Consider the following 230,686-nt stretch of genomic DNA (forward strand, 5'->3'; position numbering starts at 1 on the left):
GATCCTTGCGTATCCGGGGCCGCGAGGTGCGTCCGGCGGACGTGACGGACGGCTTCAGCCGGTCGGTGCCGGACAACGGGGTGGAGGTCGTGGACGTCATCGGGCGTCGCCCTTCCGCTCGGTGATCCTGAGGTAGACGGCGACCAGGATGAGCAGGAGCAGCATCCACAGACCGCCCAGCGCGGTCGCCCGGCCGATGTCGAAGCCCTTGAAGGCGGTCTGGTACACGGCGGTCGCGAAGGTCTCGGTGGCGCCGGCCGGGCCGCCGCCGGTGAGCACGTAGATGGTGTCGAAGTGCTGGAAGTTCCAGATGAACTCCAGCAGCAGAACGATCGAGGCGACCCCGCGCACCTGCGGCCAGGTGACGGCGAAGAAGCGCCGGATCGAGCCCGCCCCGTCGATCGAGGCCGCCTCGTGCAGCTCCTTGGGCACGGTCTGCAGACCGGCCAGGAGCATCACCATCATCCAGGGGAAGCTCGCCCAGGTCTTGGTCACGATGACGGCCAGCATGGCGGTGCCCGGCTGACCGAGCCAGGACACGGACTCCTCGATGATCCCGGCCTTCATGAGGACGCCGTTCAGCACGCCGTAGTTCGCGTTGAAGATCCACATCCACAGGAAGGAGACCACCACGCCCGGGATCACCCAGGGGAACAGGAACAGGCCGCGCAGGAAACCGCTGCCCCGCAGGCCGGAGTTCAGCGCGAGCGCGAGCGCGAATCCGAGGACGAAGGGGACGAGCGTCGCGCCGACGGTGAAGACCATCGTCTGCTTGAGGATCGTGAGGAAGTCGCCGTCCAGCCAGTAGGCGAAGTTCTCCAGGCCGACGAACTCACGGCCCGGCAGTCGCAGATCCTGCTTGAAGAATCCGGTGAACAGGGCCGACAGCAGCGGATAGAAGATGATCGCGGCGAACAGGGCGAGCCCCGGTGCGGTCAGCAGAAGTGCGAACGCGCCGTTGGAGAGCCGTCCGCCGGTCCGCTCGCGGGGTGGAGCGGCCTTCTGGGGAGGTGCGGCCGTACTCATGGGTCTGTCCTCTCGAACGGGGCGGGAGCGGTGATGCAGGGCGTGGCGCGGTGGGCCGTGCGCCGGCGGGCGGATGCGACGTGGCCGGGCGTGGGCGGTGAGCCGCCTCGCCCCCTGCTTCGACCGGGGCCCTGTGTGAATGCCATGCATGCTCCATTGAACGCAAGTTGCAGCATGCGGGATCGTTCTCCATATGGTGCGAAGGCGTCAACCCTTTTGGTCGGTGAATCACCGCTTCTGTGTGGAACCGGTGACGTCGTCCCACCTGCCGTGGCCTCGGTCAACGGCCCACGGCGACGGTGTCATCGGCTGCGCCGGAAACTTACAACACATCCCACTGACTGAACAGTAGTTGCACAATATGGATGTGATGTACGTTCATGGTCGCTCCGCTGCGGCGGAGAGAATCCGTGCTTCACACCGAGGAGGCCGCCCCGTGCGGGAAGAAGAGGTCCATTACGACATCGCCGTCATCGGCGGTGGCCTGGCGGGGACCTGCGCAGCCATCGCCGCGGCCCGGCTCGGCCGACGGCGTCGCCCTGGTCAACAACCGGCCGGTGCTGGGCGGCAATGCCAGCAGCGAGGTCCGCGTCTGGGTCTGCGGAGCCACCGCTCATGGCGTGCACCGCTGGGCCCGGGAGACCGGCATCATGGGCGAGCTGTACACCGAGAACCAGTACCGCAACCCCGAGGGGAACCCGTACTACTGGGACCAGGTGGTCCTCGACGCGGTCCGGGCGGAACCGGGCATCGACCTGTACCTCAACACCGACGTACGGGAAGTCGACGCCGGCGGCCCGGACGACGCGCGCGAGGTGCGCTCCTGCACCGGCTGGATGATGGGCTCCGAGCGGCGCATCACCTTCCACGCCCGTCAGTTCCTCGACTGCACCGGGGACGGCCTGCTCGGCCACCTCGCGGGCGCCCACTACCGCATCGGCCGTGAGGCGCGTTCGGAGTTCGGTGAGCCCTGGGCGCCCGAGGAGGAGGACGAGGCGCTGCTCGGGTCGACGATCCTGTTCCACACCAAGGACACCGGCAGGCCGGTGAAGTTCGTTCCGCCCGCGTACGCCCGCGACCTCACCACCACGCCCATCCTGCGCAACCGCGTGCTGCGCACCGGCGACAACGGCTGCGACTACTGGTGGATCGAGTGGGGCGGAGAGCTCGACACCGTCCATGACAACGAGCGCATCCGCGACGAGCTCCAGGCCGTGATCATGGGCATCTGGGACCACATCAAGAACTCCGGCGAGTTCCCCGACGCCGAGAACCTGACGCTGGAGTGGGTGGGTAGCCTCCCGGGCAAGCGCGAGTACCGTCGCTTCCTCGGCGACCACATGCTCAGCCAGCAGGACGTCCTGGAGCAGCGGCAGTTCGACGACCGCGTCGCCTTCGGCGGCTGGTCCGTCGACCTCCACCCGGTGCAGGGCATGTACGCCGACGAGCCCGGCGCCCGCCAGCGCTACGCGGACGGCATCTTCCACATCCCGCTGCGCTCCCTGTACTCGGAGAACGTCACGAACCTCCTGTTCGCCGGGCGCAACATATCCGCCACCCACATCGCGTTCGGTGCCACCCGCGTGATGGCCACCTGCGCCACACTCGGCGAGGCCGCGGGCACGGCCGCCGCGCTCTGCGTCGCCGAGAGCATCGGCCCGCGCGAGCTCGCCGCCGAGCGCCCCGAACTGGTGCGCCGCACCCTGCTGCGGCAGGACGCCTCGGTGATCGGCCTGCACGACGACGACCCCGACAACCTGGCACGCGCGGCCCGGGTGAGCGCCTCCTCATACCTGAGCCGGCTGGCTGCGGAGCCGACCCCGGCTGCGCCCGGCGAGCCGTACCCGCTCACCCGCGACCTCGCGCTGCTGCTGCCGGTCGACCCCGCCCTCGACACGGTCGACCTGCTGGTCCACGGCGCTCCGGGCGAGCGGCCGCGCGAGCTCACCGTGGAGCTGTGGAGTACCGGCCGCCCCGAGAACGCCGTCCCCGTCGACCACCTGCTCACCACCACGGTGACCGTGCCGGCCGACGGCCCCCACTGGGTCACGGCGCGTCTCGGCCACCGCCCGGACGCCCCGGAGAACGTCGTCCTGATCGTGCGTGCCTGTCCGGGAGCGGCGCTGGTCCTCGTCCCCGTGCGCACCGACGGTGTTCTCGCGCTGCGCAGCAGGGTCGAGGGCGATGTGGCCGTCGACCACGACATTCCCGAGGAGGACGGCCAGCTGGTCCTGGAGTGGCAGGCCCGCGGCCTGCGCCGGCGGACCTTCGGCTTCCGTGCCACCCCGGAGACCGCGGCGTTCCTGCCCGAGCGGGCCGTCGGCGGGTTCCAGCGCCCCTACGGGGGACCGCAGATGTGGTCGTCGGAGCCGTTGGCCGACCCGGACCGGGCGGCGCAGTGGCTGCGCCTCGACTGGGACGAGGAGCGCCGGCTCACCGAGGCGCGCGTGGTGTTCGACGACGACGTCGACGAGTACCTCAACAACCTGCACCGCCACCGCACCCCCTTCGAGGTCATGCCGGAACTGGTCCGCGACTACCGCGTCCAGAGCCGTGAGTCCGACGGCACCTGGCACACGCTGCTGACGGTGACGGACAACCGCCGCCGCCACCGCGTGCACGAGCTGCGCGGTGCGGACGGCGGTCCTGTGAGCACCGACGCCCTGCGCCTCGTGGTGGACGCGACGCACGGGGCGCCGCACGCGCACGTGATCGCGTTCAAGGCGTACGGCGCATAGGCGCGGCGAAAAGGGGGTCCGTCACGGGTCGGCACCTGTGACGGACCCCCTGTCGGCGTGTGACTCAGACGGAGCCCAGCGCCTGGCTGATGGCGTCGGCGGCTTCGATGACCTCACGGGTCAGTGCGAGCCGCTGCCCTTCTGCCTCGGTGTGGCTGCCGAGGAGGGAGGTGGGGCCCCACAGCGAGATGGCGGCCACGACGTCCCCCGAGGCGTCGCGGACCGGTGCGGCGAGGGAGGCGCGGCCCAGGGCGCGCTCCTCGGCTTCGACGGCGTAGCCGGTGCGGCGCACGGTGTCGATCTCGGTGTCGAGGAGGTCGTGGCTGGTCGTCGTGTAGTCGGTGTGCGCCGCGAGCGGTTCGGGAAGCAGCGTGCGGCGCTCCTTGGGCGTGAGGCCCGTGAGGAGGCATTTGCCGATGCTGGTGGCGTGCAGCGGGGCGGTGTGTCCGGCCTGTGTGTAGGACTTCGGGGCGCGCGTTCCCTCGAAATTGCACAGGAACATCAGCTCGGTACCGCGGCGAATGGCGACGTTGGCCCCCAGTCCCGTGCGGGTGGCCAGGTCCTGGAGGACCATGCGGGCGGCGCGGTGGACGGGGTGGCGATTGGTGGCGGTGGCGGCGAGGGGGAGGATGCCGAGGCTGAGGCGGTAGAGGTTGCTGACGGGGTCACGTTCGACCATGTCGAGGCGTTCGAGGGTGGACAGGAGGCGGGACGTGGTGGAGGAGCCCAGTCCCGTGAGTTCGGCGACGTCGGAGACGCGTAGCTCGGCGCGGCCGGAGTCGAGTGCGCGCAGCACCGAGACTGCCCGTTCGACGCTCTGGTTCGTCCCGGCGTCGGTCGCCCGAATGGCCATGACCCTCCTCGTTTTGCAAACCGCTTGCACTATCTGCATCAGCATATCGCGTGGGTCGGAGGGGTGGTTGTGGAATCCGGCGGAACGCGCACTGCCTCAGGGCGCGCGTTCCGTCCCCGTCCCCGGCATCAGGCCGGGCGCAGTCCGAACCAGTCGAAGGCGGCACTGCCCCGGATCGCGTACATGCCGATGACCCGGCCGGTGAAGCCTCCCGCGACCTCCGTGGTGAGATAGCGGCCGTCGAGCGCGGCCAGGATTTCGAAGTCGCCCTCGGCCGTCTCGTACCCCAGGTGGAGGGTGTCGGGGCCGCCGACGCGGAGGCCGGGCGGGGCCGTCGCCCCCGGGTCCGTGACGGAGGGGGGCAGGACCACGGTGGTGGTGACCTCGATCCGCAGGGTCAAGGGGCCGGGCGGCACGGTGCGTTCGGCCACGGTGTGGCACAGCGGACCGATCCTGGCGACAGCGCGGACCATGCCGGAGCCGTCCGTCTCCACCCGGTAGTGGTGCGCCTCGTCGAGCCGTACGGCGAGCCCGCCCAGGCCTCCCGCGGCGACGTCGGCCCGCGTACGGGCGGTGCAGTCGGGGTCCTGCTGGCGCCGCCCCACGAAGAGTGCGCCGGGCACGTCGAGGCTGTCCGCGCGGGCGTGCAGCACCAGGTGCCCCGGTCGCTCGTCGAGGCGGACGGCGGCCGGATCGTGCCGCCTCGGCGACACCCAGCACGGCGCGAGCGCGGGGGAGTCGAAGTCGTCCCGCTCCGGCTCGTCCGGCCACGGGTGCGGCGACAGCGCGGGGGCCTCCGCCCGCAGGTCCACCGGCCCCGGCAGCGGCCACTCGTCCTCCCAGCGGACCGGCGCCAGGAACGTCTCCCGGCCCAGGCCGTGGTACTTGGGGGTGTCGCCGCGGGGCCGGGTGCCCAGCAGCACCATCCACCAGGTGTCGTCATGTGCCTGGACGAGGTCTCCGTGGCCGACGTTCTGCACGGGGTGGCCGGTGCTGCGGTGGGAGAGCACGGGGTTGTCCGGGTGCGTTTCGAACGGCCCCGGCAGGCTGCGGGCCCGGGCCACCGACATCGCGTGCCCGCGCTCGGTGCCGCCCTCCGACAGCAGCAGGTACCACCAGTCACCGATCCGGTACAGGTGCGGTCCTTCGGGGTACTGCAGCCCGCTGCCCGACCACAGGGCAACCGGCTCGCCCAGCGCTTCGCCCGTCTCCGGATCGATGCGCACCCCGTGGATACCGTCGTCCGAGTACACGCACCAGCAGGTGCCGTCCTCGTCCCAGGCCAGATCGGGGTCGATGCCGGGTACCCCGACCGGAACGGGGTCCGACCAGGGTCCGGCGGGGTCCTTGGCGGTGACCAGGACGGTGCCGGCGCCGGTGACCACGGTCGTGATCATCCAGAAGCGGCCGTCGTGGTGCCTGAGGGTGGGTGCGTACACACCGCACGAGGCCGGGACCGTGTCCGGCAGTTCCAACTGGCCGGGGCGGTCCAGCGCGTGCCCGATCAGCCGCCAGTGCACCAGATCGCGGCTGTGCCACAGGGGCACCCCGGGCACGTACTCGAAGCTGGACGTCGCCACGTAGTAGTCGTCGCCCACCCGGCAGATGCTCGGGTCCGGACTGAAGCCGGGTATCACGGGGTTGTCGAAGAGCGCCATGTCCGTCCCAGGGTGTGGCCGGGTGGCGGTATCGGCTGCCCGCCGGACCGCCACGATCGTCGAAGCGCTTCGAAAGTCGCACGGGGGTGGTGCGCTGTCAACGGTCGTCGGGTGGCGCCGCCTGTCCCGGCATGCTCCGTACGGGCCCACCACTCCGGTGGCGGGCCCGTACGCAGGGTCATCCGGCGGCCGGGCGCAGGCGTACCGGAAGGGTCTGGTGCCCGTTGCTGATCAGGGAGGGCAGCGGCTGCAGTTCGGCTGCGGGAACAGCGAGTTCGGCCTCGGGGAACCGTTCGAAGAGCTGCTGGAGCGCGGTAGCGATCTCCAGGCGGGCGAGCGGGGCGCCGAGGCAGAAGTGCACGCCGTGGCCGAAGGCCAGGTGCTCCTTCGTCGGCCGGGTGACGTCGAAGAGGTCCGCGGATTCACCGTGCACGCCGGGGTGGCGGTTGGCGGCGGCGTAGGAGGCGAGGATCGCCTCGCCCCGGGCGATCTTCTGTCCGTCGGGCAGGGGGATGTCCGCCAGGGCGAAGCGCATGGGCAGGTGCTTGACGGCGGGCTCGTGCCGAAGGGTCTCCTCGACGACGCTGTTCCAGTCGGCGCGGCCGGCCCGCAGATGGGCCAGCTGCGCGGGATCGGCCAGCAGAGCGGTGATGGCCTGGTCGATCACGTTGACCGTGGTGTCGTATCCGGCGGAGACCATCAGCAGCAGCGTGTCGCGCAGCTCGTCGTCGGTGAGGGCGCCGCCGTCCCCCTCGTCGTCGCGGGAGGCGATGAGGAGCGAGGTCATGTCGTCGCCGGGATCCGCGCGCTTGGCCGCGATCAGACCGTTGAGGGCCTCGTACAGTGAGGCCGTGTTCGCGGTGGCCTGCTCGACGGTGAGGGTGGTGTCGAAGACACCGTCGACCACGGCGCGGAAGCCGTCGAGCTGGTGCTCGGGGACACCCATGAGCTGGCCGATCACCGCGATCGGCAGCGGGTAGGCGAGGTCCTGGCGCAGATCGGCCACTTCACCGGCCGGCCGGGAGTCGAGATCGTCGAGGAGCGTGGCGACCACCTTCTCGACCGATGAACGCAGGTCCTGGATGCGGCGGGCGCTGAACGCCGGGGCCACCATCCGGCGGAGCCGTCGGTGGTCGCCTCCGTAGGCGGTGAACATGTTGTTCACGGCGACCCAGAGGGCGAGGGGCCAGGTGGCCACGGTCTCGGCGAAGGCCGGCCAGTGGGCGCGGGCGTCCTTGGAGACGTCCGGGCTGGTGAGGAGCTCCTTGAGGAGGGCCGGGTCGGTGACCGACCACGCGGTCACACCGAGGACGTCCACACGGGTGGCCGGACCGCGGTCGCGCAGGGCCTGGTACTCGGCGTGACGGTCGGAGCCGGTGGGATCGAGGACGACTAGGGGCTGCTCGGACATGGTGTCTCTCTTTCAGCGAGCGGTGGCGAAGCGGACGGGAAGGGATTCCAGGGCACGGTGGAAGGGGCCTGGACGCCAGCGCAGTTCAGCGGCGGGGACGGCGAGATCCATCTCCGGCAGGGCGTCGAGCAGATAGGTGACCGCGGTCTCGGCGATGAGGTAGGCGTGGGAGCGGGCCGGACAGGTGTGGGGGCCGATGCTCCAGGCCAGGTGAGCGCGATTGCCCGAGATCCCGGCCGGCCCCTGGGTGAGTTCGGGGTCGTTGTTGCAGGCCGCCATGGAGATGACGACGGGCTGGTGGGCCGGGAGCAGGAAGCCGTCGATGTCCGCGGCATAGGGCGGATAGGTGATGCAGTAGTTCGCCATCGGCGGGTCGGTGTACAGGACGGTGTCGAGCGCGTCGCGCACCGTGGACTGGCCCGCGTGCAGTCCGGCGGAGAATTCCTCGTCGGTGAGGATCTTCAGCTGGGTGTTGGCAATGAGGTTGGTCAGGGGCTCGATGCCGGCGCCGTAGAGAGTGACGAGCTGGTGGCTCATCTCCTCGTCGGTCAACTCCGCCGGGTGGGCCAGGAGACGCGAGGTGATGTCGTCGGCGGGATCGCGCCTGCGCAGGGCGACGAGGTCGGCGAGGGCCTGGCCGAGGATCTGGTTGCCCTGATGGGCGTCGGTGGTGTCGAAGATGCGCGCCATTCCGTCGGCGATACGGGCTCCGATCTCGTCGGGGCAGCCCAGCAGGGCACTCAGGATCCGGAAGGCGATCGGCCAGGCGTACTGGGTGAGCAGATCGGCGCTGCCGGTGGCGAGGAAGTCTCCGACGCAGTCCGAGGAGATCCTCTCCACCTGGGCGCGCAGGCGGTGCTGGTCGACGGCGTTGATTCCGGCGGTGTTGGCCGCCCGGTAACGGGCGTGTTCCGCACCGCCGTTGCGCAGGGCGTTGGGCCGCCACTCCATCATCGGCCGCACGGGGCACGAGGCCGGCACCTGCTGCTCCCAGATGCGCGGGTCGGGCGGGAAGTACAAGGGGTCGTTGAGGATGCGGCGGGCCTGGTGGTAGCCGATCACCAGCGTGGCCGGTATGCCGGGGGACAACTCGACGGGCACCAGAGGGCCGTAGGTCTTGCGCATCCGCTCGTAGGCGGCGTGCGGGTCGGCGGCGAAACCCGGCTCGTACAGAGAGACCCTGCCCGGAGCGACCGCGGGCACGGAGCTGGTGAAGGTCATGACGTGGGCTCCAGTGAGAGGGCTTCACGGTGCGAGATCAGGTACTCCGCGAGCGTGATCAGGGCATGCAGGGAGGAGGTGCGGTCGCGCGCGTCGCAGGTGGTCAGCGGTGTGTGAGGGTCCAGGGCGAGGGCCTGGCGCAGTTCGTGGGGGTCGTAGACGGGGGCGTCGGGGAAGGTGTTGAGCGCGACCGCGTACGGGATGCCCTCGCCCTCCAGCAGACTCAGAGCCCCGTGGCTCGCCTCGAGGTCACGGGTGTCGGCCAGGACGAGGCAGCCGAGAGCGCCCTGTGCGAGGTCCTCCCACAGGGGCCGGAAGCGGACCTGTCCGGGGAGTCCGAACAGATAGAGCGCAAGGGCACCGCCGGCCAAGTGGATACGGCCGAAGTCCATGCCCACGGTCGTCGTGGCCTTCCTCGGTGTGCCGCGCAGATCGTCGATCCCGACGCTGTCCTCGGTGATCGGCTCTTCCATCCGCAGCGGCCGTACCTCGGACACGCTGCCGATGAAGGTCGTCTTGCCGACGCCGAATCCGCCGGCGATCACGATCTTGGCGGACCGGGTCACCGTGGCCGGCACGTACGAGACGGCGTTCGGCGTGTCAGACCAGTTCTCGCAGTCCATCAAGCACCTTCTGCAGGAGGTCGTTTTCGGGCTGATCGTTCACAGCGGCCGCCGGGCTGGCCAGATGGCCGCTGTCCATGAGGGAGGAGACGAGGATCCGGATGGTGGAGGGCGGCAGCTGCAGCGCGGCAGCGATGTCCGCGACGGCCAGCCCGCCGTGGCCCCCGGAGAACAGGCTCATCACTCGCCGGGCATCGGGCCCCAGCTCGCCGGTGGGGCTGGGCGCGGCGATGACCACGCTCTCCAGAAGGACGTTCCGGCGCGGGCGGACCCGTCCGCCCGTGCGGACGTAAGGCCTCACCATGTCCGGGTCATGCCGCGGACCGCTCATATGGCGGTCCCTCCGTCCGGATGGAGGACCGGCCTGCGTTCCGTGGTGCCGAGCTGCTCGCCCAGGCGCACCACGAGCAGGGCCATGTGGTGGCTGATCAGGCCTACGTCGGCGTGGGGTCCCGTCGTGACGACCGAGAGCATCGTGTTCTGACCGGCCGCCGTCGTCAGGCCGATCCGTTCGACGCTCTCGATCAGCTGCTGGCGCACGCCGCGCCCGCCGGTGAAGTCGTCCCACGCCCGGCCCGAGGCCCGCAGCGAGGCCGTCAGGGCGGCCAGCTTCTCGCCGTCCTCCTGGCCGATGGTCTCCGTCCGGGCCTTGAGCAGGCCGTCGCCGCTCATCAGTACGGCGTACCGGACGCCCTCCACGGATCCCAGCTGCTCGTCCAGCAGCCAGCCCAGGGCGTTCGAGTGGGTGTCCGACATGATCAACGTCCTTCGTCAGTGCTGGCGGTGTTCTGGTTGTCCCGGCTGCGGCGGCTGCCTGCCATCCACGCCGCAGCCACGGCGGGGGTACCCGGCGCCACGGGAGCGGAGCCCGGCCGCACCTCGGCGGCGGGGCCCGTCTCGTCGGCGGGGCGCGGGGTGCGCCGGCGGACGGTGAGCCCGCTCGCCGTGGTGGACGTGGCCGCCGGCGCCGGCTCCGCTTCCGGGGCAGGGGCCGGGCGGGTGGCCGGCACGCTCTGCACGGACGACGGCCGCTGAGGCTGGGGCGTCGTCAGCAGGGCCTGCGGGAGCACGATGATCGCGCGGGTGCCGCCGTACAGGTTGGGCGCAGTCAGTTCGACGCGGAAGCCGTACTGGTCGGCGAGCACGGACGCGACGCGCAGTCCGGTCTGCGGGTAGGCACCGAGCTGCGTGATGTCGTCCCGCTGCTTGCCGGACATCACCTCGCGCGCCCAGGTCAGCCGCTCGTCCTCTATCCGCAGTCCGGCATCGTCCACGACGAGGAAGGCCGCGTTCGCCCCGTGTTCCAGCGAGACGTGCACCCGGGCGTTCGGCGGGGAGTACCGAAGCGCGTTGTCCAGCAGCACCGCCAGGGTGTGGACGACGGCTTCCACGGCCCGGCTCTGCACGGCGAAGGACGCCAGGTCCGTGTGCTGGATGCGCTGATAGCCCTCGACCCGGCCCATGGCCGTGCGGACGACGTCGGTGAGTGTGGTCGCCGGCCAGCGTCGCGACAGCTTGTCACCGGCCAGGACGCCGTACCCGGACGCGGTGAGCAGCATCTGCTGGGCCAGGTGATCCATCTCGACCAGCGTGGCGTACGCCTCGTCCGAGACATGGCGGCGCACGCCGGCGCTGATCGCGCTGCTCAGCTTCGCGGCCCGCTGCACCGTGTTGGAGGCGAAGGCGCGTACTGCTGCCCGGGCCACGTCCACCGACTCCTGCCGCGCCTGGGCGATCTGCTGCTCGGCTTCCGCCCAGACCTGTGCGAGCTGGTCCTGCGCTGCGTTCTGCGCCAGTTGTCCGGTCTGGCCGATGGCTGAGCAGGCCTGTCCCGCGAGAGCACCGAGAGCGCCCGCCATCTGGGTGTGGAGCAGCTGCGGCGGCACGGCCAGGTCGGGCTGGTAAGCCTGTCCGGTCTGGGTGTGTGCCGCAGCGGCCGGAATGACGGTGTGCGCGATGTATCCGGCGAACTGCTCGGCGGCGCGCAACTGCTGCCCGAGCTGTTCGACGTGTTGCTGGAGGCCGTCCGCGCGGCGCTGCTGGGCGCGGGCCTTGCGGTGGACGTAGAGCGTCGCACCGGCGCCGACCACCAACGCGGCCACGATCAGTATCAGTTCGGTCATCAGGCCCTCACGAGAATCGGGGAGACGGTTCCGGTGCGTATGCCGCCGGTCGGGCCGTGTTGCTCGTTACGGGGGTGGGATTCCATCGTGTCTGTACTCCGTAGTGCCCGGGGTTCGGGGGCGGTTGGCTGCCGAGGCCGACTGGGGGGACGGGGGCGGTCGGCTCCGGACAATGGGTCAGGAATCAGCCGATTCCCCTGCCGTCGTGCATGCAGGAGGGAAGGAAGGTTCCGGGGGATCGGCGAGATGGCGAAATTCGGCGCGCGCGCCGGATTGCGGCGGGGCCTGCCCGGGCGCCTCCTCGGGCTCCGGCCCGCGTCCTGCTGCGCACGCAGGAGCCTTCGGGGAGCTTCCGTGAGGCCGTGCGCTGCCGTTTCCGGCTGGACGAGGAGCGACCGGCCGGGCAGGAACGGCGGAGTCTGTCGACTGCCGGCGTAGTGAGCACGTGGCCGGCGAGATGGGCATGACAGAACTCTAGTTGGAATAAGCCTTGTTGCGCACGGGGCCTCTGTGCCTGATGGGAGGCGTTGTTGTGAAGTCGCGGACATTGCGGACGTGTTGAGGGAACCCAGGGATTCGAAGTCCGCCGGTGATCACGGCGCTCTCGCCGCGCCTATCCGATGACTGACCGTCAGGACAGGTGTGTGGTGGTGCGGTTGGAATCGGTGGCAGCTTCCGGTCCCGTTTCGGTGAGGGGAATCGGTTTGCCACCTGTGCCGCCCCGGGCTGCGGGACGCCGTGATGTGAGTGGATGAGTGACGGAGCGTCAATATCGCTCCTCGCGGGCGGCTCCGGCCGTACGCCGACACTCGGTGTACGCGCCCCCGATAGTTACCGCAGCGTAACTTACTGATGGGTTACTTGCGGTAAGTCTCGCTGCTAGCTTGCGTTCACCTGCATTCCGAGCAGAGCGAGGAGTGAGCTGTGAGCCGCAAGAGCACCCGTTCGCTTACCACCTTCCCCACGACGTCCTCCATGGTTTCCCCCGCCCGCGGGCCACGCCCCGGTGGCATGCGAGCGGTGGCGGTCGCCGTGACCGCGGCGGCCTGTGTGGCCGCGTACGCCGCACCCGCGTCCGCTGCCGACGGGGCGCAGCCCGTGGTGTCCCGCGGGGTCACCATCCCCGACTTCTACAACCCCCCGGCCGAACTGCCCGCCGCCAACGGCGCGGTGATCCGCCACGAGCCGCTGCCCCTCGGGCTGAGCCTGCCGGGCCTGGACGGCCGTCCGATGCCGGGTACGGCGACCCGGCTGATGTATCGCTCCACCGACTCGGGCGGGCAGGCCGTCGCGGTGACCGGTGCCTACATCGAACCGTCCGCCGCCTGGAAGGGCTCCGGCCCGCGTCCGCTGGTGGCACTGGCCTCGGGGACCGTGGGCCAGGGCGACCAGTGCGCACCCTCCATGACCCTCCAGTACCCGCTGACCCTCAGCGGCGAGACCGTGTCGGTCGGCTACGAGACCCTGGCGATCTACCGGCTGCTCTCCGCCGGCGTCGCCGTCGTGGTCACCGACTACGTCGGTCTCGGCACGACCGACCGGCTCCACACCTACGTCAACCGGCTCGACCAGGGCCATGCCCTGCTGGACGCGGCCCGCGCCGCACACCAGCTGCCCGGCACCTCGATCGCGCCCGACTCGCGCACCGGTCTGTACGGCTACAGCCAGGGCGGCGGAGCCAGCGCTGCCGCGGCCGAACTCCAGCCGGCCTACGCACCCGACGTCAAGCTCGCCGGCACCTACGCCGGTGCGCCGCCCGCAAACCTGACCGCGGTCATGAAGGGCATCGACGGCAGCGCCCTCGCCGGCGCCCTGGCCTGGTCGATCAACGGCTTCGCCCAGGCCGACCCTGATCTGAGGGACGTCATCGAGGCCAACGTCAACGATGCCGGCCGGGCCGCGCTGAAGGACGCCTCGACCATGTGCGTCGGCGACGCGATCTTCGGCTACGGCTTCACCAAGAGCAGCAAATGGACCACCAGCGGCAAGTCCCTCGGTGACGTCATCGCCGCCGAGCCCCGGGCCCAGGCCGCCCTGGACAGGCAGCGCATCGGTGCACTGAAGCCCGCAGGCCCGGTGCGTCTGGCCACCGGAGTGCAGGACGACATCGTGCCCCACGCCCAGGCGCGCCAACTGGCCGTGGACTGGTGCCGCAAGGGTGCCGACGTCACCTACGACGCCATCAACCTGCCCAACCTCGGCGACAAGCTCCTGACCAATCACCTGGTCCCGCTGATCACCGACCAGGGTGACGCGATCTCCTGGATGACCGACCGCCTCTCGGGCAAGGGCACGTCCTCCAACTGCTGGACGATGCCGCTCCAGCCCTGACGCCCTGACGCTCGACCCGGGCTGCCGGGCGGACCACCGGTCCGCCCGGCAGCCGTGATTCCGGCGCCCCGGCCACGGTAAACCGGTGTCGCGGCGGGGGGCGGTGACACGATCATGGGACCCGGCCCCTGCTCACCACCCGTGAAGGAAATCGCGCGCCATGCCCGTACCGGCCGATCCGAACGTGCTCCACCCGATGCCCGACCAGCCGCGTGTGGTTCAGCTCAGACCTCTGGTGAAGTCCCCGCTGATCGAGGTCGGGGAGTACTCGTACTACGACGACCCGGAGGACGCCACCGCGTTCGAGACGCGCAACGTCCTCTACCACTACGGCCCGGAGAAGCTGGTCATCGGCAGGTTCTGCGCCCTGGGCACGGGGGTGCGGTTCATCATGAACGGCGCCAACCACCGTATGGACGGCCCCTCGACCTTCCCCTTCCCCACCCTGGGCGGCTCGTGGGCCGACCACTTCGACCTCCTCACCGGACTGCCGAACCGGGGGGACACCGTCGTCGGTCATGACGTCTGGTTCGGTCACGGCGCCACCGTGCTGCCCGGGGTGCGGATCGGAAACGGTGCGATCATCGGCACCGGTTCAGTGGTCACCAAGGACGTGCCCGACTACGGGATCGTCGGCGGTAACCCGGCCCGCCTCCTGCGCACCCGCTACGACGACGGGGACATCGCCCGGCTGCTCGCCGTGGCCTGGTGGGACTGGCCGGCGGAACACATCACCGCCCACGTACGCACGATCATGTCGGGTACCGTCGACGATCTCGAGGCCGCCGCCCCGTCCGAGTGACGGCGACTGCGCGCCGGGCCCGCCGAAATCCAGGTGTGGCGGGCCCGGGCGCCGGTTATGGTTTTCCGCATGTTCTTCCGACAGCTCTACGGCTGACGCGGGACGGGGCAGCGCCCCGCCTCCGTCCGGTATGCCCTGTGCGCGCCGACGACCCGGCCTCTGCGCCGGGGCGGCTGCCGACGCACGGGTTCACCGTGTCCCTTTCGCCGCAGACCTGAATCGAGTGATCTTCCGTGTCACGTCGCCGTGCGCACATCGCCATGGTCGGTATCCCTGCCGTCAGCCACGTCCTGCCGAGCCTTGAGGTCATCCGCGAACTGGTGGCCCGCGGCCACCGGGTGACCTACGCAAACGATCCGGCGGTGGCGGACCGCATCGAGGCCACCGGTGCCGAGTTCGTCCCGTACGGCTCCGTCCTGCCGGTCGCCGACAACAACTGGCCCGACGACGCCATCGGCGCGATGGGCCTCTTCCTCGACGACGCCGTCCAGGCCCTTCCGCAACTGCGTGCTTTCTACGACGACGACCCCGCCGACCTCTACCTGTACGACATCGGCGCGTACGCGGCACGTGCGCTGGCCGAGTCGCAGAAGCGCCCCCTGATGCAGCTGTCCCCGACGTTCGTCGCCTGGAACAGCTACGAACAGGACGTGGCGGCGCACCTGCGGGGGCTGCCCGGCGCCGACGCGTACCGGGCGAGGTTCACCCAGTGGCTCGCCGACGCCGGCGCGTCCACCATGGATATGGACGCCTTCTCCGGCCGCCCCGCGCACACCCTCGCCCTGATCCCCCGGGCGATGCAGCCGCACGGTGAGGACGTCGACACGGACACGGTGACGTTCGTCGGCCCCTGCTTCGGGGGACGCGCCGCCGAGCAGACCTGGACGCGTCCCTCGGACGCGGAGCGCGTGCTCCTGGTCTCGCTGGGTTCGGCGTACACCAACCGGCCCGAGTTCTACCGCCAGTGCCTGGCCGCGTACGGAGACCTGCCCGGCTGGCACGTCGTGCTCCAGGTCGGCAGGCACACCGACCGGGCGGAGCTGGGCGATATCCCGGGCAACGTCGAAGTGCACTCCTGGGTGCCGCAGTTGGCGATCCTGGAGCAGGCCGATGCCTTCGTCACCCATGCCGGGATGGGCGGCAGCGCCGAAGGGCTGTACACCGGCGTGCCGATGATCGCCGTGCCGCAGGGCGCCGACCAGTTCATGAACGCCGACCGGCTCGTGGAACTGGGCGTGGCCCGCCGCATCGACACCGCGGACGCCACCGCCGAGGCACTGCGGACCGCGCTGACCGAACTCGTCGCCGACCCGGAGGCCGCCGGCCGCTCGGCGCGGCTGCGGGCCGAGGCGCGGGCGGAGGGCGGCACCCCGCGGGCCGCCGACCTCGTCGAGGAACTGCTGGGCTGATGCCTCGGCGAAGGCGAAGCCGGGTCTCCGGCGCCGTCGTCAGCCGCACCAGTAGCGGCCGGGGCCCGCGGCGTCGCGGGCCCCGGCCGCCGCGTCAGTACAGGAAACCGGCACTCACGGTGTGACGACCGGGAAGTCGGGATCGAACGTGTCGAGCAGCCCTGCGAGTGTCTGCAGAGCGGTCTCGTCGCCGGCGAGAGCGATCTTCCCGCCCTGGGCCAGTTCCGGCGCGGCGGCCGGCTTCAGCAGCGCACCGACCAGCGCGGCCTTGGGACCGGTGACGGTGAGCTGGGTGTCGGGGTGCGCCCCGCGGCGGGCGTTCAGGACACCGCGGGCGACCCACATACTCCAGGTCTCGTCGAGGTCGGTGAAACGGAAGTCGATGCGCAGCCCGGCCTCCGCGGCTTTCTCGCCGATCAGATGCACGGCGGCGAAGTCGAAGAGGATGTCGATGGGCATGGCCAGGATGGTGTCCGGACTGGCGGTGGCGAACGTCGCCGGCTGGATACCCTGACGCAACTCCATGGCGGCGGTGAGGAAGATGCCGCGCCACTGCGGCCCCTCGGCCTGATAGCCCATCTGCTCGTACGCGTCGGCCTGGAGGTCACGGGCGGCCTGGTTCTCCGGCTGGGCGAAGACGAGGGTGTGCAGGATCTGGGCGGCCCAGCGGTAATCGGCGGCCGCCAGGGCGCGCCACCCCTCATCCATGATCTTCTCGGCGCCGATCAGGTCGACGAAGCGGCGGGCGGCTTCGACCGGCGGGTGGGGGTGCAGCGAGACCGGGTCGCCGTCCCACATGCCGAGTTCCTTGGTGAACACGGCGCGCACGTCGTGGTGCAGGGTGCCGTGGTAGCCGCGGTTGAACCACTTGCGCCCCAACTCCTCGGGCAGCTCGATCTCTTCCGCCGCCTCAAGGGGTGTGTAGCCCTTGTTGGCCAGCCGAAGCGCCTGGTCGTGGAGATACTTGTACGTGTCGCGCTGCGACTCCAGGAACGCCGTCACCTGCCCGTTCTCCCACACCGGCCAGGTGTGCGGGCCGTAGTGCACCTGGACGTCGTCGCCCCAGCGCTCCAGCGTCTCGTCGAGATAGCGGGCGAAGTTGCGGGCGTCGCGGGTCCGCGCACCGCGCAGCGTCTGGATGTTGTGCAGCGAGTGGTTCGCGTTCTCCGCGCAGGTCAGCGCACCGAGCTGCGGGATCCAGATGTGCATTTCCTCGGGCGCCTCCGTGTCGGGGGCGTAGAGAAACTCGAATTCGAGACCGCCGAGATCCCGCTTCGTACCCGTCTCGGTGATGGCGTCGGTCGGCGAGATGTACGAGATCGTCACGCCGGGCACGGTGGCGATCCCGATGCCGCAGGTGACACAGCCGGCCGGGCCGGGGTCGAGGAGGCTGTTGAACGCGTACGAGGCCCGCCGGGACATGGCGTTGCCGGCGATCACGTTCTCGCCGATCGCGTGCTTGTCGAACGAGGCGATGGTGCCCGGGGCGATGATCGGCACCTTGCCCGAGGCCACGTCCTCGGCGCTCACCACACCCTTGACGCCGCCGTAGTGGTCGATGTGGGTGTGGGTGTAGATCACGGCGGCGACGGGCTTGTCGCTGACATGCTCGCGGATCATGCCCATGGCCTGGCTCGCCGCCTCGACCGAGGCCATGCAGTCGACGACCACCAGACCGGTGTCGCCCTCGATGACCGTGAGGTTGGCGATGTCGTTGTTGCGCACCTGGTGGACGCCGTCCACGACCTTGTACAGGCCGCCCTTGCGGATCAGCTGCGACTGCCGCCACAGGCTCGGGTGCACGGTGTCCGGCGCGGGGGCGTCGTCGGCGAGGTAGTCGTACCGGGCGGCATCGAAGATCACCCGCCCGTCATTCGCGTACAGCTTGTCGGGCAGAGGAGCGATGAAGCCTCGGTCCCGGTCGGTGAAGTCCTGCCGGTCGTCCATGTCGTAGCGGGCCACGGCCGCCTCGTTCGCGGCGGCCGTGGCGGGCGTGGCGCTTTTGGGCGTGTAGGTCATGACGCTCCCGTCCGTCGCGGCCACCGGCCGGTCACGCGGGACCGAAAGGGCTGCGAACATCGTCGATTCGCACTCAGCCTTGTTCGGCTCCTCTCACCCGACTAGGTGAGCGGGGCCGAACGGGTGACGGGTGAAGACGCGACGGACAGGGGGTACAACGGTGCGGGGCCGCGCGGTGGGTTCACCGTGCGGCCCCGGACTGCGGGTCCTGCTGTCGTGCCGTGTGCCGTGCGGCGGGGTCAGCCCTTGCGGGCGGTGACCTCGTCGGTGAGCTGCGGGACGACGTTGAAGAGGTCACCGACGACGCCGTAGTCGACGAGGTCGAAGATCGGGGCCTCGGCGTCCTTGTTGATCGCGACGATCGTCTTCGAGGTCTGCATACCCGCCCGGTGCTGGATCGCGCCCGAGATACCCGAGGCGATGTACAGCTGCGGCGAGACGGACTTACCCGTCTGACCGACCTGGTTGGAATGCGGATACCAGCCCGCGTCCACCGCCGCACGCGACGCACCCACCGCCGCACCCAGCGAGTCCGCGAGCGCCTCGATGATGTGGAAGTTCTCCGCACCATTGACACCACGGCCACCCGAGACCACGATCGCGGCCTCCGTCAGCTCCGGACGCCCCGTCGACTCACGCGGCGTCCGCGACAGCACCTTCGTACCCGTGGCCAGCGCGGAGAACTCCACCGCCAGCTCCTCCACCACACCCGCACCCGCGACCGGCTCCACCGGAGCCGAGTTCGGCTTCACCGTGATCACCGGCACCCCACGCGAGACACGCGACTTCGTCGTGAACGACGCCGCGAACGCCGACTGCGTCGCCACCGGACCCTGCTCACCGGCCTCCAGGTCGACGGCGTCGGTGATGATGCCCGACCCGATCCGCACCGCGAGGCGGGCGGCGATCTCCTTGCCCTCCGCCGACGACGGCACCAGCACGGCAGCCGGGGACACCGCGTCACAGGCGGCCTGGAGCGCGTCCACCTTCGGCACGACGAGGTAGTCGGCGTACTCCGACGCCTCCGACACCAGCACCTTCACCGCACCGTGCTCACCCAGTACGCCGGCCGTTCCGGCGGCACCGGCACCCAGCGCCACCGCGACCGGGTCACCGATCCGGCGGGCGAGCGTCAGCAGCTCCAGCGTGGGCTTGCGGACGGCACCGTCCACGTGATCGACAAAGACGAGAACTTCAGCCATGGGACTTCAATCTCCTGCGAGGGAACGAAGAAACAACGAAGGAATGCGCGAGCGGGGCTCAGATGAACTTCTGGCCGGCCAGGAACTCGGCCAGCTGCTTACCGCCCTCGCCCTCGTCCTTGACGATCGTGCCCGCCGTACGCGCCGGACGCTGCGCCGCCGAGTCGACCGCGGTCCACGCACCGGCCAGGCCGACCTCGTCCGCGTCGATCCCCAGGTCGTCCAGATCCAGCGACTGAACCGGCTTCTTCTTCGCCGCCATGATCCCCTTGAACGACGGGTAACGGGCCTCGCCCGACTGGTCGGTCACCGACACCACCGCCGGCAACGACGCCTCCAGCAGCTCGGACGCCGTGTCGCCGTCCCGACGGCCGCGCACGACCCCGCCCTCGACCGACACCTCCGACAACAGCGTCACCTGCGGCACACCCAGCCGCTCCGCGAGCAGCGCCGGAACCACACCCATCGTGCCGTCCGTCGACGCCATCCCCGAGATCACCAGGTCATAACCCGTCGCCTCGACCGCCTTCGCCAGCACCAGCGACGTCCCCATCGCGTCCGTGCCGTGCAGATCGTCGTCCTCGACGTGAACAGCCTTGTCCGCACCCATCGACAACGCCTTGCGCAACGCGTCCTTGGCATCCTCCGGACCCACCGTCAACACGGTGACCTCCGCATCGTCCGCCGCGTCCGCGATCTGCAACGCCTGCTCGACCGCGTACTCATCCAGCTCCGACAGCAGACCGTCGACATCCTCACGATCCAACGTCAGGTCATCGGCGAAATGCCGGTCACCGGTCGCGTCGGGCACGTACTTCACACAGACAACGATCCTCAAGCTCACGCCGGCTCTCCTGTACTTCGTGATGTCTCTGCAGCGATCCTATGGTACCCAGTACCCTTCGTAAAGGTACGCAGTGCCGGATATGCCGTTCCGGTGCTACGTTTCCGGCATGACCGATGACCGCGGACCGGCCAAGAAGCCCCCCATGCGTGACGTGCTCGCCGAGGCGGCCTTCGCGCTCTTCATGGAGCGCGGGTTCGAGCGGACCACGGTGGACGACATCGTCGCCAGTGCGGGGGTGGGGCGGCGGTCCTTCTTCCGCTACTTCCCCTCGAAGGAGGATGCGGTCTTCCCCGATCACGAGCGGTGCCTCGCGGACATGACCGCGTTCCTGGAGGCCGCCGGGGAGGGTGATCCGGTGGAGGCGGTGTGCGAGGCGGCCAGGCTGGTGCTGCGGATGTACGCCGAGAAGCCGGAGTTCTCCGTGCAGCGCTACCGGCTCACCCGGGAAGTGCCCGGCCTGCGTACCTATGAACTCTCCGTCGTGCGCCGCTACGAGCGGACCATGGCCGGCTATCTGGAGCGGCGGTGGGCCGGTGCCCCTGATGCGGCCCTGCGTGCCGAGGTGATCGCCGCGTCGGTGGTCGCGGCGCACAACAACGGGCTGCGGTCCTGGCTGCGTTCGGGGGGTCGGGGCGATGCCGGCGCCGAGGTCGACCGGGCGCTCGAACTCGTCCGTGCCGTATGGGGAGCGGCGGCCGAACGCCCGCACGCGCCCGCCACCGAGGACGACGTGATCGTGATGATCGCACCGAAGGGCGCCCCGATGTGGCGCGTCGTGCAGCGCATCGAATCGGCAATCGGCGAGGAACGAGGCACCACTGAGAGGTAGTTCACTCCATGGTTCACCTCTCTCCGGCACTCAGTACCTTTACTTCATGGAACTAAGTGCCATACGGTGCCGATGTGCCGTCGCCGGAGGTGCGGCGCACCGAGTCGAGCGCGGGAGGCCGAGACGTGTCCATCACCGGAATCGACGTGGAACCCACTGCTCGCGAAGTAGCGGGGCCCCACAGCACGGAAGGTCTGGTGTACCAGGTGTGCCGGTGGTGCGGCACCGCCTCCTTCCGCAAACTCCTGTGCCCCGTCTGCGCGTCGAGCGATCTGGAAGCGGAGCACAGCGACGGCCACGGTGTCGTCGTAAGGTCCAGCGTCGTGAACCGCTACTCGCGGGTCATGCGTAACGAGTCCCTGGTCCGGTTCCCCGAAGGCTTCGTGTACCGGTGCCGCATCGTGGGCGCGGCTCCGCACCTGGTGAACGCCGGAGACCGGGTTCGGCCCGTCGGTGGCATGACCTCCGAGGCGGGCGAGGTGGTACTCGAACTGTGCGACCCGCCCCGGGGTGCCGACTGGTACTGACGCCCGCCACCTCCCGGGGCGCCGCGCTCAAGCCTCCAGACAGCGCAGCACGGCGAGGATCCGCCGGTTGTAGCCGGTGGTGTGCGCCAGCCCCAGCTTGTCGAAGACCGTGTTCAGGTACTTCTGGGCGGCGTAGGCGCGCTCCACGTACTGGGACAGGACGAGCACACCGACGTCCGGCCAATGCCTGCGGATCTCCACCGCTGCGCGCAGGCCCTCGTCCTTGTGCGTGGGCGGCATCCGAATGCCGGTGACGACGATGTCCGGCGACTGCGCACCCACCTCCGACAACAGCGCCTCGGCGTCACCCGCCGAGGCGATCACCTCGTGGCCCTCCTCGGTGAGCAGCCGGACCAGTCCTTCCCTCAGCAGGGTCGAGTTCTCGGCGAGAATCACACGCACGGCAGCTCTGCGGTCACGGCGGTGGGGCCCCGGCGGGGCTGTGGACGTCCGGCATGCCGTCGAGGGCGGCGACCCGGCCGCGCAACCCGGCAGGGCGCCACGACTCCCCGGCCACGCCAGGAACCACCGGCCTGCGGCGGTATGCGGCCAGCCGTCGCGCGCGGTGCGGGATGGCGTACGTCCGTACTGCGGTTTCCCGCAGGTCCGGGGCCTCAGGTGGGTGGCGGCCCTTCCGGGCGGGGCCGGAGACGGCCTCGGGCGGCGGCCCTCCGTGGCGCTCCCCGTTGTCGTTCGGGCGCCAACTGCGCGGTTGATCAGTCGATTTGGCGCCGGCGGGGCCGGACCGGCCGTCACCGCTCCGGCGTTACGGGCGAATTACGTGACGCTGCCGCAATGGTGACGGTGAGTCGGGTCCAAGTCATCCGATGAACCCTGCGTACCACCCTTCTCGTGGCGGGTTCGCGCCGCTACCATCGGGACGCGAATGGGAGCGCTCCCACATCCGCACTCGCCCCGTACCGCCACTGTCGGCGGTCTCGTTCGGAGAGGACGTTTCCGTGCGCTCAAGCGCCAGACCCCTTGCCGCCCTCCTGGCAGCACTCACTCTCACCGCCGGCCTGTTCGCCACCGGCGCCCCGGCATCGGCGCGAGCCAACGATGCCGTACCGGCCGTCGAAGCATCCGATGTGTCCCTGGCCGCGGACACGTACGACTGGAAGAACGTCCGCATCGACGGTGGTGGTTTCGTCCCCGGCATCGTCTTCAACCGGTCGGAGAAGAACCTCGCCTACGCCCGCACCGACATCGGCGGCGCCTACCGCTGGGACCAGGCGGGCAAGCAGTGGACACCGCTGCTGGACTGGGTGGACTGGGACCACTGGGGCTGGTCCGGTGTGGTGAGCCTCGCCTCCGACTCGGCCGACCCGGACAACGTGTACGCCGCCGTGGGCACGTACACCAACAGCTGGGACCCGACGAACGGCGCGGTCCTGCGCTCCTCGGACCGGGGCGCCAGCTGGAAGGCGAGCACCCTCCCCTTCAAACTGGGCGGCAACATGCCGGGCCGCGGCATGGGCGAGCGCTTGGCAGTCGACCCGAACAAGAACTCCGTGCTGTACCTGGGCGCGCCCAGTGGCAAGGGCCTGTGGCGGTCCACCGACTCGGGGGCGACCTGGTCCCAGGTGACGGCCTTCCCGAACCCGGGCAACTACTCCGCGGACCCGACCGACACCAGCGGATACGGCAACGACAACCAGGGCATCGTCTGGGTGACCTTCGACGAGCGCAGCGGCAGCGCGGGCAGCGCGACGAAGGACATCTACGTCGGAGTCGCCGACAAGGAGAACACCGTCTACCGCTCCACCGACGGGGGCGTCACCTGGTCGCGGATCGCCGGACAGCCGACGGGATACCTGGCCCACAAGGGGGTGCTCGACTCGGCGAACGGCTATCTGTATCTGACGCTGAGCGACACCGGCGGCCCGTACGACGGCGGCAAGGGCCGGATCTGGCGCTACACCACCGCGACCGGTGAGTGGAAGGACGTCAGCCCGGTAGCCGAGGCGGACACCTACTACGGCTTCAGCGGACTGTCCGTGGACCGGCAGCAGCCCGGCACCCTGATGGCGACCGCGTACAGCTCCTGGTGGCCGGACACCCAGATCTTCCGCTCCACGGACAGCGGGGCGACCTGGACGCAGGCCTGGGACTACAGCAGCTACCCGAACCGCACCAACCGCTTCACCCAGGACGTCTCCTCCGTGCCCTGGCTGACCTGGGGTGCCAATCCGACGCCGCCGGAGACCTCGCCCAAGCTGGGCTGGATGACGGAGGCGCTGGAGATCGACCCGTTCGACTCGAACCGGATGATGTATGGCACCGGTGCCACGATCTACGGCACGGAGAACCTCAAGAACTGGGACTCCGGCAGCCAGTTCAAGATCACTCCGATGGTGAAGGGCCTTGAGGAGACGGCCGTCAACGACCTGGCGAGCCCGCCGTCCGGTGCCCCGCTGCTCAGCGCGCTCGGCGACATCGGGGGCTTCCGGCACACCGATCTCGACGCCGTGCCGGGCATGATGTTCACCTCGCCCAACCTCACCTCGACCACCGGTCTCGACTTCGCGGAGAGCAGCCCGAACACGGTGGTACGGGTCGGGAGCGCCGACGCCGCCCCGCACATCGGCTTCTCCACGGACAACGGGTCCAACTGGTTCCAGGGTTCCGAGCCCTCCGGGGTCACCGGCGGCGGCACGGTGGCGGCCGCTGCTGACGCCAGTGGGTTCGTGTGGAGCCCGGAGGGTGTGGGCGTGCAGCACACCACCGGGTACGGGAGTTCGTGGTCGGCGTCCACCGGGATCCCGGCCGGGGCGGCCGTCGAGTCCGACCGGAAGAACCCCAAGAAGTTCTACGGGTACAAGGCCGGCACCTTCTACGTCTCGAGTGACGGCGGCGCCACCTTCACCGCGAAGGCGTCCAGCGGTCTGCCCGCCGAGGGCAACGTCCGCTTCAAGGCCGTGCCGGGCGCCGAGGGCGATGTGTGGCTCGCGGGCGGCAGCGCGACCGGGGCCTACGGGCTGTGGCACTCCACCGACTCGGGCGCGACGTTCACCAAGCTGTCCGGGGTCGAGCAGGCGGACTCGGTCGGCTTCGGCAAGGCGGCCGCGGGAGCCTCGTACCAGACGCTCTTCGTCACCGCGAAGATCGGCGGCGTGCGCGGTGTCTTCCGTTCCACGGACGCGGGTACGTCCTGGACCCGGATCAACGACGACGCGCATCAGTGGGGCTGGATCGGTGCTTCCATCACCGGTGATCCGCGGATCTACGGGCGGGTGTACGTCTCGACCAACGGGCGCGGAATCATGTACGGCGACTCCTCGGACGGTGACGGGGGCGGCACGGACCCTGGTACGGACCCCGGGACCGATCCGGGCACGGACCCCGGCACCGACCCGGGGAACCCGCCAGGGGACGCTGCCTGTTCGGTGACGTACAAGGTCACCAACCAGTGGTCCGGCGGCTTCCAGGCCGATGTGACGCTCACCAACACCGGGACCGCGGCTCTGGACGGCTGGCAGCTCGGCTGGACGTTCGCTGACGGGCAGAAGGTCTCCCAGATGTGGAACGCGACGCCCACCCAGGACGGGGCGAAGGTGAAGGCCGCCAGCATCTCCTGGAACGGCAAGGTGGCGCCGGGGGCCTCGGTGGGCTTCGGCTTCACGGGCACCCTGACGGGGGGTAACACCGCACCGGCCGCGTTCGCCCTGGGCGACGAGGCCTGCACCACCGGCTGAGCAACGGGCCGAGGGGGAACGGGGGACGGGGGGAGGGGCGGGCCGAGCGGGTGGGCCCGCCCCGTTCCGTGTCCCCGGGTCCCCGGGTCCCGGGATGGCGGTGCACGGCGGCCTCACTGGCCCCGTACAGGTTAGTCGGCCATACTGCCCGCCGTGGAGCAGCGCATAGATTCGAACACTCAGCCCGCGTACGCCGCAGGGACAGACCCGGCGTACATCCCTGGTCTCACGGCCCCCCGAACCGCCGCGAAGGCGGACGAGGACCCGGAGCAGACCGAGGAGCCCGCACCCGAGGGCGCCGCGCCCGACGATGCCGTCGTGGAGGCCGCATCCGAGGACGCGGCGCCCGACGGCGAGCCCGCCGCCGGAACGGCGCCGGACGACGAGGAGGACGAGAACGAGAACGAGGACGGGGCGGTTGAGGGCCCGTCGTCCGAGGACGGGGCCGCCGACGGGCCGTCGTTCGAAGTGAGCGACCGACGTGGTTCGATCTCCGCGGACCGGGAGGGTATCCGGTTCACGCTGGACGACCAGGCGGCCGACTTCCACTGGGACGAGATCGGCGCCGTCGAGCTGAAGCCGGCCCGGTTCGGCCGCCGGTTCACGATCACGGTCCACATGTCGACCCAGCGCTGGTTCAACGCCGAGGTCGAGGCGCCCGCCAGGAGCGACCTCAAGGAGTGGACGGAGGGCTTCGACGCGGTCCTGGACGCCTACTTCGAGGAGTCCTGAGGCTGCGGGGCTCCGTGGCCCGTGCCGATCAGCACATCGAGCAGGTGCGGCCAGGCGTCCGCCCCGAGCGCGGCGTCGGCGGCGGGTGAACCTCCGTACCGGAAGCGGTCGGACGGGGCCGCGGGGCCCTCGCCCGGCAGCCGGGGGCGGTGTCCCGCGTCGGCACGGGTGACCAGACGTACGGGGAGACCGGCCGCCCTGCGACGGGCGGCCAGCTCCCCGGCGAACCGCAGGGAGGGCCACATCAGGTCGTCGCCGCCCGCGACCAGCATGAGCTCGGTGCCGGGCCCGGCCGGCGGGATCGACGCGGCCGGGACACGGCCGGCCGAGGTCCGCAGGCTCTGTTCGTACCAGTCGAGCACCGAGACGGGCTCGCCGTCCGGCTCCACGGGTGTCCAGGCCTCGTCGTAGGGGACGAACGGCAGCGGCTTGCCCCGCCAGGTCCAGGACGACCGGTGCGGTCGCGTCCTGCGGTCGCGGCCCGGTCCCACATTGGCCCAGGTCAGCGAGGTGGGTGAGAGCGCCACGACGGCGTCGACGCCGTCGTGGAGACCGGCAAGGTGCAGGGCGGCCTCGGCGCCCTTCGAGGTGCCCAGGACACCGATGCGCCGCGCACCCTCCGCGCGCAGCCACTCGATCGCGGACACGAAGGTCTCCAGCGGGACTTCGCAGATCCCCGGGGGCTGTCCCGCGCCGCCGAACCACTGGATCGACAGCGCGGTCATGCCCTGCCGGGCCAGCAGCCGGCACCGCGCGTCCTCGATCCGTCCGCTGGACCCGGCGAGGACGAGTACGCCGACACCGCTGCCGTGCTCGGGGGCGGCGAGAAAGCCCGTCCAGGCGTCCGCACCGCCGCCCGGTCCGGCCTGCACCGTGCGTTCCGCGATGTCCATGTCCCGCAGTATCCGGGTCAGGCGTCCGCCAGGACCACCGATCGGGTCAGATGGCGCGGGCTGTCCGGGTCCAGACCGCGGGCGGCGGCGCGGGCGATGGCCAGGCGCTGGACGCGGACCAGTTCGGCCAGCGGGTCCAGGCCGCTCTCCACCCAGCGGGCGCCGGTGGCGAGAACCTGCTCACGCAGTCCCTCGGGAGCGGCACCGAACGTCCAGGTCGCGGTGCCGGCGGTGGCGATGCTGATGGGACCGTGGCGGTACTCCATCGAGGCGTACGCCTCCGTCCAGGACAGCGAGGCCTCCTTCATCTTCAGTGCAGCCTCGTTGGCGAGGCCGGCCGTCCAGCCGCGGCCGATGAAGGTGAACTGGGTGCAGTCCAGCAGCCCTTCGGGCAGCGGCTCGGCCAGTGCGGCCTCCGCGTCGCGGACCACGGCGTCGGTGTGCAGACCGAGGTGGGCGCGGAGCAGGGTGAGCAGGGTGGTGGCGAACCGGGTCTGTACCACGGACTGTTCGTCCGCGAAGTCGAGAACGACGACGGCGTCGGCCGACGTCATCACCGGCGTGTTCGGATCGGCGGTGATGGCCACGGTGGGGGTGGTCCCGCGCAGCCGGCCGAGCAGTTCGAGCACCTCGGTCGTGGTGCCCGAGCGGGTGAGGGCGACGACACGGTCGTAGCGGCGACGGGCGGGGAACTCGGAGGCGGCGAAGGCGTCGGACTCACCCTGTCCGGACTCCTCGCGGAGCGAGGCGTATGCCTGAGCCATGTAGAACGAGGTGCCGCAACCGACCACGGCGATGCGCTCGCCGGGGGCGGGCAGTGCGGCCGCGTGACTCTCTGCCAGGTTCGCGGCACGGCGCCAGCAGTCCGGCTGACTGGCGGTCTCGATCTCGACGAATGACATTCTGCACTCCGTACTGGTGATGGGATGCTCGTTTACGCACGTTATACGGGAGGTGCAAGCATTATCAAGCATGAATCTTGCAGAAGGCTTGACTCGGCGGAGCCTTGTGCGACGCTTGCGCGTGTCCGGTGACCGTATCCAAGGGGATGGGTACTCACAGCCCGGACCTGTAAGGAGAGTTCTCTTGTCCAGGGATGCCAGGTGGAACGCACTGCTGGAACTCGTCGGTAAGCACGGCCGGGTGGACGTCGAGGATGCCGCCAGGACGCTTGACGTCTCGGCCGCGACCATCCGCCGGGACCTGGACCAGCTTGCCGAGCAGCAGCTGCTCACCCGCACGCGCGGCGGCGCCGTCGCGCACGGGGTCAGCTATGAGCTGGCGCTGCGCTACAAGACGGGCCGCAACGCTCCGGAGAAGCAGGCCATCGGCCGCGCCGTCGCCGAACTGGTCGCGGTGGGCGAAGTGGTGGGGCTGACCGGGGGCACCACCATCACGGAGGTGGCCCGGTCGCTCGCCGTGCGCTCGGACCTGGTGGGGGACGGCGTGACAGGGGTGGGCGGTCAGCCGACCCTTACGGTGGTCACCAATGCCCTCAACATCGCGAACGAGCTGGTGATCCGGCCGCAGATCAAGATCGTGGTGACCGGCGGTGTGGCCAGGCCGCAGTCGTACGAGCTGACGGGCCCGCTGGCCAGTGGCGTACTCGGCGAGATAACGCTGGACGTCGCCGTGCTGGGCGTCAACGCCATCGACACCGAACGCGGCGCTTACGTCCACCACGAGGGCGAGGCCAGCATCAATCGGCTGCTCGCCCAGCAGGCTCAGCGGGTGGTGGTGGCGGCCGACTCCTCGAAGATCGGCAAGCGTGCGTTCGCCCGTGTCTGCGACCTCGGGGTGGTCGACTTCCTGGTCACGGACAAGGGGATCACGCCTGAGGCGACTGCCCGTTTCGCGGAGGCGGGCGTCACCGTCATCACCGTCTGACCCGAGCTGCTCGGACCCACGAACGCCGCTCGGACCCGAGCGCCGGTGCCTGAACCCGTGAAGTGTCCGCGAAGGGCGGGCCGCCACAGCCGTGGCGGCCCGCCCTTCGGGCTTCGGGTGTCAGCCGCGCGGCGCGGTCCACCTCTGGTCGGCCTTGCCGGTGCAGTCGCGCAGTTCGACGCGGTGACCGGTCCTCTCATGCCCGCCCGGGGCGTACAGGCACTGGCCGGTCGCGTCGTTCACGACCGAACCGTGGCTCCCGTACGTCCAGGTCGTCAGCGGGCCCGGCGTACCCGCACAGGTGGTGATGGTGACCGGGACCTTCTTGGCGTGCCCGGTCTCCGCCGGTGCGGCGGTCAGGCAGAAGTTGTTCACCAGGCGCAGCGTCCGGTCCGCGCCGTGCACCCAGCCCTGGTCGGTGCGCCGGTGGCAGGTCTCCACGACCGCGGGACGGTTCTCGGCGGCGGCCAGATCCGTGTCCTCCGCCCATTCGAGCTGGGCGAAGTCCACGCCCTGCACGTCCAGGCAGTTGCCCGCCCGGTTGGTCACGGCTTCCCGGGGGGAGTTGCCGATGCCGAGCACCTGCTCGCCGCCGGCGGGGCTGATGGTGCTGGTGACATTGGCACAGTCACCGTTGTTCTCGGGCCGGGTGGCGGTGGCCGTGACCTGGGTGTTGTCCAGGGTCGTGGCCGTGGGGAGGCCGAACGTGGCCGCGCTGTAGGGCTGCTGCACGCAGGTGGAGCGGGTCATGCTCCACTCGTAGTACTCGACCCAGTCGACCATGCCGGCCGTCTTGACCCCGGTCGCCGGGGTCAGGATGCTGCCCAGCTTGAACGACTTGTGGGCGGTGGTGTCCTCGACGGTGGCGCCGAACCAGCCCCCGCCCTCCGAGGCCACGGTGAACGAGTACGTGTGGCCGGCCTTCCACGGCACGTTCATCCGGCAGCTGTAGCCGGTGCCCTCGCCGCCGAAGTCCTGGCACCAGCTGCCCTCGGTGCCGGTTCTGGCCTGGTTCACGTCCCACACGGAGAAGAGGAACAGCTGGTCCTCGCCCCCGTTGTCCTGCATGCCGATGTAGCCGCCGTTCCCCTGGTTGAAGCCGAACTGGTGCGACCAGAAGGTGTGCGAGGTGAAGCCGGGGTCGGCTGTGACCGTGGTGCTCCACGTCACGGACGACAGGTCCGGGGTCCCGGCGGGAAAGGTGTAGTGCGTGTACGTGCCGGGGGTGTCCCCCCAGCCGTCCTCGTTGGCGACTGCCGTGCCCGCCGTGGATATGCCTAGCCCGGCTGCCAGTGCCAGTGCCGCTACGGCGCTGCCGGCGATGCGGCCGAGTCGGCCGAGGGTGGTCATACGAGAGCTCATACGGGCTTACCCGCCTCTGATCGAGAATGTCGGTAGATGTGCTCGACGGTGCAAGATCGAGCATGCGGACGCATCCTGGACCTGTCGTGAACCTGCTGGCAAGGGGTTCCGTGATCTCGGTGAAGTACTCCGGCGCCTCATAGGCGAACGACCCTGGCTCACTTCGGGCCGCCAATGGGACAATTCGGGCCTTCCTCGTGGCTTTTCGTTGTCTATAGATGTTCGTTACCTCTGTGAAATGAACAACTCTTGCCATCGAGGTGCGCCGTCGTGAACTATGTGGCCTGTCGCCGCGAAGGAGCGGTGGCCGCACCCTCTCGGGGGCTGCGCGCCGCCTCCATGCATGCGGGACGTTCTCTTGCTCCATCAGCTCTGGAGGTGCCTGTGACGATGGCAAATGTGCCGGTCACAGCGGTGCGGTCGCCCGTGCCGCAGCCCCGCGACCCCGACGACGCGGACCGCCCCGCCAAGAGGAAGGGCAGGAAGAACCGAATACGGCAGCCGCTCCGATACCGCCTGAAACGGGACAGGTCACTCCTGCTCCTCTGCCTGCCGGGCGTGCTCTACTTCGCGCTCTTCTTCTACCTGCCGCTCGCGGGCAACGTCATCGCCTTCCAGGACTACCAGCCGTTCCTGGGCTTCAAGCAGAGTCCGTTCGTCGGCCTCGCGAACTTCACCGCCCTGCTCGCCGAACCCGAGTTCTGGAGCGCGGTCTCCAACACGCTTCAGATCACGGCGATCCAGCTGCTCCTGTACTTCCCCGCACCGATCGCCCTGGCGCTCCTGCTCAACTCGCTCATCAGCGAGAAGATCAAGCGGTTCATCCAGACCGTCGTGTACCTCCCGCACTTCCTGTCCTGGGTCGTCGTCGTGTCGCCATGTTCAAGCAGGTGCTCGGCGGGGCCGGTTCGGTCACCACCCTGCTGATGGAACACGGGGTCAGCATCGGCAACGTGATGACGGACCCCGGCACCTTCAAGCTGCTGATCACCGCCCAGGCCATCTGGAAGGACTGTGGCTGGGGCACGATCATCTTCCTGGCGGCCATCGCCTCGATCGACATGGGCCAGTACGAGTCCGCCGCGATGGACGGCGCAGGCTGGCTCCGCAGGATCTGGCACGTCACTCTGCCGGGCATCCGGCCGGTGATCCTGATGCTGCTGATCCTGCGGCTCGGCGACATTCTGTCCGTCGGCTTCGAGCAGATCATCCTGCAGCGCGACGCCGTCGGTCCGGACGCCTCCGAAGTCATGGACACCTACGTCTACTTCCATGGCGTCGTCGACGGCGACTGGGGCATGAGCACCGCCGCCGGTCTGATGAAGGGCGTCATCGGATTCGCCCTCATCCTCGCCGCCAACAAGCTGGCCCACCGCTTCGGCGAGCAGGGAGTGTACCGATGAGTCAGCAGTCCGTCGCGACCCGGCTGCGCCACGCGCGGTTCGGCCCAGGGGGCGGCACGCGCCCCCGCGCCTCCCACGGCAGGCCGCCGTGGATGGAGCGGCCCCACTGGTACGGACAGGGTGCGAAGGCGGCGGCTCTGGTCGTCCTCACCGTGATCGTGCTCTACCCGTTCGTCCTTGCCATCGGTACCAGCCTGGCCGGCCGCGAGGAGCTGAACGCCAACGGCGGTTACGTACTGCTGCCGCACCACCCGACGCTGGAGGCGTACCGCGTCATCCTCTCCGGTGGGGTCGTCACGCAGGCCGCGCTGGTCTCCATCTTCATCACGCTGATCGGTACCGCGCTCAGCCTGGCGTGCACGGTGATGATCGCGTACGGAACCTCGCGTCCCGGCACGGTTCTCGGCAAGCCGATCCTGCTGCTGGTGCTGGGCACGTTCCTCTTCGCCCCCGGCATCATCCCGACGTACCTGGCCGTCCAGCAGTTCAAGATGCTGGACACGTACGCCTCGCTGATCCTTCCGGTGCTGCTCAACGCGTTCAACATCGTGGTCGTCCGCTCCTTCTTCCAGAGCATTCCCGAGGAGCTGTACGACGCGGCGCGGATCGACGGTGCCGGTGAGGTCACGGTCCTCTTCCGGATCGTCCTCCCGCTGTCCAAGGCGGTCCTCGCGGTGGTCGGCCTGTTCTACGCGGTCGGGTACTGGAACAGCTTCTTCAACGCGGTGCTCTACCTCAACGACTCCAGCAAGTTCCCCATCCAGGTGATCCTGCGCAGCTACGTGCTGAACGGCCAGAGCATCAACGCCTCGGCCATGGGCGTCCATGCGGTGCCGCCCGCGACCTCCCTGCAGATGGCTGTGCTGATCATCGCCATCGTGCCCATCTTCTGCGTCTATCCCTTCCTGCAGAAGTTCTTCGTCAAGGGCGTCCTCACCGGGGCGATCAAGGGCTGATCCGCCCCCCCGACATCGCCCCCACGCACCCCACACACTTCAAGGAGTCCCATGTCCACCAACATGTCCCGGCGCGGTTTCATGGGCGCCGCGGGAATCGCCGGTCTGACCGTGGCCGGTCTGTCGACCCTGAGCGCCTGCGGCAGCGGTGCCACGGTGAGCAAGGGTGGTGCCAAGGCGTCGGCCAAGCTCAAGCTGCCGACGTACGTGGCCGCTCAGACCGCCCCCGCGGACCTGGCGGGCAATGCCGCGGGTCTGGATGCCACGTATCTGCGCTACCCCAAGGCCCTCACCAAGTCGGTGGCCAAGGCGCCCGGTGACGGCAGCCGCATCACGGCCCTCACCGAGACCTTCACTACCCCCGCCCCGCCGCAGGCCAAGAACGCCTACTGGCAGGAGCTGAACAAGCGCCTCGGGTCGCAGTTCGACATGACGATCGTCGTGGACCAGGGCGTTGACGCGTACCTCACCAAGTTCAACGCCATGATGGCCGGCGGCGATATACCCGACCTGGTCTGGTTCCCGCCGAACCAGGGCATCCAGCGCGTGCCCGAGCTGCTGGACGCCAAGTTCCACGACCTCACCCCGTACCTCTCGGGCGACGCGGTGAAGGCCTACCCGAACCTGGCGAACCTGCCGACCACCGCCTGGAAGACCGCCGTGGTCAACGGCAAGATCCGCGGTGTCACCGTGGCGTACGGCTCCATGGGCCAGGTCTACGTCGTCAACCAGGACTTCTGGAAGCCGGTCGGCGGCGCCGAGTTCAGCAGCGCCGAGGACTTCCTCGCCAAGGGCAAGGAGCTCCTGGACGCCAAGCGCAACAAGTACGTACTGGAGCCGGCGTACGTGAACCACATCGGCATGTTCGGCCAGTGGTTCGGCGCGCCCAGTGGCTGGCGGCTGGAGGACGGCAAGCTGACCCACATGTACGAGACGGAGGAGTACCAGGAGGCCGTGGCGTTCGCCGTCAAGGTGGCCAAGGCCGGTCTCTTCTGGCCGGACCCCAACCTCAGCACCACGATGGAGAAGATGGCGCAGGGCTCTCTCGGTGCCTACGTGCAGTCCTTCCCCAGCTTCCTGGTGGACGTCAAGACGTACGACTTCCCGTTCGGCGTCATCGTGCCGTTCGCGGCCAAGGCCGGTGCCACGCCGAAGTACAACATGGGCTACGGCTCCGTCGGCTATACCGCGATCAGCAAGAAGGCCGACGCCGAGCGCGTGAAGATGCTCCTGGGTGTCATGGACTACCTGGCCGCCCCCTTCGGTACCGAGGAGCGGCTCTTCCTCGACAACGGCATCGAGGGCAAGCACTTCACCCGTACATCGAAGGGCGACGTCAAGCTCACGGCCAAGGGGAACTCCGAGGCGGTGACCACGGCCATGCCGCTGGCCTTCCTCGCCGCTGGTCCCGAGTACATCTACCTGCCGGGCAAGTCGGAGCTGGCCGGGAACATCCACGGCTGGCAGCAGGAGCTCCTCAAGATCAACCAGACGAACCCGACGAGCGGCCACTTCTCCGACACGTCCACCAGCAAGAGCCCCTCGCTCACCACCGCGATGAGCGACTGCATGCTGGACATCGTCGCGGGCCGCAAGCCGCTCTCCGCGTACAAGGAGCAGCTGCGGAAGTGGCGTTCCGGCGGTGGCGACAAGATGCGTGCCGAGTTCGAGGCCTCGCTCGCCGGTAAGTAGTCTCCGCCCGCTCGACCAGTACATCCAGAGAAAGGGACTCCCGTGTCAGACCTGCGACTCGGTGTCATCGGACTCGGCCTGCGCCGTTCCATCGCGATGTCCGCCCACCACCCCGGACAGGGTTCGGCGATCACCGCCGTCTGCGACCTCGATCCCGACGTGCGCCGACGCGAGGCCGATCGATTCGGCACCGATGTCGCGGTCGAGGACTACAAGCAGCTCCTCGACCGGGACGACCTCGACGCGATCATCATCGCCACCCCGGACGACACTCACGAGGCCATCGCCATCGATGCCCTCCGGGCCGGCAAGGCGGTCTTCGTCGAGAAGCCGCTCGGGATCACCGTCGAGAGCTGCGACAACGTCCTGCGCGCCGCGTACGAGACCGGGACCCGGCTCTACGTCGGCCACAACATGCGGCACATGGGCGTCGTGCGGTTGATGCGCGACATCATCGCCCGCGGCGACATCGGTGAGCCGAAGGCCGTCTGGGTACGCCACTTCGTGGGCTACGGCGGCGACTACTACTTCAAGGACTGGCACGCCGACCGGACCCGTACCACCGGTCTGCTCCTCCAGAAGGCCGCGCACGACATCGACGTGCTGCACTGGCTGGCCGGCGGCTACACCCGGCGCGTCAACGCGCTGGGCGACCTGCTCGTCTACGGTGACCTGCCGCGTCGCGAGGCCGACACCCCGCGCCCGGCCAACTGGCTGCGCGAGTTCGACTGGCCGCCGACGGCCCGCAAGGACCTGCACCACATCGTGGACGTCGAGGACGTCTCCGTGATGAACATGCAGCTCGACAACGGCGTCGTGGCCGCCTATCAGCAGTGCCACTTCACCCCGGACTACTGGCGCAACTACACCGTCATCGGCACCGAGGGGCGGCTGGAGAACTTCGGCGACAGCCCCGGTGACGAGGTCAAGGTCTGGAACACCGGACCCAGCGGATACCGTGCCGACGCCGACATCACCTACCGGGTGCCGGAGGCAGGCGGCTCGCACGGCGGCGGGGACACCCGGATCATGGAGGAGTTCTGCCGCTTCGTGCGCGACGGAGGCGTCACCGACACCTCGCCGGTCGCCGCCCGGATGAGCGTCGCCGCCGGCGTCCTCGCGACCCGCTCCCTGCGTGAGGGCGGTGCACCGTACGACGTGCCGGCCCTGGACCCCGAGCTGGTCGCGTACTTCGAACGCGGGCAGGTCCGTTCCTGAGGATCTGACCGGGAAAGGCCGGACAGGGCCACGGCCCTGTCCGGTGGGTTTCACCGCAAGAAATGCACCGAGCCGGTGCATGCAAGGCAACGATCCCATTCCCCCCATCAGAAGCAGGTGCAACGCATGACTCTGCGCCACTTGTTCGGAACGATCACCGCCACCGCCGCAGCAGCCGCTCTGGCCCTGCTCGGCACCGCGGCCCCCACCCAGGCCGCGGGCATCGGGACGACTCCCGGCACTTACACCAACTACTCCTTCTCCGGCGCGCCGAAGCTGACCGAAGTCACCTGGTCCACCACCGTCCTGCACGACCCCGGATACCAGGCGAACATCTTCTGGAGCCACCAGTTCGGCTTCGACCAGGGCAATGGCGCGTACATCGGGATGCAGTCCAACGGAGGGTCGAGCCGGGTGCTCCTCTTCTCCGTCTGGGACACCTCCGAGGCCAAGGCCGGCTCCACCGGGAGCTGGTGCCAGGGCTTCGGAGGTGAGGGCGAAGGCATGAGCTGCCGGCTGAATCTCGACTGGACCGCCGGCCACCGCTACACCTTCAAGGTCGCGGCCGAGGGCGACGGCTGGTTCGGCGCCACCGTCGCGGACACCGCGACGGGTGCCTCGTACAAGCTCGGCAGCGTCAAGACCCCGGCCACCGCCATCTCGCCCACCGGGATGGTCGACTGGACCGAGTACTTCGAGTGGAACGACTCCCGCGCCAACTGCTACGACCAGCCGTTCAGCGATGCCCGCTTCGGGGTGCCCACGGCCAACGGAGGCACCGTCACCGGCGCGGTCTCGGGTACGTCGAGCAGCGCCAACGCCTGTGCTTCGATGACCCGGACCGACGTTGTCGCCGGTTCCACGGTGCAGAACCTCGGCATCGGCAACTCGGTGCGCGGCGCGGTGACCGGGCTGGGCACGAAGTGCCTGGATGCCTCAGGAGGAGTCGGGGAGGGTGCCGTCGCCAACCTCTACACCTGCTCGGGCGGCGACAACCAGGCCTGGGTGAGAGCGGCCGACGGCACGCTGCGACTGACGTCCAGCTACTGCCTCACCGCGGACGGCACCGGTAACGGCTCAGCCGTACGGATACGCGACTGTGCCGGATCGGGCGCGGGCGGTGCGGTCACCGATCCGGCCAAGCAGTGGACGTACAGCAGTTCCACGCACGCACTCGTCAACAAGGCGTCGGGCCGCTGCCTCGACGTCCCGGGGAGCGACACCACGAACGGGGCCGCGCTCGACCTGTGGGACTGCCACGGCGGTGCCAACCAGCAGTGGAACGTGCCCGCGACCTACTAGGACGTCCTGAGTCACAAGCCCCCGGCGGGGCCGCCTCCAGCGGTCTCACCCGGGGGCTTTCGGCGTCTTTTTCCAGCCATGCTCGGTGGGTAGTCGGCCCCTTCCGGTTTGACGGCGGTCCGTCGCGCATCGGTGACGGGGGTGAGTACGTCAGGAGGATTTCTTCAGCTCTGTCCGGATGATCCCCCGTGGCGACCGGCTTCGCTGCTCTCGTACGGTCACCGGCGGGCCGTCCCTGAAGCGGCGGAGGGGTGATTTCACGCCAACAACGTCCTGTCGTGGCGGGTTTCGAACGCGCGACCGGATCGCGGTCGGCATAATCGCGTCCATGTCGATCACAGGTGGAGACGTCGTTGACCTGGGCCGGGGCCTGTACGCATGGCTCCCGCCGAAACGGGGTTGGGGCCTGGCCAACTGCGGCCTGCTCGTCTCACCCCGTGGCGCGCTCTGGATCGACACCCCGTACGACACGGTGCTGGCGGGACAGTTCCTGGCCGAGAGCACGAAGCTGCTGCCCGACGGTGTCTCCATCGACCGCGTGATCGTCACGCACGCCAACGGGGACCATTTCTGGGGCGCCGGAGTGCTCCCGGACGCGGAGATCATCGCGACCCGCGAGGCCCGGGAGCACATCCACTACGAGCCCACTCCGCAGCAGCAGCACGCCCTGGTCAACGGCAGCGATCCGGCCACCGCGCTCGGCGCCTACCTCGGGCGGCACTTCGGCCCCTTCGACTGGTCGCAGACCGATCCGGTCCGGCCGACGACCTACTTCACCGGGGAACTCGAACTGACCCTGGGGGAGTACCCCGTCCGGATCACGGCCCTGCCGTCCGCGCACACGACGGGGGACCTCATGGTCCACCTGCCCGCGCAGGGCGTCGTGTTCAGCGGAGACATCATCTTCTCCTCGACCCCGCAGCAGCCGGGCGACCACCCGATCCACTGGGCCGGCCCGCTGAGCAATGTGATCGCGGCCTGCGAACAGGTACTGGCCACCGGTGCGGAGACCGTCGTGCCGGGCCACGGGCCGGTGCTGGACCGGGCCGGCGTACGCGACCACATCGTCTACCTGGACTACGTGCGCGAGCGTGCCCACGCCTTCCACGCCGCCGGTGTACCCGCCGTCGAGGCGGCCCGCCGGGTGATCGGCGAGGGGCGCCACCCCGAACTGGGCCTCCCCGAGCGGCTGGTGGTCACGATCGGCAGCGAGTACCGCCAGCTCGACGGCTCCGAACTCCCGAGCGTGCTCCAGGTCATGACCGATGTCGCAGCGGTCGCACAAGAAGTGGAGCAGGCCCGTGAGACGGCAGGCCGGGCGGACTGACCACCCGGTCCTTCGCCGCCCCGGCCAAGGGACCGGCTTCCGCCGCCCCGGCCACAGGACCGACCCGACGACAGAAACGCGGTAACGGCATGGCATGGATCGTGGCGGTGGTCGCCGTCATAGCCGCCGTGGCAGCAACGGCACGCTCGTACCAGGCCGCCCGCTCGGAACAGCTGGCCGTGGCCCACGCAGAGCTGGCCGAACGCCAGGCGAAGGCCGCCGAGGCCCGGACCGCGGCCCTCGTCGACGAGATCCGGCAGCTGGCGCGCAAGCGGATCCCGGCTGCCGCGCTCGCCCTCTCCCACCCCAGCGCCCAGGTCCCCGGGCTGCGGGAGGCGGCCGAGGTCGACGGGGGCGCGGCCCGGCTGCTCACCGAGGCCGTGCAGGCGGCCAGGACCGCGGTCATGGAGGAACGGCAGCGCGTCGACGCGGCCGCCCGAGCGGCGATGCGCGGCACCTCGGCCAAGATCCAGTCCCTGCTCAACCAGTCCCAGCAACTGCTGCACGAGCTCCAGCACGAGTACGACGACCCGCGCATCCTGCAACTGGACTTCCGCAACGAACTCGCGCTGCGCCGCACCCAGGCCACCGCCGTGCTCTGCGACGCATGGCCCGGCCTCGCCCGGCAGAGCTCACCCCTCGTCGAGATCGTGCTCGGCGCGCAGTCCCGGGTCGCCGGCTACGAGCGGATCAAGGTGGCCAACCACCTGCGCGACGAGCGGCTCGCGCTCGCCGCCCGGGCAGCCGAACCCCTCGCGATCGCGCTGGCCGAACTGCTCGCCAACGCCACCGCCTACTCGCACCCCGACACCGACGTGCAGGTGACGGTCCAGCAGAGCGGCGGCCGCGGAGCGTTCCTGGTGGTCGACGACGCGGGCATCGGGATGGACGAGGACGCGCTCGACCGGGCCCGCACCCTGCTGGCCGGGCCCTCCGAGGTCCTCCTGACCGAGCTGGGTGACCCGCCGCAGACCGGGTTCGCGGTCGTCGGCCGGCTGGTGGTGCAGTACGGCTTCCACTGCCACATCGAGGCCTCGCCGTTCGGCGGCATGCGAACGATCCTGCGTGTCCCCGCACACCTGCTGACCGTGCTGGAGGACGACCACACCCTTTCCGTCCTGGCGCCGGTGCCCGTGTCGGCGGCCCCTGCCCCGGACCGGCCGGCCGCCCCCGCGGAACCCGCACCGGAGGCACCGCAGCCCGCCGCTGCAGGCTCGGGGCTGCCCAGCAGGCGCCGCCGCGCGCCGCGTCCCGCGCCGGCCGCCAAGGCCCCCGCCGCCCCGCCCGCCGAACAGGTGTCCCGTACACCTGAGCAGGCCGAGTCTTCCTGGGCGGCACTCCAGCAGGGCACCCTGATCGGCAGGAGCGTCGCCGGGCGGGCTCCCGCACCGGATTCGGACGGCCACGACCACCTGGGCGACCAGGACGAGCAAGGAGACGACGAGAAGTGAGCGCCCCTACTCCCACCACCGGTGACCTCGCATGGGTGCTGACCCCGCTGCTGGAACTGCCCGGAGTCCAGCACGCCGTGGTCGCCACCGGCGACGGTCTCGTCGAAGGCGCCTCGCCCGGCCTCGACCGGGCGTCCGGCGAACGCGTCGCCGCGATGACGGCCACGCTGCACGCCGCGGCCCGCGCCTTCACCATCGCCTTCACCAACGCGGAGGCCCCGCAACTGGCCCAGACCGTCGTGGAGTCGGACCTGGGCTTCGCCATCGTCGTACCGGCGGGGAAGAACACCACGCTCGCCCTGTTCGCCGAACCCGGCGCCAAACTCGGCGACATCGCCTACCAGATGCAGGTGCAGGTCACCGCGCTGACGAGGGCGATGCACGCGCCCGCCCGCCAACCGGACACCGACCCACGGCCATGACCGCCGGCCCAGGACGCCGTCTGATCCCCGCCTACCTCGTCACCGGAGGCCGGTCCCGGCCCACCGGTCCCACGCTCGACCGGCTCGCCGTGCTCGTACGCACCGAGGAGGTCCTGCCGCAGGACACCGGTTCCGAGCAGCGCAGGCTGTGCGAACTGCTGGAGCCCGGCGCCCTCACCGTCGTCGAGTGCGCGGCCCATCTGGACCTGCCGGTCAGCGCCACCGTATTCCTGGCCACGGACCTCGCGGCCGCCGGACTTCTGCTCACGCGACCGCCGATACCCAGTGCCGGGGAGATCGACCGGTCGCTCGTCGAGAGGCTGCTCGTTGGACTCCGCTCCCTCCACTGACCGGACGGGCGTCGGCTATCTGCCGGCGACCGCCCGGACCCTGATGAAGCTTGTCGTCACGGGTCCCTTCGGCGTGGGCAAGACGACCCTGATCCGAACCCTCTCGGAGATCCCCACGCTCCACACCGAAGAGGCGATGACCCAGTCCAGCACCCTGCTCGACGACACGGCAGGACTGCCCGAAAAGACCACGACCACGGTCGCCATCGACTTCGGGCGCCTCACCGTCCTGGACGACCTCGTGCTCTACATGTTCGGCACGCCCGGCCAGGAGCGGTTCCTGCCGCTCTGGGAGGACATCGCGCGCGGGGCCCTGGGCGCACTGGTCCTGGTGGACACCCGCCGGCTCGCCGACTCCTTCGCCGTCATGGACATGGTCGAGGAACAGGGGCTGCCGTACGCCGTCGCGGTCAACCGCTTCCCCGATGCCCCCGCCCACAGCGACGAGGTCCTGCGCAAACACCTCGACCTCGCCGCCGGGACCCCGCTGGTCCAGTGCGACGCGAGGGAGCGACGCGGCAGCATCGACGCCCTGATCGCGCTGGCCGAACACGTGCTGACCCGACTGCCGCAGCCCGAGGACCCGTCATGACACCGTTTCCGCAGCCGCCGCAGCCTCTGGCGCTGTACGGCCCCGACTTCGCGGCCGACCCGCACGGCCACTACCGCAGACTGCGCGAACACGGCCCCCTCGCGCCGGTCCGGATCGCCCCCGATGTCGAGGCGATGCTGGTCACCGACTATCAGGCGGCCGTCGACCTGCTGCGCGACACCCACACCTTCAGCAAGGATCCCCGCACCTGGCAGGCGACGGTCCCCGCGGACTCGCCGGTGCTGCCCGTGCTCGGACACCGCCCCACCGCGCTGTTCAGCGACGGCCCGGAGCACGCCCGCTATCGCGACGCCATCAACGACACCCTGGCCCTGATCGAACCGCACATCCTGCGGGCCGAGGTGGCCAGGGTGGCCCAGCAGCTCATCGGTGAGTTCGCCGCCACCGGCAGCGGCGATCTCATCGCCCAGTACGCCCGACGGCTCCCGCTGCACGTCTTCGTCACCTGGTTCGGCGTCGACCCGAAGGACGGCGAACGGATCGTCGACGGCGTCGGCGGCATGATGAACTCGGCCCAGGGCGCCGCCGCCGCGTACGCCGACCTGGTCGACGTCGTCACGCGTCTCGTCGCCGACCGGCGGGCCCGGCCGCGCCGCGACCTGGCCTCGTACTTCCTCGCCCATCCGGCCCGTCTCGACAACGACGAGACTGTGCGTCAGATCACGTTGCTGATGAGCGCGGGCCATGACCCGGCGACGAACCTGATCGGTAACGCGACCCTGCACATGCTCACGGACGAGCGGTACGCGGGCTCGCTGCACAGGGGTGCGATGACCGCCCACGAGGCGATCAACGAGGTGCTGTGGCAGGATCCGCCGATCGCCAACCTGGCGGCGCACTACCCGCGCCATGACACCGAGTTCCACGGGGTCCGGCTGCGCGCCGGGCAGCTCGTCCTGGTCTCCTTCGGGGCGGCCAACACCCAGTCCGGCCCCGCCACTTCGGACGCCGGCGTCCGGTCCGGGGGCAGTGCCCACCTCGCCTGGTCGGCGGGGCCCCACCGGTGCCCCGCGAAGCAGCCCGCACTCCTCATCGCGATGACCGCGATCGAGCAGCTGACCAGCCAGCTGTGCGATGCGGAGCTTGCCGTTCCGGTGAGTGAACTGCTGTGGAGGCCCGGTCCGTTCCACCGCGCCCTGGTGCACCTTCCGGTACGTTTCACACCCCTGGACACCACCGCGTCCGCGGGCCAGGACCGGGACCGCGCGGGTGAGCCGGCCGTTCCGATCGGCTCCTGAACCGTGTCGCTGGTAGGCCGAACGGGTGAGGGGCGAGAGAATTGCCCGATGAACAGTGAGCGCAGCCGGCGCAACGCCAACCGATGCACAGACGGGGTGGTCCGGTGAGCAGGTACGACAGGTATGACGTCACGGACGAGCAGTGGGAGGGGCTGGCCCAGGTCGTACCGTTGCGCAGCCGCAACGAGTGGCCGTCCCGGGTCGACCACCGCACCGTCCCGGACGAGCGGGAGAGCGCCGAGCAGCGGCGCATGGTGGTGCTGCGGGTCCAGATCTTCGCGGATGCGCGCGAGGTCGCCGAGTACCTGGTCGCGCAGATTCCGGTACTCCTCGATCTGACCAGCGCGGAGCCCGACGTGGCCAAGCGGATCCTGGACTTCACCAGCGGGGTCGTCTTCGGTCTGGGCAGCGGAATGCATCGCGTCGACCGTAACGTCTTCCTGCTGTCGCCCATCGGCATGGAGGTCGAGGGCGTGACGGCGGCGGGCGTACCGGGGGCATAGACCGACCGGTCCCGGCAGGTCCCGACCGGTCCCGGCAGGTCTCGGCCGGCCACGTCGGTCTCGGCAGGTCTCGGCAGGTCTCGGCAGGTCACGTCGGTCTCGGCAGGTCTCGGCAGGTCTCGGCAGGTCACGTCGGTCTCGGCCGGTCTTCCGGCGGGGCGCCGTGGCACCCGGTACGGCGTCATCTCCGGTGCGCCGTGACCGGGTGCGGCCCGGTGGGCCGCCTGCCCGTGCGGATCCCGTGGCCGGTGGACGGCGCTGCCTCCGTATACGGGGCCGATTCCGTACGCGGGGCGCCCGGAGCGGCAGTGGTAGACCTGGGGCCGTGACAGAACTCGACGTACGGACGCTCCAGCAACGGCTCGCAGCATTCGCGGCCGCACGGGACTGGGGGCAGTACCACACCCCGAAGAACCTCGCGTCGGCGCTGAGCGTCGAGGCCGCCGAACTCATGGAGATCTTCCAGTGGCTGACGCCGGAACAGTCGGCGCGGGTCATGGAGGACCCCGGAACGGCGCCCAGGGTCGCGGACGAGGTCGCGGACGTTCTCGCCTACCTGCTGCAGTTCTGCGAGGTGCTGGGCATCGACGCGCTGGCGGCGCTGGCGGCGAAGATCGACCGGAACGAGGGGCGCTTCCCCGTGTCGGAGCCAACGGATCCTCTCTTCCGTCACTCTTCGGAGTGATCGACTTGTTCACAGTCGACTTCGTGTCCACAGATTTCCGAAATCCCCTGGCCTTTCGGTACCACCGCCCTCACTGTGGGTAATGAAAGAGGTGAGTGGGTTTTCGCGTCGAACGGGGGCAACGGATGGAAGCGGAGCGGCTTGTAGCAGTCATCCGGCGGGCGCTGGCACAGAGCCGGGGCACGCCGGACATCATCGCGGAGGCCTGGCAGGCGCAGGCGCTGGCACAGGCGATCGGGAGCCGGCTGGCGGCGAGCGGCCCCAAGGAGTTACGGGGCGAGGCGTGCGGACTCAGCGAGATCGGTGGGCGGAGCAACGGGGCGCTGGACCACCCGGCGGCCCGGGCCGGTGTGGCCCGGGCCGCGCAGCTCTCCGAGGTCGCCGATCCACGAGCGGCCCTGACCGGCCTGGGCGCGCTGCTCGGGGAAGTGGGGATAGCCCTGGTCCAAGTGGCGTGCGAGACGGATGAACAGGGCCTGTACTGGCAGTGCATGGAGGCGATCGACGCCGCCGACGAGTCGACGGACCGGGTGCACGGAATGCTCCGGCTGCTCGACGAGCGTGACCGGGAGCGTCTGGAGGATCTGGAGCGCGGCAGGGAGCGCGACGGCCCGCACGGTGTGCTGCACGGACCGGTGGGACCCGCGACCGACATCGGCTGAGCATCCGGCACCGGCACCCGGCACCTGATACCCGGCACCGGCCCGCCCGGGGGCGCGGTGGCGTGGAGAAGGTGGCGGGAGGGGAACGCGCGGCGTCCGGAGGTGCAGGATGGAGGTATGGATCTTCGAATCTTCACCGAGCCCCAGCAAGGGGCGAGCTACGACACACTGCTCACCGTCGCGAAGGCGGCCGAGGACCTCGGTTTCGATGCCTTCTACCGATCCGACCACTATTTGCGCATGGGACAGGGGGACGGCCTCCCCGGCCCGACGGACGCATGGATCACGCTGGCCGGGCTGGCGCGCGAGACCAAGCGGATCCGCCTCGGCACCCTGATGACGGCGGGGACGTTCCGGCTTCCCGGTGTGCTCGCCATCCAGGTGGCTCAGGTCGACCAGATGTCCGGCGGCCGCGTCGAGCTGGGCCTGGGGGCCGGCTGGTTCGAGCAGGAGCACAAGGCGTACGGCATCCCCTTCCCCAAGGAGAAGTTCGGCCGGCTGGAGGAGCAGCTGGCGATCGTCACCGGCCTGTGGGCCACCGAGGCCGGCAAGACGTTCAGCTACGACGGTACGTACTACCAGCTCACGGACTCGCCCGCGCTGCCCAAGCCCGCGCAGGCCAAGGTGCCGGTGCTGATCGGCGGACACGGAGCGAAGCGGACGCCGCGGCTGGCCGCTCAGTACGCCGACGAGTTCAACATCCCCTTCGCGTCGCTGGAGGACAGCGAGATGCAGTTCGGCCGGGTCCGGGCGGCGGCCGCGGAGGCGGGCAGGCGGCCGGACGATCTGGTGTACTCCAACGCCCTGGTCGTCTGCGTCGGAAAGGACGACGCGGAGGTGGCGCGCCGGGCCGCCGTCATCGGACGGGACGTGGCTGAGCTGAAGGCGAACGGACTGGCCGGCTCGCCCGCCGAGGTGGTCGACAAGATCGGCCGTTTCGGAGCGATCGGAGCGTCGCGCATCTACCTCCAGGTGCTGGACCTCGATGACCTGGAGCACCTGGAACTGATCTCGTCGCAGGTCCAGTCCCAGCTCAACTGAGAGAGGAGCCTCTGTGTCCCCCGCCCGCCATTCCGGCCGACCTGTCGGGACGTCCTCTGCCGGGACTCCCTCCCGCACTCTCGCTGCCGCGCTCGCGGAGGGCACGGTCCTGCTCGACGGCGGACTCTCCAATCAGCTGGAGGCGCAGGGCTGCGACCTCTCCGACGCGCTGTGGTCGGCCCGGCTGCTCGCCGACGGGCCGGGGCAGATCGAGGCGGCGCACGCGGCGTATGTGCGGGCGGGCGCGCAGGTGCTCATCACCTCCAGCTATCAGGCGAGCTTCGAAGGGTTTCGGCAGCGCGGAATCGGGCGGGCGGAGGCGGCAGGGCTCTTCGCCCGCAGTGTGGAGCTGGCCCGTCGGGCGGCAGAGGCGGTGGAGCAGGACGTCTGGGTCGCCGCCTCGGTCGGCCCGTACGGGGCGGTCACGGCGGACGGGGCGGAGTACCGGGGCCGCTACGGGCTCACGGTCCGGGAGCTGGAGCGCTTCCACCGCCCCCGGATCGAGGCCCTGGCCGCCGCCGGCCCCGATGTGCTGGCGCTGGAGACGGTGCCGGACATGGATGAGGCGCAGGCGCTGTTGCGGGTGGCGGGGGAGTGCGGGCTGCCGGTCTGGCTCTCCTACACCGTGGCCGGAGACCGGACCAGGGCCGGCCAACGGCTGGAGGAGGCGTTCGCCCTCGTCGACGGGGAGGAGTGTGTGGTGGCGGCAGGGGTGAACTGCTGCGATCCGGCCGACGCGGACGGGGCGGTCCGTGCGGCGGCGCAGGCGACCGGGAAGCCGGTCGTCGTCTATCCGAACAGCGGTGAACGCTGGGATGCGGGGGCGAGGGGATGGGCCGGGGGTGCCACGTTCGACCCCGGCCGGGTCCGGGCGTGGCAGGACGCCGGTGCGCGGCTGGTCGGCGGCTGCTGCCGCGTCGGTCCGGCCACCATCGGGGAACTGGGCGCGCAACTCGGCGGGGGAGGGACGGCAACCGAGCCGGGGAGGAGGAACAACCGAACCCGGTGAGCGACGAAAATGCCTGGTGAGGGCGAATGAAGCGGACCATACTCGGACGCGTGTTCCTGACGATCAGTACCACCGGCACCCCGGAGCGTCCCGCCACCGATCTCGGCTTCCTGCTGCACAAGCACCCCGAGAAGGCGCAGACGTATCCCACCTCCCATGGCATCGCGCACGTCTTCTATCCCGAAGCGTCCGCGGAGCACTGCACGGCGGCGCTGCTGCTGGAGGTGGATCCCGTGGCGCTGGTGCGGCGGGGCAAGGGCAAGGGCCGCGGCGGCGCCCCCGACGCGGCACTCGCGCAGTACGTCAACGACCGCCCCTACGCCGCGTCCTCGCTGCTCGCCGTCGCGATGAGCACCGTCTTCAAGTCCGCGCTGAGCGGCACCTGCAAGGCGATGCCCGAGCGGGCGGCGGCGCCGATGCCGCTGCGGATCGAGGTGCCCGCCCTGCCGGCCCGTGGTGGTGCCGAGCTGGTGCGCAAGCTCTTCGGGCCGCTCGGCTGGTCGCGGGTGGACGCGGTGGCCGTACCGCTGGACGAGCAGTTCCCCGAGTGGGGGGACTCGCGGTACGTACGGCTCGTGCTGGAGGGCGAGTTGAGGCTCGCGGACGCGTTGCGTCAGCTGTACGTCCTGCTGCCGGTGCTCGACGACGCCAAGCACTACTGGGTGGCGCCGGACGAGGTGGACAAGCTGCTGCGGGCCGGCGAGGGCTGGCTGGCCGACCATCCGGAGCAGAAACTGATCACCAGCCGCTATCTGTCGCGGCGATGGGGACTGACCCGGCAGGCGATGCAGCGGCTGGAACTGGTGCGGCTCGCCGAGTCCGACGACCTCGACGTCGAGAGCATCGACAACGCCGTCGACGAGACGGCCGACACCGAGGAGCGGCCGGTGCCGCTCGCCGAGCAGCGCAGGGCCGCGATCCTGGCGGCGCTGACCGCTGCCGGGGCGAGCCGGGTGCTCGACCTGGGCTGCGGTCAGGGCCAGTTGGTGCAGGCTCTGCTGAAGGATGTGCGCTTCACCGAGATCGTCGGCGTCGACGTCTCGATGCGCGCCCTGACGATCGCCTCGCGGCGGCTGAAGCTGGACCGGATGGGGGAGCGGCAGGCTGCCCGTGTGAAGCTCAGGCAGGGCTCGCTCACGTACACGGACAAGCAGCTCAAGGGGTATGACGCGGCGGTGCTGAGCGAGGTCGTCGAGCATCTCGACCTGCCGCGGCTGCCGGCTCTGGAGTACGCGGTGTTCGGCGTGGCCCGCCCCCGCACTGTGCTCGTGACGACGCCGAACGTCGAGTACAACGTCCGCTGGGAGACCCTCCCGGCCGGGCACGTCCGGCACGGCGACCACCGCTTCGAGTGGACGCGGGCCGAATTCCGGGCCTGGGCGGGCGAAGTGGCTCTCAGGCACGGGTACGGGGTGGAGTTCGTCCCCGTGGGCCCCGACGACCCCGAGGTGGGTCCGCCCACCCAGCTGGCCGTGTTCACGATGACCGCGGCCGACGGGCCCGGCAGGACGGATGGGACCGAGAGGTCCGACGCGGCGGAGAAGCCCGACGCGGCGGAGAAGCCCGACGCGGCGGAGAAGCCCCGCGCGACCGCGACCGCGAACGCTGACGAGACCGAGACGCCCGACAAGAGCGAGAAGGAGGCGAAAGCCGCATGAGCAGTACCAGCGACACCACCAGCGACACCACCAGCGACAGCACCGGTGGCAGCACCGCGCGTGTCCTGCCGGTGACCGACCTCTCCCTCGTCGTCCTCATCGGGGCGAGCGGCTCGGGCAAGTCCACCTTCGCCCGCAGGCACTTCAAGCCGACCGAGATCATCTCCTCCGACTTCTGCCGCGGCCTGGTCGCCGACGACGAGAACGACCAGGGCGCCAGCCGGGACGCCTTCGACGTCCTGCACTACATCGCGGGCAAGCGCCTGGCCGCGGGACGGCTGACCGTCGTCGACGCCACCAACGTCCAGTCGGAGAGCCGCCGCCAGCTGGTTCAGCTGGCCCGGGAGCACGACGTGCTGCCCATCGCGATCGTCCTCGACCTGCCCGAAGAGGTCTGTCTCGCGCGCAACGCGGCCCGCCCGGACCGTGCCGACATGCCCCGTCACGTCGTCCAGCGCCACCGCAGGGAGCTGCGCCGCTCGCTGCGCGGCCTGGAGCGCGAGGGTTTCCGCAAGGTCCATATCCTGCGCACCGAGGAGGAGGCCGAGCACGCCGAAGTGGTCCTGGAGCGCCGTTACAACGACCTCCGCCACCTCACCGGCCCCTTCGACATCATCGGTGACATCCACGGCTGCAGCTCCGAACTGGAGACCCTGCTCGGCAAGCTCGGCTACGTGGAGGGCTCGCACCCCGAAGGGCGTACGGCGGTGTTCGTCGGCGACCTCGTCGACCGCGGGCCCGACAGCCCCGGCGTGCTGCGCCGCGTCATGTCCATGGTCTCGGACGGCAACGCGCTCTGCGTTCCCGGCAACCACGAGAACAAGCTCGGCCGTTACCTCAAGGGCCGCAAGGTCCAGCAGACCCACGGGCTCGCCGAGACCATCGAGCAGCTGGAGCGGGAGGACACCAGGGACCCGGAGTTCCGGGAGCGCGTCCGGCAGTTCATCGACGGCCTCGTCAGCCACTACGTGCTGGACGAGGGCAAGCTGGTCGTCTGCCATGCCGGTCTGCCCGAGAAGTACCACGGACGCACCTCCGGGCGGGTCCGCTCGCACGCGCTCTACGGCGACACCACCGGCGAGACCGACGAGTTCGGGCTGCCGGTGCGCTACCCCTGGGCGGAGGACTACCGCGGCCGTGCCACCGTGGTCTACGGCCACACCCCCGTGCCCACCACCTCCTGGATCAACAACACCATCTGCCTGGACACCGGGGCCGTGTTCGGCGGAAAGATGACCGCGCTGCGCTGGCCGGAGCGTGAGCTCGTCGACGTCCCGGCCGAGCAGGTCTGGTACGAGCCCGTGAAGCCGCTGACCACCGAGGCGCCGGGCGGCCGGGAGGGCCGGCCGCTGGACCTCGCCGATGTGCAGGGCCGCCGGGTCGTGGAGACCCGGCACATGGGCCGGATAGCGGTGCGCGAGGAGAACGCGGCAGCTGCGCTGGAGGTCATGAGCCGGTTCGCCGTCGACCCCCGGCTGCTCGCCTACCTTCCGCCGACCATGGCACCGACCGCCACCTCGCACGAGGAGGGTTACCTGGAGCACCCGGCCGAGGCGTTCGCGCAGTACCGGGCGGACGGCGTGGCCGAGGTCGTGTGCGAGGAGAAGCACATGGGCTCCAGGGCCGTGGCCCTGGTCTGCCGGGACGCGGACGCGGCACGCGAGCGCTTCGGGACCGGCGACTTCGGCGAGGGCAGCCCGACGGGGGCGCTGCACACCCGCACCGGACGGCCGTTCCTGGACGACCCCGCGCTCACCGAGACCGTGCTCGGCCGGCTGCGCGCCGCCGTCACCGCCGCCGGGCTGTGGGAGGAGTGGGACACCGACTGGGTGCTGCTCGACGCCGAGCTGATGCCCTGGTCCCTGAAGGCGGCCGGGCTGCTCCGCTCGCAGTACGCGGCGGTCGGTGCCGCATCCGGCGCCGTCTTCCCTGCCGCCGCCGGGGCGCTCGCGGCGGCGGCGGCACGCGGCATCGACGTCGGTGCGCTCGCGGAGCGGCAGCGGGGCCGGGCGGAGGACGCGGCCGCGTTCACCGAGGCCTACCGCCGCTACTGCTGGAGCACCGAAGGGCTGGACGGGGTGCGCCTTGCGCCGTTCCAGATCCTCGCCGTGCAGGGCCGCTCGCTCGCCTCCGTACCGCACGACGAGCAGCTGGCCTGGCTGGACCGGCTGGTGGAGCACGACCCCACCGGTCTGCTCCAGGTCACCCGGCGGCTCGTCGTCGACACCGCCGACGAGGCGTCGGTCCGCTCCGGTGTCGACTGGTGGCTGGAGATGACCGGCCGGGGCGGCGAGGGAATGGTCGTCAAGCCGCTCGGCGCGCTCGTCAGGGACGGGAAGGACCGCCTCGTACAGCCCGGGATCAAGGTGCGTGGCCGGGAGTACCTGCGGATCATCTACGGCCCCGAGTACACCCGCCCGGAGAACCTGGACCGGCTGCGCGGACGCTTCCTCGGCCACAAGCGGTCGCTCGCCCTGCGCGAGTACGCCCTGGGCCTGGAGGCCCTGGACCGGCTGGCCGAGGGGGAGCCGCTGTGGCGGGTCCATGAGGCGGTGTTCGCGGTCCTGGCGCTGGAGTCGGAGCCGGTGGACCCCCGGCTGTAGTGCCGCACCGGCGGGCCGGGACCGTGAGGGGTCCCGGCCCTTCGGTAGAACCTGCTGGCGATTCGCCGGGTGAACGGTGTCCCGCGCGGTGAGGATGAGGGCATGGGATTCCATGTCGACTCCGAGGCCGGGCGGCTGCGCCGCGTCATCCTGCACCGCCCCGATCTGGAACTGAAACGGCTTACTCCGGGCAACAAGGACGCGCTGCTCTTCGACGACGTGCTCTGGGTGCGCCGGGCCCGCCAGGAGCACGACGGCTTCGCGGACGTGCTGCGCGACCGCGGGGTGGAGGTGCACCTCTTCGGCGACCTGCTCCGGGAGTCGCTGGAGATTCCCGTGGCCCGACGGCTCGTGCTGGACCGGGTGTTCGAGGAGAAGGAGTACGGACCGCTGGCGACCGAGCACCTGCGGGCCGCCTTCGAGGAGCTGTCCACCGCCGACCTCTGCGAGGCCCTGGTCGGCGGGATGACGAAACGGGAGTTCCTGGAGCGGTACCGCGAGCCGACCTCCGTGCGCTTCCACGTCATGGACCTGGACGACTTCCTCCTCGAACCACTGCCCAACCACCTCTTCACCCGCGACACCTCGGCCTGGATCTACGACGGGGTCTCCATCAACGCCATGCGCTGGCCGGCCCGGCAGCGCGAGACCGTCCACTTCGAGGCGATCTACCGCCACCACCCGCTCTTCACGGGCCCCGATGCGGGCGCCTTCCACCACTGGTCGGAGGGACAGGACGACTACCCCTCCACCATCGAGGGCGGCGACGTCCTCGTCATCGGCCGGGGGGCCGTGCTGATCGGAATGAGTGAGCGCACCACCCCACAGGCGGTGGAGATGCTGGCCCGAGGCCTCTTCGACGCCGGGTCCGCCCGGACGATCGTGGCGCTCGACATGCCCAAGAGCCGGGCCTTCATGCACCTCGACACGGTGATGACGATGGTCGACGGGGACACCTTCACCAAGTACGCGGGCCTGGGCATGCTCCGCTCGTACACCATCGAACCCGGGGACGGGCCGCGCGATCTCAAGGTCACCGACCATCCGCCCGAGCACATGCACCGCGCCATCGCCGAGGCACTGGGACTGGACGAGATCCGGGTCCTGACCGCCACCCAGGACGTGCACGCGGCCGCGCGTGAGCAGTGGGACGACGGCTGCAACGTGCTGGCTGTCGAACCGGGTGTCGTCGTCGCCTACGAACGCAACGTCACCACCAACACCCATCTGCGCAAGGAAGGCATCGAGGTCATCGAGATCCGCGGCAGCGAACTGGGCCGGGGCCGGGGCGGGCCCCGCTGCATGAGCTGCCCGGTGGTCCGGGACCCGGTGTAGGCGGGGTGCGCGTCGCGGAGGTGGGTGGCAGTCCCGCGGGTGTTCGGTTCAGCGATGCCGCACGCCTGTACGGCGATGCCATGTTTCTGTATAGCGATGCATTGCATCGTATAGACTTCCAGGGTTACCGTATGCGTCCCCGTCCGACCCAGGAGCAGTCACCATGGCCATAGACCTCGCAGGCCGCCACTTCCTCAAGGAGCTGGACTTCACGGCCGAGGAGTTCCGCGGCCTGATCGGCCTGGCCGCCGAGCTCAAGGCGGCGAAGAAGTCGGGGACCGAGGTCCAGCAGCTGCGCGGCCGGAACATCGCGCTGATCTTCGAGAAGACCTCGACCCGTACCCGCTGTGCGTTCGAGGTGGCCGCCGCCGACCAGGGCGCCTCCACCACCTACCTCGACCCTTCCGGCTCGCAGATGGGGCACAAGGAGTCCGTGAAGGACACCGCCCGCGTCCTCGGCCGGATGTTCGACGGGATCGAGTACCGCGGTGACAGCCAGGACGCCGTCGAGGAGCTGGCGGCCCATGGCGGTGTACCCGTCTTCAACGGGCTGACCGACGACTGGCACCCCACGCAGATGCTCGCCGACGTCCTCACGATGACCGAGCACTGCGAGAAGCCGCTGGAGCGCATGGCCTTCGCCTACCTCGGCGACGCCCGGTTCAACATGGGCAACTCCTACCTCGTCACCGGCGCCCTGCTGGGCATGGACGTGCGGATCGTCGCCCCGAAGGCCTACTGGCCCGCCGAGGCCGTCGTCGCACAGGCCCGTGAGCTCGCCGCGGCCGGCGGGGCGACGGTCACGCTCACCGAGGACATCGCCGAGGGGGTGCGCGGCGCGGACTTCGTCGCCACCGACGTCTGGGTCTCGATGGGTGAGCCCAAGGAGGTCTGGGACGAGCGCATCGCCGCCCTCGCGCCGTACGCCGTCACCATGGATGTCCTGCGGGCCACCGGCAACTCCGACGTGAAGTTCCTGCACTGCCTCCCGGCCTTCCACGACCTCGGCACCAAGGTGGGGCGGGAGATCCACGCCCGGCACGGCCTGACGGAGCTGGAGGTCAGCGACGAGGTCTTCGAGTCCGCGCACTCCGTCGTCTTCGACGAGGCGGAGAACCGGATGCACACGATCAAGGCCGTCCTGGTGGCGACTCTGGCCGCGCGCTGACACGGTCGTCTCGCATGAGCATGCACCCAATTGAGTGAACATGCGTGCGGGCGCCTATTATGGTGCCCGTTGGTGGGGTTCGAGCTCGCACGCTCGAACCCCATTTTCGTGTCGGCGACCGGCCCCCACTGCCGTCGCCGCAGCCTCCCCCCACCTGCACCACCAGAGATGAGACCACCGCCGTGAGCCCCCTGCGCCTGCCCGGCCCCCCACACCGCGTCAAGGACCCGCACCAGCTGATCGCCGAGTCCGGCGCCGACCTGGAGGGCCACGGGCTCAAGCGCACCATGGGGCTCTTCCAGCTGGTGTGCTTCGGGGTCGGCGCGGTCGTCGGCACCGGTATCTTCGTCGGCCTGTCCGACAGCGTGGCCGAGGCAGGTCCCGCCGTCGTGCTGTCCTTCGTCCTCGCGGCCGTCACCTGCATCTTCACGGCGTTCTCGTTCGCCGAGCTGGGCAGCGCCATCCCGGTGTCCGGCAGCTCGTACTCCTTCGCCTACGCCACCCTCGGTGAGCGCACGGCCTTCCTCGTCGGCTGGTGCCTGCTCCTGGAGTACGGCGTATCGGTCTCCGCCGTCGCGGTGGGCTGGAGCCAGTACGTCAACGAGCTGCTCGACAGCCTCTTCGGATGGCAGCTGCCCGCCGCGCTCTCCGCCGGCCCCGGCGACGGGGGCGTGATCAACCTGCCCGCCGTGCTCGTGGTGATGATGGCCGCGACGCTGCTGGTGCGCGGCATCCGGGAGAGCGCCGGGGCGACGGCGGCGATGGCCGTTCTCAAGATCACCATCCTGATCATGTTCTGCGTCATCGCCTTCACCGCCTTCGAGCACGGCAACCTCACGCCCTTCATGGCCCATGGTGCGGGCGGCGTCACCGCTGGTGCCTCGCTGGCGTTCTTCTCGTACATCGGGTTCGACGCCATCACCACCACGGGCGAGGAGGTCAAGAACCCCCGGCGGAACATTCCGATCGCGATCATGATCTGCATCGGCCTGGTCACGTTGCTCTACTGTGCGGTTGCCCTCGCCGCGATCGGGGCCCTCGGCGCGGACGCCGTCTCCGACAAGCCGGCCGCGCTCTCGCTGATCGTCGACCAGGTCACCGGCTCGACGGTCGGCGGCGGGATCATCGCGTTCGGCGCGGTCGTCGCCATCGCCTCGGTCGTCCTCGCGGTGATGTACGGACAGACCCGCATCCTGATGTCCATGTCGCGCGACGGCCTGGTGCCGCGGGTCTTCGAACGGGTCTCGCCGCGCACTGCGACGCCGGTCGCCAACACCTGGATCGTCGCCGTCGTCTTCGCCGTTCCGGCGGCCTTCTCCTCGCTCGACGTGGTGGTGAACCTGACCACCATCGGGACTCTGGCCACGATGGTCGCGGTCAACGTCGCCGTGATCGTGCTGCGCCGTCGCAATCCGGAGGTGACGGGCTCGTTCCGGGTCCCGCTCTACCCGCTCAGCCCGCTCCTCGGCGTCGGCTTCTGCGTGTATCTGATGTACGGGACCGGCTGGTCGACCTGGGTGCAGTTCGCGGTGTTCCTGGTGGTGGGCGCGGCGGTGTACGCCGGCTACGGGCGCAGCCGTTCGCGGCTGGCGGGCCGGGCCGGCAGCTGAGCGGTCCGCCCGGTCACGACGTCGGACGGGTGCGTGACGGCAGGGTGAACCACACCGCCTTGCCGTGCTCCGTCGTGCGGTGACCGCAGGACGAGCTGAGGGTACGGATCAGCAGCAGCCCCCGGCCGTGCTCCTGCCATGGATCGGGCGTCCAGCCCGGCTCCGGACGGGAGAGGTCACCCGGCGGGGCGGGATCGCCGTCGTGCACCTCCACCTGGCACCCGGTCGGCAGGAGCTCCACCACCAGCTCGACGGGCTCGTCACCTGGGGTGTGTTCCACGGCGTTGGCGACCAGCTCCGCGGTCAGCAGCTCGGCGGTGTCGCTGTCGGCGGGGGCGTCGGAGTCCGAGTCGATGGATGCCAGCACCGAACGGATCAGCGCGCGGGCGATCGGCACTGCGGCCGCGGAGTGCGGCAGTGCGATACGCCAGGTGGCGGGTGCGGGGGCATCGGACGGCACGGCAGGGCTTCCGTTCGGGAGAGCGTGAACAGTTTTGGGCTCAAGGGTTACGGAGTTCAAAACCTCTTGGTTTCAACCATACGAATCCCCCGGACACGGGCAAGGGCCTGCCGACCGGTACGAACGGGACGTTCGTCACTCCGGATTCGCGCTCCACTTATCGCGTACTCGTGACGGAAGTCACGCACGGGTGATAAATTCGGGGTCAGGCAGCAGCCCGACGGCCGAAGGGGACCACCCTCGATGAGTCCGTTTCCCAGCTCCGCGTCCCCTACGGAGAACTGGCGCCATCTACGGGTCACGACGCTGGACGGCGTCGCCACCGTCACCCTCGCCCGGCCCGAGAAGCTGAACGCGCTGACCTTCGGCGCCTACGCGGATCTGCGCGACCTCCTGGCCGAGCTGGCGCGGGAGCGTTCCGTGCGGGCCCTGGTGCTGGCCGGTGAGGGGCGCGGCTTCTGCTCGGGCGGTGATGTGGACGAGATCATCGGCGCCACCCTCGCGATGGACACCGCCCAGCTGCTGGACTTCAACCGGATGACAGGACAGGTCGTACGTGCCCTGCGGGAGTGCCCGTTCCCCGTCATCGCGGCCGTGCACGGGGTCGCCGCCGGAGCAGGCGCCGTCCTCGCGCTGGCCGCCGACTTCCGGGTCGCCGACCCCTCGGCGCGGTTCGCCTTCCTCTTCACCCGCGTCGGGCTCTCCGGCGGCGACATGGGCGCGGCCTACCTCCTGCCCCGGGTCGTCGGCCTCGGCCATGCCACCCGGCTGCTGATGCTGGGCGAACCCGTCCGTGCCCCCGAGGCCGAACGCATCGGCCTGATCAGTGAGCTGGCCGAGGAGGGCGGGGCCGACGCGCAGGCCGCGGCACTCGCCCGCCGGCTCGCGGACGGACCCGCGCTCGCCCTCGCCCAGACCAAGGCACTGCTCACCGCCGAGCTCGACATGCCGCTGGCCGCCGCCGTGGAGATGGACGCCGCCACCCAGGCCCTGCTGATGCACGGCGAGGACTACGCCGAGTTCCACGCCGCGTTCACCGAGAAACGGCCGCCGAAATGGCAGGGCAGGTGATCCGGGTGACACCTTCCGAAGTCCGGCACCCCGGCCCCCCGCCCCCCGGCGGGGAGGCGTCCACGCTCCGCCGGATCGCCGTCATCGGCGGCGGACCCGGCGGGCTCTACGCCGCGGCGCTGCTCAAGAGGCTGGGCCCGGAGCGGGAGATCACCCTCTGGGAGCGCAACGCCCCCGACGACACATTCGGCTTCGGCGTCGTCCTCTCCGACGAGACCCTCGGCGGCATCGAGCACGCCGACCCCGGCATCCACGCCGCACTCCAGCGCGAGTTCGTCCGCTGGGACGACATCGACATCGTCCACCGCGGCCACAACCAGACCTCCGGCGGCCACGGCTTCGCCGCGCTCGGCCGCCGCCGGCTCCTGGAGATCCTGCACGAGCGCTGCGCGGGTCTGGGGGTGCGCCTCCGCTTCCGCGAGGAGGCGCCCCCGGCCGCCGAACTCGCCGCTTCCCACGATCTGGTGATCGCGGCCGACGGCGTGCACAGCCTCACCCGCGACGCGCACGCGGAGAGCTTCGAGCCCCTCCTCACCACCCACCGCTGCCGGTACATCTGGCTCGCCGCCGACTTCGCCCTGGACTCCTTCCGCTTCGAGACCGCGGAGACCGCGTACGGCGTGATGCAACTGCACGCCTATCCCTTCTCTCCCGATGCCTCGACCGTCATCGTCGAGATGCGCGAAGAGGTCTGGCGCGCGGCCGGATTCGACACCTGCGACCCCGCCGAGTCCACCCGGCACTGCGCCAAGATCTTCGCCGACGCCCTCGGCCACCGCCCGCTGCGCTCCAACAACTCCTCCTGGCTCACCTTCCGTACCGTCGTCAACAAGCGCTGGTCGCACGGGAACACCGTCCTCCTCGGTGACGCCGCCCACACCGCGCACTTCTCCATCGGCTCCGGCACCAAACTCGCCGTCGAGGACGCTCTCGCCCTCGCCGCCTGCATCGAGGAGCAGCCCGGACTCCCCGCCGCCCTCGCCGCGTACGAGAGCGAGCGCCGGCCCGTCGTCGAGTCGACCCAGCGCGCCGCCGCGGCCAGCCTGCGCTGGTTCGAGGAGCTGGGTACGTATGTCGACCAGCCACCCCGCCAGTTCGCCTTCAACCTCCTCACCCGCAGCCGCCGCGTCACCCACGACAACCTGCGACTGCGCGACGCCTCGTTCACCGCCGCCGTCGAGGACGAGTTCGGCTGCGCGCCCGGCACCCCGCCGATGTTCACCCCGCTGCGGCTGCGCGGCCTGGAGCTGCGCAACCGCGTCGTCGTCTCGCCCATGGACATGTATTCGGCCACCGACGGCGTCCCCGGCGACTTCCACCTCGTCCACCTCGGGGCGCGGGCGCTCGGAGGTGCCGGGCTGGTCATGACGGAGATGGTGTGCGTGAGCCCTGAGGGCCGGATCACCCCCGGCTGCACCGGCCTCTACACCGACGAGCAGGCGGCCGCCTGGACCAGGATCACCGACTTCGTGCACGCCGGATCGCCCGGCACCGCGATCGGAGTCCAGCTGGGCCACTCCGGCCGCAAGGGCTCCACCAAGCTCATGTGGGAGGGCATCGATCAGCCGCTCGCCGACGGCAACTGGCCCCTCGTTGCCGCCTCCCCGCTCCCGTACGCTCCGGGCGTCAACCAGGTCCCGCACGCCCTGGACCGCGCCCGCCTGGACGGTGTCCGCGAACAGTTCGCGTCCGCCGCCGAGCGGGCCGACACCTGCGGATTCGACCTCCTCGAACTCCACTGCGCCCACGGCTACCTGCTCTCCGGATTCCTCTCCCCGCTCACCAACCACCGCACCGACGCCTACGGCGGCACCCTGGCGAACCGGCTCCGCTTCCCGCTGGAAGTCTTCGACGCAGTCCGCGAACGGTGGCCCGACGACCGGCCGATGACCGTCCGGATCTCCGCGACGGACTGGGCCGAGGGCGGAACGACGGGCGAGGACGCCGTCGAGATCGCCCGTGCGTTCGTCGCGCACGGCGCCGACGCCATCGACGTCTCCACCGGTCAGGTCGTCCCTTCCGAGCGACCCGAGTACGGACGCTCGTACCAGACCCCGTACGCCGACCGGATCCGCAACACCCTGTGCGTGCCCGTCATCGCCGTCGGCGCCATCTCCTCCTGGGACGACGTCAACTCGCTGCTGCTCGCGGGCCGCGCCGACCTCTGCGCCCTGGCCCGGCCGCATCTGTACGACCCGCACTGGACGCTCCACGCGGCGGCCGACCAGGGCTACGCCGGACCGGGCGCGCCCTGGCCGCTCCCGTACCGTGCGGGCAGCCGTACCCCTCCGACGGGCCGCACGGACGCACCGAAGCCGCGGCTCACGCTGGGCTGAGCGGCAGGCACTCGTGACACAGGCAGGGGTAGGGGTGCGGGCCGGCGTGATGGGTGTGGCGCCCCAGGCGGGCGATCCGGTCCAGCAGTTCCGCCAGTTCCGCCGCCTCCACGCGCGTCCGCACGGGCATGGCGGCGCACCGCTCGATGACGGCCGGGGAGTACACCAACTGCGGCCTGAAGGTGTGCAGATGCCGGGTCCCGGTGTCGATGGTGATCCACCTTCCGGTGTGCCGGCCGTGGCCCACCGCCGTCAGCTGCTCGTTGCCCGTACCGGGATGGGTGTCCGTGACGTAGACCTTCGCCCCGCCCCGGAACGCCTTCGTGCCGGGCCGGAACTCCTGCCCCAGATCCCCGTACCGCCGCCACCGCACCACGTTCGCCGCGACCAGCCAGAGCGGCTCGGGCGCCTCATCCATCGCCCTCCTCCGCACTGATCAGCAGCCGGTCGGCGACCGCCCGGTAGCCGATGCGTGTGTACACGCCGTTGCTCGTCGGGTTGGCGAGATCGGTGAAGAGCAGTACCTCGTCCGCACCCGCTGCCCGAGCCGCGCCGCTGACCTCGGCGGTCACCGCCGCCGCGTACCCACGGCCGCGGTGCTCCGGCGGCGTGTAGACGGGAGCGACGCGCGCGGTGCCCGCGATCTGCAGCGAGATGCCCGCCATCGACACGGGGACACCGTCGTGCTCCCAGAGCGTCAGCCGGCCTTCCGCCGTCCGCTCGTCGACCGCGCGCCCATGACGTTCGCCGTGCCCGGCCGGTCCACCGATGTCGACGGCGAACGCGGCGTACCAGCGCAGCAGCAGGTCCCGGTCCGCAGGAGCCGCGGCCCTCGCCCGGCCGCCGGGAACAGGCGACGGCGGGACCAACTCGCCCAGCCGGTAGAGCCGCTGCTCCTCGTCGACGCGGTGCCCCGGCCAGTGGGCCGCCACCGCCCGGGCCGTGGCCCGGTCCGCGTTGACGTGGGTGAGCCGGCGGGCAGCCAGCAACGGACCCACCGCCTCCGGGGGGAGCGCGTTCAACGTCGCTGGGTAGGGCGGTGTCTGCAGCAGGGTGCCCGCCACTTCGCCGTCGGCACCGCGCCACCAGCCCAGCACCGGATCGTGGTCGCCATAGGCGTGCGGACCGTGGCGGCGCAGGGCTGCGGTGACGGTCAGCACGACCGTACTCTCGGCCGCCCGGGCCGCCAGCGAGGCTCCTGCCGCGTCGAGGAAGGCGTCGACGTCGTCCGTGAAGGTCCAGGTCATGCGTCCGCATTCTGCCGGGCGCGCCGCCGCAGGGGCACTCGTTTATCCGCGTACGAACTCCGCCCCCGCGTCGCGCAACCGCTCGTGCAGCAGCCCGAACACCTCCGCCGACCTGCCGCCCGGCCACTTCTCGGGAAGCAGCTCCCTCGGCAGCCCCGGGTCCGCGTACGGCACCTGCCGCCAGGAGTCCAGCGCCATCAGGTAGTCCCGGTAAGCCGTCTCCGGAACCGGCGACTCGTCCGGGCGCGCCTCCCAGGACCGCAGTACCGGTTCGTGCCGCTCCAGGAAGTCCTCGTGGAGCCGGGCCACGGCGTCGAGGTCCCACCAGCGGGCCACCGACTCCCCGGTGGCCGTGAAACCCAGATGGTCGCCGCGGAACAACTCCACGTACGGGGCGAGTCCGAGGCGCTCCAGGGTGTGCCGGGTCTCCTCGTGCAGTGCGGCCGGCGCGATCCACACGCCGGGTGCGGCCGTGCCGAAGCCGAGCCCGGACAGCCGTGAGCGCAGCAGATGCCGCTTGTGGCGTTCGGCCTCCGGTACGGAGAACACGGCGAGTACCCAGCCGTCCTCGATCCGCGGGTCCGGATGCCGGTAGATCCGCCGGTCCCCGTCGTCGAGCAGTTGGCGTGCGTCGGCCGAGAGCGCGTACCCGGCCGCCCCGCCCGGCGTCCGGGCCGCGACGAGCAGTCCGCGCCGCTTCAGCCGGGAGACGGAGGACCGCACGGCGGGAGCCTCCACACCGACGGCGCCGAGCAGCCGGACGAGTTCCGCCACCGGCATCGGGACGTCCCCCGGGGTGCGGCCGTACGCACCGTAGAGGGTGACGATCAGTGAGCGGGGGGTGTGCGGTTCGACCATGTGATCATTCTCGGCCCGGTGCGCCGGAGTCCGCATCGGGTTCGTCCTCACGGAGCCGGAACCGTTGCAGTTTGCCGGTCGCGGTACGGGGCAGTGCGGGCAGGAACGTGATGAGGCGGGGGCATTTGTGCGGGGCCAGTTCGGAGCGCATGAAGGTGCGCAGCGCGTCGGCCGACAGGGCGGAGCCCTCCCGCCGCACCACGTACGCCGCCACGATCCGGCCGCGCAGCTCGTCCGCACGGCCCACCACCGCGGCCTCCGCCACCTCGGGATGGCGCAGCAGGGCGTCCTCGACCTCGGGGCCCGCGATGTTGTACCCGGAGGAGATGATCATGTCGTCGGCACGGGCCACATAGCGGAAGTAGCCGTCCGCGTCGCGCACGTAGGTGTCGCCGGTGAGGTTCCAGCCGTGCCGCACGTACTCCCGCTGCCGCCCGTCGGCGAGGTAGCGGCAGCCGACCGGCCCGCGCACGGCGAGCAGGCCCGGCTCGCCGTCCGGCACCGGTTCGCCGTCCAGGTCCACCACCCGGGCCTGCCAGCCGGGGACCGGGACGCCGGTGGTGCCGGGGCGGATCGCCTCGTCGGCGGCGGAGACGAAGATGTGCAGCAGCTCGGTGGCGCCGATGCCGTTGATGATCCGCAGACCGGTCCGCTCGTGCCAGGAGTGCCAGGTCGCGACGGGCAGGTTCTCACCCGCGGACACACAGCGGCGCAGCTCGGAGAGGTCGTGCCCGTCGAGCTGGTCGAGCATCACCCGGTAGGCGGTCGGAGCGGTGAACAGCACCGAGACCCGGTGCGCGGCCAGGGCGGGCAGCAGCTGCTTGGGCCCCGCCTGTTCCAGCAGCAGCGCCGACGCACCTGCCCGCAGCGGAAACACGACCAGACCGCCGAGGCCGAAGGTGAAGCCGAGCGGCGGACTGCCGGCGAACACGTCGTCGGGCTCCGGCCGCAGGACGTGCCGCGAGAAGGTGTCCGCGACGGCGAGCACATCGCGGTGCAGATGCATACAGCCCTTGGGACGGCCGGTGGTTCCCGAGGTGAACGCGATCAGCGCCACGTCGTCCGCCGCGGTGTCCACGGCCCGGTACGGGCCCGGCCGGCCGGCGGCCAGCCGCAGCAGGTCGTCGGGTGCGTCACCGCCGTACGCCGTGATCCGCAGCCCCGGGACCTCCGCCTTCACCAGGTCGTCGACGGACCGGACATCGCACAGCGCATGGCTGATCCGGGCCATCGAGCAGATCGTGGCGAGTTCGGAGGCCCGCTGCTGGGCCAGTACGGTGACGGCGATCGCGCCGGCCTTGAGCACCGCCAGCCAGCAGGCGGCGAGGTGGGGCGTCGTGGGGCCGCGCAGCAGCACGCGGTTGCCGGGCACCACTCCCAGATCCGAGGTGAGGACATGGGCGATCCGGTCGACCAGGTCCCGCAGCGCCCCGTAGCTCAGCACCCCGCCGTCGGGCGTACGGAAGACGGGCCGGTCGGGTCCGAAGCGCTCGGCCGTACGGTCCAGGAGCTCGGCGGCGCAGTTGAGCCGGTCCGGATAGTGCAGCTCGGGCAGGTCGAAGACCAGTTCCGGCCACTGGTCGGCGGGCGGCAGATGTTCTCTGGCGAAGCTGTCGATGTGCGCTGAGGTATTCGGGTCCATGAAGGATCGCCCCCTTGTCGCCCTTGGAGCGTATCGTTTGGGTGACGGTAGTCAACGGTCCGCGATAAACGGAGCCGGCCCGAAGGGGGCGGCACCGGGACTTTCGACAGGAGAGGCGCCGGTATGACGGCATTCTCGCTCGATCCGGCACAGACCGCCTGGTGCGAGGAGCTGCGCACCCTGGCCGAGGAGCGACTGCGCCCGCTGGCCGAGAAGGGCGATCCGGGGCACGTCAACCGCCCGCTGGTCGCCGCGCTCGGCGAGCTCGGACTGCTGGACCGGCTGTTCGGTTCGGGCGCGCTCGACCTGTGCCTGCTGCGCGAATCGCTCGCTCGCGGCTGCACGGAGGCAGAGACCGCCCTCGCACTCCAGGGCCTCGGGACGTACCCCTTGGTGCAGGCGGGCACCCCCGCCCACCGCGAGCGCTGGCTCCCCGAGGTCCGCGCGGGCCGCGCCGTCGCCGCCTTCGCGCTCAGCGAGCCGGGGGCCGGCTCCGACGCGGCGGCCCTGGCCCTCGACGCCGCGCCCGCGCCCGACGGCTGGCGGCTGACCGGCGAGAAGTGCTGGATCTCCAACGCCCCGGAGGCGGACTTCTACACCGTCTTCGCCCGGACGACCGAGGGCGCCGGGGCGCGCGGCGTCACCGCGTTCCTGGTCCCCGCCGACCGCCCCGGGCTGACTGGCACCGCGCTGGACATGCTCTCCCCGCACCCGATCGGCGCCCTCCGCTTCGACGCCGTCCCGGTCACCCCCGACGACGTGCTCGGCGAACCGGACCGGGGCTTCCGGGTCGCCATGAACACCCTCAACCTCTTCCGGCCCAGCGTCGGCGCCTTCGCCATCGGCATGGCCCGCGCCGCCCTCGACGCCACCGTGGAGCACACCGCCACGCGCACCGCGTTCGGCGGACCGCTGGGCGACCTTCAGGCCGTCTCCCACCAGGTCGCGGAGATGGCCACCCGCACCGAGGCCGCCCGGCTGCTGGTGTACGCGGCCGCCGCCGCGTACGACGCGGGGGAGCCCGGCGTCCCGCGACGGGCCGCCATGGCGAAGCTGTACGCCACCGAAACCGCGCAGTACGTCGTGGACACGGCCGTCCAGCTGCACGGCGCCCGCGCCCTGCGCCGCGGCCATCTGCTCGAACACCTCTACCGCGAGGTCCGCGCCCCCCGCATCTACGAGGGCGCCAGCGAGGTCCAGCGCACCATCATCGCCAAGGAGCTGTACGCGAACCGGGAGCCCTCCTCATGAGTCCGATCCACCGGATCAACCCCGCCGAACTCTCACCGCCCGCGGGCTTCTCGCACGCGGTCACCGCCACCGGGGGCCAACTGGTCTTCCTGGCCGGGCAGACCGCCCTGGACCAGCGGGGCGACATCAGCGGGAACACCCTGCCCGAACAGTTCGCCACCGCCCTCACCAACCTCCTCACCGCCCTGCGCGCGGCCGGCGGCGCCCCGGCGGACCTGGCCCGGGTCACGGTCTACGCCACCGATGTCGCCGACTACCGGGCGAACGCCGCCGAACTGGGCCGCATCTGGCGCCGGCTGGCAGGCCGCGACTACCCGGCGATGGCCGTCATTGGGGCGGCGCGGCTCTGGGACGAACAGGCACTGGTCGAGATCGACGGGGTGGCGGTCCTGCCCTGACAGCACGAACGCCCCGTGCGGGCCCGGGAATCCGGGCCCGCACGGGGCGTTCAGGGCGCTGGGGGAGCTCAGGGCCTGATCAGTACGGCTGTACCAGCACGTGCGCCGCACCCGGGATGCCGACCTTCAGCAGCTCGTCCTCCTCGGGCGTCGTCTCCCCGCCCGTCTCCTGCTTGAGCACGGCACGCGACATGGCCTGCACCCACATGGCGCGGGGACGGCGACGGGCCTCCCAGACGTCGAGCGCGGCCGCCACGTCCGCCTCGGCGTCCAGCGACTCGGCGAGCACCAGCGCGTCCTCCACGGCCATCGCCGCACCCTGCGCGATGTGCGGGGTGCTCGCGTGCGCGGCGTCACCGGCCAGGACCACCCGCCCGACGTGCCAGGCCTCCTCGACGGTCACCTGGGAGATCCGCGAGTACACCACCGCTTCCGGTCCCGTGACCGTGGCGAGCGCCTCGGCGACCGGGCCGGAGAACATGGGCAGCCGCTCCTTGAGCTGCTCGTGCGCCTTCTCCGCGTCGGGACGGAAGTCCTCGGACTCGGCGAACACCGCGCCCAGGTACATCAGTTCGTCCGTGATCGGCGTGAGCAGCGCCTTGGCGGCCTGGCCCGCGGTGCCCATCACGACGCCCCGGACCTGCTCCTGACGGGGCACGGTGACACGCCAGTTGGCGAAGCCGGTGTACTGGGGGACGTAGCGGTCGCCGTAGAGCCGGGTGCGCAGCGGCGAGCCGATGCCGTCGAAGCCGACGACCAGGTCCCAGCGCGCGGCCGAACCGTCGGACAGGGTGACGTCCACGCCCTCGCCGTCGTCGGCGAGCTCGGCGATGGTCACGCCGAAGCGGATCGTCGCCCCGGCCGCCGTGGCCGCGGTGCAGAGCACCTGGGCGAGCGCGGGGCGCGGGATGCCGTTGTTGGACGGGGCGTCGCCCATGCGGGGCTGCGGGATCTCGGCCAGGGTGTTGCCGGCCGGGTCGGCGATGGTGAGGACCTCCCACTCGAAGCCCGCCTTGAGGCAGTCGTCGAGGACCCCGATCTCCCGCATGACGTGCAGGGCGTTGGACGGCTGGATGATGCCGACGCCCAGGGCGTCCAGCTCGTCACGGAGTTCGGCGACCTCGACGGTGTGGCCGCGCCGGGCCAGGGCGGTGGCGAGCGTGAGCCCGCCGATGCCGCCACCGTGGATCAGGACGCGCAGAGGTGTTGCCATGTCGGATCTCTCCAGTGCGAGAAGAAGTGCGAAGTTTCGGGGGAGGGGGATCAGCCGGCCGCGACGGGCAGGCTCATCAGGTGGTCCACGAGGGCCAGCAGGACGTCACGGCCGAAGGGCCGCTCGCGTACGTCGCCGACCAGCAGGGGGACATGCGGATCGAGGTCGAGAGCAGCCCTGATCTCGTCCAGGGTGCGGGTGTTGTGGCCGTGGAAGCAGTTGATCGCCACCACGAACGGGATGTCCCGGCTCTCGAAGAAGTCGATCGAGGCGAAGCTGGTCTCCAGCCGCCGGGTGTCGGCGATCACGACGCCGCCGAGGGCCCCGTTGACCAGGTCGTTCCACATGAACCAGAAGCGTTCCTGGCCCGGTGTGCCGAACAGGTAGACGACGAGCTCCGGACTGACCGTGATCCGGCCGAAGTCCAGGGCCACGGTGGTCGTGTCCTTCTGCCCGACACCGGCCAGGTCGTCGACGCCGATGCTTGCCTTGGTGAGGAACTCCTCGGTGCGCAGGGGCGCGACCTCGCTGACGGCGCCCACGAGGGTGGTCTTGCCGACGCCGAAGCCGCCGGCGATCAGGATCTTTACGGCGGCGGGGGCCGCCTGACTGATGGTCATCTTGGCTCAGAGTCTCCCGAGTCCGTCGCGAAGGGCGGCCAGCATTCCCATGTCGGCGCCGCCGGCTGCCCGGGCCACCGACAGGGGGGCGCGGGCGAGCAGCAGGCCCTGGGCGACCAGGTCCGCCAGCAGGATCTTGGTCACCGAGACCGGGAGGTTGAGGTCCGCTGAGACCTCGGCGACAGCGGCGGGGCGCCGGCAGCGGTCCAGGATCATCCGGTGCTCCGGCTGGAGCCTGCCCGGGTGGACCGCCGCGCCGTGTCCGTCGCGCGGGTCGTTCGCGGTGGTCAGCACGGTGATGAGGGTGAAGTCGTCCCGCTCGGGTGCGGTCCGGCCACGGGTGATGGTGTACGGGCGCACCATGGTGCGCGCCCCGTCCTCCCCGTCCGCCCAGCCCTCTTCGGTCTCCTCGTCCTCCCAGCGCGGGGTCACGCGCGCAGCCCGTCCCCGCCGCCGAAGGCGTTGAAGTCGCCCCGCACCGGGGTGCTGAGCTTCTGGCCGACCTGCTGGACGAGGTTGTGCATGGCGAGTGACATGACCTCGGCGTCCACCTCCTGGGAGGCGACGACGGCCAGGTGCGTGCCTTGGGCGGCCGAGATGATGAAGAGCCACAGGTCCGAAAGCTCGACGATCACCTGGTGCACGCCGCCGCCGTTGAAGAGCTGGCCCACACCGCGGGCCAGGCTCTGCTGGCCGGTGCAGATGGCGGCCAGCCGCTCGGCGTCGGACCTCTCGACGGTGCGCGAATGGCTCACCACCAGACCGTCGTCGGACAGCAGCACGGCGTTCAGGGTTTCGGCCACCGAGTCCACCAGACCGTCGAGCAGCCAGTCGAGGTCCTGGTGAGTGGCGGTTGTGCGTGTCATGACCGTTCTTCTCTCGTGGGGAGGTGTGCGGGAGGGTCGGGCTGCGTCGGCGGCTCGTCAGTCGCGCGGGCGGCGCGGGACCGACGCTGGAAGGCTCCGATGGCGGCACCGGCGCGGCGGGGGGCCGGCCGGGGCATCGGGTTCACGGACCGGCTCGGCGGCTGAGCGGCAGGCCCGGAGGCCGGGTCGATCCGCAGTTCGTCCGCGAGGCTGGCCTGTCGTACCCGGCGCGGCAACGGAGGTTCCGCGGCGGGCGCTGCCGGCAGTGCGGGCCGCCCCGGCCCGCTCTCCCGGCCGGTCGTGCCCGCCGCCGGGGGCGCCGGATGGTCGGGCTCGGCCACCGGAAGTCCGAGGTGTCCGGCGGCCGGTTCCGGCTGCCGGGGACCGGGGACCGGGAATCCGGTCCCGTCGGGGACGCCCGCCGCGTACGGCCCCTGGTACGGCTGGTGCGGAGTCATGTACGGCTCCTCGGGCGGCTGGTAGGGCTGGTGCGGTACCGGGTACTGGCCCTCGGCCTTCATGTACGGCTGCTCGGCATCGGCGTACGGGGCGGAGCCGCCGTACGTGGTGTCGTTGCGGTTGCCGTACCCGTTCTGGTCCGTGCCGCCGCCGTACGGGGACGTGGGCGCGGTGTGGCCGTACGTACCGCCCGGTGTGCCGTCGGCGTAGGGGGTGTACGGAGTCACCAGGTCACCGAACGGGTCGTCGGCGGGGGCCGGCTGCGGCTGCTCCTCCCGGTCGGGGAAGGGCTCGTCCGCCACCGTGTAGGGCGTACCGGTGGCCTCGAACGGTGCTGCCGAGGCGTGCAGTGCCGTGACACCGGCGAGCGCCTGGCCGCGGCCCCGGCTGGGCAGCGCGTCGGTGTCGCGGGTCGGGGCGGGTTCCTGGGCCGGTGCGGCGCCCGCGTCCTCGGGGGCCGGCACGGCCACCGGACCGGAGTGCGGACCGGGGACGGTGAGCGCGTCGGGGACGAGCAGGACGACCCGGGTGCCGCCGAAGGCCGAGTGACGGAACTCCACCCGCAGGCCGTGCTGGTCGGCGAGGCGCGCGATCACGTACAGACCCAGCCGGATGTCGTCGGCGTGCGCCAGCACGTCCATCCGGGGCGGCCTGCTCATCAGCTCGTTGGCCTCGGCGAGCTGTTCCTCCTCCATGCCGAGCCCGCGGTCCTCGACCTCGATGGCCAGGCCCCGGCTGACCCGGGCAGCCCTGACCTCGACGGGACTGGGCGGCTTGGAGAAGGTGAGGGCGTTCTCGATCAGCTCCGCCAGCACATGGGAGACCGGACCGACAGCGCGCTCGGAGAGCCACGGGGCGCCGTCCAGATCCAGCACCACGCGCCGGTAGTCCTGCACTTCGCCCTGGGCGGAGCGCATCACGTCCAGCAGCGGTACGGGCTTGCGCCAGCGCCGGTGCGGGGAACCGCCCGCGAGGATCACGAGGTTCTCCTCGTAGCGCCGGAGGCGGGCGGTGAGGTGGTCGAGGTCGAAGAGGCCGTCCAGCACCTCGGGGTCCTCGTGCTTGCGCTCCAGCTCGTCCAGCTTCTTCAGCTGCTGGCCGATCAACTGCTGGGTGCGGCGCGCGATGCGCTGCAGCAGCCGCTCGAAGCCGCGATGCTGGTCCGCCTGTTTGACGGCCGCCTGGAGAGCACTGGTGCGTGCCAGGTCGAGCGCGTCACCGAGCTGGGTCAGCTCGTCGGCCTTGCTGCCGGCCTTGCGGTCGTGTCCGATGGCACGGGCCTCGGCCTCGACATCGATGCGTTCGCCCTTGCCGAGCCGCTCGACGACATCGGGCAGTGACTTCTCCAGCTCCTCGGCCCGCTCCTGCAGCCGGCCGATCCGGCGGCGCAGATTGCGGGTGAGGCGCCAGGTGATCCAGATGACCGCGACGACGGCGAGGAGGCCGACGACCGTGGTGAGAACGACCCGGATCAGCAGGGAGATGACACTGTCCTTGCCGTTCGCGACGACCAGGTCGGTGCGGTGCTCCATGAGCTTCACCAGCTGGGGCGTGACCTCGTCCATCGCGCCGCGCCAGGTCTTCTCCTCGGCGCCGAGGCGGACGAAGCCGGAGCTGTCCGGGTCGGCGGGCCGCAGTACCTCGGTCTCCACCTGGGTCTTGGTCTTCCAGGCCGAACTGGCCGAGATCTCCTCCCACATGGCCTTCTCGTCCGCCGGAAGGTAGGGGACGACCTTGGTGGCGTACTGGAAGGACTGGCCGGAAACGGCCTGCCGGACCTGCTGGAGGTCCTCCGTGCTCAGCTTGCCCTTGGCCCAGCCACGGGCAAGCAGCGCGTCCGAGCGCGAGATCATCTCCTTGGCCCAGAACAGGTCGACCAGCGGCTGCGAGAGCGTGGTGATCTGGCCGTTGTCCACATGGCTGAGCGCGGTGAAGAGCTTCAGGTCGACGGCGATCAGGTCCGTGTAGTAGCGGTACACGGCCTTCTGCTGGTCGTTGTCACCTTCGTCGACGAGGGTGCGCTGGGCCGGGAGTTGGGTGATCGCCGTGCGGGCCTGGATGACCGCCTCCCGGACCTCGCCGGGGGCGTCGTCGGTGGCGATGTCGGAGAGGGACTGGAAGCTGGTGATCGCTTCGTCGGTCAGTTTGCGCTGCTTGCGCAGCGCGTCGGTGGCACCTCCATGACTGGCCAGAGCCTCGGCGCTCAGCCGCCGCTCCTCCTGCAGGTTGTAGTAGACGATGTTGGACGGCTGGCCGGCCTTCTGGGCCAATTGCCCCTGGGCTGCCTGCTTCTGGAAGTCGAGCAGAGTCTGACCACTGGTGACGGCCCATAGGGCGGCCAGTGCGACACCGGGGACGATGGCCAGTACGAGCAGGGCCGTCCGCAGCGACATTGTGGTCGAGTCGCTCCGCCTTGACGCGCGCGTGCGCAGGGCATGCTCCTTGACGTGATGCCAGCCTCGCGACTGGCCAAATCCGTTGGAAACTTCGACAGATAGATATTAGTCACACTGCAAAAATGGAAAGGAAGCGGGCTCACATGTGCAACACCGATCACTCACAGAACCACCATCAACGCGCGGAGCTGTCCGGAAAGGGGCGTTAAGGCGTCGGCCCCGAGGGGCGGACGCATCGGTTCGGGGAGGTGCTGCGGGAGTCCGCGCGGAGCGGGGATGACAGCCCGTCACTGTCCGTGCGGCGTGCACCCGCCGCTCACGTACTCCCGGCGGGCCGGAGGTGCCGGCTGCAACTGATCCCAGTGCGCCGCAGTGGGCGCGGCGCGCCGTACGGGTGAAGGGGGATCGGGGATATATCTGTATTTAGTGCCCATTGCCTGTTCTGTAACCCCTCGCGCCACGCCCTCCGGCGCCGTGGCCCGCGGCACGGCGCCCGCCGGGGCCGCCGCCCGCCGTGCCGCGGCAGTCCGTGCCGTGATCCGTCGTGCGGCGACCGCATCGGCCGGTGCGGCACGGGCGGCCGGGCTCCGGACCCCCTCCCGGGACGGGCGCGGGGTATTCCGCGGGGCCGTATGACCGCGCTCGTCATCTGCCACTTCGTCCTCGCGGCGTGCGCGCGCCCGCTGGTGCGGTGGCTGGGCGCGCGCGCCTTCGTGGTCCTCGCGCTGCCCCCGGCCGCCACCACCTGCTGGGCGCTCACCCAGTGGGACACGGCGGCCTCCGGCGCCTCGGTCACCTGGTCGTGGACCTGGATCCCGGCGTACGACGTCTCCGTCGCCCTGCGCCTGGACGCCCTCGCCGAACTCATGGTGCTGCTCGCGGCAGGCGTCGGCACGCTCGTCCTGCTCTACTGCGCCTCCTACTTCACCGACGACACCCCGCAACTGGCGGGATTCGCCGGGAACCTGCTCGCCTTCGCCGGGGCCATGCTCGCCCTCGTCCTGGCCGACGACCTGATCTCGCTCTTTGTGTTCTGGGAGCTGACCACGGTCTTCTCCTACCTGCTGATCGGGTACGACAGCGAGCAGCGGCACAGCCGCCGCTCCGCCCTCCAGGCGCTCACCGTCACCACCCTCGGCGGACTCGCCATGCTCGTCGGCTTCCTGATCATCGGACAGGCGGCGGGCACCTACCGCATCTCGGCGATCCTCGCCGACCCGCCCGGCGCGGGCCTCGCCGTCTCCGTGGCCGTGGTGCTGATCCTGTGCGGAGCCTTGTCGAAATCGGCGATCTGGCCGTTCAGCCTCTGGCTCCCGAACGCCATGGCGGCGCCCACCCCCGTCAGCGCCTACCTGCACGCCGCGGCCATGGTCAAGGCCGGCGTCTATCTGGTCGCCCGGCTCGCCCCGGGCTTCGCCGACGTACCCGTCTGGCGGCCCGTCGTGATGATCCTCGGCGCCGCGACGATGCTGCTCGGCGGCTGGCGGGCCCTGCGGCTCCACGACCTGAAACTCGTCCTCGCCTACGGCACCGTCAGCCAGCTCGGCTTCCTCACCCTGCTCGCCGGCGTCGGCAACCGCGATGCGGCGCTGGCCGCCGCCGTCATGATCCTCGGTCACGCCCTGTTCAAAGCACCGCTGTTCCTCGTCACCGGCATCGTCGACCACGCGGCCGGCACCCGGGACCTGCGCAGACTCTCCGGCGTCGGACGGTCGCTGCCGCACGTCTGCGCCGTCGCCGTGACCGCCGCGGCCTCCATGGCCGCGCTGCCCCCGCTCCTCGGCTTCGCCGCGAAGGAGGCCGCCTTCGACGCGCTGATGCACGGCGACACCGCGGACCGCTGGGCGCTGGGCATCACGGTGGCGGGCTCGATGCTGACCGTCGCGTACACCGTCCGGTTCGTCTGGGGCGCCTTCTGGCGCAAGCCCGGTGTCGCCGACACTCCCGTCCACCGGGTCGGCTGGGCCTTCCTCGCCCCGCCCGCCCTGCTCGCGGCCTGCGGGCTGGTGCTGGGCCCGGGCGTCGGGTGGACCGACCGGCTGCTGAGCGCGTACGCGGACACCTTCCCCGCCTCCGCCCACCCGTACCACCTCGCCCTCTGGCACGGCTGGGGCACCGCTCTGCTGCTGTCGGCCGTCGCCACGGCGGGCGGTGCGGTGCTCTTCGCCGCGCGCGGCCCGGTCACCCGTCTCTCCCGGCGGATCGCCTGGCCGACCGCGGACAGCGTCTTCGGCCATCTGCTGCTGGGCCTCGAACGGCTCTCCCTCCAGGTCACCGGATTCGTCCAGCGCGGCTCCCTGTCCGTCTACCTCGCCACCACCCTGCTCGTGATGCTCGCCGGTCAGCTCGCCGTGCTCGGCATCGACCGGCCCTGGCACGGCGCCGTGGCGCCACGCCTCTGGGACGTACCGCTGCAGGGTGCCTTCGCGGTGCTGACCTGCGCGGCGGCACTGTTCTGTCTGACCGTCAGACGGCGCATGAAGGCCGTGGTGCTGGCCGGCCTCACCGGATACGGGACCGCGCTGCTCTTCGTCGTCCAGGGCGCACCGGACCTGGCGCTCACGCAGTTCTGCGTGGAGACGGTGTCGATGATCGTGTTCGTGCTGGTGCTGCGGCGGATGCCCGTGCACTTCCAGGAGTCGGTGAGCACCTGGCGGCGGGCCGTCCGTATCCCGGTGGCGCTGGCCGCCGCGGCCACCCTGAGCGTGGTGGTGTGGGTCGCGGCGGCCGCGCGTATCGCGGAGCCGGCGGGCGCAGAGATGGTCGAGGAGACCGCGCATCACGGCCTCAAGGACGTGGTGGCCACGATCCTGGTGGACCTGCGGGCCTGGGACACGATGGGGGAGTCGGCCGTCCTGGCCGCCGCGGCGATCGGCGTGACGAGTCTGATCTATCTGCACCGCCGCGCCGAGGGAGCGGCAGCGCCGCCGGAGGTGCAGGGGCGGACCGCCTGGTCGGTCACCACCACCCCGCTGACGGGGCTGCCGCAGGGCGACGAAGGGGCGCCGGAGCGCAGCTGGCTGGCCGCCGGCTCCACGCTCGCGCCCGAGCACCGCTCCGTCGTCTTCGAGGTGGTGGCCCGGCTGCTGTTCCACCCGATCCTGGTGCTCTCGGTGTACCTGCTGTTCTGCGCCGAGAACATGCCGGGCGGCGGTTTCGTCGCCGGGCTCGTCGCCGGGGTCGCGCTGATCACCCGCTACCTGGCGGGCGGCCGCTTCGAACTCGCCGAGGCCGCGCCCCTGCAGCCCGGGCTCTTCACCGGCCTCGGCCTGTTCCTGTCCACCGGAGTGGCGCTGCTCGGCCTCGCCGACGGCACGGTCCTGCACGCCTGGACCCACTACGGACACCTCCCGCTGATCGGCGACTACCACATCGGCACGCCGGTGATCTTCGACTGCGGGGTCTATCTGCTGGTCCTGGGCGTGGTGCTGGACATCGTGCGGGCCCTGGGCGCCAAGATCGACCGTCAGATCGAGCGGGCGGCCGCCGAACAGGCGGCAGCCGGACCGGCTCCCGGACCGAGCGCCGGACCGGCTCCCGAGGCGGGAGGCGCCACCCCGTGACCGTCAGCGCCTCGCTCCTCGCCACCGCGGCGGTCCTGTGCGCGGTCGGCGGAATCCTCATGCTCACCCGGCCGCTCACCCGGATCCTGCTGGGCGCGGTCATCGCGGGCAACGGCATCAACCTGCTCGTCCTGTCCGCCACCGGATCGGCCGGCCGCGAACCCCTGCTCTACGGCGTGGACCTGAACAGGGTCACCGACCCGCTGCCCCAGGCCATCGCCCTCACCGCGATCGTCATCACGCTGGCGACCACCGCGTTCCTCCTCGCCATGGCCTACCGAAGCCACCAGCTGACCGGTACGGACGAGGTGCACGACGACGACGAGGACCGGCGCATCGTGCTGCGCGCCGAGGTGCTGGGGGAGCGCGACGAACTGCGCCAGCAGTACCGGGCGGAGTCCGACCGCACGGCCGAGGCCCGCCGCCGCTACCGCGAGGAGCGCCGCCGTCTGCGGGCCAGACTGCGCGCCGACCGTGCCCTCCAGGCCCGCGGCCGGGACGCGAGCGGGGACCTGTGGCACGACGTCCTGGGCGCGGACCCGGAGGACTACGCGGCGGCACGGTCCCCCGAAGGCCCCGAAGGCCCCAACGGCCCGGATCCCACCCCCGACGACGCGAACCGAGGAGACACCGGGTGAACGCACTCGTCCCGCTGCCGGTGCTGCTGCCGCTCTGCGCCACCGGCCTGAGCCTCGCCTTCGGCACCCGGCTCAAACAGTTCCAGCGCTTCATCAGCGTCGCCGTGCTCACCGCCGTGCTGGGTCTCTCGGTCGCCCTGATGATCGGCGCCGACATGAACGGCCCGCTCACCGTGCACCTCGGCGACTTCGCCCCGCCGCTCGGTATCACCCTCGTGGCGGACCGGCTCTCCGGACTGATGCTGACCGTCTCCTCGGCCGTCACCCTCTGCGTCCTCGTCTACTCCCTGGGCCAGGGCATGGCCGACCGGGACGAGGAGACACCGGTGGCCGTCTTCCACCCCGCCTACCTGATCCTGGTCGCCGGGGTCTCCTGCACGTTCCTCGCCGGCGACCTGGTCAACCTGTACGTCGGGTTCGAGATCATGCTGGTCGCCAGTTTCGTCCTGCTCACGCTCGGCGGCACCGGCCCGCGGATCCGGGCGGGCTCCACATACGTGATCATCTCCCTCTTCTCCTCGATGCTCTTCCTCACCGCCATCGCCATGACGTACGCGGCCACCGGCACCGCCAACTTCGCCCAGCTGGCCGGCCGTCTCGCCGAACTCCCGCTGGGTGTCCAGACCCTGATCCAGGCGATGCTGCTGACCGTCTTCGCCATCAAGGCAGCCGTCTTCCCCCTTGCCGCATGGCTCCCCGACTCCTACCCGACCGCACCGGCCCCCGTCACCGCGGTCTTCTCCGGACTGCTCACCAAGGTCGGCGTCTACTGCATGCTGCGCACCGAGACGCTGCTCTTCCCCGGCAACCGGCTCGGCGACCTGCTGATGGCCGCGGCACTCGCCTCGATGGTCGTCGGCATCCTGGGCGCCGTCGCCCAGACCGACTTGAAGAGGCTGCTCTCCTTCACCCTCATCAGCCACATCGGTTACATGATCTTCGGGATCGGCCTCGCCACCCGGGAAGCGTACGGCGGCGCGATCGTCTACGTCGTCCACCACATCACCGTCCAGACCACGCTGTTCCTGGTGGCCGGACTGATCGAACGGCGGGGCGGCACCACCGAACTCACCCGGCTCGGCGGCATCGCCAGAGCCGCTCCGCTGCTGGCCGTCCTCTTCTTCGTACCCGCGATGAACCTGGCCGGCATTCCGCCGCTCTCCGGCTTCATCGGCAAGCTGGGACTCATGCGGGCCGGTGTCGCCGACGGCAGCGTCTGGGCCTGGATCCTCGTCATCGGCTCCACAGCGACCAGCCTGCTCACGCTGTACGTGATGGCCAAGGTCTGGAACCTCGCGTTCTGGCGGGCCGCGCCTCCCGGCCAGGCCGCGGACGGCACGGTCCTGGAGTCGGACGACGACAGTGACGACGACGACAGCGACGAGGGCCCCGACCGGATGCCCGGCACCGGCGACGAAGGGGTACGCCCCCGCCACGAGCCGGCCGGTCGCGCGGTCGCGGCCACCCTCCACGGCCATGCGGTCACGACCACGACCAAGCTGCCGCATCTGATGACCTGGGCCACCGCGGCCACGGTCGCGCTCGGCCTCGCCTTCACGGTGTTCGCCGGGCCGCTGACCTCGTACGCCGACCGCTCGGCCGCCGAACTCATCGCGCGCGTCCCCTACATCGAGGCGGTGCTCGGCCGGTGAAACGCCTGATCACGTTCCCCTACCGGAACAAGAACCTGCCCCCCTTCAGCCTGGAGTTCGGCGGCCGCCGGCCGCGCGTGCTCGATCTTCCGCTGATCGCCTGGCTCACCGTCATCTGGGTGCTTCTCTGGTCCAGCCTGAACTGGGCCAACGTGCTGACCGGTGCCGTGGTCGCGGTGGCCGTCTGTCTGGCCTTCCCCCTGCCACAGGTCGATCTGGGGCTGCGGCTGCACCCCTGGGGCATCCTGCGGCTGGCCGCCTATCTGCTCTACGACATGTACACATCCGGTGTGAAGGTCACACGGCAGATCTTCGGGGACCGCCCGCACCGGGCCGCGGTCATCGCCGTACCGCTGCGCTGCCGCTCGGACCTGATGCTCACCGCCACGGCCGTCGCGGTGTCGAACGTGCCGGGCGGATCGGTCGTCGAGGTGCGCCGCGCCACCGCCACCGTCTTCGTGCACGTCCTCGACGCGGACCGGCCCGCCGAACTGGTCGCGGCCCGGCGTTCCGTCTGGCGCATGGAGGAGCTGACCGTCCGGGCCTTCGGCACCCGCGACGAGATCGACCGCGTCGCCGGACCGCCCCCGTCCGCACCGCGCGCCGGCGGCGAGCGGCCGGGAGACCAGGAGGAGGGCGCATGAGCGCGCCGGAGACCGTCGACCGGGTGCTGCTGACCGTGGCCGTCGTCCTGATCGTCGTCGCCGGAGCGGGCCTGCTGTTCCGTATCTGGCGCGGCCCCTCGATGCTGGACCGGGCGATCTCGCTGGATGTCTGCGCGGCCCTCATCATCGCCGGGCTCGGCGCCAAGTCCGCCTTCGCGCGCGACCCGTTCTACTTCCCGATCATGCTGGTGCTGGCCTTTCTCGGCTTCACCGGCTCGGTCGGCATCGCACGCTTCATCGCGGTGCGCGACCGGCCGCCGGGCCGTCCGCACGCCGACGGCGACCCTCGGACCGACAAGGAGGCGCCATGAGCCTCTGGCTCCAGATCGCCGACACGGCGGGCGCGGTCCTGCTGCTGATCGGTGCGGCAGTCTGCCTGCTCGGCGTGATCGGCATGCTGCGGCTGCCTGACGTCCTGTCCCGCAGCCACGCCGCGACCAAGCCGCAGTCCCTCGGCATGCTGCTGGTGCTGGCCGGGGTCGCGCTGCGGCTGCGCAGCGGTATGGACCTCGCGACGTTGGCGCTGATCGGCTTCTTCCAGCTGATGACCGGCCCGGTGGCCGCGCATCTGGTCGCGCGCTCCGCATACCGCACGGGCCAGATCGACCACAGTGAGCTGCTCTTCGACGAGCTGGACGAGCAGCTCACCGAGGAGAGCTGACCCCTCGGGCGGAGCGCCCGTCAGTACTCCCGGCGCATCGCGCTGCGGCCGGCGGCGGACAGCAGGGAGCCGATCGCGATGCCGATGACGAGGTACAGCGCGGCCGAGCCGATCTTCGCGTCCGGCGCGGCGGAAGTGGTGAAGGGCAGCAGCACCATGACGGCCGTGGTGAGGGTGACGATCCAGACGAAGAAGGTCCCCGGCTGCGGTGTCGCCAGCATCAGTACGTGCAGGAGGCCGGTGGCCATCAGGGCGGCGAGGGCCGCCCCCATGGCCAGCACCCCCGTCGATGCGTCACCCATCGCCCCGTCACCCTCCGGCGCGAACACGGGAATGCCCAGCACCCCCCGGATCAGCAACAGCCCGACGACCGAGGTGAGCGCGGCCACGACTGCGGTCACGGCGCCGCCCGCCCACAGCCGCCCGGCGTCGACGCGAGGGGCCTGGGGCCGGGGCCGGTGCTGGGGCGGTACGTATCCGGTCTGCTGCGACTGCCACTCGTAACCGTCCTGTGGGTCCATGACAGACCTCTCCCCTCGCTCGACCGAATCCCGATCGTCGAACGGCCGCCGGGGAACGGCGACCGAGCGCGGCCCGAACGGGTGACACGGGCGGGGGAGGGTTCCGGAGGCGGCGGGGGACTCCGGCTCCTGCTCCTACCGGTGCCAGGCCGCTGCGGGACTGCGGCTCCTACTCCTGGCCGGTTCCCGGCCGCTGGGGCGTGCGGATCTTGCTGAGGCCGAGACCGATGTCGCGGCCGCGGCCCCCGTTGGCCAGTCCGTCCTCCATCACCTCGGCGAGGAGCGCGAGGGCATCCACCACCCTCGCCCGGTCCTCGCCGAGACCGGCCAGCAGCTCCGCCTCGGTGGACGGCCCGTACGGCGAGTGCGTCTACAACGGCCGCAACGACGTCGTGGACCACCAGGTGGTGAACCTCCAGTACGAGGGCGGCGCCACCGCCTCCTTCACCATGACCGCCTTCACCGGTCTCGACTTCCGTAAGACCCGGGTGTTCGGCACCCACGGTTCGCTCGACGGAGACGGCCGCACGCTCACGCTCCACGACTTCCTCTCCGACACCCGGGAGGTCTTCGACTTCGACCCCGAAGGCGGGGCGTCGGCGGCGGACGGCCACGGCGGCGCGGACGACGAGCTCATCCGGGCGTTCCTCGCGGCGATCGCCGATGACGACCGCGAGCTGGTGAACACGGGTCCGGACGAGGCCCTGCGCTCGCACATGGTGGTCTGGGCCGCGGAACGCGCGCGGCACAGCGGTCAGGTGGTCCGGATGCCCTGACCGGCCCCGGAGCCGCGACGGCTCTGTCGTCGCGCAGATCCTTCTCCGTCTACCGCCGCGCCAGCCAGTCCGCGATCTCGTCCACCACCGTGGCGTCGACGTGCCCCGGCCGGGCGTATTCGGCAGGGGTGGAAGCCCCCCGGCCGCTGAAGAAGAAGTGGTTGGCGTCCGGGTGGATCCGGATCGCCACCTCGGGGCGGTCAGCCAGGGCCCGCTGCCAGTGCGTCAGGTCGTCGGCCACCGTCACCTGGTAGTCCCGGCCGCCCTGCAGAATCAGCATCGGGCAGGACAGTCCGGCCGCCGTGGCCACCGGATCGTAGGCACGCAGGTCGAGCCAGTACGTGGCGGAGAACCCGAAGGGCAACAGCTCCGACGGCGTATCGGGCCCGAGCCCGGGGTCCGCCACCAGAGCCGCCTGCCGGGCGAGCGCCGCCACTGCCGCGTCCATGTCCGGGCCGGGGGCGAGCGCGGCGAGACGGCGGGCCACCCGTACGGCCGCCTCGTGCATCGGCTGGGCGTCCGCCGCGAGCAGGACCAGGCCGGCGATCGACGGGTCGGCGGCGGCGGCCCGGGGTGCCACCTTGCCGCCCATGCTGTGGCCGAGGAGGTGGACGCGGCCGGCGTCCACTCCGGGCTGCTGCCGGAGCATCCGGGCGGCGGCGAGCGCATACGGCAGGTACTCGTCGGCCATGGTGAAGTCCGGAGGCAGACTGCCGGGCTGCGTGAAGGTGATCTTGTCGAACCGCAGCACGGCCACCTGCCGTGAAGCGAGTCCCCAAGCGAGGTCCTTGAGCGGCTTGTTGGGGCCACTGCTCTCGTCCCGGTCGAACGCGCCACCGCCGCCGAGCAGCACCACGGCGGGCCACGGGCCGGGGCCCGCGGGCAGGCTCAGCGTTCCCGGCACGGCGAGTGGCCCGGTGCCGACCAGGACCTCCTGCTCGGTGAACCGGTCCGGTTCCGTGTACGGCGGGGGCTGCCATGCGCCGACGCCGTCGGCATCGAACCTCAGGCCGTGCAGCAGTCCGTCGCCGCCCACCGACGTGACCACGGTGAAGCTCCCGTCGGGGCACAGCACGGGGATACGCACGCGTACCGGGACGGCGTCACCGGCAGCCCGCACCGGCTCCCCGATCTCCCCGGCCCCGCCCCGCCCGGCCGACTCGGCCGCCCACGCGAGCCGCAACGCGTCCGCGGACACGGCAGCGCGCAGCGGGGGCGCGAACAACTCCACGATCTCGGCGAAACGCTCCGTCCGCAGCAGTGCGGCAAAGCCCTGAGCCACGCCGAGCGCCTTCACTTCATCCGTTCGCATGATTGAGAAAGGTAGCAGTCATGAGAAAGTTTGGGCATGGACTCCCTGAAGCTGCTCGCCCACCCCATCCGGCTGAGGGTCATTCACGCGATGGGCGGTGGAAGAGTACTGACGACCACTGAGATCTGCGCCCGGATCCCCGAGGCCTCCAAGGCCACCGTGTACCGCCACATCGACCTCCTGGCGGCAGCCGGGGTCCTGGAGGTAGCTGAGGAGCACAGGGTGCGAGGTGCCGTCCAGCGCCACTACCGGCTGCGCCGGGACCGTGCTGTGATCGGGTCCGATGCGGTCCGCGACCTCACCCCGGACGACCACCGGCAGGCTTTCGCCGGCGCGATGACGGCGCTGCTCGCCGAGTTCGACGGCTATCTCGACCGTGACGGGGCCGACCCCGTGGCCGACCGGGTGGGTTACCGGCAGCATGCGCTCTGGCTCAGTCCGGGGGAGCTCGACGAACTGATCGCCGAGCTGCGCACGGCCATTGCGCCGAGACTGTCCAATCGGCCGAACCCCGAGCGGGCGCAGTACCTGCTGAGTCCGATCCACTTTCCCGTGGAGGACCCGCAACGAGAGGCCGAATAGTGCCGTGGAACCGTCTCAGCAGCACTGTGGAGGTGTGCTGGACCGGTCCCACGGTGAGGCCGGGTTCATGGACCGGCAGCCATACGTACGCCCCGTCCACGTCGCCCGACGTGATCAGGTCCAGTGGCGAGGCGGGCTGGATCTCGCGGTGCTGGGGCTGAAGTTCAGCTCCTCCGCCGGGGTCAGAAACACGTGTGCGACGGGAAGAATGGGACGCCCGGGGGAGTGCGCCCCAGTCGGAACCATGTGCGTCGCCTTCCATGGCGCTGGCAATGCATGGCGGCGAAGTGCCCATAATTTGGTCGGAGTTGACGTGGTGTGATCTTGAACATGCCGATGGGTTACGTGGCGACGACGGCGCTCCTTGCCTGGTGCACCTTCTTCGCCGTGGTCGCGCCGCGCCGGCCCCGGCCTCTGGCGGGCATGAGCTTCTGGTTCGGCCTGATCCTCAACGAGGTGCCGTTCGTGGGCATCTACGTCCTGGTGGGCTCCACGGCACTGGCCGCAGCGCAGGGCGATCTGCAGTCACCGGGCGCCAAGGTGACGGCCGCAGTGGCCGCCGTCGCCACCGCCGGACTGGCAGTCTCCGCCTGGCGCGGCGTGCAGACGGACCAGGCGGTCGGGCGGGCCCTTCGGCAAGGGCTGGGGGCCGACTGGCGGGATCACGTGACCGTGCAGCTGCGCCGCCACCGGCCTTGGGCCCGCATCCTCCTGTTCCCCGGCCTCATGCGGCGGCATGAGGTGGAGCGGATCCCCGACATCAGCTACGGGGACGCCGGACGCCGGAATCTCCTGGACATCTACCGCCGCCGCGACGCACCGCAGAACGCACCGGTCCTGATCTACTTCCACGGCGGTCACTACAGCAGCGGAGCGAAGAACCGCGAGGCGCGGCCCCTGCTGTACCGGCTCGCCGGCCAGGGCTGGGTGTGCATCAGCGCCAACTACCGCCTGCGGCCCCGGACCACCTTCCCCGGCCACCAGATCGACGCCAAGAAGGTCATCGCCTGGGCCCGCGAGCACGCCGCCGCCTACGGCGGCGATCCATCGAGGCTGTTCGTGGCGGGCAGCTCCGCCGGATCCAACATGGCGGGCCTGTGCGCGCTCACACCGAACGACCCGAAGTTCCAGCCCGGATTCGAGTCGGCCGACACCTCGGTCACCGCGGCGATCTGCCTCTACGGCTTCTACGGCCACTACTTCGGCGACCCGCCGGACGAGCCGCCGCCCCCGCCCCAGCCCCAGGGGTACATCCACCCAGGTGCGCCGCCGATCCTCGTCGCTCACGGCACCAAGGACGCACTGGGAACCGTCGAGGGCGCGCGGAACTTCGTCGCCCAACTGCGCCGTGTCGCTCCGGACAGCACCGTGGTCTACGCCGAACTGCCCGGCGGGCAGCACGCTTTCGACGTGTTCCACTCCCCGCGCTTCGAGGCGGTCGTGGACGGCGTCGAAGCCTTCGCCGCCTGGGTCCTCGCCGCTCCGAAGCGTACTTCCGACTCGGTCCGCTAGGGCCTTCCGATTGGATCAGGCCGCTTCGTTGAAACGGGGCCAGGGCGGCGCCCGCCGACGTGGTGCCGGGGTGCGCCGCCCTGGGGTGGGGCGAGTGGTGGGGGCCTCGGCGCCGCATGACGCCTTCTCGGACAGCCCTTAGTTCGGGTCGCTGTTGAACTTCGAGGTCGACCAGAAGTAGCCGAGGACGGTGAGGCCCAGGCACCAGGCGATGGCGAGCCACCCGTTGTGGCCGATCTCGCTGCCGAGCAGCAGGCCTCGGAGGGTTTCGATGGCGGGGGTGAAGGGCTGGTACTCGGCGATCGGCCGGAACCAGCCCGGCATGGTGTCGACGGGGATGAAGGCACTGGACAGGAGGGGCAGCAGGATCATCGGCAGTGCGTTGTTGCTGGCTGCTTCGGCGTTGGGGCTGATGAGGCCCATGCCGACGGCGATCCAGGTGAATGCCAGGGCGAAGAGCACGAGCAGTCCGAATGCCGCGAGCCATTCCAGGGCGGTGGCGTCCGTGGAGCGGAAGCCGATGGCCACGCCGACGGCGCCGACGAGGACCACGCTGGCGATGCACTGCAGGACACTGCCGACGACGTGTCCGATGAGTACGGAGCCGCGGTGGATGGCCATGGTGCGGAAGCGGGCGATGATGCCTTCGGTCATGTCGTTGGAGACGGAGACGGCGGTGCCGATGGTGGTGCTGCCGATGGTCATGAGCAGGAGACCGGGGACGATGTAGGCGATGTAGTCGGAGCGGTCCGCGCCCCCACCGCCGATGCCGGCGCTCATGACGTCGCCGAAGATGTAGACGAAGAGCAGGAGCAGCATGATCGGCGTGAGCAGGAGGTTGAGGGTGAGGGAGGGGTAGCGCCGGGCGTGCAGGAGGTTGCGGCGCAGCATGGTGTTCGAGTCGCGGACGGCGAGGGGGAGGGCGCTCATCGGACTGTCTCCTTGGACTGGTTGGGAACGCGTGCCGGTCCTGTCAGGGCGAAGAACACGTCGTCGAGGTCGGGGGTGTGGACGGTGAGTTCGTCCGCTTCGATGCCGGCCGCGTCCAGCCGGTCGAGGACGGAGCGCAGTTCGCGCTGGCTGCCGTCACTGCGGATCTGCAGCGCGAGCGCCTCGTCGTCGCGGGTGACCTCGCCCAGGGTGGACGCGGCGGACCGGTAGGCGGCCGGGTCGGTGAAGCGGAGGCGGACATGTCCGCCGGGGACGATTCGCTTGAGTTCGTCGGCGGTGCCCTCGGCGGCGATCCTTCCGTCGTTCAGCACGGCGATGCGGTCGGCGAGTTCATCTGCCTCGTCCAGGTACTGGGTGGTGAGGAAGACGGTGACTCCGCTGGTGACGAGCTCGCGGATGATGCCCCACATGTTGTGCCGTGAGCGGGGGTCGAGTCCGGTGGTCGGTTCGTCGAGGAAGATGATCCGCGGGTTGCCGACCAGGGTCATGGCGATGTCGAGGCGGCGCTTCATGCCGCCGGAGTAGGTGGAGGCGGGCTTCTTCGCGGCCTCCACCAGGTCGAAGCGTTCCAGCAGTTCGTCGGTGACCCGCTGTCCCTCCCGCTTGGAGAGGTGGTGGAGGTCGGCCATGAGGAGCATGTTCTCCTCGCCTGTGATGAGCCCGTCGACGGCGGAGAACTGCCCGGTGACGCCGATCGCGGCGCGTACCGCCTGCGGGTCGGCGGCCAGGTCGTGGCCGCCGACGTGGATCTGGCCGGCGTCGGCGGTGACGAGGGTGGAGAGGATCTTGACGGCGGTGGTCTTGCCGGCGCCGTTCGGGCCGAGCAGTGCGAACACGGTGCCGGCGGGGATGCGCAGGTCGATCCCGTCGAGGATGACCTTGTCGCCGTACGACTTGCGCAGACCGATGGCGGAGACGGCGTCCGGCGACAGATGACCGTCGGCCTCACTGGATGTGGGCATGACAGGCGAAGGCATGGGCTCTCCCGTTCGAGGGCTGAATGCGGCTGGGGGCTGAGCTGCGGGACTGGGCCGATCTGGGGGACTGGCCGGCGAACCGGAGAACCGGGGCCGGCTGCCCCGGGCCTCAGGCCTTGGCGCGACGGATGTCGATGTTGCCGAACCGGGTGCGGGCGCGGACCATGACGGTGTCCTCGGTCGCCGCCGGAGTCTCGGAGGCGGTGAGGGTGTTGCGTACCTGGCCGGAGCCGGAGTTGACATCGAGCCAGGCGGCCGTTCCCTCGCGGATGCCGACCTCGATGGCTCCGTAATTGGTCTCCAGCTGAACGGTGCCGCGCGCGACCTCGGCGACGCGCAGGGTGCCGTGGGCGGTGGTGGCAGTGACCGAGCCCTCGGCGCGCGCGATGTCGATGTCGCCGTTGGAGCCGCTCACCCGCAGCTCGCCGGTGGCGACGCCGACGGTCGTGGTGCCGTGCGAGTTCTTCAGGACGGCGGGTCCGTCGACGAGGCCCACGCGCAGGCTGCCCGAGCTGGTGGTGATCTCGGCCTCACCGTCGGCATGGTCCACGGTGATCGAGCCGTGCGACGCGGTCAGGTGCAGCGGACCGGTCGTGTCGAGGCGGACGTCGCCGGACGAGGTCTTCACGCGGACCTCGCCCAGCCTGCCCTCGCCGAGCACCTGGGCCCAGGCTCCGGTCACGTCGATGTGCGAGCCCGTCGGCAGTTCGACCGTCACGTCGACGGTGCCGGTGCGCCCGATCAGGTAGCGCTGCTTGGGCGTCCGGATGGTCAGTACGCCGCCCGAGTAGGTGACCTCGGTCTGCTCGGCCGCCCGTGTGTCCTGATCCTTCTTCGGGTCGCGGGGCCGCGCCTCGACGACGGTGTCGGGGCGGTCGCCGGCGGTGAACTGGATGGAACCGGCCTCCACGTGTGCGGTGACCGAGATCGCTTCGGGGGTGTCGAAAGAAGGCATGGCTGTCCCGTCCTCTTGAGTCCTAAGGGCGTCCCCGCTGGTGGGACGTGGTGTGGGTGAAGTGGTGCGGGCAGGGGGGCGGCTAGCGCACCCAGCCCGTGTAGCCCTGTCCGAGCGTCTGGCTCTTCTCTGTCGTACGCGGCCCGGTGCCGCCGTCGACCGCGGCCGACACGGCGCGCACCAGCCATGCGTTGACCGACAGGCCCTCGCGGCTCGCGGTCTCCTCGGCGCGCGCCTTGAGGTGGGCCGGCAGGCGCAGGTTGACGCGGGCGATGCCGCCCTCGTCGCCGTCGGCCGGGGCCGGGGTCTTGAGTGGTTCGGCGGGCGCGGCCGGTTCCGCGGGGACGGTGCCGGTGGCCGGCAGTGTCACCACGAAGTCGGGGTCGAGCCCGCGCAGTCGTACGTCGACCGAGCCGGGCGCGAGTTCGCGGGTGATCTCGTCCATTGCGGCGGAGAGCACGTTGAGCATGGTCAGCCGGGTCGCCGACTCCAGAGGGGCGGTGAGCCTCTCGGCCAGCGCGCGGGCTTCGTCGCCGCCGGCCTCGGCAGCCACCGCAAGTTCGCGGCGGAGGGTGTCGACATACGGGGTGAGGTCCATGACGCCATTGTGGCACCACGATGGCGTCATGTGCAAGCGCTGTGGCGCAGTCTTCGGGGCTGTGATCAATGAAAGGGGTCTGACCTGCGCAAACGAGATGGACTCCGTCTGGGGTGCGGTGTCGGCGGGGAGGTAATCCTGCCTCAGGTGGCGTGGAATGGCACCGCATGGCACCGCATGGCGCCGCATGGCACCGCATGGTGCCGCCCAGTGCCATGTCGCGCCGGGCGTGCGAGGGGCGGACGGTCCGTCACGGGTCGATGGCGGGCGGGGCCGAACGAGTCGCTGCGGACGGCCGCTGGCGATCGCGCCCGTATCCTCGGCCGAGCGTGCCTCGGGCGACGTCCGCCCGGGCGACCTGGTGGCCATTCCGGTCGCGGGCGCGCCTGCCGCCTCCTCAGGGTGTCCAGATACAGCACGGTCGCCCCGCGCGGCCACGAGCGGTCTCGGGGTCCCGTTGCGAGGGAGCCCGCGGGATTGCACATGCCGCAGCAGATGTCCTTGGGCTTTGCGTTCACGATGTCCTGTTGGCAATCGATCGGCAGATGCGTTGACGTTCGAAGAAATGTCCGAATCACCCGTGCGGGCGAAGCTCCCGGATCCGCCTGAACGGACGGGAAGTCCACGGTGGCCGGGGCCGGTATACCCCCGACGGCCCAATCCCTGACCGCCTCCTGACCGCCGCCTGTCCGTTCCCCGACGGCGCGGAGACGGAGTTCTGAAGGAGCCCTGAACCGGGATGCCTTGTCCCCTTCCGTAGCCGCACCGGATCATGGGAGGACAGTGCCCGCGGCGGGCGGACGAGAACGGGGATACATGATGCTGACGACGACGGCACACCCTGCGCAGGAGGCATCCGCATCCGGCGGTCTGTCACCGGGCGTCCGCAGGATCACCCTCGACGCGGCCGGGATCCCCCTGTCCGCACTGCTGAGCGAACCCGCTGACGGACGTCCGCCGCGCGCGACCGTCGTCGCCCTGCACGGCGGCGGAATGAGCGCCGGTTACTTCGACGGACAGGCGCATCCGGACGTCTCCCTGCTGACGCTCGGTGCCCGCCTGGGCTGCGCCGTGCTCGCGCTCGACCGGCCCGGGTACGGTGCCTCGGCGCCGCACCTGCCCACTGGGCAGCGGCTCCTGGAACAGGCGGCCACGGTCCGCGCGGCGCTCGCCGACGCGCAGGCCCGCCATGTGCCCGGCCCGCTGTTCCTGCTCGCCCACTCCTTCGGCGGCAAGCTCGCCCTCGCCCTCGCCGCCGACGCCCCGCCGGACGCCTTCCTCGGCCTGGACATCTCCGGCTGCGGACACCGGCCGGCCGTCTCGGCGGCGCTCCTGGACCGCGGGGCACGCACCGGCCTGCGCCGGCTCAACTGGGGTCCCCTGCGGCTCTATCCGGACGGAACCTTCAGCGAGATCGGGGCAGTCGTCGCCCCGATGCCGGAGCAGGAGATCGAATCGGCGCTGGAGTGGGGTGCGCTGTCCCGCCGACTGCTGCCGCGCGTGCGGGTGCCGGTGCGCTTCACCTTCGCCGAGCACGAGGCCTGGTGGCGCCAGAGCGACGCGGACCTCACCGACCTCGCCGAGCAGTGCTCGGCAGCACCCCGGGTCCTCGTCGACCGGCTCTCCGGGGCCGGACACAACATCAGCCTCGGCTGCGCCGCCAGGGCGTACCACCTGCGTGCCCTGGCCTTCCTCGACGAGTGCCTAGACGCGGGCGCACGGTCTGCCGCACGGTGACCACCCAAGCCCGGACCCGCCCCTTCCGAGCCCTCGGGATCCGCAACTTCCGGCAGTTCGCAGCGGGCCAGGTGGTGTCGGTCGCGGGCACCTGGATGATGGTCGTGGCCCAGGACTGGCTCGTCCTGGAACTGACCGGGGACTCGGCGACCGCCCTCGGCACCGTCACCGCCCTTCAGTTCACCCCGATGCTGCTCTTCACGCTCCACGGCGGAAGGCTGGCCGACCGGTACGACAAGCGGGCGCTGCTGCTGGCCGCCAACCTCCTGTCGGGCCTGCTCGCGCTCCTCCTGGCGGTGTTCGTCCTCACCGGCACGGCCGGGCTGACGGACGTCCATGTCTTCGCGTTCTGCCTCGGCCTGGTCAACGCAGTCGAAGTCCCCACCCGGATGGCGTTCGTCGGTGAGCTGGTTCCTCCCGAGCTGCTGCCCAACGCGTCGGCCTTGAGCGCCGCGTACTTCAACGTCGCCCGTGTCGCGGGCCCCGCCGCGGCCGGCCTGCTCCTCACCGTCCTAGGGACCGGCTGGGTCATGTCGGTCAACGCGATCAGCTATCTCGCGACCGTCGTCGCACTGCGCCGGATCCGCCCCGACGAGCTCTACCGCACAGCCCGTGCGGCGGGCCGTACGCGCGTCACCGACGGACTGCGGTACGTGCGCGGGCGCCCCGATCTCATGATCCCGTTCGCCCTGGTCGCCGGAGTCGGCCTGTTCGGTCTCAACTTCCAGCTCACGCTGCCGCTGCTCGCCAAGACCGTGTTCCGCGCCGATGCCTCGTCCTTCGGCCTGCTCACCACCGTCTTCGCCGCGGGCTCGCTCACCGCCGCGTTCCTCACCACGGCCCGTACCACGCGGCCCTCCGCCCGGCTGGTGACCGTATCGGGCCTCGTCTTCGGGGTGCTGGAGGCCGCGGTCGGGTGGGCGTCGGGCTACCCGGCCGTCGTGGTCCTGCTCTTTCTCACCGGCGGCGCCTCCGTCTACTTCGCCCAGGCCGCCAACCACCGCATCCAGCTCGGCAGCGACCCCCTCTACCGGGGCCGGGTCCTTGCCCTGTACACCCTCATCCTTCAGGGCTCCACCCCGCTCGGCGCCCTCATGGTGGGGTACGTCGCGGAGGCCAGGGGCGCTCGAAGCGCGTTCGTCGTCGGCGGGCTCGCCTCGCTCGGCACGGGCCTCGTCGCCCTCTGCCTGCGCGCGGGCCGCAGCGGACCAGGGCCTGCCGGGGCCGAACCGGAGACGGACGGGCCCACCGCCGACGACGTGCGGACCGGGAACGGGCGGCCGTGAACGCTCCGCCGCACGTCCGGCTCCGGATCCGGACTGTCACTGCCCGCCCCGGGCGAACCCTCCCTGCCCCTGGCTCGCAGCTGCTGCACCCGGAGGAGCGCGAGGGCCTGCTGCGCATTCCCCCGGCCCGGGCGCACCGCCGCCTCGCCCGGCTGCGGACGCGCAAGGAGGCCTGTCTCACGGGCCTCGGCACGGGCCTCGGTAAGGGCCTCGGCACGGGGCTCGCGCGGGGGACGGCCACCGACTGCCTCCTGGAGTCCCGCTAGCCTCCGGCCGCCGTACGTGCACGACGTGAACCGGCGACCGAGGCGAGCAGCTCTCGGGTGTACGGATGGGCGGGCTCGGCGAACACCCGAGCCACCGGGCCGGACTCGACGAGCCGGCCGCCCCGCATCACGCCGACTCGGTGGGCGATACCCCGTACCACGGCAAGATCGTGCGAGATGAACAGACAGCTCAGCCCCGACTCGTCCTGGAGCTCGGTGAGCAGATCCAGGATGCGGGCCTGCACCGACACGTCGAGCGCCGACACCGGCTCGTCGCACACCACCAGATCGGGGCGCAGCGCCAGCGCCCGGGCGATCGCCACCCGCTGCCGCTGCCCGCCCGACAACTCGTGCGGGCGCCGCCGCAGCGCGCCGGCCGGGAGCCGCACACGGTCCAGGAGGGCCACCGCCTCCCGGGTGCGCCCGGTCCGGCTGCCCACCCGGTGGGCGCGCAGGGGCTCCGTGATGATGTCCCCCACCGTCAGGCGCGGATCGAGAGAGGCGTAGGGGCTCTGATAGACGATCTGCATGCGGCGCCGCAACCGGCGCAGCGCCTCCCCGCGCAGCCCGGTGACGTTCTCACCGTCGAAGTGGATCGTGCCGGACGTCGGATCGGCGAGGCGGACCAGCATCCGGGCAGTGGTCGACTTGCCCGATCCCGACTCCCCGACCAGGGCGAAGGTCTCCCCGCGCCCGATCCTCAGGTCCACGTTGTCGACGGCCCGGAAGGGCGCCGTCCCGCGACCGCCCCGGGGGAACTCCTTCACCAGCCCCCGGGCCACGACCAGATCCCGGGTGAGCTCCGCGGGCCGGACGGGCGGGGTCCTCTCCCGTACCGGCACCAGGCTCGGCGCGGACCGCAGCAGCTCACGGGTGACCGTGTGCCCGGGGTCCCCCAGCACCTCGTCGACCGGCCCGGATTCGACGATCTCGCCGTCCGACATCACCGCCACGCGCTGCGCCCGGTCGGCGGCGACCCCCAGATCGTGGGTGATGAGCAGGACCGCCGTTCCGGTGCGGGCGACGAGTTCGTCCAGGTGGTCGAGGAGAGCTTGCTGCACGGTGACGTCGAGCGCGCTGGTCGGCTCGTCGGCGATCAGCAGCTTGGGCCGGGCGGCAAGGGCGATCGCGATGAGTGCCCGCTGCCGCATCCCACCGGAGAGTTCGTGCGGGTACTGCCGGGCCCGCAGTTCCGGTTTCGGCAGGCCCGCCTCGGCTAGGAGCTCGACGGCCCGCTGCGCCGCCTGGCGCCGGCCGGTCACGAGTTTGTGGATCAGGAGGACTTCGCCGACCTGCGGGCCGATGCGGCGGACCGGGTTCAGCGACACCATGGGGTCCTGCGGGACGAAGCCGATGTCCCGGCCGCGGTGGCGGCGCATCGCCGCTTCGCCGGCGGCGGCGAGATCGGTCGCGCCGAAGACGATCCGGCCCGCCGTGAGCGTCGCGCCCGGCGGCAGCAGGCCCACGACGGCGTGGGCCGTCGTGGACTTGCCCGATCCCGAAGCGCCCACCAGCGCGACGACTTCGCCGGGTGCGACGGTCAAGGAGACCCCGCGCACCGCGTCCACCCGGCCGGTGCCCGAGCGGTAGGAGATCCGCAGGTCCTCGATGCCGAGCAGGGCGGGGGGCGTCCCGGCCGGCCCTGCTTCTTCGGGGTCCTGCGCGGGCCGGTCCGCCGGCCGGTCCGGCGGTGTCAGGGGTTTCGTCATGGAGTGCTCTCCTTCGCCTCGCCGTCGAGGGCGCGAGCGATGCGATTGGCGGCCAGGACCGTTGCCGCCAGGGCGAGTCCGGGCAGCGTGGTCAGCCACCAGGCGGTGGCGAGGTAGTCGCGGCCACCGGCGACCAGCGACCCCCACTCGGGGGCGGGCGGGCGTGCCCCGTAGCCGAGGAACGACAGCGAGGACACCTGGAGCACGACCGCGCCGAAGTCCACCGCCGCGTACACGAGGACGGGCCCGGCCGCGTTCGGCAGCACGTGGCGCAGCAGCACCGCGTACCACCGTGTGCCACTGGCCCGGGCGGCCTCCACGTACGTGGTGCGGGCGACCCGCAGGACCTCGGCCCGCATGATCCGGGCGAACATGGCGACGCTCGTCACCCCGACGGCCACGGCGACCTCGACCGTCCCGAAACCGAGTGCGGTCACCAGGGCGAGCGAGAGCAGCAGTCCGGGCACGGCGAGCAGCACGTCGGTGAGCCGCATCAGCGCACCGTCGACCCACCCGCCGGCCGCACCGGACACCAGCCCGATCAGCGATCCCGCCACCAGGCCCACGAGGACGGCGAGCGCCGTCGCCCGCAGGGTGAGGGCGCTGCCGTGCACCAGCCGGGTGAACAGATCGCGGCCGAGCTGGTCGGTGCCGAGGAGATGCTCCCCGTTCGGCGACTGGAGCCGGTCGGCGGGAACCCCGGCCAGCGGATCGCCGCCCGCCAACGCGGCGGGGTGCAGCGCGGCGAGCAGGACCAGGGCGATGAACAGGACGGACACGACGAGACCGGGCCGGGCGAGCCAGAACCGGACGGCCCGGTGCAGCCGCGCGGTCCGCTCCGGAGTCCTGCCGGCCAGGAACGTGCCGAGCGCGGTCACAAGGTCACCGCCGTCGGGCCCGTCGTCGTGATCCGCGGGTCGAGCACCGGGTGCAACAGGTCCACGGCGAGGTTCGCCAGGACGAACGCGCACGCCCCGAACACCACGAGCCCCTGGACGACGGGAATGTCCTGCGACGTCACGGCGGTCGCCGTCAGCCGGCCGATCCCGGTGCGGGAGAAGACGGTCTCCACCACCACGGACCCCGCCAGCACATGGCCGACCAGGAGTCCGGCGACGGTCAGCGGTGCAAGGGCGGCGTTGCGGGCCGCATGGGCGAAGTGGACCCGGAGCCGGCTCGCCCCCTTGGCGGCCGCCGTCTCGATGTACGGCTCGGCGAGTGCGGTGCGCAGGCTCTTCGCGAAGACCTGGGCGACCAGTGCCGCCGCCGGCAGCGACAGGGTCACCGCCGGCAGCACCAGTGAGGCGGGGCCCTCGTCACCGAACGCCGGCACCAGGCCCCAGCGGAAGGAGACGAGCTGGATGAGCACGAGGCCGACCCAGAAGGTGGGGGCGGCCACCCCCGCCGACGGGAGCGACAGCAGTAACTGCCGCAACCACCGACGGCGGGTGTACGTGCCGGACAGGGCGACCCCGGCTCCCAGCGGCAGGGCCAGGGCCAGCGTCGCCGTCGTGAGCTCCAGCGTCGCCGGCCATGCGTCCGCGATCATCCGGGAAACGGGTTCACCGCTGTGCACGGAGGCGCCGAAGTCCCCGCGCAGGGCGTGACCGAGCCGTGTCGCGTACTGCTCCGCCACCGGCCGGTCGAGTCCGTACCGGACGCGCAGAGAGGCCAGTTGCTCCGGGGAGACGGACGTACTGTCGCCGCCGCCGGCCGCCATGACGGTCACGGGGTCGCCGGGCAGCAGGTAGAGCACCGCGAAGGACAGGGTGTACGCGGCCCAGAGGACGAACACGGCCTGTGCCAGGCGGCGTACGACGTAAGTGGTCATGGTCAGGACAGCCACGCATCGTGGAACTGCGGGTAGGACGTCGAGTCCAGTGTCAGACCGTGCACCTTCTTGCTGATCCCGTACACGCTCGCCATCTCGAACACCGGTATCTGGTAGCCCTGTTCGAGCACTCGGCGCTGAGCGGTGGCGACCAGTGCGGCCCGTTTGTCCGGGTCGCTCGCGGCGGCCTGCGCGTCCAGGGTGCGCTCCAGTTCCGGGTCGGTGATGCGGCCGAGGTTGAGCAGCTTGCCGGAGAACGCGGTGCGCAGGACGTCCGGGTCGTTGCGGGTGCCGTTGCCCCAGGCGAGGTCGTAGTCGCCTGCGCCGCGCGCCTGTTGGTAGTCGGGCAGGGAGAGCAGTGTGAGGTCGAGGCCGATGCCGCTCTTGCGCAGCTGCTGCTGGATCAGCTCCAGCACGGTCTGGTTGGGGCCGAAGTTGGCGCCCAGGATGACCTTCAGCTTGAGCTTCTTGCCGTTCTTCACCCGGATGCCGTCCGGGCCGGGCAGCCAGCCCGCCGCGTCGAGTGTGCTCTTGGCCCGCGCGGGATCGTGGGCGAGCAGCTTCGTGTTGTCGGTGTACCCGCCGGTGGAGCTGGACAGAGCGCTGGTCGCGGGGAGATAGCTGGGGCTGAGCACGGTCTGCACGACTTCGTCGCGGTCCACGGCCGTCTGGAGTGCGCGACGCACGGCCGGGTCCTTGATGAGCGGCCGCGCGGTGTTGGCGCTCAGCGCGACGGGGACTCCCGGGTTGGGCCGGTCGAGCACGGCGAACCGCTGGGACGCGAGGGTGGTCTGGTCCTGCGGGGCGACACCGGCGGTGGCGTCGACCTGACCGGAGGTCAGGCTGCCACTGCGCACGCCGGCTTCGGGGACGACCTTGAAGGTGAGCTTGTCCAGATAGGCGGACCCGGGGCGCCTCCAGAGCGGGGAACCCCAGGTGTAGCCGTTGCGCCTGGTCAGCTCCACCGAGGTGTTCGGGGTGTAACCGTCCAGGGTGAACGGTCCGGAGCCGATCAGCTTGGCGGTGCAGCGCCGGTCGGCGGGGAGTTTCAGGCTGGCCGGGGAGAGCAGTCCCAGTGTCGCCGTCGAAGTCGCCTGGAGGAACTGGGCGTTGGGTCCCTTGAAGGTGACCTTGGCGGTGTACGGGTCGACCACCTCGGTGCTGCGGTAGCCCTGGAGGAACCCGGCGCCCAGCATCGACTTGGCGCCCAGGGCCACGACCGCGTCCAGGTTGGCCTTGACCGCCTTGGCGTCGAGCGGTGTGCCGTCGGCGAAGGTGACGTCCTTGCGCAGGGTGAAGGTGTACTGAGAGGCGTCCGACGAGACCTCCCACGACTGTGCGATCCACGGCACGATCTGCCCCGTATTCGGGTTCTGGTCGGTGAGCGAGTCGACGAAGGTACGGGCGGCGTACAGGGCGTCGCTGGTCGTGGCCTGGTGCGGATCCACGCAGCCGGGATCCGAGGACAGCGCGAACCTGAGGTGGCCGCCGGACCGTGGTGCGGTCCGTGCCTCGGCGGAGGACCCGGATGTTCCGGAGCAGGCGGTCGCGGTGAGCGGCAGGACGAGCGCGGCGGCGAGGGCGGCCAACGGGGATCTCGCGAAGAGGCGCGAGGGTGCGGGACGTCTGGACATGAGGGAACGACTCCGGGTGTACGAGAGCGGAAGAGAGGTGGACCGGACCGGCCCCGCGCAGGCGGCGGGACGGCGGCGGCGGGCGGACCTGTGCCAGCAAGGCAGAGCTGCGCACCGGTCCGGCGCAGGCCGTCGGAACCGGCTTCGTGCACGGCCGCCCCGGGCATGCCTGTGACACACGGCTGCCCGTGGGAAGCGGATGGTGGATCGTCAGTGACCCGGACAGAGGGCGCCGGCGATGCGCTTCAGATCGATGTGCCGACGGGTCGTCAGCGGTACGCGCTCAGACACGGCCCATCCTGAAGCCGACACCGCGGACGGTGATGATCCAGTCGGGCGAGCCGAGCTTCGCCCGGACCGCGCTCACATGCGTGTCGATCGTCCTGCTCGTCCGGGCGCCGGGGACGTGACGTCCCGGGAACCCCCACACGCCGGCCATCAACGACGCCCGGGAGTGCACGGTGTGCGGCTCCGACGCGAGACGGTGCAGCAGATCGAACTCCTTGAGGGTGAGATTGACCAGCCGGCCGTTGAGCCGCACCTCCCGGGTCTCCGGGTCGATGCAGAGCGAACCGTGAGCGATCGCAGCCGCCCGCGAACTGCGGACGGGCTCCGGGCGGGAGCGGCGGAGCACCGCGTCGATGCGGGCGAGCAGCTCGCGAAATCCGTACGGCTTCGCCATGCAGTCGTCGCAGCCCGCCTGCAAGCACAGAATCCGGTCGAGTTTCATTCCGGCATCCGTGAACGCGATGACGGGTATATCACTCTTCGCCCGGACGGTCCGGCAGACTTCGAGGCCGTCGATGTCCGGAAGGAGGAGATCAATCAGAAAGAGATCGAATATCTCGTGCCTTTCCAAGGCTTCGGTTCCCGTCGCACAGATCTCCACGTCATAACCATGACGCTTCAGCTGAGTGCTCAATCTGTTTCCGTTCGACCTGTCGGAATCAACGACCAGGACGCGCATCAATTCCCCCGTTCCAAGGCGCAGGCGCGGCACCCGAAGTGACGGCCCTCAGGCTAGACACGCGCCTGCGCAACTGACTGTGAGCGGGGTCACAGGGGAGGTCCGATTGGTGGGTCGGGGGCCTTCCCGCGTTGGGATTTGTACTTCCCCTGACATTTCCTTGTCAGTGACCACGCAGTCGGACTGGCACCGAAGTCGCTCCGCTTCGTGAACGTCAGAGATCCGTCAGGCCGACTTGACGAATGCCTGACAGCTCCTTGCGCAGGATCTTGACTTTTCCGCCTTGAAAACAAAAAGCGTGGCGGTCGAGGATGTTTCACGTCAGCAGGAATCGAACGGACCGTCAGTCGGGAGACTCCATGGATGCGTCGGTCATCATCGTCGGAGCGGGACCGGCCGGGCTCGTACTCGCCGGTGAATTACGTCTGGCCGGAATCGACGTCATCGTCGTCGAACGCCTTGCACGGCGCACCGGGGAGTCGCGCGGACTGGGTTTCACCATTCGTACGACGGAAAGTCTCGACCAGCGCGGCCTGTTGGCGCGCTTCGGGGAGCTGGAGACCAGCACACAGGGCCACTTCGGCGGCATTCCGCTCGACCTCGCCGTCCTCGGCGGAGCCCACCCGGCCGCCCGAGGCGTGCCGCAGTCCGTCACGGAGACGGTCCTGGAGGGCTGGGCACGCGAACTGGGCGCCGACATCCGGCGCGGACAGGAGTTCCTGTCGCTCCAGGACACGGGCGAGAGCGTCACCGCACGCATCAGGGACGGCGACCGGGAGTCCACCCTCACCGCGCGCTACCTCGTCGCGGCGGACGGCGGACGCAGCACGGTCCGCAAGGCCGCCGGCTTCGACTTCCCCGGCACCGAGGCCACCACGGAACTGCTCCTCGCCGACATCAGGGGCGTGGACGTGAACCCCAGGGCGACCGGGCAGAGCCTCGCGGGCGGGATGGTCATGGCCGCCCCGCTCGGCGACGGCCTGCACCGCGTCATCGTCGGGGAACGCGGCGCCCTGCCGCGCCGGCGCACCGGGCCGCCCTCCTTCGACGAGGTCGCCGACGTGTGGAAACGCCTCACCGGCAACGACATCTCGGGTGCCGAGGCGGTGTGGGTGTCGGCCTTCACCGACGCCACCCGGCAGGCCTCCGAGTACCGCCGTGGCCGCGTCCTGCTCACCGGCGACGCCGCCCACATCCATCTGCCCGCCGGCGGACAGGGCATGAACACCTCCATCCAGGACTCGTTCAACCTCGGCTGGAAGCTCGCGGCCGTCCTGCACGGCACGGCACCCACCACCCTGCTCGACACCTACCACTCCGAACGCCACCGGGTGGGGCGGCAGTTGCTGGCCAACACCCGCGCCCAGAGCCTGCTCATCCTGGGCGGCGACGACGTGCAACCGCTGCGGGACGTCCTGTCCGAACTCCTCCCGTACGAAGAGGTGGCCCGCCACCTCGCCGCCAAGGTCAGCGGGGTCGACATCCGGTACGAGACCGGAACGGGCGCCCACCCGCTGCTCGGCGCCCGCCTGCCCCATCTGGAGCTGACCGTCGGTGCCGCCCGCACCAGCTCCACCGCCCTGCTGCGCCCCGGCCGCGGCGTACTGCTCGATCTCACGGACAACCCCTGGCTGCGCCGCCGGGCCGCCCGCTGGCGGGACCGGATCGACCTGGTCACCGGCGCACCGCACGGGCCCGTCCCGGAAGACCTCATCCGCACCACCGCGGTCCTGCTGCGCCCGGACGGCTATGTCGCCTGGGCCGCTCCCGGCAGTCACCACGATCTGCCCACCGCACTGGACCGCTGGTTCGGACCCGCCTGACCCCCGACCGCTCTCAGAGAGGCCACCATGCACAGCAACCTCATCGTTGCCCGGATGGAACTCGGCAGCGCCGACGAAGTCGCCCGTCTCTTCGGCGAGTTCGACACCACCGACATGCCCCACCGGATGGGCACCCGCCGCCGCCAGCTGTTCACGTACCGCGGGCTCTACTTCCACCTTCAGGACTTCGACGGAGAGGACGGCGGCGAGCGCATCGAGGCCGCCAAGTCGGACAGCCGCTTCATCGGCATCAGCGACGACCTCAAGCCCCACATCGCGGCCTACGACCCCGCCACCTGGCGCTCACCGGCCGACGCCCTCGCCCAGCGCTTCTACCACTGGAGCGCCAAGTGACCACCGCCCCGGCCGGACCGGCACGCCGCGTCGTCATCACCGGCGTGGGCGTCACCGCCCCCGGCGCCCTCGGCACCAAGGGCTTCTGGCAGCTGATCTCGGAGGGCCGCACCGCGACGCGCCGGATCTCCCTCTTCGATCCCTCGCCGTTCCGCTCCCAGGTCGCCGCGGAGGTCGACTTCGACCCCGAACTGGCCGGTCTCGGCCCGCAGGAGGTCAGGCGCATGGACCGGGCCGCCCAGTTCGCCGTGGTCACCGCCCGAGAGGCCGTCCACGACAGCGGGCTCGACTTCGCGGCCCTCGACCCGGTACGCACCGGAGTCACCATCGGCAGCGCCGTCGGTGCCACCACCGGCCTCGACCAGGAGTACCGCACGGTCAGCGACGGCGGCAGGCTCGACCTGGTAGATCACCGCTACGCCGTTCCGCATCTCTACAACTTCCTGGTCCCCAGCTCCTTCGCCACCGAGGTCGCCTGGGCCGTCGGAGCCGAAGGCCCGGGCACGGTCGTCTCCACCGGCTGCACCTCCGGTCTTGACGCCATCGGTCATGCCGCCGGGGTCATCAGGGACGGACTCGCCGACGTGATGGTGGCCGGCGCCACCGACGCGCCGATCTCCCCGATCACGGTGGCGTGCTTCGACGCCATCAAGGCCACCACCCCCCGCAACGACGACCCCGAACACGCCTCCCGCCCCTTCGACTCCAGCCGCAACGGATTCGTCCTCGGCGAGGGTGCCGCCGTCTTCGTCCTGGAGGAACTCGACAGCGCCCGTAAGCGGGGAGCCCACATCTATGCCGAGATCGCCGGATACGCCACCCGGTCCAACGCCTTCCACATGACCGGACTGCGGCCCGACGGCAAGGAGATGGCCGAGGCGATCCGGGTTGCCCTGGACGAGGCGCGGCTCGACGCCGAGGACATCGACTACATCAACGCCCACGGCTCCGGGACGAAGCAGAACGACCGCCACGAGACCGCCGCGTTCAAGCGGAGCCTCGGCGAGCACGCCTACCGGACACCGGTCTCCTCGATCAAGTCGATGGTCGGCCACTCGCTCGGCGCCATCGGGTCCATCGAGGTCGCCGCATCCGTCCTCGCGATGGAGCACCACGTCGTCCCTCCCACGGCCAACCTCCACAACCCCGACCCCGAGTGCGACCTCGACTACGTACCCCTGACCGCCCGCGACCGGCACACCGACGCGGTGCTGTCCGTCGGCAGCGGCTTCGGCGGATTCCAGAGCGCCGTCGTCCTCGCCCGCCCCGATCGGAGCACCCGATGAGCGCAGAGACGGTGGTCACCGGAATCGGCGTCGCCGCCCCCAACGGCCTCGGCCTGGAGACGTACTGGCAGGCCACTCTCGCCGGCCGGCGGGCCATCGCCCCGCTGACCCGTTTCGACCCGACGCCCTACCCCTCCAGGCTGGCCGGCGAGATCTCGGGCTTCGAAGCCGGCGACCTGCTGCCGGGCCGGCTCCTGCCCCAGACCGACCGGATGACGCGGCTGTCGCTCGTCGGCGCCGACTGGGCCCTCGCGGACGCGGACGTCAGCCCCGGGGAACTGCCCGACTACGACGTCGGTGTGATCACCGCCGGCCACTCCGGTGGCTTCGAGTTCGGCCAGAACGAGCTCAAGGCGCTGTGGAGCAAGGGCGGTCCCTACGTCTCCGCGTACCAGTCCTTCGCCTGGTTCTACGCGGTCAACAGCGGGCAGATCTCCATCCGCACCGGGGCCCGGGGGCCGAGCAGCGTCGTCGTCAGCGACCAGGCCGGCGGGCTCGACGCCCTCGCCCAGGCGCGACGCCAGGTCCGCAGGGGAACGCCCGTCGTCGTCGCCGGCGCCGTGGACGCCTCCCTGTGCTCCTGGGGATGGGTGGCGCAGATCGCCGGCGGCCGGCTGACCACGTCCGAGGACCCCGAGCGGGCCTACCTCCCCTTCGACACCGACGCCTCCGGACACGTACCGGGGGAGGGAGGGGCCCTCCTCGTCGTCGAGGACGCCGAGCACGCCCGCCGCCGAGGCGCCCCCCGGGTGTACGGCGTGATCGCCGGCCACGCCTCCACGATGGACCCGCGGCCCGGCAGCGGACGCGCCCCGGGACTCCAGCGGGCGATCGAACTGGCCCTCGCCGACGCCGGAAGCGAGCCGGCCGACGTCGACGTCGTGTTCGCCGACGCCGCCGCCCTGCCGGAACTCGACCGGGCGGAGGCCGAGGCGCTCACCAAGGTCTTCGGACCGCGCGGGGTGCCGGTCACCGCGCCCAAGACGATGACCGGGCGCCTGTACTCCGGCGCGGCGCCGCTCGATGTCGCCGCCGCCCTGCTCTCCCTGCGGGACGGCGTCATCCCGCCGACGGTCGGCTCCACCCTCGCCGAGGGGTACGAGATCGACCTCGTGGGCGCCCGGCCCCGCCCCGCCGCACTGCGCACCGCGCTGGTCCTGGCCCGCGGACAGGGCGGCTTCAACTCCGCCCTCGTCGTGCGCGCCGCCGGCGAACAGGGGTGACGCACGCACAGGCACCCGCGAACCCGGGCACCGCACCCGTTCCGGCCGCCACCGTCACCAGGCCCCACCACCGTCCGCCACGCGTCCACGCCACGAAAGGCTCCGCCATGCCCTCGCCCGACACCCACACCGCCTTCGCTCTCGACGATCTGCGCCGCATCCTCCGGGAGGCCGCCGGAGCCGACGAGGGCGTCGACCTCGACGCCGACATCCTCGACATCACCTTCAACTCCCTCGGCTACGAGTCGCTCGCCCTGCTGGAGACGGGCGGCCGGATCGAGCGCGAGTACGGCATCGCACTCGACGACGACACCCTGACCGACGCCGACACGCCCCGGGCGCTGATCGACGTGGTCAACACCCAGCTGACCGCCGCCCGCACCGTCTGAGGAGCCCTCATGTCCGAGCACACCGGCCCCGTCGCCCTCGTCACCGGCGCCACCAGCGGCATCGGCCTCGCCGTCGCCCGGCTGCTCGCCGGCCAGGGGCACCGGGTCTTCGTCGGAGCCCGTAACGACGACAACGTCACCGCCACCGTCAAGGAACTGCGGGCGGAGGGACTGGAGGTCGACGGCACCACCCTCGACGTCCGGTCCGCCGACGACGTCCGCGCGTTCGTCCGGGCCGCCGTGGACCGCTACGGCACGGTCGACGTCCTCGTCAACAACGCCGGCCGCAGCGGGGGAGGGGTCACCGCGGACATCGCCGACGACCTCTGGGACGACGTCATCGACACCAACCTCAACAGTGTCTTCCGCGTCACCCGGGAGGTCCTGAACGCCGGGGGCCTGCGCGACAAGGAGCGTGGCCGGATCATCAACATCGCCTCCACCGCGGGCAAACAGGGTGTCGTCCTCGGCGCCCCGTACTCGGCCTCCAAGCACGGCGTGGTCGGTTTCACCAAGGCTCTCGGCAACGAACTGGCCCCCACCGGGATCACCGTCAACGCCGTCTGCCCCGGCTACGTCGAGACGCCGATGGCCCAGCGGGTGCGCGAGGGCTACGCAGCCGCCTACGCGACCACCGAGGAAGCGGTCCTGGAGAAGTTCACCGCCAAGATCCCGCTCGGCCGCTACTCCACCCCCGAGGAGGTCGCCGGTCTCGTCGGCTACCTCGCATCGGACACCGCCGCCTCCATCACCGCGCAGGCCCTCAACGTCTGCGGTGGCCTCGGCAACTTCTGACGAATCGTCAATATGCTTCACCGACAGGAGACTTCATCATGACGACCCGCGAGGTCGAGCACGAGATCACCGTCCGGGCCGCCGCCTCGGACGTCTACCGCCTGCTCGCCGAGGTCGAGAACTGGCCACGGCTCTTCCCGCCCTCCGTGTGCGTCGAGCAGCTGGAGTCCGACGGCGACCAGGAGCGCATCAGGATCTGGGCCACGGCCAACGGCGAGGCCAAGAGCTGGACCTCCATCCGCATCCTGGACCCCGAGAAGCTGCGGATCCGCTTCTGGCAGGAGATACCCGCCCACCCCGTCGCCGAGATGACCGGGACCTGGATCATCGAGCCCCTCGGCGAGGGGGAGACCAGGGTCCGTCTCCTTCACGAGTACCGGGCCGTCGACGACGACCCGGAGAAGCTGATCTGGATCGACGAGGCCGTCGACCGCAACAGCCGGGCCGAGCTGCCCGGCCTCAGGGCGAATCTCGAACTCGGTGCCACCGACGCCGAACTGGCCCTCTCCTTCGAGGACTCCGTACGCATCGACGGCTCCGCCAAGGACGTGTACGACTTCCTCAACGAGGCCACGCACTGGTCCGAGCGGCTTCCGCACGTCGCCGGTGTCCGGCTCACGGAGGACACCCCCGGCCTCCAGATCCTGCGCCTGGACACCCGTACCAAGGACGGATCGACGCACACCACCGAATCCGTCCGGGTCTGCTTCCCCCACCGCAGGATCGCCTACAAGCAGACCACTCTGCCCGGACTGCTCACCCTGCACACCGGCTACTGGCAGATCGACGAGGACGCCGACGGAGTCACCACGGCCACCTCCCAGCACACCGTCGTCCTGGACGCGGAGAAGATCACCGAGATCCTCGGCAGCGACGCCGGAGTCCCCGAGGCCCGTGCCTACATCCGCGACGCCCTCGGCGGCAACAGCCGCGCCACCCTGGGCCACGCCAGGCAGTACGCGGAAGCCCGGCGTTGACCGGGCCGGGGACCGGGGCCCCGGCGGCCGACGTGATCATCGTCGGGGCGGGACCCGTCGGGCTGCTCCTCGCCGGCGAACTGCGCCTCGGCGGAGCGCGGGTGACCGTGCTGGAGCAACTCGTCGAACCCACCAGGGAATCCCGGGCGTCCACCCTGCACGCCCGCACCCTGGAGATCCTCGAGGACCGCGGCGTGCTGCGGCGCCTGGGCACCCTGCCCGCCGGCGGACCGGGCCACTTCGGCGGGCTCCGCCTCGACCTCGCCGACGCGGAGCCCGGCCACCCGCACGCAGGACAGTGGAAGTACCCCCAGGCCCGGCTGGAAGCCGTACTGAAGCTCTGGGCCACCGGCCTCGGGGCCCAGGTCCGGCGCGGACACCGCGTCACGGGTCTCACCCCCCGCCCCTACCGGGTGGACGTCGAGCACACCGGCACCGACGGCACCACGCACCACTCCGCGGCCGCCTTCGTCGTCGGCTGCGACGGTGAACGCAGCACGGTCCGGTGCCTCGGCGGCTTCGAATTCGCCGGCGAGGACGGAACGCTGGAAATGCTGCGCGCCGACGTGGCCGGCCTCGACGTACCCGACCGGCGCTTCGAGCGGCACCCGCACGGACTGGCCACCGCGCACCGCTGGCCCGACGGTTCCACCCGGGTGATGGTCCATCTCTTCGGTACGCCGCCCGGCCGGCGCAGCGGACCGCCCTCCTTCGCGGAGACCGCCGCCACCTGGGCGAAGGTCACCGGCGAGGACATCGCCCACGGCACACCGCTGTGGCTGAACGCCTTCGACAACACCAGCCGGCAGGCCACCGCCTACCGGCGCGGCCGAATCCTGCTCGCCGGGGACGCCGCCCACGTACAGATGCCGGTGGGCGGCCAGGCACTCAACCTGGGCCTCCAGGACGCAGCCGCCCTCGGACCCCGCCTCGCCGCCCGCGTAACCGGCCGAGCCGACGACCGCGAACTCGACGGCTACCAGCGGGAACGCCACCCGGCGACCGCCCGCGCCCTCACCGGAATCCGGGCCCAGGCGCGGCTGCTGCTCGGCGGACCCGAGGTCGACGGAGTGCGCGAGGTGTTCGACGAACTCCTGCACCTGGGCACCGTCCGCCGCCATCTCGCCCGCGTCGTCACCGGACTCGACACCCCCCGACCACCCGCATCCACAGGGAGCTGACCATGACCAACAGGCTCGAAGGCAAGACCGCACTCGTCACCGGGTCCAGCCGGGGCATCGGACGCGCCATCGCGATCCGGCTCGCCCGCGAGGGCGCCCTCGTCGCCGTCCACTACGCGAACGACGAGAAGTCCGCCGACGCGACGCTGGAGACCATCGAGCAGGAGGGCGGCCACGGCTTCACCGTCCGCGCCGAACTCGGCGTCCCCGGCGACGTCCACGAACTCTTCCTCGGCCTGGAACGCGGGCTGAAGGAACGCACCGGCGAGACCACCCTCGACATCCTGGTCAACAACGCGGGTGAGACCACCCAGAACGGCGTCGCCCCCGAGGACGTCACCCCCGAGCAGTTCGACCGCTTCTTCGCCGTCAACGCCAAGGCCCCCTACTTCCTGATCCAGCGAGCCCTGCCGTCCATCCCCGAGGGAGGCAGGATCGTCAACATCTCCTCCGGCCTGACCCGGGTCGCCAACCCCGAGCAGGTGGCGTACGCCATGACCAAGGGCGCCGTCGAACAGCTCACCCTCCACCTGGCCCGGCAGCTCGCCCCCCGCGGCATCACGATCAACAGCGTGGCGCCCGGGATCACCGACAACGGGAGCCCCGTCTTCGACATCCCCGAAGCGGTGGCCCAGATGGCCAAGCTGTCCGCCTTCCAGCGCGTGGGGGAGGCCGGGGACGTCGCCGACGTCGTCACCTTCCTCGCCACCGACGAAGCCCGCTGGATCACCGGCTCCTTCGTCGACGCCACCGGCGGCACCCTCCTCGGCTGAGCCCGTCCGCACCGCCCCGGAACGTGTCGGCCATCCACCTTCGAAAGGCACCTGTCATGGACGTCGGACTCCTCTTCGACCTGCGCAACCCCGGCCAGTGGCACCGTCCCTGGGCCGACCACTACGCGCGGACCCTGGAGTTCTGCGAGGAAGCGGACCGCCGTGGCGCGGGCGGTCTGTGGTTCACCGAGCACCACCGCTTCGAGGACGGCTACCTGCCCCAGCCGCTGACCTTCGCGGCAGCCGTCGCCGCCCGGACCCGCCGCGCACGCATCGGCACCTCCGTCGTCCTGCCGGCCCTGCACCACCCCGTCGACATCGCCGAACAGGCCGCGATCGTCGACATCATCAGCGACGGCCGGCTCGAACTCGGCCTGGGCGCCGGCTATCGCATCCCCGAATACACGCTCTTCGACGCCGACTTCGGCCACCGCTTCGCGCGGACCGAGGAACGCATCGCCGAGATCCTGCGCCTGTGGCGCGAGCGCGGCATCACCCCCCTGCCGATCCAGGAACCGCCGCCCGTCTGGGGCGGCTTCTACGGGCCGCGCGGCGCCCGGCTCGCCGGCCGGCTGGGCATCGGGCTGCTGCACATCTCACGCGAACGCTTCGCGCAGTACCAGGAGGGACTGATCGAGGGCGGCCACGACCCGGACACCGCACGCGTGAGCGACCTGCTTCCCCTCCTGCTCTCCCGCGACCCGGAGGCGGCCTGGCACCGCATCGGCCCCCACCTGGTCCACCAGGTGAACTCCTACCGTCAAGGAGCCCTCCAGGGCACCGCCTTCGACGGCCCGCCGCCGCTGACCATCGACGACCTGCGCGACCCGGACGCCAAGGACCGGCGCGGACTGCTCGACATCCTCACCCCCGAGGACGCCGCCGTCCGCATCAAGGAGCTGACCGCGGGGCTCCCCGTGAAGCACCTCATCTTCTGGGCGAGCATCGCCGGGATGCCGGACGACCTGGTCGCCGAGAACCTGGAGCTGGTCACCGGGCAGCTGCCGCGCCTGCTGTCATGACGCGCACGAACACGGCCCCCGCCGGACGCGCCTGGGCACTGCTGCTCATCCTCTCCGGGAACATGGTCCTGGACGCGATCGAGGTGTCGCTCGTCCTCGTCGCCCTGCCGGTGATCGCGGACGACCAGGGGCTGTCGCTCCTGACCGTGCAATGGCTCATGAGCGGCTTCGCCCTCGGGTTCGCGGCCCTGCTGACCACCGGGCCACGGCTCGCCGTCCGGTTCGGCAGGCGCCGCGTCTACTTCGCCGCGATGCTCGGCTTCGCCCTCGCGTCGGTGGCGGGCGGCCTGGCGGACGGGCCCGCCCTGCTCATCGCGACCCGGGTGGTCAAGGGTGCGTGCGCGGCGCTCACGGCGCCGATGGGGCTCGCCATCATCGGCACCGCCTTCCCCGAGGGCCCGGAGCGGCGGCGGGCCGTCTCGGTCTACTCGCTCTTCGGGGCCGCGGGATTCACGGCCGGGCTCCTGCTGTCCGGAGCCCTCCTGGAGGCCGGCTGGCGCTGGATCTTCCTTGTGCCGGCTCCCGTCGCCCTGGTCCTCCTGCTGTGGGGGCTGCGTGTGGTCCCCCACGAGGAGACGGTCGCGGCGGCCCCCGCCACAGACCGTGCCGGGCCCTTCGTGGCCGGATCACCCGGGCGCGGCCACGTACTGCTGCGCACCTGTCTGGGCGCGGCCACGCTGAACGGCACCTACCACGGTCTGCTGTTCCTGCTCACCTTCCAGGCGCAGACCGAACTGGGCCTCTCGCCCTGGACCGGCGCGCTCGCACTGCTGCCCGCCTGTGTGCCGCTCGCCGTGACCGTGCCGTTCGCCGGGTCCCTGGTCCGGCGCCACGGAACGGGGCGGCTCATCGCGCTGGGCGCCGCGGCACCGCTGCTCGGATACCTGCTCGCTCTGTGGCGGCCTCCGTCGGGCTCGTACCTCACCGGCACACTGCCCGTCCTGCTCCTCGTCGGCGCGGGGTTCGTACTCTCCTTCGCCGCCCTCAACATGCGGGCCGCCGAAGCCGTCCCGCCGCCCCGCCGCTCCACTGCGATCCCGCTCTACCAGACGGCCGTGCAACTCGGCGCGGTCCTGCTCATTCCCCTCACCGCCTGGCTCCTGACCGCCTTCGACGACCGGCGCCCGGCTCTCGCGCTGCTGGCCGCCGCGGCGGCCGTGGGCCTGGCAGCAGCCCTCCCCGGACTCCGTGCCGAGGGACGTCCCCGACCACTCCTGCAGAAGGAAGCCGCATGACCCGCTCCGCACCGCCCCTCTCCCTCGCCGTCGTCACGGCCAGCGTCCGCGACGGACGCCTCGGCCCGACCCCGGCCGAATGGTTCACGCGGCAGGCCCGCGCCCGGACCGAACTGGACGTCCACACCGTCGACCTGCTCGCCCACCCCCTGCCCCTGGTGCTTCCCGCACCGGGCCAGGAACCGCCCGCCGACGTGGTCCCGCACCGGGACGCGCTGCGTACGGCACTCGCCCGGTCGGACGCCTTCGTCGTGGTGACCCCCGAGTACAACCACAGCTTTCCCGCCGCTCTCAAGAACGTCCTGGACTGGTTCCTGACCGAATGGGCGGCGAAGCCGGTCGGCTTCGTCTCCTACGGCGGGCTGGCCGGCGGCCTGCGCGCCGTCGAGCAACTGCGGCCGGTCTTCGCCGAACTGCACGCCGTCACCGTCCGCGAGACGGTCAGCTTCCACACGGCGTGGGAGGCCTTCGACGGCGAGGGAGAACCGCTCGACACCAAGGGCAGCGCAGGTGCCGCCGAAGTCCTGCTCGACCAACTCATCTGGTGGGGCGCAGCGTTGCGCACAGCCCGGGCGGAACAGCCCTATGGGAGCTGAGCCCCGGGCCGCTGACCGCCGCGGCCCCGACATCGCCCGCCCGGACTCCACCTCTGTCCACGTCACCCACTGGTACGCCTCCGACCGCTCCGCCGGCCTCGCCCTGCTGGACGAGGTGGCCGGCCAGTGGGCTGCCGCCCCATGGCCCGATGGACTCCTCTCCTTCCACGGATATCTGAGTACGGAAGGCGACACCGTCCTCGCCTACGTCCAGGCCACCCGCCCCACGGCCCACCGCGACCTCACCCGGACACTGCACGGCCCGGCGGCCGCCGGGGCCGTCTCCTACCGGCTGCACACCAGCGTCGTCCTGGACCCCTCGGGAACACCGCCCGGTGCCGTCGTCGTCGCCACCTTCGACGTCGACGGTGCCGAGCGTCAGGAACGGATCGTCGAATCCGTCGCGAAGGCCGTCACCGAGGCACCGTCCGCACAGCGCGAGGGCATGCTCAGCGCCCACTTCCACGCCAGCACCGACGGCAGCCGGGTGCTCAACTACGCCGAGTGGACGAGCGACGTGGCGCATCTGGCGTTCCTCGAAGGGGCCGCCCGCGCGGCCACGCTCCGGGCCACCGGCGCGACTCCCGGGGTGCGCCCCATCGGCTTCCGCCGATTCCACCTCCACCACGGCATCACCCCCGACAGGAGCGACACATGACCATTCTGGTGACCGGAGCACGCGGGCGGGTGGGCGCCGCCGTCGTACGCGGACTGCTCGCCGCCGGGGAGAAGGTGCGGGCAGCGAGCGCCGACCCCGCGTCCCTGACGACGCTGCCCGACGACGTGGAGCGGATACGGCTCGACCTGTCCTCGCCGCAGGGGCTGCGCGAGGCCCTGCACGGCGTACAGAAGATCTTTCTGTACGCCCAGCCGGCCGGCGCCGCCCGTCTGACCGAGGCCGCGGCGGCCGCCGGGGTCGGGCACATCGTGCTGCTCTCCTCGCTCGCCATCGACACCCACGGGGCGGGCACCAGCCCGATCGCCCAGCAGCATGTGCTCGTGGAGGACGTGCTGCGGGCCTCGGGGCTCGGGTGGACCTTCGTCCGGCCCGGCGGTTTCGCCACCAACGCGCTCCAGTGGGCGCAGGACATACGGGCCGGACGCCCCCTGCGGCTCGCCTACCCCGAGACCTACAGCGAGCCGGTCCATGAGTCCGACGTCGCCGACGTCGCGGTCCGTGCGCTGCTGGACGAGGCCCACCGGGGTGCCACGCTGCGGGTCACCGGACCCGAGTCCCTGTCGGCACGGCGTCAGGCGGAGCTCGTCGCCGAGGCCGCGGGCCGGGACGTACTGGTGCGGCTGATCTCGCCCGAGGAGTACCGGGAACAGCTCGCCGCCTTTCTGCCCGCACCGGTCGTCGACACACTCCTCGACTACCAGGCGGCGCGGGACGGACGGCCTCAGAGGACGGCCGACGACGTGCGAGCCGTCCTCGGCCGTCCGGCGCTGTCCTTCGCGCAGTGGGCGAAGGACAACGCCGGATCCTTCCGCTGACAGGGCCCCGGGCGTGAGCGGCGCCCCCGGCCGGGGGCGCCGCTCACCGCTGTCCCGGTGCTACCACTCGACGGGCAGGCGCCTGACACCCCGCATCACACGGTTGGTGTTCCACTCGACCTCATCGGCGGGCACCGCAAGCCGTAGTCCCGGCAGGCGCCGCGCCAACGTCTCTATGACCGAACGGAGTTCCAGCCGGGCGAGCGGGGCGGCGGGGCAGTGGTGCGCCCCGTGCCCGAACGCCACATGCGGGTTGACCGCCCGGTTGAAGTCCAGTTCCTCCGGGTGCTCGAAGACGGTCTCGTCCCGGTTGGCGGCGTCGTTCTGCGCGACCACCGCGTCCCCGGCACGCACCAACTGCCCGGCGAGCTCGAAGTCCTCCACGGCGATCCGGGAGAACGGTGCCACGCTGGTGGCCAGCGGGGTGTAGCGCAGCAGTTCCTCGACCGCGGAGGGCACCAGCGCGGAGTCCTTGACCAGGGACTCCCACAGCAGGGGCCGGGAAAGCAGGGTGTAGAGGAAGTTGCCGGTCTGGTTGGCGGTCGTCTCGTGCCCCGCGGTGAGCAGATCCACGGCGAACACGGCGAGTTCGCTTTCGGTCAGCCGGTCGTCACCCTCGCGCGAGGTGACGAGCCGGCTCAGCAGGTCCTCGCCGGGGTCGGCGATCCGCCGCGCGATCAGCTCCCGCAGGTAGGCGTCGAGGCTGTCCCGCGCCGCCTGGATGGTCGAGGGATCGGCGACCGTCAGCGCCATCATCGCGTCGGTCCACTCGCGAAACCGCCCGCGGTCCTCGACCGGCACGCCGAAGGTCTCGCAGATGACCGTGATGCCCATGGGCCAGGCCAGTCGGGTGGCCAGGTCGGCGGGGGACCCCGACTCCTCCAGATCGTCCACGAGCGCGTCGATGATCGCCTGCACCCGCGGCTGGACGGCGGCCACCTGACGAGCGGTGAACGCCTTCGCGGCGAGCCGGCGAAGGCGTGTGTGGTCCGGCGGGTCCATGCTGAGGAGGGAATCGGCCTGCTGGATCAGCGGGCTGGAGCGCGGGACGTCCTTGCCGACGGCGGCGGCCCGGCTCAGCCGGGGGTCGGAGAGCGCGGCGCGTACATCCGCGTACCGGGTCACCAGCCAGGCGTCCCCGCCGTGCGGCATCGTGACCCGGGCGACGGGCTCCTCGCGTCGCAGTGCGGCGTAGGCCGGATCGAGGTCGAGGCGTTCGGAGGTGAAGCCGGAGGCGTGGTAGGGGCAGGAGGAAAGTGCATTCGAATGCTCGGAATCAGTCGTCGTCATCGGACGGTCTCCGTCTGTGAGGTGAACCAGCACGCGGACCCTGCCGACTCTAGATTCAGCCCTTTTCCGTCTCGGTCAGCCGTTTCATGGCATCTCGACAATTCGTTGTCAGGAAAAGGAAAACCGGTGGGGACGGGAGCGGGGCCGGCGGACATGAGTGTTCCTCCGGCCCCGCTCCCGTTTGTCACTCGTGTCCGACTCTGAACCCCACCCCGCGGACTGTCCGTATCCAGCTTCTCTGCCCCAACTTGCTGCGCAGGGAGCTGACATGGGTGTCCACGGTGCGGGTTGCCCGAACGCCGAGCAGATGAGGCATCGGGTCCTCCCAGATCTCCGTCATCAGCCGCTGCCGGCTGACGACGCTCTCGGAATGCCGGGCGAGGTAGTAGAGCAGATCGAATTCCTTGCGGGTGAGATCGACGGGACTCCCGCGCAACAGGACTTCGCGGGATGCCGCATTGATGCGCAGCGTGCCGATCGAGAGGACCGTCAGGGATTCCCTCGGCCGGGGGCGGGCGTGCCGACGCCTGGTCACGGCCTCGATGCGCGCCACCAGTTCGCGGAATTCGTAGGGCTTGTCGAGGCAGTCGTCCGCGCCGGCCCGGAGGCCGAGGACCCGGTCGAGTTCACTGCCGCTGTCGGTGAACGTGATGATCGGTGTGTCCGCGTCATCGCGGATACGCCGGCAGACTTCCAGGCCGTCGATGTCGGGCAGGTCGAGGTCGAGCAGGACGATGTCCGCACCACGGTGTGCGTTCAGCGCCGTCGCGCCGTTGCCGACGGAGGTCACGTCGTACCCGTGGCGTTCGAGCGCCCGGGACAGTTCGCCGCTGCTGTTGTGTGAGTCCTCCACCACGAGAATCTGCACGATGTCTCCCTTGATCCGATCGAGTACGCGCACGCAGACGATGTTCTCTGCGGAGCCCCGGATCCGATGGCAGGTGTCGACGGTCTTAAAGAAGCGTTCACGGAGGTTCACGAGCGCTTCGCGTATGACCGGTCTCAGCTGCCAGTGAGCGTCAACTCACGCCCTGGCGGCCGGAGTTGACGCACCGTATGCCTGGAGGAAGGTCCGGACCGCCGACTGTGCCACCTGGCGGATCTCCGCCTCGGGCACGGCTCGGGTGCCGAGCTGGGACCGGGCCTCCATCGGACCGGTCAGCAGGGCGAGGAAGTGTTCGGCCGCTTCCGCCGGATCGCAGGGCCTCAGCCGGCCGGACAGAGCCAGCCGGGCCAGTCGGTCCGCCAGCGCTTCCTTGAGCCGGCTCGCACCCCGTCCCCAGACGATCTCCAGCAGGTCGGGGAACTGGGTGATCTCCGCGTAGAGCAGGCGCCGCAGCGCCCAGGACTGCTCGTTGCAACATCGCAACAGCAGGCGGTGCGCCAGGACTTCGAGCCGGTCGGAGGCGTCGTCCTGCGGTGTCGCGTTGTCCGCGCCCGCCCCGCTCTCGGCGGGGAACAGGTCGACGACGGCGAGGTTCTGCGCCATGACGTCGTCGGCCGCGGCCTCCATCGCGCTGCGGAAGACGTTCTGCTTGTCGCCGAGGTGGTTGTACACGGTGTGCTTGGCGACTCCCGCGACCTCGGCGATCTCCTCCATGCAGGCACGGGCGTAGCCCCGTTGCGCGAACACGGTGAAGGCGGCACTCAGGATCGCCTGCCGCTTGTCGATGCGGCCTCGCGACGGGGTCTTGGGGGTACTCGTTCCGCTCACCCCGTCATCGTACCCACCCGACCCGAAAAATGCACTGGCTAGTGCAATGAAGTAGGACGGCTCGTTGAAAACGGTCGAGCGAGTGCCATACGCTGCACTCGCCAGTGCAATTCTCGCTCGATCTCACCGGAGACAGTCATGGCGCATGCACAGGACGAACGTCTGGATCCCGCCCTGCGGCGGCTGATCGGCGTGATCCTGTTAGGCGGGATCATGGGGATCCTCGACGGCTCGATGATCGCCGTCGCGGCCGACACCCTGGCCCGCGAATTCGACACGTCGCTGTCCACCATCAGCTGGGTGTCCACCAGTTACCTGCTCGCGCTCACCGTCTCGATCCCCGTCACCACATGGGCGGTGGACCGGTTCGGCGGACGTCGGCTGTGGCTGCTCGGCCTCGTCGTGTTCCTCGTCGGCTCGGTCGCCTCCGGCCTCGCCTGGAACGCCCCCAGCCTCATCGTCTTCCGCATCGTGCAGGGACTCGGTGCCGGACTGCTCGACCCGCTGATGCTCACTCTGCTCGCCCGCGCCTCCGGACCCGCCCGTGCCGGGCGGGTGATGGGCCTGATGGGCGTCGTCGGCTCCAGCGGCCCGGTGTTCGGGCCGGTCGTCGGAGGCATCATCCTCCAGGGCGCCGACTGGCGCTGGATGTTCCTGGTCAACGTCCCCATCGGCCTCGTCGCCCTGGTGCTCGCCCTCAAGTTCCTGCCCGCGGACACCTCCACCGAGAAGTCGCCCGCCGGCAAGCTCGACCTCCTCGGACTCGCCCTCATCGGCCCCGGCGTCGCGGCCGGCGTCCTCGCTCTCTCGCAGGCCGCCGAGCAGGCCGCGTTCGCCGTTCCGTCGGTCCTGGTGCCGCTGATCCTGTCCGTCCTGCTGCTGGGCGGATACGCCGTCCACGCCCTTCGCCGCCGCGGCGAAGTCACGGCCGCACCACTCATCGACCTGCGCCTGTTCAGCCGCGGCAGCTTCGCCGCCAGCGTCACGGTCGGCTCGCTCGTCGGCCTCGCGACGTTCGCCAGCCTCTTCGCGCTGCCCCTCTACCACCAGCAGGTCCAGGGGCACGGCAGCTTCGAGGCAGCCCTGCTGCTCGCCCCGCTCGGCATCGGCTCCGCCCTGTCCATGCCGGTGACCGGCCGGCTTTCGGACCGGGTCGGTTCACGGAGCCTCGTATGGGCGGGCGGCGCCCTCGCACTGCTCAGCGCCCTCGCCTTCACCCGTATCGGGGCGGACACGTCCGAAGTGTGGCCGGCCGTCGCCGCCTTCACCATCGGTGTGGGCCTCGGTGCGGTCGGGGCGCCCACGATCGCCTCGCTCTACCGCACCCTGCCCGCGCACCTGGTCCCGCAGGGAAGCTCGGTGCTCTACATGCTCAACCAGCTCGGGGCGTCGATCGGTATCGCGCTCGTCGCGCTCGTGATGCAGACCGCGGGCGACGGGGACCCGGTCCGCGGGTTCCACGCCGCGTACTGGACCGTGTCCGTGGTCCTCGTCCTCGTACTGGCGGCGGCGACCCTGCTGCCGGGCCGCCCCGCATCCGCGCCGGCCCCGGCGGAGGACGGTGAGACCGCTCGTCCGGAGCCGGCCGAAGAGATCTCCGCATCCGTTCACGCCCTGGGAGAAGGCAAATGAGCACCCTCGTCATCGCCGGTGGCACCGACGGCATCGGCAAAGCACTCGCCGAGCTCTACCTCGGCCGGGGCGACACGGTCGTCGTCATCGGCCGGAACCCCGAAAAGGGCCGACGCTTCCTCGACGACGCGGGCGCGGCGGGCGCCGCCGAACGTGCCTTCTTCGTCACTGCGGACCTCAGCCTGCTCGCGGAGACCTCCCGTGCCGCCGATGAGATCCGTGCCGCGTTCCCGACGGTCGACGCGCTGGTGTTCTGCGCCCGTCACTACCGCTCCCGCCGCACGGAGACCACCGAGGGGTACGAGGAGAACTTCGCACTGTTCTACCTGAGCCGCCACGTGCTGGGCCAGGCGCTCGCCGAGCAGCTGTCCCGCGCGCAGCACCCGGTCGTCGTCAACGTGGCCGGTCCGGGAGCCGGACTCGAACTCGTCCAGTGGGACGATCTCCAGCTCAGCCGCCGCTACCACGGCGGTGCCGCGCTCGGCCAGGGCGGAAAGCTCAACGACCTGCTGGGCGTCAGCTACGCCGAACAGTACGGGCCGGCCGGAATCCGCTACGTACTGATCCACCCCGGCGTCACGGCCACCGGTTTCTCCGGCGAGTACGACGCCGAGACGCTGCCCCACATCCGGTCGATGCAACGACACGCGAAGCCCGTCGAGGCCGCGCTGCCGCCGATCGTCGACGCCATCGACAAGCCCCCCGCCGAAGCGCTCAGCGCGTTCGTCGAGGGCCGTCGCATCCCGGTCGACACCCGCGGCTTCGACCCGGCGGCCGCGCATCGGCTGCGCGACCTCACCGACCGGCTCCTTGCGCGGAGTTGACACACTTGACGAAGACCTGCAACGGAGGCTCTGGGATGCGGACCCGCCGCGAAGGAGACTGAGGGGGCGCGCGCCGCCTCCTCAGCTCTCCCGCAGTGACCGACTCCCAGGAGCCGCACCATGTCCTACGTGTCCGCCGACCCCGTACGGGCCGTTCTCGACGATCCGCGCAGCGCGGCCGTCCTCGTCACCACCTTCGCCACCCGTGGACCGGACGACACCCGGCGGACTGCCGAACAGGCCGTCGCCGACGCGCTCCGCGGACCGTGGCCCGAAGGGCTGCTCTCGCTCACCGTCTACACCAGCGGTGACGACGACTCCGTCCTCACCTACGCCCAGTGGGCCGCCGAGGACCGGTTGCCGGCCCCCGGCGGCACAGCCGAAGCGGGCGTCGTCTCCCGGGCGTTCCACCACTACCGAGCGGTCCGCGGCACCGCTGTCGAGGAACCGGCGCCCGTCCCGGAGTCGTTCCCGGCGGCGTTCTTCCCCACCGAGAGCGAGCAGGCCGCCCGTGCGTGGCTCGACGGGCTGCTCGCGGGGGAGGAGCGGACCGAGGGCGAGGACCGCGCCTACCCCGGCGCCATAGCCGCTCATCTCCACATCGCCGTCGACGGCGGACAGGTGCTCAGCTTCTCCGAGTGGGTCGCCGAGGGGCCGGCCGTCGACCACATCGAGGCGGTCTGGGCCCCGGTGCTCAAGGACTTCGGCGGCACCGGCTCCCTCTACCGCCACCACCGCACGCTGCTGCCCGGGAGCGCGGCCACCCGGCAATGAGCGGGTACCACGGCGTCCGGCCGGCCCGGGCCGGGTGCGGCGCGGAGGGGTGATCATCCGTCGAAGTCCGTTGTCAGTGGCTCCTCATAGAGTGAAAACATCACTCGGGGAGCCCCTGAAATGGAGCTGATGCATGTCTGCCAACCGGATCAATCACAAGGTGAACCATGTCGCGCTGGTCGTGGACTCTTCGGGTTCCATGTACCAGCACCAGGGCCAGCTCATCCGCGTCGTGGACGAGTTCGTGGCAGGCCTGAAGGCCGAATCGGACAGCCTCGGCCATGAGACCCGGATCAGCCTCTACTCCTTCGACCACAGGGTGGAGAACCTGGTCTGGGACATGGACGTGAAGCATCTGCCGTCCATGCGGGGCCTGTACAAGGTCAACAACGGCGCCACGGCCCTCATCGAGGCCTCTCTCAAGTCCCTGGACGACCTGGGAAACATCTGGGAGGAATACGGCGAGCACAGCTTCCTCCAGATCGTGGTGACGGACGGCGAGGAGAACGCCTCCGGCGGCGACCGGCGGCACGACGGCGACATGACCATCCTCGGCCCCTGGCTCGACAGGATCGCGGCGAAGATGGGCAAGCTGCCGGGGCACTGGACCTCCGCGATCCTCGTCCCGAACTCCCTGGCGAAGCGAACCGCCCAGAACTACGGCTTCCCGGCCGGGAACATAGCCATCTGGGACGCCGATTCCCAGAAGGGCGTCGAGGACGCGATCGGTACCGTGCGCGCTGCCGCCACCAGCTTCCTCCGGGGCCGCGAGCAGGGCGTGCGCGGCACGAAGAACCTGTTCGCGGTCGGCCAGGACATCTCGGTCGACGAGGTGCGGGCCAGCCTCGAACCGGTATCCGTCGACAAGTACCGCCTCCTGAAGGTCGACAAGGAGGTCGAGATCCGGTCCTTCGTCGATTCTCACCCGGGCGTCACGTACCAACGCGGTTCGTGCTACTACCAGTTGGGCACCCGGGTTCAGGTCCAGCCCGACAAGGAAGTCGTCGTGGTAGAGAAGGACACCGACCGCGCCTATACGGGCGAAGCGGCGCGCAGCCTTCTGTTCGGCACAGGCATCAAGGGGACCGTCTCCGTGAAGGCGGGCAACAATCCGCAGCTGGAGGTATACGTGCAGAGCCGTTCGGTGAACCGCAAGCTCAAGCCGAATACGCGACTGCTCATCATGCTCTGACACGCAACGTCTCCCCGGCGGCTGTCTGCCCCCCAGCCGGGCCGCGCGACCTCTCCAGCCTCGGGCCACATACCGCCCCGCACACGCGTGAGACGGCACTGGCGTGCGCGTCGCACCTCGCACCTTCGTTGAGCTGTGGGCCCTTGGGGTCCTCCGGCAGCCGGCCGGGCAATCGGGCATGCCCGGTACGGTGATTGCCCGGAGCGCCGCATGGCGCCGTGATTCCCGATCTAGCATCGTGGCTGGACAGGTTCAGCGGGTCGCTGCTCACCTAAGGGACTGGCGTGGCCTGGATGTCCGGGTGTGCCCAGCGTGAGGTGATGGATGCGATGGCAAGTCGGGCCGGAGCGGCGCGTGGCCGAGGGGACCGATGCCGGTGACAGGCCGCTGGTGGTGGCGGGGAGGGAGGAGCTCCGACCGGCACGAGGCTCCCGATCTCGGCGAGGTGATCCGCACCCCGGTTCCGTACGGGAAAGCCCATCTCGTCGCGGTCGTCAGTGCGCACGGGAACACCGGCAGGACCACGACGGTCGCCGGCCTCGGTGCTGCCCTGGCTTCCGAGCGGAACGACCGGATCATCGCGGTGGACGCCAATGACGGCATGCTGGGGCGCTATGCCCTCGCCCCCAACACAGGATTGACCCTGCGGGACTTGGCCGTCCGCGTTGGCGAAGACATATTCGACCTCCAGGGGTTCACCTCGCGCGCGCCCTTCGGCCTGGAGATTCTCGCCGATGCTGCGGGCACTTCCGCACCGAGTGCACCACTTGACGCAGTCTCGTACAGCGCTCTGCTCACTGCGCTCAACTCGTACGCAGTCGTCCTCAGCGACTGCGCCACCGGAGTGGACGGGCTCGCTGCCTTCGTCGCGCTGACCGGGGCCGACCAGCAGATATTCGTCAGCAGCCTGTCCCCCTCCAGTGTTGCCGCCACCGCCGAGGCCCTGGCCACCTACCGCTATCTCGCCGATCGCAGTCACGTTGTACTGACGGGCGCGCGGGACAGCGGCACGATGCTCGATGCCCGTGAAGCTGCGGAGCGGCTGGGTGCAGACTGCCGCAGCGTGGTTGTCGTTCCGTTCGATGAACGGCTCGCGGATGGTGACCACGTGGACCCGGCACGAATGCAGGACGCGACCCGGCGGGCGTACCGCGAACTCGCGGCAGTCGTCGCGGGGGGTTTCTCGCAGACCAAGCGCCGGGGTGCCGGCGAGCCGAGCGCAGACCCGCACTCCCTCCCCGGTGGGCCGAGTGCCGAGCCACCGTCGCACCCGTCGAACCGGGGCGAGAAGCAACAACCGCCGCGGTTGCCGTCGCGTGGCTCGCTTCCCGACGACCGGAGAGGATCCGGTGCCTCCGATTTCATCCGCCCGCCCAGCTTCCCGGAACCCACGGCCGGGTTCGCCCGCCCCGGCTTCATGGACCCAGCGTCCACGGCCTCGTTCACCCGCCCGGACTTCAGCACGCCGGATGACCAGGGGGAACCATCGAGCATCGGTGCGCTCGACCAGGAACCCCAGGAGCCCCAGGAGCCCCAGGAGCCCCAGGAGTCCCAGGCATCGCCGGCGAGCAGCGGGGACGGGGGTACGCCGCTGCACGAGGGACCGGAGGCTGACTGGCTCCGGTTTCGGCGGGAGCCGCAGTCCGGTAACAGCTCTGATCCGACCACGCAGAAGCAGAAGCCGCAGACTCCCTCCACGCCTGAGCGGCGTCCCGCCATGCCTGCCTGGCGCAGCTCTCCGGCCGACGAGCTCGTCCGACAGGCAGAGCGGGTCCAACGGCCGGCCGCGGGCGGTGTCACCAGCTCCGGCCTGCCGCGCCGCGTGCCACGGGCGAACCTCGCCCCAGGCACGGCTCAGCCGCCGCAATCCGGGCCGCAGCTCTCGCGTGCGCCCGAGGACGTACGCGGCCGACTCACCAATCTACGGCGCGGAACCGTGCAGGGACGCATGGCAGGAGCCGGCGACAGGGGTCGCCGGTCGGCCGGGGCAGACCAGAGCGGCTACGCCCGGTCGTCATCACAGGACGGCACGTCCGTGGTTGTTCCGGCGGCGGCACAGTCGTGGCCCCGGGCGGAGCCTCCCACCCCCACCGGCGGAGTCGACGGGCTGTCCGAACCGCACCACCTGATTGCCGAACTGGCGGAGCAAGCAGCCCCGGACCGTGAGGTCCCGCTCCACGTGCAGATCACCCAAGGGCCCGGCCCGGGGGAAAGCAGTGTCCGCATGCGATCGTTCTTCGTGCCCGAGGAGGGTGCGCGACTGACGATCACCGTCACCGCGCAAGGCATGCGCGCGCTGGGTGATCTCACGCAGGAGCTCACCGTGTACCCGGGCCGGGACTCCGATGTCATGTACTTCGGCCTGCGCACGATGGCTCCGGGCCTGCATCATGTGACGGTCCGCGCCTTCCACAAGGGCACGTACCTAGGGGCGCTGAACCTTCAGATTTCCGTGACCGAGGGCGGGGTGACCAGGGACGGGCCGCGACGACGCGCGGTGTTGCCGGGCATCGCCTTCGAGCCGGGGGAGGCCACACTCCAGGTACACCGCGCCGAGGACGGATCGTTCAACTTTCAGCTGCTGAGCGAGACCTGCTACCCCCCTGAGCCCTTCCGATATCGCGGTGGTGACCCGGGCGAGGCCACCGAGCAGATCTACGCCCAGCTGCGCGAGGCGGCCAGCCGTGCCGGCCGTGCGTCGCCCGCCGACGCGGCCGCGCTCCGAAAGCGTCTGAAGAACGAGGGCGTGCAGTTGTGGTCATCGGCCGTGCCGGAGGCTGTGCAGCGGCAGTTCTGGGAACAGGCCGACCGCATCACTTCCTTCACGGTGCTCGGCGAGCACGACTTCGTGCCCTGGGAGCTCCTCCACCCCCTCGACAAAGATCACGACAACGGCTTCCTTGCCGAGTGGCTGCCCGTCGTGCGCCGCGTCTTCCACCAGGACCGCGTCCACCAAATCGCCCTCCCGGGTGCCGCCTTCGTCATGCCGCCGGGTTCACCGGAGGAGGCGGCACTTGAGATAGCCGAACTCCGCACCTTGCTCGGGCCGGGTGGGGCAAGCGCGAGGGTGCTCACCGAGCGTGAGGCTCTCACCGACTTGATCGAGCGCGGTCACGCCGGCCTTCTGCATTTCGCCTGCCACAACGCCTTCTCCCGTTCTGGATCCCGGGTGCACATGACGGACGGCCACTTCACCCCCCGCGACCTTGCGACCGCTGCGCAAACCGGCAGCCTGCGTGACCACCAACCGCTCGTGTTCTTCAATGCCTGTCGCAGCGCAGGTGAGATTCCCTGGTTCAGCGACACCCTCGGCTGGGCCCAGAACTTCCTGAAGGCCGGGGCCGGCGCATTCATCGGCACGCTCTGGCCAGTGCGGTCCGACTCGGCCATGCAGTTCGCGAAGACTTTCTACGCAGAGCTCCTCGACGGCGGCCAGTCGCTGGGACAGGCCTCGCTCGCTGCCCGACAGGCCATCCGGGACCTGGACGGCGACCCCACCTGGCTCGCATACGCCGTCTACGGCAGTCCAGCCGCCACGGCAACGACCCGAGGACTCTCTTGAACAACGATGGGCGAAGGCGAAGCGATTGCGCCGTGGTCCACACGGCCGACGTCGCCGCCGATCCACGTCCGTCGCCCCAACTCACGTCCCCCCGGCCGATCCAGCTATCCGTGAAGGAGTCACTGCACATGTCAGACCCGGTCTTCGTCATCCACGGTGTCGCCAACCGCGACCGCGAGGGCTTCACTGCCGACGTCGCGGCCCTCCAGGCTGCGACGGGGATCTCCATGGTGCCAGTGTTCTGGGGCGATCTCGGCGCCGACGACCGCTTCGTCACCGCAGCGCTCCCGATCCGCCCGGCGATGCTGCCGGGCGCCCGGAGAAGCAGCGGACTGCGGGACGCGGACGAACCACCGAGCGTCGCCGTGCCGGAACCCGTGCTCGCCTCGGCGCTGGCCTCGGACCCCCAGGCATCCAACCAGTGGACACACGTGGAAGCCGCCGTGCGTGAGCGACTCGCGAGCGAGGACCAGCAGGGCGGTTCGGGCCTGCGGGACACTCCGCATTACGGCGAGGCGGACGACATCCTGGAGTCCCTGGCCGAGGAGTGGACCAGGACCGAGTGGCTACGGCGCACTGACGATCCCCTCCTGCTCTTTGAAACCGGTCAGTCCCTGGCCGAGGCCCTCATCGAAGCCGCGGACCTCTGGGCTGGCGAACTCGGCTCGTACGACGGTCTGCGCGCAGGTGGCCCGGACGAGGGACGGATGCGGAGGATGGTGCGCAATCGGTTGCGTGACCTGGACCGGGTGGCCGGGGCCGCGATCCAGGGGGCCGCCGGACGGCTGAACAATGCGCTGCGCACCAAGTTCGGGCCCGGCACCGCACGGTTCCTCGGAGACGTACTGGTCTACCAGCGCCACCGGGAGGCGATCCATGCTCGGGTGCGTGAGTCCGTCGACGGTGTGGATCCCGCCCTGGGGCGCACACCGGAGCGCCCTGTCCGAGTGGTCGCCCACAGCCTTGGCGGAGTCATCGCCGTCGACATGGCCACCGCGGCCACCCCGCTGTGGACGTCCTCACTGGTGACCTTCGGCTCCCAGGCGGCGTTCTTCCACGCATGCGACCCACGAGGCGGCCAGATCCTGCCCTACTCGGGCAGTCAGCCAGTCGTGCTGCCTCCTTCTCTGGCCCGCTGGACGAATCTCTGGGAACCGCTCGACATGCTGGCCTTCGCTGCCGCCGGAGTTTTCCGGCTCCACGACGGCAGCACTCCCGTGGACATCTCAGTGCCGCACACAGCGAGCACCGGAGTGTGGACGCACTCCTCCTACTGGGACCTGCCCTCGGTGGCCTCGGAGATCGGCACGGCCATGGCCGGCCGGGAGAAGCAGCCCGACGAGTGACCGCCACGTGTTGGCGTCCGCTACTTCGTCGCGCCCTGGGCGAAGCCGTTGTAGATGTATCGCTGGAGGAACAGGAAGATGACCAGCGTGGGGACGATGACGAGAACCGCCCCGGCTGAGATGTTCTCCCAGTGGGCTCCGAACGGTCCCTTGAACCGGAACAGGGCGGTGGAGACCGTGCCGAGTTCCTGGGAGGGCATGTAGAGGAAGGGGATGTAGAAGTCGTTGTAGACGGTGATCCCCTTGATGATCACCACGGTCGCGATCGCCGGCTTGAGCAGCGGGAAGATGATCTTTCGGTAGATCGTGAAGGAGTTCGCGCCGTCCAGCCGTGCGGCCTCGTCGAGGGACACGGGGATCCCACGGATGAACTGCAGGAAGACGTAGATCGAGACGATGTCCGTGCCCATGTAGAGCAGGATCGGGGCCCAGCGTGTGTCGAACAGTCCGAAGCTGTTGACGACCTGGAAGGTGGCGACCTGAGTGGTGACCCCGGGCACGAGGGTGGCGATCAGGAAGAGGCCCATCACGAGCTTCTTGGCCCGGAAGTGGAAGCGGTCGATGGCGTAGGCCGTCATCGACCCGATGATCACGGTGCCGGTGATGGAGAACAGCAGGATGAACGCGGTGTTGCCGAAGGCCGTCAGCATGTGGCCGTCGGAGAACGCGGTTGCGTAGTTGCCGAAGTTCAGCCAGTTGCCCGGCAGTGACAGCGCACCGCCGTCCGAGGCTTCCCCGGACGTCTTCAGAGACGTGAGGAAGACGACGCTGAGCGGGAGAAGTACCACCAGTGAGGCGATGACGAGCGACAGGTAGATGAGCGTCTGACCGATGCGGCCGCGGAGGCGAACGCGTCGCGGGTCGGACACGAAGCGGGTGGGAGCGGCGGTCTGCGGGGCCGTGGTCATACGAGGTCCACCTTTTCGTCGGGCACGAGACGGCGCTGGATCCAGGTGATCAGCAGGATGATCAGCAGCAGCACCACCGCAGCGGCCGAGGCCAGCCCGGTCTTGTTGAACTGGAAGGCGAGCTTCACCGTCTGGATGACGAACGTCGAGGTACCGGTCGCACCGCCGGTCATGATCCAGGGGATCTCGAAGACCGCGAGCGACCCGGAGATCGCCAGGATGATGCTCAGGCTCAGTACGGGCCTGATGCTCGGGGCGATGATGTGCCGGAACTGCTGCCACCGGGTTGCGCCGTCCAACTGGGCGGCCTCGTAGAGCTCGCCGGGGATCGACTGAATGGCACCGAGGAACAGGACGAAGTTCAGGCCGGTGAAGCGCCAGACGGAGACGCCGGCGAGCGAGGTGTTGGCCGATGTGGGGTCGCCCAGCCAGGCGTGGTCGGTGTCCGATCCGAACCAGGACAGCACCGAGTCCAGAGTGCCGCCGTCCTGGAAGAAGTACAGGAAGACGAATCCGATGGCCACGCCGTTGATGAGGTAGGGGAAGAAGAGCAGGCCCTTGAACAGGTTGCGGAACCGCAGATCGAAACTGAGCACCGTGGCGAAGTACAGCGCGACGGCGATCTGGGCCACGGACGCGGCCAGGTAGTAGAAGCTCACGAAGAACACCCGGAAGAGCTCGGGCCGGGTGAAGATCTGGACGTAGTTGTCCGCTCCGGTGAAGTTCCGGTCCGGGCTGATCCCGTCCCAGTCCGTGAAGCTGTAATAGATCATGTTCCCCACGGGTACGTAGGTGAACGTGATCAGCAGCACCAGTGGCGCTGCCAGGAACAGCCAAGGGGTCGCGCGGCGGAGCAGTTGCCCCCACGTGCTGCGTCCTTGAGGGCTGTTGCCGCTCCTCGTGGTCCTGTGACGGGAGGGCGCTGCACGATGCGTCTTCACGCTGGCAACCTCGGTCGTCTCGGTCATGTCGGGCCTTTCGTCGTCCGCGTCGTCATCCCGTGTGCGCGGGAGGGCGGGGCCCCGGCCGGTGTCGTGCGGCCGGGGCCCCCTCACCGGTTCAGGAGCCGGCGGTCTTCGCTGCCTCGTCCCACCTCTTGTTGAGGTCGGTGAAGTAGTCCTCGAGGCTGCCCTTCTGCGCTCCGCGGGCGATGTCGATCAGCTTCTGGCGGTAGTCAGGCTTGTTGAGCCCGATCTCGGCGGCGTTGTCGATGTCGTTCACCGTGCCCGTCTTGCTCTCCGAACGCTCCACAAAGGTGACATCGTTGTCAACGAACTCCTTCAGGGTTGCGGGCATGGGAGCCGACTTGAGGGTGGGGACGGCTCCCTCCTTGGCGGAGTAGCCGGACTTCTCGGTGAACCAGTCGATCCAGGCCCGGGCTGCTTCCTTGTGCTTGGAGTGGGCGTTGACGGCCTGCTGGTAGTCCGACACCACAGTGGCGCACTGTCCGTTCTCCCGCTGGAGAGGGACGGGCATGAAGCTGATGTCGTCGGGGTCCTTCCCTGCCTTTTCGGCAGCGTCCTTCATCTGTGTGATCGACCATGAGCCGACCATCATGGAACCGATCTTGCCCTTGGCGAGCATGCTCTTCGAGGCTTCCCAGTTGGTGGTGCTGGGGTCCTTCTCCGAGAGGCCGTCCTTGACGATGTCGTACAGCAAGGTGTCGATCGCCCCGAGCTCGCTGCCCGGCTTCCACGGAGAGACCGGACCGGCGAGCCTGTTGTTGGCTTCTTCACTGCACGTGGCCGAGCCGATGTTGCTGCTCCACTGGACCAGCGGCCAGCCGTCCTTGAAGTTGGTGTAGTAGGGGGTCGCGCCGGTCTTCGACCTGATCGCCTTCAGCCCCGCGAGGAACTCCTCCGGTGAGTCCGGCCAGGCGGTGATGCCGGCCTTCTTCCAGAGGGCCTTGTTGTAGACGAAGCCGTTGGCGGTGCCGAACTGGGCAATGCCGTAGACCTTGCTTCCCACGGCCGTCTTGTCGCTGAAGCGGTACTTGTCCGACATCTCGATCGACGAACCCAGCGGGGCGAAGAACTTGGGGTAGTCGTTCTTGGAGACTGCGGCCGGGATCATGAGGACGTCGCCGTAGTCCTCCGTGTTCATCCGGATCTTGACTTCGCCCTCGTAGTCGGTCAGTCCTTCGAACTTCACCTTGACCTTGGGGTAGATCTTGTTGAACTCCGCGGCGTAGGCGTCCATGGCCCCGCTCTGGACCAGGTCCGTCCGCTGGGTCAGGACCGTGATGGTGCCCGTTGCCTTGCCCGGGTCGGTGGGGGCTTCGGCCGTCTCGGTCGAAGGCGCCCCTCCGCCGCTACAGCCCGTCACGGTCAGCGTCGCGATGGCCAGAAGTGCACCTGCGAGCGTCTTGGTCTTCCCCATGTGCCCAACTCCTTCAGATGGCGGCTCAGGTCTGCGGTGGGATGTTGGCACTATGGCAGGGAGCATGTGAACCGGTAAAGCTCCGATTTCGATGACGATGCCTAATTGTTACCAGTCGACGTGTTGGTGCAGGCTGGGGGCTCTCTAGATGTTCAGAGCGTGACGAGTTCGCGACTAGACCGGTTTATGGACAGTGATCCACTGGGGGGCTAAGTTGTGCGGCGTCATACATCTGCCAGTGCGCGTACTGGGCGATTGGAGCCGCACATGAAGGACGTCACCCCGCTCACCGAAGGCTGGACCCTGCGTCACGGACAGGAACAGCTGCCGGCTCAGGTCCCTGGCTGCGTTCACACCGACCTGCTCGCCGCCGGAGTCATTCCGGACCCCTTCCTCGAGCTCAACGAGAGCGAGGTTGCCTGGGTCGGCCGACGCTCGTGGACCTATGCCACCGACGTTTCCCACGACAGTCGGCATGAGCGCACCGACCTCGTCTTCGAGGGCCTGGACACCGCTGCCCGGATCGCCTTCGACGGCCGGGAGGTCGGGACGACCCGGAACATGCACCGCACCCATCGATTCGACGTCACGGGGCTGACCGGCAGGCTGGAGGTGCACTTCGCCTCCGCCTACGCAGAGGCCGAAGCGGTACGGGCGGTCACCGGAGACCGGCCCAACGTGTACCCCGAGCCGTTCCAGTACATCCGCAAGATGGCCAGCAGCTTTGGTTGGGACTGGGGGCCGACACTTGTCACCGCCGGCATCTGGCGCCCGGTGCGACTGGAACACTGGTCGACGGCACGCCTCGCGTCCGTCCGCCCGCTCGTCACCGTCGACGAAGCCACGGGAGGCGTCGAGGTCAGACTGCAGGTGGAGCGCACAGCCGGAGGGGCGGGCGCAAGCCTGCTGGCGCGGGCAACGGTGGCCGGCGAAAGAGCCGAAACCTGCTTCGAGGGCGACGAAGCCGTGCTGCGCCTGACGGTCGACCGGCCCCGGCTCTGGTGGCCGCGCGGGTACGGTGACCAGCCCCTCTACGACCTCGACGTCACCCTCCTCGACGAGGAGGGCGAGCTGGACACCTGGCACCGGCGCATCGGATTTCGCACCGTCGAACTGGACCGTACCGCCGACGCGCGGGGCTCGGGCTTCACCCTCGTCGTCAATGGTGAGCGGGTGTTCGCCCGAGGCGTCAACTGGATCCCCGACGACGTGTTCCCCTCACGCGTCACACCCGAGCGCTACCGCACCCGGCTCGGCCAGGCTGTGGACGCCAACGTCGACCTGGTGCGCATCTGGGGAGGCGGCATCTACGAGGACGAGGCGTTCTACGACGCCTGCGACGAACTCGGCCTGATGGTCTGGCAGGACTTCCTCTTCGCCTGCGCCGCCTACCCGGAGGAGCAGCCTCTGCGGGGAGAGGTCGAAGCCGAAGCGCGCGACAACGTTGTCCGACTCATGCCCCACGCCAGCCTGGTCCTCTGGAACGGCAACAACGAGAACCTCTGGGGATTCCGTGACTGGGACTGGGAGCCAGGACTCGCCGGCGACTCCTGGGGCGAGGGCTACTACCTCGGCCTGCTGCCCCGTCTGGTCGCCGAGCTCGACCCCACGCGTCACTATGCCGCAGGGAGCCCGTGGTCCGGATCATGGGACCACCACCCCAACGACCCCGACCACGGCACCTACCACTCCTGGGAGGTGTGGAACCGCCAGGACTACGCCGAGTACCGCGCGAACGTTCCCCGGTTCGTCGCCGAGTTCGGATGGCAGGCCCCTCCGGCGATGGCCACACTCCGGCGCGCGCTTCCCCACGAGAACCTGGCCCCCGACTCCCCAGGCATGCTGCACCACCAGAAGGCGGAGGACGGCAACGGCAAGCTCAACCGCGGCGTCGCCCGCCACTTCGTCCTGCCCGAGGGTGACTTCGACCGATGGCACTACCTGACCCAGGTCGTCCAGGCCCGTGCCGTCGCCGCAGGCATCGAGCACTGGCGCTCCCACTGGCCCACATGTGCCGGCACCGTCGTCTGGCAGCTCAACGACTGCTGGCCGGTGAGCTCCTGGGCCGCGGTCGACGGGGACGGCCGTCTCAAGCCGCTCCACCACGAGCTGCGACGCGTCTACGCGGACCGGCTGCTGACCCTGCAGCCCGGCGAGGAGGGGGGCCTCGTCCTCGCCGCCGTCAACCAGGCCGCCACGGAATGGCGCACCGTGGTGACACTGCGCCGCCTTGAGGCCGACGGTGCGACAGTCAGCCACAGCACACACGAGGTGACAGTGGCCGCGCGTTCTGTCGCGCGGCTCCCGGTTCTCCTCGAGCTGGTGCCGGACGAGCTCACCGCCAAGGAGTTCCTCGTCGCCGACGCGGATGGTCTGCGGGCCACGTACTTCCCCGTGCCTGACAAGGAGTTCGCCTACGTACAGCCGGCCTTCGACATCGAGGTGGAACCTGTTTCGGGTGGCGGCGGTAAGGTCGATGTCGTGGTCAATGCGCACACCCTCGTCAGGGACCTTCTGCTTCAGGCCGACCGGCTGAGTCCCAACGCCGCCGCCGACCGTGGTCTCACCACATTGCTGCCCGGCGAGCAGGTCCGGATCCGGGTCGATGGCTGCGGCGATGTGACCGCGGATGACGTGCGAGCTGTGTTGTTCTGCACGGATACGAGGTGAACGGTCCGGCGCGTGTCACGATCAGGGATGTCGCCGCCCGGGCAGGTGTGTCCAAGGGGGCGGTCTCGCTGGCGTTCAACCAGAAGCCGGGTGTCTCGGATGCCACCCGCCGGAGGATCTTCGAGGCGGCGAAGGAGCTGGGCTGGGCGCCGAACCTCACCGCGCGCAGCCTCTCCAGTCAGCGGGTCGACATCATCGGCCTGGCCCTGTGCCGTCCCGCCCGGCTGCTCGGGCTCGAGCCGTTCTACATGGACTTCATCTCCGGTATCGAGAGCGTCCTGGCCGAACGGTCGTACTCGTTGCTTCTGAGGCTGGTGCGGGATCTCGACGAGGAGATCGAGCAGTACAAGTCCTGGTGGCGGAGTCAGACGATCGCCGGCGCCATTCTGGTCGACTTCCACGAGAGTGATCCGAGGGTTCCGGCGCTGCAGTCGATCGGGCTGCCGGCGGTGGCCGTCGGGCATCCGTCCCTCACCGGTTCGTTTCCCGCGGTGTGGACGGACGACGCCACCGCCGCGGCCGAGGCGGTGCGCTATCTGGCGGCGCTGGGGCACCGGCGCATCGCCCGCGTCGGCGGTCCGGTCGGTCTCGGGCACAGTGCCATCCGGGCCACCGCGTTCGCGGCCACGATGCGGGAGCTGGGTCTCCAGGAGGGCCGGCAGGTCGCGACGGGTTTCGACGGAAGCGAGGGGGCCAGGGCCACCCGGTCCCTGCTGATGTCGGCCGAGCGTCCGACGGCCATCGTCTACGACAACGACATCATGGCCGTCGCGGGAGCGGGCGTCGCCGCCGAAATGGGCTTCGTGGTTCCCGACGACGTGTCGCTGCTGGCCTGGGACGACTCGCAGCTGTGCCGGATCACGCATCCCACGCTGTCGGCCATGAGCCACGATGTGCACAGCTTCGGGGCGCAGGTGGCCCGCACGCTGTTCACGGTCATAGAGGGTCAGCACGCCGGTTCCGTGCAGGTGCCGACCCCGTCCCTCACCCCGCGAGGCTCCACCGCACAGGCACCCGCCCGGAGTTGAGAGAGGCATCCGCGAAGCTGAACATCCAGAGGCGGACGACATCGACACCGTCGTCACGCATGCGTGCGAAGTGGGCGTCGATGCGCGCCTGAGAACTCCTAACGAAATGAGTGGCGGGGGCCGCTAGGCTCAGTGGCCATGAGTCAGAGCGGTTCGCAAGCGGCAGCATTTTTCCGAGACGTCCGCAAAAGCGGAATGGTCTGGCTTGTTCGAGATGACGACGGAATGCCGACCTCCCTCTCCACAGACGGCACGCGAAGCCTTCCTTTCTGGTCGACCTCGGCCCGCGCGCAGAGGGCAGCGAGGGTCTGGGGGCATGGGCTACGCGTGGAATCCATGCCCTTGAACACCTGGCGCGATCGCGAACTGCCCGATTACGTACGGGATGGACTCAAGATCGGCATCAACTGGAGTGGGCCGCGCCTGGTCGGCTGGGACTTCACGCCCACGGAAGTTCTCAACCGACTGGCGGCGACTGACTAGTGACCTGAGTCGGAGATTCGTCGTTGGTTGGGTGTGAGTCGTCCTGGACCGAAACTTGCGGCGTTGTCGGTAACTGATGCACAGCGGGCTGTGCTTGAGGGGTGGGTGCGTCGTCGCTCGACGGCTCAAGCACTGGCCTTGCGGTCGCGGATCGTGCTCGAGTGCGCCGAGGGCCACTCGATCGCGGAGGTGTCGCGCCGTCTCGGGGTCGTTCCCGAGACGGTCCGCACATGGCGTCGGCGTTTCCTGGACCGGGGCCTGGATGGCATGTGTGACGAGCCCAGGCCCGGTGTGCCGCGCAAGATCACCGACGCGGATGTCGAGCGGGTGATCGTCAAGACTCTGGAAGAACGGCCGGCGAACGCCACCCACTGGTCAACACGGTCGATGGCGCAGGCGACGGGGATGTCGCAGTCGGCGATCTCGCGGATCTGGCGGGCCTTCGCCCTGGCCCCGCACCGGTCCGAGACCTTCAAGCTGTCCACCGATCCGTTGTTCATTGACAAGGTCCGCGACGTGGTCGGCCTCTACCTCGACCCGCCGGAGAAGGCCCTCGTGCTGTGCGTGGACGAGAAGTCGCAGATCCAGGCCCTGGACCGGTCCCAGCCGGTGCTGCCGATGATGCCCGGGGTTCCCGAACGCCGCAGCCACGACTACATCCGCGCAGGCACCACCACGTTGTTCGCGGCCCTGGAGATCGCCTCCGGCAAGGTCATCGGCTCCCTGCACCGCCGGCACCGGGCCGCCGAGTTCAAGAAGTTCCTCGCCAAGATCGACAAGGAGGTGCCCGCGGAGTTTCAGGTGCACCTGATCCTGGACAACTACGCGACGCACAAGACTCCGGCGATCAAGCAGTGGCTACTGGCGCACCCGCGCTTCCACCTGCATTTCACGCCGACGGGATCGTCCTGGCTGAACCTGGTGGAGCGATGGTTCGCCGAGCTCACGCAGAAGAAGCTCCGACGCGGCGTCCACCGCTCCGTCCAGGCTCTCGAGCGCGACATCCGCTCATGGCTCGCCAACTGGAACGACAACCCTCGGCCCTTCATCTGGACCAAGACCGCCGACGAAATCCTCGACAAAGTCGCCGCATACTGCCAACGAATCTCCGACTCAGGTCACTAGGCCGTTTCGTTCAGATCATCCGATCGTTGGTCCGGGTGTGCCGTTGACTGACGCGCAGCGGGCGCGGATCGAGCCGTTGCTTCCGGACCGGACGCCGAAGCGGGGTAGGCGGTGGCGGGCGCGAACCAGGAGCGGCCCTGGGCCCAGCGGATCACCCACCCCAAGAAACCGGGCGTGCCCAGCATCAGGCAGGTACCCGGCCGGGTGCCGAAGGGTATCGCGCCGTTCTCGTCGATCAGCCAGACGTGACCGCGCTGCGGACCGGTGACGATCAGGTGCCAGTACATGCCGCAGCCGTCGGTGCCCAACAGCAGTGAGCCGTGGTCGTACACGGGGGCTATCCGGTCTTCGAACTCCTGCTCAGACAGAGCCGCCTCGTCGCCCTCCGCCTCCCACAGCCATGCCGCCGTGAGAGGAAAAGGTTCGGCAAGTAGGCGCTCGGGGCGGCCCGGGCCCCAGTCCTGGGGCGTTTGCGCGAGGGGCAGCAGACCGTAGTAGGGCGGTCCCGCGCGCAGTCCGTCGCAGACCTCCGCCACGAATGGTTGGGGGCGGCCTTTGTTCTTGTCGAACCATCACGCAGAGGCTGCGCCGACGCAGAACTCGTTACCCTCCGGGTCGGCCATCAGGACATGGTGTCCGTCGAACTTCTCCAGGACGGTCCCGCCGGCTCGCACCAGGCGTTCGGACTCCGCCGTGATCCGTGCCCATCGCTCCTCAGGACTGCCGTGCCCTGGCACTCGGACGTCGATGTGGAGCCGGTTCTTCGCTGTCTTGGGCTCGGGGACCTTGAGGATGCAGAGGCGCGGGCCGACGCCGTCGGGATCACAGAGCCATGCGCCGTCGTCCACGGAGTCGTCCTCTGGCAGGTCGAACTGCGCGAACCACTTCTCGCGTGTCTTGAAGGGAGCAGGCGGCGGCTCGTCGACATAGCCAAGGGCCGTCTTCCAGAAGACGGCAAGAGCCTGCGCGTCCGCAGCATCAAGCGTCAGGTCGATTCTGGTTTTCATGAGGGGACCGTACTGCGCACCTCCGACAGTCGAGGCATAACCGAAGCGGCCCCGGTCGGTGAGCCGGACGACCATGCCATCGGGCGGTATCGCGGCGGGCTGACCACGAAGGTTCATCTCGCAGCCGATGGCAACTGCCGCCTCTGGCATTCGTCCTCACTGCGGGGCAGGCCGGTGACGCACCCGCTTTCGCGGACGTGATGGCACGCCTGCGCGTCCCACGTCGACGCGGACGGTCCCGAACCCGGCCAGACATGGTCTTGGCCGACAAGGCGTACGCATGGCGCGCCATCCGCGAGCACCTGCGCAAGCGCGGTATCCGCGCGGTGATCCCTGTCCCTGCGGATCAGAAGGGTCACCAACTGCGTCGAGGCAGCCGCGGTGGCAGGCCACCCACCGCCGACCGTGAGGCATACAAACAGCGCAACACGGTCGAGCGGTGCATCAATCGCCTGAAGCAGTGGCGCGGCGTTGCCACCCGCTAGGAAAAGACCGCGGTCAACTACCGGGCCGGGCTCCATGTCGCGGCCATCTTCCTGCGGTCCGCGCGGTGAGCCACCGCGCTCCGGTCAGGACGAGTGCCGCGACGGCGGGGCGAGCGCGGGAGCCTTGTCAGCGGACGACATCGAAGACGTTCTTCTGCAGCCCGTTGGCGTAGGCCTCGTGCTCAACGAGCTTCAGCTTCTGCGTGTCCTTGTCGGTGGCGCTGAAGAGCCGCTTGCCCGCCCCGAGCAGCAGCGGGAAGACGACCAGGTGGTAACGGTCGATCAGGCCGGCGTCCGAAAGGGCTCGGTTCAGGGAGGCGCTGCCGTGGACGATGATGGGGCCGCCCTCGGTCTCCTTCAGCGCGGCGACCTCGTTGAGGGTGCGCAGGATCGTCGTCTCGCCCCAGTTCGATACCAGGTCGTCCTCGGTGAGGGTGGTGGAGACGACGTACTTCGGCATCAGCTTGTAGTCGGCGAAGTCCTCCATGTCGGGCCACACCGGGCTGAACGCCTCGTAGCTGGTCCGGCCCATCAGGATCGCGGCAGCTTCCTTCTGCTCCCGGCCCTTGATCTCGAAGGCCTCGGGGAGGAACTCGACGTCCTTGAAGGTCCACCCGGAGTTCCTGTAACCGGGCTCGCCTCCCGGGCCCTCCACGACGCCGTCGAGCGAAATGAAGGCGGTGCTGATCAGGATACGCATCTCGGTTCCTCGATGTCTCGTGTCTGGATCTCAGCGGGTGCGGCCGGTGCACGCTTCGACCACCCTCGCGGCTGCGGTGCACCAATCACGATCTATGACTGGGCATCATGGAGAAACTCATCGGTCGTCGCCAGCCCTTTCCGACAGCCTCGGCCATCTGGATCACCTCGGCGAGTCACACACGTGCCAGATCGTGCGACCTGGCCGCAACAGGTGGCGCTGCATCTTGATGCAGTCGCACTCCGTGATCCAAACGAAACGGCCCAGTGACCTGAGTCGGAGATTCGTCGTTGGTTGGGTGTGAGTCGTCCTGGACCGAAACTTGCAGCGTTGTCGGTAACTGATGCACAGCGGGCTGTGCTTGAGGGGTGGGTGCGTCTCCGTGTCGCCGGAGCCCGAAGCGAAGGTGAACAGGTCGTACGCGTTGGCCCTGGCGACGTAGCACTCCCCGCCGTCCAGGCAGAAGCGGATACCGCAACGCGTCGCGGAAGGAGTTGGTGCCGGCCGAGGCCGGGGCGGGGCGTACGAGCGGCAGACAGGTGGCCGCCAAAGCTGCCGGAAGCAGGAAAACCAGGGGCCAGTGACGCCTGGTCCGAGTGTGGGGGTGCGTACGCATGGCGTCTCTTTCGTCCGAAGGGAACGGGTCGCGGCCTCGGAGGGCGCGGCAGGCGGACGGGGGCCGGTCTCGGCGGCTCGACGAGGTGCACTCCGGTCCTGTACCGGTTTATCGACCAGGAACGTAGGGGTGTGTCGTGCGACTGTCAATCAATCGCGCTCACCCTGTTTTTGCTGGTCGATGACCACTTCCTGGTAAGCGGTAGGGCTGGCCAGGGGGTTTAGCGGTTTAGTTCCATGAGAGGTTCCGTGCTTGGTGGACGGATCACGAACCCGCTATTGACAGGGGCGTAACACCCGGTGCCTCATGGTGTGGCGACGACCCGTTCGAGCCGTATCCGGCCGAAGTCGCAGCTGGTCGACGTCAGTTGTCCGGCGCTGCCCCCACCATCACGACGCCCGCGAAGCCTGCCTTCGGTGACACTACCGTCGAAGTGTGTGCGGCGCTCACCAAGCGCGCCCTCATGGGCCGGTGCGGTCGACGGACATCGTTGTCATGGGGGTGTCGCCCGTCCCGCGACCTCGTCCCGTTCCGTACCCGTCCACGCACCCGCATGCGTACCCGAGGAGAGAAATGCGAAAGCCGAGAAGCACCCTGTTCACGACCGCGGGCATGGCGTTCGCCGCCGCCCTGGGCCTGCTGGGCTCGATCGTCGGACCTTCCGCCGGTGAGGCCGAGGCCGCGCCCACCGGCATCCGTGTCAGTAACGGCCATGTGGTCGAGGCGAACGGGAACGAGTTCGTCATGCGTGGGGTCAACCACGCCTACGCCTGGTATCCCGAACAGACGACCGCCATCGCCGACATAGCGGCCAAGGGCGCCAACACCGTCCGCATCGTGCTCGGCAGTGGCGACCGGTGGACGAAGACGAGCGCCTCCCAGGTCTCCACCCTCATCGGCCAGTGCAAGGCCAGCAAGGTCATCTGCGTGCTGGAGGTGCATGACACCACCGGTTACGGCGAGGACGGCGCCGCCACCACCCTGGACAAGGCAGCCGAATACTGGATCGGGGTGAAGAGCGCGCTGGAGGGTCAGGAGGACTACGTCGTCGTCAACATCGGCAACGAGCCGTACGGCAACACGGACGCCGCGGCCTGGACCGGTGCCACCAAGAGTGCGATCAGCAAGCTGCGGAACGCCGGCATCGACCATGCTCTGATGGTGGACGCCCCCAACTGGGGCCAGGACTGGTCCGGGACCATGAGGGACAACGCGGCCTCGGTCTTCGCGTCCGACCCCGACCGCAACACCATCTTCTCGATCCACATGTACGGCGTCTACGACACCGCCGCCGAGGTGCAGGACTACCTGCACCACTTCACCGACAACGGACTGCCCATTGTCGTGGGTGAGTTCGGTGACCAGCACAGCGACGGCAACCCGGACGAGGACACCATCATGGCCACCGCGCAGTCGCTGGGCGTGGGCTACATCGGCTGGTCCTGGAGCGGCAACGGCAGCGGCGTCGAGTACCTCGACATGGTCAACGGCTTCGACGCGAACTCCCTGACGACCTGGGGTAACCGCTTCATCAACGGCGCCAACGGCATCTCCGCCACCTCCGAGACCGCTTCCGTCTACGGCGGCGGGGGAGAGCAGGGCGGCGGGGGCGACACGGGCAGCGGCACCGCCACCAACGGGTACCCGTACTGTGCCGGCGGCAGCTCGTCCGACCCCGACGGCGACGGGTGGGGCTGGGAGAACAGCAGCTCCTGCGTCGTCGCGGGCAGCAGCGCGGACAGCGGCGGCGGGACCGACGACGGCACGGCCCCCAACGGGTACCCGTACTGCATCAATGGCAGCTCGTCCGACCCGGACGGTGACGGGTGGGGCTGGGAGAACAGCCACTCCTGCGTCGTCGTGGGCAGCAGCGCGGACAGCTGACCGTGCGCGTGCGTGGGGCTCTGCTCCTGTTCCCCTCTGCGAAGGGACGGGGAGGCGGCCTCACGCGTGGATCCGACCGCCGGGCATCAGCCCGGCGGACCCGCCCGCCCGCCTGAAGGTTCTGCGGGCAGGGCGCGGTGGCAGCCGTCCTAGAGGTCCTCCCTGCCGAGGGCCTCATGGAGTGCCTGGCACGACAAGGACGGCCAGATCTACACCGCAGTCGGTGACGAAGATGAGTTCACGGAGCTGGCTGCTCGGATAGCCGGCGCCGACGCTGCAGCGCTTCCGTCCGTGTACGCCGATGGCCGTGTCCCTCTGCTCTCCGCTGTCATGCCTGACAGCGACGGCGTGGTGCGGGCCCCGCTGGCAGGCCGAGGGATCCCTCGGCGACTTGGCCCAGGGAGTCCGTACAACCCCCTCACGGCCAGAGCGAGCGCCTGGACTCCCGGCCTTCTGGCCTAGGGCCGGGTGCTCGCTCCGGCGGTGCGAACGTCCAGAGGGACGCCGCCGATGCGGTAGCCCTGTTCGTCGAGGAGATGGCCGCTGAGCTTCAGCGGCCACAGTGCCACGGCCCGGTCGGTGATCTCCAGGCCGGGAACGCGCTGGGCGAGTCGTACCTCGAAGCGCTGCACGTCGGTGAGGGACTTCACCCAGGCGATGACGAGGACGTTGTTCCGGCCGGTGACGCCGGCGCACAGCCGTACCTCCCGGGCGCCGGTGACTCCGCGTGAGACGTGTTCCAGCTCCCCGGCGGCTGCCCGGCCCCATTGGATCACCGTGACCGGCCACTCCGACAGGGGGCGTGCGACCTCGCAGCGGGTCTGGAGCATGCCGGCGGCGAAGAGCCGGCCGAGCCGTCGGCGGAGGGTGTCCGGGCTCGCCCCGCAGGCGTCGGCGAGCGCGCGGTAGGTGGCGCGGCCGTTCATGGAAAGGGCGGCGATGAGGGCGTGGTCCAGGTCGGTGAGCGGGAAGACGGGGGCCTCGGTGCGGGCCGTGTCGGTGAGGCGGGCGATCTGGGTGCGGTCGAGGGCGCGCAGCCGCCAGCGGCTGCCCTCTGTGTAGACGGTGCTCGCGAGGTGGGTGCGGCTGGCGACGATGCCCGGCATCGCGCCGATGCCGCGGGTCATCCAGTGGGTGAGTGCCGCGAGGTCCGGGGCCATCACGGTGAGCAGCAGGTCGCGGTCTCCGCTGACGTGTTCGACGGCAGTGACGTGGGGCAGCTGAGCGAGGGCCTGGGCCACGGTCAGCAGGCTGCCGCCGGCGCAGTCCACCTCGACGAAGGCGAGCAGTCCCTGTCCCGCCGCGGCGAGGGCGGGCGACGGGGAGCAGCTGATCCAGGCGGCGCCGGCTTCGGTGAGCCGGTGCCAGCGTCGGGCCACGGTCACGGCGTCGAGGCCGAGTACTGCGCCGATCTCGTTCCACGCGGCCCGTGGGGCTATCTGCAGTGCGTGCACCAGGGCCTGGTCGACGTCGTCGAGCGCCCGTACCACGCCGTGTGCGGAATGCTGCGTCATTCGATGTCCCTTGCGTGTTTCCTGCGATTCGGAGGCGCCCGGATGGTGAGCACTTCAGTCTTGCCCCACCGAAAGCCGGAACCGTACCAGGAGGTTGACGCAGCATGTCCGTACTGGAACGCGCCAGGGAACTCCAGCCCGACCTCGTGCGGCTCCGCCGCTCGCTTCACCGCGAGCCGGAGCTCGGTCTGCGGCTGCCGCGTACGCAGGAGAAGGTCCTCGCCGCGCTCGACGGTCTCCCGCTCGACATCACGCTCGGCCGGGAGCTGAGCTCCGTCACGGCCGTGCTGCGGGGTGGCCGTCCCGGCGGGGCGGTCCTGCTGCGGGGTGACATGGACGCGCTGCCGGTGGACGAACTCACCGGGGTGGCATACGCCTCCGAGATGCCGGGCCGGATGCACGGCTGCGGGCACGATCTGCACACCGCCGGACTCGTCGGCGCGGCGACGCTGCTCGCGGATCGTCGGGAGAGCCTCCAGGGCGACGTGGTGTTCATGTTCCAGCCGGGCGAGGAAGGACACAACGGCGCGGGCGCGATGATCGACGAGGGTGTCCTGGACGCGGCGGGCAAGCCCCTCGACGCGGCCTTCGCGCTCCATGTGTCGGCCAACCGCCTGCCGGGCGGCTGGATCGCGTCCCGGCCCGGCACCGTCATGACGGCATCCGACGTCCTGCGGGTGACGGTGCGGGGTGAAGGCGGGCACGGGTCGGCCCCGCACCATGCCAAGGACCCGGTGCCCGCGGTCTGCGAGATGGTGACCGCGCTGCAGAACTGGGTGACGCGCACCTTCGACATCTTCGACCCGGTGGTGGTGACCGTCGGACGGTTGCACGCCGGCACGCAGCACAACGTCATCCCCGACACGGCCGAGTTCGAGGCGACCGTACGCAGCTACTCGGAAGCCAACCACGAGCGGCTGGCCCAGGGGCTGCCGCGTCTGGTGCGCGGGATCGCCGCCGCGCACGGCCTGGAGGCGGAGGTGGAGTACCAGATGCTCTACCCGGTCACGGTCAACGAGCCGACCGCGACGGAGTTCGCCCTTCAGACGGCACGCGACCTGTTCGGCCCGGGCGAGGTGTGGCACGCCCCCCAGCCTGCGAGCGGTTCTGAGGACTTCTCCCTGGTACTGAACAAGGTGCCCGGCGCGATGCTGCTGGTCGGCGCGGCACCCGAGGGCGTGGATGTGGACAAGGCGCCGCAGAACCACTCCCCGCGGGCCCTGTTCGACGACCGGGTGCTCCACCGCCAGGCGGCGCTGCTCGCCGAGCTCGCGGAGCGGCGGCTCGCCGCGGGGACCTCCGCATGAGGGCGCCTGGAGGTGCGGAGGAGGTGGCGGCGCCCCGGGTCACCGCCGTCGTGGGTCTGCTGGTCGTCTTCGAGCTGGTCAGTGGCCTCCTCCAGGGGTCGGGCCCGGCACTGATGCCCGCCGTGCAGGACTGGCAGTCCATCAGCGCGTCGCAGGCGCAGTGGTACATGGCGGTCCAGTTCCTGGCCGCCGCAGTGGGGGTGCCGGTGCTCGGGCGGCTCGGTGATCTGTACGGGCACCGTCGACTGGTCCGCGTCGCGCTGGTCTGCGTCACGGCGGGCACCGTCCTGGTGGCTCTCGCACCGAATCTGACGGTACTGCTGGTGGGTCGAGCCCTGATGGGGCCGCTGGCGGCGCTGCTGCCGCTGGAGATCGGTCTTGTGCGGGACCGGCTCGACCTCGAGGGCGCGAGGCGGGCGGTAGGGCTTCTCGTCGGCGCGCTCACCCTCGGCTCGCTCCTCGGCCACGGCCTGGCGGGCCCCCTGCTCGAACTCGCCGGAGGCGTCCAAGCGGCGCTCTGCGTCCTCGCCGCGATCGCGTGCGCCTGTGCGGCCCTCTCGTACTGCGGGATCCCCGAGTCCCGGACGCGCGCGCCCGGCCGGATGGACTGGACGGGGGCACTACTGCTCGGCCTGGCGCTGCTGCTGTTCCTCGGCACGACGGCGCGCAGCCAGGCGTGGGGCTGGACCTCGCCGCTCACCCTGGGCGGCCTCGTTCTCTCCCTGTCCCTGCTCGCCTGGTGGGTCCGGCTCGAACGGGACCGGCCGCACGCCCTGGTCGACGTCCGGGCCGTGGCCCACCCCCATTCCGCGCCGTACTACGTCTCCGGTTTCGTCTTCGGCGCCGTGATGCTGGGCGGGCAGGCAGTCGGCATCTCGTACATTGCCGCGTCGACGGCCGACGAGGGGTACGGATTCGGGCTCACGACCTGGGAGATCAGCGCGTGGGGCGCGGTGCCCCACGTCCTGGCCTTCGCCGGGGCGAGCCTCGTGGCCCGAGTGGCGGCCCGCACCGGCTACCGTCGCGTCCTGCTGCTCGCCTTCACGCTGATGGCCGCCGGCAACGCGGGGCTCATCGCCGGCCACACCACGCTGCCGCTGTTCGCCCTGGCATCCGCCGTTTCCGGCTTCGGTATGGGCCTGGCCCTGGGCGGCCTGCCCACACTGATCGTGGAACGCAGCACCCCGGACCGCACAGCGAGCGCCACCGCCGTCTACAACAACCTCAAGACTCTGGGCGGCAGCGTCGCGGGCGCGGGCTCGGCCGTCGTCCTCGGCTCCCTGGTCGTCAGGGATACGGACGTCCCGGCGCTCTCCGCCTATCTGACGATCTGGGGACTGGGCTCACTGCTGTGCGTGGGCGCGCTCATACTCCAAGTCCTGACCAACCGTCAGACGAATGCCTCGGGTGCGGCGAAGAACCGCCGCTCGGACACTCGTGCGCACAGCGATGCGGGCACGTCAGCCGGAGCGTAGCGGGCGATGCGATGCCGGAGATCCGTCCCGGGCGCCTGGGCGGACAGCTGCCGGGGTCAACATCAGTGGCGGGCCCGACGACCACTGCGGGAAGAGCCAGGCCAACCTCACCTCGCCACGGATTCGCCGCCCTCAGTATGTCGACGGGCCCTGTAGTCCGTGGCAGGTCCTCGGCGGCCGTGCCGTCTCGGAGGTGAAAGCCGACTGCCCATGCGGGGCCGACCAGGGAAGGGGCCCGCTGAACGGGATCCAGGTGGGCCAGCGCGTGTGGGCGGCGGCGCCCAGTGCCCGGGCGTCGTCGTCGGGAATCTGTCTCCTGACCGGGTGCGGCTGAGCATCTCCCGCTGTCAGTGGCGTCTGCGTGAGCTGGAGCGCAGCGGTGTCATCCGCGCCTAGCACGCCGCTGTGGACGCGGCCACGGTCGGTCTCGGCTCTGACTGCGCAGGAGGCGGCGGACACTCTGGCAGCCTTCGATGAGGCCGTCGCCGCGATCCCTGAGGTGGCGGAGGCGCAGCGCCTGTTCGGCGACCCCGATCACCTACTGCGCGTGGTCACAGCGGATCTCCCCGCGTATCAGCATCTCTACGAGGGCAAGTTGATCCGGCTGCCGGTCTTCCCGGCTGATCGTTGAGGGACTGCGGTCCAGCTCGGCGGCGATGGCGCGGATGGACGCCTTCTCCCGCAGCCGATCGGCGATGTGGATGCGGTCGGACTCCCGCAGGTAGCGGGACGGGCCCTGGGGCACCAGGGGCGGCCGCACGGGCTTGGCGGCCTTGTTCCTCCCGGACGCGGCACGACCATGCCGCCACCGCTTGCCGGTCCTGCGGTTGATGCCTACGCGCTCGCACGCTGCCGTGTTGGTCAGGCCCTGGTCCATGAGCCGGAAGTATTCCTCCCGCTCACGGACCAGGGTCCCGCGCCCCTGAGGCTTCCGGCTCTCCCGAATCCTGAAGTCCATCGCATCCCCTGAACTGGGGTGCTGCGACGACCACTAGAACTCAAGCACCAGGGTGGGGCCTTCCCTTGGCCGCCGCACTGTCGCTGGACCGGTACAGCCGAAAGATCTGCACTGCTTCGGGATTCTGATGGCTGGGCTCGCGTCGTAACGAACGAAGAGTGCTGATCAGTCGCCGGACTTCACGGGCTCCAGTTTGATGCTGAAGTGTCGGAGGATCGGGGACTGGCCCGTAACCCGGTAGCCACGGACCGATTCAGGATTCTTCGCGATATCTGCCAGGGTGGCGGCAACGTGGTCGTAGTGGCTGCGGGTGTAGACCCGTCGGGGGAGAGCCAGCCGTACAAGTTCGTAGGGCGCCGTCTTGACAGGGTTGCCGTGCTCGTCCTCTTCACCGAGGTACAGCGACCCCAGCTCCGCCGAGCGGATGCCTCCGCGCAGGTAGAGCTCGCAGACGAGTGCGGTGCCGGGGTACTGGTGCGGGGGGATGTGGGGCAGGAGGCGCCCGGCGTTGACGTAGAGGGCGTGCAGACCGGCGGGTTCCACGATGTCGACGCCGGCCTCGCGGATGCGTGCGGCGAGATAGGCGGCTATGTCGGCACGCTCGGCGAGGTAGGCCGGCTCGGTCACTTCGAGGAGGCCGCGGGCCATCATTTCGAGGTCACGTCCGGACAGACCGCCGTAGGTGGTGAATCCCTCGGTGGCGATGAGCAGACCCCCGCACCGCTCGGCGAGTTCGGCGTCCTTCAGGCCGATGAAGCCGCCGATGTGGACGATCCCGTCCTTCTTCGCGCTCATGACGCAGCCGTCGGCGAGGCGGAAGGCTTCCTCGGCGACCTGGCGCGGGGTGCGGTCGGCGTAGCCGGGTTCGCGCTGGGTCACCAGCCAGGCGTTCTCCGCGAACCGGGCCGCGTCGAGGATCATCGGCACGTTGTGACGGCGGCACAGTTCGGCGGTGCGGTGCAGGTTGTCCATGCTGACCGGCTGGCCCCCGCCACCGTTGTTGGTGATGGTCATCAGCACGGCCCCAACGGGCGTCTGGTCCGCGTTCTCCAGGGCCTGTTCGAGGGCGATCAGGTCGATGTTGCCCTTGAACGGAAAGTCGTTGTCGAGGTCCTTCGCCTCGGCGCAGGGCAGGTCGTACGCCGTGCAGCCAGTCAGTTCGACGTTGGCGCGGGTGGTGTCGAAGTGCGTGTTGGACAGCACACTCGTGCCAGGCCGCAGCAGCGAGGAGAAGAGGATGCGCTCGGCCGCGCGGCCTTGGTGGGCCGGCAGGATGTGGGGGTAGCCGGTGAGTTCGGAGACGACCTCGTGCCACCGGTAGAAGGAGCGGCTGCCGGCGTAGGACTCGTCGCCCTGCATTCCTGCGGCGAGCTGGTCTGCGGAGATGGCACCGGTCCCGGAGTCGCTCAACAGGTCGATGGTGACTTCGTCGGCCCGCAGATCGAAGGGGTTGTAGGCGACCCGCTTCAGCGCGGCCTCGCGCTCCTCCCGGGTGGTGAAAGCAAGAGGTTCTACGACCTTGATGCGGTAGGGCTCCACGTGACTTCCTTCTGTGCGGTGTGCGGGCTGACGTGGCCGACGGCCTGGTGCCCGAGGTCCAGGACGCTCTGGGTGCGTTGCGCAGGCATCCAGGTGCCCCGCGGGTACTGCTCCTGCGGCGGCCGGACGCGGTGGGCCTCGGAACTCAGGTAGGCGGTGAGCCGGGGCGGCCGGTTGCGCTCGTACACCAGGGCCAGGTAGGCGATCAGCCCCACGCCGTCGGCGAGGGTTCGCTGTGTGAGCTCTCCCAGACTTCGGTTCAGGACGGTGGGGTCCATGCCGGCCCGGGTCAGCAGGGCTGTGGCGCGGGCGAGGGCCTCTTCGTCATCGCGCACGTAGTCGCGAACGGGAATGTGGAGCGTGAAGCCGCTCGGGTTGCTGTCGCCTTCGGTGAAGGAGTGGCAGGTGAGCGCCGGCCGCCGCACCAGTCGCAGGGTGTCGTTTCCGCCGCGCTCGGACGGCGCGAGGGAGCCCGCGGCCGCGTGGAAGAAGTAGCGGATGTCGGCCGTTGTGGCTCCGGAGGTACGGCTGAGCGCGCAGGCGTCATCGGCTGACATGCGCGGGTGTCTCACGTAGACCTTGACGCGGGGGGACGCCCAGGCGCCCAGGTCCAGAGCGAGGAACGGATAGCCGGCCGCCGGGGGCAGTTGCTCGAAGGCCTGGCCGTAGCCGAGCCGCCGCAGTGCCTCGTGCACGGTGCGGGCCGCGCTTTCCGGGCCGGAGGCGGAGGGGTTCAGGTAGACCTTGACCCCTGGGACCCCTCCGGCGCGCAGATCGAGCGCGTACCACAGGGCCAGGGGGCCCTGCGCCGCAGCGGGGAAGAACAGGTCCGCGAGGGCGTCGAGTTGGTCGGTGGCGAAGCCCCAGCGGGCGCCCATTGCGCGGATGACCGCAAGCCCGGCGCGGCCGCTGTCGACCATGTCGCTGTGGGCCCACCCGGGCTCCACGAGCACTCGCAGGGCCGGGGCGGCGTCCGGAGCGCTGGCGAGGGAGAACTCGACGGGGGTGTGGTCATCGGAGAGGAAGGTGAGCGAGGCCGGCGGCAGGGACAGCGGCCGGTGGGCGGCGCCTGCGAGGGAGTCGATCAGGACCTGTCCGTACAGCCCGGTGTCCGCCTCGCTCAGGCCCACCGTGGCGCCCAGGCGCCGCAGTTGACCGAGTACGTGGTCGCCGAGCGTCGTCTCACCGGGGCTGGTTGCCGGTATGCCGGGGCCCGGGCGGGAGGTCATCGTGTGCCTCGCACATCGTGGCGCGTAACGCGTCTGGACGGTGCGGGAGTACGGGGACGTGCTCCGCCGACAAGGGAGGAGACGAGGGCCAATCCGCTGCCGGGGGCAGCGGGTATTCGGTCCTGCGGCTGGTCGGGGTCGCCGCCCCCGCACGGGTTCCGTCTGCTGGGGGTGGCGCGCCGTGGGCCCGGTCGGGCGCTCGCGGATAGGGGCGCGGAGATGCTTACGAGGTCCACTGCCTCTCCTTCATCTTGTGTCACTCCAGACACTCCGCGCCGTCCTACCCAGGAAGTTGATCTTTCATGCAGGCTACATCAACTGCCTGTGTCACATGCATCACAGGGGGTGTGGGCTACTGGCCCGCCAGCCACTTCATGAAGCTGCTCCAGCGCCCCGCTTTGCCGGTGGGCTGCGGCGCCGCGGGCGCGGGTGCGGCCGCGACGGGGGGTGCCTGGTAGCGGGGCACGGCCGTCGGCTCCGGTGCGGCCGCGGCGCGCGGGGTGACTGCGCTGAACCGGACGGGCAGGGAGGCCAGGGCCCGGTTGAAGGGGCCGGGCCGCCAGGCGAGGCTGTCCGCGGGGACGGCGAGTTCAACGTCGGGCAGCGCGTTGAACAGCGTCTCCAGGCCCGTCAGGGCGATCAGCCTGGCCGGCTCCTTCGACGGGCAGGCGTGCGGGCCCGCGCTCCAGGCGAGGTGACCGCGGGTGTCGGCACCGCGGTCCGCGAGCGCCGTGTTGGCGGCGCCGAAGGACACCAGCACCAGGTCACCGGCGCGCACCTTGTCGCCGGCCACGTCCGTGTCGACCACCGGGTAATGGGGCGCATAGTTGGACATCGGCGCATTGCGCCACAGAGTGTCGTCCACAGCCTTGTCGAACTGCCCCAGGCGCGCGAACTCCTCGTTGGTCAGCATCGTGTAGAAAGCGTTGCCGATCAGGTTGCCCTCCGGCTCGCCGCCCGCACCGAGGAGCAACACCAGCGTGTGCGCCAGTTCCTCGTCGTTCAGCTGCGCCGGATGCTGCATCAGGTAGGACGCGACGTCCTCCCCGGGCTGGGCGCGCTTGAGCGCCACCAGCTCGCTGACCGCTCCGAGCAGGACCTGGCTGGCCGCCTCGGCGTTGACTCCGTCGAACATGCCGGAGATGCCGAACAGCACCCGGTCACCGATCTCTGCCGGGCAGCCGAAGAGCTCGTTGAACACGTACAGCGGGAGCTGCTGGGCGTAGTCGCGGAGCAGGTCGGCGCTGCCGCGGGCGCTGAACTGGTTGATCAGGAACTGGGCTGCCTGGCTGACGATCCGGCTCAGCCGCTTGTTGCTGACGCGGGCGAAGGAGTCGGTGATGGCCTGCCGCAGCCGCACATGCTCGGCGCCGTCGGTGAACATCGCGTTCGGCCGGTAGGCCAGCAGCGGCAGGACCGGGCTGTCGGGGCGGATGCAGCCCTCAGCCAGTGCACGCCAGCGGCGTGAGTCCTTGCGAAAGGTCGTCGAATCCTGCAGCAGTTCCAGAGCCGCGTTGTAATCGGTCACCAGCGTCGCCTCCACGCCGGGGGCGATGGTGACCGGAGCGGTGGGGCCGAGCTCGCGCATGTAGCGGTAGTACGCGTGCGGATTGGCAGCGAACTCCGCGCTGTCCAGGGGTATGCGCTGCCCGCTGCCGTGTGCGGGGCAGCCGGGCGGAGGTACAGAGGGGGTTGTCATGCGTACTCCAGGTCGGCGCGCTCGTGCAGATAGCGAACCAAGGTGATCAGGGCGTCGACGGACGACTTCTCGTCGCGTGCGTCGATGGTGACGACGGGGGTGTCGGGCAGCAGGTCGAGTGCCTCCCGGACTTCCTCCGGGTTGTGGACCGTACTGCCGTCGAAGTGATTGATGGCCACGGCGAAATCGAGGCCGTAGCTCTCGACCAGATCCATGACGTCGAAGGAGTCGGCCAGGCGCTCGGGGTCCACCAGGACCAGGGCGCCCAGCGCTCCGCGGGCCGTGTCGTCCCACAGACTCACGAAGCGCTGCTGTCCGGGGGAGCCGAACAGATACAGAACGATGCGCTCGCTCAGCGTCAGCCGGCCAAAGTCCAGGGCGACGGTGGTGGTGGTCTTTCCCTGAACACCTTTGAGGTCGTCGACGCGCTCCGAGAGCGTCGTCATCCGCTCCTCGGTGGACAACGGCGTGATCTCGGAAAGTGAGCCGATCAGGGTGGTCTTGCCGACGGCGAAATGCCCGACGACCAGGATTTTCACTGCAGTCTGCTGTGCGCCGCTGGGCACGTAGGCATCCTCAGACAGGGAGAGCCTTGAGGCCATCGAGCACCTCCTTAAGCAAGGCCTTGTTGGTGGGACGGGCCGAGGGCACCGGCGCCCGGGTCACGAGATAGCCCCCCTCGGCGAGGGAACTGAGCAGCACCTTGACCACCCCGAGCGGCAGCTGGGAGTGCGCGGCGATCTCAGCGACCGAGAGGTAGCCACTGGAGCACATCTCCAGGATCTGCTGCTCCTCGGGCGAGAGCCGCTGGGGGCGCTGCTGCTCGTCGGTGGCCGTCGTAACGAGAGTGATGAGGGCGAACTCGCCCTCATCGGGCAGGTCACGGCCACGGGTGATGACGTAGGGACGGACTAATTCTCCGGCCTCGGACACGAACTCGGGCTCGGGACGGCCGGGTTCCGTCATGAGGTGACCGCGTCGCCGCGAAGGCCGGTCGACATCGCCTTGCCCAGCCGGCTGACCAGCTGCTGCATCCGGTACGTGATGTCCTGCATGTCGACCTCGGCCGACGCCGCCACGGCAAGGTAGCTGCCGCCGCCCGCAGCGTTCAGGAACACCCAGCCCCCGTCGAACTCGATGAGGGTCTGGCGCCAGTTCGCTCCGTGCTCACCGCAGAAGAAGCTGACGGCCCGGCTGAGCGACTGCAGGCCGGAGACGGCGGCGGCCACCTTGTCGGCATCGCCCCTGTCAATCTCCGCAGTACTGGACATCTGGAGGCCGTCGGCAGAAATCAGGACCGCGTGGAGAGCATGCGGAATCTGCAGCGCGTCCTCAAGCATCCAGGACAGGTCGTCGCTCACGGGGCATCGAATCCTTCGTGTGAATCGGCAGTGGTATCACCTTCGGCGGCCGGTACCCCCGCACCTCGGCCGCTGAGAGTGCCGCGTTGAAACGCGCCCATGGCCGCCACCCGTGCCTCTGCTGACCGGGCCGGCGGCGCTTCATCAGACCTGCGGCCGCCGTCCGGCACGAGCGCCATGCCGCGCTTGTTCCGTCGCCGGGGCAGCCCGCCCTCTGTCGCCGCAGGAGCCGAACCGCGGCTCGCGGCAGCGGCATCGACTTCTTGCGTGGTGGTGGGCGTCTTGGGCTCGGGCATCTCGGTCAACAACTCCTTCGGCACCATCACCACCGCGCGGACGCCGCCGTAGGGAGAGGTGCTGTCGATGGCGACCGTGAAGCCGAACCGCGCACACAGGGCACCGATCACCGCGAAACCGAACGCGGGAGGGTTGCCGAGCTCCGAAACGCTCACCGCAGACCCGCTGGACAGCAGAGCGGTGGCGTTCGTCCGTTCTTCCTCGCTCATGCCGACACCGGCGTCGTCGATCACGATGCAGATGCCCCGGGGCACCGTCCGCACCTCGACCTCGACCATGGTGGACGGCTCGGAATAGCTGGTCGCGTTGTCGAGCAGCTCGGCCACCGTCAGCGCGATCGGTTCGACGGCACGGCTGGTCACCGCGAAATCGACCCGTGAGGCGATTTCGATGCGCTGGTAGTGCCGGATACGGCCCTGCGCTCCGCGGATCACGTCATAGACCGATGCAGCCTCCCGCTGCCGGCCAAGCCACCCGCCGCACAGCACAGCAATGGACTGCGCACGCCGGTTGAATTGCGAGTTCATGTGGTCGATGTCCAGCATGTCCCGCAACATGGCCGAGTCGCCGTACTTCTTCTGCAGCCCGGAGATGGCCCGCTGCTGCTCCGCGGCGAGGCCTTGAAGGGTCCGCATGGCCGACTTCAGTACGGTGTTTGTGGCCTCCTCCGCCTCTTCCTTAGCCTGGCGGACCACCTCGTCGTAGCCGCTGCGCAGCTCGGTGACGGTGGACTCGAGGTCGGCGGCCCTGCCCTGCGATGCGGTCAGCTCACCCTGAAGGCCCTGCTTTTGACGACGTAGCGCCTTGATCGTTTTTCGCTGGCGAGTGATTACCGTGGCGGCGACAGCGACGCCGACGGCAAGCGCCCAGACTGTCGGATCCTGCCAAAAATTCGTCATGTGACTCTCTATTGAGCGGCTGGATTCCAGCTCTCGAAATCTGTCCAAGCGGACCCTCGGCTGTGGGCAGACGTCACCGCCCGGAGAGCCCCCCTGGCTGTAGCCATGCCAAGGCGAAAGCTCACGTGGCATGTGCACGCGAGCGTATCACCAGACGATCATGAGGCTCTGTCAAGTCCGCCACGTCGTTGCCCCGTTGGCGAGAAACGCATGTTCATGTCAGTGAGGAAGGTGTGCCTGCGAGGTGAAGGCCCACAGTGGCGGAGCGCGCACCATGCCGCTCAGTCGTGTGGCACCTGGGTTCTTGCGGCTCTGCGGCGCATCTCGGCTCGTAGCGGGCTGACGCAGCGATACACAGAGCAGGGCGAGTGTCATCCGACCAACCAGCTTTCCCAGGGCACAAGATGGCCGATTCGAGAGCGGGCTACGGACAGCGACGCGAGCTGCGACTCAGGACATGTGACCGCAGCCTCACGGTCTGGGCTTCCTTGCCGCCAGCAGCCTGTCCAGAACGCGGCGACGCGAACGACCGAGGCGGCCCAGCCCATATTCAGGTGCGCCCGTACTGGAAAGACCTGCGGGAAGCGCCCCATGAAGGCCGCGTCGCCCCGTGATCGCTGACCCGCCCGACTGCGATCTGCACGGACGCCCCGCCTAGGCCGTGTTTTAGAACTGGGGTCCCTGTCTCGCCTCGTGCCGCGATGATCTCGGTGTGGGGCGAGGGGATCTTTCAGATGACCAGTGGGCGGTGCTGGGGCCGTTGTTGCCGGTCGCGGTGTTGGGCAGGCCGTCGCTCGGCCGGCGACGGTTGATCGACGGGATCCGTTGGCGGGTGCGGACTGGTGCTCCGTGGCGGGATCTGCCACCCGAGTACGGTCCTTGGCAGACGGTCTATGGGCTCTTCCGTCGCTGGCAGCGCGATGGCGTCTGGTCGGCGGTCCTGACCGGGTTGCAGGCCCGGGCGGATGCCGCCGGTTTGATCAATTGGGACGTGAACGTCGACTCCACGATCTGCCGGGCCCATCAGCACGCGGCCGGTGCCCGGCGGGACGGCCGAGCCCAGAAGGAACCGCCGGGCGGCAAGCAGGCCGAACCCGGCGGCCATGGCCTGGGCCGGTCCCGCGGGGGCTGTACCACGAAGATTCACCTGGCCTGCGAGCAAGGACAGAAGCCGTTGTCGCTCCTGGTCACAGCAGGTCAGCGTGGAGACAGCCCGCAGTTCACGGCGGTGCTGGAAGCCATCAGGGTTCCCCGTCTCGGGCTGGGCCGGCCGCGGGTTCGTCCGTTGCGAGTGCGGGGCGACAAGGCGTATTCATCGCGCGAGAACCGTACGTATCTGCGTCGGCGCGGGATCCTCTGCACGATCCCGGAACCTGCCGATCAGGTCGGCCACCGCAAGCGCCGGGGAATGGCTGGCGGGCGGCCTCCGGCCTTCGACCGCGAGGACTACAAGGCCAGGCACGCGGTCGAGTGCGGCATCAACCGGCTGAAGCGGAACCGGGCGGTGGCCACCCGGTTCGACAAGCTCGCGGTCCGCTTCGAGGCGACGATTCTCATCGCCGCGATCAACGAATGGCTGTGACCTGCCGGAAGTGTCAGCCCCACGTGTCATTCTGGCCGCGATCAGGTTAGCAGGTTGAGGGGAGACAGGGCCGATGGGAGCTGCGTACTACCGGGCCGAGAGTGAGAGCGGCGACCACATCGAGGACCCGTCCGAGGACGCACTGTTCATGCTGCTCGACGACCTCAACGGCTCGGACAACACCTTCATCGTCATCCAGCCCGACGACGAGGACGACCCGGTCTGGTTCACCTCGGTCGCGGTCCTAGACGAAGGTGGCTACGAGGTCGTCCGCCACGACACCACCCGCCGCGAACACGAGGTCATCACCGAGACCAGCATCGATCGGATCGCTAGAGAGCTCACGATCTGGATGACCGCCCGCAGTATCAGCGCTCGCTGAACCCGATCTCACCGCGGCGTCGAACATCTGCGGCCTGTTCCCGTGCTGCTGCCGCCTCCGCACTGGCTCTGTCCCGGTCCTCCTCGAAGTTCAGCACACAGGCCAAGGCGTCCAAGGCCCCAGCGATCTTCTCTCGCCAGTTAGCGAACTCGACGAAGTCCCCATCGGACGGCTTCTGCGACTTCACCGGTTTTGGCGATGACGGTCCTGAGGTTGGGGCTGATGCGGGATCTGCGGCAGACCTGCCAGGACTTCAGTCGTGCCATGCCGCGTTCAACAGGCGCCCGGGCCTGGGCGAGGGCGCGGTTGATGGTGCGCTGGGTGGGGGGAGGTCCCCGCCGGGTGGTCGGCTGAGGCCGGTGGTGACCCAGGGGCAGGCGCCCGTGTAGGCCCGGTCGGCGAGGACGGGAAACCTCATTTTCGCTCACAGACTCGGACGATCGGCGCACTCCCGAGTGACGGAGAGCATCGTGACTCACTCGACCAGGGCGTGAGGAAGGTCGAGTGCGGCAGGTTAGAAGAATTAACGGGGCTTCTGTGCTGCTGCGTTGAGACGCCGAACATCCCTCAACGGCATGGGAGCCCTGTCCGTTCGCGCCACGACCCACGTCACCGGCGTCACTCGATCAGTGGCCCCACTGAAAAGGCTCACCGCCTGTTCGCTCAGGGCTCAGTTCCAGCACCGGGTTCATCATCGACGGGTTGGGCGACTACAGACGTTTGGGGCCAGGGGACGCTGGACGTGAATGTATGTCCATAGAAGTCGCGGCCTTGCATGACAGGGCCGTACTGCGTACCGCCACTGACCTCATTCTGAATCGTGGCCCGACCGCTGGGAGCGGGCGCCGCAAGGATGAGTGCTTGTAGCTCCGCTTCAATTGTCTCTCGTTGGTCTGGTGACAGCGCCTCAATGAATATTTCGAAGCGGGTCTGCCAAGAGACTTCCTCCCGAACCCTGGCCCGTTCCACAGCATCCTCGTCTGCAACGGCCAAGGTGATGGCGGTTTGGTTCAAGCGGGCGCGTTCCGCCTGCTCGCGGGCTTCGTCCCCACGGCCGAAAAACCTCGCAACTTGGTCCCGCACGCCAGCCCAAGCATCTGACATCGCGGCCTCAACGACCGCAGTGCCACTTGCAGCGGCTAGTGCTGTCAGAGCTTCCGGTAACACTCATGCCCCCCCCGGTCAGACTTCGCAGGCCCTGCGACGATACCTGGGGGCGTCGCATGCCACAACGGTAGTGCCGAGTGGTTCGCCGCCGTGGAGCTGGGGGCTGAGCGCAAATGATCGCCGTTGAGGGCGACCATCATCAGTGTGCGCCACCACACCTCTTTGCGGACGCACTGGCTTTCGTGCTCTCGCGAGAAACGCTCACCATCTCCTAAGCCACCCGGAACGATACATTCCTGCCATTCGCTTTGGCCGGGGACAGCAAAGCGGAGGACATGCAACTGCGTTCGCCGTCTACGTGACTCCGCCTACATCAGACAACTTGAGATAGCATCAGAGTGGGGAGGAGTCGAGGCATGCGAATGCGCGGTGAGCGGGCTGCTGTCGAGAACCGCTTCACTGGAGGATCGGCCCGGTACGTCATCCAGGCTGGTGCCATCCACGTCCACCTGCCTTCTCTTTCCCTCCACTGGTTGCCTCTGCGCCTCCTTGGCGTGATAGCAAGCGGTTGGGCGGGCGCTCTGTTGATCACCAGGGATGGACCCGCAGCCTTAGCCCTTGGCATCACCATTTTCCTCCTGGCGGTGGGCCAACTAGCAGTCGCACTGCGGGAAGTGTCGAAGCGGCGCAGAGTAACAGTCTCCGAGGGGGAACTCGCCAGGGTGGCCGCCCTGGTTGCGCAGGGGTTGCGTGACGCGTACGACCGCGAAGAGCGTCTGGCCCGTGTTTACGACCCTGTGCCGTTGCAGGTGAGGTGGATCGAGGCTGATCCACTTCTCGTCGACCACCACATAAACGTCCATCCGCGCCAGCCGGAGTCTCTTCAGGGCGAGTTCGGCGACATCGCTGCCGTCTTCGGACGGCTTCCCCGAGGGCGCCTGGTGATACTGGGGGAGGCAGGAGCCGGCAAGTCAGCACTCGCCCTGCATCTTGCGAGGGCGATGCTGGAAGCGGGCGACTCTGCCCGCCCTATTCCCGTTGTTCTGCCGCTGGCCTCCTGGGATCCAACTGCTCAAGGACTCATGGAATGGGCCTCCTGCCAACTCGCCCATCAACACCAGGAGATTTCGGCAAGCGCACCAGTGCGCCAGGCGATCGCCGACACGCTGCTGCGGCGCGGACGCATCATGCCGGTGCTGGACGGCTTCGACGAGTTGCCAATCGCGGCCCAGGCCAAGGGCCTGCACGAACTCAACCGTGGACTCGGCCGCGACCACCACTTCGTCCTCACTAGTCGGCCTCAGCCGTACGCAGATGCAGTCCGCAAGGAGGACGTGCTGACTTCTGCTGCAGTCCTTCAGATTGAGCCACTCACCATCGACCAACTCGTAGAATTTCTGCCCCGCACTACCCGGGCCATCGCGGTTTCGGGTGCTCTTACCACCAAGTGGGCGCCCGTACTGGACCAGCTGCGGAGTGATCCCGCCGACGGCGCCGCTTCAGCACTGCGCAAGGCTCTGACGACACCTCTCATGGTGGGTCTCGCCCGCGCAGCATACAGCGACACCCAGGCCGACCCGGCGGACCTTCTCGTGGCTGCTCGCTTTCCGACCCGGCGTGCTGTCGAAGCGCATCTGCTGGAGTCGTTCGTACCGGCCGTTTACAGCATCGCCCTCGACGACCGGGGGGCGCGCGGCCCCTGGAAAGCTCAGCAAGCCCAGCGCTGGCTGTGCTTTCTCGCCCGACATCTGCGGGCCAGCCATTCGCAGAACCTGTCATGGTGGCGGTTGGACCTGGCACTCCCGCCGTTCGTCGGAGCCCTCGCACTAGTTCTGCCGTTGGTCCCAGTGGTCGCGGCGATGTGTTGGGCAGGTGTGGGCACGGCGGTCGCACACGGTGTGTTTGCCGGCCCAGTGTGGCTATCATTCACCGGCTTCATGCTGTTGGCGCAATTCGTGGGCTGGTGCGCAGCGCCCGCAGACGAGCTTGAGGGGCCGATGCGCGGCTCCTTTCCGCATGGGTGGCGGCCATGGCGCCCCTTCGCCTCAGCCAGCAAACCATCGGCCACTGTCTCGGCCTCGGGACCCTGGGAACTGCTGCGCGCCGACCGCAGGGTCGCTCTCACCACCGGTGCTCTGCGAATGGTCGCCATGGATCGCTTCTTGGTCGCCAAGGCCGGCCTGTTACTCGCGGCCCCACTGGCTCAAGCCCAATGGAGTGGCGGCGCGGGATGGAGCCTGGCTGGCCCGACTGAAGGACGCGTAGTTCTTCTCGTATGCGTTTTGGCCTACGTTCTCCAAGGCGTCAGCCTGACCGCGTGGGGGCGCTACACATTAGCTCGCCTTTGGCTCGCGGCGGGAAGGAGGCTCCCATGGAGGACGGCGGCTTTTCTGCGGGATGCTCATGCCCGGGGAGTGCTGCGGCAGAGTGGGGGCCACTACCAATTCCGGCACCTAGAATTGCGCAACCGGCTTGCAGGTGAAGTACCTCTCGCTTCCCGAACAGATTGGATTGAACGCGGGCAGGCTTCTCGAAGACGTGCAGTTTTGGCACACGCGGCGGTAGGTCTAGCGCTCGTCTTCTGGACGGGAAACATGGGATCCGCCATCGACGGGCAAGGGCCTTTCCGGTCAACCGCGCCAGTCTGTTCTCTGCTGCGGAGCCAAGATCTGGTCCCTGCGATGAAGAACCCGAGCAGGCAGAATTTTTACGGGGTCTCCTCCTGTCTCTGGACAGAGCAGGGACCCGGTCGGCCATCGGGGGTTCGGTTGACGATCCTCACAGTGAGGCCGGGGATCTCCCGAAGCGCACGGCGATCTGCAGACGCGTACGTGGGATCCTACGGCGCGGATCGCGTGGAGGTCCCCGGGCTTGCCGACCGAGCGAGTGTCAGAGCAGCGTCTGTCCACGTCGACCCGGCCAACCCGGTGACCGAGCCAGGGGCGGAGGTGACCGCGAGACTGGGCAATGTCGTGGTCGTGGTCGCCTTCGCTGAGAAGTACGCAGCGGACGCACGCGAGCGGGCCGTTGCCGTCGTGCTCGTCGAGCGGGTGCTGAACAATGCGGGCATCGGCCCCCCGCCCAAAGGCTCGCTCACCCAGTTTCCCCGCCGCAGCCCCCCCGCCGACTCGCCAGAGGGGCGGCATCTCGCACTGGTGGCCCGGCCGGTGAAGGGGGCGGTATGGGCGGGTGTAGAACGCTCGCAGATCGTGGCCCTGAACGGAGTGCCCTTCGTTTTTCGCGGGCCTCGTAGCCGATGTACGTCAGCCGAGGGGGAGGCATACCACTTGTGTCACTACGCGAGCGGAATGCTAATGGTGTATGTCTTTCCCTGCGCCCGGTCGGGCTGCACGGACCAGGACACCCTGCGGGTTTTCCGGACGGAATTCTGGTTTCCGGTTGAGGAAGAGGCGTGGAAGCGCCACGATGCGGGGACTTTGTACAGCGAGATGCCGAGCAGTGCCGATGGGGACGGCGGTACTTATGGGGAACAACTACTGCGGCGGTTTTCGGTAGGAGATCATCAGTACCTGATGGCCGTGCGGATGAGCATGGACCGGGCGAATGCCGCTGTCGTGCACAAGACAGTAAACGACATTGTTACCCAGGCTGGCTTCCCGTTAGCAGGTCCCTAATGCTCCAGCCGTAGATCGTGATCTTCATGTCCGTGCCGGGCTCGTCGCCTGCACGCGTGGGCGAGAGCTGGGATGAACGGCGACTGGTCGCGGACGGATTCGAGAATGTATATGCCGAGTTGGAGCGGTTGACGGTCCCCGAGACGGGCTTGTCGACGTCGATGGGGTGCCTTACTACTTCCAGTGCCACGACGTGGACTTTTCCGTTGCACCAGATGAGTACTTCGTGTGGCCAGCGGAGACCTTGGTCGCGCTGGAGTGCGAACAGTGGGCGATCTTCGTCGCGTGGAACGACTGCTACAAAACTGGAACCACCAGGGTCGACCGCCAGCCTGGTCATGGAGGTATCGACCCCGGTATGGCGAGCTGACGGCTCAGCTCACCCCACACCGCCGAGCGATGGCAGACGCGAAGCTGCTGGTTGTCGAGTGGCGGTTCGATGTTGGGGGCCGGTACCCGGGTCGACGGGGTCGACTACTGAGTTCGATGGCGCGAACGAGGATGAGGCCACGCTTGATCATTTCCTGTTGTGTGGACAAGCGATGATCAAGCGCGAGGCTCGGCGCCCAGCGTGGACCCCGCCCGCTGGCAGGAGTCCTTCGCGGGCCTCATGACTCGAATCACGTGCCGCTTCAAGCGAATCGAGCCCAGGCGTCGGGCCCTACGCCCGGTGCTCGGCCTCCTGTCCGACCTGCCGCGCAAGAACTGCTGGACCATCGCCGAATGAGTTGGGGACGCTACCCCTGGCGGGATGCAGCACCCGCTCAGCCGAGCCAAGTGGGACGCCGATGCGGTCCGCGACGACGTGAGCGGGTACGTGGTAGAGCACCTGCACGACGACCGGGTGGTGCTGGTGGTCGAGGAGACCGGCGACGTGAATAAGGGCACCATCACGGTCGGCGTCCAGCGCCAGTGCACCGGGACCGCGGGCAGAATCGAGAACGCCCAGGTCGCCGTCGGTCTCGTCTAAGCGGGTCGCCGCGGTCGACCGGGGGTTATACGTTCCGCGCTCATGGGCTTCCGGGCCGACCACTGCCAGGCCGCCGGGCGCGTTTGCCACCAAACCGGAGCTGGGGCGGCCCGCATGATCGGCCGATTCTTGGACGGGGGCCACTGGGCCCAGTGGGTGGCCGGTGATGAGATCTATGTCGGCAACCCGAAGCTGCGAGCCGCACTGGAGGAGCGGGGCTGCGGCTACGTGCTTACCGTCGCCCGGACCGACGAAGTACTCACCCGCGGCGAGAAGTTCCGAGGCGACGCCCTGGCCAAGAAGCTGCCCAAGCGGGCCTGGCAGAAACTGGTCCCCGCCCGTCCGAGAGCAACGGAGCGCCACCGGGATCGCCGAGCGTGCCACCGTCCTCGGACCCCAGACTGCGTCGCGAGGCCGGATACGTCGGACAGAGGGCGGTTCACCTCGTCGCCCAGACGCGGTCGGCGTGACCCGACCGACATTGGATGCTGCGAGGTCACTTCGGCGACAACCCTCCGTGAAGGCTGACGGTTACTCAGGTTTTCCCGACGTCCCGTCAGCCATTCAAGATCATCTTGCACGTGCGTTGCACAAGGTACTGAAAAGCAACAGCGATCAGTGAATGGCTGAGAAGGTAGGTATCCGCAGGTCAGCTGGCACATTGAGGTGTCGTGCCCCTTTCCGTCAAGGGGCACGACACTACACCGGTCAGATGTCCCGGAAGATCTCGATCTGCGCCCCCACCGAATTCAGCCGCTCCGCCAGTTCCTCGTAACCGCGGTTGATCACATAGACGTTGCGCAGTACGGAGGTCCCCTCGGCCGCCATCATCGCGAGGAGCACCACCACCGCCGGCCGCAGGGCCGGCGGGCACATCATTTCCGCCGCGCGCCACCGGGTCGGGCCCTCGACCAGGACCCGGTGCGGGTCCAGGAGCTGGAGGCGGCCACCGAGGCGGTTGAGGTCGGTGAGGTAGATCGCGCGGTTGTCGTAGACCCAGTCGTGGATGAGGGTCTGACCGTGGGCCGAGGCGGCGATGGCCGCGAAGAACGGCACGTTGTCGATGTTGAGGCCCGGGAACGGCATCGGGTGGATCTTGTCGATGGGCGCCTCCAGTTTGGAGGGCCGGACCGTCAGGTCGACCAGGCGGGTGCGCCCGTTGTCGGCGGCGTACTCCGTCGTGCGGGCGCAGTCGACGCCCATCTCCTCCAGGACCGCGAGCTCGATCTCCAGGAACTCGATCGGCACCCGGCGGATCGTCAGCTCCGACTCCGTCACGACGGCGGCGGCCAGCAGGCTCATCGCCTCGACCGGGTCCTCGGAGGGGGAGTAGTCGACGTCCACGTCGATGGTCGGCACGCCGTGCACGGTCAGCGTCGTCGTGCCGACGCCGTCCACCCGTACGCCCAGCGCCTCCAGGAAGAAGCAGAGGTCCTGGACCATGTAGTTGGAGGACGCGTTGCGGATGACGGTGGTGCCGTCGTGCCGGGCGGCGGCCAGCAGCGCGTTCTCGGTCACGGTGTCGCCGCGCTCGGTCAGCACGATGGGGCGGCCGGGGGTGACGGAGTGGTCGACCTGGGCGTGGTAGATGCCCTCGGTCGCGGCGATCTCCAGGCCGAAGCGGCGCAGCGCGATCATGTGCGGCTCGATGGTCCGCGTACCGAGGTCGCAGCCGCCGGCGTACGGCAGCTTGAACCGGTCCATACGGTGCAGCAGCGGCCCGAGGAACATGATGATCGACCGGGTCCGGCGGGCGGCGTCCGCGTCGATGGCGTCCATGTCGAGCCGGGCCGGCGGGACGATCTCCAGATCGGTGCCGTCGTTGATCCAGCGGGCGCGCACCCCGATGGAGTTCAGCACCTCCAGGAGGCGGTAGACCTCCTCGATCCTGGCCACCCGGCGCAGCACCGTACGGCCCTTGTTGAGCAGCGAGGCGCAGAGCAGCGCCACGCACGCGTTCTTGCTGGTCTTGACGTCGATGGCCCCGGAGAGCCGACGCCCGCCGACCACGCGCAGGTGCATGGGTCCGGCGTAGCCGAGCGACACGATTTCGCTGTCGAGCGCTTCACCGATGCGCGCAATCATCTCAAGGCTGATGTTTTGATTGCCGCGCTCGATGCGGTTCACGGCGCTCTGGCTGGTGGCGAGCGCCTCGGCGAGCTGGCTCTGTGTCCAGCCCCGGTGCTGACGGGCGTCACGGATGAGCTTGCCGATACGTACGAGGTAGTCATCTGACATGCCGAAAGGCTATCTCAGATATGAGATGGAGCTGATGTGGGGGTGTGGCATTCGAGTGACGGGTGAGTGCAGGGTTGCGGGAGGAGGGCGCGGCTCGGCACGGACGCGCTGCCCACCCCCAGGATCCGCCCGCCGCATCGGTTCGGCACGCGGAGTGCGTCCATCGGCATCCGGCTGGGAGGTGGCGAGGGCTTCATCCCGGTGCTTCTCGGTACGGCCCGGAAATGTGTCGACGGAGCGCGGGGCGGATCGTATCGTCCTCGGCATGAAGGTGCTCTCCGTCAATGTCGGCCGGCCTCGCCCCAATCCCTGGAAGGGGCTGAGCGCGACCGGGATCGACAAGCGCCCCGTCGTCGGACCGGTCGCCGTTGCCGACCCCGGCCCCAAGGGCTCCGGTGCGGTCGGCCTCGCCGGTGACCGGGTCTACGACGTGCAGCATCACGGCGGCTTCGACCAGGCCGTCTACGCGTACGCCCGCGAGGATCTCGACGGCTGGGAGGCCGAGCTGGACAGGACGCTCGCGAACGGAGCCTTCGGGGAGAACCTCACGACCCTGGTGCTGGACGTCAACGGCGCCCTGATCGGCGAGCGTTGGCGGATCGGGCCGGACGTGGTCCTGGAGGTGTCGTGTCCGCGGATCCCGTGCGCGACGTTCCAGGGCTGGCTGCAACGTGAGGGCTGGATCAAGAGGTTCACACAGGCTGCCCGGCCCGGTGCGTATCTGCGGGTGATCGAGCCCGGTGACATCCGGGGCGGCGACCCGGTCGAGATCGTGCACCGGCCCGATCACGACGTGACCGTTGCCCTCGCCTTCCGGGCCATGACCCTCGACGCCGAACTGCTGCCGCGACTGCTGGCCGCCGACGCGCTGCCGGCGGAGAGCAAAGAGCTGGTCCGTCGGCGGACCTCCGCATAGGTACGACTTCCCGACTCCCCACAGGAATGCGATCTGCCGATCTGTCGATCTGCCGGGCCGCTTGCGCAGCGGGAGTTCGGTCCGTGGGGAGTTCCGGAGGCCGGGCCTTGGCTAACCTGCACGGGTGACCACCGACCTGACCCTGCTGCCGCGTGTCGCCTATCGGGGACAGGAGCTCACCGCACCCAGGCTCCGCGGTCTTCTCGCCCTGCTCGCGGGCGACTTGCACACGGGCTGCAGCAGCCCGCGGCTCGTGGAAGGTCTGTGGCCGGACGAGTTGCCGGAGCGGCCGGGAAAGGCGGTGCAGGTCCTCGTGTCCAGGGCGCGGTCGCTGCTGGGCGCCGACGTCATCACCAGCACGCCGACCGGCTACCGGCTCGCCCTCGCCGAGGACCAGGTCGACGCCTCCGCCCTGCTGCTGCACGCCGCCGCGAGCGCGGACCGGGCCAGGGCCGGGGACCACGCGGGATCGCTCGCCGCGGCCGAGGCCGGGCTCGCGCTGTGGGCGGGCACGCCCGACGGGGCGGGCCCCACCGACGACCCCGTGGCCGCGTTGCGTGCCGAGCGCGCCCCCGTCCGCGGCACGCTCGTGCGCGCGCAGGCGCTCGCGCTCGCCCGTCTCGGGCGGCACGCGGAGGCGGCCGGGCCGCTGGCCGCGGCCTCCGCCGAGCACCCGCGCGACGAGGAGGTGCTCGCCGAGCTGCTCCGCGGCGAGGCGGCGACGGCAGGCCCGTCCGCCGCGCTGACGCGGTACGAGGCGTACCGCGGTGAGCTCCGCGACGAGCTCGGCACGGATCCGGGCGCCGGACTCAAGGCCGTACAGCACGAGTTGCTGCGCGGCGAGGCGCCTGTGGTCAGACACGGCGTACCGCACGAGCCGAATCCCCTCCTCGGCCGGGACGACGACATCGCGGCGGTGCAGCGCCTGCTGCGTACCTCCCGCGCCGTCACCGTGGCCGGCCCCGGCGGCCTCGGCAAGACGCGGCTCTCGCACGCCGTCAGCCGCCGGGCCGAACAGCGCGTGGTGTACTTCGTGCCGCTCGCCGGCGTCACCGCGGACGCGGACGTGGCCGCGGAGGTGGCCTCCGCACTCGGCGCGGGCGCCAAGAGCGGCCAGGCCGCGGCCGATCCGGCGTCCGGCATCCTCGGTGTGCTCGGCTTCGGGCCCGCGCTCCTCGTCCTGGACAACTGCGAGCAGGTGGTCCGGGGCGCCGCCGATCTCGTACGGACCCTGGTCTCCTCCTCGAAGGACCTGCGGGTCCTCGCCACCAGCCGGGCTCCTCTGGGCCTCACATCGGAGGCGGTGTACGCGCTGCCGGAACTCGGCTCCGACACCTCGGTCGAGCTGTTCACGCAGCGGGCCAGGGCCGCCCGGCCCGGCGTGGAGCTGCCGCCGGACGCGGTGGCCGAGCTGTGCCGCAACCTCGAAGGGCTGCCGCTCGCCGTGGAACTGGCCGCGGCGCGGGTGCGGGTGCTCTCGGTGCCGGAGATCGCCCGCCGCCTCGGAGACAGGTTCGCGCTCCTTCGCGGTGGCTCCCGGGACACCCCGGAGCGCCACCGCACTCTGCACGCGGTCGTCGACTGGAGCTGGAACCTGCTCGCGGAGGACGCCCGGGCGGCGCTGCGCACGCTGTCCGTCCTCCCCGGCGGCTTCTCCGGTGAGGCGGCGGAGCACTTCCTCGGCGACGACGCGCTGTTCCTGCTGGAGCAGTTGACCGATCAGTCGCTGCTCACCGTTGCCGACACCCCGGCCGGCGTGCGGTTCCGGATGCTGGAGACCGTACGGGAGTTCAGCGCAGCCCGGCGCGGGGAGGCGGGTGAGGACGAGGCGGCCATCGGTCAGTTCCTCACCTGGGCAAGGGACTTCGGGGTCAGGTACCACGACTGGTTCTTCGGCCCGGAACCGCGGGCCGCCTGGGAGCGGATCAGGCCCGAGCAGGACAACCTCGTCCTTGCCCTGCGGCACGCCCTGGCCCGCACGGACGCCCCCGCCCTCGCCGCCCTCACCGCCGTCCTCGGCGCTCTGTGGGCCACCGACTCCACCTTCCCCCGCCTGGCCGCCCTGGCCGCGGACACCGGCCCGCCCCTTTCGCACTACCACCCCGAACCCGCGTACGTCGAAGTCGCCCGTGCCGCTGCGGTGATGTGCACGGCGGGCCTGTTCATGGGCTACGGCCCGGTCGCCGTGCGCCAGCTCGTCACCCTCCGGCGGCTGCCGACGGCCCCACCGGACACGCTGCTTCGCGCCATCGGGGCGGTGCTGAGCGCGATCCCCGAGATGCTGCCTCCCGACCACGACGTGCTGCGGACGCTCTGCGACAGCGAGCAGCCGCTGGTCGCAGGCGTCGCCGAGTCCATCGCCACCTATGTCTGGGAGTACGAGCACGACATCGACCGCGCGCTCGCCTCGGCCCGCCGGATACTCGCCGAACTGGCGCCGGTCGGGAATCCGTCCATGCAGCTCATGGGGCACTCCCGGCTCAGCGAGCTGTGCCTGCGGACGGGGCGGGGCGAGGAGGCGTACGAGCACCTCAAGGCGACGCTGGAGGTGGTGCCGCGCCTCGGCGACGGGCACGACTACCTCTTCATCCGCACGAGCCTCGTCCTCGCCTGCCTGCAGCGCGGCAATCCCGATGAGGCCGAGTACTGGCTGCGGCAGGCGGAGCGCGACAGCCCCCCGCAGCAGGACTCCTTCTACCGGCCCGACCTCGCCGGACGGGCCGAGATCGCGCTCGCACGCGGGCTGACGGAGGTCGGCCTCGGCCTGTGGCGGGGCGCCGTGGAGTCGATGGCCGAGGCCGGCTCGATGCAGGGCGACGACCTGTGGATCGATCCGTCGGCGCTGCACCTCCAGTCGGCGGCGGTGACGGCGCACGCACACGCCGGCCGTCTCGAACTGGTCGCGGAGCCGCTCGACCGGCTGTGGAAGGGGCTGCGGACCCTGCTCTCCGGCCCGCCCGGTTCGCCCTGGCAGCTCCCGGTGTTCGGGACGGTGCTGCACGCCCTCGGCCTGGCGGGGCTCGCCTCCGACGACGACGTCGCCACTGCTGTACGGATGCTCGCACTGGCCGAACGGCTGAGGGCGATGCGTGACTTCCAGCCGACGATGTCGGCGGACCGGGCCCGGCAGGCGGCCGAGAACGCCGACCGGGCGGCGTACGCCGACGCGGTGTCGGAGTATGCCGCCCTGGAGCGTGACGAGCTGCGGGAGGCAGCTCGCGCACTCACTTCGGGTCGCGGTTGAACTGAGCCATCGACCAGCGGTAGCCGAGGGCGATCAGCGCGACGCACCAGGCGATCGCGATCCACCAGTTGTTGCCGATCCCGGTGCCGAGCAGCAGACCGCGCAGGGTCTCGATGGCCGGGGTGAACGGCTGGTACTCGGCGATCGGCCGGAACCAGCCCGGCATCGTGTCGGCCGGGATGAAGGCGCTGGAGATGAGCGGGAGCAGGATCAGCGGCATGGCCATGTTGCTCGCCGCTTCGGCGTTCGGGCTGGCCATGCCCATCCCGACCGCGATCCAGGTGAGCGCCGTGGCGAACAGCGCGAGCAGCCCGAACGCCGCGAGCCACTCCAGGGCCGTGGCGTCCGTGGACCGGAAACCGATGGCCACGGCGACCGCTCCGACGAGGAGCAGGCTGGCGAGCACCTGAAGCACACTGCCGACGACGTGCCCGACGATCACCGAGCCGCGGTAGACCGCCATCGTGCGGAAGCGGGCGACGAGGCCCTCGGACATGTCGGTGGAGACGGAGACCGCAGCCCCGATCACGGTGCTCCCGATGGTCATCATCAGAATGCCCGGGACGATGTAGTCGATGTAGTCGGAGCGGTCCGAGCCGCCGATACCCGCGCTCATCACGTCGCCGAAGATGTAGACGAAGAGCAGCAGCATCATGATCGGCGTGAGCAGCAGGTTCAGGGTCATGGACGGGTAGCGCCGGGCGTGCAGGAGGTTGCGGCGCAGCATGGTGGACGAGTCGCGGACGGCGAGGGAGAGGGTACTCATCGGACTGTCTCCTTGGACTGGTCGGTCTGGCTCGGCAGGGTGGCGCTGGTCAGGGCGAAGAACACGTCGTCGAGGTCGGGAGTGTGCACGGTCAGCTCGTCGGCCTCGATGCCGGCGGAGTCCAGCCAGTCGAGAATGGCGCGCAGCTCGCGCTGGGTGCCGCCGCTGGGGATCTGCAGCGACAGGGCCTCGTCGTCCCGGGCCGCGTCGCGCAGGGCGACGGCGGCTGTCCGGTACGCCTCCGGGTCGGTGAACCGCAGCCGCACATGCCCGCCGGGGACGAGCCGCTTCAGCTCCTCGGCACTTCCCTCGGCGGCGAGCTTGCCGTCGTTCAGCACCGCGATGCGGTCGGCGAGCTCGTCGGCCTCCTCCAGGTACTGGGTGGTGAGGAAGACGGTGACGCCGTCGGAGACGAGCTCGCGGATGATCTGCCACATGTTGTGCCGTGAGCGGGGGTCGAGTCCGGTGGTCGGTTCGTCGAGGAAGATGATCCGCGGGTTGCCGACCAGGGTCATGGCGATGTCGAGGCGGCGCTTCATGCCGCCGGAGTAGGTGGAGACGGGCTTCTTCGCGGCCTCCACCAGGTCGAAGCGTTCGAGGAGTTCGGCGGCTGCGCGTCGCCCCTCGTCCTTGGGCAGGTGGTGGAGGTCCGCCATGAGGAGCATGTTCTCCTCGCCGGTGATCAGCCCGTCGACGGCGGAGAACTGCCCGGTGACGCCGATCGCGGCGCGCACGGCCTGCGGGTCGGCGGCCAGGTCGTGGCCGCCGACGTGGATCTGGCCGGCGTCGGCGGTGACGAGGGTGGAGAGGATCTTGACGGCGGTGGTCTTGCCGGCGCCGTTCGGGCCGAGCAGCGCGAAGACCGTACCGGCCGGCACCGCGAGGTCGATGCCGTCGAGGACCGTCTTGTCCCCGTAGGCCTTGCGTAGCCCCTTGGCCGCGATGGCGAGGGAGTGCGAAGTCGTTGTCGTCATGCCGAGGAGATTGCGGCAGGGCGCATTCACCACGGTTTCACGACGGTTTCAGTGCCCCGAAACCGGGCGGCGGGCCGGCCGGGACCGTAGCCGACGCCGCCGCCCGCAGCGGACCCGGCTGCTGGGAGACCTCGGCAAAGCGCACGAGCATCGCCGCCCCGCCCCGCCAACGCACCGCAGATGCCGGTAGCGGGCCGGCCGCCGCCGGGGAAGCTACGATCGCCCTTGTTCCAGCCGGACTGCCGCACCGGAGCTGCGTCTCGCGTCCGGACGCTCCACCTGGCACCTCATGCGCTACGCCGGCGCCGGTCGGCATCGAAGAAGTCGAGGCCGAACGCGCGCACACGATCGCTTTACGCACGTGCAGGTTCCCCCACCGTCGGAGTCCGGCAACTTTCGGTGACCACGCTCGAGCTTCGCTGCGAGTCATCAGGGGCGGCCGGACATGACCCTTCCACGGCGATGTACTAGAGTTATCTCGACATCGAGATATATGCCGAAGGCGCACAGCGGGCCGTCGCACGGTAAGGGTTACCTAACTAATCCTTACCTTAGCGGACGGTCGGTTCGCCGAAGGCGGCACCACGCGGCGCCCGCCGTAGTGAGGCGCGGCGCGGAGTTACGCGCACATTGATGAAGGAGACTGTCGTGTCGGCGAACAGCTTCGACGCCCGCAGCACGCTGCGCGTGGGCGACGAGTCGTACGAGATCTTCAAGCTGGACAAGGTCGAGGGCTCCGCGCGCCTCCCTTACAGCCTGAAGGTGCTGCTGGAGAACCTGCTCCGCACGGAGGACGGCGCGAACATCACCGCCGACCACATCCGGGCGCTCGGCGGCTGGGACTCCCAGGCCCAGCCCAGCCAGGAGATCCAGTTCACGCCGGCCCGCGTGATCATGCAGGACTTCACCGGTGTGCCGTGTGTCGTGGACCTCGCCACCATGCGTGAGGCCGTCAAGGAGCTCGGCGGCGACCCGGCGAAGATCAACCCCCTCGCCCCGGCCGAGCTGGTCATCGACCACTCCGTCATCGCCGACAAGTTCGGCACCAACGACGCGTTCGCCCAGAACGTCGAGCTGGAGTACGGCCGCAACAAGGAGCGCTACCAGTTCCTGCGCTGGGGCCAGACTGCCTTCGACGAGTTCAAGGTCGTCCCCCCGGGCACCGGCATCGTCCACCAGGTCAATATCGAGCACCTGGCGCGTACGGTCATGGTCCGGGGTGGCCAGGCGTACCCCGACACCCTCGTCGGCACCGACTCGCACACCACCATGGTCAACGGCCTGGGTGTGCTGGGCTGGGGCGTCGGCGGCATCGAGGCCGAGGCCGCGATGCTCGGCCAGCCGGTCTCCATGCTCATCCCGCGCGTCGTCGGCTTCAAGCTGACCGGCGAGCTCCCGGCCGGCACCACCGCCACCGACCTCGTGCTGACCATCACCGAGATGCTCCGCAAGCACGGCGTCGTCGGCAAGTTCGTCGAGTTCTACGGTGAGGGCGTCGCCGCCACCTCCCTCGCGAACCGCGCCACCATCGGCAACATGTCGCCGGAGTTCGGCTCCACCGCCGCGATCTTCCCGATCGACGACGAGACGCTGAAGTACCTCCGTCTGACCGGCCGCGACGCCCAGCAGGTCGCGCTCGTCGAGGCGTACGCCAAGGAGCAGGGCCTCTGGCTCGACCCGGCCGCCGAGCCCGACTTCTCCGAGAAGCTGGAGCTCGACCTCTCCACGGTCGTCCCCTCCATCGCCGGCCCGAAGCGCCCGCAGGACCGCATCGTCCTCGCGAACGCCAAGGCGCAGTTCGCCCAGGACGTGCGCAACTACGTCTCGGACGACGAGGAGGCGGGCAAGGAGTCCTTCCCGGCCTCCGACTCGCCGGCCAGCCACAACGGCGTTCCGTCGAACCCGGTCACCGTGACCGCCCCCGACGGCACCACGTACGAGCTGGACCACGGCGCCGTCACCGTCGCCGCGATCACCTCCTGCACCAACACCTCGAACCCGTACGTCATGGTCGCCGCGGCGCTCGTGGCGAAGAAGGCGGTCGAGAAGGGCCTGACCCGCAAGCCGTGGGTCAAGACCACCCTCGCCCCGGGCTCGAAGGTCGTCACCGACTACTTCGACAAGGCGGGCCTGACCCCGTACCTCGACAAGGTCGGCTTCAACCTCGTCGGCTACGGCTGCACCACCTGCATCGGCAACTCCGGCCCGCTGCCGGAAGAGGTCTCCAAGGCGGTCAACGAGCACGACCTGGCCGTGACCTCGGTGCTCTCCGGCAACCGCAACTTCGAGGGCCGGATCAACCCCGACGTCAAGATGAACTACCTGGCGTCCCCGCCGCTGGTCGTCGCGTACGCCATCGCCGGTTCGATGAAGGTCGACATCACCAAGGACGCCCTCGGCGTCGACCAGGACGGCAAGCCCGTCCACCTGGCCGACATCTGGCCGACCGAGGCCGAGGTGAACGACGTCGTCGCCAACTCCATCGGCGAGGACATGTTCAACAAGTCCTACCAGGACGTCTTCGCGGGCGATGCCCAGTGGCAGGCGCTCTCGATCCCCACCGGTAACACCTTCGAGTGGGACTCCGAGTCCACCTACGTCCGTAAGCCCCCTTACTTCGAGGGCATGACGATGGAGACCACCCCGGTCTCCGACATCACGGGCGCCCGCGTCCTCGCCAAGCTGGGCGACTCGGTCACCACCGACCACATCTCCCCGGCCGGTGCGATCAAGGCCGACACCCCGGCCGGCAAGTACCTCACGGAGCACGGCATCGAGCGCCGTGACTTCAACTCCTACGGCTCGCGCCGTGGTAACCACGAGGTCATGATCCGCGGCACGTTCGCCAACATCCGCCTGCGCAACCAGATCGCGCCGGGCACCGAGGGCGGCTTCACCCGCGACTTCACGCAGGCTGACGGCCCGGTGTCGTTCATCTACGACGCCTCGCAGAACTACCAGGCCGCCGGCACCCCGCTCGTCATCCTGGCGGGCAAGGAGTACGGCTCCGGCTCGTCCCGCGACTGGGCGGCCAAGGGCACCGCGCTCCTGGGCGTCAAGGCCGTCATCGCCGAGTCCTACGAGCGCATCCACCGCTCGAACCTCATCGGCATGGGCGTCCTCCCGCTCCAGTTCCCAGAGGGCCACACCGCCGAGTCCCTGGGCCTGACCGGCGAGGAGACCTTCTCCTTCACCGGCGTGACCGAGCTGAACGACGGCACGACCCCGCGCACGGTCAAGGTCACCACCGACACCGGCGTGGAGTTCGACGGCGTCGTCCGCATCGATACCCCCGGTGAGGCGGACTACTACCGCAACGGCGGCATCCTGCAGTACGTGCTTCGCCACCTTGTCGGTTCTTTGACCTGACGTGAACGAGCGCCCTGCCCCTGCATCTCGCGGGGAGCGGGGCACTCGCGCTCGACGGGGCGGAAGATGCGCCTGCGACTGATCGCACCCGATCTGTTCCCGGAGCGGAGCTGCGCATCCTACGACAATGAAGAACCCCGCACCTGGTACCAGGTGCGGGGTTCTTCTGTCCTTGCGAGCGTGTGGCGAACGAGCGCCGCTAGTGTCCCGGTCTTGAGTTCTGGTCTCGCCTCGTGAGTCGCCTTCCGTTTCGGATTCGAGCGTTTGCCAGTCGCGAGGTGGCTGGTGGCGGTGTCCTGAAGGCATGGGGGACACCAGGCTGGAGCCGCTCGTGCTGTCCGGGGATGAGCGGTCGATCTTGCGGAACTGGGCCCGGCGCCGGTCGGCGGCGCAGGGCCTGGCCAAGCGGGCCGCGATCGTGCTCGCCTGCGCGGACGGGCTGAGCAATACCGCGGTGGCGGCCCGGCTGGCGACCGACCGCACGACGGTGCGCCGGTGGCGGACCCGGTTCCTGGCCGAGCGGCTCGACGGCCTGTCCGACGAGCCGCGCCCCGGGGTGCCGCGCACCATCACCGATGCGCAGGTCGAGGAGGTGGTGGTGCGGAAACACGCGATCATCGCCGATGCGGGCAACGGCAAGCCGGACAAATCCGCCGCCCCACGTCTGACCCACACCCACTGCCGCCGTCGGCTGACCACCGGCATCGGCAAGCCGCCAGCACTTCTGACCAGCCCGCGAGCCATGGAGCTTGCTTGAGCCGGTTGCCTGGAAATCGGGGCCAGACAGGGGCACTGCCTACGGCACGGTGCTCACTCCTGTTCCGTGCGGATCACAGTCATGCGCTGGGCGGAGTCGACGGGATGGTGAGGCGTACTGAACGAGATGATCTTTAGTGGTCCGCCCTCCTGCGGGCCGCGCAGGCCGTGCTCGTAGACCGCCGGGATGAACACGGACTGCCCCGCACGCAACAGGTGGTCCACGCCGTCTATGTGCACCGAACCAGCCCCCGACAGCACATACAGCAGATGGTCGCCCTCGTGGATGTGGGGCGGAAACGCGCTTCCCGGTTGCAGTACGAGTTGATCGACGCCCATGGTGACGCCAAGGGACGAGACCGCGCGGGCTCCGCTGGCGCCCTCTATGCCGGTGACGTCGACACCGAGGTCGTCGATCACCTGATGCTGCTGCGCGGCCGCGAGATCGACCAAGTGCTGTGCGACGTCGAAAAGATTGCCCATGTCAGCTCTTCTCTCATGATGTGTGTTGACTGCGTGGTGTTGCGCTGCGAGTGGTGGTTCAAAGTGATGGGGCAAGGTTCAGGACCTGCTCGGTGAGCGAGCCAAGGACCGCTTCGGCAAAGTCGGCTGGCACCACACCTTCCTGCCACAGCAGGTGGAGGCTGATCTGGTCGGGGAACCGGTCGACCTTCAGGACGAAGGGCCGGCCGCGTCGCTTCAGACCCTCGGTACGGATGCGATCGTCTGCGGGCGGCCGCGCCGGAAGGGGCCCGAGCAGTGCCGGCGGTCCTCCGCCGTCCCGCGTGGCGCTGAGATCCTGGTAGTTCAGCCAGGCGCCGGTCAGCACGGAAGCCTGCGTGCCGGCGTAGATTTCCTGCTTGAGCTCCTCCACGCGCAGCCGGTCCACGTTCGCGGCTATCGCCCCGCGCAGTTGTATCGGGTACAGGGCGCGCGCGGCGTCGGCCAGGTTCACCCCCGGCGTCCGCTCGACAGTCATAGGTCCGCGCAGGAAGAGAGTGCTGACTGAACGCCGGTGGGCGGGGCTCAGCCGGTTGGTGAAGTGCGCCTGCAGGCCCACTCGGACGGCACCGGCCACGTCGCACAGGGCATGGCCCAGGGCGGTGAGGAAGAGCGTGGAGACAGGCACACGTAAAGCCGCGGAGCCCCGGTCGGCGGCCTGCAAGAGCCGGGTCGAGCCCATGACGCAGGACCGGTACGTCGGTGGCGGGTCCCCGGCTCGGGCCGGGGTACCCACGTGGGGTACATCAGCTGCCCGCAGGCCGGACAGCTGATCGCGCCAAACGGCGAGGGCCCGCTCCAGGTGGGCGTGTCCCGCCGAGGACCGTTCCCACCGGGCAACATCCCTTGGCTGCATGGGTAGTTCGGTCGCTCCGAAAGCCTCCTCCGGGGCGTGCCCGCGCCAGGCGGCGGTCAGGAACCGGGCGAGGTCGTTCCGTAGTATCTCAATGCCCCAGCCGTCGACGGCGGCATGGTCGGCGACGACACCGATTTCGGTGACGGCACCCCGGTCCTCCGCGACAAGCACTTTCAGAGGCCACTGCCGCTCGACGTCGAAGTCAGTGCGGCGCAGCGAGCGGAACCTCTGAGCGCCTTCGTCGGCCGGGGTGAACTCGAGCAGCGGTTCCAGGTCGGCCGGTGACGTCGGCGCGGGCGCCACCCACTGCACGTCTCGTGGTCCGTCACCGGGGACGAGGAGGGTGCGCAGTGCCTCATGCCGGGTGATGAGTGCGCGAACCGCCGCACGCACCTGGTCGCGGGTGCTGCCCGTGGCGGCCACGCCGGTGACCAGGTTGTAGACATGGGAGTCCGTCCGGTGCAGGGAGGGCGGCTGATCAACCCGCCAGCCCACCTGCCAGTCCAACTGGGGCCAGTTGACGGGCTCTTCGCGCCAGCCGTGTCCAGGGCCGGTCACCGGCACCCCCTGACATGGCCTTGGCCCTGGTGCAGCTGCGCTTGTTGGGCCTGAGCAGCCGTCAGCTCATGGTGCTTGTCGATCTGTTCGAAGGTCTCGGCCAGGTCGGTGAAGGAAAGGAGATTCCGCCCCATCACGGAGAACGCGATGACATCGGGTAATGATCGAGTGAATAACTCCTGCAATACAACCGTCTTTGGGTTTCCGCCACACATATTCATAATATGGACGGGGCATCCTTTCTGCATCAACGGCCGCTCTCCGAAGCCACGCCCTGAGATAATCGGCGACCAATGGCATGGAAAATCGATGGGAATCCCAAACTGGCTGCTGCATGACAACCATCAAGTGCACATCAACGACGGGATTTTACTGAGTAGCGTCGTTCAAATTCTCCAGCCCAGGGTCGTGAGCGCCGGGACAGCCGTGCGGCGCAGCCGTTGAGGGCGGGATGAATGACGTGGAGACGGCCGGGACCCAGGCAGACGTGGACAGCCCGCGCGGGCGGCACAGATTAAGAAGAGGGGAACAGTGCGGAGAAACGCCGGAGGAACGTCCGAAGCGCTCGGGGGGCCGCCACGCCAGCACCGCGAGGTGGAATGCGCAACTTAAATGTAGAGGGGACAAAGCCCCGCGTCGCATCGAGCGAAGTCGACGAATATGCGCCTCACGAGGAACTTCCTGACGCCCGTCACGATCATAACGCGACAATACCGCGACATTAGGCAACCGGTCAACCATGTATCACTCCGTCATATCTGGTGGAGCACTGCACCAGCAGCCATTCCCTGATCTGTCATCAAGCCGAGTGCAACTGGGTTTGATCCGCTTTGACGGACATCGCCGACGGCCACGCGGTGACGACGGCCGCGTTACGCCCGTCGAGCCGAACGAGAACCGTGAAACGAGTCGGGTCTGTCCAGCGAACGGCTCTGTCCCATAATCGGTGGTAGCGCTGTGTAGTGAGTCCGGCGTCGACGGCGGCGCCGGCCGGTTCGGCCCGGCCGCCCCCTGGTCGCCGGCCTGGTCAATGAACTGCGCACCACCGACCCCGCGAAGCACGGGTGGTGCAGCAGGCGTGGGAGACCGTGAGGCCGACCTTCCCGTCCAGCTCCGATGGCGACACCCTCGCGCAAGGCGATGGACGTGGCTCAGGCGTAGGCCTCCTCCTGCATCGCATACAGCCGCGCGTACTCGCCGCCCAGCGCCATCAGCCGCTGGTGGTCGCCGTCCTCGATGACGGATCCGTGGGACAGGACGAGAATCTTGTCGGCCATCCGCACCGTGGAATAGCGGTGGGAAACGATGATGGTGATCGTCCCACTGCGTCGGGCCAGCTCCCGGGCCAACTGGACCTGGCGTTGGAAGACCTCGTACTCGCTGCGCGCGTCCAGCGCCGCAGTGGGTTCGTCGAGCACGACCAGCAGCGGAGAGCGACGCATGCAGGTCCGAGCGAGGGCGAGCTTCTGCCACTGCCCGCCGGAGAGCTCAACGCCACCGAAGACCGGGTCGAGCTGCGTCATCAGCCCATCGTCCAGACGCTCGACAACGCGGGTCGCGCCGCCTTGGGCCACCGCGCGGCGAACCTCCGGGAGGTCGTCGACAGCGGGCAGGTCACCCACGCCGACGGCCTCGTGGGCGAGCGTGGGGTAATGGACGAAGTCCTGGAAGCCGCAGGTGAGGCGCGCGCGCCAGGCAGCCGCGTCGAGCTCCTGGAGGGAGCCGTGCTCGACGGTGAGCCGGCCGCTCGTCGGTGCGTACATCCCGGTCAGGAGTTTGATGAGCGAGGTCTTGCCGGAGCCGTGCGAACCCACAAGTGCCACCAGGGAGCCTGCGGGCAGTTTGGCGGATATGTCGCGCAGCACCGGCACCTTGGTACCGGGGTAGCTGAACGAGACCCGGTCGAGCTCGATTCCGTGGCTGAGCGCAGCTGGTACCGGCAGGGTCGCCGAGGGCGCGGATTCCGCGGCGACGCCACGTAGCCACCAGTAGGCGTCGGCGATGTGGATTCCCGCCATGAACTGCGCCACCTGAGCAACGATGTTCTGCAACATTCCCTGCTGCTGGCGAGCGACGGTGAGCAGCATGATCAGATCCCCGACCGAGGCGCTGCCGTGGCTCAGGCGCACAGCGGTGAACCCCAGCGCCACGGTGAACCCAGCCAGGAAGACCAGCCAGCCGACCGCCAGCAGTGCGCCGGCACGCCACATGCCGCTGCCGACGGTGCGGGAGGCGGTGCGCCAGCGCCGCTGGTAGGCGTTCAGGATCATCGGTCCAGCACCGGTCACCCGCAGTTCCGTGGCCACGGTGGGATCGAAGAAGACCTGGAGCAGGTCGTCAGCGGTGCGTTGGGCCTCCGCGGCGCGCAGGCGGGCGCTGCGGATGCGGGCTTGTCCGATGCGGTTGAGCCAGAGGGTGGGCAGGCAGAGCAGCACGGTCGGCAGCAGGATCGGGGACACGGTAGCAAGCACGAGCAGGGTCGAGCCGATGCCCATCGCGGTGGCCAGGGTCTCCGCCGCGGAGAAGACGGCGTTCGAGAGCTCGGCGCCCCTGCCCGCCACCGCGTCGATTCGATCCAGGCTGCGCGGGTCCTCCAGGTGGTGAACGGTGGGAATGCCGGAGACCATGCCCAGGACTTCGCCGTCCAGGATGAGGCCCGCGCGTTCGCATACGTCGCGGCGCAGGAGGTTCCGCACCCCGGGCATCTGGGTGCTCAGCGAGAACAGGGCGGCTGCCAGGACCGCGTCGCGCAGGGCCGCGGTGTACTGATCGGCGACGACCGCGTCGGCGAAGTTCCGCAGGGCCAGTGCGAATGCCGGCTGGCCGAACACATCGAGGACCAGGGTCGCCACTATCAGCCAGCAACGCAGCGGACTGGTACGCCAGTTGAGGCGGAGCAGGAACATCCAATGTCTGGTTCGGGTACTCACTGCCTGCCCTCCTGCACCGGGGTCACGGCGGCAAACTGCCGAGACTGCAACTCAAAGAGCTCCGCGTAGATTCGACGCTCCGTCAGGAGTTCCTCATGAGTGCCTAGTTCCTGAATCCGGCCGTCCTGGAGCAGCGCTATCCGGTCGGCCAGCCTGACGGTCGCCAGCCGGTGCGAGATGAGGATCACGGTGGCCCCCCGCGCAGCGGCGATCAGCCGGTTGAAGATCCGGACCTCGGCCTCGGCGTCCAGGTGAGCGGTCGGCTCGTCCAGGATGAGAAGGGTTCGGCCGGCCCGAAGCGCGAATACGGCTCGGGCCAGGGCTATGCGCTGCCACTGGCCACCGGACAGCTCGCTCCCTCCGGAGAGCTTGCGCGACAGCGGGGTATCCCAGGACTGCGGCAGGCTGCTGACCAAGTCGTCCAAGTCGAGGTCGTCTACGACCTGCTCGAAGAAGGCGTCGTCCCCCGCGTGCTCAGGGGCACCGATCTCGATGTTCTGGCGCACCGAGAGGTCCAGTCGGAGGAATTCCTGGGTGACCACAGCGATCTGGCTTCGCCAGTGCGCGGCGGGTAGGTCGGCGAGGTCCTGGCCGCCGACGGTGATTCGCCCCGCACCCGGTGCCAGCGCGCGGGTGAGCAGCTTCGTCGTCGTGGTCTTACCGGCGCCGTTGACTCCGACGATGGCGAGCACTTCGCCCGCCCGGACTTCAAGGTCGAGCCCGTTGAGTACTGGCTGCCCGCTGCCCGGGTAGCTGAAGGACAGCTCGTGGAACCGGACGGTGGGCGGCGTCCTGGTCCGATCGCGCGGTGGGGGAACGACAGGGGAGCTCTCCCCGATGCGGTTCCGTTCACGGCGCAGTTGGTCAGCCGCCTGCGCCATCGGCATCCCGTGTTCGACGTCGAAACTTCCGTACCCCAGGCTGCCCAGCCACATCGCGGCCAGCAGGGCGCTGACGTCCTGAGCGACCGTCCCCGGATCGTGGGATGCCGAACCTGAGGCGATCGCGCTCAGGCCCAGGAACATGGCGACGATCCCGGCCAGCAGGGACCTCCAGTTCTCGGAGAACTTCCTGCGGCGTTGCTCCCAGATCGGCTGGGTCTGAGCCAGAAAGGCGGTCCGGTGGTGGTCGGTGACCCAGTCGCCCAGGCCGAAGACCCGGATCTCCTTGGCGTTCTGCACGCTGCTCGCGAACTGCGCCCAGAACCGGTGCCGCCTGGTCAGCGCCGCGGAGCGGACGACCAACCAGTTCAGGTCCACGTAGATGCTCTTCTGCGACCAGCGGCGAGTCAGCAGGACCACCAGGCAGGCCACCACCAGCCAAGGCTGCGAGGGCGCGAGCAGCCCCAGGCAGGCCAAGCACCCCGCGAGTTGGCAGAGCTGGCCCAGGTAGGACACGGCGGCCCGGCCCGGGGTATACCCCTGCATGTCGCTGGATGCCAGGGCGAAGGTCCCCATCAGGTCCGCACGGTCCAGGTGGACGGTCTGCGTTGGCGACAAGGCCAACTCCGCGACCTGGTAGCGGAGACGTCCGTCGATGTGGCGGCTGGCCGCGTGAGCGATCGGATCGATGGCGAGCACCGCCAACTGCTGGACGAGCATCGCCAGGGCGAACACCGCCACCGAGGTCACGACCGCGTGCCACGCTCCGGGGTGGGTCCCGGCCGAGCGAGCGCGCGTGATCAGGTCCCGAGAGGCGATCGCCGAGAGGGCAGGAAGCGCGTTCAGTGTGACGAAAGCGGTGACCAAGAACGCGAAGAGGGAAAGGGGCAGGTTCTTCAGGAGCCGAAGCAGCGAGACCGCCCCTGAGGTGTGCAGACGCGACATGCGGTCCTCGGGGTAGGTGTTGTGTCAGTCAGAGGATGACCACGGGCTGGGCATGGGCTGGGCGATCGGGTGCGCCGCCCTCATGGGGTGGCGGTCACCGTCGTGAACAGCGGCAGGTGCAGCAGACTCGTCACGTCCGGGCGCGGCTCGCCCTCCGTAGCGACGGCAAGGGCCTGGACGACCCTGCCGCCGGCGGCGTGTACCAGGGATCGCACCGCGTCCAACGTGCCCCCGCTGCTGACCACCTCGTCGATGACGGCCACGTTTTTTCCATGGAGGCTGCCGCAGTCGTCCTCACCCAGGAACAGCGCCTGGGCCTGACTGGTTCCGATGGTCCGTACGGGGACCGACAGCGGTTTCACCATGTTCGGGCGGGCCTTCTTGCGCGCCACCACGTAGGGCAGCCCCAGCCTCTCGGCCAGCAAGTGCGCAAGTAGTATCCCGCCCGCCTCGGGGCCCAGGACGATGTCGACCTCGTCGGACACCTGCTGGGCCAGGAGGGCGACCGCCGCCGATACCAGCGGCGCGTCGCCGTAGAGCTTGAGGAAGGCGATGCTGACGTCAGGGGAGACCGCCACGATCGGCAGTCGACGGGTCAGGGCGCCGATGGTGACGGGGTAGGTGGTCACGGGTGCGGGCTCCTCGCATCGTAGTGTCAGCGCCTGGTCAGCGCTTGTCGAATGAGTCGTGGAGGGCTCGGATGCGTGGAAGCGAGACTTCGCGACCGGGCAGCATCCGACTGCCGATCACCAGGCGGTCCGCCCCGGCGGACACCAGCCGAGGGGCCGTGTCTTGGTCCACGGCACCGTCTGCCTCGACCGCGGACAGGATCCCGCGGTCGCGCAGTCGCCTCGCGAGGGCGATCCCATCCAGCGCGGCCTCCTGGAAGGGCCGACCGGCGCCGCCGGGAACGACTGACATCACGGTGACGGTTTTCACGCCGAGCAGTTCGACCAATTCCTGGTCGATCGGCTCGTCTGCGTTGATCACCAGCCCCAGGGACACGCCGTCCGGGAGCGCCCGCTGGAACTCAGCCAGCCTGCCCCGGTCGACGCTCCGCTGGTGGACCGAGATCTGATCGGCCATGCGGAACACCGGATGCCTGAGCAGGCGCTCCGGCTTCGCGTACATGATGTGCACGTCCAGCGGCAGGGCCGACACCGATCGCAGATCACTGATGATCTGTACCGGAAGGCCGAACTCCCCGCCGAAGCCCGGGTCTGCGATGTCGACATGCAGGCGTAGCACGCCCGCGTCCTCCAGTTGCGGCACCTGGGCGCGCAGATCTGCCAGGTTCATGCAGATGACCGAAGCGGACAGGGTCGGTCGTGGCACGGGGACGGGCGTGGGGCGGGGGACGAGCAGGCTGACCGTCGCAGTCGTGGCCCCGGCCGCTACGGCGGGGGGTGACGGCGCGTTCCGGCGGCCGAGCCGCAGAAACGCGTTCACCAGGTCGGCCAAGACATAGGGCAGGGCGGGCAGCACGGCCAGGTTGTCGAGTTCCGGTTTGGACCCGGCGGCGTCGGAGGCGCGCAGGCTGCGCAGATCCCCTCCGGACAGCAACTTCTGCAGCCGCTTGCTGCCGAACACGGTGGGACGCAGGTGCGTCGAGACCGCGTGCACCGCCACGTTCTCGCACCGCTCGTGCACTGCCTGCGCGGTCGCCATCAGCGTGCCGGCGCTGGTGATGAGGTCGTCGACGATGATCGCCGTGCGCGCCGTGTCCAGCGCCGTAGAGTCGAAGAGCGCGAGGGAGACATGCTCCGGGCCCAGGCGTTTCTTGACCGCCGCGACCACGGGCACCCCGTGTGCCCTGGCCAGAGCACTGACCGCCGGTTCGATGCCTGCGTCCGGCGCCACCAGGACGGCGCCGTCGCCCACGAGCGGCCGCAGCAGATCGTCCACCAGGCCGTCCACCGGGAGGAGAGTCAGCCGTGCCCCGGCGAACGAGGCGTCCAGCAGCGCCGCGTTCCCGGACCTCAGGGTGATCACGTCCTCGATCCCCGCCGCACCGGCCAGATCCGACACCAGCGCTGCCATCAGCGGCCTTCGTTGCGCGGGGACGTGCCGATCCTGCCGGGAGTAGGCCAGGTGCGGCAGGAAGGCGGCCACGTAGGCCGCGCCGTGGTCCCGGTAGGAGCGGGCCGCCGCCAGGAGCGCCATCATCTCCCTGTTGGGATCGGCGCCGAAGTTCGTGGCGCACTGCAGCAGCAGAACATGACAACCGGTCGGATCGTCAGCGAGGTCCACACAGAGCTCGCCGTCGGGGAAGACCCCGTCGATGCTCTGCTGAAGCCGGACATTGCCGACCGAGCCGCGCAGGCGCTCGACGATCAGCTCAGCCGCTTCCGGAAAGGCCGACTCGAAGGACGAGCAGGTAGCCACGATCACGTCGGGAAGGGGGAGGTCACGAGGGCTCACGAGGCTGCGCCCCGGGATCCCGGGCGTCCGCTGCCCGGCAGAGCCGCAGACATCTCGGCCACCGTCGCCAGCAGTTCGACAGGCTCCAGCCGACCGGCGCCGGGCTGCGCCGACGACGCGTCCGCCGCGCCGCGCAGCTGGAAGTGCTCGCCGGTGGCCTGTTCGACGATGGTCGCGCTCCTTTTGACGATCGGCCCACGGAGCATCAACGTGAGTGTCGGTCGGCAAGCGGTGAGTGAGTGCACCGCGTCCGGCCCCATGACGTAGCCGCTTCCCTCCTGCTCGACCCGGATGCTCTCGGCAGTGCGCTCGGCCGACGAGGCGTCGGGGTCCAGAACGGTCCGCCGGTAGCCGCGGTGGACGTAGGCGCCGCTGAGGATCCGGGTCGCGAAGGCGAAGCGGTGGTCATGCGGGCGGTCCTGGTAGCCCGGGGTGAACAGGTGTAACCGCAGCCTGACCGCGTCGGCCGGGGACCGCCAGACGACCAGTTTGCGCATGGAGTCGACCCGCCCGGACAGTTCGGGCAGTCCTGGGGTGTCCGCCAGGGCGGCCAGCAGCTTCCGGAGGGGTTGGCAGTCGTCCTGCACGAGCGCATCGAACAGCGTGTCGGACCGCTCCCGCACCTGGTCCAGATCGCCCCAGGCCAGTGACTCCAGGCCGGCAAACGGTGAGAGGGCATCCACCTGGCGCGTCGCCATCAGCACGCCTCGCTCTCTGGCCCCGCCGGGCCAACACCGGTGTCGGGACCAGGCGGAAGGCCGAGGACCGAGGCGATCTGGTCCGCGATGGCCTCGGGCGCACGAGTGCCGTCGAGTCGGAAGAGCTCCGAGTCGCGCTCGAACAGCTCGTGGATGGACTCCTGGCACAGTCGGTGGTCGCGCAGCCGGATACCGGCCCTCAGATCGTCATCGTCGGCACGGCGGCGCATCGTGGCCCCGCACGCGCCGCACAGCTCACCGTGGGGGACGGGAGGGGAGGGGCGGCCGCATGCCTCGCAGGCGGTACGAGTCGCGGTGCGAAGACGGGACAGTTCGTCGGAGATCTCGACCTCGATCAGTCCGCCGAGCGTGATGGAACTCGCCTTCAACACGGCGTCGAGGTCGTGGAACTGCTGGGGGCTGCGCGGGTATCCCTCGATGATGATCTGCCGCTGCCCGGCTGACAACCGCTGCAGTGAAATCTCCAGCAGCCGCCGGACCTCGGCATCCTCCGCGAGTTCCCCGGTCTCGAACCGGTGCCTCATCGCCACCACCTCGGGGTGCCCCTCGGCGATCAAAGCCAATGCCTGGCTCTTGACGCCGAAGTGCGCGAGTCGGGGGTGGCGGGCGAGGAGGCTGTTGACGGCGCTCGTCTTGCCCGCACCCGGTACGCCGGTCAGAACGTACGCCACTCGGCGGGACACGGCTGACGGGCCGTCCAGGGGGTGCGTCGTCGTGTATGGGGTCGTCATCAGGTCTATGCCGTCTCTTGGAGGAGTTCCCAGGCCTTCGCGAGCACGTCGGGGTCCGCGTTCACCAGACCAGAGGCGAGGTGCTGGTCGAGCACGCGCAAGGTCGCGTACAGCGCCCGCTCCGGGGTCTCCAGGATCCGACTGGCCAGGTGGTACAGCTCGTTGTGCTCAGAGCCCACGGACACGGCGTCCGGATAGCGTTCGCTGACGAGCTGGGCGAGGGCGTCGGGGCCCTCCTGAACGAGGAAGACCGTGATCGGGTCCGCGTAGTAGTGGTCCATGACCGCGGCCCACGAGGACAGATCGCCCAGGCGGCGGATCCGGTCGGGAGCGTTTCCTTCGAGGATCTTCACGGCCCCGTCGTCCTCGAAGATCATGGCCAGGCCGTCCAGTTGGCGCACCACCGGACCGTTGTAGGTGCGTGCCGGGATGTGCCCCCCGGCAGCGGTAGCGAAGCGCTTCCCGAACTCCTCGGACCGCGATTCGTCCGGCATCCCCACCGGAAGCCGGTCAAGCTTCCGCTTGGTGATTCGGCCGTCCAGGATGAGGTTCTTGTAGTAGATGAGGATGTCCCTTCCGTCCGGCAGGCGGATGGTCTGCTGGTAGTCCTCGATCTCACTGAGCTCGCCGCCCAGGAGCGCTGCCAGGTCGCTCATGGTCCGATCGCCGTCGAGCAGCACCGAACGGACGTAGAAGCCGATGTCCCGGTATTCGTCGCCGGAGAGGACCGTGATGAGGTTCGCGGCCGGCTCAAGGCCTATGCGCGCGGCGTGAAACCAGTCGACACTGATCCGCACGGTGAAGGAGACGGGTTGGGGAGCCGGGGTGCGGCCCCGCCACGCGGCCGCGAGCTCAGCCACCGTGTCACGGGCGGCCTCAAGGTCACCGGCGAAGTGGGCACTGGTGATGAGCTCGATCTCCTCCAGCGCGGAGGAAGTGACCTCCGCGATGAAACGCTTGCAGAACTCAGGCTCCATCATGGGCTCGCCGCCCCCTGACAGAACGGCCTTCCACACCTGCGAGTCCCGCAGCATCGCTAACAGCTCATCCCCGAAACGGGTGATGCGCGGCCGGGCCAGATCCCGGACGTTCGGCGGCGCGGCGAAGTTGCAGTGGCCGCAGCCCACCGGGCAGATCGCCGTCGGCCAGACATAGGCGGTGGAAGCCGTACGCGGCTCGTCGATCCGGTAGGCGCCCAGCGAGCCCAGGACCAGGTCACGCGCCTGCCGGAACTGCGCGGCCCGTGCGTCGTCGGTGGGCTTGCGGTTGGTAAAGCTGACTTGCTGCATCGCGACTGCTACCTGTCTTCAGATCGGGGATTGTTGCTACGCGGAGCTGTCTGACTGCCGCTCGCCCTGCGGTACATCACCCCTTCGGACCAGACGGCCGGGATGCGCCCCCACTCCATGGCGCTGCGCAGGTCGGGGAAGAAGCCTCGTCCGCTGAGGTTCGCGCTGGTGTTGCAGAGCAGAGGGATCGAGCTGATCCGGTGGTACTCGGTGAGGATCTCGAAGACCACCGGGTCATCGGTGCTGTTGACGGTCTGCAGCCGGGCAGTGCCGTCCAGGTGACACACTGCGGGCACCCGGTCGCGCCACTGCGGGCGCACATCGTGGTCGAACAGCATGTACGGGTCCGGCGTCCCCGGCTCGAAGACCTGCTCGGCACTCGCCTCCAGGCAGATCGGCGCCACCGGCCGGTACCCCTCACGACCCTTGAGCTGGTTGAGGCGCCCCTTCATGTCCGCTGCCACGGCGGGGGCGAGGATGCTGCGGTGGCCCAGGGCCCGGGGACCGAGTTCGGCCCGGCCATGGAGCACCAGGACCGGATCGCCGAGCCGGTGAAGGTACTCGGCCAACTCGGCAGGGGAGCACGGCTGCGCCTCCCAGCCGACCGGGATCCCAGAATCCACCAGGGCGGGGCCGGCGAACACGGACCAGTCGAGCTCTTGCCCCTCGCCGCTACGCAGCAGCTCACAGCAGGCGGCGCCGAGGGCACTGCCGGCGTCGTTGGGGAACGGCGGGATCCAGACCTCCTGAACGACTCCCGAGGCCCGGATGTCACGGTTCCATTTGATGTTGAGCGCGCAGCCCCCGACGAGGCACAGGTTCGCCGAGCGGCTTCCGTCCTGCCGGATTCGACCTGCGAGCCGAGCGACGAGCTTCTGGCCCAGGAATGCATGGATCGAGGCCAGCATGTCGTCCGGAGCAGCGAGTTCGCGTGGGAGGCCGTCGCACATCAGCTCCAGAATGCGCCGCCCCACGCCCTCGCCGATTTGGTCGTCGGTAAGCGGGCCAGGACCCAAGACCGCGTGCTCGGCCGCCTGGTACAGCTCCTCGAGCGTGTCCACGACCTTCTCCACCGGGCTCCCGTGCGCGACATAAGCCATGATCTTTCCCGGCAGCGTTCCCGAGGCTGTCTGCGTCGACTCGAAGCCCTGCTCGAATGGCGGGAAAAGCCGCGAGAGAGAATGGTATGTGTCGCCCAGCAGGTGAAACAGCGGGCCCAGATTCTCGGCCTTTCCAGTGACCGGGTCGTAGTAGTAGAGGAACGGGAACATCGCCCCGTCCCAGCACAGCACGTAGGAGGCATCCCGGGAGGCGGCAAACGGACTGGAGCAGTAGGCCGACGCCATATGGCCCGCGTAGTGGGCGTAACTGGTGTACTCCAGATCCATCAGGCGGAATTGGTAGGGCCGCAGCAGGTCGTCGTCCAGAATCCCGCGCCGATAGGGGCCCAGGTCGATGCTGACCTCCTGACCTCCCCACATCCTTGTCCGGGGGGTCTTCCGCCAACCGTCCAGCACGAACCGGTCGACCTGGCCCAGCGTGTATCCGTACTGGCCGAGCAGCGAAGTCACTACGTCGAGATCGTCGACGCGCTGGTGCCTGGGGTTGTTCCCGATCTTCTCCATCTCGATGCTGAACACGAGGCGACCATTGTCGATGAGCGCCACGCCACCGTCGTGGGTGATCTTTACTCCGCAGATTATCAAGGGTCCTCCTGAGTTCTGTTCAGTTGTCCGCTTTACTCAGGGCTTCCATGACCTCGTCGTACCAGCCGGTATGATCTGCCGAATCGGCGCTGGACAGGTACCATCCGTCGCCTTGCGCGAGTCCGATTTCTCCGGCAGTTCGACGCAGTGAAAGGACGCTGTCGGCCCATGAGCGAGTGGCGCTCTCCCGCGATACCGCGAGCTCGATCCCAAGCTCCCCTGAAAGGAACAGCCGGACCATTTCGATCTGCGCCAGGAGGTCCGGCACTTCGGTGGGCGCAGGCTTTTCGAGCAATGCCAGTGCCGTTGTCGCGTCCGCCTGGCTGATGCGCCGCAGGTGCCGCAGGAGCAGCCCTGACCGCTCAGGCTGGTCACCCGCCGCGACCGGCTGAATACCGGCACGTCGCAGGTAGAGCTCCAGGCTCGAGACGATCATGTCCTGCAGCGAGCACCACGCCAATTCGATCTGGGCGGAATCGATGGCTCCTTCGATATCGAATTGGAGGGACATGATCTCGCGCCGTACGTCTGTCTCTTGCTGCAGCTCACGGAGCCAAGCGACGAGGTCCTTCGTTTCAGAGTTCACGAAACTCCAATCCTCAGCATGTCTGCTGAATGAAGGCGTTGGAGCGCAGGTTCGACGTCTGCGACCAGAGAGCGGCGGCGACCTCACTGCCGGGTACGGACAGGGCTGCGGCGATGTCGTCCGTGGCTTCGCTCCAGCTGATCCCTGCACCCAGCCGCTCGCAAAGCAGAGATGTCAGGTGATCGGTTCGGATGATCCTGCGCCTGGGGCCGATCAGGAAGTTGACATCGGAGCCGCCTCGGTAGGCGACACCGTCGCCCAGGACTCCGGACTTTTCGGTGACCGCCCGCAGCGCTTCCGGGGGTAGATCGACGCGATCGCGCAGCCGTGCGAGCCGATCGGCCGACGAGCCGCTCGGGCGTATCCAGTCGTCCACCAGTTCGTGGAACGCCTTGGATCCCCGTCCGTGTCGGCGCGCCGCCTTCTCGCCGAGCCATTTCAGGGACGGATAGCCTTCGCCCTCGTCGGCCAGGGTGCTTGTGGAGATCCAGGCACTACCAGCGCGGAGGAGGAACCCTGCCTGTTCGTCCTGGCGGCAGGCGAGGGCGGTGGCGGCACGGGCCAGGTGCTCGAACGCTCGAAAGCGGGCCCACCGGGCGAACTGCTCCCTGGCCGTTTCGACGCGAAAGAGCGCCAGTACCTCAGCCGCCGGCTCGCTCACCAGGACCGGCAGGCCGATGGAGAGGCGGTAGTAGCGGTCGTAGTCGGCGAGCTTCCGATCGCCGACCGCACCCCAGGAGAACTCGACGACATGGGATCTGAGGCGGGCGAGCGCGCCCAGCGTCATGAACTCGCAGTCCACGTAGCGGGACTTGCGAATTCCGATCGCGGTGCTCTGTCCCCGGACCTCCTCATCGAGGACGGCGTAGAGGTCTATGTCAGAGTTCTTGTTCCCGAATCCCTCCACGATGGAACCGGTCGCGATGCACGAGGCACCGCTGGGGAGACCGGAGCAGATTCGCGATATCTCGGCTTTGATTTCCGGTGGGAAATGGTTCTCGGTCACCGTAGTTGTCATTTCCGGACTCGCCAACGTTCGCCGGCCTCTCTGTCTTCGTTGCGGGCGCGGTGCGCAGCGCAGCGGTTATGGGTTGACGCCGTGACCGCGCGCGCCGACCAGGTGGCAGCGCGGGCTCCCCAATGTCGACGTGCGTGTGCGGCGCATCGATTCGGCCGCCCTCAAGCCGTGCGGCGAGGAATCAGGACTTAGCTCCGGAGTGTTCGGCCAAGGTCTGCACGGCCAATTCAGCTATGCCTTGCATGAAAGTGACGACATCGCGAGGCGTCAGTACCGCAGTTTTCACGCGCAGGGACATCACCATCATGGCGGGAGGCCTCTGGGCCCCGAGGAAGAACCTCCGTCCGATCCTGCGTGGTGCCGAGGCGTTGCCGGCCCAAGGCGAGAGCCGCATCACCGGTTCGGGTGCCGGAGAAGCGTACGTAGTGGGACGGAATCGAACTCTCCCATCTGTTCCTATACGCCGAATGACTCTGGTTCGTCCGCCAGAGCGAGGCGCATCCCAATGAAAGAACGGAAATGCGGGTTCGGCCGCATCATGAGCGCCGATTCCTTACAAGGGCAGACCTCGTGCACGGATCGCACCAGACCGACCGCTCAGCGAAGCGGCTTGATCGGAAAGTACGTTGCCGCTCACGGCGGGGACGCGTCAAGACACCTGAAGGGATCTTTGCAACGCTCTGCATTAAGTTTCCGTTTCCAGACGGAATCATGTACTCCGGTTAGTTGGCTCCAGTGTTAAACCAAGGCCGTGACCCGGGACTTCTCTATCGAGCGCGGCAAGGTGATCACGATTTATCCGGATTGGCGCGGCAGTCGCAGACGGCGACCCGGTCACACGGCGGCCGCGGCGTAAGGCCGGTTGATCGGCCCTCCGAACAGGGGGCGTCTCACAATGCGTGTACGTTGGCATCGCGTGAAGAATCCGGACAGAGCTTCGGGATAATGCCGACCGGGTAGTGCCTTATGCCATAAGGTTTATTGACGCTTCGTCGGCAGTTCCAGTAAAATCGGAGAACCGAGTCGTGGGCGGAGGATCTTCGTCCCGCACCACCTTCGTTGCGACTGCTGCTGATGCAGCCGGCCGCTGTCCACGACCCGCGGTGCTGGTGCCTCCAGGTCGCAACCGCACCCCTGTTGACGGGGAAGTGGCAGGCGGTCACCTGAACGGTCACCTCTCCGGTGGTGCGCCGCCCTTCTGTGCGTTGGGCTGTCGGCGTTTGCGTACCACCATCGGAGATGGCCGGCTTGAACCTCGTTGTCGAACCTTCTGACCATGTGACCCGGTCTCGCGCTCCTACCTGCCTTGGGCGGGAAGGCGGGAGGCCTGATCCCAGCCGTATGCCGCTGACCGGACGGGGAGTTAGGACTTTGTTAGGTGCTGCCCCTGCGAATCTCGCAGAACTGCTCAAGGCACGACAGTCAGCCGAAGGCGCCTATGTCTCGGTGACCGCGACCGGGACTCGGCGGCTCGCATACAACCAGCTGTACGAACGGGCCGGTGCAATGGCGACATGGCTGGCGCAGGAGACGGGCGATCCTCCGCAGGGCAGGGAGGCACATGCGATTGTTCTCACCCTCGCGGATCCCCTGGAGTTCGTCACCGCGTTCTTCGCCGTAGCCCTGATCGGTGCGGTTCCGGTTCCCGGTCCCACGCGTGTGGACGCGCGCCCAGGGCACAAAGCGCGGCTGGTGAACATCGTGAAGGCGTCACGACCAGCGTTCGTCATTGCCGATGACGATCGGACAGGTGCTCTTCGAGAGGCACTGGACCAGTGCGATGTCACCATCCTTCCGATCGGGCAGGCAGCGACCAGCCAGGGGATCGACCCGGCGGCCTTTCGGGTGCATCCCTCCTGCTACGAGCAGTACACCTCTGGCTCCGTTTCCGTCCCCAGGCCGATCGTCATCTCCCAGGAGAACGTGCTCGCCCAACTGCGGCAGGCTGCCGAGGCATTCGGCGAAACACACGACAGCGTCTCAGTGAACTGGGTCCCGCTGTACCACGACATGGGGCTGGTCACCAGCGTCCTTCGTCCGCTGTGGTCGGACTACACCTCCGTGCTCCTGGACGCGTTCCACTTCGTCAGGGAACCCCACATATGGCCGGCGGCCCTCACGGACTGGCGTGCGACGCACACCTCCGCGCCCGACTTCGGATACGCCCTCTGCGCTCGTAAGGTCACAGACGCCGGCTCGTACGATCTCAGTGCGCTGCGGGTGGCCAGGAACGCCGGGGAACCGGTCCGCCCCGCCACCCTGTTCGCGTTCACCGACAGGTTCGCGTCGGCCGGGTTTCGGTTCAGTGCATTCAAGCCTTCGTACGGCCTCGCTGAGGCCACGTTGACGGTCACCGCGTGTCGGCCGGAGGATCCGCCGAAGATCATCGAATTCTCGGCCACCTCGCTGCGCAGCGGCCGAGCGGCTCCAGCGCACGACGGCGATCAGGCCACTGCCCTGGTCTCCTGCGGCCCCCCGCTCAGAGATACGGAGGTCACCATCCGCGACGAATCCGGTTCCGTTCTCGACGGCGACGGGCAGATCGGGGAGGTCCACATCGCCGGCCCTCAGGTCGCGGCGGACCGGGCTGCCCAGTCCCGCGCCGCGGAGCACACGGGGCTCGGGACTGGTGACTTGGGCTTTCGCTGGCGGGGTGAGCTGGTGCTGCTGGGACGCAGCCGGGACAGGTTCCAGGTTCGGGGACAGAACTTCTATCCCTCTGAGATCGAGGATGCGGTGGTGGCGGCGGACGACCGGCTACGGCCAGGGCGAGCGGCCGTCATCGCGCTGCCGGGTGCGCCGCATGAGTCTCCCTCGACGGTGGTCCTCGCGGAGGTCGCCAGAGAGCACACGACTCTCCGCCAGGAAGCGGCCGCTGAGATCGCCCGAAGCATCACCAGAACCGTCAGCAGAGACTTCGGGCTCTCGCTCCGTGAGGTGGCAGTGCTTCCGGCCGGGACACTGCCGGTGACGACGAGCGGCAAGATCCGCCGTGAAGGGTGCCGCTCGCTCCTGGAGCAAGGCCTGCTGACTTCACCTCGGTACAGCGGAGCAGGAGCCCCTGACTGGGCGTCAAACGTTGATTGAACACGTGAGGACTGAATCGGATGAGGCAACAGGTCGTTGATCGCGTCGTGTCCATGGCCGAGGAGGTGTTCCAGCGGACGGTGACTCCCGCGGACAGCTTCTTCGACCTCGGTGGCGACTCCCTGATGGCGTTGGAACTCTGTCTGCAAATCGAGAACTGGGTCGGTCGACCGGTCGATATGGGAGAGCTGGTGGGAGCCGGAAGCCTCGAGGAATTCGCTGCGACCGTCAGCGCCCTCCTGGGTGCGGAATGAACGCCGGGGGAAGCGGTATGTGGGGCGAGAACTACCGCAGGTTCGAAGAAATCGTGACGGCGAACTGCCCGATGGCTGAGGCCGGAAAGCCGTTGAGCCCGGATGTCGACCTCGTCGAACTGGGCATGGACTCACTCCAGATCGTATCCACGATGCTGCAGCTCGAGGAGGCGTTCGAGGTCACGCTCCCCGAGGAGCACATGACGTTGGAGACCTTCACAACCCCCGGTCACCTTTGGGCGTTCGTCGAACTGGCGCTGGGAGAGCGAAGTGGCGGGCAGTCACGAACATGAGCGGAGCGAATCCATGACTGAAGCCAGTCACAAACACGTTGTCGAGTGCGCGCTCACGATCCCGGATCGGTACCGCGCTTTCACCCGGAGCACGGATGACGCATGGACCGCTCATCGGATCCCGGAATCCGTCCTGCTCGACCTGTTGGTTCTTGGCCTGCCGCATCAGGTCTCGGGTTCGGGGCCTAGGTTCGATGATCGGGACCTGGTGAACCTGTCGCTCCAGCTCCGCCTTCCCTCTCCGCAGCTGAGGATGCTCAGATTTCTTGGGGACTGTCTGAGCGACAACATCGGCCAGCGTGTCGTCCGCACAGTCACGGTGGCGGCGAGGTGCCCCGATCTGGACAGCGATCACGTGTGCGATGTGCACTTCGCGCCGTCGCTGATGCGGTACCGGACCGACCGGCCGGCGACCGGCCTCACAAGCGGCCGGATCAGCGTGGAGGTTGAACTTCCTTGCGGGCCGCCTGAATTCGTGACCGAGGCGAGCGGACTGCTGCCGTTGATCGAGGTCGCGAGGGAATTGGAGTTCTATCACGTACCACGCGGATTCGGCTCGGACGGGGAGTTCTCGCGCACCACCGGACTTGCCGACTGCGTGCTTGCCACGGTGCATCTGGTCGACTCGGCGCGGGCCTTGGGTATCGACGCCAGACCCGTGGCGGGGATGTTTGTGGCGAGACCCTTTTCACTGCCGCACGCCTGGATCAGCGTTCCCTTCGAAAGCGGTCGCCGGATGATCGATCCGTTCTTCATCAGCACCCTGGCGCGCTGGGGGGTCCTGGACGCCGACGTCTGGCCGGCATGCAGGATCCCGAAGGGGGTTCTCTTTGAGTGCATCGGCTATCGGGAGCCGTTGGCCACGCACAACGGGAGCATGATCACGCCTTCGTTGGTGACCCGATGAGCCATGAGCCAAGCGGAGCTGAGCTTTCGGAGCTTCCGGGCATGGAGCGGGAAGGTCCCGCCGAAGCGCCCTGTGTCCTTCGCGGAACAAGGCGCGGCCCCGACCCGGTCGGCTTGTGCCGCATCATCGCCGAGCAGCGGGACCGGCAGCCGAACGCCGTGGCGGTGCGACACGGCGGCCGTACGACCAGTTACGACGAACTCGTGCGATCGGTGAATCGCTGTTCTCAGGCCCTGCGGGCCGCCGGCTGCGCGCTTGGGGACAGCGTCGCAGTCGTGGGCCCGCGAGGCGTGCTCACGATCGCCCTCCTGCTGGCCACAGAGAACATCGGTGCGGTCTACGTGCCGATCGATCCGAGCTGGCCGAATCTCTTCGCCGCCGACGTCATCGGCAATGCCGCACCGGCTGCCGCCGTCCTGCACGGGATGGACGACTCGTCGACGGAACGCTGGACACATCTGCTGCGCCGGCTCAACGTACCGATCGTGGCGGATTCGAACCATGGAGCGCTGAAGCCGGGAGCGGCGGACAGGGTTGTCCGCGAAGGGCATCTCCACGAAACGAGATACGTCATACACACATCTGGCAGCAGTGGGGCGCCCAAGGGCGTGATGGTTCAGCATCAGGGCTTGGTGAACCATCTGCTGGCGATCATTGACGAGCTCAAACTGACCCCCCTCGACGTCGTCGGTTTCACCGCCCCCCCGAGCCATGTGATCTCGGTGTGGCAGATGCTTTCAGCGTTGCTTGTCGGTGCATCGGTCGCGATCGTCGATGAGCTGGATGTGAGGATCCCGCGCCGACTGATCTCGCGCGTCCAGTCCCAGGGCGTGACCATCCTGGAGCTGATTCCGACGGCCATGAGGGGAGTCCTTCAGGAGCTGCGAAGCGGACGGGCGAGTACCGGCCAGCTGGATGCGCTCAGATCTCTGATCTCCACGGGCGGCCCCCTTGAGACCACTCTGGCAGCACACGCCCTCGAGACCCTTCCCCATGTCTCGCTCATCAACGCGTACGGAATGACCGAATGCTCGGACGACGTCGCCTTTCACCGGGTCGTCCCCGCCGACATCACGGCGGGGGAGATTCCGGCTGGTCGGCCGATACCCAATGTGGACCTCCACCTACTCGTCTGCGAGGAGGGCTCATGGAGGGCGGCCAGGGAGGGCGAGGTCGGGGAGCTATTCGTCGGTGGCCTCGCCGTGTCCACCGGATACCGAGGCGCGCCCGCAGGTGACCCGTTCTTCCATAGTCCGTTCAGTCGTCCTGGCGAGCCTGGAAGGCTGTACCGGACGGGCGACGTCGCGATGTTCCAGCATGGGGCGGTCTTCTGCAGGGGACGCGCGGACAGGCACGTGAAGATCGCAGGAGTGAGCGTGGACCTCAATCATGTGGAAGCGGTGCTCAGGCAGCACCCTGCCGTGGAGGACTGCGGGGTCGTCGCCGTGCGGAAAGACGGACACGCGCAACTGGTCGCCTATTGCACCCTCGGGTCACCGGCTCCCTGGCGTGATCTTCAGAGGTTCGCGACAGCCCGAATGCCTGCGGCGTTCGCGCCGAGGGAGTGGCATGTCGAGGAGTCCCTGCCTCTGACCAGTAGCGGGAAGGTGGACTACCGCGCGCTTGCCGAGCGCGATTCCTCGGCCGCCGTCTGGCGGTGACCAGCGCGGCGGGGTGGCGGAAGCGGGCGGGGGTGACTCTATGTCCCCGTCAAGGCGCGCAGGTTCGGTTGGGGACGGTTTGGCAAACCCGGCCGCCGCAGACTTTGAACTGCTGCACGTGAAGCGCCGAGACTGCACGCCGCTCTGAGCCGACCCTGCCGCCGCGCTGCGTGTTGCCCCAGGACTTGTTCCCGGCGGTGGTATGCCTGGCAGCTGCATTCGCCATCCGATTCTTCTTGTGGCCCTTGCGCTCAGAGGCGGGGGCGTCGGCCCCCTGCCCTCCAGCGCCTTCCGGCCGGGGCGCCGGTTCCAACCGACGGGCCCTTCTTGGAGCCGGGGGGCCTGCGCCGGCTGTTGCCAGCCGTCGGTACGGTCCCGCTTCGTTTCGAACGTTCTGGCGAGCAACCTCAGCTGAGGGTCCAGCGGGAGCTGTCGGCGCGGTCCTCGATGGTGATGCCTGCCTGCGTCAGCAAATCCCGGATGGCGTCCGAGGTGACGTAGTCCTTGCGTTCCCGCGCGGCCTGGCGCTGCTCCAGCACCAGCTGGACCAAGGCGTCGACGACGCCATTCAGGTCCTCTCCCTGCTGTGGTCCGGCCCACTGGGGGTCCAGCGGGTCGAGGCCGAGCACTCCGAGCATCGCGCGGACCTCCGCGAGGCGCGCGACCACGCTCTCCTTGTCGTCCGCCGCGAGCGCGGCGTTGCCCTGCCGGACGGCGGTGTGGACGACGGCCAGCGCCTGCGGCACGCCGAAGTCGTCGTCCATCGCTTCGGCGAACGCCGGGGGCACGCGCGGCGCAGGTTCGACCGTGCCGTGCTGCTCGGTGACCCGCTGGACGAAGCCCTCGATCCGGTTGAACCCGGTCTCGGCCTCGCGCAGGGCCTCCTCGCTGTACTCGATCGTCGAGCGGTAGTGCGGGGTGCCCAGGTAGTAGCGGAGCACGATCGGCCGCCAGCGCTGCACCATCTCCGACACCAGCACCGAGTTGCCCAGAGACTTGCTCATCTTCTCGCCGCGCAGGGTGACCCAGGCATTGTGCAGCCAGTCTGGGCGAGGTCGTCTCCGAACGCCTTGGACTGGGCGATCTCGTTCTCGTGGTGCGGGAAGACCAACTCCCGACCGCCGCCGTGGATGTCGAAGGCCCGACCGAGGTACCTGTGCGCCATTGCCGAGCACTCCAGGTGCCAGCCGGGACGGCCCCGGCCCCACGGGGTCTCCCAGCTCGGTTCCCCCGGCCTGGCCGCCTTCCACAGGGCGAAGTCGCGCGGGTCCCGCTTGCCGGTCTCGCCCTCGCTCTCCGGCTGCAGCAGGTTGTCCAACTGCTGGTGCGAGAGCGCGAGGTAGTCCGGGTAGGAGGTGACGCTGAAGTAGACGTTACCCTCGGACTCGTAGGCGAAGCCGCGCTCGATCAGGTCTCGCATCATCTCGATCATCTCGGTCACGTGCCCGGCAGCCCTTGGCTCGCCGGTGGGCGGCAGGCAGCCCAGGGCGGAGTAACCGGCGTTGCACGCACGTTCGTTGGCGTAGCCGATCTGCCACCAGGGCAGCCCGGTCTCCCGCGACTTCGCGATGATCTTGTCATCGATGTCGGTGACGTTCCGTACGAAGGTCACGTCGTAGCCCCGGTAGGCGAACCACCGACGCATGATGTCGAAGTTCAGCCCGGAGCGGATGTGCCCGATGTGCGGCGGGGCCTGCACGGTCGCGCCGCACAGGTAGATCGAGACACAGCCCGATGTGATCGGGACGAAATCACGGACCTGGCTGGCGAAGGTGTCGTACAAGCGAATGCTCACGGGTCAAGGGTAGTGGGAGCGAAGGGGCGCCCAATGCTTGCCCTCGACTCCGCCGTACATTCCGTCAGTACACGAGCGCTGCTGCTCGCGCCTCCCTCCATCCGGCCGACCGGCCAAGGCCGTCCGAGGTGGTGCCGGCCACCGACACCAGCGCGCGGAGGGCGTCCGAGAGCCCGCGGCAGCCGACACTGGCGCGTCCATCGCGTTCGCGGACAGGCCTTCTGCAGCAGTCCTCAGACGATCAACGACGGTGGTGGCGCCGGAGTGGTTCGACCGCTACTTGCCACGACGTGCGCATCACGGTCCCGGCCTCGTGCAGCCGGTTGAGGAGTGTGCCGTACAACAGGCCTCTGCTCGCTACGAGTTGGTCCACGGTGGAACCGGATTCGTACTGCTCCCGCATTGCAGCCGCGCATCAGGTCAGGGCCGGGTGAGGGAACCCGCAGTCGCCGGGTCGGTGTGGCCCGCCGAGGTGAGCCGGTGAATGCCGTGCAACTGGGTCATCACATCGCGCAGCGACCGGCAGTCCCGCGGACCCGGGCCCGGCGCCGGGCGCGCGGTGCGGTGGCCGTCCTCCAGGGCGTCCGCCAGCAAGGACAGCGCCGTCGTCACGCGCTCCACGTCGCCGGACGAGGGTCGCGGCACCCCGTTCTCCACCCGCAGCGCGCACGCGGTCGCCGCGTCGACGACCAGCTCGGCGGCCACCGTCACCGCCGACCAGTCGTGGCGCCGCCCGCCGAACGGACCGGGGAGCTCGGCCGCGACGGTCTCCGCCGCAGCCCGTGCCTCGGCGAGCGCCCGGTACGCGGCGCTGCGCAGCGCCAGCCCCTGTACGTCGCTCCGCTGCCGGCCCCCGGCCGGGTCCGGCGCGTCCAGCACATGGCGCAGGTACCGTTCCGTGCAGCGCAGCGTGACGGCGAACCGGTGACCGGCCCGAACCCGGGGATCGGCCACCAGCGGCAGATGGCCGACGAGCAGCACGATGACGCAGGCCAGGAACGTCTCCAACAGCCGGGACGCCGCCGCCTCGGTGTCACCCGCGGTGTGCACGAACGACAGCACGAGCACGGTGATCACCGCGGTCTGGAACGCGAAGTGGCGGGTGGAGAGGGGGGCCAGGGCCCCGGCCACGACGACCGCCGCCACGACGAGCGGCGGGCCGAGGCCACCGAGCACGGCGATGAGCGCGACGAAGGCGAGGACCCCGGCCACGGTTCCGGCGAACCGGTTCACCACCCGTGAGAACAGCGGGCCCATGTCGGGCTTCACCAGGAACGCGGCGGTGGCGGGCAGCCAGTACCAGTGGTCCTCGTGCAGCAGCAGCGCGACGGCCGCCGTGACCGAGACGCAGAGCGCCACGCGCAGCCCGTACTCGCGTCCGGCGGGTGTGAACAGACCCGGGCGGAAACCGGAGTTCGCACCTGTCGTGCGCGGGTGCTCGGGGCGCCGTGGGGTGTGCGCGCCGGCCGTCGTCCGGTCGAAGACCACCGCGGCCTCCAGCACCGCCCGGTCGAAGGCGAGCCGTTCGACGGTGTCCGGCCGCGGGCTCGGCAGCGTACCCGCGGGTCCGCCGGAACGGACGGCCGCGGCCAGCCGGCGGGGGCCCTCGGCCACCGTGTCCGGGACGGGCCGGCCCTCCCACAGCAGCGCGATGCTCGCTTCGCAGAGCGCGACCCCGGCGCCGAAGCGTTCGGCGAGGCCTCGGTCCGCTCCGCCGGCCCGGCGCGGCCAGGGCATCAGCCGCATCAGCCGCAGCGCCTCGTCGGCCTGCTGCTGCGCGGCGACCAGCGCGCGTCGGGCGGACGGCGCCCCCGGTCCGCCGAGGGCGCCCAGCGCGTCCGCGAGCGCGTCGAACACGGCGGCGACGGCTTCGCGTTCGCCGCTCCACCGCGTCGCGCTCCGCGACCGCGGGGTGCGCAGCAGCAGCCGCAGGACGACGAGCCAGCCCGCACCGGACAGGAAGCACAGCGCCTTCAGCCACGCGGGTCCGGACAGCGGCATTCCCATGCCGATCGTCGTGGTGACCAGCATCTGGAGTGCGGCCGCCGACCACACTCCGCCCCTGGCGCTCAGCGCCCCGGAGACCCAGCCCACCAGGAAGAGCACGGGAACCGCCGCCCACCGCCCCGCCGCGTCCGCGACCAGTGCGCCGACGAGCAGCCCCAGCGATCCCGCAGCGGCAGGCAGCCCTATGTGGACGAGTCCCTTGCGGCGGGTACCCGGACGGTCGTTGACCCCGGCCAGCATCGCCCCGAGCGCGGCGAGGACGCCCGCCCCCGGCTGCCCCAGGGCGATACCGGCCCCGAGCAGGGGGCCGGCACCGAGCGCGCCGCGCACCATCGCCGTACGGGGCACGGGGGCCCGGCGCAGACGAGTCACGTGGGTGAGCCAGGCGGGCGCGTGGCGCCGCGATCTTGAGCTGTCGGCCCGGATTGCCGGAACGTGCACCGCAGACCTCCTCGTTCACCGGCCGGACCATGGTCCGGGGGCGGGTGGAGCGGGCAACGGCGGCCGCGTACACCGAACGTAACAGGGGGATTTGTCGGGCGGGCTGCGGTGATGTTTCGGGCGTGTGATCGTTCGGTACGGTCCACTGCCCCACGGCGGCACCGGCACGGAACGGCCCTGTTCCGCTGTCGGACCTCAGAGGCTGGGCGCCGTCATCGGGCGGGGTCCTCCGCCAGTTCCGCGACGCCGGTGATCCGGCGCGGGGGAAGGTGCGGACCTCGTCGGCCGGCCCTCGGGGCCAGGCTCCGGCGGGGTGCGCGCGACCGCATTCCCGGGCAGTTGCCCAGCGCCGCACGCCACCTGGCGACAGCCGTACGAGAACAGGGCCGAAACCGCAGGTCGTGGCGGGGTCGCGCACGGCATCCGGGCGCGAGGCCCTACGCTCGAGGGCCTGATGACCATCCATCCCACCTCGACCGGCGCCAAGGCCGGAACCGAGTCCGTGCGCCGTAACAACCTCGGCCTCGTCCTGCGTGCCGTCCTGGAGGAGGGCGAGGCGACCCGCGCCCGTGTGGCGGCCCGCGTCGGGCTGACCCGGGCCGCGGTCTCCTCGCTCGTCGAGGAGCTGCTGGCGCTCGACCACCTGACCGAGTCCGGCAAGACGTTCAGCGGAAGCGCCGGACGGCCCGGCACCGTGCTGAAGGTGTCGGACACCGGCCCGGCCGGGCTCGGCGTCGAGATCAACATCGACTACGTCTCGGTGTGCGCGGTCGGGCTCACCGGCACCGACCGGGTCCGCGTCACCGAGCACATCGACAACCGCGACACCCCGCCGGCCGAGGTCCTCGCCCATGCGGCCCGGCTGACCAACCGGGTCATCACCTCGACCGGCGAGCAGGGGCTGCGGGCTGTCGGCGTCGAGCTGGCCCTGCCCGGACTCGTCTCCGGCGGCATGGTCCGCCAGGCACCCAACCTGGGCTGGTACCGCGTCGCGGCCGAGGGCATCTTCGGCCAGGCGCTCAGCACGCTGAGGCCGGCCGGCCGGGCGCTGGCCGTCAGTTCGGACAACGAGGCCAATCTGGCAGCCCTGGCCGAGCTGTGGTTCGGCGGCCTCGGCGATGCCGGCTGCTTCCTCTACCTCACCGGCGAGATCGGCGTCGGCGGTGCGCTGGTGATCCAGGGCGAACTGCTGCGCGGTGCACACGGTTTCGCGGGGGAGGTCGGGCACGTGGTCGTCGATCCGGACGGGCCGCTGTGCGGGTGCGGGGCGCGGGGCTGCCTCGAGCAGTACGCGGGTCAGGCGGCCCTGCTGCGGGCCGCGGGCATCGACCCGGCGGCGGGTGTGCGTGGACTCGGCGAGCTGGAGAAGCGGGCGAGGGCGGGCGACCCGGAGACGCTGGAGGTGCTGCGGGCGGCCGGTGACCGGATGGGCGTGGCGCTGGCGGGCGCGGTCAACCTCTTCGACCTGGACACCGTCGTCCTGGGCGGCATCTACCGCGATCTGATGCCGTGGCTCGCGAAGGCGGCCGAGGCGCAGCTCGCCGACCGCGTGGTGTCGGGCCGGTGGCGGACCGACGGCAGCGGGCTGCGGGCCTCCTCGCTCTCCGGCGACGCGGCACGGGGCGCGGCGGCCCACGTGGTACGCGGGGTCCTGGCGGACCCGGCGGCGTACGCGGCACGCTGAGGGCCGGAGGCACCCGCACACGCAACGCCGCCCCCGCTCGCAGTCCGGCGAACGGGGGGCGGCAGCAAGGCGGACGGGACTACTTCCGGTGCGCCGCGATCAGCTCCTGGTACCAGCGGTAGCTGTCCTTCGGGGTGCGCTCCTGCGTGTCGTAGTCGACCCGGATGATCCCGAACCGCTTCGCGTAGCCGAGCGCCCATTCGAAGTTGTCCAGCAGCGACCAGACGTAGTAGCCGCGTACGTCCACGCCCGCGTCCATCGCCGCCCGCAGCGCCGTCAGGTGCGTCTGCAGATAGGCGACCCGGTCCGCGTCGCGCACCGAGCCGTCCGCGTCCACGGTGTCGAACTCCGCCGAGCCGTTCTCCGTGATGTGCACCGGCGGCAGCGCGTCCCCGTACGTCTGCTTCAGCGCGGTCAGCAGATCTGTGAAGGACTCGGGCACGACCGGCCAGCCCATCGCCGTCTTGCGGACGCCCCGGTACTCGCCCTCGCTGTAACGGTTGTCCGTGGCGACCCGCAGCGCCGGGTCGGCCTCGCGGTGCGGGGCAGCGGCGACCACGATGGGGCGGTAGTAGTTGATGCCCAGGAAGTCCATCGGCTGGGAGATCAGCTCCAGGTCGCCCTCGCGCCGGAAGTCCTGCTCGGTGATCAGCTCGCCCCAGGTCTCCTCCTCGGTGACCGGGTAGCGGCCCGCCAGGATCGGCTCGGTCCACACCAGGTTGTGCTGGGTGTCCGCGCGGACGACCGCGGCCAGGTCGGCGTCCGACTCGGTGGCCGGGACGTTGCGGTCCAGGTTGAGCGTGATGCCCGCCTCGCGGACCCCCGCCGCCCGCAGCTCCTTCATCGCCAGGCCGTGGCCGACGAGCAGGTGGTGAGCGGCGGCCAGAGCGCCGCGGCCCTCCTTCGCGCCCGGTGCGTGCCGGCCGACCGAGTAGCCGAGGAACGCGCTGCACCAGGGCTCGTTCAGCGTGATCCAGCGCGGTACCCGGTCGCCCAGGTGCTCCGCCATGATCGCCGCGTACTCCCCGAAGTGCTCCGCGGTCTCGCGTACCCGCCAGCCTCCCTTGTCCTCCAGGGCCTGGGGCAGGTCCCAGTGGTAGAGCGTGGCGGCCGGCTCGATGCCCGCTTCGAGGAGCTCGTCGACCAGCCGGGAGTAGAAGTCCAGGCCCTTGGGATTCATCGCCCCGCTGCCCGCGGGCTGGATGCGCGACCAGGCGATCGAGAAGCGGTACGAGTCCACACCCAGGTCGCGCAGCAGCGCCACGTCCTCGGGGTAGCGGTGGTAGTGGTCGCAGGCCGCATCACCCGTGTCACCGCCGTCGGTCTTTCCGGGCGTGTGGCTGTAGGTGTCCCAGATGGACGGCCCGCGGCCGTCCTCATCCACGGCGCCCTCGATCTGGTACGAGGCCGTGGCCGCGCCGAAGACGAAACCGGGCGGGAAGACCGGGAAGTCACTCATGGAAACCCTTACTTGACCGAGCCGCCGGTGATCCCGGCGGCGATGTACTTCTGGGACAGGACGAGCAGGACGGCGGCGGGCACGGCCGAGAGGACGGAGGCGGCCATGACCGAACCCCAGTCACCGACGTGGGCGCCGATGTACTGGTAGATGCCCAGTGTGATCGGCTTGACGTCGTCCGTGGTGTTCAGCGTCAGCGCGAACATGAAGTCGCTCCACGCGTAGAGGAAGGAGAACAGCCCGGCGGTGATCAGCGAGTTGCGGCTCATCGGCAGGACGACCTGGACGAACGTACGGATGCGGCCGGCGCCGTCGACCTCGGCGGCCTCGATGACCTCACGCGGGATGGACACCATGAACGAGCGCATCAGGACGATGGCGAAGGGGATGCCGAGCGAGGCGTCCGCCAGCATCAGGCCGAAGTAGGAGTTGACCAGGCCGAGGTCCACGTACGCGCTGTACAGGGCGTTGGCGATGACGATGCCCGGCACCATCTGGGTGATGAGCGTGCCGAAGACGATCGTCTTGCTGCCGCGCAGCTTGAACTGCGCCAGGCCGTACGCCGCCGGCGCGGAGATCGCCAGGCAGATGGCAACGGCGCCGAGCGCCACGGCCAGCGAGGTCAGCAGGTTGCCGCCCTGCTCGGAGAGGGCGGAGGTGAAGCCGGAGAAGTCCACGCCCGTAGGGACCGGGCCGACGTCGACCAGGCCCGCGTCCGGCTGCAGCGCGGTGTTGATCATCCAGTACAGCGGGAACAGCATCACCGCGAGGACGACGACGCCGAAGACGGTCGCTCCCCAGCGGCGCTTCGGCCGGTGGACGGCGGCGGGAGCCGGGGCGGCGGGGATCTGGGTGGTGGTCGCCATGCCGGTCACTTCCCCTCGTTGCGGTTGACCCGCAGGTAGAACACCGCGAAGACGGCGGAGATCAGGATCAGGATGTTGCCGACCACGGCACCGGCCCCGAAGTCCATCTGGACGAAGGAGTTCTGGTACGTGAGCGTGCCGAGCGTCTGGGTGGAGTCGGCGGGCCCGCCGTCGGTGAGGGCGAGGACCAGGTCGAGGATCTTGACCGTCGACATGAAGCCGAGCACCAGCACCACGGTGATGACGGGCTTGAGCATGGGCAGGGTGACCGAGCGGAACGTACGCCAGGCGGACGCGCCGTCGAGCGAGGCGGCCTCGTTCAGCTCCTTGGGGACCTCCTGGAGGCCGCCGTAGAGGATCACCATGTTGAACGGGATGCCGATCCAGATGTTCACCAGGACCACCGAGAACAGCGCCATGCTGGTGCTCGTCAGCCACGGCGTGTCACCGGGGAGGCCGACGGTGCCCAGGAAGGAGTTGAGGACACCGGTGTCCTGGTCGAAGATGCGCCGCCACACGATGCCGGAGACGACCATCGGGACCAGCCACGGCAGCAGGATCAGCGAGCGCAGGATCCCGTTCAGCGGGAAACGGCGGGTGAAGAAGACGGCGAGGGCCAGGCCGATACAGAACTGGCCGACGAGCGATCCGACCGTGAAGAGGATCGTCTGCCACAGGGCCTTGCCGAACAGCCCGTCGTTGAAGACGTTGCTCCAGTTGTCGAAGCCGTTGAACGGCGCCTCGCCGGTGAAGAAGGTGGACGGCGAGTAGTCCTGGAAGCTCATCACGATGTTGCGGACGAGCGGGTAGCCGAAGAACAGCGCCATGAAGATCACGGCGGGGGCGATGAACCCCCACTGGGCGAGCGTCCTGCGCCGCTTGGCGCTCCGCGGGTTCACGGGCTTCTTGACCGCACCGGCCACGGGGGCCTTCGGGTCGGCCGGCAGCGCGGCGGCCGAGGCTGTGGTGGATGACATGGTTCGTTACCTCAGTTCCCGCTCGTGACCTGCTGCTGGGCGCGCTTCAGAGCGGCCTCGCTGGACTCACCGGTGAGGGCGGACTGGAAGGCGCTCTGCAGGGCCAGCGACACGGACGACCACTGTGCGCCGAGCTTGGCGGTACGCGAACGGGCCGTGGCGACCTGGTCGGCGAGGGCGGCCAGCTCCGGTGCCTTCGTGCGCCACACGGCGGCGGCCTTCTCGTTGGCCGGGACCATCCAGCTGTTGATCGCGTAGGTGATCTGCTCCTGCTCGCTCGACATACAGCCGATGATCTTGGCAGACATCTTCTCGCGCTCGCTGTCACCGGTGTTGGGCACGGTCAGCACCCCGCCGCCCAGCGGACCGACCGAGTCGTCGCCGGCCTCCGGGACGGGGATCTGGGCGATGCCCCAGTTCAGCCCCTTCTTGGAGTTGAGGGTCTCCACCTGCCACGGGCCGTTGATCATCATGGCGGCGTTGCCGGCCATGAACTGGTCGTTCACATCGGCCTGGGTCCAGTTGACCGTGGACTTGGACAGCGAGCCGTCCTTGAGCAGGCTCTTCCAGTAGTCCAGAGCCTCGGCCACCTGCGGGGTGTCGAGCTTCGTCTCGTCGCCGCCGTTGGACCACATGAACGGGGTGAACTGGAAGACGCCGTCCTCCGCACCGCCCGCGCTGAGCGCCAGACCGTACCGCTTGCCCTGGGTGAGCTTGTTGGCCGTCGCCTGCATCTCGGCCCAGGTGGTGGGCACCTTCAGGCCGGCCTGGTCGAGGGTGTCCTTGTTGTAGAACAGCGCCAGGGTGTTCACGGTGCGCGCCGCCCCGTAGTACGTCCCGTCGTACGAGCCGAAGTTGACGATCCCCTCGGGGATGTCCTTCGTCGTCAGACCGAGGTCCTTCAGCGGGATGAGCCCGCCCGCCTCGGCGAACGTCGGCATCTCCGAGGCGTCCAGCTGGAGCACGTCGGGCAGTGACTTCGAGGACGCCATCCGCAGGGCCTTCGTCATCACCTGCGCGGCAGGGACACTCTGCTGCTCGATCTTCACCCCGAGCGTCTTGCTGCACCGGGCCAGCGTCTGGGCGTCCCAGCGGTGGTAGGACTCGTCGGTCGACGAGTTCATGACGGTGTACACGTCCGGGTCCTGCTGCTGCCCGCAGCCGGACAGGACGACGCCGCCGAGCAGCGCGGAGACGACGGTGAGCGGGACGATGACCCGCCGGTGACGACGGCGGCCCTGCTGGTGCGTGCCGTCCGGAGAGGGTGCTTTCACGATGGTGCCCTTGCGTGAGAAGGGGTGCCGGCCCGGCGGGACCACTGTGTCCCGACGAGGTGGATCGGTCCGCCCCGGCGCGGGTCCGGCAGGCCCGCGCCCGGGGAGAAGGGGTGTCCGACGGCGACGGTCCGCGCCGGACACCCCTGGGGCGTCAGCTGACGCCGAGCAGGTGCTCCATGGCGAGCTGGTCGAGCGCCTCGAACGCCATCGAGCGCTGGGCGGCGCCGTCCACGTCGAAGTCCTCGAACGCGGAACGGTCCGCGAGCAGCGCCTTGACGCCGTCGGCCGCGGTGGGCTGCGCCAGCTCGTCCAGACGGGAGGCGGCCAGCGCCTCCTTGACGGCCGGGTCGGCGCGGAACGCCAGCGCGCGCTCCTTGAGAATCAGGTAGTTGCGCATGCAGTTCTTCGCGGACTCCCAGACCCCGTCGATGCCGTCGGTGCGCACCGGCTTGAAGTCGAAGTGCAGCGGGCCTGCGTACTCCGAGCTCTCCAGCAGGTCGACGAGCCAGAAGGCCTGGCGCAGGTCGCCGGCGCCGAAGCGGAGGTCCTGGTCGTACTTGATGCCGGACTGGCCGTTGAGGTCGATGTGGTAGAGCTTGCCCGCCCACAGGGCCTGCGCGATGCCGTGGGCGAAGTTCAGCCCGGCCATCTGCTCGTGGCCGACCTCGGGGTTCACGCCGTACATCTCCGGGCGCTCCAGGCGCTCGATGAAGGCCAGTGCGTGTCCGACGGTGGGCAGCAGGATGTCGCCGCGCGGCTCGTTCGGCTTGGGCTCGATCGCGAACCTCAGGTCGTAGCCCTGGTCCACGACGTACTCGCCGAGCAGGTCGAACGCTTCCTTCATCCGGTCCAGCGCGACCCGCACGTCCTTGGCCCCGCCGGACTCGGCACCCTCGCGGCCGCCCCAGGCGACATACGTCTCGGCGCCGAGCTCGACGGCGAGGTCGATGTTGCGGATGACCTTGCGCAGCGCGAAGCGACGGACGTCGCGGTCGTTGGAGGTGAAGCCGCCGTCCTTGAAGACGGGGTGCGTGAAGAGGTTGGTGGTGGCCATGGGGACCTTGAGACCGGTGCGGTCCAGAGCGTCCTTGAAACGCGACACGATCGCGGCGCGCTCGGAGTCCGAGGCGCCGAACGGGATCAGGTCGTCGTCGTGGAACGTCACACCGTGCGCCCCGAGTTCCGCGAGGCGCTCGACGGACTCGACCGGGTCCAGGGCGGGGCGGGTGGCGTCACCGAAGGGGTCGTTGCCTCGCCAGCCGACGGTCCAGAGCCCGAAGGTGAACCGGTCGGCGGGGGTGGGGGTGAAGCGGTTCGACATTCTGCTGCCTCTTGTCGACATGGCCCGGGCGGCTGCTCTGCCGCCCGACCGATTTGTTTGCTGGCAGTACTAATACGGCATCTCGGCGTTTGTTTCTAGACCATCCCTGTGACACATCAGTCACTTAGGGGCAACGTGCCTCCTTGTTGGGGGTCTTGCGGCCCAGGCGGGGCGGGGTGTGAACGGCCTTGAGGGTCGTCGAAGCGCTTCGAAGAATTATTTGTTTTGTGTACGATCAAAATCGGGACCCACAGGAACGAGGTACGACATGCCGTCGCGACCAGCCCGGAATCCGGCCACAGCGCCGGTATCGGCCGTCATCGGCGTGGACAGCTCCACCCAGTCCACCAAGGCCGCCGTCGTCGACACCGCGACCGGTCGGCTGCTCGCCGTGGGCCGCGCCCCGCACACCGTGACCGGCCAGGGCGGCGCCCGCGAGAGCGACCCCGAACAGTGGTGGCAGGCCCTGCGTGCGGCCGTCGCCGCCGCCCTCGCCGAATCGGGCCTGGACCCGGCGGCCGTCACCGGGATCGCTGTGGCCGGCCAGCAGCACGGACTGGTCACGCTGGACGCCGACGGCAACCCCCTGCGCCCCGCCCTCCTGTGGAACGACACCCGCTCCGCCCCGCAGGCCGCCGCCCTCACCGCCGCACTCGGCCGGGAGGGCTGGCTGGACCGCACCGGATCGGTGCCCGTCGCCTCGATGACCGCCGCCAAGTGGATGTGGCTGCGCGAGAACGAACCCGCCGTCGCCGCCGCGACCGCCGCCGTCCGCCTCCCGCACGACTTCCTCACCGAACGGCTGAGCGGCGCCGCCGTCACCGACCCCGGCGACGCGTCCGGCACCTGCTGGTACGACCCCGACACCCAGGGTTACGACCCCGAGCTGCTCGCCCTCACCGGCATCCGCGCGGACATGCTGTCCACGGTCGCCGCCACCGGAGCCACCCGCGCCGGACACCTCACCGCCGAGGCCGCCCACGCCCTCGGCCTGCCCGCCGGCATCCCCGTCGCCGCGGGCACCGGCGACAACATGGCAGCCGCGGTCGGCCTGGGCCTGGGGGCCGAAGGGCTCCTCGACCACCCCGTCGTCAGCCTCGGCACCTCGGGCACCGTCTTCGCCGCCACCCGAAACCGCCCGCACTCCGCACTGCTCGCCGGCTTCGCCGCCACCGACGGCACCCGCCTCCCGCTGGGCTGCACCCTGAACTGCACCCTCGCCGTGGACAAGGTCGCCGAGCTGCTCGGCCTGGACCGCGAGGACGCCGCACCCGGCGGAGAGGCCGTGCTGCTGCCCTTCCTGGACGGCGAGCGCACCCCGGACCTCCCCGCCGCCTCCGGGCTCCTGCACGGGCTGCGGCACGACACGACCCGGCAGCAGATCCTCGGCGCCGCCTACGAGGGTGCGGTCGTCGCCGTCCTGCGCGCTCTGGACGAACTGCCGCTGGTGCCGCGGCAGGCAACAGACGCGCCCGACGCGCCGCTGCGGCTGATCGGCGGGGGAGCCCGCGGCACGATGTGGGTGGAGACCGTGCGCCGGCTGTCCGGCCGTGCGGTGATCCTCCCGGACTCCGGCGAACTGGTCGCCCTCGGAGCGGCCGCCCTCGCCGCGGGCGCCGCCACCGGCCGTGACCCGGTGGCCCTGGCGACGGAGTGGGGCACCGGCGAGGGTCGCGAACTGCCCGCCGTGCCCCGGGACACGGCCATCTGGGACCGGGTGACCTCGGTCCTCGACCGGGCGACGCCCGCACTACTGACGACGCGCCCCTGACGACGCACCCGTACTCCTGACGACGTACCCCGCACACCCCCCGTACCACCGGCCAAGGAAGACCCCCCATGAAGTTCACCGACGGCTTCTGGCAGATGCGAGACGGTGTGAACGCCTCGTACGCCACCGAGCTCCGCGACCTCCGCCTCGACGCCGACCGCCTCACCGCCCACGCCGCCGTCAAGCGCGTGACGCGGCGCGGGGACACGCTCAACGCCCCCCTGATCACGGTGGAGGCGTACGCCGCCGCCGAAGGCGTCATCGGTGTCCGCGTCACCCACCTCGCGGGCAAGCGCCGCCCCGGCCCGGACTTCGTCCTCCCCGGCGCGACCGGGGACACCACGGCCACCACCCGCGACGCCGGCCCCACCGCCGAACTCACCAGCGGCCCGCTCACCCTCCGGCTCCCCACCGAGGGCGGCTTCGGCCTGGAGTTCCTCGACGCGGACGGCCGCCTGCTGACCTCCGCCGGGCGCAAGGGCACCGCCTTCGCCACGGTGCAGGACGGCGGCCACCACATGTTCGCCCAGCTCGCCCTCGGCGTCGGCGAGACGATCCACGGCCTCGGCGAGCGGTTCACCCCGTACGTCAAGAACGGCCAGGTCGTCGACATGTGGCAGGCCGACGGCGGCACCAGCAGCGAACAGGCCTACAAGAACGTCCCGTTCTACCTCTCCTCGCGTGGCTACGGTGTCTTCGTCAACCACCCCGGCAAGGTCTCCTTCGAGGTCGGCTCCGAGGCCGTCGGCCAGGTGCAGTTCAGCGTCGAGGACCAGACGATGGAGTACTTCGTCGTCGCGGGCCCCACGCCCAAGGACGTCCTCACCCGCTACACCGCGCTCACCGGCCGCCCGGCCCTCCCGCCGGCCTGGTCGTTCGGCCTCTGGCTGACCACCTCGTTCACCACCGACTACGACGAGGCGACCGTCACCTCGTTCGTCGATGGGATGGCCGAGCGCGGTATCCCGCTCTCCGTGTTCCACTTCGACTGCTTCTGGATGCGCGAGTACCAGTGGTGCGACTTCGAATGGGACCCGCAGACCTTCCCTGACCCGGAGGGCATGCTCGCCCGGCTCAAGGACAAGGGCCTGAAGATCTGCGTCTGGATCAACCCGTACATCGCGCAGAAGAGCGCCCTGTACGTGGAGGGCGCGGAGAAGGGCTACTTCGTCCTCACCCCCGAGGGCGACATCTGGCAGTGGGACAAGTGGCAGGCCGGCATGGCGCTGGTCGACTTCACCAACCCCGAGGCCACCGCCTGGTTCCAGGCCAAGCTGAAGACCCTCCTCGACCAGGGCGTCGACGGATTCAAGACGGACTTCGGCGAGCGCATCCCCACCGATGTCGTCTGGCACGACGGCTCCGACCCGGAGCGGATGCACAACTACTACACGCACCTGTACAACAAGGCCGTCTTCGACATCCTGGAGAAGGAGCGCGGCCAGGGCGAGGCGGTCCTCTTCGCCCGCTCCGCGACCGCCGGCGGCCAGCAGTTCCCGGTCCACTGGGGCGGCGACTGCTGGTCCTCGTTCGAGGCGATGGCCGAGTCCCTGCGAGGCGGACTCTCCCTGTCCCTCTCCGGCTTCGGCTTCTGGAGCCATGACATCGGCGGCTTCGAGGGCACCCCCGACCCGGCGGTCTTCAAGCGCTGGCTCGCCTTCGGCCTGCTCTCCTCGCACAGCCGTCTGCACGGCTCCTCGTCCTACCGGGTGCCGTGGGAGTTCGGCGACGAGGCGGTCGCGGTCGCCAAGCAGTTCACCGAGCTGAAGCACCGCCTCATGCCGTACCTGTACGGCGCCGCCGTCGAGGCCCACCGCACCGGCGTCCCCACCATGCGCCCGATGCTGCTGGAGTTCCCCGACGACCCGGCGACCCGCACGGTGGACCGCCAGTACCTGCTGGGCGCCGACCTCCTCGTGGCGCCGGTCTTCAGCGAGGACGGCCAGGTCGAGTACTACGTCCCCGAGGGCACCTGGACCCACTTCCTGACCGGCGAGACCGTTACCGGCCCCGCCTGGCACCACGGCACCCACGGCTTCGACAGCCTCCCGCTGCTGGTCCGCCCCGGCGCGGTCCTGCCGCTCGGCGCGGACGCCTCCCGCCCCGACGCAGACTGGACGCAGAACCTTCAGCTGCGCGTGTACGCCCCCGAGGGCCTCGGCGACTTCACCCGCACGGTGACGGTCCCCGACCTCACGGGCGCCCCGGCCGCCACGTACCAACTGGTCCGCGAGGGCGGCACGCTCCGCGTCACGGCGGACACGGACCGGCCGTACGAGGTCGTGGTCGTCGGCGACGCGGCGCTGGAGGTCGTCAAGGGCTGAGGTCGCGGCCGGCCCGTCGGCCCCTTCGGTCAAGGCGCCGGCTGCGCCGGACCGAAAGGGGTGACGCGCCGGAACGCGGCGGGACGGGCCGGCCCGTCCCGCTGCTCCGGCCGGGTGAGGCCGATCGGGCAAAACTGGCGAAGTGTCACCCGAGGGGAGCCCCTTCGGGCGCGTCGCTCCTGCACGATCACGTAACGGTCTGTCAGACAAGGCCCGTGAAAAGTGCGGTGGCGGCCTCGCCGGTGTCTGTAGCGTCTCCTGCCCAGGGGGGCGGGTTCTCGCCGGTAGCGGCGTTCCGGAACCCCTTCACGGTGCCCTACGGCGCGCCCGCGGGGTCGGGCGCGATCGAAGCGGTGTTCGTGGACGGGGCCGGGGTACTGCGGCACCTGACCTCGCACGGCGGTGTGTGCTGGGGCGTGGAGGACCTGCCCGGCGGTCCGTACACGCTCGGCGGCGGAGCGGAGCGCTTCGGCGGGATCGTGGCCGTGACCGGGTGCTCCAGCGACCCGGCCGGGGTCAACGTGTTCTGGACAGACGGCGCCGGGACGCTCGGGCAGCTGGAACTGACCCCGCAAGGCTGGAGCGACTCGCCGCAGTGCCCGGTGGGCTCGGTGCCGATCGTCACCGGTCTGAGCGTCGCCTACTCCCCGCCGGGCGGCGACGACCCGCCGCGCCCTGTCCTGTACGGCGCACAGGACTCCTCCACCGTCGTCGTCACCGCGTTCGACGGCAACGGCTGGACCCCGTACCAGCACTTCGGCAGTCCGGACTTCGCGCCCCAGTACAACGGAATGGTGCTGGCGCCGACCGAGGCGACCGGGACGAGCTTCTGCCCGCACTTCAACGTGTTCTTCAACTGGAGTGGCACCCCCAGCGTCACACAGCTGTCCGGCTCGGCAAACGGCGTCCTGACGCCGTGGCACACCCTCGCGTCTCCCGGGCTCAGCGGCGGGCCGGGCGTGGCCGGCGGCGTCTTCCCCGGAGGGCTCGTCGCGGTGATCCAGGCCTACTCCGAGAGCGGGCCGCTCATCCCTGCCTGCGTCTACGTGGACAACGAGCCGGGCGGCGAGCGGAACCTGATGGTCTGGCCGGCCGGGTTCACCGGGGCGATGGCGCTGCCGGTGCCGAATCTGGGGTGCCGGCTGGCCGTCGCCGGGCAGGCCGTGGCCGGCGTCAACACGACCCTGTACGTGATCGGCTCCGACGACAGTGTCTACGCCATCCCGCAGATCAGCACGTGCTTCAACGGCCAGACGCCGATGATGGGCCCGGCCTCGCAGATCTACGCCGGCGGATCCGGCACGGACCCCGTGCAGCTCGCCCCGGACCAGGTGCCGGGTGACGCCCCCGCCCTGTTCGTGATCGGCGACGACCAGACTCTCTGGCTCTACGAACCCTCCGACCAGCCCGGCAGCTACAGCACCACGCTGCCCGGCTGTACCGGCCAATGGTCCGGCTACCAGGTGCTGGAGAACGCCCCGCTGCCGTCCGTCGACCTGGTCAGCCCCATGCCCGCCGGCACGGCGCTGCCTGCCGGTTCGAGCGTCAGCACGCCCTTGAACACCAGGCTGACCGTGCAGTCGGCCGGCCTGCTGCTCACCGCGGGGGACACCTCGGTGTGGTCCGTGCCACTCGACGGCGTCGGCGGTGCGATGCTGACCCAGAGCGCCGACCTGTGCGTCGTCGACATGTCCGGCGACACGCTCTGGGAGTCGGGAACCGGGACGACCGGGGGCACGGCGAGCCTCAGAATCGTCGACGCTCCGCCCAGCGTGCAGCTCGTCGGTGACGACGGCTTCCCCTTCTGGTTCTCGAACCGTACGCAGGCCCCGTGTCCGGCCGGCACCCTGATCGCCCCCGGCGCTCAGATCGCCGCCGACGGAGTGGTGCTGGTCATGCAGCTCGACGGCAACCTGGTCCTGCTCGACCGGTCCGGTCAGCCGGTCTGGAACACCGGCACGGACGGGAGTGACGGCAACACCCCCGGACACTCCGCCGCTTTCACCGAGGCGGGCGCGCTCGAGGTCTACGACAGCACCGGGGTGAACCTGGTGTGGAGCTCCGCCGACTTCGGGGGCAGCCCCGGCGACACCCTCACTGTGTCCACGGGCCCCGAGCCCTGCCTGGAGATCACGTCCGCCGGTGCCCTCGTCTTCCGGGTCGGCCAGCCGCCGCCCAGCAGCGATGACGCCACTGGTTGCCCTCCCGGCTGGTGGTTCACCCCCGGCACCGGCATGACCGGCCAGGAGGGTTCCCAACTGCTCATGCAGGAACAGCAGTTGCTGTTGTGGGATCAGGTCGGAACGGACTACTGGTCGCAGCCCGGATCGGGCGCCGTGTTCACCACCGACGGCGATCTGCAGCTGCTCGACGGCCAGGGCACCGCCATCTGGAAGGCGGGTGTGAACGGCGCCCAGCTCATCGTGGACAAGTCCGCCGGGACGCTCTGCATCGTCGACGGCGACGGCAACAACCTCTGGACCGTCCCCCCGTCCGCCTGACCGCGCGCCGACCGTCGATCCGCCCCCGAAGCCGCCGCCAACTTCCGGAGACCGCCCGTGAGTACCCCGTACCCCAAGTTGCCCTTCAGCGCGCAGGTCAGCAGTGTCCTGATCCAGGACGCCGTCAACACCAACAGTGTCATGGTCAGCCTCGATCAGGATCTCCCGCAGAGTGCGGCCCCCTGGGTCGGCACCTTCTGCAACCCTTTCAAGAACGGGTTGGCCGAGGCCTTCGTCATCACCGACACCGCTTCGGACGGGACCTCGAACAACGGCACCTACACGCTGAACTACCTCGCTCAGGATCCCACCGCGGTACACGGCTGGACCCTGACCCCCATCCCCGGCATCCCGGACGGCTGCACGCCGGTATCAGTCGTCTCGTGCATGGCCCTCGGTCTCCCGAACTTCTTCTGCACCCTGAAGGACGACCTCGACGCGTCGCCCATCCTCTGGCACGGCTGGCTCGACGGTGACGGCAATTTCTTCTCGGAAACCTTCGAGTTCCAATACCCGGTGCCGACCCTCAAGGTGGTCTACTACGACCCCAACGTCCAAGACCCGAACAACGGTCCGCTCCGGACCACCGGCCAGGGCCCGTTCCCGATCGTCTACTCCTTCAGCAACCTGGACTTCATCAGTCTCGAGATGCCTGTGTGCAGCACCCTGAGCTTCGACGGAGCCGCCTGGCATCAGGAGTCCGTGCTGCTGGGCGAGCTCGATTCGTTCTACACCGTGTCGGACTGGACGCTGTTCCCGATCGCGCAGCAGTTCGGCAACTGGGTCCTGGTCTGTGCCAACGAGTCGTTGGCCGCCGGTGAGTCGCTGACCTCGGTGTGGCGGCTGACCGACACCGTGGTCGTCCAGTCCCCTTACTCCCGTGCCCGTCCGCCGATCTCGCCGCCACCGGTCACCGCGGCGGAGTCGTTCGCGGGTGTCTGCTGGGAAGGGATCGAGTACGGCTTCCGGCCGCTGTACGTCGACACCGACGGCGTGCCCTTTCTCTACGACGCCGAGTACGGCAGCATCGCTCTGCCGGTGAACACGAGCGGCACCATCACATCGGCCCGGGCCGTGACCGACCACACGGGCGTGACGTCGGTGTTCGTCACCGACTCGGACGAGAATCTCTTCTTCCTCACGCAGACCGGGTTCTTCACCAGCAGTGCCGCCCCGGAAAAGTACACGATCCAGTGGGCGCCGAGCGTCGCGATCTCCGGCAACCTCACCGAAAGCGGTGGGGTCAACGAGGGCTGTAGCGCTTTGTATCCCTCGCTCTTCCCGAACGACCCACCCACGCTGTTCACGGCCAACGCCGCGGGCGAACTGAGACTGCGTCAGCTCAATCCGGCCACCGACGCCGGTCCGGGCGGCTGGATGAACCACACTCCGGCGCTGGCTCAGGTCAACACGTACGAGTTGGCGACGTACCGCACCCAGTTCATCCTCACCGACGTCAACGGCGTGCCGGTGAGCAACCGGAAGGTCGAGGTCAACGCCTCGACAGTGACCGCCGCTGTCCTCAACGGCACCGTCCAGGTGATCGGGCCGGGCGACGACCAGTCCGCCACCGTCACCACGACGGCGGGCGGCACCGCCACCGTAGCCCTCGTCGCGAGCGACTTCGCCCCCGCCACCCTCACGTTCACCGATGCGCCCGGCCAGTCCGGCGACGACTCCGACGACGAACCCGCGTTCGGGGCGCAGACCGTCGCACCGGCCGCCCCGGTGCAGGCGTACCTCGCCGGCAGTGCCGAGGGCATCAGCAACGGAGGGCTCGGCACCACCGGCTCGCTCGCCTACATGGGCGGCGGCAACACCACCTTCACCTCCGACACGATCTCCGGAGCGCAGAACCCCAACCCCGACCGCCCCGGCAGCCTGTTTCCCGGGGTGCAGGGCGACAACGCCGTCATGACCGCGGACCAGGCGCTCACCAACATCCAGAGCCTCATGGCCAAGGGAACAGGCCAGTCGAATCAGGGCCCGAAGTCATCGGAGGACGCGGACGCCGGCCTGGCGGGATTCATCATCAACCGCGACATCGTCACGGGCCGGCCCCGCTACCAGGAGTTCTACGACCGCGACACCTACCTGCGTGAACTGGCCCACCACAACACCGTCATCGGCGAGAGCCTGTGGGGTGATATCGAGAGCATCGCGGACAGCGTCTGGCAGGGCATCAAGTCGGCGGCGATGGCGGTCTATCACATCGGTGCGAACCTGGTCGACGGCATCGTGCAGATCGCGGTCAAGATCGGCGACGCGATCGTCAGCATCGGCAGCATCATCATCAAAGGCATCGAGGACGCGGTCAACGTCGTGATGGCCGTCTTCTCGGCCATCGAGGCGTACGTCAAGGACGTCATCGACTTCCTCAAGGCCCTGTTCGACGGCAAAGCCGTCTTCGCCTGCCAAGAGGCCCTTGCGGCGGGGCTGACCGCCACCATCGACTCCGTGGCCGCGGCCCTGGCCAACGCCCGGTCGAATCTCGGACCGCAGTCGTCGTTCTTCGCCGACCTCCAGGGCGCGATCAAGGACGGGTTCGGCGGCGCCGCGACCGGCATCGGTTCCGGCACGACGCTGGGCAGCAACTCCACGTATCAGCAGTACGCCGAACCGAGCTCCGTCACGGGCAACACCAGCACGATCACGAAGACGGGCGCCGGCGGTACGGCGGTCTCGCCGGCCGACCTGGCAGCGAGCCCGCACGCCCACTACCTGACCCATCAGACCTTCGGCGCGGTCACCCCGCCGACCGGCAGCGGCCGCGCCGGGCCCGCTCCCGCTCAGCGCACGTTGAGCGAGTTCATCGAGGATCTCGGCCGGCAGGCCACCGAGTCCGGCAAGGGGAGTCCGACCGATGCCCCCGATCCTTTCTGGGACTTCTGCTGCGAGCTGTTCGGATCGGAGGCGGCGAAGGACCTGTTCCGGGCGTTCGGCGAAGCCGTGCAGCAAGTCATCGACTGGATCAAGACCCAGATCGACCCCTCCGACCCGAGCGAGTGGCAGAACCTCGGCATCGGAGACCTGCTCAGCACGATCGCCGAAGAGCTGATCGAGGCCTTCCTCGCCCTGCTCGACGAGGTGGTCGTCGACCTCCTCGGACTGATCGTGGACTGCATCGAGGATGTGAAGACGTTTCTGGGGACGAACCTCTCCGGACCGCTGGTGGTCCCTCTGCTGCTCGGCTGGAACTTCTTCGCCCTGCTCGCGGGTGACCCGCTCGTCGAGAGCATCACCATCCTGGAGGGGCTCACGCTCCTCGCGGCCGTGCCCGTGCATGTCATCGGCACCATCATCGAAGGAAAGTCCGCGAGCCTGAGCTGGCCCCCGGAGTCCGACGCGCAGCGCCGCCCCGGCGACGGCGTTCCCGGCTCCACCGGCACGTGGGCGTCGATCTACTACGTCGGCGGGGCTCTGTCCAGCGTCGTCGAGGGCCTCGCCCTCATGTACCTGGATCTCTGCGCGGCGGCCGGCGAGTCATGGTCGGACAGCTGGGCGGACTACGGCGGTGTGGTCACCGCGATCGGCGTGGGCTGCAACCTGCTGTCGGTCGCGCTGACCATCCCGCTCCCCGTGGACGACCTCAACGCATGGCCGATCGCCGACTGGGCCGTCGGGGCCCTCTTCGCCTCGCTCTCCACAGTCGGCTGGCAGCTGTTCAAAATGTACTATTTGAACGACTACCTCAATGGTGCGACGCCGTCGGACTCCGAGTCGCTGAAGGCCTTCGCCCTGTCTGCGTTCAACATGGTCCTCGGCCTTGTCGATCTTGTCGTTAACATCGTTGCCGACTGCGAGGAGAGCGGCGACTGGAACGCCGATCGCATCCTGGCCGCCATCAGCTCGGGACTCGGCCCGCTGGCCAACATCTTCTCCCCTCTGGGGACCGGGCCCGTCCAGGAGGTGTGCCCGGAGTGGGTGGCGTGGATTCCGCCCGCCGCCGACGTCACGAGCTACGTCGTCGGCGGGCTCATCGGTCTCTTCGCCAACCTGGAGGTGTAGGGCGCGACCGTATGCGGTTGACGAGTGCATCACGGCCGGGGTCGTATGTAGGCCGACCGGAAATCACCCGCTCCAAACGGCAGGGATGAGCAAGGGCAGGATGCACGCCGACGAGCCCGAAATCGACAACGCACTGGTGCACCGGCTGATCGCCGCGCAATACCCGCACTGGTCCGGTCTCCCCGCCGAACGCGTCGGTGTCGCAGGGACCAGCAATGTGATGTACCGGCTCGGCGAGAATCTCGTCGTCCGGCTCCCTCGTACCGCCGGCTCGGCCGACGACACCGCGAAGGAACACCGGTGGCTGCCGCGCCTGGCCCCCGCGCTGCCGGTCGACATTCCCGTACCGCTGGGCGCGGGTGAGCCCGGCGACGGCTACCCCTGGCCCTGGTCCGTCTACGGCTGGCTCGACGGGGACTGCCCGACGGTCGGCGACACCACCGAAGCCGCCCCGCTAGCCCGGGACCTGGCCGAGTTCGTCACCGCCCTCCACCGCATCGACCCCGCCGACGGGCCACCCTCCTACCGCAGCGAGCCCCTGACCGCCCGGGACCGCGCAGTCCGTGAGGCCCTGGCGGACCTTCGCGCCGAGATCGACGTCGCGACGGCAGCCGAGATCTGGCAGACCGCTCTGCGCGCGCCCGCACCGACCGGTCCTCCCGTCTGGATCCACGCGGACCTGCAACCCGGGAACATGCTGACGGCCGACGGCCGGCTCACCGCCGTCATCGACTTCGGCTGCCTCGGCCTGGGCGACCCCGCCGTCGACCTGATCTCGGCCTGGTACGTGCTGCCCGCCGCGGCGCGCGACACCTTCCGCACCGCGGCGGAGGCGGACGACGCCACCTGGGCGCGGGGCATCGGCTGGGCGCTGTCGATCGCACTGATGGAGCTCCAGTACTACCGGGAGACCAACGCGTTCATGGCGGACACCGCACGCCACGTCATCGCGGAGATCCTCGCCTATCAGCGGCAGCGCGCGTAGCCGCACCGGGGCACTCCCGGGCGCGCCCGCCCGCCTCGCCACGGCCGGAATGCGATCGTGGACCAGCGGGTTCGCACCATCGACAGCACGTGAGCGGTAACAGCACTGAGAGCGGATGGCCTTCACATGGGCGAGTTGATCCTGATCCGGCACGGCGAGACCCAGTGGTCCCGCAACGGACAGCACACGAGCCACACCGATCTGCCCCTGACACCCCTCGGTGAACGCCAGGCCCGCGCCCTCGCGCCCCTGCTCGCCGACCGGCACATCGCGCTCACCCTGGTCAGCCCCTCCGTACGGGCTCGGCGAACCGCCGAACTCGCGGGGCTCGCCGCGCCCCGCATCACCCCCGAGCTGCGCGAGTGGGACTACGGCGGCTACGAGGGCATCACCACCCGGGAGATCCACCGCACCCGCCCCGACTGGAACCTCTGGACCGACGGCGTCACGCCGGGCCCCGAGGCCCACCCGGGCGAAACCCCCGCAGCGGTCGGCGAACGGGCCGACCGGATCCTGGCCGAGGTCAGGGAAGCCGCAGGACGGGCCGGTGACGAGGACATCGCCCTCGTCGCCCACTCCCATTTCCTGCGCGTCCTGACGGCCCGCTACCTGGGCCTGACCCCGGCGGAGGGCACGCTCTTCCAGCTCGCCACGGGCGCTGTGTCCCGGCTCGGCAGGGAGCACGGCCAGCCGGTCATCACGGCGTGGAACGTGACTCTGCCGGAGAGCCTGTTTCCCACAGCGGTTCCGGACACCCCGGAACACGTCTGAGCGCGACTCAGAGGGAGCCCTCCCCGAGGGCCGCGACGAAGGGCGCCCAGCGCGCCCTCGCGAAGGTGAGCGCAGGCCCCTCCGGGGCGGCCTTGCTGTCGCGTACGGGGACGATGCCGGGGAGATTGTCGGCGATCTCGACGCAGTCGCCACCGTCCCCGTTGCTGTAGGACGACTTGCGCCAGGCAGCGGCGCTCAGGTCGGGTGTGGTGCTCATGACGTCGCGAACTCCTTCGCCGCCGAGGCGATCCGTTCCAGGGACGCCTCCGGCGACAGCGCGGCAGCCCTGGCCAGATCGTATGCGGCGCTGTACTGCTCCACCAGCAGCGGTTCTTCCACGAGTTGGCCGCTGTAGGCGCTCTCCGTATAGACCACGGCCGGGCCGTCGGTGAACTGCATCAGCAGCATGGACGCGTGCAGGAACGGATGCGCTCCGGCCGAGAAGGGGAGAACCTGCGTCACCACGCGAGGACGGGATTCTGTCTGCTCGGCGAGGTGGCCGAGCTGATCGGCCATGACTGCGCGTCCACCCACCGGTACGAGCAGAGCAGCCTCGTGAATCATGGCCCACAGCACCGGCGCCGCCGGCGAGTCAAGGAGCTGGGCGCGCTCCATGCGCGCCGTGACATGGCCTTCGACCACCTCGGTGGCGGCGTAGGGATGCGCGGCCCGGGTGAGCGCCCGCGCGTATGACTCGGTCTGCAACAGGCCGGGCACGAGCATCGCCGTGTAGCTGTCGATGGACGAGGCCCGCGCCTGGAGTTCGACGGCATCCGCGAAGTACCCCGCCACCTTCGACTTCCGTGCCAGACGGCACAGCCGCTGAAGATGCTCACCGCTCCCCAGCAACTCGTCCAGCGTGCGCGACAGTTCCAGCTGGGGCCGCCGTTCCCCCGCTTCGAACAGCCCGATGTACGTACCGGAGCAGAACGCCCGGGAGCCCAACTCGCTCTGAGACATCCCGGCAGCCTCGCGCAGCCGGCGCAACTCGGCGCCGTAGAAGGCACGGGGATCGGTGTACGGGTCCAGGTCCTTCGGCTGAGGCATGCCACGGAACGTAGCGAATGCGCACCTCGTCCCACGGGTGAATGGCGTGGACCCACCCGGATGAGTGGCTGCGGGGAGAGGGAGCCGAGGCGCTGCTCGACCGTACGGTGGCGCAGAGCGCGGAACGGCCGGTACCCCGCGAGGAGGTACCGGCCGGTCGCGTGAAGCGGCGCAGGATCAGGAGATCAGCTCCACCTCCGCGAGCGTCGACTCACCGCTGAGCACCAGCCGGTAGTGCGCGTACGAGGCGGGGGCGTTCACCGTGAAGGCCCTCGTCTGCTTGTCCCAGGCGAACGACTGGCCGGACCGCTTGTCGAGGTCCTTCCACGTTGTGCCGTCCGACGAGCCCTGCAGCACCCACCCCGCCGGGGCCTTGGCCGCGTCGCCCGAGGTCAGCGTGTACTGCACCGCGTTCGTCGCCGAGGGGACCGGCAGCTCCACCGTGGAGGCGGTGGCCGTCGTGGCCGAGGTGTTGTCGAACAGTGCGCCCTCGCCCTTCAGGACGTCCTTCTTCGGCGCCGGCACCTTGTCGTCCTTGGTGATCGAGACCGGGGCGGCGTCCTTGCCCGTGCCCCAGGCGGACGGCTTGGAGCCCATGTCGAACTCCAGCACCCCGCCCTTTGCCAGCAGGTCGTGCGGCAGCGAGGTGGAGGTCCACTTCTTGCCGTTGACCTTCAGGCCCTGGACGTAGATGTTCTTCGCGCTGTTCTTGGGCGCCTTGACGACCAGGTCGTGGCCGTTCTCCAGGTGCACGGTCGTCCTGGTGAACAGCGGGGAGCCGATCGCGTACTCACCGCTGCCCATGACCAGCGGGTAGAAGCCGAGGGAGGAGAAGAGGAACCAGGCCGACTGCTCGCCGTTGTCCTCGTCGCCGTGGTAGCCCTGGCCGATCTCGCTGCCCGTGTACAGGCGGCCGAGGACCTCGCGGACCTTCTCCTGCGTCTTGTACGGCTGCGAGGCCGCGTCGTACATGTACGTGACGTGGTGCGCGACCTGGTTGCTGTGACCGTACTGGCCCATCCGTACGTCACGGGCCTCCGTCATCTCGTGGATGACGCCGCCGTACGAGCCGACGAACTCCGGGCCCGCCGTCTCGGGAGTGGAGAAGTACGTGTCGAGCTTCTTGGCCAGACCGTCCCGGCCGCCGTACAGGTTGGCGAGGCCCTTGCTGTCCTGCGGAGCGGTGAAGGCGTAGCCCCAGCCGTTGGTCTCCGTGTAGTCGTAGCCCCAGACCCGCGGGTCGTACTGGTCGGACGGGAGCCGCCAGTCGCCCTTGGCGTCCTTGCCCTGGAAGAAGCCCGCCTTGTCGTCGAACAGCTCGACGTAGTTACGGGCCCGGTTCAGGAAGTACTCGGACTCGTCCTTGTAGTGCTGCTTGTGCGTCTTCTTGTAGAGCGCCTGGCCCATCTGCGCGATGCCGTAGTCGTTGAGGTAGCCCTCCAGCGACCAGGACAGGCCCTCGTGGGTCGAGGTGTTGGCGTACCCGGCGAACGGGGACGTCTCCATGCCCTTGCGGCCGACGCCCGAGGACGGCGGGACGACAGTGGCGTTCTTCAGGGCCGCGTCGTACGCCGCCTCCGCGTCGAAGTCGACACCCTTGATGTACGCGTCCGCGAACGCGACGTCCGAGGAGGTGCCCGTCATCAGGTCCGAGTAGCCGGGGGAGGACCAGCGGGAGATCCAGCCGCCGTCCTTGTACTGCTGGACGAAGCCGTCGACCATCTCGCCGGCCTTCTTCGGGGTGAGGAAGGAGTACGCCGGCCACGTGGTCCGGTAGGTGTCCCAGAAGCCGTTGTTGACGTACACCTTGCCGTCGACGATCTTCGCGCCGGTGTGCGTCGGGGTGTCCGAGCCGACCTGCGGGGAGAACGGCGATGCGTACTGGTCCTTGCCGCCGACCTTCTCGAAGCCCGAGTTCGGGTAGAGGTAGAGCCGGTACATGCTGGAGTACAGCGTGGTCAGCTGGTCGGCGGACGCGCCCTCGACCTCGACCTTGCCGAGGAGGTCGTCCCAGGCGTCCTGCGCCTTGTCCTCGACCCGGTCGAAGGAGCGCGAGGCGGGGATCTCGGCGGCCAGGTTCTGCTTGGCCTGGTCGATGCTGATCAGCGAGGTCGCGAGGCGCAGGTTGACGGTGCGGTCCTTGCCCGCGTCGAAGCGCAGGTAGCCCGTGACGTCGTCACCGCCGCCGCCGGAGAGCTTGCCGCTGCCGGTGACGGGGGCGTCGAAGACGCCGTACACGAAGAGCCGGGTGGCGCCGGTCGAGCCGCCGCTCTTCACGTCGGAGAAGCCGGTGAAGGAGCTCGTCTTCGGGTCGAGGGTGAGCCCGCCGTCGTTGGAGACGTTGTCGAAGACCATGCTCGCGTCGTCACCGGGGTAGGTGAACCGCATCCGCGCCGCGTGGTCGGTCGGCGTCATCTCGGCCTTGAGACCGTTCTCGAACGTCACCCCGTAGTAGTGGGGCCTCGCCGTCTCGTTCTCGTGCTTGAACGGCAGTGCGCGCGCCGTGCGCGAGGCGTCCGGGGTGCCGGAGGCCGCCGACGGCATCAGCTGGAAGGTCTGCCGGTCGCCCATCCAGGGGCTCGGCTCATGGCTCGCGCTGAAGGCCTGCAGGGTGGGCAGGTTGTCGTCGTTGTTGCCGCGCGCGTAGTCGTACAGCCAGCTGGTCGATCCGGCGTTGGTGACCGGCGTCCAGAAGTTGAAGCCGTTGGGGACCGCGGTGGCGGGGAAGTTGTTGCCCCGCGAGAAGCCGCCGCTGGAGTTGGTGCCGCGGACGGTCGAGGCGTAGTCCGAGAGGTGCGCCTTGCGCTTCTCGGGCGCCTTGGGAGCGATCTTGACGTCGTCGATCCAGCCCTGGAACTTCGAGGGGCCCTTGGGGGAGTCGTACGCGACCAGGATCCGGTCGACGGTCCTGCCGGCCGCGACGGTGCCGATCCGCGCGTCGATCTTGTTCCACTGGTTGACGTACAGCCGCTTGGCGTCTGCCTGGCCCCCGGGGGTCAGCAGGCCGCCGTTGGAGTCGGTGGCGCGCAGGTCGCTCAGGTACGTGCCGTCCGTGAACGCCAGGTCCACCGCGACGTGCGTGGCCGGGTAGGACAGGTCCGTTTCGCCCATCTGGGGGTACACCAGGTAGGAAAGTTCGGTGTCCTTGGTGACGGCCGTGTTGACGTCGAAGATCTTGTTGTACGAGTAGGCCCGGCCGTCCGCCTTGTGCGTGCCCGCGTACCGCAGTGCCTTCTTTCCGGTGAAGCCCGCGCCGGCCTTGGCGGTGGGGGAGCCGGACGGGCCGCGGTCGATCTGGCTGCGCATGTCGTCGGGGGCGGGTGCGGAGGTGTCCCCGTCGGAGAACTGGACGTCGGCGAGCTGGGTCGCGTCGGAGGCGCCGTTGTTCTTCGTGATGTCCAGACGGAAGTGCTGGTAGGCCTTGTCCGCGGTGAAGTCGTACGACTTGGTCTGGAAGCGCTCGCTGAAGGTCTGGCCGGTCCGGGTGTCCAGGTCCGTCCAGGTCTTGCCGTCCTCGGAGCCCTGAAGGGTCCAGTCCTTCGGGTCCCGCTCGTCGTGGTCGTCGGCGGAAGTCAGCGCGTACGTCACGACCTTGACCGGCTCGACGAGGTCGAACTCGGCCCAGGCGGTGGGCTCGAACGACAGCCACTTCGTGCCGGATTCGCCGTCGACGAGGTTTTCCTTCACCTCGCCGCCGCCGGTGTTCTCGTCGCTGGCGCGGACATCTGTGACCTTGTCGGTGACATTGCCCGGTATTCCGGCGGAGAAGCCGCCATCGATACCCGATGCCCGCTTCTTGCCGTCAGGGCCTTCTTCGACGGTATTGCGCCAGTCCGGCTGCTTCTCGTCCGCCTCGAAGGACGAGGTGAAGGTCCGGTCACCGGCGGCCTTTTGGCCGTCTGCGACTGCTCCGGCCGAGGTGGCCGCGGCAGCGGTGGGGGCTGTCACGAGCAGGACGAGTGAGGCCGCGATCACCGCGGCCGTGCTGCTTTGTCTCTTGCGAGAACCATGTCGGGGCTGCATGCCGAGCCATTCCTCCCGAGGAAGTGCGCTTGGACAACGTTGTCAGAGGGGGGCGCAGGAACCAGTAGGGAGTGAAGTTGCGGTTGGTGTCAAGGGTGTTGGATCAGAGTCGGTGTTCGAATCGACCGGAATGCGGAAATCGTTACATCCGAAGGAGGCCATGCGGTGCCGAGGTATCCGCGAGGTCTCAACTCGGGAAAGACTGCCGTTCAAACCTGCATTCGATCTTGCTCAGTTGGCGACAAGTGGACTATACCTGTCGGCATCTGCACAGCTTCATTCCAACTGTGCGGTCAGGGGAGACACGGGGGCAGGACAACAGGGCGTCGCAGGTGCGTCCGCTGTCCGGACCCCTCGTGCCCCCACTGCATTGATCCAGCCAGAAATCTGTACCACCCAAGCGCAACTGACCGCGGTGGCGGGGCCCTTCGCCTGAGGCGAATATCGACGGGCGACCGGTACACACCGCCTGAGTCCTGGAGAAGGCGAGGACTTGAGCATGGGATCCACCTCCGCCCACAAGAATGAGGGCCTTGGCCGTCGCGATGTGATCAAGCGGTCTGCCGCACTCGGTCTGATCACCGTCCCGACGATGAGCTTCCTGTCGGCCTGCGCGAGCAGCGACGACGGCGGCGACAAGCAGGTCGAGAAGGGCAAGACCAGCGCGAAGAACCCGCTGGGCGTCAATGAGACGGCCGGTCTCGACGTGGTCATCTTCGACGGCGGTTTCGGTCAGCAGTACGCGATCGACGCCGAGAAGAAGTACACCGCGGCCTTCCCGAAGGCCAAGGTCAAGCACTCCGCGACCCAGAAGATCCAGTCGCAGCTGCAGCCGCGCTTCAACGGTGGCACTCCGCCGGACCTGATCGACAACTCGGGCGCCGAGCAGATGGACATGGGTGTCCTCGTCGGCAAGAAGCAGCTGCTCGACCTGACCCCGCTGATGGACGCCCCGTCCATCGACGACCCGAGCAAGAAGGTCCGCGACACCCTGCGCCCGGGTGTCCTGGAGATGGGTCAGTTCGACGGTGACCCGGTCTGGATCATGTACTACGCGTACACCGTGTACGGCGTCTGGTACTCGCAGACCGCGCTCGAGAACCTGGACGCCCAGTACCCGGAGAACTGGGACGACATGCTCGCCCTGTGTGCGAAGGCGAAGAAGAAGGGCATCGCCGGCTGGACGTACCCGGGCAAGTACCCGTACTACCTGCCGTTCTCGCTCTACCCGTTCATCGCCAAGATCGGCGGCCGGGAGGTTCTCGACAAGATCGACAACCTGGAGCCGAACGCCTGGAAGGACCCCGCGGTCAAGGCGGCGTTCGAGGCGTACTACGAGCTGTACCAGAAGGGGTACATCCTCAAGGGCACCCCGGGCCTGACCCACATCCAGTCGCAGACCGAGTGGACCAAGGGCAAGGCGCTCTTCATCCCGAACGGTTCGTGGGTGGAGAACGAGGCTGCGCCGACCACGCCCAAGGACTTCAAGATGATGGTCTCGGCCCCCTCCGGTCTGGACTCGTCGGACAAGCTGCCCTTCGGCACCATCTGGGCGTCCGGCGGCGAGCCCTTCGTCGTCCCGGCCAAGGCGAAGAACCCCCAGGGCGGCATGGAGCAGCTGCGCATCATGCTCTCCGAGGAGTCCTCGAAGAACTTCACCAAGCAGGTCAAGTCCCTGAGCGCCTTCAACGGCGGCACCGACGGCCTGACCCTGTCCACGGCCATGCAGGCCGGTGTCGACGCGCTGAAGAAGGCCGGCGACAACGTGGTGAACCCGCGCCTGCAGGACTGGTACGTGAAGCTCCAGAAGGAGCAGATCGGCACCGCCGGCATCGGCGAGATGATGGCCGGGCGCCTGACGCCCGCCGAGGCCATCAAGAAGATCCAGGGCTACGCGGACGCCGCGGCCAAGGACCAGTCCATCAAGCACTACCAGCACTAGTGAGTAACCGTCACCAGCGGCGGCACCCGCGGAAAGATCGGGGTCGGTAAACGATGCAGCACGGCAAGTACCGGTTCATTGTGGGGTTCTTGGTAGCCCCACTGGCGTTGTATGCGGTCTTCGTCATCTGGCCGTTCATCCAGTCCATCTACTACTCGTTCACGGACTGGACCGGCCTGAGCCCGGACTTCAAGATGGTCGGCCTCGACAACTACACGAGGATGTTCAAGGACGACATTTTCTGGAAGTCGCTGCAGCACAGCGTGCTGCTCGTGCTGCTGCTGCCGTTGGTGACGCTGGGCCTCGCGCTCTTCTTCGCCTTCATGCTCAATGTCGGAGGCCGGCGGCGTAAGAACGCCGCGGTCTCCGGCGTGCGGGGCTCGGGTTTCTACAAGATCGCCTATTTCTTCCCGCAGGTACTCTCGATCGTCATCGTCGCCCTGCTTTTCCAGTTCGCGTACAACCCGCGCAGTGGAATGCTGAATTCGGCGCTCAAGGGAGTCGGGCTCGACTCCATCCAGCCGGACTGGCTGGGCGACCCGAATCTGGCACTCATCTGCGTCATGGTGGTGCTGGTCTGGTCGACGGTCGGATTCTTCGTCGTCCTCTTCTCCGCCGGAATGGCGTCCATCCCGAAGGACTTCTACGAGGCCGCGCTCCTGGACGGGGCCAGCCGCGTCACGACGTTCTTCAAGATCACCCTGCCGCTGCTCTGGGACACCGTGCAGTCCGGGTGGGTCTACATGGGCATTCTGGCGCTCGGGGTCGAGGCGTTCACGGCCGTACAGGTCATGACCGTGGGCCCCGGCGGTCCCGACTACGCGACCTCGGTCCTGCCGCTGTACGTCTACCAGACGGCCTTCCGCGACGGTCAGGCCGGATACGCGACCACGATCGGTGTGGGTCTGCTCATCGTCACCATGGTGTTCGCCGCCATCGTGATGCGGCTGGGCCGGCGCGAGCGGCTGGAGTTCTGATGCTGTGCTTCCCGGGACGCGTTGCCCGGATCCCCAGCAGGCAAGACAGCCCGGTCCCGGCGGCCGGCTCGACAGTACGAGGTGAGCACACGTGAAGGCCACTGAAACCCCTCCCGTGGTCACGGTGACGGAACCGGCCCCCGTGTCCAAGTCGTCCGCACAGGGCGAGGGCGGCAAGGAGAAGAGCAGCGAGGGCAAGATCCTCAACGTCTTCTCGCACGGTGTGCTGATCATCTGGGCGATCCTGGTGGTCATGCCGCTGCTCTGGGCGATCATGACCTCGTTCAAGACCGATGACTCGATCCTGTCGACGCCTTGGGCGCTGCCGGACAAGCTCCACTTCGAGAACTGGTCACGCGCCTGGAGCCAGGCGCACATGAGCGAATACTTCTTGAACACCATCGTGGTGGTCGGGGGTTCACTCATCGGCACCCTGCTGCTCGGCTCGATGGCCGCATACGTGCTCGCCCGGTTCGACTTCCCGGGCAACCGCTTCGTGTACTACCTGTTCATCGGCGGGATGAGCTTCCCGATCATCCTGGCGCTGGTCCCGCTGTTCTTCGTGATGAACAACATGGGGCTGCTGAACACGACGCACGGGCTGATCCTGGTCTACATCGCGTACTCCATGCCGTTCACCGTCTTCTTCCTCACCGCCTTCTTCCGGACGCTGCCAGGCTCCGTGGCGGAGGCGGCGATGCTCGACGGGGCCTCGCACACCCGGACGTTCTTCCAGGTGATGCTGCCCATGGCGAAGCCGGGTCTGATCAGCGTCGGTATCTTCAACTTCCTGGGGCAGTGGAACCAGTACATGCTGCCCACGGTGCTGAACAGCGACCCCGACCACCGGGTGCTCTCCCAGGGGCTGGTCGAACTGGCCAACAGCCAGGGCTACAAGGGCGACTGGTCCGGACTCTTCGCAGGTCTGGTCATGGCGATGCTCCCGGTCCTCGCGGCCTACATCGTCTTCCAGCGCCAGGTCGTGGCCGGTCTGACCGCGGGAGCGGTGAAGTAATAGCTCAAGCGCTTTCTCCACGGAACCACCGAACCGCCCGCCGGCAGTCATGCCGGCGGGCGGTTCGTCTGTGTAAGGGGGAGTTCGCGGAGCGTGCCGAGCGGGGGTTCGGTGCTCATCCGAGGCTTCGACTGCTCAAGGTCTTGACGGGGGGCGCCCCAAAACGCTCAGCTTAGGGTTCACATGTTGGAGAATATGGCAGGAGTGAGAGAGTCGATGGAGACTCCGGGGTCGCAGACATCTCTGCATCGCGCCAACCTTGAGCGGGTCGTGCGCGCCGTACGTATGGCGGGTTCGCTCACCCAGGCGGAGATCGCCAGGAGCACGGGCCTCTCCGCGGCCACCGTCTCCAATATCGTTCGCGAACTGAAGGAGGGCGGCACCGTCGAGGTGACCCCCACCTCGGCCGGCGGCCGCCGGGCCCGCAGCGTCTCGCTCAGCGGGGACGCGGGCATCGTCATCGGCGTCGATTTCGGACATACGCACCTGCGGGTGGCGGTCGGCAACCTGGCTCATCAGGTGCTCGCCGAGGAGTCCGAGCCGCTGGACGTGGACGCCTCGTCCGCCGAGGGCTTCGGACGGGCGGAACAGCTGGTCAACCGGCTGATCGAGACCACCGGGATCAGCCCGGGCAAGGTCATCGGGGTGGGACTCGGTGTTCCCGGCCCGATCGACGTCGAGTCCGGCACGCTGGGCTCCACGTCGATCCTGCCGGGCTGGACGGGCATCAACCCCAGCGAGGAGCTCGCCGGACGCCTCGGCGTGCCGGTGTACGTCGACAACGACGCCAACCTCGGGGCGCTGGGCGAGCTGGTGTGGGGGAGCGGACGCGGGGTCCGCGACCTCGCGTACATCAAGGTCGCGAGCGGCGTCGGTGCCGGTCTGGTGATCGACGGGCACATCTACCGGGGGCCGGGCGGCACGGCCGGCGAGATCGGCCACATCACCCTGGACGAATCGGGCCCCGTCTGCCGCTGCGGCAACCGCGGGTGCCTGGAGACCTTCACGGCCGCGCGGTACGTCCTGCCCCTGCTCCAGCCCAGCCACGGGCCCGATCTCACCATGGAGCGGGTGGTCCAGCTGGCCCGCGAGGGCGACCCGGGCTGCCGCCGGGTGATCGGCGACGTCGGGCGGCACATCGGCAGCGGGGTGGCCAACCTCTGCAATCTGCTCAACCCGAGCCGCGTGGTGCTCGGCGGCTCGCTCGCGGAGGCGGGCGAGCTGGTCCTCGGGCCCATCCGCGACTCCGTGTCGCGCTACGCCATCCCCAGCGCCGCGCGACAGCTCTCGGTGCTTCCCGGCGCCCTCGGCGGACGGGCGGAGGTGCTGGGTGCGCTGGCCCTCGTCCTGAACGAGATGGGGGATTCGACCCTTTTGGAGAGCAGCCACCTCGCAGCGACCCCTGCCTTCACTTAGATAACGAATGGCACCGTTGTCATCTCGTTAAGAATTTACTCCTTGACGCCACGCCTGCGGCCGAGTTGACTCCAACCCACCTCGGCCGCAACGTTGCGGCCTCGTCAGGGAGGCACACCCGCAATGAACGCAATGACGCGACGCATCGTCATAGGCACGGCCGCCGTTTCGATGGCCGTCTCCCTCGCCGCTTGTGGCAAGGCGGGCGACGACAAGAAGGACTCGGCGGACTCGGGCAGCAAGACCAAGATCGGTCTTCTGCTCCCGGAGAACAAGACCGCTCGCTACGAGACGCTGGACAAGCCGCTGTTCATCGAAGCGGTCAAGAAGGACTGCGCGGACTGCGAGGTTGTCTACAACAACGCGGCCGGTGACGTCGGCCAGCAGAAGCAGCAGTTCGAGCAGCAGATAGCCGACGGCATCAAGGTCATCGCGATCTCCTCGGTCGACGCCGAGAAGTCCGCCGCGTGGATTGCCAACGCACACAAGAAGGGCGTCAAGGTCGTCGCGTACGACCGCGCCATCGTCGGTGCCGACGCCTACGTCAGCCACGACAACGAGAAGATCGGCAAGCTCCAGGGCCAGGCCGTCCTCGACGCCCTCGGCTCCAAGGCGGCCGACTCCAACCTCGTCATGATCAACGGTGACGAGAAGGACCCGAACGCCGGCCTGTTCAAGAAGGGCGCTCACGCGTCCCTCGACGGCAAGATCAAGATTGCCTACGAGGCGTCCGGCGAGTGGGACCCGAAGATCGCCGGCGAGAAGATGACCGCCGCGATCTCCTCGGTCGGCAAGGGCAAGATCGACGCGGTCTACTCCGCCAACGACGGCATGGCGGGCGGCATCATCACGTCGCTGGGCAACGCCGGCATCAAGGACATCCCGGTGGGTGGCCAGGACGCCGAGCTCCCCGGTATCCAGCGGATCATCGCCGGTACGCAGACCTTCACGATCTACAAGTCGCCGAAGCAGCTCGCCCCGACGGCCGCCCAGTTCGCTGTCAACCTGCTCCAGGGCAAGGACATCGGCGCCGCGGGCAAGACGGACGGCGTTCCCTCCACGCTGCTCGAGCCGACCGTGGTGAACAAGGACAACATCGAGTCCACCGTGGTCAAGGACGGCATCTACCAGGCCTCCGCGATCTGCGTCAAGGACATCGCCGCCAAGTGCACCGCACTGGGCATCAAGTAGTCCCTCCTCGCGCCGGGGCCAACAGGCCCTGGCGCGTACGGGTTTGATCCGCGCCGCACGGCGGGAGTCCGCCCGCCCCATGACTGTCCGGCCCCGGTCGGCCCACACCCCGCTGCCGCCCGGGTGCCGGACTTTTCCCCCAGTACTTCAGTACGTCGACGCTGCCCGTCGTGGCGCGGCGTCTCCGCCGGTCAGGCGGCACATCCCCGCCGGTCAGGCGGCGAAGGAGATGGTTCACGTGTCACAGACGCCCGTGCTGGCGTTGCGTGGAGTCTTCAAGCGATTCGGAGCGGTCCAGGTCCTCTCCGGTGTCGATCTCGAAGTCCACGCCGGAGAAGTGGTCGCCCTGGTCGGCGACAACGGTGCAGGAAAGTCCACGCTGGTCAAGACGATCGCCGGCGTGCACCCCATCGATGAGGGCGTCATCGAGTGGGAGGGCGCGAAGGTGGACATCAACCGTCCGCACGACGCCCAGAACCTCGGCGTCGCCACCGTCTACCAGGACCTCGCGCTCTGCGACAACCTGGATGTCGTCGCCAACCTCTTCCTCGGTCGCGAGATCAAGAAGGGTGGCGTCCTCGACGAGGTCGCCATGGAGAAGCGGGCACAGGACCTCCTGTCCACGCTCTCCATCCGTATCCCCAGCGTCCGTATCCCGGTTGCCGCGCTCTCCGGCGGCCAGCGCCAGGTCGTGGCCATCGCCCGCGCCCTGGTCGGCAACCCCAAGATCGTGATCCTGGACGAGCCCACCGCGGCCCTCGGCGTCGAGCAGACCGCACAGGTGCTCGACCTGGTGGAGCGGCTGCGCGAGCAGAACCTCGGCGTCATCCTCATCAGCCACAACATGGCCGATGTGAAGGCTGTCGCCGACAAGGTCGCCGTGCTGCGACTCGGCCACAACAACGGCATCTTCCCTGTGGCGACGACCAGCCACGAAGAAATCATCGCCGCGATCACGGGCGCCACGGACAACGCCGTGACCCGTCGCAAGTCCCGCAGCGCGGAGGCATCCAAGTGAGCAAGATCAGCAAGACTTCGGCCGAGGTCCCGGCCCAGGCAAAGGCCACCGAGGCGCCCGTAGCGGCCGCCGGCGCGGTCAAGGTCGTCGACCCCCGTCTGCTCATCCGTGAGCAGGGCTTCAAGGGCTACTGGACCGAGTTCAAGCGCAAGGTGCGCTCGGGCGAGATCGGCTCGCTGCCTGTCGTGGTGGGCCTGATCATCATCGGGATCGTCTTCCAGCTCGAGACCGGCAACTTCCTCACCTCGTACAACCTCGACCAGATCACGCTGTACGCGGCGGGCCCCGGCATCATGGCCGTGGGCATCGTCTTCGTACTGCTGCTCGGCGAGATCGACCTCGCGGTCGGTTCCGTCGCGGGTCTCGCGGGTGCGGTCTGGGCCGTGGTCGGCACGGACATGCCCGACGGCCTCGCCATCGTGGTCGGCATCCTGTCCGGCACGGTCATCGGCGCCTTCCACGGCATCGTCTTCGCCAAGATCGGCGTGCCCGCGTTCGTCGTGACCCTGGCGGGCTTCCTGGGCTGGGCCGGTCTGCAGACCTGGGTGATGGGCGACAAGTCCACCATCACCACCCCGCTCGGCAGCTTCGTCCGCGACCTGACCAGCTACTACTTCGCCGACGTCGCCGCCGCCTACGGTCTCGCCGTGTTCGTGATCGTCGCCTTCTACCTCGCGCAGCTGCGCGACTCGAGCCGCCGCAAGGCCGCAGAGCTGCCGCACCGCCCGCAGAGCGAGATCATCCTGCGCACCGTGCTGCTCGCCGTCCTGTGCCTTCTCGCCGCGTACGCGTTCAACCAGGAGCAGGGCCTCCCGCTCTCCCTGGTGATCTTCCTCGCGATCCTGGTCATCACCGACTTCGTTCTGCGCCGCACCACCTACGGCCGTCAGATCTTCGCGGTCGGCGGTGGCATCGAGGCAGCGCGTCGTGCCGGTATCAACGTGTCCTGGATCCGCATCTCGGTGTTCATGATCTCCGGCACGCTCGGTGCGGTCGGCGGTCTCTTCCTGGCCTCCGCGACCGGCGGTGCCGACCGTTCGCTCGGTGGCGGCAACCAGCTCATGATGTGCATCGCCGCAGCCGTCATCGGCGGTACGTCCCTGTTCGGCGGACGCGGAAAGGTCTGGTCCGCGCTGCTGGGCATCCTGGTCATCCAGTCGATCGTCCAGGGCCTCAACCAGATGAACCTGTCGTCGAACGCGATCCAGTACATGATCACCGGTGGAGTACTCCTCATTGCCGTGATCATCGACTCGGTCTCGCGCAAGACCCAGAAGACCGCAGGCCGCGCGTAACCCCACCGGGCCCGGCGGGGCCCGGTGACACGCAACGCCCGACAGTGCCCGGCGCCCCTTTCCAGGGCGCCGGGCACTGTCACGTAGCGGCGCGGGGTGGGACAGCACACGCCTGCCCGATGTCCGACGGGGCAGACGGAACATTAGACTCATCGGATCGGCATGCTCGACCAGCACAATCGCAAGGAGGCACGGTGACACAGCCGCGCGAAGCGCGTCAGGCGGTGACGGGCGACGGATGGGATCTGCTGACCCGCATCGGCGGACCGCGTGACCTGGACCGGCTCACCCCCGAGCAGCTGGAGCAGCTCGCCGAAGAGATCCGGACGTTCCTCGTCGACGCCGTCTCCAAGACCGGCGGCCACCTCGGACCCAACCTGGGCGTGGTCGAGCTGACCATCGCCCTGCACCGGGTCTTCGACTCGCCGAAGGACAAGGTTCTCTTCGACACCGGCCACCAGAGCTATGTGCACAAGCTCCTCACCGGCCGCCAGGACTTCTCGAAGCTCAAGAGCAAGGGCGGCCTGTCCGGCTACCCCTCTCGTGCCGAGTCCGAGCACGACGTCATCGAGAACTCGCACGCCTCCACCGTGCTCGGCTGGGCCGACGGCCTCGCCAAGGCCAACGAGGTGCTGGGCAAGGACGACCACGTCGTCGCGGTCATCGGTGACGGAGCCCTCACCGGTGGCATGGCCTGGGAGGCGCTGAACAACATCGCCGCCGCCAAGGACCGCCCCCTCGTCATCGTCGTCAACGACAACGAGCGCTCCTACGCCCCGACCATCGGCGGCCTCGCCAACCACCTCGCGACCCTGCGCACCACCGACGGCTACGAGCGCTTCCTGGCCCGCGGCAAGGACCTCCTGGAGCGCACCCCCGTCGTCGGGAGGCCGCTGTACGAGACGCTGCACGGTGCCAAGAAGGGCCTGAAGGACTTCATCGCCCCGCAGGGCATGTTCGAGGACCTCGGCCTGAAGTACGTGGGCCCGATCGACGGACACGACCTGGAGGCCCTGGAGTCCGCACTCCAGCGCGCCAAGCGCTTCGGCGGGCCCGTGATCGTGCACTGCCTCACCGAGAAGGGCCGCGGCTACACCCCGGCCCTGCTGGACGAGGCCGACCGCTTCCACGCCGTCGGCAAGATCCACCCCGACACCGGGCTGCCCGTCGCCACCTCCGGCCTCGACTGGACCTCCGTCTTCGGCGAGGAGATGGTCAAGCTCGGCAAGGAGCGCAAGGACATCGTCGCGATCACCGCGGCCATGCTCCAGCCGGTCGGCCTGACCAAGTTCGAGAAGGCCTTCCCGGACCGGATCTACGACGTCGGCATCGCCGAGCAGCACGGCGCTGTCTCCGCGGCGGGCCTCGCCACCGGCGGACTGCATCCCGTCTTCGCGGTGTACGCCACCTTCCTCAACCGCGCCTTCGACCAGGTCCTGATGGACGTCGCCCTGCACAAGTGCGGTGTGACGTTCGTCCTCGACCGGGCCGGGGTCACCGGTACGGACGGCGCCTCGCACAACGGCATGTGGGACATGTCGATCCTGCAGTGCGTGCCGACGCTCCGGATCGCCGCCCCGCGCGACGCCGACCAGGTCCGCGCCCAGCTGCGCGAGGCCGTCGAGGTCGACGACGCCCCGACGGTCGTCCGCTTCTCCAAGGGTGCGGTCGGCCCGTCGGTCAAGGCCGTCGGCACGGTCGGCGGCATGGACGTGCTCCGCAAGCCGGCCACCGCCCGGCCGGACGTCCTGCTCGTCTCCATCGGGGCGCTCGCCCCGATGTGCCTGGAGATCGCGGACCTGCTCGACGCCCAGGGCATCTCGACCACCGTCGTCGACCCGCGCTGGGTCAAGCCCGTGGACGAGGCCATGGCCCCGCTCGCCGCGAAGCACCGGGTCGTCGTCACCGTCGAGGACAACAGCAGGGCCGGCGGCGTCGGCTCCGCCGTCGCCCAGGCGCTGCGCGACGCCGACGTCGACGTACCGCTTCGGGACTTCGGTATTCCGCCGGTCTTCCTCGACCACGCCTCCCGCAAGGAGGTCATGGCCGAGATCGGACTGACCGCGCCGGACATCGCCCGCCAGGTCACCGGTCTGGTCGCCAGGCTCGACGGCCGCTACGAAACGGACGCGGAGAACCGCTCCGTGGTGGAGCCGGTCCGGGACTGACCTCCGTCCCGCCGCACTCCGATTGGGCCGGTCGCCCACCCTGTACGGGTGGTCCGACCGGCCCATTCGCGTGAAATCCCGCCCTGCCAGGCGTGCCGGGGGCGGCCGGGTCCGAATCATGGCGTGCACGACGAGTGCGTGGAGGTACGCCGGTGAGCACGCAGCAGGACCTGCCCCCCAGCGGAGACGGACTGTTCAGGACCAAGACGGTCGAACAGTCCATCCGCGACACAGAGGAGCCGGAGCACGCCCTCAAGAAGTCCCTCTCCGCCCTGGACCTCACGGTCTTCGGAGTGGGCGTCATCATCGGCACCGGCATCTTCGTGCTCACCGGCAAGGTGGCCAAGGAGACGGCGGGCCCGGCCACCGCGATCGCCTTCGTGGCCGCGGGCGTCGTCTGCGCCCTGGCCGCGCTCTGTTATGCGGAGTTCGCCTCCACCGTCCCGGTGGCCGGCTCGGCGTACACCTTCTCCTACGCCTCGCTCGGCGAGCTGGTCGCCTGGATCATCGGCTGGGACCTGGTCCTGGAGTTCGCGCTGGGTACGGCGGTGGTGGCGGTCGGCTGGTCCGGCTACGTCCGCTCACTGATGGACAACGCCGACTGGCATCTGCCCGACGCGCTCTCCGGCCCCGACGTGTCGGACGGATTCGGTTTCGACATCCTCGCCTTCGCCCTGGTGCTGGTGCTGACCGTCATCCTGGTGCTCGGCATGAAGCTCTCGGCCCGGGTCACGACCGTGGTGGTCGCCATCAAGGTGACCGTGGTCCTGATCGTGATCATCGCGGGCCTGTTCTTCATCGACACCGCGAACTACTCGCCCTTCATCCCCGAGGCCCAGCCGCAGCCCTCCGGATCTGGTCTGGACGCCCCGCTCGTTCAGCTGATCTTCGGGTACGAGCCCACCAACTTCGGCGTCATGGGCATCTTCACCGCCGCCTCCGTCGTGTTCTTCGCCTTCATCGGCTTCGACGTCGTGGCCACGGCCGCCGAGGAGACCAAGCTCCCGCAGCGCGACATGCCGCGCGGCATCATGGCCTCGCTGTTCATCTGCACGGCGCTGTACGTCGCCGTATCGATCGTCGTCACCGGAATGCAGCATTACACCGAGCTTTCCGTGAGCGCCCCGCTCGCCGACGCCTTCAAGGCCGTCGGACACCCCTTCTACGCCGGGATCATCAGCTTCGGCGCCGCCGTCGGCCTCACCACGGTCTGCATGATCCTGCTCCTGGGCCAGACCCGGGTGTTCTTCGCGATGAGCCGCGACGGCCTGCTCCCGAGGTTCTTCTCGAAGACGCACCCGCGGTTCCAGACCCCGTACCGTCCGACGATCCTGCTCGGCGTGCTCATCGCGATCATCGCGGGCTTCACCAGCATCAACGAACTCGCGACGCTGGTGAACATCGGCACGCTCTTCGCCTTCGTGGTCGTCGCCCTGGGCGTCATCGTCCTGCGCCGCACCCGCCCCGACCTGCACCGGGCCTTCCGCACGCCGTGGGTTCCGCTGGTCCCGATCCTGTCGGTGGCCGCGTCGGTCTGGCTGATGCTCAACCTGCCGGCGGAGACGTGGCTGCGGTTCGGCATCTGGATGGTCATCGGCGTGGTCATCTACCTCGCGTACGGACGCGGGCACAGCCGGGTGAACCGCACCAGGGTGTGACGCCGACGGCCCCGCCCGCCCTTCCGGGCCGGCGGGGCCGGTTCGTCCGCGGTTGCCGTCAGCCGCCGGTGGCGGGGGACTTCTTGGCGGACTCGGGGATCGTGGCGTCCTCCCGGATCGCCTTCCAGAGCGTGCCGGCCTGCGGCTGCGCGGATATCACCCGGTTCGGGTCGATCTTGTCGTAGGCGACGGGGAGCATGATGGTCTCCATCGAGGCCGGGTCGACGCCGTTCATCGAACGGGCGAACTCGGTCAGCGACTTGAGCGAGGCGAGCCCCTCGTCCGTCGTCAGCGACTTGGTCGCGGAGTTGGCGATCTTGTAGGCGCTGGTCGGACTGCCCAGCAGGTCCTGCTTCTTGACCTCGCTGAGGAGGGCGAACAGGAACTGCTGCTGGAGGCCGATGCGGCCGAGGTCGCTGCCGTCTCCGATGCCGTGCCGGGTGCGGACGTAGGCGAGGGACTGGGTGCCGTCGAGCTTGTGGGGTCCGGCGGTGAGGTCGAGACCGGAGGACGTGTCGTGGATGTCCTGCGGAACGTCGACGGTGACGCCGCCGATGGCGTCGACGAGCCCCTTGAACCCGGCGAAGTTGATCTCCAGGTAGTGGTCGATGCGTACGCCGGACATCTTCTCGACGGTCTTGACCACGCAGGCGGGACCGACCTGGGAGTACACGGAGTTGAACATCCTGCGGTCCGCGGAGGGCACCTCGGTCCCGTCGGCCTTGGTGCACTCGGGCCGGGTCACCAGGGTGTCGCGGGGTATGGACACGGCGACGGCCTTGCTGCGGCCCTCGGGGATGTGCACGACCATCGCGGTGTCGGAGCGGGCCCCGCTGACGCTGCCGCCGCCGCCCAGTTCCTTGTTCTCTGCTCCGGCGCGCGAGTCCGAGCCGAGGACCAGGAGGTTCTGTCCGCTGGTCGGGAGCTTCTCGGGGCGGTCCTCACCAAGGGCCTTGTCGATGTCGACGCCCTTGATGTTCCCGTCCAGTCGGCTGTACAGCCAGTAGGCGGTGCCGCCCGCCGCGATGACGAGAACCAGAACCGACAGCAGGATGGCCCGGCGTATGCGCTGGCCCCGTGTCCGCACACGCTTGCGCCCGCGGGAAGGGTTCTCCGGGGAGCTTTGATGTCCGGGCGTGATGGCGTCTTGGCTCATCCTGAGTGAGTCCTCACAACTTATGGCCTGGTCGGGGCGCAGGTGATGGGGTGGGACTCGGGTGGGGGGTGGAGCCGGTCCGCGTTTTGCTGATGAGTGAGCACTATAGACAGTCGCTCTGGTGTACGTACGGAGTCTGTGGCGCGACTGTGACACGGAGGGCGGGCGGCGGAGCCGGGGAACGGCGGCGGATCGTACGCCGGTGAGGCCCGGGGGAGGCTTGCGTGCTGGGGCTTTAGGATGTGACAGCTTCGAAACGTTGTACGAGGCGTCAGAAGTCAGCTCTCGGAAAGGTGATCGCAGACCATGCCCGGACAGGATGCCCGCGCGACGTCGAAGGCCGTGCCTGAAGCCGAGGCGCTCCGCGGTATCTGGCTCACCCGGGGGAAGGACGGCAGGCTCACCGCGTACGCCGCCGCCGACGGCGGGTTGCGGCGCTGGACCGAGAGCCGTCCTGGAGGCCCTGAATGGGGCGCTCCGGACGACGTGCCGACACCGCGCCTCACACATCTGTCCGTGACGCAGAGCGCCGACGCCTATGTGCACTTCGTCGGCCGCCGTGAACGGACCGCGGCCGACGGCGACGTCCACGTCGACATCGTGCACGCGATCCAGTATCAGACGGGCCGCCCCGCTTCGGCCTGGCAACCGTTGGGCACCCCGCACAAGGAGGACCACCGGGGCGGTGCGCTCGGTGCTCCCGTTGCCGTCGTCAGCCGGCCCGGCGAGTTGCACATCGCTGTCCGCGACGGGCACGGCGGCATGAGGTTGCTCCGGGAGAAGCCCGGCGGCAAATGGGGTGTCTGGGGAGTCCTGCACGGCAAGCACGTCAAGGGTGAACCCGCCGTGGTCGCGCTCAGCTCCGGATGCGTCACGGTCCTCGCCGCGACGGACGAGGGCGCGCTGCACTGGCAGCAGGCGGAGCCCGGCGGCAAATGGGGCGGGGCCGAGCGCTTGGGGATCACGCTGACGCCCGGCTCGCCGGCCGTACTGGAGACGGCCCCGGGCCGTGCCACGTACTACGGGACCGATCCGGCCGGCGGTGTCGTGGCCTACCGTGCCGATGCCGGGCCCATGCCCCTCGGCGGCGCCCCGGGCGACGGCGCGCAGGCCGTGATCCGCACGGTCCTGGACGGCTTCGACTGCACGGTGCTGGCCCATCGCGGCGTGAACGGCTGCGCGATCGTCGGCGTCGGGGTGACCGAGAAGGAGGCCGACGGCG

General features: G+C 69.6%; 184 protein-coding genes and 8 pseudogenes (2 of these 192 cut by a window edge). 106 read left to right on the forward strand and 86 right to left on the reverse strand.

Annotated elements, in window-relative coordinates:
• Together SH922_RS30755 and SH922_RS30760 are read right to left on the reverse strand one after the other, a co-directional pair.
• Positions 1-100, reverse strand: partial view of a carbohydrate ABC transporter permease gene (locus SH922_RS30755; protein ID WP_393061548.1) — the beginning only. Its footprint begins 821 nt before the window's first position; the window shows 100 of its 921 coding nt (coding positions 1-100); the start codon lies at positions 98-100; its stop codon lies beyond the left edge, outside the window.
• Complete coding sequence (locus SH922_RS30760; RefSeq protein WP_393061550.1) at positions 97-1,026, reverse strand: carbohydrate ABC transporter permease; 930 nt, start codon at positions 1,024-1,026, stop codon at positions 97-99. The genes SH922_RS30755 and SH922_RS30760 overlap by 4 nt, the downstream gene beginning before the upstream one ends.
• A gap of 410 nt (positions 1,027-1,436) precedes the next feature.
• Between SH922_RS30760 and SH922_RS30765 the strand changes: the two genes are divergently transcribed.
• Positions 1,437-3,764: an FAD-dependent oxidoreductase gene (locus tag SH922_RS30765; protein WP_393061552.1), complete on the forward strand. Its 2,328-nt coding sequence runs from the start codon at positions 1,437-1,439 to the stop codon at positions 3,762-3,764.
• 64 nt (positions 3,765-3,828) lie between these two features.
• Here the strand turns inward: SH922_RS30765 and SH922_RS30770 are convergent, their stop codons facing one another.
• The 8 genes from SH922_RS30770 to SH922_RS30805 all read right to left on the reverse strand — a co-directional run bounded on the left by SH922_RS30770 (position 3,829) and on the right by SH922_RS30805 (position 11,653).
• Positions 3,829-4,617, reverse strand: a complete 789-nt coding sequence (locus tag SH922_RS30770; RefSeq protein WP_393061554.1) for an IclR family transcriptional regulator — start codon at positions 4,615-4,617, stop codon at positions 3,829-3,831.
• Positions 4,618-4,745: 128 nt separating this feature from the next.
• A complete protein-coding gene (locus SH922_RS30775) occupies positions 4,746-6,275 on the reverse strand; it encodes a glycoside hydrolase family 43 protein (RefSeq protein WP_393061556.1) in 1,530 nt (509 codons plus the stop codon).
• Positions 6,276-6,453: 178 nt separating this feature from the next.
• Positions 6,454-7,686: a cytochrome P450 gene (locus tag SH922_RS30780; protein WP_393061558.1), complete on the reverse strand. Its 1,233-nt coding sequence runs from the start codon at positions 7,684-7,686 to the stop codon at positions 6,454-6,456.
• A gap of 12 nt (positions 7,687-7,698) precedes the next feature.
• Complete coding sequence (locus SH922_RS30785) at positions 7,699-8,907, reverse strand: cytochrome P450 (protein ID WP_393061560.1); 1,209 nt, start codon at positions 8,905-8,907, stop codon at positions 7,699-7,701.
• The gene (locus tag SH922_RS30790; RefSeq protein WP_393061562.1) at positions 8,904-9,530 is read right to left on the reverse strand and encodes an ATP/GTP-binding protein; all 627 of its coding nucleotides are present in this window, start codon (positions 9,528-9,530) and stop codon (positions 8,904-8,906) included. Before SH922_RS30790 ends, SH922_RS30785 begins: the two co-directional genes overlap by 4 nt.
• Entirely contained in the window at positions 9,508-9,861 is a 354-nt protein-coding gene (locus SH922_RS30795) for a DUF742 domain-containing protein (RefSeq protein ID WP_393061564.1), read from the reverse strand. The genes SH922_RS30790 and SH922_RS30795 overlap by 23 nt, the downstream gene beginning before the upstream one ends.
• Positions 9,858-10,286, reverse strand: a complete 429-nt coding sequence (locus tag SH922_RS30800; protein WP_393061566.1) for a roadblock/LC7 domain-containing protein — start codon at positions 10,284-10,286, stop codon at positions 9,858-9,860. The genes SH922_RS30795 and SH922_RS30800 overlap by 4 nt, the downstream gene beginning before the upstream one ends.
• A 2-nt stretch (positions 10,287-10,288) precedes the next feature.
• On the reverse strand, positions 10,289-11,653 hold the full coding sequence (locus tag SH922_RS30805) for an ATP-binding protein (RefSeq protein WP_393061568.1): 1,365 nt from the start codon (positions 11,651-11,653) through the stop codon (positions 10,289-10,291).
• A gap of 924 nt (positions 11,654-12,577) precedes the next feature.
• On the opposite strand from SH922_RS30805, the gene SH922_RS30810 reads away from it, so the two are divergent.
• From SH922_RS30810 to SH922_RS30820, 3 genes are all read left to right on the forward strand, one after another.
• On the forward strand, positions 12,578-13,984 hold the full coding sequence (locus SH922_RS30810; protein WP_393061570.1) for a lipase family protein: 1,407 nt from the start codon (positions 12,578-12,580) through the stop codon (positions 13,982-13,984).
• 160 nt (positions 13,985-14,144) lie between these two features.
• Complete coding sequence (locus SH922_RS30815; protein ID WP_393061572.1) at positions 14,145-14,786, forward strand: CatB-related O-acetyltransferase; 642 nt, start codon at positions 14,145-14,147, stop codon at positions 14,784-14,786.
• A 260-nt stretch (positions 14,787-15,046) separates the two neighbouring features.
• Positions 15,047-16,195 carry a macrolide family glycosyltransferase gene (locus SH922_RS30820; RefSeq protein WP_393063739.1) on the forward strand — a complete coding sequence of 383 codons (1,149 nt, stop codon included), beginning with the start codon at positions 15,047-15,049 and terminating at the stop codon, positions 16,193-16,195.
• Positions 16,196-16,309: 114 nt separating this feature from the next.
• Here the strand turns inward: SH922_RS30820 and SH922_RS30825 are convergent, their stop codons facing one another.
• The 3 genes from SH922_RS30825 to SH922_RS30835 form a co-directional block, all read right to left on the reverse strand.
• A complete protein-coding gene (locus SH922_RS30825; protein ID WP_393061574.1) occupies positions 16,310-18,214 on the reverse strand; it encodes an alkyl/aryl-sulfatase in 1,905 nt (634 codons plus the stop codon).
• A 239-nt stretch (positions 18,215-18,453) separates the two neighbouring features.
• Positions 18,454-19,416, reverse strand: a complete 963-nt coding sequence (locus tag SH922_RS30830; protein WP_393061576.1) for an electron transfer flavoprotein subunit alpha/FixB family protein — start codon at positions 19,414-19,416, stop codon at positions 18,454-18,456.
• Between the two features lie 58 nt (positions 19,417-19,474).
• Positions 19,475-20,260, reverse strand: a complete 786-nt coding sequence (locus tag SH922_RS30835; protein WP_393061578.1) for an electron transfer flavoprotein subunit beta/FixA family protein — start codon at positions 20,258-20,260, stop codon at positions 19,475-19,477.
• 109 nt (positions 20,261-20,369) lie between these two features.
• Between SH922_RS30835 and SH922_RS30840 the strand changes: the two genes are divergently transcribed.
• Positions 20,370-21,092, forward strand: a complete 723-nt coding sequence (locus tag SH922_RS30840) for a TetR family transcriptional regulator (RefSeq protein WP_393061580.1) — start codon at positions 20,370-20,372, stop codon at positions 21,090-21,092.
• A gap of 125 nt (positions 21,093-21,217) precedes the next feature.
• Positions 21,218-21,619: a zinc ribbon domain-containing protein gene (locus SH922_RS30845; protein WP_393061582.1), complete on the forward strand. Its 402-nt coding sequence runs from the start codon at positions 21,218-21,220 to the stop codon at positions 21,617-21,619.
• A 27-nt stretch (positions 21,620-21,646) separates the two neighbouring features.
• Here the strand turns inward: SH922_RS30845 and SH922_RS30850 are convergent, their stop codons facing one another.
• A complete protein-coding gene (locus SH922_RS30850; RefSeq protein ID WP_393061584.1) occupies positions 21,647-22,021 on the reverse strand; it encodes a response regulator transcription factor in 375 nt (124 codons plus the stop codon).
• 557 nt (positions 22,022-22,578) lie between these two features.
• Between SH922_RS30850 and SH922_RS30855 the strand changes: the two genes are divergently transcribed.
• Together SH922_RS30855 and SH922_RS30860 are read left to right on the forward strand one after the other, a co-directional pair.
• Positions 22,579-25,314, forward strand: coding sequence for a cellulose binding domain-containing protein (locus SH922_RS30855; protein WP_393061586.1), 2,736 nt, complete (start codon positions 22,579-22,581; stop codon positions 25,312-25,314).
• 153 nt (positions 25,315-25,467) lie between these two features.
• Complete coding sequence (locus tag SH922_RS30860; RefSeq protein WP_393061588.1) at positions 25,468-26,046, forward strand: hypothetical protein; 579 nt, start codon at positions 25,468-25,470, stop codon at positions 26,044-26,046.
• Here SH922_RS30860 and SH922_RS30865 read toward each other — a convergent pair.
• Together SH922_RS30865 and SH922_RS30870 are read right to left on the reverse strand one after the other, a co-directional pair.
• Entirely contained in the window at positions 26,028-26,939 is a 912-nt protein-coding gene (locus tag SH922_RS30865) for an acyl-CoA thioester hydrolase/BAAT C-terminal domain-containing protein (RefSeq protein WP_393061589.1), read from the reverse strand. The genes SH922_RS30860 and SH922_RS30865 overlap by 19 nt on opposite strands.
• A 17-nt stretch (positions 26,940-26,956) precedes the next feature.
• A complete protein-coding gene (locus SH922_RS30870) occupies positions 26,957-27,841 on the reverse strand; it encodes an SIS domain-containing protein (RefSeq protein WP_393061590.1) in 885 nt (294 codons plus the stop codon).
• A gap of 184 nt (positions 27,842-28,025) precedes the next feature.
• Between SH922_RS30870 and SH922_RS30875 the strand changes: the two genes are divergently transcribed.
• Entirely contained in the window at positions 28,026-28,826 is an 801-nt protein-coding gene (locus SH922_RS30875) for a DeoR/GlpR family DNA-binding transcription regulator (protein ID WP_393061591.1), read from the forward strand.
• A 120-nt stretch (positions 28,827-28,946) separates the two neighbouring features.
• Here the strand turns inward: SH922_RS30875 and SH922_RS30880 are convergent, their stop codons facing one another.
• The gene (locus SH922_RS30880) at positions 28,947-30,188 is read right to left on the reverse strand and encodes a DUF3472 domain-containing protein (RefSeq protein WP_393061593.1); all 1,242 of its coding nucleotides are present in this window, start codon (positions 30,186-30,188) and stop codon (positions 28,947-28,949) included.
• 426 nt (positions 30,189-30,614) lie between these two features.
• On the opposite strand from SH922_RS30880, the pseudogene SH922_RS30885 reads away from it, so the two are divergent.
• From SH922_RS30885 to SH922_RS30985, 21 genes and pseudogenes are all read left to right on the forward strand, one after another.
• Positions 30,615-31,591 (forward strand): annotated as a pseudogene (locus SH922_RS30885) (ABC transporter permease).
• The gene (locus tag SH922_RS30890; protein WP_393061595.1) at positions 31,588-32,547 is read left to right on the forward strand and encodes a carbohydrate ABC transporter permease; all 960 of its coding nucleotides are present in this window, start codon (positions 31,588-31,590) and stop codon (positions 32,545-32,547) included. Before SH922_RS30885 ends, SH922_RS30890 begins: the two are co-directional and overlap by 4 nt.
• 51 nt (positions 32,548-32,598) lie before the next feature.
• Complete coding sequence (locus tag SH922_RS30895; RefSeq protein ID WP_393061597.1) at positions 32,599-34,239, forward strand: hypothetical protein; 1,641 nt, start codon at positions 32,599-32,601, stop codon at positions 34,237-34,239.
• 42 nt (positions 34,240-34,281) lie between these two features.
• Positions 34,282-35,457 carry a Gfo/Idh/MocA family protein gene (locus SH922_RS30900; RefSeq protein WP_393061599.1) on the forward strand — a complete coding sequence of 392 codons (1,176 nt, stop codon included), beginning with the start codon at positions 34,282-34,284 and terminating at the stop codon, positions 35,455-35,457.
• Between the two features lie 126 nt (positions 35,458-35,583).
• Positions 35,584-36,759 (forward strand): ricin-type beta-trefoil lectin domain protein, encoded by a 1,176-nt coding sequence (locus SH922_RS30905; protein ID WP_393061601.1) that lies wholly within the window; start codon positions 35,584-35,586, stop codon positions 36,757-36,759.
• 328 nt (positions 36,760-37,087) lie between these two features.
• On the forward strand, positions 37,088-38,086 hold the full coding sequence (locus tag SH922_RS30910; protein WP_393061603.1) for an MBL fold metallo-hydrolase: 999 nt from the start codon (positions 37,088-37,090) through the stop codon (positions 38,084-38,086).
• A gap of 89 nt (positions 38,087-38,175) precedes the next feature.
• Entirely contained in the window at positions 38,176-39,537 is a 1,362-nt protein-coding gene (locus SH922_RS30915; protein WP_393061605.1) for an ATP-binding protein, read from the forward strand.
• On the forward strand, positions 39,534-39,959 hold the full coding sequence (locus SH922_RS30920) for a roadblock/LC7 domain-containing protein (RefSeq protein WP_393061607.1): 426 nt from the start codon (positions 39,534-39,536) through the stop codon (positions 39,957-39,959). The genes SH922_RS30915 and SH922_RS30920 overlap by 4 nt, the downstream gene beginning before the upstream one ends.
• On the forward strand, positions 39,956-40,309 hold the full coding sequence (locus SH922_RS30925; RefSeq protein WP_393061609.1) for a DUF742 domain-containing protein: 354 nt from the start codon (positions 39,956-39,958) through the stop codon (positions 40,307-40,309). The genes SH922_RS30920 and SH922_RS30925 overlap by 4 nt, the downstream gene beginning before the upstream one ends.
• Entirely contained in the window at positions 40,287-40,901 is a 615-nt protein-coding gene (locus SH922_RS30930) for an ATP/GTP-binding protein (RefSeq protein WP_393061611.1), read from the forward strand. Before SH922_RS30925 ends, SH922_RS30930 begins: the two co-directional genes overlap by 23 nt.
• The gene (locus tag SH922_RS30935; protein ID WP_393061613.1) at positions 40,898-42,160 is read left to right on the forward strand and encodes a cytochrome P450; all 1,263 of its coding nucleotides are present in this window, start codon (positions 40,898-40,900) and stop codon (positions 42,158-42,160) included. Before SH922_RS30930 ends, SH922_RS30935 begins: the two co-directional genes overlap by 4 nt.
• Before the next feature lie 83 nt (positions 42,161-42,243).
• Positions 42,244-42,663: a cell division protein SepF gene (locus SH922_RS30940; RefSeq protein ID WP_393061615.1), complete on the forward strand. Its 420-nt coding sequence runs from the start codon at positions 42,244-42,246 to the stop codon at positions 42,661-42,663.
• A gap of 325 nt (positions 42,664-42,988) precedes the next feature.
• Positions 42,989-43,348 carry a nucleotide pyrophosphohydrolase gene (locus SH922_RS30945; RefSeq protein ID WP_393061617.1) on the forward strand — a complete coding sequence of 120 codons (360 nt, stop codon included), beginning with the start codon at positions 42,989-42,991 and terminating at the stop codon, positions 43,346-43,348.
• 125 nt (positions 43,349-43,473) lie between these two features.
• Positions 43,474-44,010: a DUF6099 family protein gene (locus SH922_RS30950; protein WP_393061619.1), complete on the forward strand. Its 537-nt coding sequence runs from the start codon at positions 43,474-43,476 to the stop codon at positions 44,008-44,010.
• Positions 44,011-44,127: 117 nt separating this feature from the next.
• Complete coding sequence (locus SH922_RS30955; RefSeq protein WP_393061621.1) at positions 44,128-45,051, forward strand: LLM class F420-dependent oxidoreductase; 924 nt, start codon at positions 44,128-44,130, stop codon at positions 45,049-45,051.
• 13 nt (positions 45,052-45,064) lie between these two features.
• Positions 45,065-46,060, forward strand: a complete 996-nt coding sequence (gene mmuM / locus SH922_RS30960; protein ID WP_393061623.1) for a homocysteine S-methyltransferase — start codon at positions 45,065-45,067, stop codon at positions 46,058-46,060.
• A gap of 50 nt (positions 46,061-46,110) precedes the next feature.
• Positions 46,111-47,718 (forward strand): 3' terminal RNA ribose 2'-O-methyltransferase Hen1, encoded by a 1,608-nt coding sequence (locus SH922_RS30965; RefSeq protein ID WP_393061625.1) that lies wholly within the window; start codon positions 46,111-46,113, stop codon positions 47,716-47,718.
• Positions 47,715-50,321, forward strand: a complete 2,607-nt coding sequence (locus SH922_RS30970) for a polynucleotide kinase-phosphatase (protein WP_393061627.1) — start codon at positions 47,715-47,717, stop codon at positions 50,319-50,321. The genes SH922_RS30965 and SH922_RS30970 overlap by 4 nt, the downstream gene beginning before the upstream one ends.
• Before the next feature lie 102 nt (positions 50,322-50,423).
• Positions 50,424-51,656 (forward strand): arginine deiminase, encoded by a 1,233-nt coding sequence (locus SH922_RS30975; RefSeq protein ID WP_393061629.1) that lies wholly within the window; start codon positions 50,424-50,426, stop codon positions 51,654-51,656.
• A gap of 163 nt (positions 51,657-51,819) precedes the next feature.
• Positions 51,820-52,824, forward strand: coding sequence for an ornithine carbamoyltransferase (argF, locus tag SH922_RS30980; protein ID WP_393061631.1), 1,005 nt, complete (start codon positions 51,820-51,822; stop codon positions 52,822-52,824).
• A 182-nt stretch (positions 52,825-53,006) separates the two neighbouring features.
• Positions 53,007-54,434 (forward strand): amino acid permease, encoded by a 1,428-nt coding sequence (locus SH922_RS30985; RefSeq protein ID WP_393061633.1) that lies wholly within the window; start codon positions 53,007-53,009, stop codon positions 54,432-54,434.
• 13 nt (positions 54,435-54,447) lie between these two features.
• On the opposite strand, the gene SH922_RS30990 is transcribed toward SH922_RS30985, so the two are convergent.
• Positions 54,448-54,894, reverse strand: coding sequence for an ATP-binding protein (locus SH922_RS30990; RefSeq protein ID WP_393061635.1), 447 nt, complete (start codon positions 54,892-54,894; stop codon positions 54,448-54,450).
• A gap of 243 nt (positions 54,895-55,137) precedes the next feature.
• Between SH922_RS30990 and SH922_RS30995 the strand changes: the two genes are divergently transcribed.
• Entirely contained in the window at positions 55,138-55,965 is an 828-nt protein-coding gene (locus tag SH922_RS30995) for an enoyl-CoA hydratase family protein (RefSeq protein ID WP_393061637.1), read from the forward strand.
• Positions 55,966-55,970: 5 nt separating this feature from the next.
• Positions 55,971-58,301 carry a bifunctional salicylyl-CoA 5-hydroxylase/oxidoreductase gene (locus SH922_RS31000; protein WP_393061639.1) on the forward strand — a complete coding sequence of 777 codons (2,331 nt, stop codon included), beginning with the start codon at positions 55,971-55,973 and terminating at the stop codon, positions 58,299-58,301.
• Here the strand turns inward: SH922_RS31000 and SH922_RS31005 are convergent.
• The 4 genes from SH922_RS31005 to SH922_RS31020 are packed head-to-tail and all read right to left on the reverse strand — an operon-like array spanning position 58,288 to position 62,048.
• Positions 58,288-58,719, reverse strand: coding sequence for a hypothetical protein (locus tag SH922_RS31005; RefSeq protein WP_393061641.1), 432 nt, complete (start codon positions 58,717-58,719; stop codon positions 58,288-58,290). The genes SH922_RS31000 and SH922_RS31005 overlap by 14 nt on opposite strands.
• On the reverse strand, positions 58,712-59,548 hold the full coding sequence (locus SH922_RS31010) for a GNAT family N-acetyltransferase (protein ID WP_393061643.1): 837 nt from the start codon (positions 59,546-59,548) through the stop codon (positions 58,712-58,714). Before SH922_RS31010 ends, SH922_RS31005 begins: the two co-directional genes overlap by 8 nt.
• A gap of 42 nt (positions 59,549-59,590) precedes the next feature.
• Positions 59,591-60,406, reverse strand: coding sequence for a PaaX family transcriptional regulator C-terminal domain-containing protein (locus SH922_RS31015; RefSeq protein ID WP_393061645.1), 816 nt, complete (start codon positions 60,404-60,406; stop codon positions 59,591-59,593).
• A 4-nt stretch (positions 60,407-60,410) separates the two neighbouring features.
• Complete coding sequence (locus SH922_RS31020; protein ID WP_393061647.1) at positions 60,411-62,048, reverse strand: AMP-binding protein; 1,638 nt, start codon at positions 62,046-62,048, stop codon at positions 60,411-60,413.
• Between the two features lie 123 nt (positions 62,049-62,171).
• On the opposite strand from SH922_RS31020, the gene SH922_RS31025 reads away from it, so the two are divergent.
• Both SH922_RS31025 and SH922_RS31030 read left to right on the forward strand, forming a co-directional pair.
• Complete coding sequence (locus SH922_RS31025; RefSeq protein ID WP_393061649.1) at positions 62,172-63,299, forward strand: acyl-CoA dehydrogenase family protein; 1,128 nt, start codon at positions 62,172-62,174, stop codon at positions 63,297-63,299.
• Positions 63,296-63,697: a RidA family protein gene (locus tag SH922_RS31030; RefSeq protein WP_393061651.1), complete on the forward strand. Its 402-nt coding sequence runs from the start codon at positions 63,296-63,298 to the stop codon at positions 63,695-63,697. The genes SH922_RS31025 and SH922_RS31030 overlap by 4 nt, the downstream gene beginning before the upstream one ends.
• A 79-nt stretch (positions 63,698-63,776) precedes the next feature.
• Here SH922_RS31030 and SH922_RS31035 read toward each other — a convergent pair whose 3' ends face one another.
• Genes SH922_RS31035 through SH922_RS31055 form a run of 5 tightly spaced genes read right to left on the reverse strand, consistent with a single transcriptional unit; the run spans position 63,777 to position 69,248 of the window.
• On the reverse strand, positions 63,777-64,910 hold the full coding sequence (locus SH922_RS31035; protein ID WP_393061653.1) for an FAD-dependent monooxygenase: 1,134 nt from the start codon (positions 64,908-64,910) through the stop codon (positions 63,777-63,779).
• 50 nt (positions 64,911-64,960) lie between these two features.
• Positions 64,961-65,530, reverse strand: coding sequence for an ATP/GTP-binding protein (locus tag SH922_RS31040; protein ID WP_326739416.1), 570 nt, complete (start codon positions 65,528-65,530; stop codon positions 64,961-64,963).
• Between the two features lie 6 nt (positions 65,531-65,536).
• On the reverse strand, positions 65,537-65,962 hold the full coding sequence (locus tag SH922_RS31045; protein WP_393061655.1) for a DUF742 domain-containing protein: 426 nt from the start codon (positions 65,960-65,962) through the stop codon (positions 65,537-65,539).
• Complete coding sequence (locus SH922_RS31050; protein ID WP_393061657.1) at positions 65,959-66,396, reverse strand: roadblock/LC7 domain-containing protein; 438 nt, start codon at positions 66,394-66,396, stop codon at positions 65,959-65,961. Before SH922_RS31050 ends, SH922_RS31045 begins: the two co-directional genes overlap by 4 nt.
• Positions 66,393-69,248, reverse strand: coding sequence for a nitrate- and nitrite sensing domain-containing protein (locus SH922_RS31055; RefSeq protein ID WP_393061659.1), 2,856 nt, complete (start codon positions 69,246-69,248; stop codon positions 66,393-66,395). Before SH922_RS31055 ends, SH922_RS31050 begins: the two co-directional genes overlap by 4 nt.
• A 635-nt stretch (positions 69,249-69,883) precedes the next feature.
• On the opposite strand from SH922_RS31055, the gene SH922_RS31060 reads away from it, so the two are divergent.
• The 6 genes from SH922_RS31060 to mnhG are packed head-to-tail and all read left to right on the forward strand — an operon-like array spanning position 69,884 to position 76,430.
• Positions 69,884-72,814 (forward strand): Na+/H+ antiporter subunit A, encoded by a 2,931-nt coding sequence (locus tag SH922_RS31060; protein ID WP_393061661.1) that lies wholly within the window; start codon positions 69,884-69,886, stop codon positions 72,812-72,814.
• The gene (locus SH922_RS31065) at positions 72,811-73,452 is read left to right on the forward strand and encodes a Na(+)/H(+) antiporter subunit C (RefSeq protein WP_393061663.1); all 642 of its coding nucleotides are present in this window, start codon (positions 72,811-72,813) and stop codon (positions 73,450-73,452) included. The genes SH922_RS31060 and SH922_RS31065 overlap by 4 nt, the downstream gene beginning before the upstream one ends.
• The gene (locus tag SH922_RS31070) at positions 73,449-75,104 is read left to right on the forward strand and encodes a Na+/H+ antiporter subunit D (RefSeq protein ID WP_393061665.1); all 1,656 of its coding nucleotides are present in this window, start codon (positions 73,449-73,451) and stop codon (positions 75,102-75,104) included. The genes SH922_RS31065 and SH922_RS31070 overlap by 4 nt, the downstream gene beginning before the upstream one ends.
• Positions 75,101-75,748, forward strand: a complete 648-nt coding sequence (locus SH922_RS31075; RefSeq protein ID WP_393061667.1) for a Na+/H+ antiporter subunit E — start codon at positions 75,101-75,103, stop codon at positions 75,746-75,748. Before SH922_RS31070 ends, SH922_RS31075 begins: the two co-directional genes overlap by 4 nt.
• A complete protein-coding gene (locus SH922_RS31080) occupies positions 75,745-76,080 on the forward strand; it encodes a monovalent cation/H+ antiporter complex subunit F (protein WP_393061669.1) in 336 nt (111 codons plus the stop codon). Before SH922_RS31075 ends, SH922_RS31080 begins: the two co-directional genes overlap by 4 nt.
• Positions 76,077-76,430, forward strand: coding sequence for a monovalent cation/H(+) antiporter subunit G (gene mnhG / locus SH922_RS31085; RefSeq protein ID WP_393061671.1), 354 nt, complete (start codon positions 76,077-76,079; stop codon positions 76,428-76,430). The genes SH922_RS31080 and mnhG overlap by 4 nt, the downstream gene beginning before the upstream one ends.
• 20 nt (positions 76,431-76,450) lie before the next feature.
• On the opposite strand, the gene SH922_RS31090 is transcribed toward mnhG, so the two are convergent.
• Positions 76,451-76,951 carry a DUF6069 family protein gene (locus SH922_RS31090; RefSeq protein WP_393061673.1) on the reverse strand — a complete coding sequence of 167 codons (501 nt, stop codon included), beginning with the start codon at positions 76,949-76,951 and terminating at the stop codon, positions 76,451-76,453.
• Between the two features lie 169 nt (positions 76,952-77,120).
• Complete coding sequence (locus SH922_RS31095; RefSeq protein WP_393061675.1) at positions 77,121-77,252, reverse strand: hypothetical protein; 132 nt, start codon at positions 77,250-77,252, stop codon at positions 77,121-77,123.
• Between the two features lie 43 nt (positions 77,253-77,295).
• On the opposite strand from SH922_RS31095, the gene SH922_RS31100 reads away from it, so the two are divergent.
• On the forward strand, positions 77,296-77,727 hold the full coding sequence (locus SH922_RS31100; RefSeq protein ID WP_393061677.1) for a hypothetical protein: 432 nt from the start codon (positions 77,296-77,298) through the stop codon (positions 77,725-77,727).
• Between the two features lie 49 nt (positions 77,728-77,776).
• Here the strand turns inward: SH922_RS31100 and SH922_RS31105 are convergent, their stop codons facing one another.
• Positions 77,777-79,039, reverse strand: coding sequence for an alpha/beta hydrolase family protein (locus tag SH922_RS31105; RefSeq protein ID WP_393061679.1), 1,263 nt, complete (start codon positions 79,037-79,039; stop codon positions 77,777-77,779).
• A gap of 36 nt (positions 79,040-79,075) precedes the next feature.
• Between SH922_RS31105 and SH922_RS31110 the strand changes: the two genes are divergently transcribed.
• Positions 79,076-79,621 carry a helix-turn-helix domain-containing protein gene (locus tag SH922_RS31110; RefSeq protein ID WP_393061681.1) on the forward strand — a complete coding sequence of 182 codons (546 nt, stop codon included), beginning with the start codon at positions 79,076-79,078 and terminating at the stop codon, positions 79,619-79,621.
• A 330-nt stretch (positions 79,622-79,951) separates the two neighbouring features.
• The gene (locus SH922_RS31115; RefSeq protein ID WP_393063740.1) at positions 79,952-81,133 is read left to right on the forward strand and encodes an alpha/beta hydrolase; all 1,182 of its coding nucleotides are present in this window, start codon (positions 79,952-79,954) and stop codon (positions 81,131-81,133) included.
• A gap of 138 nt (positions 81,134-81,271) precedes the next feature.
• Here SH922_RS31115 and SH922_RS31120 read toward each other — a convergent pair whose 3' ends face one another.
• From SH922_RS31120 to SH922_RS31135, 4 genes are all read right to left on the reverse strand, one after another.
• Complete coding sequence (locus SH922_RS31120) at positions 81,272-82,063, reverse strand: ABC transporter permease (RefSeq protein ID WP_393061683.1); 792 nt, start codon at positions 82,061-82,063, stop codon at positions 81,272-81,274.
• Positions 82,060-83,061, reverse strand: coding sequence for an ATP-binding cassette domain-containing protein (locus tag SH922_RS31125; protein ID WP_393061684.1), 1,002 nt, complete (start codon positions 83,059-83,061; stop codon positions 82,060-82,062). The genes SH922_RS31120 and SH922_RS31125 overlap by 4 nt, the downstream gene beginning before the upstream one ends.
• A gap of 109 nt (positions 83,062-83,170) precedes the next feature.
• Positions 83,171-84,016, reverse strand: a complete 846-nt coding sequence (locus tag SH922_RS31130) for a DUF4097 domain-containing protein (RefSeq protein ID WP_393061686.1) — start codon at positions 84,014-84,016, stop codon at positions 83,171-83,173.
• 82 nt (positions 84,017-84,098) lie between these two features.
• Complete coding sequence (locus SH922_RS31135; RefSeq protein WP_393061688.1) at positions 84,099-84,614, reverse strand: hypothetical protein; 516 nt, start codon at positions 84,612-84,614, stop codon at positions 84,099-84,101.
• Positions 84,615-85,430: 816 nt separating this feature from the next.
• On the opposite strand from SH922_RS31135, the gene SH922_RS31140 reads away from it, so the two are divergent.
• From SH922_RS31140 to SH922_RS31150, 3 genes are read left to right on the forward strand one after another with little or no spacing between them, the layout of a single operon-like run.
• Entirely contained in the window at positions 85,431-86,351 is a 921-nt protein-coding gene (locus SH922_RS31140) for an alpha/beta hydrolase (RefSeq protein ID WP_393061690.1), read from the forward strand.
• On the forward strand, positions 86,348-87,637 hold the full coding sequence (locus SH922_RS31145) for an MFS transporter (RefSeq protein ID WP_393061692.1): 1,290 nt from the start codon (positions 86,348-86,350) through the stop codon (positions 87,635-87,637). The genes SH922_RS31140 and SH922_RS31145 overlap by 4 nt, the downstream gene beginning before the upstream one ends.
• Complete coding sequence (locus SH922_RS31150) at positions 87,634-87,903, forward strand: hypothetical protein (RefSeq protein ID WP_393061694.1); 270 nt, start codon at positions 87,634-87,636, stop codon at positions 87,901-87,903. Before SH922_RS31145 ends, SH922_RS31150 begins: the two co-directional genes overlap by 4 nt.
• On the opposite strand, the gene SH922_RS31155 is transcribed toward SH922_RS31150, so the two are convergent.
• From SH922_RS31155 to SH922_RS31180, 6 genes are all read right to left on the reverse strand, one after another.
• A complete protein-coding gene (locus SH922_RS31155; RefSeq protein WP_393061696.1) occupies positions 87,900-89,612 on the reverse strand; it encodes a dipeptide ABC transporter ATP-binding protein in 1,713 nt (570 codons plus the stop codon). The genes SH922_RS31150 and SH922_RS31155 overlap by 4 nt on opposite strands.
• On the reverse strand, positions 89,609-90,490 hold the full coding sequence (locus SH922_RS31160; RefSeq protein ID WP_393061698.1) for an ABC transporter permease: 882 nt from the start codon (positions 90,488-90,490) through the stop codon (positions 89,609-89,611). Before SH922_RS31160 ends, SH922_RS31155 begins: the two co-directional genes overlap by 4 nt.
• Positions 90,487-91,443 carry an ABC transporter permease gene (locus SH922_RS31165; RefSeq protein ID WP_393061700.1) on the reverse strand — a complete coding sequence of 319 codons (957 nt, stop codon included), beginning with the start codon at positions 91,441-91,443 and terminating at the stop codon, positions 90,487-90,489. The genes SH922_RS31160 and SH922_RS31165 overlap by 4 nt, the downstream gene beginning before the upstream one ends.
• Before the next feature lie 2 nt (positions 91,444-91,445).
• Entirely contained in the window at positions 91,446-93,077 is a 1,632-nt protein-coding gene (locus SH922_RS31170; RefSeq protein WP_393061702.1) for an ABC transporter substrate-binding protein, read from the reverse strand.
• A 210-nt stretch (positions 93,078-93,287) separates the two neighbouring features.
• Positions 93,288-93,389: a putative leader peptide gene (locus SH922_RS31175; protein WP_393061704.1), complete on the reverse strand. Its 102-nt coding sequence runs from the start codon at positions 93,387-93,389 to the stop codon at positions 93,288-93,290.
• Complete coding sequence (locus SH922_RS31180) at positions 93,361-94,044, reverse strand: response regulator transcription factor (protein ID WP_393061706.1); 684 nt, start codon at positions 94,042-94,044, stop codon at positions 93,361-93,363. The genes SH922_RS31175 and SH922_RS31180 overlap by 29 nt, the downstream gene beginning before the upstream one ends.
• Positions 94,045-94,403: 359 nt before the next feature.
• Here SH922_RS31180 and SH922_RS31185 point away from each other — a divergent pair, with 359 nt between their 5' ends.
• The 14 genes from SH922_RS31185 (at position 94,404) to SH922_RS31250 (ending at position 107,192) form a co-directional block, all read left to right on the forward strand.
• On the forward strand, positions 94,404-95,867 hold the full coding sequence (locus SH922_RS31185) for an FAD-dependent monooxygenase (RefSeq protein ID WP_393061708.1): 1,464 nt from the start codon (positions 94,404-94,406) through the stop codon (positions 95,865-95,867).
• Between the two features lie 27 nt (positions 95,868-95,894).
• The gene (locus SH922_RS31190; RefSeq protein ID WP_393061710.1) at positions 95,895-96,221 is read left to right on the forward strand and encodes a TcmI family type II polyketide cyclase; all 327 of its coding nucleotides are present in this window, start codon (positions 95,895-95,897) and stop codon (positions 96,219-96,221) included.
• The gene (locus SH922_RS31195; RefSeq protein ID WP_393061712.1) at positions 96,218-97,507 is read left to right on the forward strand and encodes a beta-ketoacyl-[acyl-carrier-protein] synthase family protein; all 1,290 of its coding nucleotides are present in this window, start codon (positions 96,218-96,220) and stop codon (positions 97,505-97,507) included. The genes SH922_RS31190 and SH922_RS31195 overlap by 4 nt, the downstream gene beginning before the upstream one ends.
• Positions 97,504-98,730 (forward strand): ketosynthase chain-length factor, encoded by a 1,227-nt coding sequence (locus SH922_RS31200; protein WP_393061714.1) that lies wholly within the window; start codon positions 97,504-97,506, stop codon positions 98,728-98,730. The genes SH922_RS31195 and SH922_RS31200 overlap by 4 nt, the downstream gene beginning before the upstream one ends.
• Positions 98,731-98,837: 107 nt before the next feature.
• Positions 98,838-99,119, forward strand: coding sequence for an acyl carrier protein (locus tag SH922_RS31205; RefSeq protein ID WP_393061716.1), 282 nt, complete (start codon positions 98,838-98,840; stop codon positions 99,117-99,119).
• Between the two features lie 9 nt (positions 99,120-99,128).
• Positions 99,129-99,914: a 3-oxoacyl-ACP reductase FabG gene (gene fabG / locus SH922_RS31210; RefSeq protein ID WP_393061718.1), complete on the forward strand. Its 786-nt coding sequence runs from the start codon at positions 99,129-99,131 to the stop codon at positions 99,912-99,914.
• A 38-nt stretch (positions 99,915-99,952) separates the two neighbouring features.
• The gene (locus SH922_RS31215) at positions 99,953-100,891 is read left to right on the forward strand and encodes an aromatase/cyclase (RefSeq protein WP_393061720.1); all 939 of its coding nucleotides are present in this window, start codon (positions 99,953-99,955) and stop codon (positions 100,889-100,891) included.
• Positions 100,888-102,072, forward strand: coding sequence for an FAD-dependent monooxygenase (locus tag SH922_RS31220; protein ID WP_393061722.1), 1,185 nt, complete (start codon positions 100,888-100,890; stop codon positions 102,070-102,072). Before SH922_RS31215 ends, SH922_RS31220 begins: the two co-directional genes overlap by 4 nt.
• A gap of 2 nt (positions 102,073-102,074) precedes the next feature.
• Positions 102,075-102,845 (forward strand): SDR family NAD(P)-dependent oxidoreductase, encoded by a 771-nt coding sequence (locus SH922_RS31225; RefSeq protein ID WP_393061724.1) that lies wholly within the window; start codon positions 102,075-102,077, stop codon positions 102,843-102,845.
• A 56-nt stretch (positions 102,846-102,901) separates the two neighbouring features.
• A complete protein-coding gene (locus tag SH922_RS31230; protein WP_393061726.1) occupies positions 102,902-103,867 on the forward strand; it encodes an LLM class flavin-dependent oxidoreductase in 966 nt (321 codons plus the stop codon).
• A complete protein-coding gene (locus SH922_RS31235) occupies positions 103,864-105,102 on the forward strand; it encodes an MFS transporter (protein WP_393061728.1) in 1,239 nt (412 codons plus the stop codon). The genes SH922_RS31230 and SH922_RS31235 overlap by 4 nt, the downstream gene beginning before the upstream one ends.
• On the forward strand, positions 105,099-105,698 hold the full coding sequence (locus SH922_RS31240; RefSeq protein ID WP_393061730.1) for an NADPH-dependent FMN reductase: 600 nt from the start codon (positions 105,099-105,101) through the stop codon (positions 105,696-105,698). The genes SH922_RS31235 and SH922_RS31240 overlap by 4 nt, the downstream gene beginning before the upstream one ends.
• A complete protein-coding gene (locus SH922_RS31245) occupies positions 105,688-106,356 on the forward strand; it encodes a hypothetical protein (RefSeq protein ID WP_393061732.1) in 669 nt (222 codons plus the stop codon). Before SH922_RS31240 ends, SH922_RS31245 begins: the two co-directional genes overlap by 11 nt.
• Positions 106,353-107,192: an SDR family oxidoreductase gene (locus SH922_RS31250; RefSeq protein ID WP_393061734.1), complete on the forward strand. Its 840-nt coding sequence runs from the start codon at positions 106,353-106,355 to the stop codon at positions 107,190-107,192. Before SH922_RS31245 ends, SH922_RS31250 begins: the two co-directional genes overlap by 4 nt.
• 60 nt (positions 107,193-107,252) lie before the next feature.
• Here SH922_RS31250 and SH922_RS31255 read toward each other — a convergent pair whose 3' ends face one another.
• The 3 genes from SH922_RS31255 to SH922_RS31265 all read right to left on the reverse strand — a co-directional run bounded on the left by SH922_RS31255 (position 107,253) and on the right by SH922_RS31265 (position 110,196).
• Positions 107,253-108,482, reverse strand: a complete 1,230-nt coding sequence (locus tag SH922_RS31255) for a cytochrome P450 (RefSeq protein WP_393061736.1) — start codon at positions 108,480-108,482, stop codon at positions 107,253-107,255.
• Between the two features lie 184 nt (positions 108,483-108,666).
• Entirely contained in the window at positions 108,667-109,461 is a 795-nt protein-coding gene (locus tag SH922_RS31260; protein ID WP_393061738.1) for a response regulator transcription factor, read from the reverse strand.
• 45 nt (positions 109,462-109,506) lie between these two features.
• The gene (locus tag SH922_RS31265; RefSeq protein ID WP_393061740.1) at positions 109,507-110,196 is read right to left on the reverse strand and encodes a TetR/AcrR family transcriptional regulator; all 690 of its coding nucleotides are present in this window, start codon (positions 110,194-110,196) and stop codon (positions 109,507-109,509) included.
• A 138-nt stretch (positions 110,197-110,334) separates the two neighbouring features.
• On the opposite strand from SH922_RS31265, the gene SH922_RS31270 reads away from it, so the two are divergent.
• The 6 genes from SH922_RS31270 (at position 110,335) to SH922_RS31295 (ending at position 119,526) form a co-directional block, all read left to right on the forward strand.
• Entirely contained in the window at positions 110,335-111,828 is a 1,494-nt protein-coding gene (locus SH922_RS31270; protein WP_393061742.1) for a DHA2 family efflux MFS transporter permease subunit, read from the forward strand.
• Positions 111,825-112,652, forward strand: coding sequence for an SDR family NAD(P)-dependent oxidoreductase (locus tag SH922_RS31275; protein ID WP_393061744.1), 828 nt, complete (start codon positions 111,825-111,827; stop codon positions 112,650-112,652). Before SH922_RS31270 ends, SH922_RS31275 begins: the two co-directional genes overlap by 4 nt.
• Positions 112,653-112,772: 120 nt before the next feature.
• Entirely contained in the window at positions 112,773-113,426 is a 654-nt protein-coding gene (locus SH922_RS31280) for a hypothetical protein (RefSeq protein WP_393061746.1), read from the forward strand.
• Positions 113,427-113,559: 133 nt separating this feature from the next.
• A complete protein-coding gene (locus SH922_RS31285; RefSeq protein ID WP_393061748.1) occupies positions 113,560-114,618 on the forward strand; it encodes a VWA domain-containing protein in 1,059 nt (352 codons plus the stop codon).
• A 370-nt stretch (positions 114,619-114,988) separates the two neighbouring features.
• Positions 114,989-118,180 carry a CHAT domain-containing protein gene (locus SH922_RS31290; RefSeq protein WP_393061750.1) on the forward strand — a complete coding sequence of 1,064 codons (3,192 nt, stop codon included), beginning with the start codon at positions 114,989-114,991 and terminating at the stop codon, positions 118,178-118,180.
• 128 nt (positions 118,181-118,308) lie between these two features.
• The gene (locus SH922_RS31295; RefSeq protein WP_393061752.1) at positions 118,309-119,526 is read left to right on the forward strand and encodes a hypothetical protein; all 1,218 of its coding nucleotides are present in this window, start codon (positions 118,309-118,311) and stop codon (positions 119,524-119,526) included.
• 20 nt (positions 119,527-119,546) lie between these two features.
• Here the strand turns inward: SH922_RS31295 and SH922_RS31300 are convergent, their stop codons facing one another.
• The 3 genes from SH922_RS31300 to SH922_RS31310 all read right to left on the reverse strand — a co-directional run bounded on the left by SH922_RS31300 (position 119,547) and on the right by SH922_RS31310 (position 122,813).
• Positions 119,547-120,434: a carbohydrate ABC transporter permease gene (locus tag SH922_RS31300; RefSeq protein ID WP_393061754.1), complete on the reverse strand. Its 888-nt coding sequence runs from the start codon at positions 120,432-120,434 to the stop codon at positions 119,547-119,549.
• The gene (locus tag SH922_RS31305; RefSeq protein WP_393061756.1) at positions 120,431-121,402 is read right to left on the reverse strand and encodes a carbohydrate ABC transporter permease; all 972 of its coding nucleotides are present in this window, start codon (positions 121,400-121,402) and stop codon (positions 120,431-120,433) included. Before SH922_RS31305 ends, SH922_RS31300 begins: the two co-directional genes overlap by 4 nt.
• A 91-nt stretch (positions 121,403-121,493) precedes the next feature.
• Positions 121,494-122,813, reverse strand: a complete 1,320-nt coding sequence (locus tag SH922_RS31310; RefSeq protein WP_393061758.1) for an ABC transporter substrate-binding protein — start codon at positions 122,811-122,813, stop codon at positions 121,494-121,496.
• Positions 122,814-123,080: 267 nt separating this feature from the next.
• Here SH922_RS31310 and SH922_RS31315 point away from each other — a divergent pair, with 267 nt between their 5' ends.
• The 4 genes from SH922_RS31315 (at position 123,081) to SH922_RS31330 (ending at position 128,119) form a co-directional block, all read left to right on the forward strand.
• On the forward strand, positions 123,081-125,483 hold the full coding sequence (locus SH922_RS31315) for a glycoside hydrolase family 2 protein (protein ID WP_393061760.1): 2,403 nt from the start codon (positions 123,081-123,083) through the stop codon (positions 125,481-125,483).
• Complete coding sequence (locus tag SH922_RS31320; protein WP_393061762.1) at positions 125,480-126,511, forward strand: LacI family DNA-binding transcriptional regulator; 1,032 nt, start codon at positions 125,480-125,482, stop codon at positions 126,509-126,511. Before SH922_RS31315 ends, SH922_RS31320 begins: the two co-directional genes overlap by 4 nt.
• A gap of 138 nt (positions 126,512-126,649) precedes the next feature.
• Positions 126,650-126,994: a DUF2750 domain-containing protein gene (locus SH922_RS31325; RefSeq protein ID WP_393061764.1), complete on the forward strand. Its 345-nt coding sequence runs from the start codon at positions 126,650-126,652 to the stop codon at positions 126,992-126,994.
• Positions 126,995-127,027: 33 nt separating this feature from the next.
• Positions 127,028-128,119, forward strand: a complete 1,092-nt coding sequence (locus tag SH922_RS31330) for an IS630 family transposase (protein WP_393061766.1) — start codon at positions 127,028-127,030, stop codon at positions 128,117-128,119.
• Positions 128,120-128,232: 113 nt separating this feature from the next.
• Here SH922_RS31330 and SH922_RS31335 read toward each other — a convergent pair.
• Together SH922_RS31335 and SH922_RS31340 are read right to left on the reverse strand one after the other, a co-directional pair.
• Positions 128,233-128,667: pseudogene (locus SH922_RS31335) on the reverse strand (SMI1/KNR4 family protein); the annotation flags it as partial.
• Positions 128,668-128,691: 24 nt separating this feature from the next.
• A complete protein-coding gene (locus SH922_RS31340) occupies positions 128,692-129,126 on the reverse strand; it encodes a VOC family protein (RefSeq protein WP_393063741.1) in 435 nt (144 codons plus the stop codon).
• Positions 129,127-129,201: 75 nt separating this feature from the next.
• On the opposite strand from SH922_RS31340, the pseudogene SH922_RS31345 reads away from it, so the two are divergent.
• Positions 129,202-129,608 (forward strand): annotated as a pseudogene (locus SH922_RS31345) (IS5 family transposase); the annotation flags it as partial.
• 130 nt (positions 129,609-129,738) lie between these two features.
• Here the strand turns inward: SH922_RS31345 and SH922_RS31350 are convergent.
• Positions 129,739-130,311 carry a dihydrofolate reductase family protein gene (locus tag SH922_RS31350; protein ID WP_393061768.1) on the reverse strand — a complete coding sequence of 191 codons (573 nt, stop codon included), beginning with the start codon at positions 130,309-130,311 and terminating at the stop codon, positions 129,739-129,741.
• A gap of 1,189 nt (positions 130,312-131,500) precedes the next feature.
• Here SH922_RS31350 and SH922_RS31355 point away from each other — a divergent pair.
• The gene (locus SH922_RS31355; protein WP_393061770.1) at positions 131,501-132,811 is read left to right on the forward strand and encodes a cellulase family glycosylhydrolase; all 1,311 of its coding nucleotides are present in this window, start codon (positions 131,501-131,503) and stop codon (positions 132,809-132,811) included.
• A gap of 458 nt (positions 132,812-133,269) precedes the next feature.
• On the opposite strand, the gene SH922_RS31360 is transcribed toward SH922_RS31355, so the two are convergent.
• Positions 133,270-134,325, reverse strand: coding sequence for an Lrp/AsnC family transcriptional regulator (locus SH922_RS31360; protein ID WP_393061772.1), 1,056 nt, complete (start codon positions 134,323-134,325; stop codon positions 133,270-133,272).
• Positions 134,326-134,429: 104 nt separating this feature from the next.
• On the opposite strand from SH922_RS31360, the gene SH922_RS31365 reads away from it, so the two are divergent.
• The 4 genes from SH922_RS31365 to SH922_RS31380 all read left to right on the forward strand — a co-directional run bounded on the left by SH922_RS31365 (position 134,430) and on the right by SH922_RS31380 (position 137,738).
• On the forward strand, positions 134,430-135,632 hold the full coding sequence (locus SH922_RS31365; protein WP_393061774.1) for a M20 family metallopeptidase: 1,203 nt from the start codon (positions 134,430-134,432) through the stop codon (positions 135,630-135,632).
• Positions 135,629-137,107 carry an MFS transporter gene (locus tag SH922_RS31370; RefSeq protein WP_393061776.1) on the forward strand — a complete coding sequence of 493 codons (1,479 nt, stop codon included), beginning with the start codon at positions 135,629-135,631 and terminating at the stop codon, positions 137,105-137,107. The genes SH922_RS31365 and SH922_RS31370 overlap by 4 nt, the downstream gene beginning before the upstream one ends.
• Before the next feature lie 210 nt (positions 137,108-137,317).
• Positions 137,318-137,503 carry a winged helix-turn-helix domain-containing protein gene (locus SH922_RS31375; RefSeq protein ID WP_393061777.1) on the forward strand — a complete coding sequence of 62 codons (186 nt, stop codon included), beginning with the start codon at positions 137,318-137,320 and terminating at the stop codon, positions 137,501-137,503.
• Positions 137,504-137,606: 103 nt separating this feature from the next.
• Positions 137,607-137,738: an Lrp/AsnC ligand binding domain-containing protein gene (locus SH922_RS31380; RefSeq protein WP_393063742.1), complete on the forward strand. Its 132-nt coding sequence runs from the start codon at positions 137,607-137,609 to the stop codon at positions 137,736-137,738.
• Here SH922_RS31380 and SH922_RS31385 read toward each other — a convergent pair.
• The 8 genes and pseudogenes from SH922_RS31385 to SH922_RS31420 form a co-directional block, all read right to left on the reverse strand.
• Positions 137,712-138,065, reverse strand: a pseudogene (locus SH922_RS31385) (helix-turn-helix domain-containing protein); the annotation flags it as partial. The gene SH922_RS31380 and the pseudogene SH922_RS31385 sit on opposite strands and share 27 nt — an antisense overlap.
• Before the next feature lie 165 nt (positions 138,066-138,230).
• Positions 138,231-139,604 (reverse strand): tryptophanase, encoded by a 1,374-nt coding sequence (locus SH922_RS31390; protein WP_393061779.1) that lies wholly within the window; start codon positions 139,602-139,604, stop codon positions 138,231-138,233.
• The gene (locus SH922_RS31395) at positions 139,577-140,833 is read right to left on the reverse strand and encodes a tryptophan dimethylallyltransferase family protein (RefSeq protein ID WP_393061781.1); all 1,257 of its coding nucleotides are present in this window, start codon (positions 140,831-140,833) and stop codon (positions 139,577-139,579) included. Before SH922_RS31395 ends, SH922_RS31390 begins: the two co-directional genes overlap by 28 nt.
• Positions 140,834-141,185: 352 nt before the next feature.
• The gene (locus tag SH922_RS31400; protein ID WP_393061783.1) at positions 141,186-142,532 is read right to left on the reverse strand and encodes a cytochrome P450; all 1,347 of its coding nucleotides are present in this window, start codon (positions 142,530-142,532) and stop codon (positions 141,186-141,188) included.
• Complete coding sequence (locus SH922_RS31405) at positions 142,529-143,134, reverse strand: ATP/GTP-binding protein (protein WP_393061784.1); 606 nt, start codon at positions 143,132-143,134, stop codon at positions 142,529-142,531. The genes SH922_RS31400 and SH922_RS31405 overlap by 4 nt, the downstream gene beginning before the upstream one ends.
• Positions 143,109-143,498 (reverse strand): DUF742 domain-containing protein, encoded by a 390-nt coding sequence (locus SH922_RS31410; protein WP_393061786.1) that lies wholly within the window; start codon positions 143,496-143,498, stop codon positions 143,109-143,111. The genes SH922_RS31405 and SH922_RS31410 overlap by 26 nt, the downstream gene beginning before the upstream one ends.
• The gene (locus SH922_RS31415) at positions 143,495-143,893 is read right to left on the reverse strand and encodes a roadblock/LC7 domain-containing protein (RefSeq protein WP_393061788.1); all 399 of its coding nucleotides are present in this window, start codon (positions 143,891-143,893) and stop codon (positions 143,495-143,497) included. Before SH922_RS31415 ends, SH922_RS31410 begins: the two co-directional genes overlap by 4 nt.
• Complete coding sequence (locus SH922_RS31420; protein WP_393061790.1) at positions 143,890-145,089, reverse strand: ATP-binding protein; 1,200 nt, start codon at positions 145,087-145,089, stop codon at positions 143,890-143,892. Before SH922_RS31420 ends, SH922_RS31415 begins: the two co-directional genes overlap by 4 nt.
• A gap of 712 nt (positions 145,090-145,801) precedes the next feature.
• Here SH922_RS31420 and SH922_RS31425 point away from each other — a divergent pair.
• Together SH922_RS31425 and SH922_RS31430 are read left to right on the forward strand one after the other, a co-directional pair.
• Entirely contained in the window at positions 145,802-146,671 is an 870-nt protein-coding gene (locus tag SH922_RS31425; protein WP_393061792.1) for an IS5 family transposase, read from the forward strand.
• Between the two features lie 73 nt (positions 146,672-146,744).
• A complete protein-coding gene (locus SH922_RS31430) occupies positions 146,745-147,053 on the forward strand; it encodes a hypothetical protein (RefSeq protein ID WP_393061794.1) in 309 nt (102 codons plus the stop codon).
• Here the strand turns inward: SH922_RS31430 and SH922_RS31435 are convergent.
• Positions 147,040-147,240, reverse strand: coding sequence for a hypothetical protein (locus SH922_RS31435; RefSeq protein WP_393063843.1), 201 nt, complete (start codon positions 147,238-147,240; stop codon positions 147,040-147,042). The two genes, SH922_RS31430 and SH922_RS31435, sit on opposite strands and share 14 nt — an antisense overlap.
• Positions 147,194-147,494: pseudogene (locus tag SH922_RS31440) on the reverse strand (transposase family protein); the annotation flags it as partial. The gene SH922_RS31435 and the pseudogene SH922_RS31440, both read right to left, overlap by 47 nt.
• A gap of 1,082 nt (positions 147,495-148,576) precedes the next feature.
• Here SH922_RS31440 and SH922_RS31445 point away from each other — a divergent pair.
• Entirely contained in the window at positions 148,577-151,795 is a 3,219-nt protein-coding gene (locus SH922_RS31445) for an NACHT domain-containing protein (protein ID WP_393061796.1), read from the forward strand.
• Between the two features lie 610 nt (positions 151,796-152,405).
• Positions 152,406-153,095: pseudogene (locus SH922_RS31450) on the forward strand (IS701 family transposase); the annotation flags it as partial.
• Between the two features lie 378 nt (positions 153,096-153,473).
• Here SH922_RS31450 and SH922_RS31455 read toward each other — a convergent pair.
• Entirely contained in the window at positions 153,474-155,003 is a 1,530-nt protein-coding gene (locus SH922_RS31455) for a UDP-N-acetylglucosamine 1-carboxyvinyltransferase (RefSeq protein WP_285571514.1), read from the reverse strand.
• Between the two features lie 265 nt (positions 155,004-155,268).
• Between SH922_RS31455 and SH922_RS31460 the strand changes: the two genes are divergently transcribed.
• A complete protein-coding gene (locus SH922_RS31460; RefSeq protein WP_393061798.1) occupies positions 155,269-155,919 on the forward strand; it encodes an MOSC domain-containing protein in 651 nt (216 codons plus the stop codon).
• Positions 155,920-156,043: 124 nt separating this feature from the next.
• A complete protein-coding gene (locus SH922_RS31465) occupies positions 156,044-159,163 on the forward strand; it encodes an ATP-binding protein (protein WP_393061800.1) in 3,120 nt (1,039 codons plus the stop codon).
• Here the strand turns inward: SH922_RS31465 and SH922_RS31470 are convergent.
• Entirely contained in the window at positions 159,144-159,929 is a 786-nt protein-coding gene (locus tag SH922_RS31470; RefSeq protein ID WP_393061802.1) for an ABC transporter permease, read from the reverse strand. The two genes, SH922_RS31465 and SH922_RS31470, sit on opposite strands and share 20 nt — an antisense overlap.
• Positions 159,926-160,903, reverse strand: a complete 978-nt coding sequence (locus tag SH922_RS31475) for an ATP-binding cassette domain-containing protein (protein ID WP_393061804.1) — start codon at positions 160,901-160,903, stop codon at positions 159,926-159,928. The genes SH922_RS31470 and SH922_RS31475 overlap by 4 nt, the downstream gene beginning before the upstream one ends.
• Positions 160,904-161,551: 648 nt before the next feature.
• Here SH922_RS31475 and acnA point away from each other — a divergent pair.
• Both acnA and SH922_RS31485 read left to right on the forward strand, forming a co-directional pair.
• Complete coding sequence (gene acnA, locus SH922_RS31480) at positions 161,552-164,272, forward strand: aconitate hydratase AcnA (protein ID WP_393061806.1); 2,721 nt, start codon at positions 161,552-161,554, stop codon at positions 164,270-164,272.
• Positions 164,273-164,576: 304 nt separating this feature from the next.
• Positions 164,577-164,870, forward strand: a pseudogene (locus SH922_RS31485) (helix-turn-helix domain-containing protein); the annotation flags it as partial.
• Between the two features lie 212 nt (positions 164,871-165,082).
• Here the strand turns inward: SH922_RS31485 and SH922_RS31490 are convergent.
• The 12 genes from SH922_RS31490 to SH922_RS31545 all read right to left on the reverse strand — a co-directional run bounded on the left by SH922_RS31490 (position 165,083) and on the right by SH922_RS31545 (position 180,157).
• Positions 165,083-165,511, reverse strand: coding sequence for a cupin domain-containing protein (locus SH922_RS31490; RefSeq protein ID WP_393061808.1), 429 nt, complete (start codon positions 165,509-165,511; stop codon positions 165,083-165,085).
• 58 nt (positions 165,512-165,569) lie between these two features.
• Positions 165,570-166,943 carry a condensation domain-containing protein gene (locus SH922_RS31495; protein WP_393061810.1) on the reverse strand — a complete coding sequence of 458 codons (1,374 nt, stop codon included), beginning with the start codon at positions 166,941-166,943 and terminating at the stop codon, positions 165,570-165,572.
• Between the two features lie 1,151 nt (positions 166,944-168,094).
• The gene (locus tag SH922_RS31500) at positions 168,095-169,873 is read right to left on the reverse strand and encodes an ABC transporter ATP-binding protein (RefSeq protein WP_393061812.1); all 1,779 of its coding nucleotides are present in this window, start codon (positions 169,871-169,873) and stop codon (positions 168,095-168,097) included.
• Positions 169,870-171,699, reverse strand: coding sequence for an ATP-binding cassette domain-containing protein (locus SH922_RS31505; protein ID WP_393061814.1), 1,830 nt, complete (start codon positions 171,697-171,699; stop codon positions 169,870-169,872). Before SH922_RS31505 ends, SH922_RS31500 begins: the two co-directional genes overlap by 4 nt.
• Positions 171,700-171,779: 80 nt before the next feature.
• The gene (locus SH922_RS31510) at positions 171,780-172,328 is read right to left on the reverse strand and encodes a phosphoribosyltransferase family protein (RefSeq protein ID WP_393061816.1); all 549 of its coding nucleotides are present in this window, start codon (positions 172,326-172,328) and stop codon (positions 171,780-171,782) included.
• A 37-nt stretch (positions 172,329-172,365) separates the two neighbouring features.
• Positions 172,366-174,120, reverse strand: coding sequence for a ribose-phosphate pyrophosphokinase-like domain-containing protein (locus SH922_RS31515; protein ID WP_393061818.1), 1,755 nt, complete (start codon positions 174,118-174,120; stop codon positions 172,366-172,368).
• Positions 174,117-174,818 (reverse strand): hypothetical protein, encoded by a 702-nt coding sequence (locus SH922_RS31520; protein ID WP_393061820.1) that lies wholly within the window; start codon positions 174,816-174,818, stop codon positions 174,117-174,119. Before SH922_RS31520 ends, SH922_RS31515 begins: the two co-directional genes overlap by 4 nt.
• Positions 174,818-175,570 (reverse strand): nucleoside monophosphate kinase, encoded by a 753-nt coding sequence (locus tag SH922_RS31525; protein WP_393061822.1) that lies wholly within the window; start codon positions 175,568-175,570, stop codon positions 174,818-174,820. Before SH922_RS31525 ends, SH922_RS31520 begins: the two co-directional genes overlap by 1 nt.
• A gap of 5 nt (positions 175,571-175,575) precedes the next feature.
• Entirely contained in the window at positions 175,576-176,859 is a 1,284-nt protein-coding gene (locus SH922_RS31530) for a radical SAM protein (protein ID WP_393061824.1), read from the reverse strand.
• A gap of 8 nt (positions 176,860-176,867) precedes the next feature.
• Positions 176,868-178,565, reverse strand: coding sequence for a carbamoyltransferase N-terminal domain-containing protein (locus SH922_RS31535; RefSeq protein WP_393061826.1), 1,698 nt, complete (start codon positions 178,563-178,565; stop codon positions 176,868-176,870).
• A 19-nt stretch (positions 178,566-178,584) separates the two neighbouring features.
• Positions 178,585-179,151, reverse strand: a complete 567-nt coding sequence (locus SH922_RS31540) for a hypothetical protein (protein ID WP_393061828.1) — start codon at positions 179,149-179,151, stop codon at positions 178,585-178,587.
• 13 nt (positions 179,152-179,164) lie between these two features.
• The gene (locus SH922_RS31545) at positions 179,165-180,157 is read right to left on the reverse strand and encodes a nucleotidyltransferase domain-containing protein (protein WP_393061830.1); all 993 of its coding nucleotides are present in this window, start codon (positions 180,155-180,157) and stop codon (positions 179,165-179,167) included.
• A 1,458-nt stretch (positions 180,158-181,615) separates the two neighbouring features.
• Here SH922_RS31545 and SH922_RS31550 point away from each other — a divergent pair.
• From SH922_RS31550 to SH922_RS31570, 5 genes are read left to right on the forward strand one after another with little or no spacing between them, the layout of a single operon-like run.
• Complete coding sequence (locus tag SH922_RS31550; RefSeq protein ID WP_393061832.1) at positions 181,616-183,256, forward strand: AMP-binding protein; 1,641 nt, start codon at positions 181,616-181,618, stop codon at positions 183,254-183,256.
• 20 nt (positions 183,257-183,276) lie between these two features.
• On the forward strand, positions 183,277-183,510 hold the full coding sequence (locus tag SH922_RS31555) for an acyl carrier protein (protein WP_393061834.1): 234 nt from the start codon (positions 183,277-183,279) through the stop codon (positions 183,508-183,510).
• Positions 183,511-183,527: 17 nt separating this feature from the next.
• A complete protein-coding gene (locus SH922_RS31560) occupies positions 183,528-183,803 on the forward strand; it encodes an acyl carrier protein (RefSeq protein WP_393061836.1) in 276 nt (91 codons plus the stop codon).
• A 13-nt stretch (positions 183,804-183,816) separates the two neighbouring features.
• Positions 183,817-184,710, forward strand: a complete 894-nt coding sequence (locus SH922_RS31565) for a hypothetical protein (protein ID WP_393061838.1) — start codon at positions 183,817-183,819, stop codon at positions 184,708-184,710.
• Positions 184,711-184,751: 41 nt separating this feature from the next.
• Positions 184,752-186,371: an AMP-binding protein gene (locus SH922_RS31570; RefSeq protein WP_393061840.1), complete on the forward strand. Its 1,620-nt coding sequence runs from the start codon at positions 184,752-184,754 to the stop codon at positions 186,369-186,371.
• 407 nt (positions 186,372-186,778) lie between these two features.
• On the opposite strand, the pseudogene cysS reads toward SH922_RS31570, so the two are convergent.
• Both cysS and SH922_RS31580 read right to left on the reverse strand, forming a co-directional pair.
• Positions 186,779-188,166, reverse strand: a pseudogene (cysS, locus tag SH922_RS31575) (cysteine--tRNA ligase).
• Between the two features lie 420 nt (positions 188,167-188,586).
• Positions 188,587-190,614, reverse strand: coding sequence for an FUSC family protein (locus SH922_RS31580; RefSeq protein WP_393061842.1), 2,028 nt, complete (start codon positions 190,612-190,614; stop codon positions 188,587-188,589).
• A 454-nt stretch (positions 190,615-191,068) separates the two neighbouring features.
• On the opposite strand from SH922_RS31580, the gene SH922_RS31585 reads away from it, so the two are divergent.
• Positions 191,069-192,298 (forward strand): ROK family protein, encoded by a 1,230-nt coding sequence (locus SH922_RS31585; protein WP_393061844.1) that lies wholly within the window; start codon positions 191,069-191,071, stop codon positions 192,296-192,298.
• A 79-nt stretch (positions 192,299-192,377) separates the two neighbouring features.
• Here the strand turns inward: SH922_RS31585 and SH922_RS31590 are convergent, their stop codons facing one another.
• The 5 genes from SH922_RS31590 to xylA all read right to left on the reverse strand — a co-directional run bounded on the left by SH922_RS31590 (position 192,378) and on the right by xylA (position 198,198).
• Positions 192,378-193,757, reverse strand: coding sequence for a GH1 family beta-glucosidase (locus SH922_RS31590; protein ID WP_393061846.1), 1,380 nt, complete (start codon positions 193,755-193,757; stop codon positions 192,378-192,380).
• Between the two features lie 8 nt (positions 193,758-193,765).
• Positions 193,766-194,623, reverse strand: coding sequence for a carbohydrate ABC transporter permease (locus tag SH922_RS31595; RefSeq protein ID WP_393061848.1), 858 nt, complete (start codon positions 194,621-194,623; stop codon positions 193,766-193,768).
• A gap of 5 nt (positions 194,624-194,628) precedes the next feature.
• A complete protein-coding gene (locus tag SH922_RS31600; RefSeq protein WP_393061850.1) occupies positions 194,629-195,600 on the reverse strand; it encodes a carbohydrate ABC transporter permease in 972 nt (323 codons plus the stop codon).
• Positions 195,601-195,611: 11 nt separating this feature from the next.
• Positions 195,612-196,874, reverse strand: coding sequence for an ABC transporter substrate-binding protein (locus SH922_RS31605; RefSeq protein WP_393061852.1), 1,263 nt, complete (start codon positions 196,872-196,874; stop codon positions 195,612-195,614).
• Positions 196,875-197,028: 154 nt separating this feature from the next.
• Positions 197,029-198,198, reverse strand: coding sequence for a xylose isomerase (gene xylA, locus SH922_RS31610; RefSeq protein WP_393061854.1), 1,170 nt, complete (start codon positions 198,196-198,198; stop codon positions 197,029-197,031).
• 268 nt (positions 198,199-198,466) lie between these two features.
• Between xylA and xylB the strand changes: the two genes are divergently transcribed.
• The 6 genes from xylB (at position 198,467) to SH922_RS31640 (ending at position 210,558) form a co-directional block, all read left to right on the forward strand.
• Positions 198,467-199,969 (forward strand): xylulokinase, encoded by a 1,503-nt coding sequence (gene xylB / locus SH922_RS31615; RefSeq protein WP_393061856.1) that lies wholly within the window; start codon positions 198,467-198,469, stop codon positions 199,967-199,969.
• A 68-nt stretch (positions 199,970-200,037) separates the two neighbouring features.
• A complete protein-coding gene (gene yicI, locus SH922_RS31620) occupies positions 200,038-202,293 on the forward strand; it encodes an alpha-xylosidase (RefSeq protein ID WP_393061858.1) in 2,256 nt (751 codons plus the stop codon).
• A 311-nt stretch (positions 202,294-202,604) separates the two neighbouring features.
• A complete protein-coding gene (locus SH922_RS31625; RefSeq protein WP_393061860.1) occupies positions 202,605-204,794 on the forward strand; it encodes a hypothetical protein in 2,190 nt (729 codons plus the stop codon).
• A gap of 57 nt (positions 204,795-204,851) precedes the next feature.
• Positions 204,852-208,802 (forward strand): hypothetical protein, encoded by a 3,951-nt coding sequence (locus SH922_RS31630; protein ID WP_393061862.1) that lies wholly within the window; start codon positions 204,852-204,854, stop codon positions 208,800-208,802.
• Between the two features lie 85 nt (positions 208,803-208,887).
• Positions 208,888-209,787: an aminoglycoside phosphotransferase family protein gene (locus tag SH922_RS31635; RefSeq protein ID WP_393061864.1), complete on the forward strand. Its 900-nt coding sequence runs from the start codon at positions 208,888-208,890 to the stop codon at positions 209,785-209,787.
• 126 nt (positions 209,788-209,913) lie between these two features.
• A complete protein-coding gene (locus SH922_RS31640) occupies positions 209,914-210,558 on the forward strand; it encodes a histidine phosphatase family protein (RefSeq protein WP_393061866.1) in 645 nt (214 codons plus the stop codon).
• Positions 210,559-210,565: 7 nt separating this feature from the next.
• On the opposite strand, the gene SH922_RS31645 is transcribed toward SH922_RS31640, so the two are convergent.
• The 3 genes from SH922_RS31645 to SH922_RS31655 form a co-directional block, all read right to left on the reverse strand.
• On the reverse strand, positions 210,566-210,775 hold the full coding sequence (locus SH922_RS31645) for a DUF397 domain-containing protein (protein WP_393061868.1): 210 nt from the start codon (positions 210,773-210,775) through the stop codon (positions 210,566-210,568).
• Positions 210,772-211,605: a Scr1 family TA system antitoxin-like transcriptional regulator gene (locus SH922_RS31650; protein ID WP_393061870.1), complete on the reverse strand. Its 834-nt coding sequence runs from the start codon at positions 211,603-211,605 to the stop codon at positions 210,772-210,774. Before SH922_RS31650 ends, SH922_RS31645 begins: the two co-directional genes overlap by 4 nt.
• 177 nt (positions 211,606-211,782) lie before the next feature.
• Positions 211,783-215,628 carry a GH92 family glycosyl hydrolase gene (locus tag SH922_RS31655; RefSeq protein WP_393061872.1) on the reverse strand — a complete coding sequence of 1,282 codons (3,846 nt, stop codon included), beginning with the start codon at positions 215,626-215,628 and terminating at the stop codon, positions 211,783-211,785.
• Between the two features lie 499 nt (positions 215,629-216,127).
• On the opposite strand from SH922_RS31655, the gene ngcE reads away from it, so the two are divergent.
• From ngcE to SH922_RS31700, 9 genes are all read left to right on the forward strand, one after another.
• On the forward strand, positions 216,128-217,570 hold the full coding sequence (gene ngcE / locus SH922_RS31660) for an N-acetylglucosamine/diacetylchitobiose ABC transporter substrate-binding protein (RefSeq protein WP_393061874.1): 1,443 nt from the start codon (positions 216,128-216,130) through the stop codon (positions 217,568-217,570).
• Positions 217,571-217,623: 53 nt separating this feature from the next.
• Positions 217,624-218,547 carry a carbohydrate ABC transporter permease gene (locus tag SH922_RS31665; RefSeq protein WP_219566483.1) on the forward strand — a complete coding sequence of 308 codons (924 nt, stop codon included), beginning with the start codon at positions 217,624-217,626 and terminating at the stop codon, positions 218,545-218,547.
• A gap of 142 nt (positions 218,548-218,689) precedes the next feature.
• Positions 218,690-219,562 carry a carbohydrate ABC transporter permease gene (locus SH922_RS31670; RefSeq protein WP_393063743.1) on the forward strand — a complete coding sequence of 291 codons (873 nt, stop codon included), beginning with the start codon at positions 218,690-218,692 and terminating at the stop codon, positions 219,560-219,562.
• 216 nt (positions 219,563-219,778) lie between these two features.
• Complete coding sequence (locus SH922_RS31675) at positions 219,779-220,978, forward strand: ROK family protein (protein ID WP_393061876.1); 1,200 nt, start codon at positions 219,779-219,781, stop codon at positions 220,976-220,978.
• A 123-nt stretch (positions 220,979-221,101) separates the two neighbouring features.
• Positions 221,102-222,169, forward strand: coding sequence for a sugar ABC transporter substrate-binding protein (locus SH922_RS31680; protein WP_393061878.1), 1,068 nt, complete (start codon positions 221,102-221,104; stop codon positions 222,167-222,169).
• A gap of 229 nt (positions 222,170-222,398) precedes the next feature.
• Positions 222,399-223,187 carry an ATP-binding cassette domain-containing protein gene (locus tag SH922_RS31685; protein ID WP_030979331.1) on the forward strand — a complete coding sequence of 263 codons (789 nt, stop codon included), beginning with the start codon at positions 222,399-222,401 and terminating at the stop codon, positions 223,185-223,187.
• Positions 223,184-224,482, forward strand: a complete 1,299-nt coding sequence (locus SH922_RS31690) for a sugar ABC transporter permease (protein ID WP_393061880.1) — start codon at positions 223,184-223,186, stop codon at positions 224,480-224,482. The genes SH922_RS31685 and SH922_RS31690 overlap by 4 nt, the downstream gene beginning before the upstream one ends.
• Before the next feature lie 194 nt (positions 224,483-224,676).
• Entirely contained in the window at positions 224,677-226,650 is a 1,974-nt protein-coding gene (dxs, locus tag SH922_RS31695) for a 1-deoxy-D-xylulose-5-phosphate synthase (protein ID WP_393061882.1), read from the forward strand.
• 152 nt (positions 226,651-226,802) lie between these two features.
• Positions 226,803-228,308: an amino acid permease gene (locus tag SH922_RS31700; protein WP_393061884.1), complete on the forward strand. Its 1,506-nt coding sequence runs from the start codon at positions 226,803-226,805 to the stop codon at positions 228,306-228,308.
• Between the two features lie 58 nt (positions 228,309-228,366).
• Here the strand turns inward: SH922_RS31700 and SH922_RS31705 are convergent, their stop codons facing one another.
• Positions 228,367-229,464 carry an LCP family protein gene (locus SH922_RS31705; protein WP_393061886.1) on the reverse strand — a complete coding sequence of 366 codons (1,098 nt, stop codon included), beginning with the start codon at positions 229,462-229,464 and terminating at the stop codon, positions 228,367-228,369.
• A 306-nt stretch (positions 229,465-229,770) separates the two neighbouring features.
• Between SH922_RS31705 and SH922_RS31710 the strand changes: the two genes are divergently transcribed.
• Positions 229,771-230,686, forward strand: partial view of a hypothetical protein gene (locus SH922_RS31710; RefSeq protein ID WP_393061888.1) — the 5' portion only. The gene runs 164 nt beyond the window's last position; only the first 916 of its 1,080 coding nucleotides appear in the window; its start codon is at positions 229,771-229,773; its stop codon lies beyond the right edge, outside the window.

Source organism: Streptomyces sp. LN549, assembly GCF_043203805.1.
Taxonomy (GTDB): Bacteria; Actinomycetota; Actinomycetes; order Streptomycetales; family Streptomycetaceae; genus Streptomyces.

Bases quoted from the DNA above. Each gene is read 5' to 3' on its own strand.
- SH922_RS30760 (WP_393061550.1), bottom strand. From the start codon at position 1,026: ATGAGTACGGCCGCACCTCCCCAGAAGGCCGCTCCACCCCGCGAGCGG.
- SH922_RS30770 (WP_393061554.1), bottom strand. From the start codon at position 4,617: ATGGCCATTCGGGCGACCGACGCCGGGACGAACCAGAGCGTCGAACGG.
- SH922_RS30775 (WP_393061556.1), bottom strand. From the start codon at position 6,275: ATGGCGCTCTTCGACAACCCCGTGATACCCGGCTTCAGTCCGGACCCG.
- SH922_RS30780 (WP_393061558.1), bottom strand. From the start codon at position 7,686: ATGTCCGAGCAGCCCCTAGTCGTCCTCGATCCCACCGGCTCCGACCGT.
- SH922_RS30785 (WP_393061560.1), bottom strand. From the start codon at position 8,907: ATGACCTTCACCAGCTCCGTGCCCGCGGTCGCTCCGGGCAGGGTCTCT.
- SH922_RS30790 (WP_393061562.1), bottom strand. From the start codon at position 9,530: ATGGACTGCGAGAACTGGTCTGACACGCCGAACGCCGTCTCGTACGTG.
- SH922_RS30795 (WP_393061564.1), bottom strand. From the start codon at position 9,861: ATGAGCGGTCCGCGGCATGACCCGGACATGGTGAGGCCTTACGTCCGC.
- SH922_RS30800 (WP_393061566.1), bottom strand. From the start codon at position 10,286: ATGTCGGACACCCACTCGAACGCCCTGGGCTGGCTGCTGGACGAGCAG.
- SH922_RS30805 (WP_393061568.1), bottom strand. From the start codon at position 11,653: ATGACCGAACTGATACTGATCGTGGCCGCGTTGGTGGTCGGCGCCGGT.
- SH922_RS30815 (WP_393061572.1), top strand. From the start codon at position 14,145: ATGCCCGTACCGGCCGATCCGAACGTGCTCCACCCGATGCCCGACCAG.
- SH922_RS30820 (WP_393063739.1), top strand. From the start codon at position 15,047: ATGGTCGGTATCCCTGCCGTCAGCCACGTCCTGCCGAGCCTTGAGGTC.
- SH922_RS30825 (WP_393061574.1), bottom strand. From the start codon at position 18,214: ATGACCTACACGCCCAAAAGCGCCACGCCCGCCACGGCCGCCGCGAAC.
- SH922_RS30830 (WP_393061576.1), bottom strand. From the start codon at position 19,416: ATGGCTGAAGTTCTCGTCTTTGTCGATCACGTGGACGGTGCCGTCCGC.
- SH922_RS30840 (WP_393061580.1), top strand. From the start codon at position 20,370: ATGACCGATGACCGCGGACCGGCCAAGAAGCCCCCCATGCGTGACGTG.
- SH922_RS30865 (WP_393061589.1), bottom strand. From the start codon at position 26,939: ATGGACATCGCGGAACGCACGGTGCAGGCCGGACCGGGCGGCGGTGCG.
- SH922_RS30870 (WP_393061590.1), bottom strand. From the start codon at position 27,841: ATGTCATTCGTCGAGATCGAGACCGCCAGTCAGCCGGACTGCTGGCGC.
- SH922_RS30880 (WP_393061593.1), bottom strand. From the start codon at position 30,188: ATGAGCTCTCGTATGACCACCCTCGGCCGACTCGGCCGCATCGCCGGC.
- SH922_RS30890 (WP_393061595.1), top strand. From the start codon at position 31,588: ATGAGTCAGCAGTCCGTCGCGACCCGGCTGCGCCACGCGCGGTTCGGC.
- SH922_RS30895 (WP_393061597.1), top strand. From the start codon at position 32,599: ATGTCCACCAACATGTCCCGGCGCGGTTTCATGGGCGCCGCGGGAATC.
- SH922_RS30905 (WP_393061601.1), top strand. From the start codon at position 35,584: ATGACTCTGCGCCACTTGTTCGGAACGATCACCGCCACCGCCGCAGCA.
- SH922_RS30910 (WP_393061603.1), top strand. From the start codon at position 37,088: ATGTCGATCACAGGTGGAGACGTCGTTGACCTGGGCCGGGGCCTGTAC.
- SH922_RS30915 (WP_393061605.1), top strand. From the start codon at position 38,176: ATGGCATGGATCGTGGCGGTGGTCGCCGTCATAGCCGCCGTGGCAGCA.
- SH922_RS30925 (WP_393061609.1), top strand. From the start codon at position 39,956: ATGACCGCCGGCCCAGGACGCCGTCTGATCCCCGCCTACCTCGTCACC.
- SH922_RS30935 (WP_393061613.1), top strand. From the start codon at position 40,898: ATGACACCGTTTCCGCAGCCGCCGCAGCCTCTGGCGCTGTACGGCCCC.
- SH922_RS30940 (WP_393061615.1), top strand. From the start codon at position 42,244: ATGCACAGACGGGGTGGTCCGGTGAGCAGGTACGACAGGTATGACGTC.
- SH922_RS30950 (WP_393061619.1), top strand. From the start codon at position 43,474: ATGGAAGCGGAGCGGCTTGTAGCAGTCATCCGGCGGGCGCTGGCACAG.
- SH922_RS30955 (WP_393061621.1), top strand. From the start codon at position 44,128: ATGGATCTTCGAATCTTCACCGAGCCCCAGCAAGGGGCGAGCTACGAC.
- SH922_RS30970 (WP_393061627.1), top strand. From the start codon at position 47,715: ATGAGCAGTACCAGCGACACCACCAGCGACACCACCAGCGACAGCACC.
- SH922_RS30975 (WP_393061629.1), top strand. From the start codon at position 50,424: ATGGGATTCCATGTCGACTCCGAGGCCGGGCGGCTGCGCCGCGTCATC.
- argF (WP_393061631.1), top strand. From the start codon at position 51,820: ATGGCCATAGACCTCGCAGGCCGCCACTTCCTCAAGGAGCTGGACTTC.
- SH922_RS30995 (WP_393061637.1), top strand. From the start codon at position 55,138: ATGAGTCCGTTTCCCAGCTCCGCGTCCCCTACGGAGAACTGGCGCCAT.
- SH922_RS31005 (WP_393061641.1), bottom strand. From the start codon at position 58,719: ATGGATGAGGCGCCCGAGCCGCTCTGGCTGGTCGCGGCGAACGTGGTG.
- SH922_RS31010 (WP_393061643.1), bottom strand. From the start codon at position 59,548: ATGACCTGGACCTTCACGGACGACGTCGACGCCTTCCTCGACGCGGCA.
- SH922_RS31015 (WP_393061645.1), bottom strand. From the start codon at position 60,406: ATGGTCGAACCGCACACCCCCCGCTCACTGATCGTCACCCTCTACGGT.
- SH922_RS31020 (WP_393061647.1), bottom strand. From the start codon at position 62,048: ATGGACCCGAATACCTCAGCGCACATCGACAGCTTCGCCAGAGAACAT.
- SH922_RS31025 (WP_393061649.1), top strand. From the start codon at position 62,172: ATGACGGCATTCTCGCTCGATCCGGCACAGACCGCCTGGTGCGAGGAG.
- SH922_RS31030 (WP_393061651.1), top strand. From the start codon at position 63,296: ATGAGTCCGATCCACCGGATCAACCCCGCCGAACTCTCACCGCCCGCG.
- SH922_RS31035 (WP_393061653.1), bottom strand. From the start codon at position 64,910: ATGGCAACACCTCTGCGCGTCCTGATCCACGGTGGCGGCATCGGCGGG.
- SH922_RS31040 (WP_326739416.1), bottom strand. From the start codon at position 65,530: ATGACCATCAGTCAGGCGGCCCCCGCCGCCGTAAAGATCCTGATCGCC.
- SH922_RS31050 (WP_393061657.1), bottom strand. From the start codon at position 66,396: ATGACACGCACAACCGCCACTCACCAGGACCTCGACTGGCTGCTCGAC.
- SH922_RS31055 (WP_393061659.1), bottom strand. From the start codon at position 69,248: ATGTCGCTGCGGACGGCCCTGCTCGTACTGGCCATCGTCCCCGGTGTC.
- SH922_RS31060 (WP_393061661.1), top strand. From the start codon at position 69,884: ATGACCGCGCTCGTCATCTGCCACTTCGTCCTCGCGGCGTGCGCGCGC.
- SH922_RS31080 (WP_393061669.1), top strand. From the start codon at position 75,745: ATGAGCGCGCCGGAGACCGTCGACCGGGTGCTGCTGACCGTGGCCGTC.
- mnhG (WP_393061671.1), top strand. From the start codon at position 76,077: ATGAGCCTCTGGCTCCAGATCGCCGACACGGCGGGCGCGGTCCTGCTG.
- SH922_RS31090 (WP_393061673.1), bottom strand. From the start codon at position 76,951: ATGGACCCACAGGACGGTTACGAGTGGCAGTCGCAGCAGACCGGATAC.
- SH922_RS31105 (WP_393061679.1), bottom strand. From the start codon at position 79,039: ATGCGAACGGATGAAGTGAAGGCGCTCGGCGTGGCTCAGGGCTTTGCC.
- SH922_RS31110 (WP_393061681.1), top strand. From the start codon at position 79,076: ATGGACTCCCTGAAGCTGCTCGCCCACCCCATCCGGCTGAGGGTCATT.
- SH922_RS31115 (WP_393063740.1), top strand. From the start codon at position 79,952: ATGCCGATGGGTTACGTGGCGACGACGGCGCTCCTTGCCTGGTGCACC.
- SH922_RS31120 (WP_393061683.1), bottom strand. From the start codon at position 82,063: ATGAGCGCCCTCCCCCTCGCCGTCCGCGACTCGAACACCATGCTGCGC.
- SH922_RS31125 (WP_393061684.1), bottom strand. From the start codon at position 83,061: ATGCCTTCGCCTGTCATGCCCACATCCAGTGAGGCCGACGGTCATCTG.
- SH922_RS31130 (WP_393061686.1), bottom strand. From the start codon at position 84,016: ATGCCTTCTTTCGACACCCCCGAAGCGATCTCGGTCACCGCACACGTG.
- SH922_RS31135 (WP_393061688.1), bottom strand. From the start codon at position 84,614: ATGGACCTCACCCCGTATGTCGACACCCTCCGCCGCGAACTTGCGGTG.
- SH922_RS31140 (WP_393061690.1), top strand. From the start codon at position 85,431: ATGATGCTGACGACGACGGCACACCCTGCGCAGGAGGCATCCGCATCC.
- SH922_RS31155 (WP_393061696.1), bottom strand. From the start codon at position 89,612: ATGACGAAACCCCTGACACCGCCGGACCGGCCGGCGGACCGGCCCGCG.
- SH922_RS31165 (WP_393061700.1), bottom strand. From the start codon at position 91,443: ATGACCACTTACGTCGTACGCCGCCTGGCACAGGCCGTGTTCGTCCTC.
- SH922_RS31170 (WP_393061702.1), bottom strand. From the start codon at position 93,077: ATGTCCAGACGTCCCGCACCCTCGCGCCTCTTCGCGAGATCCCCGTTG.
- SH922_RS31180 (WP_393061706.1), bottom strand. From the start codon at position 94,044: ATGCGCGTCCTGGTCGTTGATTCCGACAGGTCGAACGGAAACAGATTG.
- SH922_RS31185 (WP_393061708.1), top strand. From the start codon at position 94,404: ATGGATGCGTCGGTCATCATCGTCGGAGCGGGACCGGCCGGGCTCGTA.
- SH922_RS31190 (WP_393061710.1), top strand. From the start codon at position 95,895: ATGCACAGCAACCTCATCGTTGCCCGGATGGAACTCGGCAGCGCCGAC.
- SH922_RS31200 (WP_393061714.1), top strand. From the start codon at position 97,504: ATGAGCGCAGAGACGGTGGTCACCGGAATCGGCGTCGCCGCCCCCAAC.
- SH922_RS31205 (WP_393061716.1), top strand. From the start codon at position 98,838: ATGCCCTCGCCCGACACCCACACCGCCTTCGCTCTCGACGATCTGCGC.
- fabG (WP_393061718.1), top strand. From the start codon at position 99,129: ATGTCCGAGCACACCGGCCCCGTCGCCCTCGTCACCGGCGCCACCAGC.
- SH922_RS31215 (WP_393061720.1), top strand. From the start codon at position 99,953: ATGACGACCCGCGAGGTCGAGCACGAGATCACCGTCCGGGCCGCCGCC.
- SH922_RS31225 (WP_393061724.1), top strand. From the start codon at position 102,075: ATGACCAACAGGCTCGAAGGCAAGACCGCACTCGTCACCGGGTCCAGC.
- SH922_RS31230 (WP_393061726.1), top strand. From the start codon at position 102,902: ATGGACGTCGGACTCCTCTTCGACCTGCGCAACCCCGGCCAGTGGCAC.
- SH922_RS31235 (WP_393061728.1), top strand. From the start codon at position 103,864: ATGACGCGCACGAACACGGCCCCCGCCGGACGCGCCTGGGCACTGCTG.
- SH922_RS31240 (WP_393061730.1), top strand. From the start codon at position 105,099: ATGACCCGCTCCGCACCGCCCCTCTCCCTCGCCGTCGTCACGGCCAGC.
- SH922_RS31245 (WP_393061732.1), top strand. From the start codon at position 105,688: ATGGGAGCTGAGCCCCGGGCCGCTGACCGCCGCGGCCCCGACATCGCC.
- SH922_RS31250 (WP_393061734.1), top strand. From the start codon at position 106,353: ATGACCATTCTGGTGACCGGAGCACGCGGGCGGGTGGGCGCCGCCGTC.
- SH922_RS31255 (WP_393061736.1), bottom strand. From the start codon at position 108,482: ATGACGACGACTGATTCCGAGCATTCGAATGCACTTTCCTCCTGCCCC.
- SH922_RS31270 (WP_393061742.1), top strand. From the start codon at position 110,335: ATGGCGCATGCACAGGACGAACGTCTGGATCCCGCCCTGCGGCGGCTG.
- SH922_RS31275 (WP_393061744.1), top strand. From the start codon at position 111,825: ATGAGCACCCTCGTCATCGCCGGTGGCACCGACGGCATCGGCAAAGCA.
- SH922_RS31280 (WP_393061746.1), top strand. From the start codon at position 112,773: ATGTCCTACGTGTCCGCCGACCCCGTACGGGCCGTTCTCGACGATCCG.
- SH922_RS31285 (WP_393061748.1), top strand. From the start codon at position 113,560: ATGTCTGCCAACCGGATCAATCACAAGGTGAACCATGTCGCGCTGGTC.
- SH922_RS31290 (WP_393061750.1), top strand. From the start codon at position 114,989: ATGCCGGTGACAGGCCGCTGGTGGTGGCGGGGAGGGAGGAGCTCCGAC.
- SH922_RS31295 (WP_393061752.1), top strand. From the start codon at position 118,309: ATGTCAGACCCGGTCTTCGTCATCCACGGTGTCGCCAACCGCGACCGC.
- SH922_RS31300 (WP_393061754.1), bottom strand. From the start codon at position 120,434: ATGACCACGGCCCCGCAGACCGCCGCTCCCACCCGCTTCGTGTCCGAC.
- SH922_RS31305 (WP_393061756.1), bottom strand. From the start codon at position 121,402: ATGACCGAGACGACCGAGGTTGCCAGCGTGAAGACGCATCGTGCAGCG.
- SH922_RS31310 (WP_393061758.1), bottom strand. From the start codon at position 122,813: ATGGGGAAGACCAAGACGCTCGCAGGTGCACTTCTGGCCATCGCGACG.
- SH922_RS31315 (WP_393061760.1), top strand. From the start codon at position 123,081: ATGAAGGACGTCACCCCGCTCACCGAAGGCTGGACCCTGCGTCACGGA.
- SH922_RS31325 (WP_393061764.1), top strand. From the start codon at position 126,650: ATGAGTCAGAGCGGTTCGCAAGCGGCAGCATTTTTCCGAGACGTCCGC.
- SH922_RS31340 (WP_393063741.1), bottom strand. From the start codon at position 129,126: ATGAAAACCAGAATCGACCTGACGCTTGATGCTGCGGACGCGCAGGCT.
- SH922_RS31350 (WP_393061768.1), bottom strand. From the start codon at position 130,311: ATGCGTATCCTGATCAGCACCGCCTTCATTTCGCTCGACGGCGTCGTG.
- SH922_RS31355 (WP_393061770.1), top strand. From the start codon at position 131,501: ATGCGAAAGCCGAGAAGCACCCTGTTCACGACCGCGGGCATGGCGTTC.
- SH922_RS31360 (WP_393061772.1), bottom strand. From the start codon at position 134,325: ATGACGCAGCATTCCGCACACGGCGTGGTACGGGCGCTCGACGACGTC.
- SH922_RS31365 (WP_393061774.1), top strand. From the start codon at position 134,430: ATGTCCGTACTGGAACGCGCCAGGGAACTCCAGCCCGACCTCGTGCGG.
- SH922_RS31370 (WP_393061776.1), top strand. From the start codon at position 135,629: ATGAGGGCGCCTGGAGGTGCGGAGGAGGTGGCGGCGCCCCGGGTCACC.
- SH922_RS31375 (WP_393061777.1), top strand. From the start codon at position 137,318: ATGCGGGGCCGACCAGGGAAGGGGCCCGCTGAACGGGATCCAGGTGGG.
- SH922_RS31395 (WP_393061781.1), bottom strand. From the start codon at position 140,833: ATGACCTCCCGCCCGGGCCCCGGCATACCGGCAACCAGCCCCGGTGAG.
- SH922_RS31400 (WP_393061783.1), bottom strand. From the start codon at position 142,532: ATGACAACCCCCTCTGTACCTCCGCCCGGCTGCCCCGCACACGGCAGC.
- SH922_RS31405 (WP_393061784.1), bottom strand. From the start codon at position 143,134: ATGGCCTCAAGGCTCTCCCTGTCTGAGGATGCCTACGTGCCCAGCGGC.
- SH922_RS31410 (WP_393061786.1), bottom strand. From the start codon at position 143,498: ATGACGGAACCCGGCCGTCCCGAGCCCGAGTTCGTGTCCGAGGCCGGA.
- SH922_RS31420 (WP_393061790.1), bottom strand. From the start codon at position 145,089: ATGACGAATTTTTGGCAGGATCCGACAGTCTGGGCGCTTGCCGTCGGC.
- SH922_RS31430 (WP_393061794.1), top strand. From the start codon at position 146,745: ATGGGAGCTGCGTACTACCGGGCCGAGAGTGAGAGCGGCGACCACATC.
- SH922_RS31445 (WP_393061796.1), top strand. From the start codon at position 148,577: ATGCGAATGCGCGGTGAGCGGGCTGCTGTCGAGAACCGCTTCACTGGA.
- SH922_RS31455 (WP_285571514.1), bottom strand. From the start codon at position 155,003: ATGTCAGATGACTACCTCGTACGTATCGGCAAGCTCATCCGTGACGCC.
- SH922_RS31460 (WP_393061798.1), top strand. From the start codon at position 155,269: ATGAAGGTGCTCTCCGTCAATGTCGGCCGGCCTCGCCCCAATCCCTGG.
- SH922_RS31470 (WP_393061802.1), bottom strand. From the start codon at position 159,929: ATGAGTACCCTCTCCCTCGCCGTCCGCGACTCGTCCACCATGCTGCGC.
- SH922_RS31475 (WP_393061804.1), bottom strand. From the start codon at position 160,903: ATGACGACAACGACTTCGCACTCCCTCGCCATCGCGGCCAAGGGGCTA.
- SH922_RS31490 (WP_393061808.1), bottom strand. From the start codon at position 165,511: ATGGGCAATCTTTTCGACGTCGCACAGCACTTGGTCGATCTCGCGGCC.
- SH922_RS31505 (WP_393061814.1), bottom strand. From the start codon at position 171,699: ATGTCGCGTCTGCACACCTCAGGGGCGGTCTCGCTGCTTCGGCTCCTG.
- SH922_RS31520 (WP_393061820.1), bottom strand. From the start codon at position 174,818: ATGGCGACGCGCCAGGTGGATGCCCTCTCACCGTTTGCCGGCCTGGAG.
- SH922_RS31525 (WP_393061822.1), bottom strand. From the start codon at position 175,570: ATGACGACCCCATACACGACGACGCACCCCCTGGACGGCCCGTCAGCC.
- SH922_RS31530 (WP_393061824.1), bottom strand. From the start codon at position 176,859: ATGCAGCAAGTCAGCTTTACCAACCGCAAGCCCACCGACGACGCACGG.
- SH922_RS31555 (WP_393061834.1), top strand. From the start codon at position 183,277: ATGAGGCAACAGGTCGTTGATCGCGTCGTGTCCATGGCCGAGGAGGTG.
- SH922_RS31560 (WP_393061836.1), top strand. From the start codon at position 183,528: ATGTGGGGCGAGAACTACCGCAGGTTCGAAGAAATCGTGACGGCGAAC.
- SH922_RS31565 (WP_393061838.1), top strand. From the start codon at position 183,817: ATGACTGAAGCCAGTCACAAACACGTTGTCGAGTGCGCGCTCACGATC.
- SH922_RS31570 (WP_393061840.1), top strand. From the start codon at position 184,752: ATGGAGCGGGAAGGTCCCGCCGAAGCGCCCTGTGTCCTTCGCGGAACA.
- SH922_RS31585 (WP_393061844.1), top strand. From the start codon at position 191,069: ATGACCATCCATCCCACCTCGACCGGCGCCAAGGCCGGAACCGAGTCC.
- SH922_RS31590 (WP_393061846.1), bottom strand. From the start codon at position 193,757: ATGAGTGACTTCCCGGTCTTCCCGCCCGGTTTCGTCTTCGGCGCGGCC.
- SH922_RS31595 (WP_393061848.1), bottom strand. From the start codon at position 194,623: ATGGCGACCACCACCCAGATCCCCGCCGCCCCGGCTCCCGCCGCCGTC.
- SH922_RS31600 (WP_393061850.1), bottom strand. From the start codon at position 195,600: ATGTCATCCACCACAGCCTCGGCCGCCGCGCTGCCGGCCGACCCGAAG.
- xylA (WP_393061854.1), bottom strand. From the start codon at position 198,198: ATGTCGAACCGCTTCACCCCCACCCCCGCCGACCGGTTCACCTTCGGG.
- xylB (WP_393061856.1), top strand. From the start codon at position 198,467: ATGCCGTCGCGACCAGCCCGGAATCCGGCCACAGCGCCGGTATCGGCC.
- yicI (WP_393061858.1), top strand. From the start codon at position 200,038: ATGAAGTTCACCGACGGCTTCTGGCAGATGCGAGACGGTGTGAACGCC.
- SH922_RS31635 (WP_393061864.1), top strand. From the start codon at position 208,888: ATGAGCAAGGGCAGGATGCACGCCGACGAGCCCGAAATCGACAACGCA.
- SH922_RS31640 (WP_393061866.1), top strand. From the start codon at position 209,914: ATGGGCGAGTTGATCCTGATCCGGCACGGCGAGACCCAGTGGTCCCGC.
- SH922_RS31645 (WP_393061868.1), bottom strand. From the start codon at position 210,775: ATGAGCACCACACCCGACCTGAGCGCCGCTGCCTGGCGCAAGTCGTCC.
- SH922_RS31650 (WP_393061870.1), bottom strand. From the start codon at position 211,605: ATGCCTCAGCCGAAGGACCTGGACCCGTACACCGATCCCCGTGCCTTC.
- SH922_RS31655 (WP_393061872.1), bottom strand. From the start codon at position 215,628: ATGCAGCCCCGACATGGTTCTCGCAAGAGACAAAGCAGCACGGCCGCG.
- ngcE (WP_393061874.1), top strand. From the start codon at position 216,128: ATGGGATCCACCTCCGCCCACAAGAATGAGGGCCTTGGCCGTCGCGAT.
- SH922_RS31665 (WP_219566483.1), top strand. From the start codon at position 217,624: ATGCAGCACGGCAAGTACCGGTTCATTGTGGGGTTCTTGGTAGCCCCA.
- SH922_RS31675 (WP_393061876.1), top strand. From the start codon at position 219,779: ATGGAGACTCCGGGGTCGCAGACATCTCTGCATCGCGCCAACCTTGAG.
- SH922_RS31680 (WP_393061878.1), top strand. From the start codon at position 221,102: ATGAACGCAATGACGCGACGCATCGTCATAGGCACGGCCGCCGTTTCG.
- SH922_RS31685 (WP_030979331.1), top strand. From the start codon at position 222,399: ATGGTTCACGTGTCACAGACGCCCGTGCTGGCGTTGCGTGGAGTCTTC.
- SH922_RS31705 (WP_393061886.1), bottom strand. From the start codon at position 229,464: ATGAGCCAAGACGCCATCACGCCCGGACATCAAAGCTCCCCGGAGAAC.